This is a genomic window from Planctomycetota bacterium (genome assembly GCA_016207825.1).
Taxonomy (GTDB): domain Bacteria; phylum Planctomycetota; class MHYJ01; order JACQXL01; family JACQZI01; genus JACQZI01.
This window is the reverse complement of the sequence record JACQZI010000023.1, coordinates 1-197,168: the sequence shown is the minus strand read 5'-3', so window position 1 is coordinate 197,168 and position 197,168 is coordinate 1. Positions and strand designations below refer to the sequence as shown.

The 197,168-nt window shown below is 46.2% G+C and carries 176 protein-coding genes and 4 tRNA genes; 82 read left to right on the top strand and 98 right to left on the bottom strand.

Annotated features, from left to right (window positions below):
• The first annotated feature begins 269 nt into the window (after positions 1-269).
• Positions 270-1,517 carry a PD40 domain-containing protein gene (locus HY811_09140; GenBank protein ID MBI4834965.1) on the top strand — a complete coding sequence of 416 codons (1,248 nt, stop codon included), beginning with the start codon at positions 270-272 and terminating at the stop codon, positions 1,515-1,517.
• Between the two features lie 303 nt (positions 1,518-1,820).
• On the opposite strand, the gene HY811_09135 is transcribed toward HY811_09140, so the two are convergent.
• Genes HY811_09135 through HY811_09115 form a run of 5 tightly spaced genes read right to left on the bottom strand, consistent with a single transcriptional unit; the run spans position 1,821 to position 6,675 of the window.
• Complete coding sequence (locus HY811_09135) at positions 1,821-3,077, bottom strand: amidohydrolase family protein (protein MBI4834964.1); 1,257 nt, start codon at positions 3,075-3,077, stop codon at positions 1,821-1,823.
• A 22-nt stretch (positions 3,078-3,099) separates the two neighbouring features.
• Complete coding sequence (locus HY811_09130) at positions 3,100-3,822, bottom strand: HAD-IA family hydrolase (GenBank protein ID MBI4834963.1); 723 nt, start codon at positions 3,820-3,822, stop codon at positions 3,100-3,102.
• A 3-nt stretch (positions 3,823-3,825) separates the two neighbouring features.
• Positions 3,826-4,371: an HDIG domain-containing protein gene (locus HY811_09125; GenBank protein ID MBI4834962.1), complete on the bottom strand. Its 546-nt coding sequence runs from the start codon at positions 4,369-4,371 to the stop codon at positions 3,826-3,828.
• 4 nt (positions 4,372-4,375) lie between these two features.
• Positions 4,376-5,719: a hypothetical protein gene (locus HY811_09120; GenBank protein MBI4834961.1), complete on the bottom strand. Its 1,344-nt coding sequence runs from the start codon at positions 5,717-5,719 to the stop codon at positions 4,376-4,378.
• A complete protein-coding gene (locus HY811_09115) occupies positions 5,719-6,675 on the bottom strand; it encodes a KpsF/GutQ family sugar-phosphate isomerase (protein ID MBI4834960.1) in 957 nt (318 codons plus the stop codon). The genes HY811_09120 and HY811_09115 overlap by 1 nt, the downstream gene beginning before the upstream one ends.
• A gap of 107 nt (positions 6,676-6,782) precedes the next feature.
• Between HY811_09115 and HY811_09110 the strand changes: the two genes are divergently transcribed.
• The 14 genes from HY811_09110 to HY811_09045 all read left to right on the top strand — a co-directional run bounded on the left by HY811_09110 (position 6,783) and on the right by HY811_09045 (position 22,048).
• The gene (locus tag HY811_09110) at positions 6,783-7,427 is read left to right on the top strand and encodes a site-2 protease family protein (GenBank protein MBI4834959.1); all 645 of its coding nucleotides are present in this window, start codon (positions 6,783-6,785) and stop codon (positions 7,425-7,427) included.
• Between the two features lie 5 nt (positions 7,428-7,432).
• Positions 7,433-8,419, top strand: coding sequence for a tryptophan--tRNA ligase (gene trpS / locus HY811_09105; protein MBI4834958.1), 987 nt, complete (start codon positions 7,433-7,435; stop codon positions 8,417-8,419).
• A 141-nt stretch (positions 8,420-8,560) separates the two neighbouring features.
• Positions 8,561-9,466 (top strand): segregation/condensation protein A, encoded by a 906-nt coding sequence (locus HY811_09100; GenBank protein ID MBI4834957.1) that lies wholly within the window; start codon positions 8,561-8,563, stop codon positions 9,464-9,466.
• Positions 9,467-9,503: 37 nt separating this feature from the next.
• Complete coding sequence (gene ispD / locus HY811_09095) at positions 9,504-10,247, top strand: 2-C-methyl-D-erythritol 4-phosphate cytidylyltransferase (GenBank protein MBI4834956.1); 744 nt, start codon at positions 9,504-9,506, stop codon at positions 10,245-10,247.
• Positions 10,248-10,416: 169 nt separating this feature from the next.
• Positions 10,417-11,010, top strand: a complete 594-nt coding sequence (locus HY811_09090) for a hypothetical protein (protein ID MBI4834955.1) — start codon at positions 10,417-10,419, stop codon at positions 11,008-11,010.
• A gap of 531 nt (positions 11,011-11,541) precedes the next feature.
• Positions 11,542-13,068 (top strand): hypothetical protein, encoded by a 1,527-nt coding sequence (locus HY811_09085; protein ID MBI4834954.1) that lies wholly within the window; start codon positions 11,542-11,544, stop codon positions 13,066-13,068.
• Between the two features lie 162 nt (positions 13,069-13,230).
• Entirely contained in the window at positions 13,231-14,022 is a 792-nt protein-coding gene (locus HY811_09080) for a 16S rRNA (uracil(1498)-N(3))-methyltransferase (GenBank protein ID MBI4834953.1), read from the top strand.
• Positions 14,019-14,393 (top strand): four helix bundle protein, encoded by a 375-nt coding sequence (locus HY811_09075; protein ID MBI4834952.1) that lies wholly within the window; start codon positions 14,019-14,021, stop codon positions 14,391-14,393. Before HY811_09080 ends, HY811_09075 begins: the two co-directional genes overlap by 4 nt.
• Before the next feature lie 48 nt (positions 14,394-14,441).
• A complete protein-coding gene (radA, locus tag HY811_09070; GenBank protein ID MBI4834951.1) occupies positions 14,442-15,830 on the top strand; it encodes a DNA repair protein RadA in 1,389 nt (462 codons plus the stop codon).
• 152 nt (positions 15,831-15,982) lie between these two features.
• Positions 15,983-19,354, top strand: coding sequence for a fibronectin type III domain-containing protein (locus HY811_09065; GenBank protein ID MBI4834950.1), 3,372 nt, complete (start codon positions 15,983-15,985; stop codon positions 19,352-19,354).
• Positions 19,355-19,393: 39 nt separating this feature from the next.
• The gene (locus HY811_09060; protein MBI4834949.1) at positions 19,394-19,999 is read left to right on the top strand and encodes a hypothetical protein; all 606 of its coding nucleotides are present in this window, start codon (positions 19,394-19,396) and stop codon (positions 19,997-19,999) included.
• 38 nt (positions 20,000-20,037) lie between these two features.
• Complete coding sequence (locus HY811_09055; protein ID MBI4834948.1) at positions 20,038-20,169, top strand: putative Ig domain-containing protein; 132 nt, start codon at positions 20,038-20,040, stop codon at positions 20,167-20,169.
• A gap of 54 nt (positions 20,170-20,223) precedes the next feature.
• Positions 20,224-20,907 carry a hypothetical protein gene (locus HY811_09050; GenBank protein ID MBI4834947.1) on the top strand — a complete coding sequence of 228 codons (684 nt, stop codon included), beginning with the start codon at positions 20,224-20,226 and terminating at the stop codon, positions 20,905-20,907.
• A 19-nt stretch (positions 20,908-20,926) separates the two neighbouring features.
• Positions 20,927-22,048, top strand: a complete 1,122-nt coding sequence (locus tag HY811_09045; protein ID MBI4834946.1) for a hypothetical protein — start codon at positions 20,927-20,929, stop codon at positions 22,046-22,048.
• Positions 22,049-22,683: 635 nt separating this feature from the next.
• Here HY811_09045 and HY811_09040 read toward each other — a convergent pair.
• The 3 genes from HY811_09040 to HY811_09030 form a co-directional block, all read right to left on the bottom strand.
• Positions 22,684-24,231 (bottom strand): serine/threonine protein kinase, encoded by a 1,548-nt coding sequence (locus HY811_09040; GenBank protein ID MBI4834945.1) that lies wholly within the window; start codon positions 24,229-24,231, stop codon positions 22,684-22,686.
• An 80-nt stretch (positions 24,232-24,311) separates the two neighbouring features.
• Positions 24,312-24,869 carry a winged helix-turn-helix domain-containing protein gene (locus tag HY811_09035; protein ID MBI4834944.1) on the bottom strand — a complete coding sequence of 186 codons (558 nt, stop codon included), beginning with the start codon at positions 24,867-24,869 and terminating at the stop codon, positions 24,312-24,314.
• Between the two features lie 53 nt (positions 24,870-24,922).
• Positions 24,923-25,567 carry a hypothetical protein gene (locus HY811_09030; GenBank protein ID MBI4834943.1) on the bottom strand — a complete coding sequence of 215 codons (645 nt, stop codon included), beginning with the start codon at positions 25,565-25,567 and terminating at the stop codon, positions 24,923-24,925.
• A 319-nt stretch (positions 25,568-25,886) separates the two neighbouring features.
• Between HY811_09030 and HY811_09025 the strand changes: the two genes are divergently transcribed.
• From HY811_09025 to HY811_08975, 11 genes are all read left to right on the top strand, one after another.
• Positions 25,887-26,327: a hypothetical protein gene (locus HY811_09025; GenBank protein ID MBI4834942.1), complete on the top strand. Its 441-nt coding sequence runs from the start codon at positions 25,887-25,889 to the stop codon at positions 26,325-26,327.
• Complete coding sequence (locus HY811_09020) at positions 26,320-28,200, top strand: trypsin-like peptidase domain-containing protein (GenBank protein ID MBI4834941.1); 1,881 nt, start codon at positions 26,320-26,322, stop codon at positions 28,198-28,200. Before HY811_09025 ends, HY811_09020 begins: the two co-directional genes overlap by 8 nt.
• Before the next feature lie 220 nt (positions 28,201-28,420).
• Entirely contained in the window at positions 28,421-30,382 is a 1,962-nt protein-coding gene (locus HY811_09015; GenBank protein MBI4834940.1) for an APC family permease, read from the top strand.
• A gap of 26 nt (positions 30,383-30,408) precedes the next feature.
• On the top strand, positions 30,409-31,761 hold the full coding sequence (locus HY811_09010; GenBank protein MBI4834939.1) for an MATE family efflux transporter: 1,353 nt from the start codon (positions 30,409-30,411) through the stop codon (positions 31,759-31,761).
• 68 nt (positions 31,762-31,829) lie between these two features.
• Positions 31,830-32,087 (top strand): hypothetical protein, encoded by a 258-nt coding sequence (locus HY811_09005; protein MBI4834938.1) that lies wholly within the window; start codon positions 31,830-31,832, stop codon positions 32,085-32,087.
• A 3-nt stretch (positions 32,088-32,090) separates the two neighbouring features.
• Positions 32,091-32,993, top strand: coding sequence for a glycine--tRNA ligase subunit alpha (locus HY811_09000; GenBank protein ID MBI4834937.1), 903 nt, complete (start codon positions 32,091-32,093; stop codon positions 32,991-32,993).
• 84 nt (positions 32,994-33,077) lie between these two features.
• Positions 33,078-34,292 carry a bifunctional 3,4-dihydroxy-2-butanone-4-phosphate synthase/GTP cyclohydrolase II gene (locus HY811_08995; protein MBI4834936.1) on the top strand — a complete coding sequence of 405 codons (1,215 nt, stop codon included), beginning with the start codon at positions 33,078-33,080 and terminating at the stop codon, positions 34,290-34,292.
• A gap of 20 nt (positions 34,293-34,312) precedes the next feature.
• Positions 34,313-34,385: transfer RNA gene (locus HY811_08990), tRNA-Lys, on the top strand.
• Between the two features lie 10 nt (positions 34,386-34,395).
• A tRNA-Glu gene (locus HY811_08985) sits at positions 34,396-34,470 on the top strand.
• Positions 34,471-34,508: 38 nt separating this feature from the next.
• Positions 34,509-35,411 (top strand): hypothetical protein, encoded by a 903-nt coding sequence (locus HY811_08980; protein MBI4834935.1) that lies wholly within the window; start codon positions 34,509-34,511, stop codon positions 35,409-35,411.
• A gap of 2 nt (positions 35,412-35,413) precedes the next feature.
• Entirely contained in the window at positions 35,414-36,142 is a 729-nt protein-coding gene (locus HY811_08975) for a metallophosphoesterase family protein (GenBank protein MBI4834934.1), read from the top strand.
• 13 nt (positions 36,143-36,155) lie between these two features.
• Here HY811_08975 and HY811_08970 read toward each other — a convergent pair whose 3' ends face one another.
• The 3 genes from HY811_08970 to nadA form a co-directional block, all read right to left on the bottom strand.
• A complete protein-coding gene (locus tag HY811_08970; GenBank protein MBI4834933.1) occupies positions 36,156-37,607 on the bottom strand; it encodes a tetratricopeptide repeat protein in 1,452 nt (483 codons plus the stop codon).
• A gap of 67 nt (positions 37,608-37,674) precedes the next feature.
• The gene (locus HY811_08965) at positions 37,675-38,268 is read right to left on the bottom strand and encodes an aminodeoxychorismate/anthranilate synthase component II (GenBank protein ID MBI4834932.1); all 594 of its coding nucleotides are present in this window, start codon (positions 38,266-38,268) and stop codon (positions 37,675-37,677) included.
• 5 nt (positions 38,269-38,273) lie between these two features.
• A complete protein-coding gene (nadA, locus tag HY811_08960; GenBank protein MBI4834931.1) occupies positions 38,274-39,188 on the bottom strand; it encodes a quinolinate synthase NadA in 915 nt (304 codons plus the stop codon).
• 86 nt (positions 39,189-39,274) lie between these two features.
• On the opposite strand from nadA, the gene HY811_08955 reads away from it, so the two are divergent.
• Together HY811_08955 and HY811_08950 are read left to right on the top strand one after the other, a co-directional pair.
• Positions 39,275-40,099, top strand: a complete 825-nt coding sequence (locus tag HY811_08955) for a diaminopimelate epimerase (GenBank protein MBI4834930.1) — start codon at positions 39,275-39,277, stop codon at positions 40,097-40,099.
• A 114-nt stretch (positions 40,100-40,213) separates the two neighbouring features.
• Positions 40,214-41,506 (top strand): NTP transferase domain-containing protein, encoded by a 1,293-nt coding sequence (locus tag HY811_08950; protein MBI4834929.1) that lies wholly within the window; start codon positions 40,214-40,216, stop codon positions 41,504-41,506.
• Between the two features lie 878 nt (positions 41,507-42,384).
• On the opposite strand, the gene HY811_08945 is transcribed toward HY811_08950, so the two are convergent.
• From HY811_08945 to HY811_08915, 7 genes are all read right to left on the bottom strand, one after another.
• Positions 42,385-43,314 (bottom strand): formylglycine-generating enzyme family protein, encoded by a 930-nt coding sequence (locus HY811_08945; GenBank protein ID MBI4834928.1) that lies wholly within the window; start codon positions 43,312-43,314, stop codon positions 42,385-42,387.
• Positions 43,315-43,446: 132 nt separating this feature from the next.
• Positions 43,447-44,364: a signal peptidase gene (locus HY811_08940; GenBank protein ID MBI4834927.1), complete on the bottom strand. Its 918-nt coding sequence runs from the start codon at positions 44,362-44,364 to the stop codon at positions 43,447-43,449.
• A gap of 11 nt (positions 44,365-44,375) precedes the next feature.
• The gene (holB, locus tag HY811_08935; protein MBI4834926.1) at positions 44,376-45,359 is read right to left on the bottom strand and encodes a DNA polymerase III subunit delta'; all 984 of its coding nucleotides are present in this window, start codon (positions 45,357-45,359) and stop codon (positions 44,376-44,378) included.
• 4 nt (positions 45,360-45,363) lie between these two features.
• Positions 45,364-46,809, bottom strand: a complete 1,446-nt coding sequence (locus HY811_08930) for a TldD/PmbA family protein (protein ID MBI4834925.1) — start codon at positions 46,807-46,809, stop codon at positions 45,364-45,366.
• 10 nt (positions 46,810-46,819) lie between these two features.
• Entirely contained in the window at positions 46,820-47,650 is an 831-nt protein-coding gene (locus HY811_08925; protein ID MBI4834924.1) for a purine-nucleoside phosphorylase, read from the bottom strand.
• A complete protein-coding gene (locus HY811_08920; GenBank protein MBI4834923.1) occupies positions 47,647-50,520 on the bottom strand; it encodes a protein kinase in 2,874 nt (957 codons plus the stop codon). The genes HY811_08925 and HY811_08920 overlap by 4 nt, the downstream gene beginning before the upstream one ends.
• A gap of 24 nt (positions 50,521-50,544) precedes the next feature.
• Positions 50,545-51,258, bottom strand: coding sequence for a YggS family pyridoxal phosphate-dependent enzyme (locus HY811_08915; GenBank protein MBI4834922.1), 714 nt, complete (start codon positions 51,256-51,258; stop codon positions 50,545-50,547).
• Positions 51,259-51,456: 198 nt separating this feature from the next.
• Between HY811_08915 and HY811_08910 the strand changes: the two genes are divergently transcribed.
• Positions 51,457-51,711: a hypothetical protein gene (locus HY811_08910; GenBank protein ID MBI4834921.1), complete on the top strand. Its 255-nt coding sequence runs from the start codon at positions 51,457-51,459 to the stop codon at positions 51,709-51,711.
• Between the two features lie 24 nt (positions 51,712-51,735).
• Here the strand turns inward: HY811_08910 and HY811_08905 are convergent, their stop codons facing one another.
• From HY811_08905 to HY811_08850, 12 genes are all read right to left on the bottom strand, one after another.
• Positions 51,736-52,974 carry a S41 family peptidase gene (locus HY811_08905; protein ID MBI4834920.1) on the bottom strand — a complete coding sequence of 413 codons (1,239 nt, stop codon included), beginning with the start codon at positions 52,972-52,974 and terminating at the stop codon, positions 51,736-51,738.
• Between the two features lie 29 nt (positions 52,975-53,003).
• Complete coding sequence (locus HY811_08900; GenBank protein ID MBI4834919.1) at positions 53,004-53,951, bottom strand: transketolase family protein; 948 nt, start codon at positions 53,949-53,951, stop codon at positions 53,004-53,006.
• A gap of 70 nt (positions 53,952-54,021) precedes the next feature.
• Entirely contained in the window at positions 54,022-56,082 is a 2,061-nt protein-coding gene (locus HY811_08895) for a TonB-dependent receptor (GenBank protein MBI4834918.1), read from the bottom strand.
• A 101-nt stretch (positions 56,083-56,183) separates the two neighbouring features.
• Positions 56,184-56,888, bottom strand: coding sequence for a diphthine--ammonia ligase (locus tag HY811_08890; protein ID MBI4834917.1), 705 nt, complete (start codon positions 56,886-56,888; stop codon positions 56,184-56,186).
• A gap of 74 nt (positions 56,889-56,962) precedes the next feature.
• Positions 56,963-57,751 (bottom strand): heme ABC transporter ATP-binding protein, encoded by a 789-nt coding sequence (locus HY811_08885; GenBank protein MBI4834916.1) that lies wholly within the window; start codon positions 57,749-57,751, stop codon positions 56,963-56,965.
• A 6-nt stretch (positions 57,752-57,757) separates the two neighbouring features.
• Positions 57,758-58,753 carry an iron ABC transporter permease gene (locus HY811_08880; protein ID MBI4834915.1) on the bottom strand — a complete coding sequence of 332 codons (996 nt, stop codon included), beginning with the start codon at positions 58,751-58,753 and terminating at the stop codon, positions 57,758-57,760.
• Positions 58,750-59,595: an ABC transporter substrate-binding protein gene (locus HY811_08875; protein ID MBI4834914.1), complete on the bottom strand. Its 846-nt coding sequence runs from the start codon at positions 59,593-59,595 to the stop codon at positions 58,750-58,752. The genes HY811_08880 and HY811_08875 overlap by 4 nt, the downstream gene beginning before the upstream one ends.
• Positions 59,596-59,684: 89 nt before the next feature.
• On the bottom strand, positions 59,685-60,440 hold the full coding sequence (gene cobS / locus HY811_08870; protein ID MBI4834913.1) for an adenosylcobinamide-GDP ribazoletransferase: 756 nt from the start codon (positions 60,438-60,440) through the stop codon (positions 59,685-59,687).
• A gap of 75 nt (positions 60,441-60,515) precedes the next feature.
• Positions 60,516-61,601, bottom strand: coding sequence for a nicotinate-nucleotide--dimethylbenzimidazole phosphoribosyltransferase (gene cobT / locus HY811_08865; protein MBI4834912.1), 1,086 nt, complete (start codon positions 61,599-61,601; stop codon positions 60,516-60,518).
• Complete coding sequence (gene cobU, locus HY811_08860; protein MBI4834911.1) at positions 61,588-62,130, bottom strand: bifunctional adenosylcobinamide kinase/adenosylcobinamide-phosphate guanylyltransferase; 543 nt, start codon at positions 62,128-62,130, stop codon at positions 61,588-61,590. The genes cobT and cobU overlap by 14 nt, the downstream gene beginning before the upstream one ends.
• Positions 62,131-62,169: 39 nt before the next feature.
• Positions 62,170-62,580: a GxxExxY protein gene (locus tag HY811_08855; protein MBI4834910.1), complete on the bottom strand. Its 411-nt coding sequence runs from the start codon at positions 62,578-62,580 to the stop codon at positions 62,170-62,172.
• A 78-nt stretch (positions 62,581-62,658) separates the two neighbouring features.
• Positions 62,659-63,285 (bottom strand): histidine phosphatase family protein, encoded by a 627-nt coding sequence (locus HY811_08850; GenBank protein MBI4834909.1) that lies wholly within the window; start codon positions 63,283-63,285, stop codon positions 62,659-62,661.
• Positions 63,286-63,935: 650 nt separating this feature from the next.
• Here HY811_08850 and clpB point away from each other — a divergent pair.
• The 7 genes from clpB to HY811_08815 all read left to right on the top strand — a co-directional run bounded on the left by clpB (position 63,936) and on the right by HY811_08815 (position 69,849).
• Positions 63,936-66,527 (top strand): ATP-dependent chaperone ClpB, encoded by a 2,592-nt coding sequence (clpB, locus tag HY811_08845; protein MBI4834908.1) that lies wholly within the window; start codon positions 63,936-63,938, stop codon positions 66,525-66,527.
• A gap of 105 nt (positions 66,528-66,632) precedes the next feature.
• Positions 66,633-66,845, top strand: coding sequence for a hypothetical protein (locus HY811_08840; GenBank protein ID MBI4834907.1), 213 nt, complete (start codon positions 66,633-66,635; stop codon positions 66,843-66,845).
• Positions 66,835-67,410 (top strand): hypothetical protein, encoded by a 576-nt coding sequence (locus HY811_08835; protein MBI4834906.1) that lies wholly within the window; start codon positions 66,835-66,837, stop codon positions 67,408-67,410. The genes HY811_08840 and HY811_08835 overlap by 11 nt, the downstream gene beginning before the upstream one ends.
• A gap of 158 nt (positions 67,411-67,568) precedes the next feature.
• Entirely contained in the window at positions 67,569-67,952 is a 384-nt protein-coding gene (locus HY811_08830) for a VOC family protein (GenBank protein MBI4834905.1), read from the top strand.
• 83 nt (positions 67,953-68,035) lie between these two features.
• A complete protein-coding gene (locus HY811_08825; protein MBI4834904.1) occupies positions 68,036-68,278 on the top strand; it encodes a PGPGW domain-containing protein in 243 nt (80 codons plus the stop codon).
• 2 nt (positions 68,279-68,280) lie between these two features.
• The gene (locus HY811_08820) at positions 68,281-69,312 is read left to right on the top strand and encodes a phosphatidylserine/phosphatidylglycerophosphate/cardiolipin synthase family protein (protein MBI4834903.1); all 1,032 of its coding nucleotides are present in this window, start codon (positions 68,281-68,283) and stop codon (positions 69,310-69,312) included.
• Positions 69,313-69,372: 60 nt separating this feature from the next.
• Positions 69,373-69,849 carry a DUF4396 domain-containing protein gene (locus HY811_08815; protein ID MBI4834902.1) on the top strand — a complete coding sequence of 159 codons (477 nt, stop codon included), beginning with the start codon at positions 69,373-69,375 and terminating at the stop codon, positions 69,847-69,849.
• A 44-nt stretch (positions 69,850-69,893) separates the two neighbouring features.
• Here the strand turns inward: HY811_08815 and HY811_08810 are convergent, their stop codons facing one another.
• On the bottom strand, positions 69,894-70,646 hold the full coding sequence (locus HY811_08810) for an endonuclease/exonuclease/phosphatase family protein (protein ID MBI4834901.1): 753 nt from the start codon (positions 70,644-70,646) through the stop codon (positions 69,894-69,896).
• Between the two features lie 240 nt (positions 70,647-70,886).
• Between HY811_08810 and HY811_08805 the strand changes: the two genes are divergently transcribed.
• The 4 genes from HY811_08805 (at position 70,887) to HY811_08790 (ending at position 74,537) form a co-directional block, all read left to right on the top strand.
• Positions 70,887-71,024, top strand: coding sequence for a hypothetical protein (locus tag HY811_08805; protein MBI4834900.1), 138 nt, complete (start codon positions 70,887-70,889; stop codon positions 71,022-71,024).
• Between the two features lie 81 nt (positions 71,025-71,105).
• On the top strand, positions 71,106-71,504 hold the full coding sequence (gene vsr / locus HY811_08800; protein ID MBI4834899.1) for a DNA mismatch endonuclease Vsr: 399 nt from the start codon (positions 71,106-71,108) through the stop codon (positions 71,502-71,504).
• A 46-nt stretch (positions 71,505-71,550) separates the two neighbouring features.
• Positions 71,551-73,494, top strand: coding sequence for an ATP-binding protein (locus HY811_08795; GenBank protein MBI4834898.1), 1,944 nt, complete (start codon positions 71,551-71,553; stop codon positions 73,492-73,494).
• 11 nt (positions 73,495-73,505) lie between these two features.
• Complete coding sequence (locus HY811_08790) at positions 73,506-74,537, top strand: DNA cytosine methyltransferase (protein MBI4834897.1); 1,032 nt, start codon at positions 73,506-73,508, stop codon at positions 74,535-74,537.
• A gap of 564 nt (positions 74,538-75,101) precedes the next feature.
• Here the strand turns inward: HY811_08790 and HY811_08785 are convergent.
• Positions 75,102-75,497 carry a hypothetical protein gene (locus HY811_08785; GenBank protein ID MBI4834896.1) on the bottom strand — a complete coding sequence of 132 codons (396 nt, stop codon included), beginning with the start codon at positions 75,495-75,497 and terminating at the stop codon, positions 75,102-75,104.
• 18 nt (positions 75,498-75,515) lie between these two features.
• Here HY811_08785 and HY811_08780 point away from each other — a divergent pair, with 18 nt between their 5' ends.
• The 5 genes from HY811_08780 to HY811_08760 all read left to right on the top strand — a co-directional run bounded on the left by HY811_08780 (position 75,516) and on the right by HY811_08760 (position 80,333).
• Entirely contained in the window at positions 75,516-75,884 is a 369-nt protein-coding gene (locus tag HY811_08780) for a hypothetical protein (protein MBI4834895.1), read from the top strand.
• A 301-nt stretch (positions 75,885-76,185) separates the two neighbouring features.
• Positions 76,186-76,536 carry a hypothetical protein gene (locus HY811_08775; GenBank protein ID MBI4834894.1) on the top strand — a complete coding sequence of 117 codons (351 nt, stop codon included), beginning with the start codon at positions 76,186-76,188 and terminating at the stop codon, positions 76,534-76,536.
• Entirely contained in the window at positions 76,530-78,587 is a 2,058-nt protein-coding gene (locus tag HY811_08770; protein MBI4834893.1) for a trypsin-like peptidase domain-containing protein, read from the top strand. Before HY811_08775 ends, HY811_08770 begins: the two co-directional genes overlap by 7 nt.
• 330 nt (positions 78,588-78,917) lie before the next feature.
• Positions 78,918-79,436 carry a zf-HC2 domain-containing protein gene (locus tag HY811_08765; protein MBI4834892.1) on the top strand — a complete coding sequence of 173 codons (519 nt, stop codon included), beginning with the start codon at positions 78,918-78,920 and terminating at the stop codon, positions 79,434-79,436.
• A 117-nt stretch (positions 79,437-79,553) separates the two neighbouring features.
• Positions 79,554-80,333: a hypothetical protein gene (locus HY811_08760; GenBank protein ID MBI4834891.1), complete on the top strand. Its 780-nt coding sequence runs from the start codon at positions 79,554-79,556 to the stop codon at positions 80,331-80,333.
• A 148-nt stretch (positions 80,334-80,481) separates the two neighbouring features.
• Here HY811_08760 and HY811_08755 read toward each other — a convergent pair whose 3' ends face one another.
• On the bottom strand, positions 80,482-81,501 hold the full coding sequence (locus HY811_08755; GenBank protein MBI4834890.1) for an acetyl-CoA carboxylase carboxyltransferase subunit alpha: 1,020 nt from the start codon (positions 81,499-81,501) through the stop codon (positions 80,482-80,484).
• 241 nt (positions 81,502-81,742) lie between these two features.
• Between HY811_08755 and HY811_08750 the strand changes: the two genes are divergently transcribed.
• From HY811_08750 to HY811_08695, 12 genes are all read left to right on the top strand, one after another.
• Entirely contained in the window at positions 81,743-82,192 is a 450-nt protein-coding gene (locus HY811_08750; protein ID MBI4834889.1) for a hypothetical protein, read from the top strand.
• Positions 82,140-82,589 (top strand): hypothetical protein, encoded by a 450-nt coding sequence (locus HY811_08745; GenBank protein MBI4834888.1) that lies wholly within the window; start codon positions 82,140-82,142, stop codon positions 82,587-82,589. Before HY811_08750 ends, HY811_08745 begins: the two co-directional genes overlap by 53 nt.
• Positions 82,590-82,607: 18 nt before the next feature.
• On the top strand, positions 82,608-84,410 hold the full coding sequence (locus tag HY811_08740) for a glutamate mutase L (GenBank protein MBI4834887.1): 1,803 nt from the start codon (positions 82,608-82,610) through the stop codon (positions 84,408-84,410).
• Positions 84,411-84,443: 33 nt separating this feature from the next.
• A complete protein-coding gene (locus HY811_08735; protein ID MBI4834886.1) occupies positions 84,444-85,574 on the top strand; it encodes a hypothetical protein in 1,131 nt (376 codons plus the stop codon).
• A 107-nt stretch (positions 85,575-85,681) separates the two neighbouring features.
• Complete coding sequence (locus HY811_08730; GenBank protein ID MBI4834885.1) at positions 85,682-87,130, top strand: hypothetical protein; 1,449 nt, start codon at positions 85,682-85,684, stop codon at positions 87,128-87,130.
• Complete coding sequence (locus HY811_08725) at positions 87,131-87,826, top strand: hypothetical protein (protein ID MBI4834884.1); 696 nt, start codon at positions 87,131-87,133, stop codon at positions 87,824-87,826.
• Positions 87,826-88,677, top strand: coding sequence for a hypothetical protein (locus HY811_08720; protein MBI4834883.1), 852 nt, complete (start codon positions 87,826-87,828; stop codon positions 88,675-88,677). The genes HY811_08725 and HY811_08720 overlap by 1 nt, the downstream gene beginning before the upstream one ends.
• A complete protein-coding gene (locus HY811_08715) occupies positions 88,670-89,386 on the top strand; it encodes a hypothetical protein (GenBank protein MBI4834882.1) in 717 nt (238 codons plus the stop codon). Before HY811_08720 ends, HY811_08715 begins: the two co-directional genes overlap by 8 nt.
• Positions 89,386-90,609: a hypothetical protein gene (locus HY811_08710; protein MBI4834881.1), complete on the top strand. Its 1,224-nt coding sequence runs from the start codon at positions 89,386-89,388 to the stop codon at positions 90,607-90,609. Before HY811_08715 ends, HY811_08710 begins: the two co-directional genes overlap by 1 nt.
• Before the next feature lie 8 nt (positions 90,610-90,617).
• Positions 90,618-91,322, top strand: coding sequence for a hypothetical protein (locus HY811_08705; protein MBI4834880.1), 705 nt, complete (start codon positions 90,618-90,620; stop codon positions 91,320-91,322).
• 13 nt (positions 91,323-91,335) lie between these two features.
• Entirely contained in the window at positions 91,336-92,151 is an 816-nt protein-coding gene (locus HY811_08700) for a hypothetical protein (protein ID MBI4834879.1), read from the top strand.
• 3 nt (positions 92,152-92,154) lie between these two features.
• Positions 92,155-92,949, top strand: coding sequence for a hypothetical protein (locus tag HY811_08695; GenBank protein ID MBI4834878.1), 795 nt, complete (start codon positions 92,155-92,157; stop codon positions 92,947-92,949).
• A gap of 8 nt (positions 92,950-92,957) precedes the next feature.
• Here HY811_08695 and HY811_08690 read toward each other — a convergent pair whose 3' ends face one another.
• The 9 genes from HY811_08690 to folP all read right to left on the bottom strand — a co-directional run bounded on the left by HY811_08690 (position 92,958) and on the right by folP (position 103,084).
• A complete protein-coding gene (locus HY811_08690; protein ID MBI4834877.1) occupies positions 92,958-93,929 on the bottom strand; it encodes a hypothetical protein in 972 nt (323 codons plus the stop codon).
• 15 nt (positions 93,930-93,944) lie between these two features.
• Positions 93,945-94,835: a hypothetical protein gene (locus HY811_08685; protein MBI4834876.1), complete on the bottom strand. Its 891-nt coding sequence runs from the start codon at positions 94,833-94,835 to the stop codon at positions 93,945-93,947.
• Positions 94,832-95,845 (bottom strand): Gfo/Idh/MocA family oxidoreductase, encoded by a 1,014-nt coding sequence (locus HY811_08680; protein ID MBI4834875.1) that lies wholly within the window; start codon positions 95,843-95,845, stop codon positions 94,832-94,834. The genes HY811_08685 and HY811_08680 overlap by 4 nt, the downstream gene beginning before the upstream one ends.
• Positions 95,846-95,853: 8 nt before the next feature.
• On the bottom strand, positions 95,854-97,911 hold the full coding sequence (gene pheT, locus HY811_08675; GenBank protein ID MBI4834874.1) for a phenylalanine--tRNA ligase subunit beta: 2,058 nt from the start codon (positions 97,909-97,911) through the stop codon (positions 95,854-95,856).
• A gap of 257 nt (positions 97,912-98,168) precedes the next feature.
• Positions 98,169-98,897: a pyridoxine 5'-phosphate synthase gene (locus HY811_08670; protein ID MBI4834873.1), complete on the bottom strand. Its 729-nt coding sequence runs from the start codon at positions 98,895-98,897 to the stop codon at positions 98,169-98,171.
• Between the two features lie 4 nt (positions 98,898-98,901).
• Positions 98,902-100,311: a phosphoglucosamine mutase gene (gene glmM / locus HY811_08665; protein ID MBI4834872.1), complete on the bottom strand. Its 1,410-nt coding sequence runs from the start codon at positions 100,309-100,311 to the stop codon at positions 98,902-98,904.
• A 2-nt stretch (positions 100,312-100,313) separates the two neighbouring features.
• Positions 100,314-101,324 (bottom strand): hypothetical protein, encoded by a 1,011-nt coding sequence (locus HY811_08660; protein ID MBI4834871.1) that lies wholly within the window; start codon positions 101,322-101,324, stop codon positions 100,314-100,316.
• A complete protein-coding gene (locus HY811_08655; protein ID MBI4834870.1) occupies positions 101,321-102,139 on the bottom strand; it encodes a TIGR00159 family protein in 819 nt (272 codons plus the stop codon). The genes HY811_08660 and HY811_08655 overlap by 4 nt, the downstream gene beginning before the upstream one ends.
• Before the next feature lie 60 nt (positions 102,140-102,199).
• Positions 102,200-103,084: a dihydropteroate synthase gene (gene folP, locus HY811_08650; protein MBI4834869.1), complete on the bottom strand. Its 885-nt coding sequence runs from the start codon at positions 103,082-103,084 to the stop codon at positions 102,200-102,202.
• A 301-nt stretch (positions 103,085-103,385) separates the two neighbouring features.
• Here folP and HY811_08645 point away from each other — a divergent pair, with 301 nt between their 5' ends.
• The 8 genes from HY811_08645 to HY811_08610 all read left to right on the top strand — a co-directional run bounded on the left by HY811_08645 (position 103,386) and on the right by HY811_08610 (position 111,965).
• A complete protein-coding gene (locus HY811_08645) occupies positions 103,386-104,768 on the top strand; it encodes a sigma-54 factor interaction domain-containing protein (GenBank protein MBI4834868.1) in 1,383 nt (460 codons plus the stop codon).
• On the top strand, positions 104,692-105,165 hold the full coding sequence (locus tag HY811_08640) for a hypothetical protein (GenBank protein ID MBI4834867.1): 474 nt from the start codon (positions 104,692-104,694) through the stop codon (positions 105,163-105,165). Before HY811_08645 ends, HY811_08640 begins: the two co-directional genes overlap by 77 nt.
• A gap of 236 nt (positions 105,166-105,401) precedes the next feature.
• Positions 105,402-107,708, top strand: a complete 2,307-nt coding sequence (locus HY811_08635; protein ID MBI4834866.1) for a hypothetical protein — start codon at positions 105,402-105,404, stop codon at positions 107,706-107,708.
• A 138-nt stretch (positions 107,709-107,846) separates the two neighbouring features.
• Positions 107,847-108,650 carry a hypothetical protein gene (locus tag HY811_08630; GenBank protein ID MBI4834865.1) on the top strand — a complete coding sequence of 268 codons (804 nt, stop codon included), beginning with the start codon at positions 107,847-107,849 and terminating at the stop codon, positions 108,648-108,650.
• 235 nt (positions 108,651-108,885) lie between these two features.
• Positions 108,886-109,257, top strand: coding sequence for a septation protein SpoVG family protein (locus HY811_08625; GenBank protein MBI4834864.1), 372 nt, complete (start codon positions 108,886-108,888; stop codon positions 109,255-109,257).
• 80 nt (positions 109,258-109,337) lie between these two features.
• Positions 109,338-109,568, top strand: coding sequence for a hypothetical protein (locus HY811_08620; GenBank protein MBI4834863.1), 231 nt, complete (start codon positions 109,338-109,340; stop codon positions 109,566-109,568).
• Between the two features lie 67 nt (positions 109,569-109,635).
• Entirely contained in the window at positions 109,636-110,418 is a 783-nt protein-coding gene (locus tag HY811_08615; protein MBI4834862.1) for a formylglycine-generating enzyme family protein, read from the top strand.
• Between the two features lie 212 nt (positions 110,419-110,630).
• Positions 110,631-111,965 (top strand): hypothetical protein, encoded by a 1,335-nt coding sequence (locus HY811_08610; GenBank protein MBI4834861.1) that lies wholly within the window; start codon positions 110,631-110,633, stop codon positions 111,963-111,965.
• Between the two features lies 1 nt (position 111,966).
• On the opposite strand, the gene HY811_08605 is transcribed toward HY811_08610, so the two are convergent.
• The gene (locus tag HY811_08605) at positions 111,967-112,869 is read right to left on the bottom strand and encodes a HEAT repeat domain-containing protein (protein MBI4834860.1); all 903 of its coding nucleotides are present in this window, start codon (positions 112,867-112,869) and stop codon (positions 111,967-111,969) included.
• An 82-nt stretch (positions 112,870-112,951) separates the two neighbouring features.
• Between HY811_08605 and HY811_08600 the strand changes: the two genes are divergently transcribed.
• Genes HY811_08600 through HY811_08585 form a run of 4 tightly spaced genes read left to right on the top strand, consistent with a single transcriptional unit; the run spans position 112,952 to position 118,758 of the window.
• Complete coding sequence (locus HY811_08600; protein ID MBI4834859.1) at positions 112,952-114,082, top strand: N-acetyltransferase; 1,131 nt, start codon at positions 112,952-112,954, stop codon at positions 114,080-114,082.
• Positions 114,083-114,137: 55 nt separating this feature from the next.
• On the top strand, positions 114,138-115,268 hold the full coding sequence (locus HY811_08595) for an undecaprenyl/decaprenyl-phosphate alpha-N-acetylglucosaminyl 1-phosphate transferase (GenBank protein MBI4834858.1): 1,131 nt from the start codon (positions 114,138-114,140) through the stop codon (positions 115,266-115,268).
• A 2-nt stretch (positions 115,269-115,270) separates the two neighbouring features.
• Positions 115,271-116,500, top strand: coding sequence for an NAD(P)/FAD-dependent oxidoreductase (locus tag HY811_08590; GenBank protein MBI4834857.1), 1,230 nt, complete (start codon positions 115,271-115,273; stop codon positions 116,498-116,500).
• A 20-nt stretch (positions 116,501-116,520) separates the two neighbouring features.
• Complete coding sequence (locus tag HY811_08585; protein ID MBI4834856.1) at positions 116,521-118,758, top strand: protein kinase; 2,238 nt, start codon at positions 116,521-116,523, stop codon at positions 118,756-118,758.
• A gap of 120 nt (positions 118,759-118,878) precedes the next feature.
• Here the strand turns inward: HY811_08585 and HY811_08580 are convergent, their stop codons facing one another.
• Positions 118,879-120,000, bottom strand: coding sequence for a DUF1080 domain-containing protein (locus HY811_08580; protein MBI4834855.1), 1,122 nt, complete (start codon positions 119,998-120,000; stop codon positions 118,879-118,881).
• Entirely contained in the window at positions 119,949-121,091 is a 1,143-nt protein-coding gene (locus tag HY811_08575) for a DUF1080 domain-containing protein (GenBank protein MBI4834854.1), read from the bottom strand. The genes HY811_08580 and HY811_08575 overlap by 52 nt, the downstream gene beginning before the upstream one ends.
• 1,002 nt (positions 121,092-122,093) lie before the next feature.
• Between HY811_08575 and HY811_08570 the strand changes: the two genes are divergently transcribed.
• Positions 122,094-125,228, top strand: coding sequence for a redoxin domain-containing protein (locus HY811_08570; GenBank protein MBI4834853.1), 3,135 nt, complete (start codon positions 122,094-122,096; stop codon positions 125,226-125,228).
• Between the two features lie 6 nt (positions 125,229-125,234).
• Here HY811_08570 and HY811_08565 read toward each other — a convergent pair whose 3' ends face one another.
• The 6 genes from HY811_08565 to guaB all read right to left on the bottom strand — a co-directional run bounded on the left by HY811_08565 (position 125,235) and on the right by guaB (position 133,735).
• A complete protein-coding gene (locus HY811_08565; GenBank protein ID MBI4834852.1) occupies positions 125,235-126,026 on the bottom strand; it encodes a hypothetical protein in 792 nt (263 codons plus the stop codon).
• 17 nt (positions 126,027-126,043) lie between these two features.
• Positions 126,044-126,442, bottom strand: coding sequence for a bifunctional nuclease family protein (locus tag HY811_08560; protein MBI4834851.1), 399 nt, complete (start codon positions 126,440-126,442; stop codon positions 126,044-126,046).
• Between the two features lie 161 nt (positions 126,443-126,603).
• On the bottom strand, positions 126,604-128,295 hold the full coding sequence (locus tag HY811_08555; protein MBI4834850.1) for an NAD+ synthase: 1,692 nt from the start codon (positions 128,293-128,295) through the stop codon (positions 126,604-126,606).
• Positions 128,296-128,358: 63 nt separating this feature from the next.
• Positions 128,359-130,347, bottom strand: coding sequence for an oligopeptide transporter, OPT family (locus HY811_08550; GenBank protein MBI4834849.1), 1,989 nt, complete (start codon positions 130,345-130,347; stop codon positions 128,359-128,361).
• A gap of 15 nt (positions 130,348-130,362) precedes the next feature.
• Positions 130,363-132,189 (bottom strand): PAS domain S-box protein, encoded by a 1,827-nt coding sequence (locus tag HY811_08545; GenBank protein MBI4834848.1) that lies wholly within the window; start codon positions 132,187-132,189, stop codon positions 130,363-130,365.
• Between the two features lie 88 nt (positions 132,190-132,277).
• A complete protein-coding gene (gene guaB / locus HY811_08540) occupies positions 132,278-133,735 on the bottom strand; it encodes an IMP dehydrogenase (protein MBI4834847.1) in 1,458 nt (485 codons plus the stop codon).
• Between the two features lie 234 nt (positions 133,736-133,969).
• On the opposite strand from guaB, the gene HY811_08535 reads away from it, so the two are divergent.
• On the top strand, positions 133,970-134,191 hold the full coding sequence (locus HY811_08535; GenBank protein MBI4834846.1) for a type II toxin-antitoxin system HicB family antitoxin: 222 nt from the start codon (positions 133,970-133,972) through the stop codon (positions 134,189-134,191).
• Positions 134,184-134,405 (top strand): type II toxin-antitoxin system HicA family toxin, encoded by a 222-nt coding sequence (locus HY811_08530; GenBank protein ID MBI4834845.1) that lies wholly within the window; start codon positions 134,184-134,186, stop codon positions 134,403-134,405. The genes HY811_08535 and HY811_08530 overlap by 8 nt, the downstream gene beginning before the upstream one ends.
• Positions 134,406-134,479: 74 nt before the next feature.
• On the opposite strand, the gene HY811_08525 is transcribed toward HY811_08530, so the two are convergent.
• Together HY811_08525 and HY811_08520 are read right to left on the bottom strand one after the other, a co-directional pair.
• Positions 134,480-135,739 (bottom strand): adenosylhomocysteinase, encoded by a 1,260-nt coding sequence (locus HY811_08525; GenBank protein MBI4834844.1) that lies wholly within the window; start codon positions 135,737-135,739, stop codon positions 134,480-134,482.
• A gap of 113 nt (positions 135,740-135,852) precedes the next feature.
• On the bottom strand, positions 135,853-137,028 hold the full coding sequence (locus tag HY811_08520) for a methionine adenosyltransferase (protein MBI4834843.1): 1,176 nt from the start codon (positions 137,026-137,028) through the stop codon (positions 135,853-135,855).
• Positions 137,029-137,398: 370 nt separating this feature from the next.
• On the opposite strand from HY811_08520, the gene HY811_08515 reads away from it, so the two are divergent.
• Positions 137,399-137,821 carry a hypothetical protein gene (locus HY811_08515; protein ID MBI4834842.1) on the top strand — a complete coding sequence of 141 codons (423 nt, stop codon included), beginning with the start codon at positions 137,399-137,401 and terminating at the stop codon, positions 137,819-137,821.
• Between the two features lie 147 nt (positions 137,822-137,968).
• Here the strand turns inward: HY811_08515 and HY811_08510 are convergent, their stop codons facing one another.
• The 9 genes from HY811_08510 to HY811_08470 all read right to left on the bottom strand — a co-directional run bounded on the left by HY811_08510 (position 137,969) and on the right by HY811_08470 (position 146,146).
• Positions 137,969-138,799, bottom strand: coding sequence for a M55 family metallopeptidase (locus HY811_08510; protein MBI4834841.1), 831 nt, complete (start codon positions 138,797-138,799; stop codon positions 137,969-137,971).
• Positions 138,800-138,893: 94 nt separating this feature from the next.
• Positions 138,894-138,980 (bottom strand) — tRNA-Ser (locus tag HY811_08505).
• 3 nt (positions 138,981-138,983) lie between these two features.
• Positions 138,984-139,241, bottom strand: a complete 258-nt coding sequence (locus HY811_08500) for a GIY-YIG nuclease family protein (protein ID MBI4834840.1) — start codon at positions 139,239-139,241, stop codon at positions 138,984-138,986.
• Positions 139,242-139,409: 168 nt separating this feature from the next.
• Positions 139,410-140,201, bottom strand: a complete 792-nt coding sequence (locus tag HY811_08495) for a hypothetical protein (GenBank protein MBI4834839.1) — start codon at positions 140,199-140,201, stop codon at positions 139,410-139,412.
• Positions 140,202-140,519: 318 nt separating this feature from the next.
• Positions 140,520-141,449 (bottom strand): SIR2 family protein, encoded by a 930-nt coding sequence (locus tag HY811_08490; GenBank protein ID MBI4834838.1) that lies wholly within the window; start codon positions 141,447-141,449, stop codon positions 140,520-140,522.
• A gap of 172 nt (positions 141,450-141,621) precedes the next feature.
• Positions 141,622-142,503, bottom strand: a complete 882-nt coding sequence (locus HY811_08485; GenBank protein ID MBI4834837.1) for a 3-methyl-2-oxobutanoate dehydrogenase subunit beta — start codon at positions 142,501-142,503, stop codon at positions 141,622-141,624.
• Positions 142,504-142,668: 165 nt separating this feature from the next.
• The gene (gene porA / locus HY811_08480; protein MBI4834836.1) at positions 142,669-143,826 is read right to left on the bottom strand and encodes a pyruvate ferredoxin oxidoreductase; all 1,158 of its coding nucleotides are present in this window, start codon (positions 143,824-143,826) and stop codon (positions 142,669-142,671) included.
• A 44-nt stretch (positions 143,827-143,870) separates the two neighbouring features.
• On the bottom strand, positions 143,871-145,574 hold the full coding sequence (locus HY811_08475; protein MBI4834835.1) for an FAD-dependent oxidoreductase: 1,704 nt from the start codon (positions 145,572-145,574) through the stop codon (positions 143,871-143,873).
• Entirely contained in the window at positions 145,562-146,146 is a 585-nt protein-coding gene (locus HY811_08470) for a 2-oxoacid:acceptor oxidoreductase family protein (protein ID MBI4834834.1), read from the bottom strand. Before HY811_08470 ends, HY811_08475 begins: the two co-directional genes overlap by 13 nt.
• A 269-nt stretch (positions 146,147-146,415) precedes the next feature.
• Between HY811_08470 and HY811_08465 the strand changes: the two genes are divergently transcribed.
• The 3 genes from HY811_08465 (at position 146,416) to HY811_08455 (ending at position 149,734) form a co-directional block, all read left to right on the top strand.
• On the top strand, positions 146,416-147,753 hold the full coding sequence (locus HY811_08465) for an acetyl-CoA decarbonylase/synthase complex subunit gamma (protein MBI4834833.1): 1,338 nt from the start codon (positions 146,416-146,418) through the stop codon (positions 147,751-147,753).
• Between the two features lie 64 nt (positions 147,754-147,817).
• Entirely contained in the window at positions 147,818-148,582 is a 765-nt protein-coding gene (locus HY811_08460) for a metallophosphoesterase family protein (GenBank protein MBI4834832.1), read from the top strand.
• Positions 148,583-148,645: 63 nt separating this feature from the next.
• Positions 148,646-149,734, top strand: a complete 1,089-nt coding sequence (locus tag HY811_08455) for a hypothetical protein (protein ID MBI4834831.1) — start codon at positions 148,646-148,648, stop codon at positions 149,732-149,734.
• 58 nt (positions 149,735-149,792) lie between these two features.
• Here HY811_08455 and HY811_08450 read toward each other — a convergent pair whose 3' ends face one another.
• The 9 genes from HY811_08450 to HY811_08410 all read right to left on the bottom strand — a co-directional run bounded on the left by HY811_08450 (position 149,793) and on the right by HY811_08410 (position 162,235).
• On the bottom strand, positions 149,793-150,275 hold the full coding sequence (locus tag HY811_08450; protein ID MBI4834830.1) for a beta-hydroxyacyl-ACP dehydratase: 483 nt from the start codon (positions 150,273-150,275) through the stop codon (positions 149,793-149,795).
• 11 nt (positions 150,276-150,286) lie between these two features.
• Positions 150,287-150,766, bottom strand: a complete 480-nt coding sequence (gene coaD, locus HY811_08445; protein ID MBI4834829.1) for a pantetheine-phosphate adenylyltransferase — start codon at positions 150,764-150,766, stop codon at positions 150,287-150,289.
• Positions 150,767-150,786: 20 nt separating this feature from the next.
• Positions 150,787-152,079 carry a UDP-glucose/GDP-mannose dehydrogenase family protein gene (locus HY811_08440; GenBank protein ID MBI4834828.1) on the bottom strand — a complete coding sequence of 431 codons (1,293 nt, stop codon included), beginning with the start codon at positions 152,077-152,079 and terminating at the stop codon, positions 150,787-150,789.
• 27 nt (positions 152,080-152,106) lie between these two features.
• A complete protein-coding gene (locus HY811_08435) occupies positions 152,107-154,449 on the bottom strand; it encodes an LPS-assembly protein LptD (protein ID MBI4834827.1) in 2,343 nt (780 codons plus the stop codon).
• 37 nt (positions 154,450-154,486) lie between these two features.
• A tRNA-Arg gene (locus HY811_08430) sits at positions 154,487-154,559 on the bottom strand.
• 160 nt (positions 154,560-154,719) lie between these two features.
• Positions 154,720-155,661, bottom strand: coding sequence for a GGDEF domain-containing protein (locus tag HY811_08425; GenBank protein ID MBI4834826.1), 942 nt, complete (start codon positions 155,659-155,661; stop codon positions 154,720-154,722).
• A 216-nt stretch (positions 155,662-155,877) separates the two neighbouring features.
• Positions 155,878-156,258 carry a response regulator gene (locus HY811_08420; protein ID MBI4834825.1) on the bottom strand — a complete coding sequence of 127 codons (381 nt, stop codon included), beginning with the start codon at positions 156,256-156,258 and terminating at the stop codon, positions 155,878-155,880.
• Between the two features lie 96 nt (positions 156,259-156,354).
• Positions 156,355-160,230 carry a PAS domain S-box protein gene (locus HY811_08415; GenBank protein MBI4834824.1) on the bottom strand — a complete coding sequence of 1,292 codons (3,876 nt, stop codon included), beginning with the start codon at positions 160,228-160,230 and terminating at the stop codon, positions 156,355-156,357.
• 118 nt (positions 160,231-160,348) lie between these two features.
• Positions 160,349-162,235 carry a response regulator gene (locus HY811_08410; GenBank protein MBI4834823.1) on the bottom strand — a complete coding sequence of 629 codons (1,887 nt, stop codon included), beginning with the start codon at positions 162,233-162,235 and terminating at the stop codon, positions 160,349-160,351.
• A 72-nt stretch (positions 162,236-162,307) separates the two neighbouring features.
• On the opposite strand from HY811_08410, the gene HY811_08405 reads away from it, so the two are divergent.
• The 3 genes from HY811_08405 (at position 162,308) to HY811_08395 (ending at position 171,753) form a co-directional block, all read left to right on the top strand.
• A complete protein-coding gene (locus HY811_08405) occupies positions 162,308-163,249 on the top strand; it encodes a PAS domain S-box protein (GenBank protein MBI4834822.1) in 942 nt (313 codons plus the stop codon).
• Positions 163,250-163,526: 277 nt separating this feature from the next.
• Positions 163,527-167,879, top strand: a complete 4,353-nt coding sequence (locus HY811_08400; GenBank protein ID MBI4834821.1) for a hypothetical protein — start codon at positions 163,527-163,529, stop codon at positions 167,877-167,879.
• 19 nt (positions 167,880-167,898) lie between these two features.
• Complete coding sequence (locus HY811_08395; protein MBI4834820.1) at positions 167,899-171,753, top strand: hypothetical protein; 3,855 nt, start codon at positions 167,899-167,901, stop codon at positions 171,751-171,753.
• A gap of 82 nt (positions 171,754-171,835) precedes the next feature.
• On the opposite strand, the gene HY811_08390 is transcribed toward HY811_08395, so the two are convergent.
• Positions 171,836-172,900, bottom strand: a complete 1,065-nt coding sequence (locus tag HY811_08390) for a HAMP domain-containing histidine kinase (GenBank protein ID MBI4834819.1) — start codon at positions 172,898-172,900, stop codon at positions 171,836-171,838.
• Positions 172,901-173,285: 385 nt separating this feature from the next.
• Here HY811_08390 and HY811_08385 point away from each other — a divergent pair, with 385 nt between their 5' ends.
• Positions 173,286-174,584, top strand: coding sequence for a hypothetical protein (locus tag HY811_08385; GenBank protein MBI4834818.1), 1,299 nt, complete (start codon positions 173,286-173,288; stop codon positions 174,582-174,584).
• Between the two features lie 137 nt (positions 174,585-174,721).
• On the opposite strand, the gene HY811_08380 is transcribed toward HY811_08385, so the two are convergent.
• From HY811_08380 to HY811_08320, 13 genes are all read right to left on the bottom strand, one after another.
• Complete coding sequence (locus HY811_08380; GenBank protein ID MBI4834817.1) at positions 174,722-175,546, bottom strand: response regulator; 825 nt, start codon at positions 175,544-175,546, stop codon at positions 174,722-174,724.
• 5 nt (positions 175,547-175,551) lie between these two features.
• Positions 175,552-176,313, bottom strand: coding sequence for a response regulator (locus tag HY811_08375; GenBank protein ID MBI4834816.1), 762 nt, complete (start codon positions 176,311-176,313; stop codon positions 175,552-175,554).
• A gap of 86 nt (positions 176,314-176,399) precedes the next feature.
• Positions 176,400-176,786 carry a response regulator gene (locus HY811_08370; protein ID MBI4834815.1) on the bottom strand — a complete coding sequence of 129 codons (387 nt, stop codon included), beginning with the start codon at positions 176,784-176,786 and terminating at the stop codon, positions 176,400-176,402.
• A gap of 225 nt (positions 176,787-177,011) precedes the next feature.
• Positions 177,012-177,947, bottom strand: coding sequence for a hypothetical protein (locus HY811_08365; GenBank protein ID MBI4834814.1), 936 nt, complete (start codon positions 177,945-177,947; stop codon positions 177,012-177,014).
• Positions 177,948-178,027: 80 nt separating this feature from the next.
• Positions 178,028-178,720 (bottom strand): hypothetical protein, encoded by a 693-nt coding sequence (locus tag HY811_08360; protein ID MBI4834813.1) that lies wholly within the window; start codon positions 178,718-178,720, stop codon positions 178,028-178,030.
• Positions 178,721-179,140: 420 nt separating this feature from the next.
• Positions 179,141-179,347, bottom strand: coding sequence for a hypothetical protein (locus HY811_08355; GenBank protein ID MBI4834812.1), 207 nt, complete (start codon positions 179,345-179,347; stop codon positions 179,141-179,143).
• Between the two features lie 139 nt (positions 179,348-179,486).
• Entirely contained in the window at positions 179,487-179,822 is a 336-nt protein-coding gene (locus HY811_08350; GenBank protein ID MBI4834811.1) for a hypothetical protein, read from the bottom strand.
• Between the two features lie 250 nt (positions 179,823-180,072).
• Positions 180,073-180,411: a threonyl-tRNA synthetase gene (locus HY811_08345; protein ID MBI4834810.1), complete on the bottom strand. Its 339-nt coding sequence runs from the start codon at positions 180,409-180,411 to the stop codon at positions 180,073-180,075.
• Positions 180,408-180,635 (bottom strand): hypothetical protein, encoded by a 228-nt coding sequence (locus tag HY811_08340; protein MBI4834809.1) that lies wholly within the window; start codon positions 180,633-180,635, stop codon positions 180,408-180,410. Before HY811_08340 ends, HY811_08345 begins: the two co-directional genes overlap by 4 nt.
• Before the next feature lie 41 nt (positions 180,636-180,676).
• Positions 180,677-181,138, bottom strand: a complete 462-nt coding sequence (locus tag HY811_08335) for a hypothetical protein (protein MBI4834808.1) — start codon at positions 181,136-181,138, stop codon at positions 180,677-180,679.
• The gene (locus HY811_08330; protein MBI4834807.1) at positions 181,135-181,404 is read right to left on the bottom strand and encodes a hypothetical protein; all 270 of its coding nucleotides are present in this window, start codon (positions 181,402-181,404) and stop codon (positions 181,135-181,137) included. Before HY811_08330 ends, HY811_08335 begins: the two co-directional genes overlap by 4 nt.
• Before the next feature lies 1 nt (position 181,405).
• Positions 181,406-181,630 carry a zinc ribbon domain-containing protein gene (locus HY811_08325; GenBank protein MBI4834806.1) on the bottom strand — a complete coding sequence of 75 codons (225 nt, stop codon included), beginning with the start codon at positions 181,628-181,630 and terminating at the stop codon, positions 181,406-181,408.
• Positions 181,631-181,853: 223 nt separating this feature from the next.
• Positions 181,854-183,941 carry a response regulator gene (locus HY811_08320; GenBank protein MBI4834805.1) on the bottom strand — a complete coding sequence of 696 codons (2,088 nt, stop codon included), beginning with the start codon at positions 183,939-183,941 and terminating at the stop codon, positions 181,854-181,856.
• Between the two features lie 571 nt (positions 183,942-184,512).
• On the opposite strand from HY811_08320, the gene HY811_08315 reads away from it, so the two are divergent.
• The gene (locus tag HY811_08315; GenBank protein MBI4834804.1) at positions 184,513-184,695 is read left to right on the top strand and encodes a hypothetical protein; all 183 of its coding nucleotides are present in this window, start codon (positions 184,513-184,515) and stop codon (positions 184,693-184,695) included.
• Here HY811_08315 and HY811_08310 read toward each other — a convergent pair.
• The 13 genes from HY811_08310 to HY811_08250 all read right to left on the bottom strand — a co-directional run bounded on the left by HY811_08310 (position 184,680) and on the right by HY811_08250 (position 196,433).
• Positions 184,680-185,339 (bottom strand): Fic family protein, encoded by a 660-nt coding sequence (locus HY811_08310; protein MBI4834803.1) that lies wholly within the window; start codon positions 185,337-185,339, stop codon positions 184,680-184,682. The genes HY811_08315 and HY811_08310 overlap by 16 nt on opposite strands.
• Before the next feature lie 241 nt (positions 185,340-185,580).
• A complete protein-coding gene (locus HY811_08305; protein ID MBI4834802.1) occupies positions 185,581-185,883 on the bottom strand; it encodes a hypothetical protein in 303 nt (100 codons plus the stop codon).
• Positions 185,884-185,993: 110 nt separating this feature from the next.
• On the bottom strand, positions 185,994-186,239 hold the full coding sequence (locus HY811_08300) for a winged helix-turn-helix domain-containing protein (protein ID MBI4834801.1): 246 nt from the start codon (positions 186,237-186,239) through the stop codon (positions 185,994-185,996).
• Positions 186,240-186,336: 97 nt separating this feature from the next.
• On the bottom strand, positions 186,337-186,750 hold the full coding sequence (locus tag HY811_08295; protein MBI4834800.1) for a GIY-YIG nuclease family protein: 414 nt from the start codon (positions 186,748-186,750) through the stop codon (positions 186,337-186,339).
• Between the two features lie 177 nt (positions 186,751-186,927).
• Positions 186,928-187,119 (bottom strand): hypothetical protein, encoded by a 192-nt coding sequence (locus HY811_08290; protein MBI4834799.1) that lies wholly within the window; start codon positions 187,117-187,119, stop codon positions 186,928-186,930.
• 25 nt (positions 187,120-187,144) lie between these two features.
• Positions 187,145-187,705 (bottom strand): tetratricopeptide repeat protein, encoded by a 561-nt coding sequence (locus HY811_08285; GenBank protein ID MBI4834798.1) that lies wholly within the window; start codon positions 187,703-187,705, stop codon positions 187,145-187,147.
• 28 nt (positions 187,706-187,733) lie between these two features.
• Positions 187,734-188,126 (bottom strand): hypothetical protein, encoded by a 393-nt coding sequence (locus tag HY811_08280; GenBank protein ID MBI4834797.1) that lies wholly within the window; start codon positions 188,124-188,126, stop codon positions 187,734-187,736.
• 24 nt (positions 188,127-188,150) lie between these two features.
• Positions 188,151-188,504, bottom strand: a complete 354-nt coding sequence (locus tag HY811_08275) for a response regulator (GenBank protein MBI4834796.1) — start codon at positions 188,502-188,504, stop codon at positions 188,151-188,153.
• A gap of 182 nt (positions 188,505-188,686) precedes the next feature.
• Entirely contained in the window at positions 188,687-192,676 is a 3,990-nt protein-coding gene (locus tag HY811_08270) for a PAS domain S-box protein (protein MBI4834795.1), read from the bottom strand.
• A 3-nt stretch (positions 192,677-192,679) separates the two neighbouring features.
• Entirely contained in the window at positions 192,680-193,645 is a 966-nt protein-coding gene (locus tag HY811_08265) for a response regulator (GenBank protein MBI4834794.1), read from the bottom strand.
• Positions 193,620-193,886 (bottom strand): hypothetical protein, encoded by a 267-nt coding sequence (locus tag HY811_08260; protein ID MBI4834793.1) that lies wholly within the window; start codon positions 193,884-193,886, stop codon positions 193,620-193,622. The genes HY811_08265 and HY811_08260 overlap by 26 nt, the downstream gene beginning before the upstream one ends.
• The gene (locus HY811_08255) at positions 193,883-194,194 is read right to left on the bottom strand and encodes a helix-turn-helix domain-containing protein (protein MBI4834792.1); all 312 of its coding nucleotides are present in this window, start codon (positions 194,192-194,194) and stop codon (positions 193,883-193,885) included. The genes HY811_08260 and HY811_08255 overlap by 4 nt, the downstream gene beginning before the upstream one ends.
• 367 nt (positions 194,195-194,561) lie before the next feature.
• Positions 194,562-196,433: a TonB-dependent receptor gene (locus HY811_08250; protein MBI4834791.1), complete on the bottom strand. Its 1,872-nt coding sequence runs from the start codon at positions 196,431-196,433 to the stop codon at positions 194,562-194,564.
• Positions 196,434-196,698: 265 nt separating this feature from the next.
• Here HY811_08250 and HY811_08245 point away from each other — a divergent pair.
• On the top strand, positions 196,699-197,168 hold a 470-nt coding region (locus HY811_08245; protein ID MBI4834790.1), incomplete at its 3' end, for a hypothetical protein.

Genomic DNA, 197,168 nt, shown 5'->3' with positions numbered 1-197,168 from the left:
TTTTCTGGCGCTGGATACTAACTCACCCTATATTCATAATGTGGGGAATGTGACAACGGTAACTCTTGCCTATAAGGCGCAATGGTTTGACCGCAGGAAACGGATGGGCCCGTTTGGCAATCCGGTTGTCGTGGCGGTAACCCCGTAGAAAAATAAGATTAATCATCCCATACCTTCGGTACGGGATTCCCCGTCTGCGTTCCGATTGTCATCGGGACAAGCATGCCCGTAGGAAGTGTCGGTTTTTTTGTGGTGGGAAAGGAAATAGCATGAAAAAGATAATACTGGCTTGTTTAGTTCTCTATGCGACGTTTATTCTGCATAATTCAATATCAGGCGATGCCGTGAAGGAAACCAATCAAAACGATAAAATCCAATCGCTTATCATTCAATTAGGCGATAATGATTGGGAAACACGCGAAGCGGCCCAGTTGGCTTTGTTGGACCATGCAGAAAACCTATTCCGGCAATATCGCGAACTTAAAAAAGCTCTCCGTATGGAAAAGAACGCCGCGACGGAGCAAAATCTGGCGTTATTAAAAGAAGAAATCCGAAAGTTCATTCGAATAATCCAAGATGAGCGTCGCAATAGCGACCCGGAAGTCGTTATGCGTGCGAAACTGATACTCCGTCGTCTTATTGCGCTTGCGCAACCCCAGCTTCTCTGCGTAGATATAAACAGCGGACCGCAAATATTTATTATGGATGCCGATGGCCAGAACCGCCGGAAAATTACCGAAGATGCATTGCCCAAAGAACATCCGGCCTGCAATTGGGACGGCAGCAAAATTGCTTTCAGCGGCGGACCGGAAGGAGACCGTGATATCTATGTAGCGGATTTTGCCTGGGAACCGGAAGGATGGGTGGTGAAAAACCAGGTAAAATTAACCTCTAAATCTCGTGATAATATTCATCCAACCTGGAGTCCAGATGGCCGTCGGATCGCCTTTGCTTCCAACCGGAATGGACGGTATGAAATTTACCTGATTGATGAAGATGGGCATAACCAGAAGCAATTGACGAATTCTTCAGGAGGTTATGATGATTTCCCGTCCTGGACTCCGGATGGCCAAAAGATTACATTTACTACCAGGCAAGCCGGTAGCCAAGTTTTAGAGATAGATACGATTGGCCTTGATGGCCGGAACCAAACCAGGTTGTTAGACGGACAGTGTTCGGACTGGGCTTCCGACGGAAACCGGTTAGCATTTATCTCATCGGGGAATATGGGGTATGATATTTTCGTAATGTCCGTTGCCGATAATAAAACTTATAAACAGCTGACTAATAATGCGATTGCGATGGGTACTCGGCTGTCCTGGAGCCCGGATAGCACGAATATTGCTTTTGCTACCCTTCGTAATAAACATTTCGCGATTGGCGTGGTTGATTCTTCCGGAAAAGAAATTGAGGTTATAACCTCTACCGATAATGCTAATTTTAACACCTCGCCGGCATGGAAACCGACCGGATTGGAAGAGTTTATTGTCTTACTTTCCGAAGCGCTGAAAAAGTAACTAAACCGCCTTTACCGCCGGTGTTTTCTTTAAAGTGAGGGTATAAGAGCGTATTTCATAACCTTCCGGCTTTGCCCTGTTCTGCTTACCGCCAAAGGCGAGGCCCGCTTCCTGGCGCTGGATACTAACTCACCCTATGTCCATAATGTGGGGAATGTGACGACAGTGACTCTTGCTTATAAGGCGCAGTGGTTTGACCGCAGGAAACGGATGGGCCCGTTTGGCAATCCGGTTGTCGTGGCGGTAACACCCTGAGCGTTCTCGAAGGATAACGCCCTGAAAGTCTCACCATGAATATGGCTATTACACCCGGTAGATAATCCTGCCATTAACCATGGTCAGGATGGCTTTCGGCGCGGTTTCTATCAGGTTCTGCTTGACCCTTTCCGGCGGGGTGATGTTGCGCCTTAAGGGGAAGACGGTCAGGTCTGCCAGGAAGCCCGGCTTTAATTCCCCCAGCTTCTTATCCGCGCCCAGGGTCTTTAAGCCGTTGGTTATCCCCATCCGGAATAATTGAGAGGTGTTCATGCCGGAATAATTATCCTGGATGTATTTCATTTCTTTCAGGATGCTTAAATCCGCATTGCTCCCCAGCCCGTCCGTCCCGAGCGCGATGGTTACCTTCTTTTTCAGGAGTTTCCTGAAGGGGTGGTTCCGGTGCCCGAAATAATTATGGCTGTTCGGGCAGAAAACGACATTGACGCCTGCCCGGGCAATGGAGTTGATATCGCGGTTGGAAAGATAATTGCAATGGACGAAAAACGCCGGGGCTTTCAGAATCCCCAGCTTTGCCATATACTGGACAGAAGTCGTTCCCGGATGGCGCCAGTAGTGGTTATCCCGGCCGATTCTTTTCAGGTACGCCCTGATTTTTCCCGTGCCTTTGGTCATGAGCTCGTTTTCGTCCTTAAGCTCGCTTAAATGGGTGGAAAACGGAAGCTTCTTTTTCCGGGCGAAATTGAAGAGCGATTTATATAACTCCGCCGATACGGAATACGGCGCGTGGGGCGCCACGCCGATCCGGATTAAACCGTTGGAGGGAGCCTTTTTTATGCGTTTTGCCAATCCGTTAAAGCTCTGTAAAGCAGTCAGGGGGTTAAGGTCCACGATTTCCTCAAATACGACCCGCCTGATTTTTGCCGCTTTATGGACGCTCCAGGTATGCGCGACGTGGGTATGGTCGCCGACCATGGTGGTCCCGTTTTGGATTAAAATATCGTAGCCGTCCAAAGTGGATTTTTTATAATCATCGGAATTCATGCGCAGGCGTATGCTGATGACCTTTTCCGCCCAGTCCGTGAATGATTGGGGCGGGACGAGGCGCTTTTCGCCCATCGGCGGGATGCCGCCGTAGGTTGCCGGGCCTTCCAGGTGGGTATGCGGATTCACCAGCCCCGGCATAATCATGGCGTCGCCCAGGTCGAGGACCCCGTTGCCGGATGGTTTGCTCGCGAGTGGAAACTTGCCGCTCTGGGTGATTTTAGCGCCTTCCACCCTTATCGCGCCGTTTTCGATAAGCGTTTCGGGGTCAACCATCAAAAACTTAGCTCGCAGAATCATATCGTTTATTTTTATCTCTCGATTATAAGATGTTTTTCAGCTCGCCGATATTATTGATTGTCATATCGGCTTCGAGCTTTTTATCCAGCCGGACCGATTTAAATTCACCCTGTAAGACCCGTATGGTAAATATCCCGGTTTCCCTGGCGCCGGCAAAATCATCATAAGGGTTATCGCCGACGTAAACGGTTTCCCTGGGTTTTAAGCCCAGCTTTTCCACGGCCAGTTGGTAAACAAATGGGTTGGGTTTCAAGTATGGCTTTTCGTAATCCGCCGTATAGACGATGACGTCGAACGGTTTTCCGGCCTTATCCCACCCCAATGTTTTCAACTTCAAACGTTGCATCTGCGGATGGCCATCGGTTAATAAGCCTATTTTATAATATTTTTTCAAATATGCAAGAAGTAACGGCACATTTTTATAGGGCTTGATTTTGGCATCGGTCGAATGGTAAATCCGTAAAACGTCGTCCAGTAATTTCGCGGAATAGACCCCGATGATTTCCAGGAAATCCTTGAACAGGAATTCATAGTGGCTGGTCTTGATTTTCCAGATGCGGTAAAGAAGCTCCAGGGTCAGCTTTTTATCCAGATACCTTTTTTTATGGAGATAGTTTGCGACGTTTTTAAAGGAGGCGTCCAGGTATTGCATCTTATCATAAAGCGTATTGCCCAGGTCAAAAAGGACGCCTTTGGTATCCGGAAGAGGTTTGCCTTTCATTTTAATCAGCCTGGTTTTATTCATTTGCTATAATCCTAATTCGGCGTTTATTGATTTCATCGCGTCCAGCGAGATATTTATGAATTTATCCAGCTCCATGCCAAGTTCGGAAGACGCCATGATGGCATTCCGGTTGGCGCCGGCCGCAAAGCGCTTCTCCTTCATCCGGTTCTTGGCGAAATCCGCGTCCACCGCGGAGAGTTTCTTTTCCGGCTTAATCAGCGCGCAGGCGACCAGGAACCCCGTTATCGGGTCGGCGCAATAGATGGCCTTTTCCATGGGCGTCTCGCGCGGCTTTTTCTCCGCATGCGCCTTGATGGCATTAATGATTGCATCGTTTATGCCCTTTCCGGTGAGCCATTCCGCAGTGACCAATCCGTGCCGTTCGGGAGAATTCTTGGTTTCCTCGTAATCGAGGTCGTGCAACAGGCCCGCCATTCCCCATTCTTCCTCATCGGCCTTTAGTTCCCGTGCCAGGAATTTCATGACTGCCTCGACCGCCAGGATATGCTTCCGGAGGTTGATATTGGTGATTTTTGATTCCATTAATTTACGCGCTTCGTCTCTCGTCATCTGCTTATTTCCCGTTCTCTTTTGGGATGGACAGGTTTCCGCCTTTGAGCTCTATTTTTCCCCAGGAGCCGTTGGACATCAGGCCGCTCGCTCCCGTGTGGATGACCGCCTCTACCCCGGTGATCAAGTTGTTTTTAGACCATATCTTGACTTCGTTTTTAGACTTGATGGTGATAAGTTGTTTTTCCGGCAGCCAGTCCAGGGTTTCACAACTCAAGACGGAATTTTCCTGGTTAGTAAGAATGATGTTTCCTTCGGCGCGGACCTTTGTAATTTCGTTATTCACCGGGTCGAGGAAAAGGGTCAGGAAATCCGTTGTCAATACCCCTTTGGAGACAGCCGTGGGCGTGAGCGTGTCTCCGGCAGGTTCTTCGGCCGGCGTATTATTGATATCCAGTTTCACGCTCGACTGGATTGCCCGGACTTTGTTCCTGAATTCGATCTTATGGAAATACGGATAGATGAAAGCATCTCCTTCGCAGGTAATCCAGACAGAGGATGTATTAACCACCTTTGTCTTTTCGCCTTCCTGCTGGATATTTTTATTTCCGGGGGCGCTGGCTGAATTTGAAAGCGGGGGCGAATCGTTCAAGAGAACGCTTTTTTTCCCTTTTAATGCGATGCTGCTTTCCTTTTTTTCCGGGTCGCACAGTTCCATGATATCCGCTTTTAATACGAGTGTTTTGTTGGTTCCTGTGGAAGCCTCGGCGGACGCCAGGCGGATGAGCAGTGCCTTGGTGAAGACCACTTTCCTGAATTCGGTCTTGCCCTTGCCGGGTGAGGCGGCCGTGTTAAAAGAGTTATCGATGATCGCGGCGTTAAAACTGTTTGCCGTCAGGGTGATTCCGCCGCTTTGGGTCAGCGTTATCGGTTTGGGGGAATAGACGAATATCTCTTTCGGGGCCTTGTCTTTGCCGCCCGTTAATTTTATCCCGATTTCGGCTGCCCGGATTTTCCAGACTTTATCCAGGTAGGAATGGGCGTGCTCAGGCATTTCCAGGCAGACGTTGTTTTTGAATACGGCGGTGTTATTATCTTGGGAAATGACCCCGTCATCTGCCGAGAGGACCAGATACCGGTCTGTCGGGGTGCTCACGCCTTCTTCCAGGCCCAGGTAATAAGTGACCACCAGTGTTTTTAACTGGTATTCGTTTTTGCTTATGAGGGCTTTTTCTCCTTTAGCCTGCCAGATGAGTGTTTCTTTTTCGTAATGTGAATAAGACCACCCCTCGATAACCTGCTGTTTTTCCACCGGGGCGCGTGAGTTGTCGTCTTCCTGCGCCTTAAGATAAACGGCGGGAATAATCCCGCAGGCAATGAAGAATAAACAGGCGATAAATTTTCCCATTAAACCAATCCTACATCCAATAAGTCCTGGACATCCAGCATTCCGACCGGATGTTTTTTATCGTCAACCACGGGCAGTTCGTCTATCTTCTTTTCTTTAAGGATGCGTAATGCCTCCACTGCCAGTGAGCTGGCGGTAGTTGTCAACGGGTTTGCCGTCATGATGGATTTTACGGGGTGTGTCAGTATATCAGGGCTTTTTTCTATATGGCGCCTCAGGTCGCCGTCCGTGAAAATGCCGGTGAGTTTGCCGGATTTATTTACGATATTCACCGCGCCGGCGCGTTTCTGGGTGATGATGACCAGCGCGTCTTTTACCGGGCGGTCTTCTTTGATGACCGGGTTGAATTTGCCGGAACGCATGACTTCCTTTACTTTGAGCAGCCTCCTGCCGAGCTCCCCGCCCGGATGGTATAAAGCGAATTGTTCCTTGGTGAATTTGCGGTGTTTAAAGACCGTCAAAGCCAGGGCGTCGCCTAAGGCGAGCATGGCAGTGGTCGATGCCGTCGGGACGATATCCCAGGGGCAGGCTTCCTTTATCTTGCCCGTTTCCAGGACGACGTCGCTCAATTTGCCGATGGTCGATTTAGCCGAGCCTGTCATGGCGATGACCACCGCGCCGATTTTCTTTACCGCGGGCAGCAATTTTACGACCTCTTCGGTCTCGCCGCTGTTGGATAATAAAAGGACGATATCGTTTTTGGCGAGCCTGCCCAGGTCGCCGTGGTATGCCTCAGCCGGATGGAGGAAGAGCGAAGGTGTGCCGGTGGAAGCGAGCGTCGCGGAAATCTTTTCCCCGATGATTCCGGTCTTGCCCATTCCGGTCACGACCACCCTGCCCTTGCAGGAAAGGAGCATCCCGATTGCCTTCTTGAAAGAGGCATTTATCCGCCCGGAAAGGGATTGGATTGCCTTTGTTTCAGACAACAAAATACTCCTGGCGTATTTAATATCCATATAACTTGAGCATTTTACCAGCAATAAGGCGGAAAAGCAAGTTAAATTATATTTGAAATGGGCAGGGAGTGTTTATATAATGAAATCTTTGTGTAGAGGATTGTTAAATGGATATAATCTGGCTGGTATTGTCGTTTACCATACTGGGCTTTTCAGCGATTATCCACGAATGTGCCCATGGATGGGTCGCTTATAAATTGGGGGATAATACGGCTTACTATCAAGGGCGTATAACACTTAACCCCCTAAAACACATTGATCCGTTTATGACTATCATATTGCCGGTGGTTCTGTTTTTTACCAGCGGGTTTGTTTTCGGGGGCGCGAAACCGGTGCCGATAAACCCGTATAATTTCCGTGATTCGGAAAAAGGCATGATGCTAAGCAGTTTAGCCGGCCCTTTTTCCAATTTGCTCCTGGCAATTATAGGATTTTGTTTCTTTTTAGGGTTTGCTTTTCTGGCAAACAGGACCACGTTTAACCATAGTTTGTTGGAATTCAATATAACGTTGTTTTATTTGTTTATATACATCAATATCCTTTTGGCTTTGTTTAACATTATTCCTATTCCTCCGCTGGATGGGTCGAGGATACTGCGTTATTTTCTTCCGTGGGATATGAAAGCATCATTGGATAGGATAGAACCGTTTGGCTTCATAATTATTATGGTTTTGGTTGTGACCGGCGGATTTTCTTTTCTGAATTTATTGATGGCAAAGCTGAATTATTTTTTAATAAGCTTTATTAGGTAGAAATTATGGAGAAACAACGAATACTTTCCGGAATGAGGCCGACAGGCAAACTCCACCTGGGACACCTGGTCGGCGCCCTGGAGAACTGGGTTAAACTGCAATCAGAATATGATTGCTTTTATATGGTGGCGGATTGGCACGCCCTGATGAGCGAATACGAGGATTCTTCGCACTTGGCGGAATATTCCATGGATAATGTGACGGATTGGATAGCCTGCGGAATCGACCCGGAGAAAAGCGTGATTTTCCGCCAGTCCGATATTCCCCAGCACGCGGAGCTGCAGTTGGTCTTTTCCTGCATCACGCCCTTGGGATGGCTCGAGCGATGCCCGACTTATAAAGAGCAGTTGACGGAAATCACCACACGCGACCTGACCACATACGCCTTTTTGGGCTATCCGGTTTTACAGGCGGCGGATATCCTGCTCTATAAAGGCAATGCCGTGCCGGTGGGCGAGGACCAGTTGCCGCACCTGGAACTGGCGCGGGAGATTGTCCGCCGTTTCCATCACTTGTTTAAATGCAACATATTCCCGGAGCCGAAAGCACTCTTGACCAAGACTCCGCGCCTTTTGGGATTAGATAAGCGCAAGATGAGCAAGAGCTACGGCAACGTGATAAACCTTTCCGACCCGGTTGACGGGATTGCCAAAAAGATACAGACGATGTTCACCGACCCCAAGCGCATTAAGCGCAACGACCCGGGCCATCCGGAAGAATGCAACCTTTTTGATTATTACAAGGTCTTTGCACCGGACCGCGCGGCTTTGCTTGCCCAGGAATGTAAGGACGCCAAACACGGCTGCACCGACTGTAAGAAAGAGCTTGCCAATATCGTGGTCGAAAGGCTAAAGCCGATTCAGGCAAAACGCAGCGAGATAGAAAAAGACAAGGATTACGTCAATAAAATCCTGAAACAGGGCGCCGAGAAGGCCGGCGCGATTGCCCTCCAGACGATGATTGAGGTGAAAAAGGCCGTTGCTTTGGTTTAGAACTCATATTAAAACGGGATTGCCGCGTCCCCCGATGGATATCGGAGGACTCGCAATGACTCGCTTTAGGCGCGGAAAATTGTCATTGCGACCCCGAAAGCATTCGGGGGAAGCAATCTTATTTCGTTATAGGTTTTAAATATGACAGACTATAAAGTCCAACTGGAAAACTTCTACGGGCCCTTTGACCTGTTGCTTTACCTGGTCAAGGAAGAAGAGCTTAATATCTACGATATTCCCATATCCCGCATCACCGACCAATATATGTCATATCTCGAAATGATAAAACACCTGGATATCAATATGGCGAGTGAATTCATGGTCGTGGCGGCAACCCTGATAGAAATGAAAGCCCGGTCTTTGATGCCGCGCGACGAGGAAGAGCCGGAAGAGGACGACCCGCGCTTTGAATTGGTCAGGAAGCTCATAGAATATAAGAAATACAAGGATCTTTCAAAGATTTTATCCGGGCTCGTCCAGAAGCAATTACAGCTTTATCCGCGCCCTTCTATTAAGGAAGAGGAAACGCCGGAAGAAAAACCCGAACCGGTGGTGGAAATTGAACTTTGGCCTTTGGTTAAGACCTTTAACCGCCTGACCAAAGAAACCGCACTGGAGACCTCGCTTTCGATTATTTACGAGGATGTTCCGCTGGAACGGTTTATGATTTCTATTCTTGAGCGCCTCAAAGACCAGGCAGAAATGACCTTTTCCGTGCTTACCGAGCATGGCAAGAACAAGATAATTACCCTTAAAAACTTCCTGGCGGCGCTGGAGCTTGCCAAAGAACAGAAGATCACCCTGAACCAGGAAAGCGATTTCGGGGAAATAACCATAAAGTTGGCGCCCCCGTCTGTGCCTGCGGTTGTCCCTGAAGCTAATCCAGTCATTACACCCCAGGCGGCGCAACCGCAAGAGCCTGATGCCGTTAAGCCGGCAGAAACCCCTGAGGCAGTTCCGGAAGGCGCGTCTCAACCGGTAAAAGAGGCGGAAAGCATTCCGGAAATTCCGGATAACCCCCAAATACAAACCGGGCAGCCAGAATAATATGATTTTTTCCTAAAGGGTAATTTTAAGAATACCGATGAAACAAGCCAAGAGAACCAATAGGGATATTAGTGTAATAATACCCGCTGCCGGCTTGGGCAAAAGGATGCAAGTCTCCGGATTTGCAAAGAGGCAGCCAAGGGCACGGAAGGAGTCTGTCCGTAAGCCCTTTATCATATTAAAAGGCAAGCCGCTCCTTATGCATATTATTAATAAGTTTGCCGCCATCCCGCGTTTAAGAGAGATAATTATTGCCATAAACCCGCAGGATATGGAAAAAGCCGGGAAACTCGTTAATATATATGTAAAGAAGAGCAAAGTTAAGCTGGTTAAAGGGGGTAAGGAACGCCGGGATTCGGTTGCCAGGGCATTAAAGGCGGTGGATGAGCGGAGTCAGGTCGTATTGGTTCATGATGTTGCCCGCCCCCTGGTTAATAAAGATGATATAGATACATTAATAAGGGCGGTTAGGAGATTCGGGGCGGCTATCCTGGCTGTTCCGGTTGTAGATACCATAAAACTGGTTAAAACGGGCGGGGTGATAGAAAAGACCCTGAAAAGGGCCGAACTTTGGGCGGCGCAGACTCCGCAGGGGTTTAAAAGGGGAATCCTCGAAAAGGCCTATAGTAAAATGGCATTCGTTGCCGATAAGCATATAATCACGGATGATGCCTCTTTAGCGGAAAACGCGGGCTATAAAGTGAGGATCGTCCCGGGAAGTTACGATAATATGAAGATTACCACCATCGGTGATTTGGAAATTATTAAAGAAAAATTATAATTTATTAAAGTTATTCGGTTTTGTTTACGATAATTAAATAATCGAGAAAAATAAAATTAACCAGAAAATAGTTGACTCAAGGCGAATAATGAGTATAATCGTCTAAATTAACTTGGAAACAAAATAACAGATAGAGTATTTAAAATATGAAAGGGGGTGAGACAGAATAATGAAAAAACTGACAATGTTGGTATTAGCACTGGCTCTCGTGAGCGGAATGGTTTTATCCGCTAAGGCCGAATCACTCGGTTTCGAATTGGGCACGATGTATTACAAGTGCAACGATAAGAACGCTGAAACAGGCGGCGGTAGCTTTTTAGCTATTGCTTTACCGGTTGATGCGAAAACCGATATCGGCTTCTACAAAGAGGGCTCAACTATTTCCTTAGAAGAAGATAAAAACGCGGGTGCTACTTCTACAGTTGTTGATGTTGATGTCAGCATCGAAGCCATGTTACTGGCTCGCAAGCTGACCGACAAATTCACAGCCGGGTTGCATATCGGTATGGCTGATTTACAGGCTTGGGATAATACCGCGGCCCTTATCAGAATGAACGATACAACTCCAATGGCTGATGTCTTTGTTACATGGGGCGTTGTTTCAGGTGGAGAAAAAATCATGACTAACCTGAACGTCACATTAGGATACAGAGTACTGACCACAGTATCTTTCGATCCTGATGGCGTCGCCACTGATTATGTTGACAATATCAATGACCTCGGCGGTATGTGGGTAGCCATTTCTTTAGGTATGAAGTTCTAACCCACAACGGTTAATCTAAAATAGCCTCCGGACGAAAGTTCGGGGGCTATTTTTTCGACTCTACGACTTTATTCCACGCCCGATTTAGGGCGGGGACTGTTAAGTCGCCCCCACCGGAGGTGGGGGTTATTCATTCTTGAGTATACCTAATATTATTCTAAAGCCTTACCCTCATATTTACCGATATTATCCTAATGGGCTAAAAGGGCCGGGGCTTGGGTTGTATCCTGTTAAGGAAAAAATTTTATCCAAAAAATGATTTTTCTCTTGACAAGAAGGGAATTTTGAGTATAATTGTCGGAATTTGCTTGGCCTCTTAGAAGCGGTATCTAAATGAGGCAGATTGGAAAATTTAGATAATGTTTCTAAAGGGTCTTGAGGGAAATGGTCCTGACATAAAAATAAGAAAGGAGGTGAGAAAGTATAAGAGATAAGATGGGAAATTATTAAGGTTTGCCGCTTCCTAAGAGTGACAGAATCTTATCTTGATAACTGGACCACCCTAGTAAGTTTGTTTTAAAAGGAGGAAATATGAAGAAACTCGGGTTAGTTGTTTTAAGCATAATGTTAGTCGGACTGGTGGCGGGCAGCTCTCTGGCAGATGTGCCGGCAAGCTTCAGCCTGTCAGGAGATGTTGAGCTTCCTACTGCTTATCGCAGCAAGGAAATCAATACCTTCCACAACGGGGCACTTTCACACAGCGACACGATTTTGACACCTCTCATTACGATTAATACGAAATGGGAATTGGCAGAGAAAGTGACCGCGATTGTTCAGTTCGAAAACCGCCGCGTGAGCGCTCTTAATGACGCCGGCGCAGCGGCAACAGGCACCGCTTCCAACGTGGATTTAGGCGGAGCCGATAACATTTCTCCTGCCATTGAACAGGCTTACATCAGGGTAGGTGAATTTTTCAGCCCTAAACTAACAATGAGCTATGGAATCCAGGACCTTAAATTTACCCTCAGGGAAGGCGAAGGCGCCTTCTTTATGGATGTTTCCGAAGCGCAGACCTACAGCGTTTGGCTGCCTATGGATAGCCAGATTGCTGCCAACGCAGCAACCGCTCGTGGAGTTTCTGAATTCAGCGGGTTCCTGTTTAATTACGGCTCGCTGAAGGACGATAACTATCAGGTCGACTTCATGTATGGGGTGACCAGGCAGACAGGAGCCGCCCGCGCCAATGATAATTTGGTCGGGGTGAATGTCGCCTACAAACTACCCGGTGAAAAGAACGTTCTTAAGGTATTAATTGCCCAGATGAATAACCCGGATACCAACGGTGGGGCAGCTTTAAATACCGGATTGAACGCCATGACCATCGGGTTTGGAGTGGATTATTTCGGTGCAGTGCCTAATCTGGAACTCTATTTTGAGTATTACAACCAGACCGGCACTCTTAGCAATATTGGTGTCAACGCTGCCGGACAGGTAGCGGATGTCGACCAAGTTGCTTCGGCTTATCGTCTCGGCGGAAGATATGATTTCGTCGATGTTTCGGTAAAGCCCTACGTGGATCTTTCCATGTGGAACGTAAGCGGCGGTGATGATTCGAATGCCTATAAATCAGCCTCCGTAAAATATACCGAAAATAATCACTTTATCTCCTACGAGAACTCACAATCAACCATGATCTTAGAGGATTCTCTCTACGGTCTGGATCTTGATAGCAATTATAACGCTATTAAGATAGAGGCGGGGATTAAAACCTCACTCAAATTAGGCGGGAACTCGATGCCCCTTAACCTGAAGATGCTCATCGGCCAGTTTACGCTTGACACTCCGCCGTTCACTAATACTGCCGGTCCGGATGGCTTGCTGTTAACTGGTGATGATGTGGCGAAAGCCGCAGACGATGCGCTCGGAATGGAAGTCGATATTAAGGCTACTTTAAAGTATTCTGATAATGTCGATTTCGTTCTCGGTTTGGGAATGTTATCCGGTGGCGATTTCTTCGATTCAATCGCCTTTACAAACCCGACACCGACGAATGCAGGCGCTTATGAAACCTTTGACTCGATGACCCTGCTTATGTTTGGGGCCAATGTAAAATTCTAACCCTGTATGTAAGTGCTTAATTGCACAGATAAAAGCCCCTCGGATATTAAAAATCCGGGGGGTTTTTTATTGGTTACAAGTGACAATGAACAATTAGCAATTAACAATTAAGGATGAAATTCCTTGCTCATTGATACTTGTTCATTGTAACTTATTAGTTGTATGAAACGGCTTCATAGATTCTACATAGATACGCCCGTTACCGGCGCGGAAGCGGAGGTCTCCCTTGACGAAGAACAGTCCCTGCATCTTAGCCGGGTTCTCCGCCTGAAAATCGGCGATAAGGTGGAACTCTTCGATAAATCCGGCAATATTCATCATGCGCAAATAAGTGTGCTTGGCAAGAATACACAGCTAAAAATTATTCCGCAAGAGCCAACAACTAACAACCAACAACCAACAACTAATATCTCTCTTGCTGTCGCTATTCCCAAAGGCAACCGGATGGACTGGCTGGTGGAAAAGTGCGCTGAACTAGGGCTTAATAAGCTTATCCCCATGGAAACCAGGCGCAGTGTCGTCAGGGACGTCGGCGAAAACAAGGTTAAGCGTTGGAAAAAGATAGCCGTGGAGGCCGCCAGGCAATCATCCCAATCCACCGTTATGGAAATCGCGGAAATATTGCCATTTGCGAAATTACTTGGTACAATAAACGACTACAATATAAAACTCTTAGCTTATCCCGAAGGAGATGATTTGATAACATATTCCCCTCTAATAAGCGTAGCGGCAGCGGAGTCCCGACCTAATCGGGGAGGGGGTAGGGGGTGTGTAAAGATACTATACCTCATCGGGCCGGAAGGCGATTTCTCGCCTGATGAAGTGGAAAAGGCCAAGGCCGCCGGGTTTAAGGCGGTCCAGATGCCGGTGGGCGGAATATTGAGGGTGGAAACCGCCGCCGTGGCGATGCTGGCGATGCTTAAATATCAATTAGCAATTAGCAATGAACAATGAGCAGTATTGAAAACGACCTTTCGGATAGAACTTATAAGTTTGCTTTGAGTGTAATTGAATTGGTCAGAAAGCTCCCGCGTGAGATGGCGGCGCAGGAAATTGGCCGCCAATTATTGCGCTCGGCAACTTCTATCGCGGCGAATTATGAGGAAGCCACTGTTGCGTTCAGTAAAGAGGATTTTACCTATAAATTAAGTATTTCTTTTAAGGAAGCAAAAGAAACTAATCTTTGGTTAAGATTATTAAAGGATTCTGAATTAAACAAATCGGAGGATATTGATAAGTTAATACAGGAATCCTTGGAAATTAAGAAAATATTCGGGAAAAGTGTTAAGACTTCTAAGCAGAACCTGAAAAAGAACGCCAAATAATTTATTTGTATTTCTTAATTGTTCATTGCTCATTTTTACTTGTAACTTATGAAGAAGTTGAAGAAAGCCTTTCGCTGCCAGCAATGCGGTTATGAAACCGGCAAGTGGCTCGGCAAATGCCCGGATTGCGGCGTTTGGGGAAGCCTGATTGAGGAAGTCATTACCCCGACCGCCCTGACCGACCGCCCGATTCTTTCCGGGGAAAAGCCCCAGCCGGTGAGCCGAATAAAAAGCATAGATAAAGAACGCGTCTCTACCGGCATTAATGAGTTGGATAGGATTATGGGCGGCGGCATCGTTTCCGGCTCTGCCACGCTTATCGGCGGCGACCCGGGCATCGGCAAATCCACTCTTATCCTTCAGGTCTCCGGCAAGCTCTGCGAACTCGGCAAAAAGGTGTTATATGTAAGCGCCGAGGAATCCATCTACCAGACCAAAATCCGCGCCGAGCGGTTAGGCACCAATTCCGACAATCTTCTCTTGGTTTCGGAGACCAACCTGGACGTTATCGGAGGCTATGTCGAAGAATACAATCCGGATTTCCTGATTATAGATTCTATTCAGATGATATATAAACCCCAGCTTCCCGGCACGCCCGGCACAGTTACCCAGGTGCGTGAATCTACCCTGGAACTCATGTATCTGGCCAAACGTAAGAGTATTGCTTTATTCCTTATCGGACACGTTACCAAGGAAGGCTCTCTTGCCGGTCCGAGGACGCTTGAGCACATGGTTGATACGGTATTATATTTTGAAGGCGACCGGTTCCAGTCGTTTAGAATACTGCGCGCTGTCAAGAATCGTTTCGGCTCTACCAACGAAATCGGGCTTTTTGATATGGATAAGGAAGGCCTGCAGGAGGTGACCAATCCATCGGCGCTATTTATCGGAGACCATGACGATACCTCTGCCGGCAGGGTCGTTATGCCCACGATTATCGGAACCAGGCCGCTTCTGGTTGAAATACAGGCATTGACTGCGCCGTCGTTTTATTCCGTGCCGAGTCGGCGGGTAAGCGGGGTGGATTTTAACCGTGTCCTGATGATACTGGCGGTATTGGAACGGCGTATCGGACTGTCGTTTTCCAACCAGGACGTCTTTGTCAATGTCGTGGGCGGGGTAAAGATAGACGAACCGGCGGCGGATTTGGCGATAGCTTTGGCGATAGTATCATCTATCAAGAACAAACCCATATCCAATGAAACCGTGATGGTAGGGGAGATTGGCCTGACCGGGGAGGTTCGCGGGGTAAACCAGATAAACCAGCGCATTAATGAAACCCAGCGCCTCGGGTTTAAGCAAATTATGATGCCAATCAAGAATGCCAAGGGATTGAGTCATTCTCCTGAACTAACCCCGGTAAAAATAGGGTCTTTAAGAGAGGCCATTTCCAAAGCACAGCTGATAGTCTTCAGGAAAGAGCCTGAGCAAGTGTAGGATATAAAATCTCTTGACACCTTGAGAATGATATTTTATACTTGTATTAATTGATAATTGATTCCTGATTAATTGAGAACACACCTTTGCGGATAGCACCAATCAGGGGAAACGGTCTGTAACAATATAATAATATGTAAAAGGAGTTGCTTATGCCACGCAAAGTGAAACAAGCTGGTCTTATAATACTCTTGGGTTGGATGTTGCTGGGTTTGGGAATCAGGGCGGAAGATATCACGTCAGGTTCCTCCGCTGGCAATGAAACAACATCTTCCTCAAACGAGCTTGCCGGATTTTCTCAAGCCGTTCTTAAAGAGGAAATCACAAAGGCATCGGATAATCTGGACTCATCCAATACGCAACTACAATTTACAGGGCACAATACATTACATGTCAAGGTGGATTCAAACGGCACAGAAACCTTTTCGGAGGCAGGCCAGACTAAAACCATAAAACATTTTATAACATGGGACGAAGGAGATTTGTTTGGGTATTTCTGCATGGGGTATCTTAAGATAACCTTTGACCCGAATATTGTGGAAGCGGACCATGTTACATCCGGGGCATTTTCTACAGGGATATCAAGGAGGGGAACCGGTTGGATAATCGTAGACCCGTGGATGTGGTTTTCCGAGGATGATGTTCCTCCCAGTGACCCGAATCGCCTGGCGTTTACTATTACGTGGAAGGCTTTACAGGCCGGCACGACTACATTTGCTTACACTGTTACAAATAGCAGTGGCGGATATCGTGGTTATTTCCTTACCGGGACGGTGCATAATATGCAGGCAGTGCCTGCGGTAGTGGATTTCGCCCCGCAAATCCAGCCGCCTGCCGCGCCGAGTAATTTAGTAGCTACAGCAGTATCTTCATCACAGATTAATCTTACATGGCAGGATAATTCGGATAATGAGCAAGGCTTTATAATTGAAAGCAAAACCAGTTGCCACGACCCGTTTGTCCAGATTGCGGTTGTTGAATCCAATCCGGAAGTCCCCGCAACCACGTATTCTCATACGAATCTTTCTCCGGGTGCGGTTTATTATTACCGGATCAGAGCTTATAATGTGGCCGGTAATAGCGCGCCATCCAATATGTCCGCGGCGGTAACCTTTGCCCATATTCCGACCATAGACGAAACTATTACTACACTTAATAACGTTAAAGCTGGTATTATCAAGCCGGGGCTTTATGAATCATTCTCCGACCGTTTAAATGAAGCAAAATCATATCTTATTATAAATGATTATAAATCAGCGCTTGACCCGCTTAATTCTATCTCCAAGAAGTTAGAGAAATTAACGGATAACGAAATGACCGTTGAAGCACGTTTATCTTTTGGCTATTCTCTTAATTTGTTAATAGATTATTTAACACTTTTAATTAACCCAACTGCCGCAATTAATTTATATCTCTATGGATACCCTTGCCAGAATGAAATTCGTCTTCAACAGTCCGGTGAGCAGGTAATTACTACGAGCCTAACAGGTGACCTCTCCATAGAATTAAAACCAACCGGCAATCCAGGGGTGTTTGCGCTTACAATTACCAGAACGGCCTATACAGGGACTGCATTTACGTTAAACAATATTAATTATGGAACTATGAACTTTGCTAATAACCCGGCGCAGATTTCTTCCGGGACGATAAATCTTGTAACTGGCCAAGTTGAACTAACGGAAAAACTTTGGATAAGAAGCCCTTATATTGATTCCACAATTGGCGAACCGGTATCTTTCAGCCGTGTTTCAAAAGGCACTTTTTATCCGATTGGATTAGAAAATGGCGTTATTCAGGTGATAAGTGATGGAACAATGCCTGCCGCTTTTAACGATTCACCTTATCAATCCACTTCTCGAATGCATGCAAAAAAACCGAAAACCAGGGTAGTAATCCAACAGTTTGAGTATGTTGAAGTGGATAATCCAAGAGAAATATCCGTTACTTTAGAAATGGCTACAGGAGAAACGGCTAAAGAACAGATTACGGAATCTATTACTTTGAGAATACCGGTTTCCGGTAAGTCTGGTGGCCGCGCAACTGTAACACCAAATATTATCAGCTTAACCATCCCGAAAGGAGAAAATAAGAGCGAGCCAATAACTGTCATAATTAAAGGTACGGCAACCAGCGACCAGAATGATGATGTGGTATTAACGACCGTTGGGTATGGTTGGACTGAAGAACGATTTACCGTAATTGATATGCAAATAAAGTTCGCCAATACATTTGACCCTAATGATGACCTGATAGGAGTAGATACAGAACAGACCTGTTATATTTATATTCAGGGGCCGGTGCCATCGGTAATGATGGGCTTAACCGAACCACCAAAAATTATTCCTCAAGAAGATGCCTCATTAACAACTCAACCACCTTATACATTTATTCGGGGTGGCTTAACCCTGCAGCTTAAGGGGGTTCGCCCCAGCATTGACGTAAATAAAACAGCGATTAGTGCGAAAGTGCGGGTGCGTGGCTATACAGAAGATATTACTTGTGTTCTTGAAGAGGATTTTACAGTATTAGAATTAGATTTAGATATTGACGGTATTTTAGATACAGATGAAATATCTATCGGAGGTATTGTGGTTAGGAACTTTGATAACAATAATGCACCTCGGAAAAAAATTGAGATCAAGCGGGTAACCCCAACCACATGGAACGGTAATGTTAATCTGATTCTTACAAGAAATAACGATAAAGTTAAAATATTCACAGCTCCTGTAGGTGGAACAGAAATTAAATTTAATGGTCGTAATAATAAATTTTCAAATGCGGCATTACCAAAAGATTTTTGGGTTGAGGGGTTCTCTGAAAGCACGACAATGAGAGATGCGACGATTTCATTGGAAGCGGCAGACACAGGAGGGATTAATGATAAAATAAACTTTACCGTCTTATGGGTTTCGGATATAACCGGCAAAACATCTGGTAAACTTTCGCCGGTAACCGAAAACGCTGCTAGAGATAAAATTGCGAATGATTATTTTGAGGATTTAGGCGTATGGAGAAAGGGATGGGATAGATATGGACTGGGGATTGAACTGAAAGGAACGGTCAAGCCTTCAGATTTTAACTTCCCTGTGGTTCTTCAAAGAGATGGAGCATTTAGATATTTTAAGGACACCAATAATGGAAGCATTCCTTGGCCAGGGCTTATTCGAAATTTTTCTATTGTAATACCCCCTGGTAACGATACTAGTCCCAGAGTCTATCAGGATAATAACCCACTATCCGATAAATCGCAGGGTGAAATATATGACTATGACGCCCCCGGCATTGGATTCCTCAACGAACCCATTGGGACTATTATTAGAGCTCGCTCAAATATGAAAGAATACGCTGTTTATAATGATAATGGAGCAGAGATACGATGTTCACTGGTCTATCAGTGGTATTGTGTGCGAAGCGGAAAGAAAATAGGCCCAGCAAATGATGATTGGATTCAGGAAAACTCTATCAGAAAAGACAATAAAGTAGAATTCGGATCTTATACTAATTTAACCTGGGATTTAAAATAATTTAATCTTAATTAAATAAATTATTAGAAAGGCGAGAATATGATAAAATTAAAAGTAACAATGATTTTACTGGTAATAGGATGTGTCCTGTATTTAAGTGGTGATGATAACAAGCAGCGGTTTAATGATATGAATAAAGAAGGTAAAATTAACTTTATGGATGGTCAAGTGATTAAATATAAAACTGATATAACAGAGCTGGTGAAGTATTTTGAGGCCAATTGGGATAAAGAAACCGATGAAGTCAAGGTGAGCTTTTGTAAATTAATGGCTACTTATCGGGCCAACGAGTCTTTATCTTTACTTGTTAAAAACTTTGATTTTTGCTATCTTGGAATTGAGCGTGAAAGGCCAAGGACAATATTAGAAGGTCGGTTTGCTCTTAACGCTCTTGCCCAAATAGGGACGCCATCATTAGAACCCGTTAGCGAACGAATTTATACAGAATTAGAAAAACTAACCTATAGTGAAGATACCCGACATCGGATACATTTCTTAAAAGAAGCCTTAAAGTATTTATTAGTTGAGACAATAGGTAAAAAATTGTCTGTAGTCTTTCTAGAAGACAAGATAAATAATACAAACACTTCGGCGAAACTTAAAGAATGTCTTTCTGGTATCGCACAAGAAATCAAGCAGAAATAAAATTGTAGGAACGAGGAATATTTTTCATCGGTTATTCTATGACTGGTAGAATAAGCGGAATACCGACAACTGCTGGAACATTTACTTTTGATGTGGAAGCACAGGATTCTAACCTAATTCCAGGAGCGACAGCTGATATTCAAACATTGTCTATAAGAATTAAAAAATAGAGGAGATGGTTATGATTAACAAACCATTGTTACTAGTTTTATTAGGCGGTATCATTGCTGAACGATATCGCATTTGCTGGGTTTGAGGCTGGAAATAAGGGAGGAGTGCAAAAGGCAAACCCGGCACAACCTACGCCATATAGGATTCCCTATTTAAAGCTTCATGGTGTAGTCGTTGATATCAGGCATTGCCATAGCGGTTCAAAAGATGATGATACCGAGCTTATAGTTGCAGGAAGTTTAGGCTACTCACCGGAACCCTTAATGAAAAAAGATGGGGTTGGCAGTGTTTCTTCAATCGGTTATGATTCTTTTATATTTTTCCAGTTTGGAATTGGAACAAAAACACTAAATGTCCAAAATGCTACCGACAATGAATATGCTGAGTTTCTAAGGAATTTAGCCTTAAACATTGGGATGAAAAATATTCGAGTCTTTAATTCCCAAACAGAAACAATTCAAACTTATGAAGAAGATATTCGAAAACTTATAGAAGAATTCACCAAGGATATGCGTTACGTTCTACGGGCGCAAAAGATAGAGGATGCGTTTAACAAAACAACTTTCACCAGAAATGGGCAACCAGTCCCTGCGAAAAATGTCTTTGCAGTAAATATTGGTGTAGAATTTTCAAAAACCGTGGATGGTAATACTGCTCCTGCATCTAAAACGATTGAGTTTTCAGGGGGCGACGGGGTTGAGGTAACAAATAAAGTGATTACTTTCCCTGAAAAATAAACCAAGAAAGGAGAGTTTTATGAAATACAAGAAGCTGATTTCAACGGTAAGCCTTGTTTGTTTCTCTATAATAACGTTTTCTTCCTTCCTTTTATCTTATGCCGAAGAAAAGGAGTCCAAGCCGGAAATGGAACATAATCGTCTTTTTAAGAAGACTGATATAAACAACGACGGAATATTCCGGCTTGAGCTTGTTACGGATAAAGACGAATATCTGCTTGGCGAAGAGATTAAAGCGGAATTAAAACTGACCAGCCTGACCGATAAAAAGAGGGCGTTTACCGAGGCCTATACTACTCATAAGCCATTTTATGAACCGGCGCTTTTTGGTGATGGTTATTCAATAAATGAAAGCAAACAATATGATGCTCGTGGGACGTGGAGCAGAACACGGGAAGGGTGGGGTTATAGTTATGACTATTCTTTTGTTTATGTAGAGCCTCATCAAACAATAACTTATACCTGGACATTAGTGCCGTTAAAAACCGGTTCGGTAAAGATAGAAGCGGCTTGTACCGGTAAGCAGAAGGAACAACATAGAAGTTATGCGACAATAGAGAAACCAGCAGATGTAAAAACAATTCCAATAGAAGGCGCATGGTTTGGGGCGTTGTTTACAAATAAAACCGTTGTAATAAAAGAAAACCCAGAACACGTCGAAACCTTTAATAAATACAAGGATTTAATCGTTAGTGCTGATGAAGATGAAAGGAATAATGCCCTGGAAATGCTTTCGCTTTATGTTATTTCAAAAGGCACGGTGTTAAATAGTTTAAGCGTATCGCCGTATGATAAAGATGTAAAAGCACGTAAGAGGCTTGTTGAGGCATTACTAACGCTTGCTGGGAATTATGCAGACGGCGATATAATAAAACGGCTGTTAACGATTGCCGGCGACCAGAGTGAAGATAAACAAGTCCGGTTAACCGCCATAGAAGCAGGCAAGTTGTTTGTAGAAAAGCTTGATGACCGCTACGTTAAACTAAAAGATAAATCCATAAAAAAACATGTTGCGGAGGTATTGGATAAATTAATAGAAGATAAAGATAAAGATATCAAGAAACGGGCAAGGGAAATAACCGTCATAGAATATACCGGTAATTCAGAGAAATGGGAAGACTGGAAAAAGCGCGAGGAGTGATAAGGATTAATCGTTTTACTTAAAACGCATCCCCGTCACGCAAGGGTGGCTAAAACTCGCCCGCCTGCCCTGCCTACCGGACAGGCAGGCGGCGAGGCAGGTATATTCATTTCTAAATCAATTAAATGAGGTTTTAGGCGGAGGGGGGGGCGGGTATACACCCCCCTAAAGGCTACTAGACTCCATTATAAAAGCTACCTGACCCCACTCTAAAAGCTATAATACATATAGGTAAAAGCTACTTGACCCCATCCTAAAGGCTATAATACATACGGGTAAAGGCTATATTACTCACCCCTAAAAGCTATAATACATATAGGTAAAGGCTACCTGACTCCATCCTAAAAGCTATAATACGTATAGGTAAGAGCTACCAGACCCCATTCTAAAAGCTACCCGACCCCATCTTAATAACTACTATGCTCCATGGTGCAAGCCGGTATACCCCATTAAAGAAAAAGGGATTCAAGGGAATTAGGATTTGAATCGCAGGGGAATCGGGGTATTCCAGTCGCGGTGTGTGTCACGTTTTGATCACGCGGGACGACCTGCTGGCTGTCGGTCGGGACTCCGCTACGCTTCGAAAAATAAAGAGTTTCCTGGAACGGTGTGCGTCACGCTTTAGTCCGTGATAGCTAAATATATTCTTCAATAAAATTAACGAAATGGTTAATCTTTAGTTGTTCTGCTTTAGTAACATATATATGTGTAACATTACCACTAGCGAATTTAATTTCTTTTTCCATTTCACGGAATTCGAAAGGGAATGGCTCCACATTTCTTCTTGCTTCAGGTTTAACTAGAGCATTATTCGTATTTGTTAAAATAACCCATTCTCCATAAGCATCATTGTCTTTTTCCACTAAAATTACATTGAACCCTTTGCCATCTTTGCTTTTCAAATATCCCCAAGCCATTATCTTTTTATTTTTCCATAAAGGCCTTTCTAATCGTCTAACGCGTATTGTCCGACCGTAATCATCTATTTCTTTTTCTCTGTTAAATTCTTCATCAATCAAAGGGCGTATTTCCAAGGCCAAGGGGTTCCCTGAAGGCAACCCAATTAAACAATTAAAATCACGACCTGGCTGCCTATTATGAAGAATAACCTTATTGCTTCCCGTATATCTCTCATTAAGCTCTTTAATAAAACTATCAAGTGGCTCATAAATATCCTTTTTAATTTGATATTCTACGAGTTTATAAAAGTCTTCTATTTCTTTCTGTCGTTTCTGCTTTTTAAGTTGTTCTTCTTTTATCATTGAATCCTTTTCTAATCGCTTATTCAAAATTGCATCTACTAAAGGTGTATTGGAAGTGACGGGTAGGTTTTCTTTTGCTAACTCCGCTTTAATTTCAGTCCAACTTTTAAAACGATTACTTACGCTTTTTTCTATCATTTTAAATATCACTTGAGAAAACGCAGGTGATAAATTTGTGTTAATTGTATTAGGTCTTTTAGGGTTCTGATAAAGGTGCGCATCACGCCATTCTTGAAAACCATCACTCGGTTTAACTTCCAAAGGATGACATAATGTTGCTAATTCAAAAAATACGACACCCATTGAATAAATATCCATCTGAATGGTATTTGTTTGGTTTTTCCATCCTTCTGGAGACATGTATTTAACATGACCAATACCCTTAAAGGTAGAAGTTCTTGTTTCTTCTTCAATGATTTTTGATAATCCGAAATCAGATATTTTCAATAAATCCTTCTTAATAAGAATATTGTTAGGCTTGATATCTCTATGAATGAGAATTAAATTAACCGCATCCATACCGTTTATTAGCTGGTTAAAATATTTTTGCAGCTCACCATTTGGAATAAATTCATTCTTCCTTTTTTGTTCTATAATTACATTTTCTAGGGTTCCTTGGTCTGCGAATTCCATAATTATATAAGGGGGTAATTGTGGGAAAAGGGAACCATCGTGGAAAAATATATACTTTATAAAATTTTGATGGGATATTTTAATGGCTTGATTCCCTTCATGAATTAAGCTTTTTAGGTTATTTTTATCTTGAAATGTAGTTGGTAGTGTTTTCAAAGCCCATATTGACTTGTCATCATTCTTTTCAATTTTGTAAACATCACCAAAAGCCCCTTTTCCAATGAATTCAAGAACGTTATACGCAGCTTTATTACTATCGTATATAACAGTACCTATTGTAATAAACATGTTTACCTTTTCCCTTCGATTACTTTATTTTGATTTTCGTTCGGTGACAAGCGCCTTTTGTTTATTCTTGTTTTCTCTTCTCACCCCTGCGCCTGTTTATGTTCGGGGACATAGACATAACTCGTCGTTTTTACGCGCTCCTTGCAGACCTTTTCCTCCCGCGCCAGCCAGCCAATCGCCTGCAGGGCGGTTTCCATCGGGATGCTGGTCTTGCCCGGAATGTCATTCAGTTTGGTTATTCCCGCCGTGGATAAATGCTTATATATAACTCCCGCGGCATTGCCGATTTCCCATTTGACGTCTACGACCGTCGCACCCGGTATGACCGCCGTGGAGCATTGGGACGGTTTCGCCGGAGCTCCTCCACTGTGAACCAGTTCTGTTATAAATTTATCCCATTTCTCCTTTACCTCGGGACGGGAATGATATTCCTTGACCCGGACGAAATCGTTGAAGTCTTTCCAATCGGAGAATTCCTTATGGCATTTAGCGCATTCCTTGAGATGTTGGAATAGCTCTTCTTTCGGGATATCCGTTTGCTGGTTCAGGACGTAATCCGTGATTGCCCGCGCGTATTTCTTACATGTCTTCTTCACCCCATCAGAGTTTTTGTCGCGTTTTTTATCAGGTGTAGCCATAATCTAAGTCCTTTCGTTTTTTAGGAACTTTTTTGATGCCCCGTTGGTTATCTCTAACGGGGCTCGTCCTTTTCCTCCTCGATGATTTTAATCACCTTTTGCCGGATATTATATATTTTCAGCTTTAAATATGCAAGAGTAAATTTGCTAAATAGAGGATGGGCCAATATCTTTTCATACGGGATGCCCAGATTCGCCATAATCAGGAGTTTTATCTCTTCGGTCGCAAGCGCCTTAAAGGCCTTGCTTAGTTTTTTATGGAGCGCGTGATGATTAGGTGTCTCCACGGGCCTTGAAGGGACCCGTTCATCGGCAAAACCCGTGGAGACGTTTGGGAAACGCCTCGAGAGCGGGGGTAACTCCGAGGCGCGCAGGCAATCCTGCTTTTTATACTCAATGGTGCCTATCCTATACAAATAATGCCTGAATGAACCATCCCCTTTGGGTTCGAACGCCTTTTCCTTTATGCGCGTAAAGGCAATCATCAGGATTTGCTGGATTAAGTCATCCAGATAGGAATCGTCCTTAAACCAGCTGTATTTCAAAAGATATCCGCGCAAGGGGTCAAGATAGCGATGGAACAGAATATCCAATGCTTCGGTTACGCCCTGCCGGTATAACCGAATCAGGTCCTCGTCCGAAAGCGTATTCCACTCCATGGCGCCGAGTCCTTCTTCTCCCCATACATAAGGATACATAAGCAAATAGCATGCCAAGGCGTCTTAAAACAATCCACCGATGATTAAAAATCTGCCCATCTTTATTTTATAGCTTTCCGACGGTAGAATCGTGTTTTTTCGGGCGCTTTCCGGCTGTTCTGGCGTAAAGAAACTTTACAAAAATGTAAACTTATTTGGCATCCAAGCAAAGTAGCTTAAGGGAAAATTGCAACTATTTTCATAGAAAAAAAGATTTCCATATAACTTTTGGGGTTTTTCCAGGTTAGGTTATGGAGAGGGGAGCTTGGGAATGACCAAGCCCCAATGAACAATGACCAATTAGAAAGGAGAATGAAATATGAAAGATTTAAGAAATTGCGGAGCGATACGATGCAAAGAATGCGGCAAACCCCTGCCTAAAGCCGTTAACAAGCCGGTGCTTAAAGGCAAGGCGCTTATTTCGTGGGCGGCAAGGGGCTTGGGTTATTGCCGGTATTGCTACCTCATGTATTACCCGGAAAGAAAGCGGTTGGAACTGCCTGCTTTAAGGATGGGGTTTGAATCGCTCCTTTCATATGCCGACCGGCGGTTATTGGAAAAGGGCGCCCTGACCTATGGTCAGGGACTCCCTATCGTCCCGCGGAGCGAAGTGGAGCGGGGCAAGCTGGCGGGACAGGATATCGCCTTCGGGGTAAGCCTTCAGGAAGAGCAGGAAGAATCTGAACTCAAACAGGAATTCTATGAAGATTGGGTTGATTATATCGAAAGCTGGCAGGAAGGAGGGTGCGAAGATGTTTAAGAAAATATTTAAAGGAATATTAAAGGTGGCCGTGGAAGTCCTGCTGACAATCATCAAGCGTAAGGTGGAAAAGAAACTTGAAGATATGAGCAAGAAACCCATGAACCATTCCCCCGATACCTTTGGTCGGGGTCAGGTTCAGGGCAAGGGAAAGGTTATCAGATTATTGATTATCCTGATTGCGGGCATTCTCTTAATCGGATTGACGGCATGGTCAACTAAGCCTGCCGAACTTCCTTCCGGCGTTATCATCATTCGGCCTATGGACAAGGCTAATAATCCTTACCAGCGTGAGTATGACGAGATGCTAAGTCCAACGGTTATGATTGAAACACTGACCGGATGCGGAAGCGGGGTAGTCATTGCAACCACCGATGAACACGGATATACACTGATTCTGACAGCAGGACATGTAGTAGGAAATTATGCTAAAGTAAGCGTAACGTTCTTTTCTTACCGCAAAGACGCAAAGGATACCGAGATAGATGCGACGGTTGTTATTACAGATACGGTTAAGGATTTAGCCCTTCTTAGCGTTCTTTGCGACTTTGCGGTTAAAACTGCAAATCTGGCTCCGAAGGATTATGTTCCTTACTTATTCGCTCCGGTTTATGTTGTTGGATGTTCATTAGGTTTATCTCCAAGACCTTCATCCGGTATTATCAGTGTAATCGGTGGCTTTTCTTGGGAAATAACAGCTCCGGTTTTACCCGGTAACTCCGGGGGACCGGTATATGCGAAGCGAAGCGCCGTCCCGTCTAATGACGGGAATGCCTACCAATATGAGTTAATTGGAATAGCCGTTTGGGTAAGATTATATGGAGACCAATTGATTACCACCATGGCGGGAATTGTTCCCATCTCGGAAATATACGATTTCCTCGACCAAAGAACCGAAGGACCGCGCAAGCGAACTAAAGAACCGAAGGACGAAAGGACATTAAATAGTTCTTACGTTTTTCCGTTCCTCAGTTCTTCTGTTCGTCAATCAGACGCATCGAGGTGTCTTTCCGTTAGCATGCACGGAAAGGAGATGTATCGGCGAGCAGAACTAACGAGGAAAACGGAGGATAGTTTTATGCCAAACATACTGTTTGATGTAAAGCTGGAAATACCTGCTTCGTACGCGCCTGCCGGAGATATCGCGGAAAAGTGGGCGAAAAATCTGGGTGAGAATGCCGAACTCTTGATAGACCGCCTTCAAAGGGCAATTCCCGATGAAGCCAGCTACCAGGAAAAGCTTTCTACTCCCGCCGCCGAGCAGTGGCCTTCCTTTATGTCCGATACCTATCGGACTAAAAGGGGTCGGGTCAAGGCTTCGGTAGTCAAGACCTTTGCCAAGAATATCCAGGACGCTTACCAGAACTGGGTAACAAGGGTTACCCGCGTCTTTGAAGAAATCGGCGGGGTTAAGGCGAAAAGGTTTGTGGATGCGGTGAATGACTCCAAGGAACGGGTTGCCGAATCGTGGCGCAAGAAAGCCTTGCGCATCACCGGTGACCGTATCCACGGAATCGGCGCCGCGGCCATTGCCTGTTTCTGGATGACCGGTGAGCCTACGGTAGCGGGTAAACTGCGTCAGGGCGACCAATTGATTGCCGGTGCCCCTTACCGGATTTGCCGGGAAGAGTTCATCCAATCTTTCAGGTCTGCCTTGATGGGCCGCCTGATTCAAGCCGGGATGCTGATATCCAATGCTGAATACAGCACGGGGTCTATCAGCGCTCAGAACACTGTCACCAATAATTTGGTGCAGGGGATGATTGACCCGGCCTTGGGTTTGATGTCTTTTATTCCGGGCGGAGATTCATGCGTGGATTTCATGCTGGAAGACGGGATTTTCAAGCTCAGGATTAAGGCAACGCAGGTTTAAACCAGTGGGATTAGGGGTCTTGGCTTCGGCTAAGGCCCCTTTTCTTATCCTGCCTTTAAGCCGGGTGTGCCAGGCCCAAAAACAGCCGATATTCTTTTAATTGACGGGCGGCCTTTTTTGGGATATAATAGCAGTTTAAATATACACCAAAACTTTGAACACCCTCTCCGCTAATTCCTTATAATATAAAGCGGTTAGATGTTTTTGAGAGGTTAATATTATGACATGGGGCGATATAAAGCGTTTATTGGTCGGTAAGGCGAAAAATCCGTGTGACCCGACTATCTTCCGCCGTATTTCCCTTATCGCGCTTTTGGCCTGGGTGGGCCTGGGCGCGGACGGGCTTACCTCCGCGTGCTACGGCCCGGAGGAAGCCTATGTCATTTTAAACGCCAACAGTTTCCTCAATATTTATGTGGCGGTTGCCACCATTTTAACCATTGCCGTAATCTCGCTTTCTTACAGCCAGATTATCGAGCTGTTCCCTTTCGGCGGCGGCGGTTATCTTGTTGCGACAAAGCTGATTAATCCTTCGGCCGGACTGGTTGCCGGAAGCGCCCTGGTCATAGATTATATCCTGACTGTCGCCGTTTCGGTTACCGGCGGCATAAACGCGTTCTTCAGTTTCCTGCCCGTGGAATACCAGGCGTATAAGTTTATTGCGGCTGTTTTGGTTGTAGGCTTACTGATTCTTTTAAACCTGCGCGGGGTAAAAGAATCCATCACCGTTCTTGTGCCGATATTCATGATATTTGTCGCCACCCATCTGGTTTTTCTTTTGATTGCGTTAATCCAGAAAAGTTCAGATATTCCTTCTTATATCAGCCAGACAGGTGTCCGGACCGGAGAGACAATCCGTGATATAGGCCTTTGGGGAATGATATTGATAATCATGAAATCGTATAGCCATGGCGCGGGAACATTTACCGGAATCGAGGCGGTCAGCAATGCCATGCCCACTTTACGGGAGCCGAAAGTCCATACGGGAAAAACCGCGATGCTTTATATGGCGGTTTCCCTGGCGCTGCTTTCCGGCGGTCTTCTGGTATTTTACGGGCTTTTTAATGTAATCAGCGTGCCGGGCAAGACCCTTAACGCCAGCCTCTTTGAAAGCATTGTTGCCGCGTGGAACAGCCCCTTCGGGACCTGGCTTGTAATCCTGACCATGTTTTCAGAGGCGGCTCTTTTGTTTGTCGCCGCCCAGACCGGTTTTATCGGCGGACCGCAGGTTATGGCTAATATGGCATTGGATTACTGGCTGCCGCGCCGTTTTACGAACTTAAGCGAACGACTGACTGTTTCCAACGGCATTATATTCATGGGATTAAGCGCTATCGGCGTCATGGCGATTGCCAAAGGGCAAATCAGCTTTTTGATTGTCTTATACAGTATTAACGTGTTTATAACATTCACGCTTTCCCAGTTCGGCATGTGCCGCCATTGGCTGGAAGTGCGCAAGATAAAAGGCGCATGGGAAAGCAAATTCTTAATCAGCCTGGTTGGATTCTTGCTGACTTTAACTGTTTTGGTTATCCTTATAGGTTTTAAGTTCTTTGAGGGCGGCTGGCTGACCCTGGTTATTACCACGGGCTTTATCTTTTTGGCGGTTATTATAAAAAAGCACTATTCCGCCACACGGCGCGCTTTAAAGCGGCTGGATGATATGCTGGGTAATGTGCCCCGCCCGGAAAAACCGGCGGCTATCCCGGTTAACCTGGCGGCTGATGAGCCGACCGCGGTGATTCTGGCCGGCGGTTTTAACGGGTTCGGAGTCCATACTTTCTTTTCCGTGGAGAAGCTCTTTCCGAAGATATTCAAGCGTTATATTTTCGTAAGCGTCGGGGAATTGGATACCGGCCGGTTTAAAGGAATCGGCGAGGTGGAAAATCTCCGCAAAAACACCGAGGAGGCAATGGGAAAATACGTCCGAATGGCCAATGATTTCGGTTTTTATGCCGAATCCCGTTTCGATGTTTCGGTAGACACCATAGAAACGCTGGTTGATATATGCACTAAATTAAACAACGAATACCCGCGGGCGATTTTCTTCGTCAATAAGCTGGTGTTTAAAAACGAGAATATGCTGACCTCGTTTTTGCATAATGATACGGCTTTTCGCCTTCACCGCCGGCTTGCCCTTGAGGGAAAACAGCTTGTTGTTATGCCGATTAGGGTATATTAAAATATTTTCGGCTGTGCCCGAAACCTATGCGTAAAACAGTTTTTCAGCTTGCCTGGCCCGTGGTCATCCAGAATCTTTTGATGACCCTGATGATGTATGTGGATACCTTTATGCTGGGCAGGTATGACCAGACCTCTCTGGCGGCAATGGGTGTAAACCGCCCGCTTCTTATGGCAATCCGTCTGATTTTAATGGCAATTGCCGTAGGAACGCTTGCCACGGTTGCCCGCGCTTTTGGGGAAGCTAATTCAACCAATAAAGACTTAACAAAAACACGCCAGCAAATTGCAACATCCTTGTGGAGCGCTGTCCTAATCGGCTTGGTTGTCTCCAGCTTTGGTGCGCTTTTGGCTCCTCAATTAATCAGCCTGTATATTGATAAAAACATACAACCGGAGCTGTGGATAGAAGCGGTCAGCTACTTTAAGATTGTCATTTCAGCTTTCGGTTTTACTTATATATTCATGGTCGGCGCCAGCATATTGCGCGCCTGCGGCGATACCAGAAGCCCGATGCTGATTTCTCTTTACGCCAATCTCTTTAATATCGCCGGAAATTATTGCCTGATTTACGGCAATTTCGGTTTTCCCAGGATGGGCATAGAAGGCGCGGCTTTATCCACGGCCCTGGCTGATGTCATAGAAGGAGTCATGTTTATTATCCTGATATTTTCAAAGAGAAGGGTAATTAACCTCAAGGTTCCCTCTTTATTTAAAGTCCAATGGGAGAATTTTAAAACCTTATTTAAAGTCAGTTTTCCGGCAATGCTGGAACCGGCAATCTTGCAGTTTGGGATGCTCATTGTCTATTCTATGGTAACGGGTTTTGGGGAAATCGCCATTGCCAGCCACATGATAGTCCTTTCCATAGAAAGCCTTTCGTTTATGCCCGGGATGGGCTTTTCGATTGCCTGCGGAGCGCTGGTCGGCCAGTATCTGGGAGCTAAACGGATTGATTTGGCCCAATCTGCTTACCGCGAATCGCTTAAGATTGCCCTGCTCATAATGACTTCAATGGGATTAATGTTTGTGCTTATACCGGATTATCTGGTGCGCATATTTGTGGATGCGGATAAATCCTACGAGGTGGTCAAGCTGGCGGCTTTATGCCTGGTAATAGGCGCGATTGAAGAGCCTTTTATTGCATTAGCCATGATTCACCAGGGAACCCTGCGCGGGGCGGGCGATACCAAAAGCACGGCTTATGTCGCTTTTATCGGGGTCTGGCTGGTGCGCCTGCCCGTTGCATATTTATTCGCGATTATCTTGAAAATGGGTTTAGTCGGCATCTGGCTTTCCATGCCGATTGATTGGGTTGCCCGGTCGATCGCCTTCAGGATTCTTTACCTTAAAGGGCGCTGGAAACGAATTAAACTGTAAGCCGCCGATAAAAGCCGGCTATTAATTATTTGCCAATTCCATAATAATATTATAAACTGATTAAAGTTATGGTAGATAAGAAAAAAGGCAGAGGGTTATTATATGGATTGGGGTTGGACCATAAGGATAAGCATATCCGTATGACCAAAGGTCCGAATTTTATCCTGATGGGAGGGTCCAAGCCGACGCATGAAAAAATGCAGGAAACCGCCATAAAAATAAACGAGAAACTGAAAAAGTGCGGGAAGACAATGGAAACCATTTCTGAAAAGGAATTCTTTGAAATAGGCGAGGAACTTGGGCTAAAACGCTGGAAAGAAAAATGACAGATGACGTCTAAACCATACAGTTTCCAGGAAATCATACTGGCTCTTGAGCGTTACTGGGCGGATTACGGTTGCGTAATTTACCAGCCTTATGATGTGGAAAAAGGCGCGGGGACTTTTAACCCGGCAACCTTTCTTAAATCACTGGGGCCCGAGCCCTGGAAAGCGGCTTATGTGGAGCCGTCACGCAGGCCGACCGACGGCCGTTACGGTGATAATCCTAACCGCCTCCAGCACTATTACCAATATCAGGCTATCATCAAGCCGGCTCCTGCCGATGCCCAGGATATTTACCTGGACAGCCTCAAATATCTGGGGATTGATTTGACAAAACACGATATACGTTTTGTCGAGGATGATTGGGAATCACCCACTCTCGGGGCGAGCGGCCTGGGATGGGAAGTATGGATTGACGGCATGGAAATCACCCAGTTTACTTATTTCCAAAAAGTGGGTAATATTGAGCTTAACCCGATTTCCCTGGAACTTACTTATGGGTTGGAACGAATTGCCATGTTCATCCAGAAAAAAGACAGCGTTTATGACCTGGAATGGGTAAAGGGCATTACTTACGGTCAGGTGCATCATAAAGATGAGGTGCAATTTTCCAAATATAATTTTGAAGAAGCCGATATTAAAATGCATTTCGACCTGTTTGAAATGTATGCGGGCGAGGTGAAGCGCCTGATGGAAAAACAGCTTGTCTTGCCGGCATATGATTATGTCCTGAAATGTTCGCACACATTCAATATTCTTGATGCGCGCGGCGCCATCGGCACGGCACAGCGCACTACATACATCGCGCGTATCAGGGATCTGGCGCGCAAATGCGCTTCTGGCTATGTGGAGATGAGGGAGAAAATGGGCTTTCCGCTATTGGCAAAAACAGCCGCCACCGGTAAATAGCCGCTTCGGCAAGCACAACTCTAATTTATGTTGACTTCCCGTAAAATCTATTTATAATTAAGAGTTTCGGTTAAAGGAATAAATATGAATTTGTCACCGATTCCGGAAGTTTTGGAAGAGCTTAAGGCCGGTCGCATGATAGTTCTCATCGATGATGAGGATAGGGAAAACGAAGGTGACCTGACCATGGCAGCTGAAAAAATCACGCCCGAGGCCATTAATTTTATGGCCAAATACGGGCGCGGCTTGATCTGCCTTGCTTTGACCGAGGAAAAGGCCGATGCGCTCGATTTGCCGCCCATGGTAAATGATAACTCTTCTAAATTCGGAACGGCGTTTACTATTTCTATAGATGCTAAAACAGGGGTTACTACCGGAATTTCGGTTCATGACCGCGCCAGGACGATTTTAACGGCGATTAAAGATGATTGCAAGCCCGATGACCTGGCCCGCCCGGGCCATATATTCCCGTTAAGGGCTAAAAAAGGAGGGGTAATGGTGCGGACCGGGCAGACCGAAGGCTCGGTGGATATGGCAAAACTCGCCGGGTTGAAACCGGCCGGAGTAATATGTGAAATAATGAATGACGACGGAACCATGGCAAGGCTTCCACAATTGCAGGAATTCTGTAAGAAACACAAATTGAAAATGGCAAGCATTGCCGACCTTATTGCTTACCGCAGGACTACGGAAAAAATGATTACCAGGGCAGTCGATACTAAATTGCCCACTAAATACGGGGAATTTAATATTTCACTTTACCGTTCCCAGATAGATGATTATTTGCATATTGCGTTGTGCGCGGGGGGAATAGGAACCGAACCAGGCAAGGTTTATGATGAGCCGGTTCTGGTCAGGGTCCATTCCGAATGCCTGAGCGGAGATATTTTTGGGTCGCTCAGGTGCGATTGCGGCGACCAATTGCAAAGCGCCCTCGCCATGATTGCCAAAGAAGGGAAAGGGGTCGTTCTTTATATGAGGCAGGAAGGCAGGGGCATCGGCCTGGAAAACAAGCTCAAAGCGTATGCTCTTCAAGATAAAGGAATGGATACGGTTGAAGCCAACGAGGCGCTGGGGTTTCCGGCTGACCTGCGGGATTACGGAATAGGCGCGCAGATTCTGGTTGACCTGGGCATAAGGAAAATAAAACTGTTAACTAATAATCCGCGTAAAGTAATCGCTTTGAACGGATATGGCTTGGAAATCGTCGAACGCGTGCCGATAGAAATAACGTGTTCGGCGTATAATAAGAATTATTTGGATACTAAAAAGAATAAGTTAGGCCATTTATTGAAATAAGCTCTCTGGAAAATTATAACGGGGGTGTAGCTCAGCTGGTAGAGCAACGGCTTTTTAAGCCGTGGGTCGGCCGTTCGAATCGGCCCACCCTCATTTGATAAATGCCCCGATCGTCTAACCTGGTTTAGGACACAGGCTTTTCAAGTCTGCAATACGGGTTCAAATCCCGTTCGGGGCGTTAATAATTTACATCGGGCAATCCGGTTATACGTAAATATGTTCGGCCGACTCTACGTTATTTCTAATATAACCTACGGGCAAACGGTTCGCCAGCAGATTTATTACATCATAGTTTTCGCCTCCGCGCTTTTGCTGTTCCTTGCCGCCCCTTTTTCCCTGTTTTCCTTCGGGCAAGAGCTTAGCATGTTCAGGGAAGTCGGTTTGGCAACCATCACCTTTGCCGGCATTATCCTGGCGGTATTAAGCACAGATTTTGTAATTGCTTCGGATATAGAAAAACAGACTGTTTTACTAACCCTGACAAAACCGCTCCGGCGTTCGGAATTCATAGTCGGCAAATTTATCGGCATTAGCACGGCGGTTTTTGTTGCCACGTTTTTTCTAGCGCTTGTCTTGTTGCTTGTTTATTGGTTTAAAGAAGGAACCGCTTTTATCAACAGCGGCATAGAAAGCGGTTATTACCTGGAAAAAGGTCCTTCTTTTATATGGAAAGATGTTTTTAGTTTCCTTGAATTAAACGGCCTTATCCTGTTGCAGGGCGTTTATGCCTCGTTTCTTATGGTTGCCGTTATTACCGCCGTTGCCGTAACCGTTTCCCTTTTCTTTTCGCTGCCTATCATGGCCGGCAGTATCGTCCTGGTTTTTATTATCGGGAATATTTCCCCGTATATCTATCTTGCCATGGTAAAAAAAAGCTCGCTTTTAGTGACTGTCCCGGCGCAGATGTTTTATACTATCCTTCCTAATTTCACCGATTTTAACCTTTCCTCGCAGGTTTCAAGATTTTACCCGCCAATAAGGGATATTTCCCCGGGGATGATTTTGCCCCAACCCATTTCTTGGGGATACCTGTTTTGGATTACGCTATATGCCTTTGTATGGTGCGGCCTGTTATTATTGGTTGCCAATATGGCTTTTAGCAAAAGGGAAATACGCTGATTATGAAATATGCTATCTTCAGTGATATCCACGGCAATTTAGAAGCCCTGGAAGCGGTGATGGAAAAGCTGGCAGCGGAAAAACCGGACCGCTATATTTGCGTGGGGGATATCGTCGGCTATGGTGCCGACCCGAATGAATGTATTAAAAAAGTCCGTGCCATCCCGGGTTGCATTATCGTTGCAGGCAACCATGATTATGCGGCCATCGGCACTCTTAACAACGGCTTCTTTAATGATTTTGCGAAATCCGCCATCAGCTGGACTGCCAAACAATTGAACGAAGAGGAAAAAAAGTTCCTGGGCGGGTTGAAACTCGTCGAGACGCTAAATAGTATTTCCGTAGCGCATTCTAACCTGTATCTGCCTGAATTGTTTGAGTATATCCAGACCAGTTATGATTTGCAACTCGGGTTTAACGTCATGGAAAACCCCGTTTGTTTCATCGGGCATTCGCACGTTCCTATTTTCTTTTCTTTGCAGAGGGGAAGCATTTCTTTTAATACCGACCCGCTGCTTAAGATAAATAAATCCGGTAAATTCTTTGTCAATGTCGGCAGCGTAGGCCAGCCGCGGGATGATAATCCCCACGCCTGCTATGCCGTTTATGATGATACGGACGAGGCTATTGCGATAAAACGTGTTCCTTATGACGTGGATAAAGCCGTTTCCAAAATAAGAAAAGCGGGTTTGCCCGAAATACTGGCAGAAAGATTAAAATACGGTAGGTAAATCCATTTCACGGCTATTTCTTGTCCGGATATAATTTCTCTTGCAATTGTTCAGCAAGCGATTCATCCAGTTTTTTCAACGCCTTGTGTTGTTCGGCGGCTTTTTCCTTTTCGCCTGTTATAAGGTAAGCAAGTGCCAGGTCGTACCGCGCATCGGCGTAATCCGGTAAGCACCGTATTGCTTCTTTATACGATTCGATTGCTTTCTCGTATTCGCGCTTGATGGCATATTCTATCCCCAGGTTATAATATGCCACGGCGAAATCCGGGTTAATCGTAAGGGCTTTTTTATAACACCCGATTGCTTTTTCGCTTTCATCCAAAAGCGCATAGGTGAAACCCATGCTGTTATATGCATCCGCATAATTCGGGTCAAGCTCGACCGCTTTTTCGTAATGCTTGAGCGAACTTTTAAAGTCTTTCATCTTTCGGTAAGTGAAAGCGATATTGTAATTAACCACCGCACTATCCGGGACTATACGCAATGTTTCCATGTAAGCTTCCTTTTCCCGTTCGTAATCTCCCATTTTTCCGTATACAAGGCCGAGGTTATTGTAAGCATCGGCGTAATCTGGATTAATCCGTATCGCCGTCTTATAAGAAAGCACGGCCTTTTTATAATTGCCGTTTCCCTCATGAATTAACCCGATATCGTTGTATGCCTCGGCATATTCGGGTTCGATTTCTATGGCTTTTTCATACGCTTCTATCGCCTCTTCGTTTTTTCTCTCTTCACTCAAGGCGCGCCCCTGCCAGAACCAGTACGTTGCCTGTTTATTATACTTGGATTTCGTAACGGCATTTTTATCCGGCGCGCCAGGCTTTATTTCATCTATATAGTCTTTGATGATGTTTATCGGCATGGCAAAATTAACGTTCTGGGCGTTTTCCTGCGTAAGCGTAGCGATGCCGATAACCTCGCCGTTTTCGTTAAAGACCGGGCCGCCGCTGCTCCCATGGGAAATCGGCGCGCTTATCTGCAGGACTTTCTTTGATTTCCATTTACGTACCGCGCTTAAGAGGCCGTTGGAAATGCTGTTCTCATACCCTTGAGGGCTCCCTATTACATAGACGTTTTCCCCCGGTGTAACCTTGTCGGAATCGCCTAAATTCACGGTCGGCAGGTTCTTGGCGACTATTTTTAATACCGCAAAGTCGTTTTCGCTGTCTTCATAAATTACATTTTCGACCTCAATGGTTTTGCCCCCGGTCGTTTTTACCTCGATTGTTTTTGCCTCTTCAATTACATGCTGGTTGGTGATGATAATTCCGTCGTTTTTTACTATAAAACCGCTTCCCTGCGCCAGTTGCTTGTTCTTTTTATTGTAAGTAATGATGGTTACCACGGCATCGTTGTTTTTCTCGTAAATGGTTTTGGATGCCTGGGCAAAAATAAAGACTGCTTCTAAGGGGAAAACCAGGCAGATAATTATTAGTCCCGTTATTTTAAATAGGTTTTTTGTCATATACTTTCTGTTTTTATTATATTAAGAAAGATTCTAATCCCAAAGTTCTTTTAAGTCAAACGAACAGCTATATTTTAAACCCCAGAAAATTCTTAAGAAGCAGCAGGCCGTCCGGCGTCATAAAAGATTCCGGATGGAACTGCACCCCTTCCAATGCCGGTATTTTCTTGTGCCGGACTCCCATAATTTCCGTTTCTGGTTTATTGCCTTTAGTCATTTCTGTCCGGGCGGTTATTTCAAGGCAATTCGGGAGGCTTTTCGGTTCGGCAATAAGGGAATGATACCTTGCCGCGGCAAATGGATTCGGTAAGTTTTTGTAGATTGTTTTTCCATCGTGATAGACTTTGGACGTCTTGCCATGCATCAATCTCCCCGCACGGATGATTTTACCCCCGAAAACCGCCACCAAGCATTGGTGGCCCAGGCATACTCCCAAAATCGGTATTTTCCCGGCGAATTTCTTTATTACCTTGTTTGAAATCCCCGCCTCCTTGGGTGTCTCGGGCCCGGGCGAAATTATGATGTGGGAAGGTTTTTTGGATTTTATCTCATTGGTCGTTATCGCGTCATTGCGGTAAACTTGTACATCCTTGCCGAGTGTTCCTATCACTTGAACCAGGTTATAGGTAAAAGAATCGTAATTATCAATAACCAGAATCATAATTATTATCCTATCTCAAGCATCCTCCTGATTGAATCCATCGCCTTTTTAGCCGTCTCCGGCTCGACTGTTACCCGGTAAACCATATCTTCCAGCGACCACAAGATCTTTTCCAAGGTGTTCAATTTCATGTTAGGACAATCCGCTAAGTTTGATGCTGCCATAAATATTTTGTTCGGGTTTTCCTTTTTTAAGCGGTGGATAATACCTATCTCCGTCCCAATAATGAATTCTTTAGCATCGGTTTCCTTGCAATATTTAAGAATCCCGCTGGTTGAAGCCACCTTATCCGCAATGTCAATCACTTCCTGAAGGCATTCCGGATGGACGACTACCTTGGCATCAGGATGCTTTTCTTTTTGTTCCTTTATATCTTTTGCCGTAATACGGTGATGCGTCGGACAATATCCGTTCCACAGGATTAGCCTGCGCCCGGCTTGGGCCGCGGTATAGCTTCCCAGGCTCTGGTCAGGGATAAATATAATGGGTTTTTCTTTGGGGATTGCCTTAACCACTTTCACCGCGTTTGACGAAGTGCAGCAGTAATCGCTTTCCGCCTTGACCGCTGCGCTGCTGTTGATATAGGTAACCACCACGGCATTAGGATGTTGTGCCTTAAGCTCCTTTAATTGCCGTGCCGTAATCATATTAGCCATGGGACATCCGGCGTTTTCATCAGGGATTAAGACGGTTTTATCCGGCGTGATGATGGAAGCAGTCTCCGCCATGAAATGCACTCCGCAAAAGACTATTACCTTCGCATCTGTCCTCGAGGAAATCTGTGCCAACTCCAGCGAATCGCCTACGTAATCGGCGATATCCTGCACCTCGCTCTTTTGGTAATTATGCGCCACAATCACCGCCTTGCGTTCCTTGCGAAGTTTATTAATCTTTTGGATTAAATAAGTTTCTGCCAGCATAAATTAATTGCCTTTATTACAACCAGAATATATAATTTTATCATTAACTGGTAGGTTTTTCAATATAATAATTCGATCAGGCTTTTATGAAGATATCATTAATGCACGGGCTCGGCAACGAGTATATCGTATTCGACGGCACAAAAGCACGGCTCAACCTGTCGCCTGCTATTATAAAGAAGCTTTGCGATAGGAAAAGCGGCATAGGAGCTGACGGAATAATCATAATACTGCCGCTTCATAAATTCGCTAATTCACCGGCTCACTCGTTAGCCCCTGCTGATTTCAGGATGCGTATCTTCAACGCGGATGGTTCAGAAGCAGAAATGTGCGGGAACGGCATCAGGTGTCTGGGCAAATACGCCTACGAACATGGTTTGACCTGGAAGAAAACTATCAAAGTGGAAACCCTTGCCGGTATTAAAACGCTTGATTTGGATATTAAGGATAACAAGGTGAAAAACATCCGCGTGGAGATGGGCAAGCCGGAAAGTATTGCAGATTGCAGATTGGAGATTTTAGATAAGAAGTTCAAAGCGGTAAAAGTCTCCATGGGAAACCCGCACTGCGTTATCTTCGTTCCGGACACCGTTAAATTCCCGGTCGAGCGCTATGGGCCGCTTATCGAAAAGCACCGGATATTTCCCAAGCGCACCAATGTCGAATTCGTCCGCATAGTAAACAAAACCAACATTAAACAGCGCACCTGGGAGCGCGGGGTGGGTGAGACAACTGCCTGCGGGACCGGCGCCGCCGCGTCTGTCGCCGCCGGAATCTTTAAGAAGCGGCTTACCCGTAAAGTTAGTGTCCATCTTAAAGGCGGGAAGCTCCTGGTTGAATCCAAGCCCGATGGCACGCTTTATATCACCGGTCCGGCAGAAGAACTGTTCTATAAAAACGTATCTTTCTAAATCCCCTCTTGAGAGGGGTAGGGGTGTGTAATCACTTTTCCTTATAGTTGGCACTCGCGTCATTCGGATTCCTTTTTCTTGATTTTCCCGTTCCTTAGTGGTTAGATATCCCATATGAACAAAACCGCATGTGTGATTTTAGCCGCCGGAAAGGGCGTCCGTATGGGCTCGGAACTGCCCAAGGTGCTCCATCCCCTTTGCGGCAAGCCCTTGCTTTCCTATGTCATCGCCTGCGCCCGCGAAGCGAATATGAATCCCATCCACGTTATCATCGGGCACGGTGCGGAAAAGGTGAAAAACGCTTTTGCTAATGAAAATCTGAAATGGGTTTTGCAGGAAAAACAGATGGGGACTGCCCATGCCATTTCCCTGACAGCGCCTTTACTCAAGGGTTTCGTCGGCACGCTGCTCGTCCTTTGCGGGGACGCTCCGTTAATCACCGCGGAAACATTAAATAAACTTATTTCGTTACATGAGACGAATAAAGATACTGCCGTAACCGTATTAAGCGGTATTGTCAATTCCACGAATCAATATGGACGGCTTATCCGCAATGCTACAGGACAGCTTATGGCTATTATTGAGACATCAGATGCCGATGAAGAACAACTGCGCATAAACGAGATAAATTCCGGCATCTATGTCTTTAATCCGCAGAAATTGTTTGATGCCATTAAAGAAGTAAGACCCAATTCTAAGAACGGCGAGTATTATCTTACCGACATGGTTTCGCTTCTGGCGAAAAAAGGCGAGCGCGTGGAAGTCTTTATCGCGCCGGATGCTACCGAATGCCTCGGGATAAATTCCCGCGAGGAGCTTGCCAAGGCAAACCGGATAATGGAGGAGCGCATCCAGAAAAAATTAATTAATCAGGGTGTCATTATCATAGATCCTTCCAAGACATATATCGAAGCCGATGTCAATATCGGGACGGATACCGTCATCTTTCCCTTTACCGTGATAAGGAGAGGGGTGAAAATTGGCGCCAATTGTGAGGTCGGTCCGTTCTCGCATTTAAGAACCGGCACAGTTTTAAAAGACCATGCCGAGGTGGGCAATTTCACGGAGACCAAAAAGACTAAAATTGGGGAACATTCCAAGGCAAAACATTTGAGCTATCTCGGCGATACGACTATCGGTGACCATGTCAATATCGGAGCAGGCACCATCACGGCAAATTATGATGGGGAATCCAAGCACCAGACTATTATCGAAGATGGCGCATCTACCGGAAGCGGGACTGTTTTGGTCGCCCCTGTAAAATTAGGCAAAGACGCGGTTACCGGCGCGGGCGCGGTTATCACCAAAGGCAATGACGTCCCCCAAGGTGTTACCGTAGCTGGCATCCCGGCAAAACCGCTGGGCGGCAAGAAACCCAAACGCAAGAGCAAGCTTGCCCGCCATTGAGGCGGAAAATAGGTATTGTTTACACACGGATTAAACTGGTTGTAGATGCGACGGACATCTGAACAAGGGGAAAATGAATAGAATATCAAAAGAATTGGCCGAAGTCAGGTTCTAATCAGGCATGATGTTACCATAAAAATCAACTAATGGCAATGGTTTTTAGGATAATTCTGTCATTCAAATAGACTAATCACGCTAAAGTAATTTAGGGCTTACAGCTTTTCCTTTTACGGAAATCAATCCTGAACTTAACCTCTACTTTTATATTTTCCCGTCGTACCCCCTATTCCAAGTGCTTTGACCGGTCCGGATAGGGGTCAGGAGGGAGGTGTAGGGTAGGTGGGTATAGGGAGTGGTGATACCGGCTCCGGGTGGTTCAGGCTATTTTATTCCCTCCAGATAGAAAATCCATATACTCCCTTTCCGGGTTCGGAATACTCCGGATAGGGGTATGGCAGGGGGGACGGGTAGGGAGGGGGTAGATTACTTATCCGGTAGGGTGCGAAGTTTTTAGCCGTTCCAAAGTTTATTGGGTTTAGGTTTATATGATTCTGTCCGCAGTAGATACTTCGGATAATAGATATGTTTGGCATTAATAAAGAATGGGCTAAAACTAAATCGCTTTACTCCGGGCGGCGCTTCTTAACTGGACTTCGTCAAGGATAACAGGCCCTTTTACAAGGACGTTCCGCAGTTATTCCTTGAGGTAAAAGTCAGTCAGGTGTAAGGTACATCCCAATACTGCGTATTGGGACGTCGCTTTGCTCCGAGTGAGCCAAGCGTAAGCCAAGGGTTTGGGGCGATTCAGAAATGGGTCGCCCCCTCTCCATTTCATTTCGGGGACTGCAGATTGATTAAAATAGAACAGCGCCTTTCCTTTATTCGCCTTCTTTGGCATCCTTGGCGCAGCGGAAGCCGATTCTGAATGATGTGTAGTCAGGCGGATAGGAACTGCGCATGGCGCACCGTAAATCCTCGGAGAAATCTCCCCAGCTTCCGCCACGCACTACCTTATAAGGGAATTTCGGATTCCCTTGCGAATCCTTTTCCGATTCGTCCGGGCCGGGTGGGTTACGTTCCGGCGGCGGGTCCTGCCGGTAATAGCGCCAGTCATACCAGTCGCTTACCCATTCGGAAACGTTGCCTGCCATATTGTGGCATCCGTAGGGGCTATTGCCGTTTTCATAGTCATTGGCAAAGGTCAAATCCCGTATATTGGAAAGGGCGTTACGGCATTTAAGTTTATCGAAATCGTTGCCCCAAGGATAGATAAAGCCTTCGTCACCCCGAGCGGCCTTTTCCCACTCGGCTTCGGTCGGAAGCCTTTTTTCCGCCCAGTCGGCATAAGCCTTGGCGTCTTCCCAGGAAACATATACCACCGGATAATTTTCCTTGTCGAAAGGGATTTCGCCGTCCACCCAGTGGCGCGGGGGTTTATAGTTTTTGGCATCTACAAATTTCTTATACATGGCGTTGGTCACTTCGTATTTATCTATATAAAAGGCCTTCAAATATACTTTATACTGGGGCTGTTCGTTGATATCAGCGTTCTGGTCTTCCGGTTTACTACCTCTTAAGAACTGCCCGCTTTTTACCAGGACCATTTCCTGTTCCAGAATCTTTGGCTTGGGGAAAGTTTCTTCCTCTCCCGGAAGTATTTCATCTTCCTTGGAATTTTCGCTGCCATCGGTTCCGTCAATAGGTTTTGTCTCATCCTGTCCCATTAAGCCGGCTATGGGGAAGGAAAAAAATCCCAGCAGGAAAATTATTACGGATAACCAGATAAACAAATGTATTTTCGGAGACATAAACCACCTCCCTTATTACGGAATTAATTTATCCAAATATTATCACAAGGCCGATATAAATTCAAATAAATTAGTTTTGCCGCGGAATCACACAGAATACGCCTAACAGCAAGAACGCGTAGCATAATTTAATTAAGAATGTTTTTCCGGAGTTTCTTCTTCCTCTTCCTTTTCCGCGCTTACTTTAAGGATGGGACCGCGGATTGTTTCTATGATATCCGAGGCGTTTATTTTAACCTTGGTTCTGTCTTCAAGTTCGATAAGCATTTTTTGGCTTAAGATATCCACATCAATGATATCGCCCACTTCTTTGGCGGTTCTTACCCGGCTGCCTTTTTTAGGGAGTTTGGATTTAAGCTCAGTGTATGTTTCGTCCTCAAAACGCAGGCAGCACATCAGGCGACCGCATCTGCCGGAAATCTTGGAAGGGTCCATCATGGTTTTCTGCTGCTTGGCCATTTTCATAGTGACCGGTTCGAGCCCTTTAAGGAAGGTTTTGCAGCAGAGTTCCTGTCCGCAGTGTTCGAAATCACCCAGGAAGCGTGCTTTATCTCGCACGCCTATCTGGCGCATTTCTATCCGGGTTTTATATTCGCGCGCCAGTTCCTTGACCAGTTCCCGGAAATCTATCCTGCCGTCCGCGATAAAGTAAAAGATTATCTTTTCACCGCCCAGCAGGTGCTCGGCACAGATCAGGTTAATCGCTAGGTTGAGCGCCTTTATTTTCGACTGGCAGTATTCCATTTCCTTGGGAATTTTAATCTGGCAAATGTTATCCAGTTCTTTTTGGTCTTCTGTTGCCAGGCGACGTAAGACTTCTCCGGTACTTTCCGCCAGAGGCGGTGCTGGGAGAGGTGCGCCATCCGTCTTCTGGGTGTCTTTGGCTGGTGCCACAGTTTCTGTGGGAGCCGCAGAAGAAATAACAATGCCGATTTCCGTCCCGCGCTCGGTTTTTACCACGACCGTTTCCCCACGCCGTAAATCACTTAAACTAGTCTTAAAATCACCGATTAAACGCGCTATCCCGTAACGAACTGTTGCAATATACATATTTTCCCCTATTATATATTAATAACCGTATTGGTTACAACAAGATTGTAATTCATATTAAGCCGGATATATTGTTCTGCCTGGATGATTGTTTCAATCGCTTTGGAAACACGCCGGAGCGGAAATAACCCCTTCGCCTTATTTAAGGAGACGATGTTATCGTAATTAAAGATTGTTTTATCGTCGCCGATGCCGAGGTTTAAGAGCATCAAATCGCGCAATGCAAGCGATATTATTTTCAACTGGCGTATGATGCTTGTCCTGATGTCCTCGTTTTCTTTTTCCCTTTTGGCGAACCCGATGATGTCCTCTGTCAGGGCTGAGCTTGGCTGGAGCGCGCCCCTGATGAGTTTCTGCCGGTGGGGGATAAAGCCTTTTTCATAAAGTTCCAGTGCCTGCCCGGCCGAGCCGCCGGAAAGGGCTATCAAGATTTTCAACTCTGCTTCGGTTAACTTGCCTTTTATGGATTTGGAAAGCAATCCTTTAAGGGCGCTTTCCGGTAACGGATAAAAACGAATAAGGTGGCAACGGGAAAGAATGGTCGGCAATAACGATTCCGGCTTGGAGCTTATCAGGATAATTAATGAATAAGGGGGCGGCTCTTCCAGCGTTTTCAGGATGGCGTTGGTGGCTTCTTCAGACAAAGTTTCCGCATTGTTGATGATAAAAATTTTGTATCTGCCTTCAAACGGTTTCAGGGCTATTTCATGTTCCAGCTCACGGACGGCTTCTATCGGGATGTTTTTCTTTTTCTCAGGAACGGATAAGATATTTAAAGCAGGGTGGTTTTTGTGCTCTGTGCGCAGGCATGAGCGACACTTGCCGCAGCCTGTGCCTTTTTCGCAAAGGAGTGCCTTTGCCAGTTCTTGGGCAAATAGAAACTTGCCGACTCCTTCAGGCCCGGAAAAGATATAGGCGTGCGCCAGCTTCCGTTTTTTTATGATATCGCCGAAGAGAGCTTTCGGCTGTTCTTGGCCGAGAATATTGTTAAACATATTTTTATTTTACGCCTACGGTAACATTACGGAAACGGGTCGGGCTGGTGCCGTGCGACATTTCCGCGGTTTGCGAGGGTTCTCCCTTGCCGCAGTTGGGCACGCCCCATAAAACCCAGTGGTTTTCATTGCAGATGGCGTCGCAAGAGCTCCAGAATTCTGGGGTAATGCCCTGGTAAGTCGGGTTTTTCACCATGTGGGTTTTCTTGCCGTTTTTGATTACCCAGCCGATTTCACAACCGAACTGGAAATTCAGACGCATCTGGTCGATGCTCCAGGAACGGTTGGTTTCCATATAAAGGCCATTTTTGGTATCGGCTATTAAATCGTCCAATTCCCAATCTCCGGGCATAAGGCTGATGTTATTGTTGCGAACCATAGGAATTCGATTAAATCCATCCGCGCGGCAGCAGGCGCGGCTTGCTTTATCGCCTACTTTGCCGGCGAATTCGCGATTTGTCTGGTAGCCTTTGAAAATGCCGCTTTCCACAATATGCCAGCGCTGGGCTTTTACGGCATCATCATCATAACCAATTGTTGCCAGTCCTCCAGGCACGGTACCGTCGCCTACCAAGTTGACGATAGGGGAGCCGTATTTAAAGTGCCCGGTATATTTTTCCGGGGTGAGGAAACTCCTGCCGGCGTAACTTTCCTCAGCTCCGAATACGCGGTCCAGTTCTGTTGGGTGTCCGACGGATTCATGTATTTGAAGCCCCAGTTGTGCCCCGCCGAGAATCAAATCCGTTTTACCGCTTGGACATGGTTTAGCTGTAAGGAGTTCGACAGCTTCGTCGCGGGTACGCGCGGCATTTTCCACCAGCCTAAGGTTGTTTATCAATTCATAGCCGAGTGACATATACTGCCCGCCGAACGAAGTCGGGTAAGAACGTATCTGGGATTCTCCTTTATCCACGGCAGTGGCGGAATAGCCGGCGCCGCTGCGCAGTAATAATTGCTCGATAAAACTTCCTTCTGAAGTTGCCAGCCACTGGCGCTCTTTGCGGAAACCCATACTGCTTATGGCAACGGCAATCTTGCGGTTTTTGCGCAGGATGGCATCTACTTTAAAAAGGATGTCCAGTTTTTCATCCATCGGGACTTTGAAAGGGTCTATTAGATATGGGGTTTGCCATTTATCCTTATAGACAGGTTCCTGGGTCAGCTTGATATCTTCTTTTTTTAAGCGGGCGCTTGCCTGAGCGATTTCCACGGCCAGAGCGCTTATCCGGCTGATCTCTGAAGGGTTGACACGCGTGCTGGAAGCAAAGCCCCAAGCGCCGTTTGCCAGCACCCTTACGCCGAATCCGTATGATTCGTCGTGGTCCATGGCGACAATGCGGCCGTTGCGCACGCCGATACTTTCCGTATCCAGCTTAATAATGCGGATATCCGCGTAACTGGCCCCCTTGGATTGAGCCGTGTCCAAAGTTATCTGCGATAATTCTTTCATTTTTCCTCTCCTAATTTATTTTTCTGATAAATTCTTTAACCAAAGCGGTCATTTTCGGTTCGGTTTGGTTGGCGATTTTAATGATTTCTTTTATATTAGCCGGGCGGAGCGTTTCCGGTATGCACATATCGGTCACGGCGGAAATGCCCAGTATTTTCAAGCCCGCATGGATGCCGACAATCACTTCCGGAACGGTGGACATGCCGACCACATCAGCGCCGATAATACGCAGGAAGCGGTATTCCGCGCGGGTTTCTAGGTTCGGCCCGGTAAGCGCGACATAAACCCCACGGTGCGCGGTTATGCCGAGTTTTTTGGCAATGGATTCTGCCTGCGCGATGAATTTCCGGTTATATGGCTCGCTCATATCCGGGAAGCGGGTGCCGAGAGTGTCGTCATTTGGTCCAATAAGCGGATTTACGCCCATGAGATTTATGTGGTCTTCAATGATAATGAGGTCGCCCCGCTGGTATTTCGGGTTTAAGCCGCCGACTGCGCTGGAAACAATAAGCGTTTTTGCCCCAAGCGCTTTTATTACCCTCACCGGCAAGGTGATATCTTCAAGTGAGTAGCCTTCGTAGTAATGAAACCGGCCGTCCATGGCGATGACTTTTGTTCCGTTTAATGTGCCCAGCAACAGCTCGCCTTTGTGGGAAAGTACGGTGGAAACAGGAAAATGCGGTATTTTGGAGTAAGGCAATACCGCCTTTACTTTAATTTCCTCGGCCAGTTTTCCCAGCCCCGTGCCGAGGATAACGCCCACATCAGGTTTAAAGGCCAGTTTTTTGCGTATGGTGTTTGTCGCCTCTTTAATCTTAGCCGATAGTTTCGTTTTTGTCATTTAAGTCGCTCCTCAATTTCGATGATTTTTTTATCGATGAAATTTTCCGCCTGCCGGTATAGCTTGGTATCGACAAAACGGTATTTAATCAGGTTATAGCTTTTGAGGGCGCTAAAATAGTTTTGGTCATTAAACTGGGCATTTGCTTGGCGGAAAATAAAATCAGCGTCTTTTTCCCTCATCGGAACGGATTCCTCAAGCTTGCCGAGATATTTATTTATAACAGCCGTTTCTTCTTTGTCCTGATTGTTTTTTAAGGCCGTGTTCAGGAGTGTTTTCGCCTCGTTTATCATGCCTCCCCTTTTTAGGCAAAGAATTGCTAATTTAAGAGTTTCGCTGCTGGAAAGTTTCCATCCTTTGCTGATTAAATCGAAAAGTTCCGGAGATGAGATTTTGCGCCAGAGAACCAGTTCCCCGTTCTGCAGGACAATACCGCTGTTGGAGATATCGCTTATTTTCTGGTTTCTGAGGGATTTTTTACCCTTAAACTGCGCGGCATTGAGTTTCAGCTGGTTCATTATTCGGATTTCGCAAGTGAGTTCATAAAGGATATCTTTTTTCCGCTCGTTATAATCAGGTGTTTTAACAGTAATTATATTCAAAAGCGATTCCGCTTCTTTGAGAAGTTTATCCGGATTGGACAAATCGCTTTCGTGGACCAGCATAAGGACATCAGGATATGTCCGGTAGAATATTCCTTCATCGATCCCAAGTAGCTTTTGAAATGCCGTGTTTTTTTGTTGTTGTATTTTCTGTTCTATATCAGCCAAATTATCCCGGACCATCTGTTCTAGTTCCGGTTCGCCGTAAAACCCCTGTTTTTTCTCCAGTAACTTCTTGGCCTCCTCCAGCTTTTCTTCCGCCATAAGTTTTACCGCTTCGTTACGGGTTTCCTGGAAATCATCCAACCCGCGGTTTTTTATCTCAAGGAGCAATTCCGAGGCGACTATGTTATAGAGAGTATCCTGATATTTTTCATCATTTATAAAACCGGTCGTTATATCATATGCTTCTTTGAAACGATGCTCTTTAACCGCGTTTTTAACCTGAGGCTGAAGTTTTTCATAATGTTCCCGGCTGTTTTCGATGCGCCCTTTAAACAGGTTTGCTTGCCGTATTTGTTCATCCGCATGGGCAACCGAAGCTGTGCCGGCATATTTAAGCTTGAAATTTTCCCATCCTTCAATCCATTTTTTTATATAGAAATCGACGTCGCCTGTTTTGGCAAGCGTAATAATCTGCTGGCGTTCGTGGCTTGTCTCTTCCGTTAAGGCGGTAAAAAGCTCGGATGATTTCTTTTCTTTATATTTTTGCCTAACCGGTTCGCTTATCTGGTTAAAACGTTTGTCTAGGTCAGCTAGTTTTACCTGGACCACAATTGATAATTTTATATTGCGGCATTTTTCTGTTAATTTCTCATAGCGTGTAATAAGCTCCATGAGGAGTTCGACATCATCTTGAGGGGTGTCTTTTAAAGCCGTGTCCAATTTATCAATTTCCGCAATAATCTGTTTTTCATCCGGCTGGAACCCGTTCTGGGGAATAACCGTAGGCTCAAATCCAGGCCCGATATTTTTATAATGATGCCAGACTATAAGGAACAGGCTTAATCCGGAAAGTACGGTTAGTATCACCGGTAACACAATGCTATCTATCAGATTTTTCGGCAGCGTGCCTTCCTCTTTAGAGGGTTCTTTTTTGGAGGTGTCATCCGGAGTGGATGTTGCCCGTGTGCTAATGACTCCGCTTTTAATCGTTTCCAGCGCTTTCAGGACTTCGGAAAAAGTCTGGAAACGTTCGTCTGGATTCCTTTTAATCATTTTATCAATTATTTTGCTGAGTTCGCTGGATAAGCCGGGTTCCAATTGCTTAATGGGGGTCGGGTCATCCTTGATTTTCTTGGCGATGATTTCTTTGACGCTAGACCCGGAATATGGCGTTATGCCGGTAAGTATGCGGTAAAAAGTAGAGCCGAGCGAATATATATCCGCCCGGTGGTCAACCGGCTTTCCCGTTGCCTGTTCAGGCGCGACGTAATGGGGAGTGCCGAAAACGCTGCTTGCCTGTTCTTCGGCGAAAGGGGCTTTGAGGCTTTTTGCCAGGCCGAGGTCTCCTATTTTAATTATTTCGTTTTCCCCCATCATAAGATTATCAGGTTTGATATCGCGGTGGACGATGCCTTTCTTTTCCGCGTATTCCAGTCCCTGGGCCGCTTGGAAAACAATGCCGACGGCCACTTCCGGCGGTAGTTTCTTACGTTTGGAAAGTATATCCTGCAGACTGGCACCCGGCACATATTCCATGGAGAAAAAGTAAACTTCTTTGTCGGAACCGACATCGTAAACCTGGACGATATTGGGGTGGTTAAGCTGGGCAGCCGCGCGGGCTTCCTGCACAAAGAGGTTGATGAATGTTTTATCCTTTACCAATTCATCCGAGAGGAGCTTTAACGCTACCACGCGATTTAAAGAAATCTGGAGTGCTTTATAAACCGTGCCCATGCCGCCGCGGCCGACGCGTTCCATGATGGTGTATCCGCCGATAGTCTGACCGATGGGTCCCTGTTTCTGGGCTTCGATATCTCCCATAAAAGTGAAAAGAGTTTCGCCGATTTGTACCTTGTCTCCCAGTTTTAGTGCGCGTTCTTTGACTTTCTGTCCGTTAACAAAGGTGCCGTTCATGCTGTTCAAATCTATCAGGTAATAACCGCCGTCCGCGCGGAATTCTATCCGGAAGTGCATGCGCGAAGCCATGATGTCGCTTAAGCGCAGGTTAGCGGTAGTTTCCCGTCCAATGACAATGGTGTCGTTTCCGCTGATGCGGATGGATTTGCCTTTATCAGGGCCTTTTTCTACTATTAAACGAGGCATAATATTACAAGATATAAAAGTTATTTAGGCCGCTTCTTTAAAAAGAGCTGTCCCGATTCTGATGAACGTAGCCCCTTCTTCTATCGCGACATCATAATCCTGGGTCATGCCCATTGACAGGTGGCAGAAATCATTTCTTGCCTGACCAGTCATTTTAGTTTTCAATTCGTCGAGGTATTCCCGGAGTTTTCGGAATACGGGGCGGGATTCTTCAGGGTTAGTTGCTTCTGGTGCAATGGTCATCAAGCCGATAATTTTCAGATGGGAATAATCCTTTGCTTTCCCGTAAAAATTAAAGAGCTCTTCCGGTTTTATCCCGTATTTCGATTCTTCCCCGCTTATATTAAGCTGGATAAAAACATTAAGTTGCTTATTGATCCTGTTAGCTTCGTTTTCCAGCGCCTCTGCCAGATGCAAGCTGTCCAGCGAGTGCAGGTAATTAAAAAAAGGCAACCCCCTCTTGATTTTATTAGTCTGCATATGACCAATCATATGCCAGGTTACCGAATCCGGTAAAGCCTCTGCTTTTTTTACCAGTTCCTGAACTTTGTTTTCCCCTAAATCGAAGAGTCCGAGTGCTGGTAAATACCCGATGGTTTCAATGTCCGCGTATTTAGTAACTGTTATCAGTTTAATTTCCGAAGGATCCCTGTTTACCTTACGAGCCGATTTCTCGATTTTCTGCCTTATCCAATCCAGATTATTCGTCAAATATTCCGGAACAATTAGCTCGTTCATATGGGCTTTTAAACTTATTATATTACTTCCGATAAAGCTAAAAGTCAATTAATAAAAGCGAGATGTTTCCCGATAGCTTTTATATGTGGTTAAAGGTAGCCGAAATCATCTGTCTTGCAGACTAAAAATTACTTTTTTACTAAAATTTTGCTAAACTACTTGTGAAATATAGCTGATAATATAAGTATAGCAGAGATTATGGCAGGAAAGAATAAATCTTTTGCGGAAAATCTATCTTCGGAGGAAAAAATGCTTATTACATTGAGGGACGAACTCTATGGCGGCAGCTGGGAAAGGATGCTTAAAGACCTGGGTGACCGGTTAAAAGGCAGACCTTATATTTTCAAACTGGTTAATCGTATTAAGGATGACCTCAAGCGGATAGAGAAACTGCAGGAATACGAGGAGAAAAATAAGGTAAACCTGGCGGATCAGATTAAAGATAAGTTTTAAGCGTTGACCAGTCGGCCGTCCCCGTCATTTAGGCAGGCTTAGTTTTTCTATCGCCTTTTCAAGTTGCTTATCGTGTGTTATATCAATCTGGTCTCCCCGGCTGCGCGCTTTTAATAATTCCACCTCCTCCGCGGTAGAGAGTTCAACCAATTCATCAGGATCCAATCCGTAATTCTTATCTTTTTGCCTTTGCAGGCATTTGCCGGAAGGAGTATAATATTTAGAAATAGTAAGTTTTACGGCGGATTTATCTCCGGGGATTTCCACGAGCGTCTGGACAAGTCCTTTGCCGTATGTACGCGAACCGACTAGTATTCCTTTTTTATGGTCCTGGATGGCGCCCGAAAATATTTCTGAAGCGCTGGCGGTATATCCGTTAATGAGAATAACTAAAGGCACCCCGTCAAAAACAGCGTTTTTAGGTTCGGCTTTGTAGATTTCTTTGGAGTCTTCAGCCCGCCCCTTGGTGGAAACGATAATGCCATTCTTGATAAACATATTGGATATTTCTACGGCAGGGATCATCAGTCCACCTCCATTAAATCTCAAATCTATTATGAGGGACTTTATCCCTTTTTCCCGCAGGTTTTTTACCTCTTGCGCAAACGACTCGCTTGTATCTTCCTGGAAATTAGTAATGCGGATATAGCCAATATTTTCTTCTTTGTTTATTATATGGGCGTATTTCACGCTTTTTATCTTTATCTTTTCCCTGATAACGGTGATTTTTTGGGGAGTGTCTTCTCCCTGGTGAAGGAGTGTTAAGGTGACTTCGGTTCCTTCTTTCCCTATGATACGGCGGAAGCAATCGGAAAGCGTGAAAGATTCTGTAGATTCCCCGTCTATTTCCAGGATATGGTCTCCGGCGAGTATTCCTGCCCGGAAAGCAGGCGAGTCTTCCAGCGGGGCAATGACCTTAAGCATCCCATTTTCCATGGTGATTTCCATTCCCACCCCGGTAAGTTCGCCTTTCATTGAAATCTGGAATTCTCTGTATTCATCCGGGGAAAAATAATCACTATAGGGATCAAGATTATTAAGCATGCCTTTAAAGGCGTTATTGAATATATCTTCAGATTTAACATCGTTTACGTAATTATTTTTGATGATATCATAAACCGTGACGATTTTCTTTACTTCTTTTTCAACGATTTGGGAGTCCGAGGAACCTCCTGATATTTTAGTTGCTATCAGAAACGCCGCCACTAGGGCGAAGATAAACAGAACAATATGAAGCTTGCTGATTTTAAACGAGATGATCATTTTGTTTCTTTTCCCTCTAGTAGTGGATTTTATTGGGTCCTTTTGCGGCTTATTGCTTTTTTTGCGGCGCCGACGATATCCTCTGCGGTAAGATGATAATATTTAAGCAGTTCATCCGATTCGCCGGATTGCCCGAACCGGTCGTTTATCCCGACCATTTCAATCGGCACTGGATGGTTGCGGCTCAATAATTCCGCGACAGCGCTTCCCATGCCTCCGGCAACAAGATGTTCTTCGGCTGTGACAACGGCTCCGGTCTTTTTGGCAAGGCTGATGATACTGTCGTTATCAAGCGGTTTTATCGTGTGGAGATTGACTACTGTGGCGCTTATGTTTTGCGCTTTCAGGGCATCCGCCGCTTCCAGCGCCTTGGCAACCATTATTCCGCAGGCGATGATTGTAACATCATTTCCCTCGCGTAAAATATTGGTCCCACCCACCTTAAAATAATCTGTTTGATTTGTAATCACCGCCAGTTTCGGCCTGGAAAGACGGATATAGACCGGGCCTTTAATCTGGGCGGCGGCGAATATTGCCTTGGGCGTTTCCACGGCATCGCAGGGAATGATAACGGTCATTCCCGGAATCACGCGCATGAGAGCGATATCCTCAATTCCCTGATGAGAAGCGCCGTCCGGGCCGACCGCAACGCCTCCGTGTGTGGCGACTATTTTGACATTGGCTTTGGTATAGGCAATCGTATTCCTGATTTGTTCCCATGGGCGTCCGGTGGCAAATATTGCGAAGGTTGTGGCAAAGGCAATTTTGCCGGAAAACGCCAGTCCCGCGGCGGTATTCATCATATTGGCTTCGGCGATTCCCATATTAAAAAACCGATCCGGGAAGGCTTTTTGGAAATCGCTTGTCTTAGTTGAGCCGGCCAAGTCTGCGGAAAGTACGACTACATTGGGGTTTATTTTTCCCAATTCCACCAGCGCGCTTCCGCACGCTTCTCGAGTGCATTTCATTTCCGCCATAACGTCGTATATTGTAAGACAAAAAATCCACAAAGGCAATAAAAATATAATTTGACTTAAATGATTATATTTAAAACCTGAACTCGGCACCTGCCAATACCGTTCTCCCCGGCATGGGATAGCCGCGGTCATTAATCGAACTGCCCAGCTGGATAACATATTCCTTATTGGTAATATTTTCCATTCCAATAAAGAACCCGAAATTGCCCGCGGTGTTTTTCCTTATCTTCATATTCACCAGCCAGTAACCGCCCTGCTTTTTGGTTTCTGTCCAGGCTGTTTCCACGGGAAAACCAAGGTCGCTATTTCCGTAGTATTGGTAGGTGGATGCGATATATTGCACATCCATATCCAGAAACAAGTTTTCCGCCCCGCCGAGATTGGCAAAGTTTATTCCGATATCAGTTTTATGGACAGGCGTATAAGCCAGTTGGCGGGTTTCTGATTTGCTGATGACAGCCAGGGTCGCCCAGGTAAACGGGTCATAGATATACTGGCGCGCTTCTTTGTTTCGCTGATATGCGTCCAGAAAAGTATAATTCAGGTTGAACGTAATATTTTTTATCTGCCGGTAGGTTACCCCCAATTCCAGCCCGGTAATCCACGCGGTATTAAGGTTTGAAGGATGCCATCTGTTACCCCAGGGTCCCATAGAGCCGGTCGGTGCCCAAGCGATCATGTTTTTAAGATTCTGCCTGAAGATAGTCAGTTCTGTAACCAATGCGACTGGTTTAAGTTCATGTTTTATTCCGGCTTCGTAGGTCTTGCCTTTTTCCGGCTGCAATTCCGGATTCCCTTCGGAAAATGCGTCTTTTGGCCAGTTAAGGTCGTTAAGGGAAGGCGCTCGGTAAGAACTGCCTCCGGAAACGCGCATGGATGTGGTCTCGTTTATGTGCCAGAGGATATTGCCTTTGCCCGTAAGCTGAGTCGCGAAATCAGTCGGGTTATCCCAGCGTCCGCCTATGGTAAAAAGGATGTTATCCAGTTTTATTTCGTTCTGGGCGAATGCGGCGTAATTGCCCCTGCGTGCGTTCCATTTGCTTTCGGTAAGGGTTACGGTTTGTAAATTAACCTCGTCATCATGTATCTTGTAACGCGCCCCGCCTGCGCTCAAGCCGGCGGTCCAGTGGTTAATATAGGAATAATCCAAGTCGGCGATTATTTCCGTTCCGTAAGTAGCGCTGCGGTAATTGCTGTTCCGGGTGTAATGCGCGCCCACGGAAATCCATTCCTGGTGATTAATATCATCCCAGTAATTGCCATATTGTTTAACCTTGAAATGCCCTATGTTAAAGACGAGGTTTAGGTATGATTTCGCGCTTTCCCCTGAATCGCGGCTGGTGGAAATCTTGCTGTCGCCGAATGTTTTTTGGGAGGCGGTTCTTAATGCCGGGTCTTTTGCCGGGCGCGTGCCGGGCAAATCGTTTTTGCCTTCGTTTGCGCCGATATCAAGCGACAGCTTCATTTCATCCGCCCATTTATAATTCATTTTGAGATGGCTGTCGTTTGAGTAATAGGCGCTGTTGTCGCGGTGCCCCTGCGATGATTTATAGTTTCCATTAAAGATGTATCCGAAACCGCCGAAAGAACGGCTGTCCGAAAACTGTGTAATGGACGTGTCATAAGAGCCGTATAATGTGTTGAGATAGCTTTTTGGCTGGCCAGATGGGTTTTTGGTAATGATATTGATCACCCCGGCAACGGCGTTGCCTCCGTAGAGGGAAGAAGCCGCCCCGCGCATGATTTCAATCCGTTCGACATTATCCGCGGAGAGAAACGATAAATCCGCTCCCCCGCTTGATGGCGCGTTGATGATTCGGTCGTCAACCATGACCAGCGTATGCTGTGAATACAAGCCTCTCAGGTGAATAGTGGCGTTCGAGCCGAGCGAGCCGTAGCGCAGTATCTTAGCGCCCGGGCTATAGGCAAGCGCATTGGTAATATCAAGCGTATTCTTGCCTTCTATTTCCGATTGCTTGATAAGAGTGATTGCGCCGGGCGCGTCCTTCAGCGGTTTTTCCTCGCGCGTGGCGGTAACCACGATTTCTTCCATCTCTTCTTCAGCCTTGGTTGGCAAACCGCAGAAACACAGAGCACACAGAGAAAAGCCTATTATTATAAAACGTTTCATGATATATCCCTTTCTTAAAACTATTCTGTTTTAATATCTAAAAACTAAATCATGCCGGCCGGGCAAAGTCCCGACATACGTCGGGACGCCGGCAGATTTGATTATTCCATATCCAAAAAATACCATTTGCCATAAGGCGTTTCTTTTTCTATCACCTCCTGTTTTGCAACCTTTACAGGTTTCTTGAATAACGGCCCGTCAAATACGAACGTGTGGTATTCCCCGTTTTCCCCGCAGATGTCCACATGGGGCTTTTCATTTTTAAGATAGTTTATGAATTCATGGCTGATTAGTTTACCGACCCATTCCTTGCCAATAAGCGATGCCTTGGCGGAAATGATAAGCGATTTGAATCCAAGGCCGATGAATTCATCCAGTATATCTTCCGTACGCATGCCCCAGAGCATCTCTATTGCTTGTATGCCGAGTTCGTTGCAGACGCGCGTTGTCCATTGCCGGTGTTCCTGCAGATAAATATCACCGAAAACCATGCCCTCAAGTGCGGAATTGGGGATTCGGGATTCGGAATTTTTAATTCCCCATTCGCCATTCGCCATTCGCAATTGGTTAACCGCTTCCTTAAAAGATGGCTCGTAGTCTTCGGGATGGGCCTCTTTCTGCAATAAAGGGATTCCGATAGCATCCGCTTGCCTTTGGACCAACTTTGCCGGCGTGCCGTGGAAGCTGACCCGTTTAAACTCAGCCGAGATAAAGTTTACCAGATGCGAAATCCTATAACCGGACTGGATTGCTTTATAACAAGCCAAGCAACTGTCTTTTCCGCCGCTCCACGATGATATATACATAGTTCAAAAGTTTAATAGTTTAAAGGTTCAAAAGATAATCCTTTAAACTCTTGAACCCTTAAACCTTTAAACGGTTATTTCCACCGCTCCTTCGGTATCAAAAGCACATGCGGCCGTTGGGTAATCGGGTTTTCCTTTACCACCACGACCGTTTTGTAAACAGCTTCTATATTCTGATAGGTTAATACCTCGCTCGGCGTCCCGCTTGAATGTATTTTGCCGTTATTCAAAAGTATTAACCTGTCGCAATACAAGGCGGCCAGGTTCAAGTCATGCAAAACCATTAGTATAGTCAGATTCTTTTCTGCCTTAAGATGCGTAATCATATCCATTATTTCCACCTGGTGCCCGATATCCAGGTGTGAAGTCGGCTCATCCAGCAACAATAATTCCGGTTCCTGCGTCAAGGCCTGGGCGAGCATAACGCGCTGTAATTCACCGCCTGATAATTCTGTGACATATCGTTCGGCGAGAGTTTCTATTTCCGTCAGGCGCATCATATCCGTGGCGATTGCGCGGTCTCTTTCCCGTAAGTTCTGCCACATGCCCATGTGGGGCAGGCGTCCCATCAGCACGAAATCCTTTACCGTAAAGGAAAATGCCAAAGGCAGATTCTGCGGCAGGACCGCTATCAACTGCGCCAGCTCTTTTATCGGGATTTCCTGGATGTTCTTTCCGCGATAGCGGATTTCACCCGCCCACGGTTTTAATAAGCGGGTGAGCGCTCTAAAAAGGGTGGTTTTCCCGGCTCCGTTCGGGCCGATTATCCCGACCACCTCGCCCGGCAATACCCGGAAAGTGATATCTTCGACCACTTTGGCCGCGCCGGAATAACCGGAAGTTAAATTATTTACTTCTAACATATTAGATTATTGGTAATTCAATTTCCGTTTCATCAGGAATAACAAGAAAAACATTCCGCCGATAATGCCTGTCACCACGCCCACGGGCAGTTCCTGTCCGTAACTGCTCAAAAGTGTCCGGGCTATTGTGTCGCAAATCACCAGAAACGCGGCTCCGGCCAGGGCGCTTGCTACGATTAGCGGGCGGTGCTTCGGCCCGATTATCAACCGCATAAGATGTGGGATGATTAACCCGACAAAACCAATCATCCCGGCCGTAGCGATGCACCCGCCCACAACCAGTGAGGTGATAATAAACAACCACTTACGGACCGTAATCGTATTCACTCCAAGATGAAACGCCTTTTCGTCTCCCAAAGACATGGCGTCCAGCTCCCGCCCGAATAAATAGAGCAGGATAATCCCGATGGTGATAAAGAAAGGAATCACATGAAGCATTTCCGGCCTCAGCGAAGAAAGATTCCCGATAAGCCAGAATAAAATGGAATTTATTTCTATCGGGTTAATCAGGCTGAATATCAAAAGGACAAGTGATGATGAGATAAAGCTCAGGATTACGCCTGCCAGAACGAGCCCGATAACGGAAAAGCGGTGCTGTCCGGCAATCATGTAAACCAAGGCGCTGACCAAAGCCGCGCCGGCAAATGCGGCAAAGGGAAGCGACCACGCACCAAGGAATCCCGGGATAATGAGTATGCCCGCGGTTGCTCCTAACGCCGCGCCTCCGGAAATACCCAGCGTATAAGGTTCAGCCAAGGGATTTCTTAAGAGGCCCTGCAGGACGCATCCGCTCACCGATAATCCGGCGCCGATTAATAATGCGGCCAGAATCCTGGGCAGGCGGTGCATCCATAGTATCATCTGCGCGGCGCTCGATTCGGAAGGATTGAAAAGCGCCTGCCAGAATTCCTGCCAGCTTATTGCCCCGCTTCCCACCCGCAGTGCGATAACAGAGCTTAGGATTGCTAAAATGATTAAAACAAAGAATATTAAACGATTCATTTTATATTTTCCGAAATTATCTCTACCAGTTTAATAAAGCTATCTGGTGTCGCCTGGCAGCAGATATCCGCATCTATCACGATTATTTTATTATTCTTAACGGCTTTGAGCGACGGATACCTTTTCCAGTTTTCCAGCGCCTGCGCGGTCGCTTCGCCCATGGTTGAGATTAGGATTAAATCAGGGTCTTGTTTTATTATTTCCTCTATGCTAAGCATTGGCCAGCGTCCTATGGTATTCCAAGCAACATTCAATGTCCCCGCATAATTAATAGCCGCATCTATAAAAGTGTCTTTACCTACTGTATGAAACTGTTCCGATTGTTGGATAAAAACAGTGGGTTGCTCAGAAGAAGTGCTGAGTTTTTGTATTTCAATACTTTTTAGTTTTAGTTCATATTCCTTTAATAATTGTTGGACTATTTCTTCCTTGCCTAAAAACTTTCCTGTTAAGGCGAATTCGTTCTTGATGTCTTCCCACGTCTTCACCTCCGGGAAGGCAAATACGCGCAATCCGTAACTTCTCAGCTTATTGACGGGTTCGGATTGGTTTATTTCCTTGGTGGCCAGTATTAAATCCGGTTTTAGCTGGAGGACTTTTTCTATATCCTGCTCCCAGACGTTCCCGATTCGCGCCTTGTTTTCGCCTTGGGGCAGTTTGCAGTAGGTGGTTACCCCGATTAATTTATCTCCAGCCCCGAGCGTATAGATATTTTGGGTGATGGATGGCGCCAGCGATATTATCCGCGTTGGCGGCGGGTTTAAGGGAACCGCTGTTCCCGTGGCATCCGTGATAGTCGGTCCGCTTGCCGGCAGAGCGGGTTTTTCTCTGGAGCAAGACACGCAAATTAACAATGAACAATTAACAGTGAGCAAGTAAAGACAGAAAACCACGAAGGTCCTTGCAACTTCTAACTTGAAACTTGAAACTTTTAGCATATTCTATACATCATATAAATACTGAACAAGACGATTAACTCGATAACTTCATTTAACGCGCCCAGTGTATCGCCGGTAACGCCGCCGATTCTCTGCCGGAAATAAATGACGCCGATAACCACAGCGCCTAATCCGATCATGCAAAGCACGAAGCCGTGGTTTCCCAATAGCCCAATAGCGATAATATATGTAAGCATGGTCGCGATAAGCCAGTGCTTGACGCGCAGGTGTTGTATAAAAGGCAGGAGTTTTCCGTCCTCGCGCGCCGCGGGAGAGATGCTTGATGCCATAACCATTCCCCACCGGCTTATCATGGGCGCAATTGCCAGAGAGATGTATAGCGGGCGGAACGGAAGCGAAGATACGAGTTCTGCTAAGACAGCGTATTTCAGCAAAAGCACCGTGACGATTCCGATAATCCCCATGGCGCCGGTATGAGGGTCGCGCATAATCCGCAAAATATCTTCCCGGTCTTTGCCGGCGTAGAATCCGTCGCAGGTATCGCTTAATCCGTCCAGATGCAGTCCGCCGGTAATGATAACCATTGCCAGGATAATCAAAGCCGCCGTAATGGAGCCCGGCAGATTATACAGGAATGATTCATAAGCGATTAATGCCAGAACCAGTCCGATAAAGATTCCAGCCAAAGGGAACCACATCATCGACCGCGCGTGGTCTTCCGGCTTAACTTCTTTGATGCGAATCGGTAATCTGGTAAGAAATTGTATAGCAATTAGCAACGATTTCATATCTTATATCCAGTAGCCGGTAGCGAGCAACGAGCAGCGAGGAATTATCCCTCTCTACTCACTACTCACTGCGCGCTACTTGTTTTTCTTTGCCACCCCTGCGCTATCAAATGTCGCCATTTCCGTCATAATCCTGATAGCGCTTTCGGCCAGGCTCATCGCCAGCGCCGCGCCCGTGCCTTCACCCAGCCGCATGTTTAAATCCAGCAACGGCCTCATTCCCATGTATTCAAGTGCGCATTTATGCCCGTTTTCCGCCGAGCAATGGCTGGAGATGAGGAAATCTTTGGACTTTGGCGCTAATTTAACCGCAAGCATCGCTGCGGCGGTGGAAATAAATCCGTCTATAACAACCGGAACCCGATGCGCCGCCCCGGCCAATATTACGCCGGTAAGCCCGCCGATTTCAAATCCGCCGACTTTCGCCAGGACATCAATCGCATCGCGCGGATTGGGCTTGTTAATCTTTATCCCTTTTTTAATAACCGCGATTTTATGTAAAAGCCCGGTATCGTTAAGTCCTGTGCCGCGTCCGGCTATCTTATCAACCGGCTTGCCGGAGATGACCGAAATAATCGCGGCGCTCGGGGTGGTGTTCCCAATGCCCATATCACCTGTCCCCAAGATATCAAGCCCTTTGCGGAATTCTTCTTCAAAGACAGCGATTCCTTTTTCTATAGACAGAATCGCTTCTTCTTTGGTCATTGCCGCGCCTTTGGCAAAGTTCTTTGTTCCTAATCCAATTTTACAATCCTTAAATCTTAACCCTTGAACCATTGAACTATTGAACTGTTGAGCTTGTATTTTCGTAGCAACCCCCATATCCACGACAACCACCCTTGCGCCGGCCTGCCTTGCCAGGACATTGATTGCCGCGCCGCCGGAGAGGAAATTATAAACCATCTGGGGCGTTACTTCTTTAGGGTAAGCGCTCACTTTTTCCTCGGTTATGCCGTGGTCGCCGGCCATGGTGACGATAACTTTGTCTTTAAGCGGCGGGTTTTCTTTCCCGGTAATTCCAGTGATTTGTTTGGCGAGTTCTTCCAGCCTGCCCAGGCTCCCTTGCGGTTTTGTTAAATTATCAAGCCGCTTCCGGGCGCGCGCCATTGCCGCATTATCCAATCCGCCTATTTTGCTTATGGCCGTATCAAGCAGGCTCATTCTTTTTTCCGCCTTTTATGCACAGGGGTATCCCGGCGCACATAAGAATCACTTCATCAGCGTGCTTGGCAATCAGCTGGTTTACCATGCCGGCGATATCGCGGAATTCCCGGCCCAGCGGTGTTTCCGGCACGATTCCTTCGCCGACCTCGTTAGAGACCAGTATTATATGGCAATCCATATCGGACATTACTTGCACGATACTTTTAATTTCTTCCACGACTTTATCCTCATCATCCAATTCTATCAAAAGGTTGGAGACAAGATTGGTCACACAGTCTATTATCACCACGTCGCAAAGTCCTTTCAGGTTAAAAAGTATTTTATCTATGTATTTGCCTTCCTCGACGGTCTGCCATTCAGCCGGACGGTGTTTTCTATGGAGTTTTATCCGCTCATCCATTTCCGCGTCATGGAATTCCAGGGTTGCCAGGAATACTGTGCGCTTGTTAATTTGCTTGGCCATCTCCACGGCGTGGTGGCTTTTCCCGCTACGGGCGCCACCCAGTATTAATGTTACTTTTTTCATAATTTTAACAACTGGATTTAACTGATTAAGCTGATTTAATTAATGCTTTACGGAAAGATTATCCTTCAGCATAATCCGTTTCCAATCCAGCGACTCCTTTGAAAAGTTTATAAGCAATCCTATTTTAATATTAGCCGCTTTCAAATATGATATTAATTGGGCTTCATGCGCTTTGCCCGGTTCTTCAACCGCTTTCAGTTCCAGGATTACTTTCTCGTCCACCAGAATATCAATAAGATGCTCACCGACAAGATGGTTTTTATAGTGCACCGTTATTTTCTTCTGTGTTTGCGCGGGGATTCCTCGCTCTTTCAATTCTATAATCAGGGCGTTTTCGTATGTTTTCTCGATAAATCCCGGTCCGAGTTCACGGTGGACTTCCATAGCCGCGCCAATGATTTTGTGTGTTAACTCTTCATAAATAAGACCCTCTTTCGCTTTGTGTTGCATAAAATCCTTCTATTATTAGATATGATTAAACAGATTGGTCAATTCCGTTTTATCAGTTTAATCCTGTTGTTTAATATATCACGGCCTCCAGCCGAAGCCCGGATAGTTTTTCGCATAATAAAAGTTCCTCCCTAAAAGGCAGAATCTGCCCTTATCATATTCCACGGTAGTAACCGAAGCCGGCTCCGGATGGAACATCCAGAATCCGTCTTTCCCGCATTTCATGATATCGCTTATCCAGATTTTAATCGGGCCGCCGTGCATGACAAGCGCGATGGTTTTATGGGCATTTTTCCTGTTCCTGATAAGCGAATTGATGAATTTCCAGACGCGCTTTCGGCATTGGTTAACACTTTCTCCTCCCGGCGCCTTGGCGGTGTTAAGATTGGTGAGCCAGGTGCGGTAAAAGACCGGATGCTTTTCTTTCACCTCTTTTACGGACATGCATTCCATCTTGCCGAAGTTAATCTCTTTGAGGGCCGGTTCGAGAGTGATGCGCCGCCGCCCGAAAAGAATCCGCGCGGTCTGTTTAGTCCTTGTAAGCGGACTGCAATAAACGGCGTCCACTTTCTCTTTGCTGAAGAATGACCGGAGGTCCCTTGCCTGGGCAATGCCGTGCTTATTCAATGGGGCATCGGTAATGCCGCAGTAACGCGCCTGGCGGTTGAAATCGATCTCTCCGTGACGAATCAGTAACAATCTCATAGTATTTTAACAACGGGATTAAACGGATTTAGCCCCGCTCAACTTTGTTTCGGGGACCCCCGATTATAGGGAGTCCCTCGTAGAGGGGCGGATAATCAGTTTAATCAGTTAAATCCTGCTGTAAAAATCCCCAATAAAAAAACCTCCCTTGCCTGACCTTCACGGAAAGGCAAAGGAGGTCTCAAATGACACTTCCTTAATATTCCCTTTTCTCGCGAAGGTACTCAGCTTGCCCCGTTAGAGGTCACTCGCCGAAAGCGAGGGCGGACGCCAATGGCGTCCTACTTCTAACGGGGCGAGATAACCAGTCGTCCGGGCTTGTCCTTCGACAGGCTCAGGATAAATCCTGAACGTCAGCCGAGGGCATTACCGTTGCGGGACAGCGCTCCGAATCTAACGGAGACTTCCTCCCCCCAAATATATGGGGGCCCCAATATTTAATCGGGGTGGTTATCCGCTTTAGGTTTTAAAAGAACTGCTAAACCTTACCACGCAATAAAATAATTGTCAAATAATTATAAAGGAAAATATTTTGCCACGAAGGCACCAAGACACTAAGAATTAAATACTTGATATTGCTTTTTCTGCCTTTGTGGCAGTGGCTGTAAAGTTTTCTTGACGATTCCTGTGTTTTTAGTAAAATACATTCTATGAGATTAGAAAAGTTCACCATTAAATCGCAGGAAGCAATTCAGTCCGCGCAGGAAATTGCGGATAAAAACAATAACCAGGAATTACAGCCCGAACACCTTTTGACCGCTCTCCTGGAACAGAGCGAAGGCGTGGTCGGACCAGTCCTGGAGAAAATCGGCACGAGCCCTTTTGCTGTTGCCTCGGCTGTCGGCAAAGTGATTTCCGATTTCCCCAAGGTGGAAGGCGTTACCGGGCAGACCTATATCTCGCCCCGATTAAAGAAGGTCTTTGACGATGCCTTCAAGGAAACCCAGCGCCTGACCGATGAATTCGTTTCCACCGAACACCTGCTTCTGGCGCTTGCGGATGACAATAACATTTCTAAAATATTAAAGACACTTAACCTAAACAAAGACCAATTATATTCCGCGCTTGCCGAGGTGCGCGGTTCCCAGCGCGTGACCGACCAGCAGCCGGAAACGAAATACCAGGTCCTGACCAAATACTGCCGCGACCTCACCTCCGCGGCGCGGCAGGGAAAGCTCGACCCGGTCATCGGCAGGAACGAGGAAATCCGCCGCGTGATGCAGGTCCTCTCCCGCCGCACCAAGAATAATCCGGTGCTTATCGGCGAGGCCGGCGTGGGCAAAACCGCCATTGCCGAAGGGCTTGCCCAGCGCATCGTTTCCGGCGATGTCCCCGAACCCCTGAAGAATAAGAAAGTGCTGTCCTTGGATTTGGGCGCGCTGGTCGCCGGCACGAAATACCGCGGCGAATTCGAAGACCGCCTCAAAGCCGTCCTCAAGGAAATTAACCAGTCGCAGGGAGAAATCATATTATTCATAGACGAGCTCCATACCGTGGTCGGTGCGGGCGCGGCAGAAGGCGCACAGGATGCCTCCAATATGCTTAAACCCGCCCTGGCGCGGGGGGAACTGCGTTGCGTCGGCGCGACCACCCTTGATGAATACCGTAAATACATAGAAAAGGACGCGGCCTTGGAGAGGCGTTTCCAGCCGATTATCGTCAGCGAGCCTTCGGTTGAAGACACCATCGCCATACTGCGCGGCTTGAAAGAGCGCTACGAAGTCCATCACGGCGTCCGCATACAGGATGCCTCACTCGTTGCCGCGGCGACTCTTTCCCAGCGCTATATCTCCGACCGGTTCCTGCCGGATAAAGCGATAGATTTGGTGGACGAAGCCGCCTCCGGCTTGAGAATCGAGCTGGACAGCATGCCGCAGGAGATTGACATCATCGAACGGAAAATCATGCAGTTGCAGATAGAAGCCCAGGCATTGAAGAAAGAAAAAGATAAAGCGTCCGCGGAGCGCTTAAAGAAAGTGGAAAAGGAAATATCGGAGCAGAAGGAAAAATCATCCGCCTTAAAAGCCCAGTGGCAGACGGAAAAGACATCCATCCAGAATTTGCGGAAGATAAAGGAACAGCTGGAATCGGAGAAAATCCGCGCCGAGACCCTGAAACGCAAGGGCGATTTGGAGGTCGTGGCGGAAATACAATACTCGCTTATCCCGGGACTTGAGAAAAAGCTCAAAGAAGAAAATGACCGCCTGGCTAAAATCCAGAAAACCAGCAAGATGCTGAATGAAGAAGTGACCGAGGAAAATATCGCCGAGGTCGTTTCCCGCTGGACAGGCGTTCCGGTTTCCCGGATGATGGAAGGCGAGAAAGAGAAACTCGTCCATATGGAAGAGCGTGTTTCCAAACGCGTCATCGGGCAGGAAGAGGCGATAAAATCCGTCTCCAATGCCGTACGGCGGGCACGCAGCCAGCTTTCCGACCCGAACCGGCCAATCGGCTCTTTTATATTTATGGGGCCGACCGGCGTGGGCAAGACCGAGCTTGCCAAGGCGCTGGCGGAGTTCCTCTTCGATTCCGAGCAGGCAATGGTCAGGATTGATATGTCCGAATATATGGAAAAGCACACGGTCTCCAGATTAATCGGCGCGCCGCCGGGATACGTCGGCTATGATGAAGGCGGGCAGTTGACCGAAGCGGTCCGCAGGAAGCCCTATGCAGTGGTCCTGTTTGACGAGATAGAAAAAGCCCATCCGGAAGTATTTAATGTATTATTGCAGTTATTGGATGACGGGCGCCTGACCGACGGGCACGGCAGGGTGGTGAACTTCAAGAATACCGTGGTGATTATGACCTCCAACGTGGCGACGGATTTAATGTCAGAGCAATTAGCTGAAAAAGACACAGCCAAAGTCAGGAATAAAGTTATGGATGTCCTGCGGAAGCAATTCCGCCCTGAATTCCTGAATAGGATTGACGATATTATTATCTTCAGGAGCCTTACCAAAGAGGATATAAAGCAAATAGTGGAACTGCAAGTGGACTATTTAAGGAAGCGGTTGGCTGAACAGAAAATCACGCTGAAGCTAACGGACGGGGCAAAAGAAATGCTGGCGATGGCCGGCTTTGACCCGGCGTATGGGGCGCGGCCTTTGAAGCGGATGATTCAGCATAAGATTCAAGACCCACTGGCGCTGAAGATGCTGGATAACGAATTCCGGGAAGGCGACACCATTATTGTCCAGGCGGATAAGGATAAGCTGGGCGAGTTTGAGTTTGTGAGGAAATAATACATTAAACAACGGGATTAAGCGGGATTAAACTGATTCGTCCGATGGCAAAGATGGCATGGTAAAAGCTTGAATCAGCCGCCTTAATTTGATATAATTAACCATATGAATGACACTTTAAACTGGGCAAAAAAAATGGGCAAGGCGGGCTTTTACAAGAGCAGGCAAACCGCCCGTTGGCTTAAAAGGGTGCCGCTTGGCACGCGGATTAAAATGACCGAGGAGCTTTTGGACATGGAATCCGATGCCGGCCATGTTAAAGCCGCGTCTCTTTTCCGTTCATTATCGAAATTACTGGAAAGACAGCATGTCGGCTAAGACATTCCGTTCTCTCTTTATTGCCTTAATTGATTTCCTTTCCAAAGAAAAATCCGAATATGTGATTATCGGCGGGGTAGCTTCTGATATCTGGGGCAGACCGCGCAAAACGCTGGATATAGATATCGTCATCCGCTTATCGCCAGAAGTACTCAATAACTACCGTGATTTTCTTTCCAAAATAAGCAGACGCAAGTTTACCTTTAATCCGGAAAAAGCATTGAAACAAATGCGCGATATGGGAATGTGCCGGCTTTATTACGGGCATTACCACGTTGATTTTATAATGGGCTATTCCGAATTCGAAAAAACCGTGTTTCAAAGGAAACGCCGGATTGAAATATTCAGGAGGAAAGTTTTCGTGGCATCACCCGAAGACGTGATTCTTTATAAGCTGGTTTCTTACCGCGCCATTGACCAGGCGGATATATCGAACATTATCCTATCGCAGAAGGGCAAGCTGGATAAGGGATATCTCAAAAAGCGTATTATTCAGATGCAGAAGGATTTAATGCGGACGGATATAAAAGAAAATCTGGAAAAGCTTATTAAGAACAGTGATTGACCGGAAATGATGGGGAGTTTGAGTTCGTGAGGAAATAACAACAACGGGATTAAGCAGGATTAGGCCGATTGAACTAATGAGCCGACGGAGTAGTCGCGACGTCCCCGAACACCGCCTAAGCGGGGGTAGGCGGGATGAACAAATGAACGGGTATCATTATGAAACTTCACGAAATAGAGCTTTTCTCAAAAGACCCTGAAGCGAGCAGGCGCTTTTACCACGAGCTTCTAAGGCTTACGGTTCGGGTGGACCAGAAGGAATTAAAGGTGTTTGATTCCGGCGTTAAAGGTCTGGATTTGGATGTATCCGGCCACAATCCGGGGAAAACGCAGATTTCTTTCCTTGTCCTTGACCTTGAAGAGACTATCAGGCAACTTAAAGAGCGGGGTGCGAAAATTCCGGAGCCGTTTGATTCTCATCTCGGGATGAGGGGGATTAGGCTGGAAGACCCGGACGGTAATATCGTGGTAATACACGCGCCAACGGAAACCTCGCCCGAATGGCTGATGAATCAGGTAAAATTTGCAGGAAATACGAGATAATAATGTAAAGCAACACCCGCCGGAAATGCCATTTTTACCGAAACCGAGGAACAAAGCCTGGTATCGGTAAAGGCTAATGATATATGACGGATATTTTCACTAAAAGCGTTAAGCAGGCGAAAAGGGTGGTAATAATCGTAATAGGTTTTACGGTGCTCCTGATTGGAATTGCCATGATCGTCTTGCCGGGGCCGGCAATCATAGTGATTCCTCTCGGCCTGGCAATACTCGGCACCGAATTTATCTGGGCGAGAGTCTTATTGAAAAAGACAAAAGCCAAGTTCCGGGATATAATAAAAGCGGTTAAACCGGACAAGCCCAAGTAAAAATGAAATATAAATTCTACATCACATCGGTAAAGGCCTGGAACGCGATGCTTAGGGCGATATCCGGCGCCAAGAAATCAATCTACCTGGAAATGTATATCTTCGCCGATAACACCAAGCACTATAATTTCTTTGAAACGCTCAAGCAAAAAGCAATGGCGGGCGTGAAAGTGAAAATCATCATTGATTCTTTCGGAAGCCTGGAAATGCCGTCGCAAACCGTCGAAGAAATCCGGGCGTCCGGAATAGAACTCCTCTTTTTCAGCTATTGGCTCCAGCGCACCCATAAGAAGATATTGGTGGTGGACGAGAAAATCGCTTTCCTGGGAGGGGTGAATATCCACAAGGTTTTCCGTAAGTGGAATGACCTGCAGATGCGCATAGAAGGCCCGATTGCGAAAAGCGTCCTAAAATCTTTTGCCCACACCTACCGCCACTGCGGAGGGGCGGATCCGGAGCTTCTCCGGCACGTCAATGAGAAAGGGCTTTTAAATAAAACCAAATTATGGGTTCTCGAAAACTGGCATTTTAAAAGAAAAAGATTCATAACGCAGCGTTACCGGGAAAGCATAATAAACGCGAAGAAGAGCATCGTCATAACGACCCCTTATTTCGCTCCGGCAAAATGGCTCATCGGCGAGCTTCATCAGGCGGTGCTCCGGGGCGTCGATGTCCAGGTGATTTTGCCTAAGGAGACGGATTCCTGGATGCTGGACAGGGTCAATTACTTTTATCTTTACCAGATGCATAAGCTGGGAATAAAATTTTATCTGCAGAAAGAGATGAATCACGCGAAAACCATGATTATCGACGATACGGAAGGCGTAATCGGCTCTCAAAATATCGACCCGCTTTCTTTCGATTATAACGTGGAAATAGGATTATTCTTCAGGGAAAAAAATATGGTCCGGGATATCCGGAAAATCGTCGATGGCTGGAAGCAGGCGTCAGATATTTTTAAGCCGTTCAGGAAGCCTTTATGGCTCGATTACCTCATCGCGCCGATTATCCGGGTTCTCCAGTCAATACTTTAATGCCTCTTAAGCAGATTGCCGCGAATCGGCAATATAATACGGAATTGGAAAGAATCTGATATGATGCAGGAAAAACACGATGGCGGCGCGCCTTCCTTAAACCGTATCGCTTTCAAAGCAACTGCCCATTGCCTGGCCGGCTGTTCGATTGGCGAAGTCCTGGGGATGGTAATCGGCGCGGCATTAAAGTGGGAAAACTGGCCGACCGTCGCGCTTTCCATAGTGCTCGCCTTTATTTTCGGCTACCTGATGACGTTAAGCCCGCTTCTCAAGGCAAAAATGAAGTTGGGCACGGCGATAATGCTGGCTTTAGCGGCAGATACCCTTTCCATCACCATTATGGAAATTATTGATAATGGGGTAATGCTTGTTATCCCGGATGCCATGTCCGCTGGTGTTGGCCAGCCGATTTTTTGGTTCAGCCTTTTTATTTCGCTTGTTCTTGCCGGGCTTGCCGCGTTTCCGGCGAACCGCTGGCTGATTTCACGCGGCAGAGGGCACGCGCTTGTCAAAAACCATCATCATATGCATCATTAATTTCTTATTATCCTTGCAGGATACCGGCAGTCCTTGTTCCCGGATTAGAGATGGGGTATCTCCACTTCCGCCGAGAAACCGGCATGGTCGGAAAGGTTTTTCCACATTCCTTTATGGAGAATCCGCGCTTTCAGGACCTTAAAGCCCTTGAGGTAAATGCGGTCTAAAGGCAAAACCGGCAGGAGCGCCGGGAAGGTCTTGAGCTTCCGGCCGTGGATTTCCAGCCCGGCATCCTTCATCCCCAGGTGCGTTTCCAGCTCGTCTTTCTTGTTCTTGCGCCACTCGTTAAAATCGCCGGCCACGATAAGCGGCTCGTTATCCGGCACCACCCGGCGGATGTAGTCCCGGAGTTTCCTGAACTGCTTCTTCCTGGAGATGTGGAAGAGCCCCATATGGACGCAGACGCAATGCAAAGGATGGCGATGGTGAGGTATTTTCAGCCGGCTGTAGAGGATGCCCCTTTTTTCAAACATGTTGGTGGAGACATCCATCTTTTCAGAATCCAATATCCGGAAGCGGGAGAGTATCGCGTTGCCGTGGTGTCCGGCGGCATAAACCGCGTTTTTCCCGTAGGCATGGTTAAAGATGGGGGCATTAGCGATATATTCATGCTGGGGCTTAGCGGGCCAGTCGTAATGTTTGGCCGCTTTCCTGGTATTTTCGCCGACAATCTCCTGTAGGAAAACGATATCCGCCTGTGTCGAATGGATGGCGTCCTTAATCCGTGGCAGGACAAAGCGCCGGTTCAGGGGCGAAAAGCCCTTATGGACGTTAATAGTCAAAAGGTGCAGTTTCATATTAGAACATTTATTATACCAATTTTTCCCCTAAAAGTCACCGTTTTTCTGCGGTGTATAATCCAGCCCTAAAGGACTTCCCCGCTTTGCGTGGTCGCAGGCATCCCGGTGCGGAACAGAGTGTAGCCTCCCGTAGCGGAGCGTAGTGGGTGAGGGGTAGGCGGGACCAGGAATTATAATAACATTCGTAAGTTGTAAATTCGTTTGACAATATCTTGATAGGAATCTATACTTTAATCCATGGCAATACGCATTGTGTGTAAAGGATACAACGAAGATTACGAAAACTTTACCGAGCTTGTCTGGCAAGACGATAAGGATTTGGATTTTTACGATAAAGACACTTACCCCGAATTCCAGTTGTGGCTAATCAGGTAAGTTTAGCTTTATTACGAAAGAGGTGATTTTCACAGAATTAAGTATGCTGTCTCGGGAATTACATAACTATTATTAAGAAAAATGGCGGATAGTTTTTCCAAAAGAAAACGCTCGTCTATAATGCGAGCCGTAAAATCGCGCGGAAACAAATCAACCGAGTTGAAACTGATAGAAATCTTTAGGCGAGCCAGAATAAAAGGGTGGCGCAGGAGATTTATGCTTGTTGGGAATCCGGATTTCGTTTTTCCGTCTAAGAGAATAGTAGTTTTCGCAGACGGCTGTTTTTGGCACGGGCATAACTGTAGGGAGCTAATTCCAAAAAGTAACGCGGCATTTTGGAAAAATAAAATAAAGCGTAATAAAGAACGCGATAGGAAAGTCACAAAAACGCTGAAATCATTAGGCTGGAAAGTCCTGCGTATTTGGGAATGCGCTATTAAAAAAGGAGTATTACGATTAGCCGCTTTGTTAAACAATTAAAAGGTGAGTAAAAGGTTCAATGGTAAAAATTTATTAGGAGAAAGCTATGATTCCCCAAAGAAAACTCAAAATGACATTTGCCGGAAGATTTATTGATTTGCTTGGACATCAAATGTATGGTGGGCCAGTTCCGTCAGTTGCGGAACTTATTGCAAATTCATGGGATGCTGATTCTAAAAAAGTGGAGATAACTATACCCGAAGCCTCACCACAAGAAAACCCCGATGCGCAAATAATAATAAAAGATTACGGAGAGGGAATGACCTTTGATGAAATAAATGACTTTTATTTGCATATTGGGTATGAAAGAAGAAAAAATCGCGGAGAACGAACAACAGGTAATAGATTAGTTATGGGAAGAAAAGGTATAGGTAAATTGGCGGGATTTGGAATTGCCGAAGATATGGTTTTGACCAGCGTTAAGAACGGGCATTTGATTGAATTTAATTTAAATTATACCACACTAAAATCTAAAGCCGAGATAAGCGGTTTTGAGTTTTTGCCAGATAAAGACGAGAAATCAAACGAACCAAATGGTGTCACGGTAATATTAAAAAATCTTAAATTTAATAATAGAATAAATGTTGAGAGTTTTAGAAAGAGCATGAGTAGAAGATTTGCATTAAATACTATCGAAATGCAAGTACATATAAACGGACAATCGTTAACAAAAGAAACTCTAGATTTTGAATACTTAACGTCCACTAATGGTGAACAATGGACGGAAGAGGAAGTTGCCGGTTTCGGAAAAGTTAAATATTGGTTTGGGTTCCTAAAAGAAACCATTAAGGATAAAGAATTAAGGGGAATATCTGTTTTCGCACGAGATAGAGTAGCTCAATTTACTCCATTTCATTTTAATCTAAGTGGAGGAATAAATGGTCAAGTTGGATTAGAATATCTTACCGGACAAGTTAAAGCTGAAATATTAGATGAAGATATAGATTATATTGCTACCCCTCGGCAAACTGTAAACTGGCAATTTGGGAACGCACCCATTCTTGAAAAATGGGGGCAAGATAAAATAAAAGAATTATGCCGGGATTGGAAAAAACGTAGCGACCAAAGAAAACTTGATAAATTCAAACATGATTATTCGGAGTTTGCTCCTATTATTAGTGGCCTTCCCCGTCAAGAACAAAGCGATTTAACCACAGCTCTTGAAAAGATTGCTGGGATAGAACGAATTAATGAAGATGATTTCAGAATTATTGCCCGGTCAATGATTGCGGGAGTGGAAAGGGAAAGCGTAAAAAAAATAATACGTAGGATTAATGCAACTGATGAAAATGCCTTGCCGGATTTGTTTGATGCTATTAAAGAATGGGATATTATTAGCGCGGTTTCTACCGCAGAAGTAGTGGCAGGGAAAATCGAAATTATAAAACAATTTAGAAATCATATAGAAGAAAGATTACCAGAAAAAGCACCGACCGGAACCCTTGATATGCAAACCTTTATTAAAACCCACCCTTGGTTATTAGGTCCACAATACGAACAGTTAAAACCCGCGGATTTTTATCATGAACATGGGATAGATAAGTGGATTGAAGAAATTACTGAAGAGATTGATAAAAAGGAATTGCCTTTTAAAAAGGAGGAAAGAGAAAATCGCAGGTTTGATTTATTATGTATTAAAAACGATTGGTTAATAGTTATTTTGGAATTAATGAAACCCGGATTACCTATTGATTATGATCATATTATGAGGTTAAATAGATATATAACTAGGATACAAGATGCCATTAAAAGTAAAGGTACACTTCCGGAATTTCAAAATAAAACAGTATATGGATTTTTAATTGCTGATAAACCACAAGCAGATACTTCGTTAGGCGAGACAATAACTGCTCTTAGGCATTTATTAGATGTTATTACATGGAAAGGACTTTTAGAGTTAGTAGAGGCTCGTTATAGGGAATTTTTGGAATTATTAAAGATGCAAGCCCCCGAAGACCCAAGAATGAAAGGGTATATCAATCCCCAATAAGATAGTTCTAAATGAAAAAGTATATATCGTTAGATTTATTCTGTGGTTGTGGTGGATTGTCTACAGGAATGGTTAAAGCGGGTTTTGATGTAAAAGCCGCCGTAGATAATGATGCCGATTCTGTTAAAACATATAGACTAAATCATCCTGATTGCAAGGTTATTAAATCTGATATCCGTAAGGTTACCCCCTTATCCGTTAAGAAATTATTGAAGGGACAACGTCTTCATCTTCTTGCCGGATGTCCGCCTTGCCAAGGGTTTTCTTCGGTTCGTCGCCGTAATGGGCGAAACGTTAAAGACAAAAGAAACAAGCTTATATTGGAATATCTAAGGTTTGTTAAAAAATTAAAACCTTTAACTATAATGTTGGAGAATGTTCCTGGATTGACAAATTATAATCTATTTAAAACTATGGTCAAGAAGCTTAACAGCTTAGGCTATAAGCTTAAACATGATACCATTAATATAAAGAATTATGGTATCCCGCAGCGCAGAAAAAGATTGGTATTAATCGGTTCTTTGTTAGGGAAAATCGATATTGCAACCGGTAACGGGGAAAAGGTTACCGTAAGAGACGCTATTGGTAATTTAGGGTCGATTAAAAAAACATCCGATCCTTTACATAAAATAACGGTAAAGCATACCCAGAGAATAAAAGATATGATAAAACTAATTCCCAAAAATGGTGGGAGCAGATCCGATTTACCCGAAGAATACAAATTATTATGCCATACTAAGGAAAATGTAGGATTTAATGATATTTACGGTCGATTAAAATGGGATGATAACTCGGCGACAATAACCGGCGGGTGTTTAAATCCTTCAAAAGGGAGATTTTTACACCCTACCGAGAATCGGGTTATTACTCCAAGAGAAGCGGCATTATTGCAGTCGTTTCCGAAATCATACAAATTCCCAACCGATATTCCCAAAGCATCGTTAGCTTTATTAATCGGTAACGCCTTACCGCCGAAATTTAGTTATATTCAATCAAAGAATATTAAAAAGCACTTGGATAAATACCTTGACCAACCTATTTAGTAAAAATAAATATTTACCGTAATTCCGGCGACCCCTTGCCTAATTGATTTTTCACTCTCCTTCAAGATTCCCCTTGACATTTCAATTTCAATCAAGTCCGTTAGATTCGACAAGCTCACTATAAATTTTCCCGCAGGGGGTGGATGAATTCCCGTCATAGGGGGTTTTATATTCTTGCATAGAGTATATCCTGTTTATATATGGGTTATATTATATTTCTTCATAGGGTATATTCTTCTTTTATATGGGTCATAGAGTGCTTTTTTATAGGGTATTTTCTCCTTTTACATGGGTCATAATGTCCATTTACATAGAGTGTTTCCTGTTTATACATAAGGCATATTCTGCTTTAAAATCGAGTATATTACCACGCAAAAGGGCCTAAGACAGTGATTCAATCCGGTAAGAGGTCTGTTTAAAAGGGGGTAGATGGGGGGTATCTACCCCCCGGGGGTACCCCCCCGTCCCTTGAGGGACTTCGGGGGACTATAGCCCCTCTGCCATAGTTGTGTCAAAATGTAAAATTCCAGAGCAGTTTTGTAAACTGTTTTTACACTAATTTGGCTAAAAAAAGCTATAAAGACGAACAAGCGGATAAAAACGTTTTAAACGGGCTTTTAAGGTGCTTGGCACGATATTTGCTATGTAGTAAGATGGATGATACGCCTTAAGGATTTTAGCCACGGAATTACACGGAACCCTGCTTTGCAGGGGCACGGGAATATAGATTTCTGCCCCTAAAAAAATGGGGCTGATGCCCTGTTTTTCTGTGCTTTTCTGTGGCTTGCGAGGCGTATATGATTTACGTGCCGCTTTTATGACGGTAAAGATTCCGATGACCATGACTATTCCTATCAGGATGGACAGGACAACCTGTACTTCCGCGGGGAACCCGCACACCAAAAACAAACCTTCTCCGTAAGGGAAATGGTCTATCTCCTGGCACGCATCTATATCCATCTCCCCAAAGACGCAGCCTTGAAGCGGCTCCAATCCTTAGACGATAATAAATTCCAATGGCGGCAGACCCTCAATAAATGCGGCATCAAGGGCAGGGAGTTAAGGCAAATCCTGCGCACGGTCCGGGATGATTACCGCTGGCTCCAGCGCCGGGATGATGAGCTTGCCTTTAAAAGCTTCTCCCTCAAGGAAACCATCTCTCTCATTACCTACCTCATGCGCAGTTTCGAGCGCGAACACTGGGATATCATAATGGCGCTTTATGACCTGGATTGGAATCTGGACGAGATTTACGAAAAGCACGGAAAGACCAGGCGATGCCTCTATTACTTCCTTACCCGATACATCAAAAAGCCCATAATCCAGTTCTTTAGAGGGCTGAATTAGCCTTTCCGGAGTTACCCATGCACCTGTTCGGTGCAGGATACACATATCATTTAACAGTGGTAGGTGTTACCCCGACAAGTCGGGATACTCATATCGGTTTATACAGGTAGGAGTTACACTTTTGCACCATAGGGAATTTTCTTCATAGCTCCATTCCCTTATCACGCCTTAGGTTAGAGCAAACGACCCCTCTCCAAAAGTTACAAACCGTGTAACTTTTACCCTTATAGTAGGAGGCGACCGAAGGAAGTCCCTGAAGAATGAAGGGGGACAAGAGAGCCTTCCAAAGGAGGGTAAAGATATGCGTAGAGAAACAAAGTCCCGACCGAAGGCATCGGGGAGGGAAAATGAGCCAATGGCAAATGAGCCAAAACCCAATTGCAAGAAATGCCCCAATCCATTGCCGGAAGACAACGGTATCACTTCGCAGGCGGCGCGGGCGCAGGATCTGTGCAGGTATTGCTACCTGGGCGAGTTCCCCCATAACAGCAATTCGCGCTATATACTGGGCAAGTATCGGATTAACCATGAGGAACTCCAGTATTACATGATGCATAAGGAAGAGGCGGTTAAGCGTTTCGGCAAACGGTTCTTTACCGGCTGGCTGGAAGAGGCAGATGATGCCGGGAAAGCGAGGGTAAGAAAATGCTGAAGAGAATATTGCTTATAATAATATTAGGAATTCTGGGTATCGGGCTGACGGTTTGGGCGACCAAGCCGGCGGAACTGCCGCCGGATGTGATTATCATCCGCCCCTTATCTACTAAGGACAACCCATATCAACGGGAATATGATGAAATGCTCAAACCTGCTGTCATGATTACGACATTATCAGGCAGAGGAACTGGCGTAATCATTCCAGGTTCATTGGTTCATCAGTCCACCGGCTCATTAGCTAATGAACAGTTGAACAATTCAACGGTTGAACTTTACGTTTTGACTGCTGCTCACGTGGTGGGGAATTACGCCAAGGTCGAGGTGACATTCTACGATTATAGCCACGAAGGCACAAAGTCACTAAGCGCTTCTGTAGTTATTACGGATACGGTTAAAGATTTGGCATTGCTTAGTCTGAAAACTGACAACTATAATCTAAAAACTGCTGCGTTAGCAAATAGGGATTATAAGTATTATCTGTTTGCCCCGGTGTATGTTGTCGGGTGTTCATTGGGGCTTAACCCAAGGCCGTCTTCAGGAATCGTCTCGGCTATCAGCTTTGATTCAGTAGAAATCACAGCTCCGATACTTCCGGGTAATTCCGGTGGACCCGTTTACACGGCAGATACGCACGAACTGATTGGGATAGCCGTATGGGTTCGGCTATGCGGTAATCAACTTGTTACGACCATGGCGGGAATTGTTCCCATCTCGGAAATATACGATTTCCTGGATTCAGCCCCATGCCTAACGGCAGGGACTCCCTATCCCCATACGAGGACTCCCAATTATTCGGGGTATCCCCGAAACAAAGTGGAGTGGGGTCAATCGGGTGTCCCCGAAACGAAGTGGAGCGGGGCCACCAAGACTCTAAGACACCAAGAAAAACTTAGTGACTTTGTGCCTTCGTGGCAAATAAACCACAGGAAGGAGTTAGACTATGCTGAAAGTAATGTCGAGTTTCTGGCTGGGTGTGGCCAGGACGGTTATCAAAATCGTTTTGGCTATATTAAAACGGAAGACGGAGTCCCGATAAATCGGGACGAACGTCCCCGGAACGAAGTGAAGGGGAAAAGTCAAACGTTGGGATTGGGTCGGCTTTTAGCGTCATCCCGCACTGTGAGCGGGAGGCAAGACGCAGCCGGCTCTCCCAACGGTTTATATATATTAATGCAATTATCCGACAATAGTGTCGGTTTAGCAGAAAGCCCTGAACCATTATTGGTATCAGGGCGGGAGGATACTACGATGAGTACCACAAGAATATGGATAAAGTTAGCGATAAACCCGTTAACAACCGCCGTGCCTCAGATGGCGGAACTTTGGGCAAATGGCTTGTCCAATAACGCGGGAAAACTGATTGACCGCCTTCAAGCGGTAATTCCCGACGAGGTTTCCTATCTTTCACGGCTTGCCGAGCCTGCGCAACAGGAATATCAGAAGGTTCTTGATCCTTCTTTTATCAGCCGTAAGGGTAAGAACAAGGCCAAAATCAATACCACCCAGGCTTATAAAATCAAGAAGGCATGGACGAAATACCTGAAGAATCTTAATTTTATGTTTGAGACCATTGACGGCGTTGTCGCCAAGCGGTTCAAGGATAAGGTTGATTCTTCCAAGGAAGCTTATGCCGAACGCTTAAGCGAAACCACGCTCTCCTTAACCGGTATTAAATCGCTGGAAAGCGGTCCGGCAAGGATTGCGGTCTACTGGCTGACCGGTGATTCAAAAGCCAAGGGGCTGATGAGGGCATCGGACGAATATGTCGTTCCGAGCGAACCCTTCAACGTCACCACGGTGGAGAAAAGGAATTCCCTGAGAGCGCTTGTCATGTCTCGCCTGATACAAAGCGGAATGGCGATTATGCATTCGAGCCTTTCAAAGCCTTTAATCGACGAATTAAACCTTCTGGATAACTCGCTTGTCCAGGGGATGATTGATCCGGCATTAGGGCTGGAGTCCTTTGCTCCGGGCGGTGCTTCTCACTTGGACTTCGTCAAGGAGAACGGACAGTTGTTTTTAGAGGTGAAGGTGTCACAGGTATGAACTATACCACTTTCGTTGCTTTGTCCCTCTACGCTTTGCTGCGAGGGACGCCCTATCAATTATAGTTGGTAGGGGCGTGACGGCTGATTGATAAAACAAGTGGAGGCTCGAGTAGTCAGTAGTGAGGGGGCGGTCATTTATGGTCGCCCCTTTCGCTTTTTTCTAATCGGTTATAAAAATACCGAAACTTTCGCAGCCCTGGGGGGTTTATATATTAAGAAGAAAAAGGAATGAATTGAACTGTCCCGATAAACATAATGTTTATAAGGGAAATCGGGATGCCCCAAACCCGATAATGAATAAAACATAAAATGGGGCAGAGGCATAAATATGAAATGCTCAAAAGTATCGGAAAATCTTTCGGCTCACCTGGATAAGGCTTTGGATGAAGCCACGACCAAATCCGTCTCCGAACACCTGGCTTCCTGCCCGGCTTGCCGGAAGGAATTCAATCTCCTTAAGGCAACCTGGAAAATGCTGGATGAATTCAAGCCCGTCCCGGTTCCTGAAGGCTTTGCCGACCGGATAATGGAACGCGTCCAATCAGGCGAAATACGGGTTACGCCAAGGCATCTTATCCCGGCGTGGGTGCCGTACCTGGCTTCTGCCGCGGTATTGCTCCTGACCATTACCATAGGGATATTTTATTCTCCATCAATTCCGCAGATGAATGAAAGCAATGCAGTGAGCGACAGTTTTATAGATGAGCTGGCCGCTATCGAGGATATGGAACAGGATGAAACGCTGGATATTTCAGAGAACATAATTGACGAAACAGAATCAGAATCGGCCTTGGATGAACTGGCACTATCGGAAGAATCTTTTGACGAATTGTTTTCCGAAGAATAGTTTTCTTCGGTTGAACTGATAGACAGATGCCATTCTGCGATTTTCCCAAGGGGATTATTGCAGGGTGGCAGGATTGTTTTCGGATAACCGATAATTTTAATGAAGGAGGGAGAAAAGATGAAAAAGATGGGGATTTTGGCGCTGGTTTTGGCGCTGGTTCTGGCCACCGGCATCTGGTTTGCCGGATGCGACAAGTCCAATGAACAGAAGGTGGATAAGATGTCCAAAGAAATCGGGAAACTGATAGCCGACGAGATAAAAACAATGCCGCCCGAAGCCCAAGCCAGATTTGTGGAACATTTTAACAAGATGCCGCCTGATGCAAAGAAACACCTGATAGCCAACCTGATACCCGGAGGGCATGGAAAGATGCAATCCCGCTCAAACCGCCAAGGCGGTTTTCGGGGACGCCCGATGAATAGTCCCGATGGAATCGGCCCTAATGCTGGAATGGGACGTATGATGCCCGGACAGGGAATGAGGCACGGTTGTCCAATGCATGGCCAAGAGGGGCCGCAGATGATGAAAAACCGCCAAACGCAGGGACGTCAGATGAAAGGACAGCAGAGGCAAGGCATGAAAGGAAATAACGCTCAGGCGCAGGCCAAGCTTAATCAGATAAAGAACCGCTTGATGAATATCCCACCGGATAAAAGGCGCGAGGCTTTCAGGAAATTTGCACAGAATAATCCTGAAATGGCAAGAAAAGTAAAGCGGATGCTCCAGAGCCAAAATAAGCCGGATAACAATCCGCAGATAGCTCCTCCGAAACGGGGCAGCAGGCAAAATATGCCTCCGCAGAGGCAAAACAAGCGCCTCCAGAAACGGCCGGCCCCGGAAACACCGATGGAAAGGGATTTCTGGAACGAGGAATTCCTTAATTCAGAGGGTTTTTAATCCGGATAAAACTTTACCACCCCATACCTTTGGTAAGGGACTCCCTATCAATCGGGTGTCCCCGAAACGGAGTGGAGCGGGGCAGAGAACACAGAGTAGTATTTAAATAAATTAATCTTTATCTCCGTGGACTCTGTGGTTGCATTTTCTAACGGGTGGTATTGGGTGATAACGGCTTGGTAGCGGTTTTCAGTTCATCATCTATAAACCTGCCGATTTTGCGGTATTTTTCATACCTTTTCTGGAGCAGCTGGTCCATCGGCAAGCTTTTCAGTTCAGTCAGGTAGCGCAGAAAGACCGATTTGATATTAAAAGCGGTTGTCTGATGGTCGCGGTGTGCTCCGCCGATAGGCTCGGGGACAATTTCATCCACGATTCCCAGTTCGAGCAGTGCTTTCGGGATAAGTTTCAGGACCTTAGCCGCTTCAGGGGCCTTGGTCGAGCTTTTCCAGAGGATAGCCGCGCAGCCTTCAGGGGAGATGACGGAGAAATAGGCGTTTTCCATAATGGCGAATTTATCGCCCACGCCGATAGCCAAAGCGCCGCCGCTCCCGCCTTCTCCGGTGACCAGGCAGATTATCGGGGTTCGAAGCTTGGACATCTCAAAGATATTTTTGGCAATGACCAGCGCCTGCCCGCGTTCCTCGGCGCCGATGCCCGGATATGCGCCGGGCGTGTTTATAAATGTAATGATGGGTATACGCAATTTTTCCGCAAGCTGCATCTTAAGCATTGCCTTGCGGTAGCCTTCCGGATGGGGACAGCCGAAATTGGAGGCGATTCGTTCCCGCACGGTTTTGCCGCGCTTCATGCCGACCAGCATCACTTTTTGGTCGTCCAGGCGGGCTAAGCCGCAGACCAGAGCCGGGTCATCGCGGAAAGAGCGGTCGCCGTGTAGTTCTATAAAGTCGGTAAACAAGAGCTGGACGAAATCGTGGAAATCCGGCCTGCCCGGGTGGCGGGCAAGCTGGACCCTCTGCCAGGGGGAGAGATTTTTGTATATCTCGGTTTTCAGGCGGTTAGCCCGCTCATGGAGTTTTTTTATCTCATCAGACAGATCCACCTCCGCGAGTGCCGAGAATTTCTCGAGCTCTATAATCTTGTTTTCCAGCTCCAATATCGGCGCTTCAAACTCCAACACCTCGGTCTTTATTCTTACATTATCCATAAAGGGGATATTATACTAATAATCGAGCGCGTGTCAATAATATGTTTTTCCTTGATAGGGTGGGGATAGAACACGAATAACACGAATAAAGACGAATTATACGAATAATTGTTTTTCTTTGCCTTGGGCGATATCATTCGTGATATTCCATTTGATTCGTTAGATTCGTGTTAATTTTCTTGACTGCTAGAACGCCTTGTTTTATATTGCCTCCTTCGTGGGTGACGATAAAGATAAAGTTTTGGAATGGAGCGTTTATCCTTTTAAGGAAAACACGGCAAAAGCGGTTTTTTTCGTAATAATGCTCGTTTGCCTGATCTTTCTCATCTATAGCTGGTTTCAGTCACTGTTGCCGACGGTAATTATCGGGGCGTTGTTTTTATTAGCCCTGCGGTCTTTTTACACCAGGACGCGCTATGTTTTTTATCCGGATAAACTGGAAATCATAACCCCGTTCAGCCGCGTGAAAAAGGATTGGTCCGGTTTCCGCAGCTATTACCCGGATAAAAACGGCGTTTTATTGAGCCCGTTTGAAAAGCCTTCCAGGCTGGAGAATTTCCGCGGGCTGTATTTGCTGTTACCCGCCGAAGGCGTCCGGAGAGAAGAAGTTTTAGATTATATCAGACAAAAGATTAAAAATGGCGTTGATGAAAGAAGCAATCCTGATGACCGAAACACAAAACAAGCCTAAGAAAAGGTTTATGGATACCTTAAGGCATGCTTTTGCGGTGGAGCCTGCGGAAGGGCCGTTTCAGCCGGAAGATATCGCGCTTATGGAAAAGCTGGCGCAGGCCGTGATAAAACGGCAGCTGGCGACCATGGCTATAATGACCCTGGAAACCGTCCGTCCCTTAAATTTCCTGGGGAGCCAGGCAATGGTGTTTTTCCAGCCGATTATCAGCATGGTTTTTTCCACGGAGGAATACGAGCGCTTCAGCCGGATTCTTGAGCGACGGCAGAGCATTCCGATGCTGATAGAGATAATCGAGAAAGCGGAAGATGCCCGGATAGCCAAAGAGAGGGAATTAAGGAAAAGCCCCGACCATGTCGGGACGCACGATAATGATTTGAATGTGCGTGATTATTAATATTTTGAATACGCAAATATGGATAAAGATTTAAAAGTTATTATTGCCACGGATTGCGGGTCGACCACGACCAAGGCGATTCTTATCGAAAAGACCGAAAGCGGCGAATACCGCCAGACTTTCCGCGGAGAGGCGCCGACCACGGTCGAAGCGCCTTTTGAAGACGTGACCAAAGGCGTCCTTAACGCCATTGCCGAGGTGGAAGAGCTTTCCGGCAGGAAAATCCTGGACGGCGAAAAGATAATTTACCCCAACAAAGGCAAGGAAGGGGTGGATATATATGTATCAACCAGCAGCGCGGGCGGGGGACTCCAGATGATGGTCGCCGGAGCGGTCAAGACGATGACCGCGGAAAGCGCCCAGCGGGCCGCCTTAGGCGCCGGCGCAATCGTGATGGACGTTCTGGCTTCCAACGACGGAAGGCTGCCTTACGAAAAGATTGAGCGTATCCGCCAGTTAAGGCCCGACATGGTGCTTCTTTCCGGCGGGACAGACGGCGGGACCATCAGCCACGTGGTGGAACTGGCCGAATACCTTGCCGCGGCAGACCCCAAGCCGAGGTTCGGAATCGGATACCAGCTCCCTGTTATTTTTGCCGGAAACAAAGAAGCGCGCCCGAACATCCAGGAAACGCTCGGTAAAAAGACCGCGCTTACCTTGACCGATAATATCCGTCCGACCCTGGAACAGGAAAACCTCAAACCCGCGCGCGATAAAATACACGACCTCTTTTTGGAACACGTCATGGCGCAGGCGCCCGGATATAAAAAGCTTATCTCATGGGTGGGCGCGCCGATTCTGCCCACGCCTTCGGCGGTCGGCATCATCATGCAGACTATTTCCAAAAAACAGGGGATTAACCTGGTCGGGGTTGATATCGGCGGGGCGACGACCGATACCTTTTCAGTGTTTGACACCATCTTTAACCGGACAGTCAGCGCGAACCTGGGGATGAGCTACAGCGTTTCCAACGTCCTGGCGGAAACAGGATTGCCCAATATCATGCGCTGGGTGCCCTTTGAAATAGATGAAGAGGATATCAGGAACCGCATCAAGAATAAAATGATCCGACCGACGACTATCCCGCAAAGCCTGGATGAACTTAAGATTGAGCAGGCGATTGCCCGCGAGGCATTGCGCCTTGCCTTTGAGCACCATAAACAGCTGGCCGTCGGATTAAAGGGCGTCCAGCAGGAGCGTTCCATATCGGACGCCTTTGACCAGTCGGCTTCCGGGCAGACATTGATTAATATGGCCAGGCTCCATTTGATTGTCGGGAGCGGCGGCATTCTTTCCCACGCCCCGCGGCGCGTGCAATCCATGCTAATGATGATGGATGCCTACCAGCCTTACGGGATAACGCACATGGCGGTGGACAGTATTTTTATGATGCCGCATTTGGGAGTTCTTTCCACGGTTCATGAACAGGCGGCTACGGATGTCTTTGTGCGCGACTGCATGATTTACCTGGGCGCGTGCATTTCCGCGGTCGGCAAGGGAAAGCCGGGTGATAAATGCATGGAATATAAGATTGATTTCCCTGACGGGAAAACAATTACAGATAGCATAACCTTTGGGGATATTAAAATGTATCCATTGGAAGTGGGCAAAAAGGCGACGGTGGAAGTGACCGCTGTCCGCGGATTTACCCTGGACGGAGGCAAGGTAAAGACACTTAAGCAGGAAATAAACGGCGGAGTGGTTGGTATTATATTTGATGGGCGCGGCAGGCCGCTCGAATTACCCGAAGACAAGAAAGAAAGAGTGTCTTTTATTAATAAGTGGACTAAAGTTTTAAATTTATATCCGGCCCCGACATAAACTGTCGGGATGGAGGAGGCCAAATAAAAAATTATGGGACATGCATATACGCCCGGTTTAAGGGTGACTGAATGTACGACTATCCGAAAGAAGAGAATTCTGCCCATCCCAGGCGACTTGGTAGTTAAAAAGGGCGACAAGGTGGAATCCAACGCCATCGTTGCGCGGACGGAGCTGCCCGGCAGCGTCAAGACGGTTAATATCGTGAACCTTTTGGGCATTACCCCGGATGAAATCCGCGATTACATGCTTAAAAAGGAGGGCGATCCGATTGAATTGAATGAAACGCTTGCCGAAAACAAGCCTTTTATAAAATGGTTTAAGACATCGATTAAATCACCGATTAAAGGTAAAGTGGAAAGCGTTTCTGCCATCACCGGACAGGTGCTCTTGCGCGAGCCGCCCAAGCCCTTGGAGCTGAACGCCTATATCGACGGCGAAGTGGTCGAGGTGATTCCGAGGGAAGGCGTTATCGTGGAAACGACCGCCTCGTTCATCCAGGGGATTTTCGGGGTGGGCGGTGAGATACACGGCATCCTTAAAATGGCCGTCAAGAGCCCGGATGAAGTCCTTTCCGAGGATAAAATACTGCCCGAATACAAGGATAAAATCATCATCGGCGGTTCGCACGTTTCCGGAAGCACTCTGAAGAAGGCCGTCCAGATGGGCGTGCGCGGAATCGTGGTCGGCGCGTTTAACGATAAAGACTTAAAGCAATTATTGGGATACGATTTGGGCGTGGCCATTACCGGGACGGAAAAGATAGGGCTGACCCTGATTATCACCGAAGGGTTCGGCACCATTACCATGGCTAAGAAGACCTTTGACCTTCTGGTTTCCAAGGAAGGCAAGAAGGCGTGCATTTCCGGCGCCACGCAAATCCGCGCCGGAGTTATCCGCCCGGAAATAATTATCCCTGACCCGGCTTTAAAGGAGAAACTCGCTTCAATCAAGGAAGGCTGGGAACGCGGCGCGCTTAAGGAAGGCGACCCGATCAGGATTATCCGCGACCCGTTCTTCGGAAAAATCGGGCGCGTTAAAGCGCTTCCCAACGACCTCCAGAAAATAGATACAGAGAGCCCGGCGCGCGTTCTGGAAGCCGAGTTTGCCGGAGGCAAAGTGGCTGTTATTCCCCGCGCTAATGTGGAACTAATTGAGGAATAAGCGCCGATAGATAAATTTTTCCGATAAAGTTCGTTTATTTTCTTGACCGCGTTTGGGATTTTACTAATATGCTCGTATTACCAAAGGGGCCAATATATCAGGAGTATATGAGAAAAACACCCTGGCTGATTATTACATTAATATTAGTTTTCTTGGCCATCCAGTCGGCACTTCCTTCCTTATACGCTTTTGAAGTTGAAGTAACAACCGTAACCCCGACTGACTCCGCTCCTTTAAATACAGCCCAACCGAGTGAATTCACGGCTTTTGATACACCCAATAACTGCCTTGGTGATATTTCACTCAGTTGGAAAGGTATTTCTCCTGAAGACAATGCGACATTCTATGTAGTATATATCGATAAAAGCGCAGATGGTAAATTTGAACAAGTGGCTGCTAAGTTTCCGGCTACCGGACGATGGAAAACAAATGAGCATTGGCCTTTCTGGGTAAGCGGAACCAAAGATCTTTATCACTATTTAAAAATCAATATTCTGGAGCAATATCCAGTTTCTTCCATGGAAGAATTATGCAAAAAACAGGAAGAATTGCAGGTTGTGAGGAAGGATCTTGAACAGGCGAAGAAAGACAAGAAAGATGTTTCAGAATTAAAATCAAAGAAACTTATATTGATGAATGAAGTGAATGCCCTTAAAGATAAGGTAGATCAAGAAGAGAAAGAAGCTAAACTTAAGGAATATTATTTTAAAGTAGTCAAAACGGATAAAGACAATAACATCCTATTTACCAGCCCGATTCTTAAAGCGCAGGCGAAAAACAACTGGTTTAATTTTTCGCTCATAAATAATTTTATCGTAATGATTTTGTTCTGCGGGATAGTGTTATGGTTTATCAGCCACGCCAAGAAGAATAAGGAGTTGTTCTTAAGGAGAATAAATGGATTAGATGCCATTGAAGAGGCGGTCGGGCGAGCCACGGAAATGGGACGCCCCATATTTTACCAGACAGGCATAAGCGATTTAAGCGATATTTCGACTATCTGCGCCACAGTCATTCTGGGTAAAATCTCCGAGAAAATTGCCCAGTATGATACCCAGCTTAAAGTGCCGCACCGCGACCCGATTGTTATGTCGGTCTGCCAGGAAATAGTCAAGGAGGCCTATATAAAATCGGGACGTCCCGATGCATATAAGGAAGACAGTAATTTTTATGTGACTGGCGACCAATTTGCCTATACCGCGGCGGTGAACGGGATGATGCTCAGGGAAAAACCAGCTGCTAATTTCTTTATGGGTTATTATATGGCCGAGGCCTTGCTTTTGACCGAGTGCGGTTCGTCCACCGGTGCTATCCAGATTGCCGGGACGGATGCGACGGACCAGTTGCCGTTTTTTATCACCACGTGTGATTATACCTTGATTGGGGAAGAATACTATGCGGCATCGGCATATCTTTCAAGAGATCCCGTATTGGTAGGGACTCTGAAAGCGCAGGATGTCGGCAAAGGGGTTATGCTGGTTGCCTTGATATTTTTTACCATTTTTGCGCTGACTCATTCTTCCTGGCTGATTGACTTAATAAAGGATTTTTCATAAATGCAATCAATTAAAAAGTTATTGCCGGTAATCGTCGCTTTCATAATGGGCGTGTTTTTCGCCCTCCAGTATTACATTCCTCATCCTTTTACGGATAGCCTGCTTACGGGTATGTCTAACTGGGGTATTGTCATAAGCGGTTTTGCTATGGGATTGGGAATCGTTAGTTTGTTCCATCTCCATATTTCCAAGATAAAACGCCAAGTGCCGGGTTGGGGGTTCAGCATACTTGTTTTTGTATCTTTATTTACTATGCTGGGAGCCGGTATTTATTGTGCTAGCGCAGAAGTAGTTACGGAAACCGGCAAGCTGACCATTTACGGATGGCTTTACCAGAATCTGATGGTGCCCTTGCAAAGCACGATGTTTTCGGTATTAGCTTTTTATATTGCTTCCGCCGCATTTAGGGCCTTCAGGGCGAAAACACGCGAAGCGACCTTGCTTTTGATTGCCGCAATTATCGTTATGTTTGCCCGGGTTCCGATGGGTGAATATCTCTATAAACAGATACCGACTTTCGAGCTTTGGGGAATTACATTTCCACCGGCTATCGGGCAGGTGTCCGAATGGTTGTTAAAAGTCCTTAATACGGCTGCCCAAGGCGGAATTTCACTGGGGATATGCCTGGGAAGCATTGCGATGTCGTTAAAAATTATATTCGGTATCGAACGCGCTTATATGGGCGGAGCTAAATAATGAATAATCTATTCCAAAAATTAGTTAATCTGGACCGCCGGTATATTTATATCTTGGTGTCTTTGGCAGTGATTATTCCTTTGTTATACCCGCTTTATATAGAGATAAATATTTCTCCGGCTGTTCAAAACGTATATGATACAATTGAAAGCCTGCCGCCTCGTTCGGTCATATTTTTAGGCATGGATTTTGACCCTGCTTCCAAGGCGGAGCTTTACCCGATGGCCGAAGCGATATTACGGCATGCTTTCAGGAAAAACCTGCGGGTTATCGGAATGACTTTCTGGGTTACCGGTACCGGCTTAGGAGAAAAGGCTTTTGCTGATATCGCGAAAGAAACAAGCCGGGAATACGGGGAGGATTACGTTTATCTGGGCTGGAAAGCCGGTGGCACATCTTTACTTATTTTGATGGGGGAAGAAGGTATTCCTTCGGCATTCCCGGTAGACCATTACGGGAAAGATACAGCTTCTATGCCGGTATTGGAAAACGCTAAATATCTTAAGAATATTGATTACCTGGTGGAATTGGCAGCCGGGTCTACGCTTGGTTCATATTATTATTACGGCAAATTAAAATATAAATTCAAAATGGGCGGTGGTTGCACCGGAGTCATGGCGGCTAGTTGGTATAACCTGATGAAGATAGACTGGATAAACGGATTCTTGGGCGGTTTGCGCGGCGCTGCTGAATATGAAAAACTGATTAAGATGTCTGATAAAGCGACGAAGGGTATGGATGCCCAGTCCGTTACCCATATGCTTATTATTATGATGATTATATTATGTAATATCGCATATTTTATTGGGCGAGCTAAGGCTAACCAAACTAAGGGGGGCAATAATGGATAGTTCAGCGTTGATTGGTATTTGGATTGCCGCCGGGCTGACATTGTTTATGTATAGCTCGCTTTATAAGGATAACCCGTTTTTCAGGTTTGGCGAACACCTTTACCTGGGTTTGTCCGTAGGATATATTCTTATCCGCGTGATTTATTCCAACTTTATTGCCACTCTTTACGTGCCGTTGTTTGAGGAACGGGATTATTGGTTAATTATCCCTTCTATACTTGGAATATCGCTTTATACCAGATTCTTCTCCAAACTGGCATGGATCAGCCGTATTACCTTTGCGTTTCTTATTGGATTCGGCTCCGGATTAGGCATTCCCCGTATAATCGCCGGAGGTGTTTTCCAGCAGATAGAAAAAATAATAACCCCGCTAGGTACGCAACTCACTCCTTTTGAATACTTCAGCGGCATATTAATTGTCATCGGGGTTTTCAGCGTGCTGATTTATTTCTTCTTTTCATGGGAACATAAAGGGCTGGTCGGAGGGGTTTCTAAAGTGGGCATATATTTCGTGATGATAGCCTTCGGCGCCTCGTTCGGATATACCGTGATGGGCAGGATGTCGTTGCTTATCGGCCGTTGTTATGATTTAATAGATTATTCTTCGTCGAAATATTATTATGCAACAATAGTTTTATTGGTAGTGATAATAGCTGTTTTGGCAGTCTACGAATTGGTATTAAAGAAAAAAGAGCAGCCTAAGACATAATGCGAACGAAAATCGGTTTCTTAATAATAGCATTATTTATTTCTATAAGTTCATTCCCTGCTTTTGCGCAGGAAGTAAAAGCTTTAGTTACCCCAGAGAATTTCACCGCTTTTGATACACCGAACGATGCGGGGAAAAGCATTTCGCTAACATGGCTTGTTTCAAAGAATAATGACCAGGAAGGCGTATACTATATTATTTATGCTTCTCAGGGTTCGAGCGGTCCCTGGACCCAGGTAGATAAAATCCTATCGACCACTGCCTATAAATCGGAAGCTCCACAATACTTCGGGCTTAAGGAATCAAACAATCAGTACCATTTTTACGAAGTTACAGGCATTCCCGGCGTTGTTGAAAGCATAACCTCAACCGTTTATTTCAAGCTGGCCATAACCGACGGTGATAATACAGTTGAATTCCCTTCAGTCGTTTCGGCAGCGCCTGAAGGAAACTTTTTTGATACCTCCAAAACCAATGTCCTTATCTTTGTGCTTATATTTTCTTTTCTTATAATGTTTTTTATAAGCCTAGCCAGGAAAAACCCAAATTTATTCGTCAGGCATATTCCGGGATTAGATGCGATTGAAGAAACCATCGGCCGCGCCACGGAAATGGGCCGCCCGATACTTTACTTGAACGGTTTGCTTGACATGTCTTCTCTTTCCACAATCGCGGCCACGAGCATTCTCGGTAAAGTCGCTAAGAAGGTCGCTAATTATGATTCCCAGATAAAAGTTCCCTGTTACGACCCGATAGTCATGTCTGTTTGCCAGGAAGTTGTCCGGGAAGCTTATCTTGAAGCCGGCCGGCCGGACGCCTTTAAGCAGGATAATATTTTCTTTATCACGAATGACCAGTTTGCCTATGCGGCCGCGGTTGACGGACTTATTGTCAGGCATAAACCGGCGGCCAATCTTTATATGGGCTATTACTATGCCGAGTCTTTGCTTATTGCCGAAACAGGCGCGGCAACCGGAGCCATGCAGATTGCCGGAACAGATTCGATTACCCAGCTGCCGTTTTTTATCACTACCTGCGATTATACCCTGATGGGAGAAGAATTATATGCCGCGTCGGCTTACCTTTCCAGGGAGCCCTTGCAGCTCGGTTCGCTTAAAGGGCAGGATTACAGCAAGGCGTTTATCATAATCGTTTTGGTTGTGGGCGCTGTATTGAGCACCGCCGGATATACTTTCGTCGTTAATTTGTTCAAAACGTTTTAAATATGTTTATTAAAAGAAATCTTCCTTTGTTAATTGCCTTTGTGATGGGCATATTGTTTATCATCCAGTTTTTTGTTCCCCATCAATGGTCGCAGGAAATGTTAACCTGGGGCAATAAATGGATAGTAATCATCGGCGGAATATCATTGCTCCTTGGGATAAGCAGCTTGATTCATTTTCACTATGTCCAGGTAAAGCGTTCGGTTCCCGGGTGGGGCTACAGCTTGGTAATGTTTGGCGCATTTATCATCGCGATTACAGCCGGTTTTTTACCTTCAATCATAAGATGGTTTTTACCACCAATAGCGCCCGATGCTGATCCCGGTAAATGGCTTGGTTTTCTTCCTTTATATCCCGGACTTGAGGAAGGATCTCCGCTTTTCTGGATATTCTTGAACGGGATATCTCCTTTTATGGCGACTATGTTTTCTTTGATAGGGTTCTTCATCGCTTCGGCAGCGTTCAGGGCTTTCCGCGCCCGCAGTTTGGAGGCCACCTTGTTGTTGATAGCCGCGGTTATTATAATGCTCGGGCAGACTCCGCTGGGCGCCATGATTTGGGAGAAAATCCCCGATATAATGGTCTGGATTTTTAACGTGCCCAACACCGCCGCAAAGCGCGCGATACTCTTCGGCATTGCCATGGGTTCGATAGCTTTTTCCATAAGGATTATTTTAGGCATAGAAAGGGCTTATTTGGGCGGGAAAGATTGATATGGATAAGGAAATGAAATTTAACGTTACGCGCTGGATTATTTTCGCTCTGGTTGCCATTGCGATTATTATTCCGGTGATGATAAAAGAAAGAATCACGCTTCCTGAAAGTTCTTCAAGCGTGGTGAAAAATATATACGATTTTATCGAAAAGCTTCCGGAAAAGTCTCCCATAATCATATCGGTTGATTTTGACCCGTCATCGGATGAAGAGTTAAGGCCGATGATAAAGGCTCTCCTGCGCCATGCCTTCAGGAAAAACCTGCGCGTTATCGGCATGACCATTTGGGATGCGGCAGCCGGCGGAACTTTGATTAATATCTTTAATGAGATGGGAAAAGAAGCCAAAAAAGAAGACGGGGTTGATTATGCAATTATGCCTTTCAAGCCGGGGGGAAGTTCGATTATCCTGCTTTTAAGCCAGAATGTTTATGATGCCTATCCGAAAGACTATAAGAACAACCTTAATAAAGATTTACCCGTATTCAAAGGGATTAAAACCCTTAAGGATATGAAATATGCCATGTGTGTTTCAGCCGGTCAGGCGGTAGACACCTGGATTATTTACGGGAAAGAAAAAGGTAAAATGCCTTTAGGTGCAGGATGCACTGCCGTTATGGCAACAGATTATTATCCATTCCTTCAATCAAAGCAGCTGGTCGGATTGATGGGCGGTTTAAGCGCCGCTGCCCAGTATGAATCCTTGATTAAGCACAAGGATACCGCAACAGAAAGCATGAAGCCGCAGACAGTGGTTCATGCATTGATTATAATATTGATAATAATCGGTAATATAATGTATTTTACGGGAAAGAGAAAGAAAGCTTAATTTATGCCGATAAATGAATTAACATCAGGGCAGATTATAGAAGCCTGGTTGGCTGTCGGATTTACCCTGATGATTTACAGCTTTTTGTATAAAGATAACCCTGTCTTTAAACTGGGCGAGTACATGTATGTTGGTTTGACTGCTGGATGGGGCTTGTGCGTTGCTTGGTACATGGTGGTTTGGCCGGATTTAGTCAGCCCTCTTTCAAGGGTAATCGGGTCCTATTTCGGCAAGCAACTTGAAAAGCCGCTGGAGCCGCATGAAACCCTTTGGCTTTTTATCCCTTTGATACTGGGCGTGTTTATGCTTACCAGGTTTTCTCAAAAGATAGGATGGCTCTCCCGTTATACGTTTGCTTTTATTATGGGGGCTGTTTCCGGAATGGCCATCCCTCTGGTCGTATCCGCTGATATCTTTAAACAAATGGTGCCGACCTTAAATCCGTTGTGGACTTCTGCCGATGCTTCCTTTTTGGCGATTATGAATTCATTTTTAATTCTCATCGGGGTTATAAGTGTCCTCATTTATTTCTTCTTTTCGCTCGAGCATAAAGGGGTGGTTAAGGTCGTTTCGAAGATTGGTATATTTTATATGATGGTTGCTTTCGGTGCCTCTTTCGGTTATACGGTAATGGCCCGAGAATCGCTGGCCATCGGAAGGATAACAAAGCTGGTTAACTGGGCGGGAAAAGAATATTATTACGCTACCATTATCCTTTTCCTGGTTGTTGTTATCTTTATCGTTTTGTATGAAATAATCAATCGCCTGAAAAAGCAGCAAACCCCGCCGGCCGAATAGTCGCTTTCTTAGCGGAGTCTTATTAAGCTTTCCCGTTTGATATTTAGCCTGTTCATTAAAGGCATCACTTCATTAATAAATCTCTTTCCATCTTGCGGATATCCGGCGGTGGGGTGCAAGTCCGGAATATGTTCCTTCCAGAAAGCATTGAGGCTTTTCATATGGAGTTCACGCGTGTATTTGCAGAATAAAGACGAAAGCGCGATGGTGAATTCCGCGTCTTCCCCGTCACGTAGGAATTTGATAATGCAGGCTTTTTCATGGCCTGAGAAAGCCGCATATTCCGAACAATCGTTTCTTTCCCGGATAGGGCGTATTGTATGTTTCTTGAAAACATTCTGAAGCGGTTCTCGGTAATAAGTTCGGCCGCCTTGCTTGCCGATGAAAATACGTGATTTGCTGTTTCTGGGAAAATAGCGCTCCGTTAATCCGTTCAGTAATTCTGCGGTGATGTCAAAAAGCAAATCGGCTTTGTTATGTTTTTTGTCTATCCTGGAATTGAATTCCGCCGCGTTAATAATTCTGACCATTGCACCTTTAAATTTAACGGAATTTGTTTCGCATTCCTTCTCCAGTGATTTCGCGGTGTTGGATATCTTTTCTTTATTCGCTTCAAGCGGAAGTGAGATGTTTGAATGGTTCGTGTCCCAGGGCAAATCAGGATACTGTTTGCAGCCGGTAACCGTTTCAATGAAGCGTTTTATATTCTGATAGTTCCCATCATTTCTTGTAAATAGATTTACAAAAGACAAAACAGACGTTTCCAGTGGCTTGATTCCTTTGTTTGATTGATACAGGCGTTTACTGTCGCAAACCGAGATGGAAGCCGTTTTTCCGGGAGAAGCCGAGACTGTCCGGCAGAATACCTTCCGGAGATTCATGTTGAAAGAGGGCACCTCAAAAACCGTTGCAGTTACCACCAACGGTCCCAAAACCGGCCCGTAGCCGGCCTCGTCTATCCCGATTAAATAATTCGGCATGAAATCTATTTGCCTTTAAAAAGCGATTCTTAACAATGCCGTGGCCGAGAAATTAAAAAGAACGTTTGTGTTGCCTTGGTTTGCGCTGGTCCATACGGCCGATTCGGCCATCTCAAAGCCGAGCGCGAAATGGTCGGAAAAACGCTGGAACATTCCAATGTTGTAAGCCGCTGTTGGTCCGATATCTTCAGGATCGGTTCCTTTATAGCGTTCAAGCCCCCCGTATAAATTAAGTTTTATATAAGTATTGTTCCATGTCTGGCTTAATACGCCGAATCCGATGCGGCAGGAATCCGTTCGGACATCATGCTTGAGCCCATCTGTTTCCGTTTTTGTGTAAGTCTTACGGTATTCTATGATAACCGGGGATGCTTCCACTTGGTGCAAAGGATAGCTCTCGCCAACCACCATCGGGTAATAAACGTATGAGCCGATATGGAATCGCCTGAAATCTCTTTTTATCCAGTAAACTCTTAGCGAAGTTCCCCAGGCATCATTGATATTTAAATCGTTATCAAATATAGTATAAAGCGGGCCGACTTCTATCCCGATTTGTTTCAACCATGATTGCTCGGACCAGCTCTTTTTATAATGCGCTAAAACGGCTTCCAGCCTGTTTTTCAGCTCGTTGATTTCTATTTTCAGCTTGTTTGCTTTTTCTTTCAATTCATGCGCTTTTGGAAAAAGTTTTTCCATTTCGGCTTTGTAAGCTTCCTCCTGCAAGGCGGAATATTCCCTTTCCTTTTTTATGATTTCTTCATCCAGCTTAGATATCTCGTCTATCTTTATGCCGTTTTGGTTCTTGGGGGTTTCTTTCTTTTCTTCTGGATAAACGGTTTGGATTCTATCAATGCCGATTAAAAACAGCACAGCAACGACAACACAATATTTAATAAAACTCTTCATAAAAGCTGGATTGATACGGGCATGCCTTTTTGGTTCAGAGATTCCTGGGCGGCTTCCAGGACACGGACAACCCTTAAGCCATCTTCCCCGTCGGTCAAAGGCGTCTGGTCGTTTTTGACGCATTCCAGGAAATGTTTGCACTCCTTCTGCAAAGGCTCGGTTTGGGGCAGTGGAACAGAGGAAACCTCTCCGAACCTTAGCGAAAGATATTCTGCGTAAGTTTCATAATCAAAGCCCTTGTCGATTCCCCGGTCGTATAGTTTCAGCTTGTCCTTGGGTTCCATATCGTCAAATACCGCCATCTTTTTGGAGCCGACTACCGTGATGCGGCGTATCTTGTGCGGGTCAAGCCACGAAATATGAATATGCGCCATCTGCGTTCCCGGGAATTCCATATTGACAAAAACTACGTCATCGATATTCTTCTGCAGATAAGATTCACCCCGCGCCGTCACGCTGACCGGGTTGGCACCCAGCAGGTATAAAATAACGGAAATATCATGCGGTGCGAATGACCACATCGCGTTTTCATCAGCACGAACTTTGCCCAGGTTAACTCGTTGGGAATATATATAATAAAGCGTGCCCAGTTCTCCCGCATCTATTATTTCTTTCATCTTAGTTACTGCCGGGTGGTATTTCAGGAGATGCCCGACCATAAGAATTCGCTTGGTGTTATGGCTTAATTTGGTCATCTCTTCCGCTTCACGGGCTTTTAGGGCCAGCGGCTTTTCCACGTAAGTATGCTTGCCGGCCGTCAGGCTTGCTATCGCCAGCGGATAATGCGTTACGGCGGATGATGAAATAACCACGGCCTGGATTTCTTTGTCCTTGAAAATGTTTTCCGGGTCGTTTGTTACCTGGATATCTTTATAGGTGCTTTTTATATAGTCAAGCCTTTTTTTATCCAAATCCGCGCACCATTTGATCCGGCATTCGGGCAGCGAATGGAAATTACGGACGAGATTCTTTCCCCAGTCTCCGGCCCCGATGATACCCAAAGTAATCATAATAATCTCTATGCTTCTCTTAAAGAGGCGCCGAATTTAGTTCCGATATGTTTAACTATTTTATTCACCGCCTCGTCGACTTCGCTATTAGTCAGAGTCCTTTTATCAGACCGGAAAACCAGGGAAAAAGCTAGGCTTTTCTTCCCGGGAGGAATATTTTTTCCTTCGTATAAATCGAAGAATTTTATCTTCTCCAGAAATTCCGGAGCAACTTGCCTGACTGCCTCTTCAATCTTTTCCCATAATGCCGTACGGTCAAAAATCATTGCTAGGTCCCGTTTGATTGCCGGAAAACGGGAGAATTCGGAAAACACCTTTGCTAGGGCGGCGTTTTTAACAAAGAGGTCGAAATCCAATTCGGCCAGCACCGGTTTTTTTCTGAGCTCGTATTTATCCATTAACTTATCGCTTAATTCGCCGGCCCATCCCAAAGACTGGTCATTCAATAATATCTTAAAGCTTTTTCCCTCTCCGAAACAGTCGGCTTGGGCAGGGACTATCTTTATCTTACTGTCCAGCTTAAACTCGGCGCATATCTTGGCAATCATTCCTTTCAGCGAATAAAAGCTCCTTGTATCAAGCAGGGAAAGGACGTGCTTTTCGCCCGGCTTATCGTTTTCCGGATAATAACATGATGCTATTTCAAATGAACTAAAACTGTCTCCTTCATCGTTGTAGCCTTGGCTTGTCTTTTGCGCCATCAATAAGCTGGGCAGGAGGCTTTTCCTTAAAAAGCGGTCTTCCACGCCGTCCGGGTTCAAAAGACCCAGCGGTTTCTTATCCGTCCAGAGAGGGAAGTCTTCCTGGTATTTTTCTTCCAGAAAGCTGTTGGTCAGTATTTCATTAAATCCGCCCCCGGCAAGAAGAGGCTTAAGTTGCGCGCTTATTATGTCTGATTTATTGACGGCCTTTAATTCGCCGGTGCTTTGCGGGAGTTCGACCGGAATTTTGTCATAGCCGATTACCCGGACAAGTTCCTCGATGATATCTACCTCTTTTTCTATATCCAGGCGGTATGCCGGTGAAATCATTTCTATCGCGCCCTTAAATTCTTTTTTTATGATAAATCCAAGGCCTTTGAGGATTCGTTTGATTTCTTCCTTGTCTATGATTACGCCCAGGATATCTTCCGCCCGTGAAAGTCTGAGTGAAATCTTTTTCGGAGATTGGTTAAGATGATTAACTTCCTGGCATCCAGTGACGCTTCCGCCGACGAATTCCTTTATAAGCGCCGTCGCCCTCAAAGACGCCTCTTCGGTTCCAAAGGGGTTTATTCCCCGTTCAAAACGGTAGGAAGAATCCGAGGCAAGCTTTAACTGCCGGCTGGTTTTTCTCACGTTTGCCGGGTTGAAAGCCGCGCTTTCCAGCAATAGGTCTGTTGTGCCGTAAGATATTTCCGTTGCTTTCCCGCCCATCACCCCGGCAATGGCGACCGGCACGGAACTATCGGCAATGACCAGCATCTCCGGGGAAAGGGAGTATTCTTTGTCATCTATAGCCTTGATTTTCTCGCCTGCTTTGGCCTTGCGCACGATAATCTCTTTGCCGGCGAGTTTGTTTAAATCGAAGGCGTGCAGGGGCTGTCCAGTTTCGTATAGGACGTAATTGGTGATATCTACGATATTATTGACCGGTCTTATACCGATAGCTTCCAGCCGTTTTCTCATCCATTCAGGAGAAGAGCCGACCCTGATACCCTTGATGATTCGCCCGATATAAAGCGGGCAGAGCGCCGGGTCATCGGTCCGGATAAAGTTTCCTTTGCCGTTTTTCTTTTCCTCCTTTATCCTTAAGGGTTTCAGGTGCGTCCCGGTAAGAAGCGCCACTTCCCTGGCAATCCCCACGATGGAAAGGCAATCCGCACGGTTGGCCGTTATTTCCAGCTCATAGATCATGTCCGCATTCATCCCGCTCCGCTGCGCTGCGGGGACGCCCGATAATTGGGAATCTTGGAATGTGGCGTAGCTTTCAATCTTTAAGCCATGGTTGGTCAATAAATCCGCCAGCTCGTCCGGATTCAGCTTAAAATCGCAGAATTCTTTGAGCCAGTTATATGTGAATTTCATAATAGCATCTTGTTTCTAATAGGTATTTTTGCCTATCATATAATATAGGACGGGATAAAACAAGAAAATCATTACCTGTTAATTTTATAGTAGCAACGTATACCCGACGAGGGTGATGTGATTTTTCCCTCCCCGCTTTGCGGGGAGGGATTTCCTGTTAATCCCCGAAGTGAAACGGAGCGGGGCAGTGGTATAGGGCTATAGTCCTAACCACAAGAAAATTAGAAATGATAAAAGAGGGCAACCGAACCGCGGGTTTATTTCTTCTGGATTAATTCCTTCATTTCCCTGACCGCCTGTTCTATGCCGCAGAAAACCGCCCGGCTGATGATGCTATGCCCGATATTCAGCTCTTCTATTTCCATGATGCGGGCAATCGGTTTGACGTTCTGATAATTAAGCCCGTGTCCGGCCGCCACATTCAAGCGCATGTTGCGCGCCATTACAGCCGCTTCGGCTAATTTATGATAAGCCACCCGTTGCTGTTCAGTTTCATTGTCCAGGGAATATGTATTGGCGTATTCGCCGGTATGGAGCTCCACCGTATTTACCCCGATAATCTTTGCTATCTGAAGTTGTTCCCGGCTTGGGTCTATGAAAACCGATACTGTAGTTCCGGCTTTCTGGAATTTCTTGGTGAATTCCTGCACGCGCTTTTTTTCCTTGATGATATCCAGCCCCCCTTCGGTGGTTATTTCCTGCCGTCGTTCCGGGACAAAAGTTACCTGGTGGGGTTTTATCTGGAGTGCTATATCTGCTATCTCGTCGGAAAGTGCCATCTCCAGGTTTAACCTGGTTGCGATAACTTCTTTTAATAGTCTTAAATCGCGGTCTTGGATATGGCGCCGGTCTTCCCGCAAATGACAGACAATGCTATCCGCACCGCCCAGCTCCGCTATTCCGGCTGCAGTTACCGGTTCGGGTTCTTTTCCGCGCCGTGCCTGCCTGACTGTCGCAACGTGGTCAATATTTACTCCTAATTTCATATAATTACTCCATTATTTTAAGATGTTCTCTAAAAAATCCAACAAGCTTTTTTCCCGCTGATTCAATTGCCTTTTTATCTTGGGCTTCTATCATAATCCTCAGGAGCGGTTCGGTTCCGGAATACCTTATCACTATCTGGTGCATCCCGTCCAAAAGCCCCCTGGTTTGGCTTAATATTCTATCATATCCTTTGAGCGATGTCAATTCCGGCTTGGTTTTTACCTTGAGGTTAATCAGGACCTGCGGATATTTTGCCATGCATTTTGACAGCCGCGAAAGCGACTTTCCTTCCGTTTTCATTACGCGCAATAATTCCAGCGCCGTGATAATGCCGTCTCCGGTGACCGAACGGTGCAAGAGTATGATGTGCCCGGATTGTTCCCCGCCTATGATATAACCGTTCTTGAACATTACGTCCGCCACGTTCCGGTCGCCTACCGGGGTGCGGATGATATTGATTCCTTCCTTTTTCAAAGCCACTTCCAATCCGGTATTTGCCATAACCGTGGTCACAACCATGTTCTTGCGGAGCATCCGTTTCTTTTTCAGGTATTTCGCGAGCATTACCAGCATATAATCGCCGTCAATGATGGCGCCTTTTTCATCGGAAACGATAAGGCGGTCGCCGTCCCCATCGAAGGAAAAGCCGATATCGGCTTTGTAGCGCTTTACCGCGCGGCTGATTGCCTCCGGATAAAGAGAACCGCAGCAACGGTTGATATTAGTCCCGTTTGGGCAGTTGTTTACCGGGATGACTTTGGCGCCCAGCTTCCCGAAAATCTCCGGCGCGATGAGCGAGGTTGCCCCGTTGGCGCAATCCACCGCAATCCGTAAGCCCTTAAGGCCGATGCCGCCGTTTACGATATCGCCGACATATTCCATGGCGCTTTCCGGCGCGTTTATGAGCCGCCCGGTTTGTTTAGATGTAAACTTTGCGCGCAGTTTATCAAGTAGATATTTTTCTATCAGGATTTCAGCTTTATCAGGTATCTTAATGCCTTCGGATGAAAATATTTTTATCCCGTTGCTTTCGCACTGGTTGTGCGAGGCGGAAATGATTATTCCCAAGACAGATTCCTTTTTCCGGGTAAGGTAAGCGAGTGCCGGAGTAGAAATGACGCCCGCCTGTATGACGTCAATTCCCTGGGAGCATAACCCTGAGGCAAGCGCGTTTTCTATCATCGGGCCGGAGATACGCGTGTCGCGCCCGATTAATACGGAATGCCGGCCATTCGCTTTGCCGTGCTTGACATGCCCGGCCATTGCGGGCACCCGGTGGGTATGGAATATAGATGCCTTGTTTTTAAGCAGGTACCCGAGAATTTTACCGAGCTTAAGGACGTTTTCCGCGGTGAGGAAGTTTGTATTGGCGACATCCCTGATGCCGTCCGTCCCGAAGATTCGCTGATGCATAATTATTCCGTTATATCAACCGTGACCGATTTCAAAGGCTCGGCTAAGATGATGCCTTTGGGCGCCTTATCGGTAAGCTGGAATTCGAGGCTGACTCCCGGATAGCTCCTGCCCGGGACCAAATCAGCGATGTTCTCGTAGATAGTGTTAATATTTACGAACACGTTAAAATGAGTCGGCTTTAAAAGCCTAATGCTTTCCGGAGGCCCTTTAAGGCGTACTTCCGCTTGCTTAGGCTTGACCTTGACCTTGTAAGCGAAATCCTGCGGCAGGACGATATTGATATCCGTTTTCAGCACGGTTTCTTTCAACTCTTCGGCGATGGTTATGACAAGCTTGAAATTCTGGCTGGCAACGACGGGCTTGTTTTCTATGGTCGGCTGTATCCTGCCTTCGCGCTCGAAAGAAGCCGTGGCGCCGGAAACATCCACCGGGATGCACCCAATGGATGACTTCGTTTCCAGGACGCTCTTGGGTCCGCGCACCATTATTTCCGCGGGTTCCGCCCACACTTCAGAGACGCGGTAGCCGGATGAAGGTTTCCCTGACCAGCAGTTGTCCGTATCTATTATTATATATTTTTCCATTTCTTTCATCAGCCACACCCGGATTTTTGCCGGTTTCATCTTCTTCACCATGACTCCGGAAGGCAGGTTAAAATCGGATTCCTTGATATCTTCCACCTGTGGAATATTGTCATCCATGGTCGGCGCCACCCGGTGGCGGCAGGTGATATCGTCCGTGATTTCGGAAAGGATTCCCCTCGGGCCTTCCAGGGTGATTTCGATAGAACTGACCGGCTTGCCGTCATCCGCATCCTCCGCGTAGCCGACCATCCCGCTGGGGACAATCAGCTTAAGCTGTGCCATGACGGGCTTGGGCGGTTCGGTGTATAACCGGTTGACATATACCCAGATGCCGATGGCAAGTAATAACGCCATCATCTTGGTCCCGAAATTATCGGTAAACAAGTTGGCAATCCATTTTATCAATTTAGGCAGTTGTTCTTTCATTTCGTGCCTTCTGTTTTCGTCGCTTCTTTTATCTCTGTTGGTTTTGCCTGGATTTGCGCCTGCGCCGGTTTAAGGTAAAGGCTTTCTAAAAGCTTTCTCAGCGAGTCCTTGTCCAGGTCTGAAGTGAGTTTTCCGTTCAATGCCACGGAAATCGTGCCGGTTTCTTCGGAGACGATGACGACGATGGCGTCGCTTTCTTCGGTAATGCCGATACCGGCTCGGTGGCGCGTGCCGACCGTCTTGGAAAGCTCCATGTTATCGGTCAGGGGAAAGAGACATCCGGCCGCGGCAATGCGTTCCTCTTTTATGATGACCGCGCCGTCGTGGAGGGCGGTCTTGGGGAAAAATATCGTCTGCAAAAGCTCGCTCGTCACTTCCGAATCTATCTTGACCCCGCCTTCGATATAGTTCTTTAAGCCGATATCGCGCTCTATCGCCACGAGCATCCCGGTCTTGGAGCGGGAAAGCTTTATCGCCGCGTCAATCACTTCCTCCAAAACCATGGATTTATGCTTGAAGAAAGAATAAAAAAGCTTGGTCTGGCCAAGCTTTAAAAGGGCGTTACGCAATTCCGGGTGGAAAATGACGATGAGAGTAAATATCGCGATGGTGGGCAGCCAGTTCTGAAGGATATATAACACCACTTCCAGTTCGAATATTTTACTGACCGTCACGGCGACCAAAAAGGTTATCATGAAAATAAAGAAGAGTCCCTTAAGCATTCCTGCGCCGCGCGTCCCGCGCATGCTCAAAAGCACCATGTAGAACATGAAAAACAGGATGCCTATTTCAATCGCCGGTTTTATATAAGACATAGTTTACGTCCCCCTTTAAGGGAGCATGCTCGAAATCCCGCCTTGCGACCAACGGAAGTCCTATAAGGGCGGGATGGAGCGGGATTTTATTCTTTCAACAATCCTTATCACCTCAACCATTTCCTTAACATCATGAACGCGGAGGATATTGGCTCCCTTCCAGACGGCGATTGATACCGCCGCGGCGGTCCCGAATATCCTTTCCTCCGGCGGGAGATTCAGTTCCCGGCCGATAAACGATTTCCTGGAAGGGCCCACCAGCACCGGAAAACCCAGCGCCGTGAACTCATCCAGCCGGTTTAGTATCTCGTAATTATCCTCTAATCTTTTACCAAATCCTATGCCCGGGTCAATAATAATCTGACTTTTCTCTATGCCTCTTTTCAAGGCCTCGGTTATCCTCTTCCTGAAATAAGCGATTAGTTCCGTTATCAGGTTGTCGTAATGCGGATTTTTCTGCATATCGCGCGGAGTCCCTTTGATATGCATGATGATGACCGGCACATGCTTATCCCGCACGACGTTTTTCATTTCCGGGTCAAAGCCGAGTCCCGAGATATCATTCACCATCCGGGCGCCGGATTCGATTGCCTTTCTGGCCACGGCGGATTTATAGGTATCTATGGAGATGACCGCCTCCGGGCGTTTCTTCAAGATTGATTCTATCACCGGGAGCACCCGTTCAAGTTCGGTCTCTAAGGGGACGGGGTCTGCGCCGGGCCGGGTGGATTCGCCGCCGATATCAATGATATCCGCTCCGTCATCAAGCATGCGGAGTGCCTGCTTAACGGCCTGGTGGCAATCGAGGAACCTGCCTCCGTCGGAAAAAGAATCCGGGGTGATATTCAAGATGCCCATAATAAGGGTGCGTTTTAAGGAAAGCTTCCCGCCCGGATAAACGATTTCCGCAGGATTGTTTAAAGTATTCATCTTGGCATGTAGCATAGAAATTATTTTATCAGAGGAGCGTAATTGGGTCAAGACAAAAGGATTTAGTGAATTAAATGCGGGGTTGAACTTGACCCGTTAGAAATTTGCTGGAGTTTTGGTTTAGGAGAAAAATGAAGCATTATTATTAAAAGTTGTTTTGATGGTAAACAATAGTTAGATAAAATCTGCTCGCCCCGTTAGAGGTATAAATAATGCTTGACATAAAGCTACCCCCTGTTTTATTTAGCGAGAAAGCATCACCTCTAACGGGGTAAAGGTCTTGACAACCGCTCCTTCTTTTTGTATAAATGGAACCATGACAAAACGCCAATCGCTATCCGGTTATCTGGAACAAATCAAGTCTGCTTTGAATAAACAAGATTGGGCCCATGCAAAACGACTCAGCAAAATTAGTGCTAAAAAACTCTCGTCTTTTCATTACACTCCCTTTGAAGAATATATGTTGTACCGTTTATCAGGTCTCGTTTATTACCATCTGGCAGAATATTCTCGTTCTATTGATGTTTTTTACAAAGCTTATTTGATAGCCTTAAAACATCATTTTGAGCCAATAGACATTGCTTTTACTTCTTTACTAATAGGCAATAACTTCCTGGAAATGAGAAATATCTCTCAGGCTTTAAATCAATTACAAAAAGTAGAACAATACTATCAAAAACCTGGCAACAAGTCTCTTTTATCTGATAAAATGTATCCGGCAACATATATTGGATTAGCTTGGTGCTATTTGCAGAAGAATGACTTAGAAAAAGTTCGTGAAATCATAGATGCAAAACTTTCTTTACCTAACCTTTTCCAATCTAACAAGCTTGCCCGCATAGATTATTATCATCTTAAGGGAGAGTATCAAGTTGTATTAAAAGAGTATAACATGGCGACCCAATCTTTTCAAGAATGCGTCAAACTTAGCAAGGAATTAAATTTTCAACAAGGGCTAATTACGGGAAGAATCAATCTTGCCATTATTAACCTCTTGGAAAAACGGTTAGATTTAGCTATCCCAGCATTAAATAATATTTTTGATGATGCCCGCCGTTTAAAACTTAATGAACTGATTTGCGAATCCGGTTTGCTTTTGAGCAAATGTTATTCTCTTAAAAATATGTCCCATAAAGCAGAGATGATTGAAAAACGAATAAAGCTGATTATAAACAAACTCGACAGCGTTTGGCTCTATGAAAAAACACGTGAATTTGAAAAGCTCTTCCGGCAAATACAATCTGCAACGAAGGAATCAACCCTTTCTCCAGCTATTCTTGCTGATACACTTAATCAGCATATTAAAACTTCTAATTATAAACATATTGTTGGCAAATCCGTTCCGATGCAAGAGGTTTATCAACTCATAGAAAAGGTTGCCCCGACTGATTTACCGATTCTGATCCAGGGTGAAACCGGAACAGGCAAGGAACTTATTGCCAATGCCATACATACTAACAGCCTGCGCGCAGACAAAATCTATTTCCCGTTCAATTGCGGAGTTCTTCCGGAAACGCTTATTGAAAGTAGTTTATTCGGCCATACCAAAGGCTCGTTTACCGGTGCCGTAGAAGATAAAAAAGGTTATATTGAACTTGCATCAGATGGAACGCTTTTTATAGATGAGGTTGCCAATATGTCCCCGTCTATGCAACAGAAGCTCCTGCGGGTTATGGAAGAAAAGCTTCTCTTCCCGTAAGGAAATTCCGGAGCGAAGCGAAGTCCCGACGAACGTCGGGGCTGACATATCCCCCAGCGCGTTAGCGCTTTTCACCGCCTACCCCTGGCCCGGCAATATCCGCGAACTAGAAAACGAGATAAAACGCATCTGTGCTTTGTATCCTGATGCTAAAACCATTACAGAAATAATGCTCTCGGAAATCATTCGTAATTATTTGTCTTCCACCCCAAGCACCACTATGGGGCAAGACGGTTTAAGTCTGAAAGAAATAGAACGAAACGCCATTATTACCGCCCTTCAAAAATATCAGGGCAATATCACTCAAACCGCCCGGCAATTGGGATTAACCCGCTTTGGCCTGCGTAAGAAACTAAAACACGACAGCATTAAACCAGCCGATGTTACCAAACGGTAACACGAAATCATCTTAAGTGGCAACTGAGTTGTCACCTCAAATAAAATCACGAACTGATTTATATAGGCGAACATTATATCTACTTGATTTTTAACCAGTAAGAAATTATTAAAATTCTCAAAAACTTCCCGTTTCGTTGGCACGATATTTGCTATACATTAAATACAGCTATTAACCGCTAAGCCGCCGAAGGCGAGCCTCGCCAAAGGCGGGGCGCAAAGGAGGATGAAAATTATATGAAAATCAGGAAATCGGTCATTGGGATTTGGTTATTGCTGCCCATTCGGGCGAGCCTCGCCATTGGCGGGGTCATTGTTTGGTCATTGCTCATTGGCCATTGGGATTTTGTCCATGCTGATTCCTGGTCCCAAACAACCTTTACCGATGGGATTTTTACTGATACCGTCACCACCACAGGCGCGGCAGATGTAACTCTCAAGCGAAGCGAATCTATTAATACCGGCACTGGTGCTGATGGCGCAATAACGATTTCTACGGCCAAAAATATTAATTCAGATACTATTGCTACTGGCCGGACCCCGGGAGAACCTGATGGAGTTAACTGGCAGGTCGATCAAAATGTTGCGTCAGGACAGAAAGTTATATCGTCAGAGGTGGACGTTCCAGATGGGTTTGCCGTCGGAGATGAAATTATTATTATTAACCTTAAAGGAGCTTCGGGTGATTATGCTAATGTCGGCTTATATGAATTCAAGAAAGTTTCAGTAGTTGCCTCAAACTCAATCACCGTGGATGTTAATTTTACTAACGCCTATAATGGCGCAGCTCAGAAAATTATGGTTCAAAGAGTTCCTAACTATACTAATGTTACAATTAATTCCGGTGGTTCATTTACCTGTTCTGCTTATGAGGGGATAAACGGTAAAGGTGGCGTTGTGGCATTCCGGGTAAGCGGAACCGTTACGGTAAATGTTGCTAATGGTGTTACTGTTTCCGGGAAAGGGTTTACTGGTGGTGCCGGGGGAACGACTTATAGTCAAAACGCTCCGGGTGGTGTAACCTATAATGGAATTGGTGCTACCGGTGGGAGATATGATACTAATGGTAATTCAGGTCAAGGCGGCGGGGGAGGTGCTGGTGGAGATGGAATTACTGCTCGAACCGGTGGTGCCGGTAATATTGGTTTAGGTGGCGGTGGTGGTGGTGGTTCTTATCATGCAACAGTTGGCACTGCCGGAGGAGGCGGCGGGGGTGGGGGCAATGGCTCTCCCGGAACAGGAGGAGGGGGACGTGGTGATGGAGGCGGAGGCTCAGTATCTACGGGTGGAACAGGTGGTTTTTCGATCGTCGGTTCTACTTGTGCTGGAGGAGGTGGTGGTGGTGGAAATGATGGACGCACCGCAGATGGTGCCGGGTCAGGCACTCTTAATCAACGAGCATATTTAGGCGGGGGAGGAGGAGCAGGTGGTGGTGCACGAACTTCTAATGATCAGCCTACAGGTGCTTCAGGTGGTAATGGAGGCGGAATAGTTTTTATTTCTGCTACGACAATCAATATGTCTTCTGGAGCTTCTATTACAGCAGGTGGTAGTAACGGAAGTAATGGAACAACTATAAACAATGCAAGAAGTGGAGGAGGTGGTGGTGGCGCTGGTGGTTCAATTATTCTTTTTGCCAACATCGCAAATAATTCTGGTAGTATTACGGCGAATGGTGGGAATGGAGGAAGTGGTGGGTTTGACAATGAAGGCGGCGCTGGCGGAGGGGGAAGAATTTATACAAAGTATTATTCTTTTTCAGGAACAGCTCCTACCCCGAATTATTTCGGCGGGGTAATTCCATATCTTACTCCGGGCGCTTATATCTCACCTGCAATTACACCAACTGGTATTATTTACTGGGGGGTCTTAACCTTTACTAAGACTACACCGACGAATACCATATTAACCGTGGATGTTCTAAGTTCATCCAATGGTTCTCTTTTAGTAGCTAATGTTCCGGCAGGAACTGATCTTAAAGCAACTTATCCGGAAATATTTACAAACATTAGCGGTATAAAGATTAGAGCAAATTTTTCCACATCCGATTCTACTAAAACACCGACTCTATCTAATTGGGGCTTGGAATATGCGACAGGGATGGCTGTCTCCACCACCAACTGGTCTGATATTATCAATGGGAATTCTATTCAAATGGGCCAATCAATAGCGCATGTCAAGTTTGAAATGAAAACCTTTGATGGCACTGCCCGCTGGAAGCGCTTTCGTATTGATAAAGGCTTAAAGGCATATTCTTCTAACAGCGCCTGCCCGGATTCTAAAATCGAAGTCCAGGTCTGGTGCGAAAATAATAACAACGGTTTCTGGGATGTCGGTGATATCCTTATCTCTAAAGGCAATTTCGCCAACGGCACGTGTTACCTCAACATGAAACGCTGGCAAGTGACGACCACCTCTAAGACCTATTACATCGTGTATAAACTGGCCAATGATATCGGAGGTGGTCAGCGTGCCGGAGTGAAGATAGTGGATAGCAGTTATCTTGAATTCGAAAACGCTACTGCTATCGGTGTTCCGCCATAAAGATAATTAGCCACTAAGATATCTCGCCTAGGCGGGACACGAAGAGGAAAAACCAAGGATTTAATTCTTTGTGTCCCCGCCCGACTGAACAGTCGTTCGGGCGGGTTAGTGCCTTAGTGGCAGAGAGGAGTTTGAGATATGACACCGGACATAATAAAGTTCCATGTCAAACTGGGATTTCCGTATTTCTCGGCGCCTTTGAGGTCGTCCGACCAATGGGCGCAAGTGCTCGGGCTGGTCGCTCCCCAGGTAAACGCCAAGCGCAAACTCGCCGTCCCGACCGAGCAGTCCTTCGCGGATAAAATCGCCGACCCGTCATCCGTCGGTTACCAGGAAATCATCACCGGCATCACGACCACGCGCAAAGGCAAGACCCAGACCATGGTTTATAATGCCCAGCGCCAAAAACTACGAACCGCCTTTACCAACTGGAGCCAGAAACTTGATTTCATGTTCGCGACCGTGGACGGCGTCGAGGCGAAACGTTTTAAAGAAGCCGTTGCCGCGGCAAAGAATCTCTGGGGTGCAGGCGCATCCAAAAGCGCCTTGCGCGCCACCGGCACCCGCCTGGAAGGCATCGGCGCGTCCGTCATCGCCGCTTACTGGCTGACCAAGCATAAGAAAGCGGTCGGCTCTATCAGGTCTGGGACGGATATAGTCGTCTCCGGCTCTCCCTTTAATATCTGCCAGCCAGGCTTAGCCAATACGCTCGTCTCGGCGCTGACCCAAAACCTGACCTTTGCGCTAATCGTTGCCCAGCAGGCAGAACTTGACCCGGCAATCCTGGCAGTCCTTAATGCCAGGCTTAATATGGTTGCCCAGATGTTTATTGACCCCGGCTTGGGCTTGGTCTCTTTTAGTCCGGGCGGCGGCTCGCATCTGGATATCATTAACGACTCTGTATTAGGTGAAATGGTGTCGGTGAAGGTATCACAGGTATGAACTATCCCGACACTGTCGGTGGTCCCGGCTTACGCCGGGATGACTGAATAATTATAGGCGGTAGAGGCAGGTGTAGGATAGTAACGAGTAGCGAGGGAAAAACAAGATTCCTCATCTACCTGCTACTTACTACTTATAGGGCATCCGGCTTGGTATCCGCCCAGGCAAAAAACATTGACAATCCCGTTTGAATAGAGTAATCTGGTTAAATACCAGAGTGGCTGCCTAAAGTACGATGATAGAAATTTCTGATGTTAATGTCAAGCTGGTCGGCGGGAAAGCTGGTAAGGTGCGCGCTTTGTGTGGTATCGTTATTGATAATGCCTTTGTCGTCCACGATTTCCAGGTAATTGAAGACGCAAATGGAATGTTTGTCGGCATGCCCAGCTTACCGGTAAGCGCCAGGTGCCATAAATGCCATGCAAAGAACTTCGTAAAAGCATTTTTTTGCGCTACCTGCGGTGCCAGAATGATGTATAAATTAGATAATTCCATCCATATGAAAACCTATGAGGATATTGCTTATCCGATTAATGACCAATGCCGTGAACTGATTCAGAAAAAAGTTCTTGAGGCATATCAACTCAAGCTGAAAGACGTTAAATAATGGAAGGGTCACCTTTAGAAGGGAGTGTGGTTTTACGTGTACTAATAACCTTCGGGCTTCTATGTGTGCTTAGTATCTCTATGGTGATATTAATCGGGTGTGGAGGAACGGTGAAGCCGGAAGTTAGAGTCGATAAGCTGGAAACTGAAAACCAACTGCCCGACATCCGAGAGTATACTGCAGCTCATCAGGGAGAGCTAATCATTCTTTTAGGTTCAGACGACTGGGAAACCAGGGAAAAGGCAAAAGAAGAATTAACTAAAATCGGACGACTGGGAAACCAGGGAAAAGGCAAAAGAAGAATTAACTAAAATCGGCGAACCGGCTCTGGAGCTCTTGAAGCAAACCCTCAAGGAAACCCAAGAACCGGAGGTCCGGATGCGGGTGGAATGGATTATCAAAACAATCAGTTTTAACTTGATGACCTTTATCAACATTAATCCGCAAGGTTATAAAGAATACCGGCACGGAGGCACCGGTCTGGTCTTTGTCCTGATTCCGGGCGGAACTTTTAAGATGGGAATAAACGACGGCTTTAATTACGAAAAGCCGGTTCACGAGGTAACCGTCAGTGATTTCTTCATCGCTAAGTATGAAGTGACGCAAAGCGTTTGGCAGAAAATTATGGGAAATAACCCGGCGTCTTTCAAGAAGGCGCGGCAGAGCGAAGAGGCGAAGGATGTCGGGAGCGAGAACAACCCGGTAGAAACGGTTTCCTGGGATGACTGCCAGGAATTTTGTAAGAAAGCGGGATTAAGATTACCAACCGAGTCGGAGTGGGAATATGCCGCCCGCGGCAAGACAACTACTAAATTCTACTGGGGTGATGACGTGAAACAAGCCGGCGATTATGCTTGGTATCAGGATAATTCAAAAAATACCACCCATCCAGTCGGACAGAAAAATCCGAACGGGTTCGGGCTATATGACACTGCCGGTAATGTCTGGGAGTATTGCGCTGATTGGTATGATGAGACCTATTACAAAAATAGCCCTAAGGACAATCCGCAAGGGCCGGCGAGCGGGAATTTCAAAGCCGTTCGCGGAGGCTGTTGGTACGACATCGTCACGGAATTGCGGGTGTCTATCCGTGGCGACGCCGGTCGGTCACTTACGGGTCGGGTCGGCGATGTGGGCTTTCGCCCAGCTAAGACGAAGTAGCCTTTTGACATCGTCCGGTTCAGTTAAATAAGAAAAAAGTTCCTATTAAGAAAGTAATATGAGTTATATGACGGGAAAGATTCCGCCGTAGGATATTACTATCCCGAAAGTTTTCGGAATTTGCAAGGGTGTTTGAGAAAGGTTTGAATAACGTTATAAGGCATAATATTTTACTTGACTATGGGGTAGTGATATGATAAAGTCTGATTTTCATGAAACTATTTAGGATAAAAATAGCCGTTTTACTGGTTTTATCGCTTGCATTTACGGGACTGCTCGGCGCACAGGATAAACCCAAAGAAGAGCCCAAGCCTACACCGCAACCAAAACAGGAAGCTCCTCCTAAAACTAACCCTGCGCTGCCACCCAAGCAGGAAAATCCTCCGCCTAAAACAGAACCGGCTCCTACTCCGCCTAAACAGGAGCCGCCTAAGCAGCAAACTCCGCCTCCTAAACCTAATCCGACACCACCGCCAAACCAGGAGTCGCCCAAACAGACTCCTCCGGTAAAAGAAGAACCAAAAGTCGAGTGCGCTAATATTAATAAAGTCGGCGAGATGGTAGATAATGACATCGTTTCTGGTTTTTACCAGATGGCGACAGACAGGGGCAAAGCAATCATGGATTTTCTGAACCAGTGGAAATCACCTAAAGGGCGTATTCAATATTCTGATAAATTGAATCTTCTGATTATTTCGGATACCAGGGAGAGCCTGTGCAAAATGGAAAAACTTATGGAGATTTCCAACATGCCTTCCCAGCAGATAATGATAGAAGCTTTGGTGATTGAGCGGATAATAAAATCTGATTTTCAACTGGGCTGGGAATCTTCATGGAAACATACTCCAGGGCTTGAGGCAGACCTGACCTTCCATCCCGGTTCGTATCTGCAGTCGTTAGTGGGCGGCGGTGTACCGGGCGGTTTCCAGGGCAGCACCATTCATTTTAATACGAGCGGCCGCAGGGGTACCCTTGATATAAAGCTCCGGTCAATGATAGAAAAAGGCGATGCAGAAATCCTTTCTTCCCCGCGCATCATGGTGGCAAACGGGGAAAAAGCGGTTATCTCGTCCGGCCAGGAAGTCCCTTATCAGCAGGTTACTTATCCAGGCGGAGGAGCGGCTACCGCATCGGTTGTTTATAAACGCGCGGAAATCAAGTTGGAAGTTGCACCGCTTGTATCAAGCGGAAATATTATCAGCTTGCAAATTGTCCCGGAAGTCACCACGCTTTCAGGATACATAACCGTTGCCGGTTCGGAAACGCCGTATTTTGCCACCCGTAAAGCCCAGACCGCTGTCCAGATTAAAAACGGCGAGACAATTACCATCGGCGGATTGGTCAGGGAAGAGGACATTTGGTATGAAAGAGGAATTCCTTTCGTATCGGACATCCCCCTTTTAGGTTATTTATTCAAACGCATTCAAAAGGATAAAAATAAGACCGAGATAATATTTATCCTCAAGCCGTATATCGTTTCAACCCCTCAGGATACGGTTAAACCAAAGATTATTACCGAAGAGCATAAAGAAGATTCCAATAAGTAGGTTAACGGGTCTCCGTTTTATAGTATGACTTATTCTTTTCCCACCATTCCTGCCAGCTTTTAAAATCCTTTCCGGCTTTTGCACCGGTTATGTATTCTAAACAATTCAAGGTGTTTTCCTGTATGTAAGAATCATCTTTTTTCAAGAGATTAATCAAAGGCTCAATTGCCGCGGTTGCTTTTAATGATGCCAATGCCAATATTGCATGGGCGACCACAAATGTATCCTTGTCGGCTAAGGCTTTATTAATAAGCGGGTTTATTGCTTGAGAGTTTTGCCCCACAGCCAGTGCACGAACAGTTTCTTTGCGGACAGAGGCATCCGGGTCGTCAAGTGCCTTGATAAGAGATGCTGTCGTTCCACGCGGCTTTCCTATTTCTATGATTCTGGCGATGGCAAATGCCGAGGCGCTTCTGACTTCGGCTGATTGGTCGTTAAGCAACAGTTGTAATATCGGGTTAACCGGTGTTTCTTTATCACCGATAAAACCGATTCCAAAAAGGGTATTAGTACGGATTAGTTCGTTTTGATCTGCTAAAGTTCCCATCAGCAAAGGGACTGCTTTTTTATCCTCGCTGAATCCTAAAACGCCGCTGGCAATCAGTTTTACTTCAAGGTCGTCTGTTTGAATCATGCGTGCGATAAAATAAAAGTTATTAGTTACCTTTTGTTTTAACTCCTCGGCGGTTTTTTGCTGTTGCTCTACTAGGACGGAATCGAATGCGCTTTGCCATTGTTTTAATAGAGTATCCAGTTCGACCATAAGAGATAGTTCAGCTTCACTATAAGCGCCTTTAAAACCTAATTCCTTATTTTTGTTCCTCGGCTTATTAAGTTCTCTTGTCTGGCAGGCGGAAAGAGCCATTAAAACCAAAAGGGCGGTTAAAATATATTTGAATTTCATATAAGAGTAATTATACAAGAACCTGTAAACCTGTCAATATTAACTTGACCATATAAGGGCAATGTATTATAACTTTTAAATTATGGCGCCGGGTTTCAATATTATTCCTGTAAAAGATAAAAAAACTCTGGAGCGTTTTATCAAACTGCCCTGGGCGGTATATAAAGACAATCCTTACTGGGTCCCGCCGTTGATTGACGAAGCAAAAAAGTTGTTTGATAGGGATATTCACCCGTTCCATAGGCATGCCGAAGTGGAATTATTTCTGGCGCTGAACAATGCGGATAATCCGGTCGGGCGTATTGCCGCCATCGTTAATTATAATCATGTTAATTACCATAAAGAAAAAACCGGGTTTTTCGGGTTCCTGGAGACCGTCGATTCATCGGAAATATGCAAAGCGCTTTTGGATGCGGCTGGGAATTATTTGAAAGCGCGTGGGATGGAAAAGATGCGCGGTCCGGCAAGCTTTTCCTCCAACGAGCAATGGGGGCTTTTGGTCGAAGGATTTGATTCAATGCCGGTTGTCATGATGCCTTATAACCCGCCTTATTACGAAAAACTGTTGGCTAATTACGGCTTGGCTAAATCCAAGGACCTTTTTGCTTATTACGTGGATGAATCCATTAAGCTGCCGGATAAATCCGCCCGTATTGCCGAACGCATCATGTCGCGTAAGGAAATCGTCATCCGTAACCCGGATATGAAAAACTTTAAGAGCGAGATAGATATCATTAAAGAGATTTACAATAAGGCGTGGCAGCATAACTGGGGTGCGATTCCATTGACCGATGAGGAAATGGATTATATGGCAAAGGATTTTAAGACCTTGCTGGATCCGGAACTTTTATTCATCGCGACGGTTGACGGGAAACCGGCCGGTTTTTCCATGGCAATACCAGATTACGCCCCGGTTCTTAAGAAGTTAAACGGAAAACTTTCCCCGCTTGGCATTATGAAGCTCGTATGGTATACAAAAGTCAAAAAGATTAAACGCCTGCGCCTGATTACCATGGGCGTAGTGCCTGAATACCAGAAACGCGGTATAGACGTGATTTTTTATATGGAAACAGTTAAACGCGGACTGGCAAAGGGGTACAGGGAAGCCGAATTGTCATGGGTGCTTGAGGATAATGACCTGATGAACCGTACTCTCCAGTCATTCGGCGCCCGTGTCTATAAAAAATACCGCCTTTACGACATCAGCCTGTAGATACATAATAATTGACCCCACGGAAAATAATTGATAACATCAATACTTTAAATATATGGAAATTGTCGGCCTTATTACTTTGGTCACGGCTTTTGTCCTGACGCTTTTCAGCGTGATGTTGATAAAGCGCCTGGCTAAAGTTTTACGTTTTGTAGATGAACCGGGCGAGCGTAAGGTCCACCAGATCCCCATACCGCTGGGCGGCGGAGTAGCCATATTCATCGGCGTCTTTTTTACCATCTTTCTAGCCGTACTTTCGGCATCGCTGGTAAAAATATACCAGCCGTCCTGGATTTCTCCTGTTATCTATGAGTATCTCCCCGGCGTTTCGAGCATGATTTCCCGCCTGAGCATCATATTTGTCGGCGCCATGATGATTTTCTTCGTCGGGTTGGTTGACGATATCTGGGGATTAAAGCCCAGATGGAAATTGCTGGGGCAGTTGATCGTGGCGGTCTACCTGGTTGCTTTTGATATACGTTTCAGTATGGTAATCACCGGATTTGAGCCATATGGCAAGTATATTGCATATGCCATAACCATATTCTGGATAATTCTGATTACCAATTCATTGAACCTTCTTGACCATATGGACGGATTATCCGCTGGTGTCACCGCGGTTTTATCCTTAATTTTCGGGATAGCCGCATTCCAGACAGGCCAGTATTTCATCGCCAGTTTTCTTTCAGCAATCTTCGGCGCCACACTCGGATTCCTTGTTTTTAATACAAACCCCGCATCCATATTCATGGGTGATGCAGGCAGTTTGCTCTTGGGGTATTTGATTTCCGTCCTTACGATTATTTTTACTTTTTATAAGGCGCATGGCGGATATACGTTCTATGTCCTTTTTGTTCCGCTTTTGGTTGTGGCAGTCCCTGTTTTTGATACGATTATGGTTATTATCATTCGCCTCAAGAATCGCAAGCCCATCTTCAAGGGAGATATGAATCACCTCGCGCATCGTTTGGTCAATCTCGGCTTGTCTGTTCGCTCGGCGGTTTTTACTATCTACCTTTTGACCTTGGGCACAGGTTTGCCGGCTATATTGCTGTATATCATCGATAAAAACAAAGGACTTTTGGGCGGGTTGCTTGTATTGTTCCAGGTTATCTTGATGCTCCTTATTATTACTATCCTCGAACAGGCCGGGCGCGGCAAACATCAATCAGACGGCAAACCTTAGTTATGAAACAATTCCAGATGATTATTATCGGAGCCGGCGCAGCCGGTTTAATGGCGGCGATAATCTCTGCGCGCAATCATTCGGAAAACGGGCAGAATATACTTCTTATCGAGAAAAATGAAAATATCGGGCGTAAAATACTGGTGACCGGAAACGGTCGGTGCAATCTTACCAATACGGATATTTCCCCGGCTAAATATTACGGAGCTAATACCAAGGGGTTGAATAATATCTTCAGCCGTTTTTCATCCGCCCAAACAATGGATTTCTTTGAAGAACTCGGCGTCTGCTTGAAAACAGAGGAAAAAGGGCGTGTTTTTCCGGTTACCAATCAGGCGAGCACGATTGTGGATTTGCTTGCCGAAGAGCTTAATAGGCTGAAAATAAATATGATTTTGGGAGAAAGCGTAACCGGATTGGAGGCAAGCCGGGGCGACTGGAAAGTGACGACGGCTAAATCCGTTTATACGGCAAAATACTCGGTTATTGCCGCAGGCGGTAAAAGCTATCCGCAGTTAGGCTCAACCGGTGACGGCTTTATTCTGGCGCAAAAACTGGGGCATAGGATTATTGAGCCGCGCCCTGCTTTAGTCCCTTTAGAGTTAGACGGGATTTGGTTCCACAAACTCCAGGGCGTCAAGTCAGAAGTCGAGCTTTTTATTAAAGAGAATACTAAAACCGTTGCATCTAAAACGGACGAGCTTATTTTTACCCATTATGGAATTTCCGGTCCGGCGGTCTTGGATATCAGCCGCTTGGTAATTGATTATTATCACAAGCCCGGAGTTGTTATTGCAGTTAATTTCTTCCCGGGATATAATGCGGAAAGCCTGAGGCGATTTCTGGTTGAACGATGGAGTGCGCATCCTCAGAAAACTTTATTCAATTCCTTGTTGGGGGTGATGCCCAAAAAGCTTTGCCGGGTATTGATTGGCGAGCTAAAAATAGACGGTGATAAAACCGTCTGCCAGGTAAGCAAAAAAGATTTAATTCTCCTTTCGGAAAATCTTACCGCTTGGGTGATAAAGGTGAAAAAGGCAAGGCCGTTTGCCGAATCCATGGTAACAGCCGGAGGAGTTGCGCTGGACGAGGTCAACGCGCGCACCATGGAATCTTTGAAGGCAAAAGGCGTTTTCTTGGCAGGTGAGGTCTTGGATATAGACGGCATTTCAGGTGGCTATAATCTCCAGTTTGCCTGGAGCACCGGTTATTTGGCAGGGACGCAGGTCTGATTTGTTAATATTTTTTCTATATGGCACCGGATAAAAAATTACAGGAATTCAAATCGTTACGAGAGTTTTTGCTTTGGTGGAACAGTTCTAGGGTGATTAAATTCCGCTACACGCACCAGAACAGGCTTCCGCGTATTAAGCAGCACAAGTGGGTCAGACCGTGGGTAGAGCAAATAGAATCAAGCGATGACCCGCTGGCAAAAGCCGGGAAAATATTCGGCAACTACCTGATAGAAAAAAAACTGGGCACCGGAGGGATGGGGGTGGTTTACCTTGCGTATGATTCCGTCCTCAAACGAAAAGTGGCGGTTAAGGTGATAGGCATAAAAGGCGAAGCGGCCGTCGCACGTTTTATGCGGGAAGCGCAAAACAACGCCAAATTAAAGCATCCCAATATCGTCCAGATTTACGATGTGGACCAGGTTGATAACCAGTATTATTTTACGATGGAGTATATCGAGGGAAACTCGCTCGAGCACACGATCGCAAACGGCATTTCTCCGATGGAGCCGAAAACAGTGGCAAAAATTATTAGGGATATCGCCTCGGCGCTTTATTACGCCCATACCCAGGGCTTAATCCACCGCGATATAAAACCCTCTAATATCCTGATAGATAAAGAAGGCAAGTCGTATCTTACGGATTTTGGCTTAGCCAAGGAGCAGGACGCGATGGAGTTTTCGCTCACTTTAAGCGGGGCGATAATGGGGACGCCTTATTATATGTCGCCCGAACAGGCGCGCGGGGAAAAGGATAAGATAGACCCCAGGAGCGATATCTTTTCGCTGGGCGCGACGATGTATTACGCGCTTACCGGGCAAACTCCTTTCAGCGGGAAGGAGCTTTATCTTATCCTAGAAAAAGTGGTCCACAAGGAACCGGCCCGTCCGACAAAGTGGGGCAAGCATATTGACCGGGATATTGAAACGATCTGCTTCAAATGCATGGAAAAAGAAGCTTCCAAACGGTACCAAACGGCGCAGGAATTGTCGGATGACCTTAAGCGATATATTTCCGGCGAGCCGATTACGGCGCGTTCAATAGGCTTCTTTGAGAAAATATACCGGAAATCACGGAGGAATAAAATCGCCGCCATTGCCGTTTTAAGCACCGTGACAGTTTTACTGGCACTGGTTGTGAGCCAGGCCGTTTCCGAGTTTAAAAGAATAGCCCAAATAAAGGATAAAATAGCCCAGGCGACGGAACTTTTAAACCAGGGTAAATACGATGAAGTTAAAATTATCTGCAACAATATCCTGGTTCTTTCCCCGGATAATGCCGGAGCGAATAAACTTTTGCAAGATTGCGAAAACGCCGTCAATTTCATAAGAAATCAGCAAAATGAAAAGGAATTGTTGCGCACCAAAGCCAAAGGTATCCTGGACAGGGTGAAAAGCCTGAATGTTCCGGATGACAAGCTCCGTGCGGCTTTTGAAGCACTTGATGTTGACCCGTCTTTCGGGGAAGCCTGGCAGGAAATAGGATATATTTATAAGGAAATCGGTGAATTAGATTCTTCTCTTGATGCTTTTAACCAGGCAATTGCGATTAACCCTAAGCTTGCCTACGCATATTACGAAAGAGCCAATATGTATTATATGCTTAAACAGGATAATAAAAAAGCAATTGAGGATTATGAAAAAGTCCTGGAGCTTGACCCGGCAAGCCACTTGGGATATTTCGCCAAGGGGACGATTGAGCTTTTTAATAATAATTACGACCAGGCGATTGTTGATTTTAACAAGGCGTTGGAGATAAAACCGGACTATATAGAAGCGTATCAAAATAAATCGTTTGCCTACATGGAAAAAAATGATTTAGATGCGGCAGTTGATTGTCTGAATACAATAATAGGGATTAATCCTGATGCGTATGATATTTATTTAAACCGCGCCGGCATATATATGCAAAAAGGTGATTTCGTTTCGGCGATAAACGATTATAGCGCTGTTCTTTCCAAGATCCAGGTGCCGGAATATTATCTTATGCGCGGACAGGCTTTTATGAGGATGCCTGATTTAAACAGCGCCATTAACGATTTTACGCAGTCAATAAAGATAAAAAAGGATTTTGAGCAGGGTTATTATAGCCGGGCGAATGCCTATGCGCAAAAGAAGGATTGGTATAACGCGGTAAATGATGCGGAACTCTTTATCAAGAATTTCCCAAAGAGCCATCTTGTTGTCCAGATGAAACAGCTTCTGGAAAACTGGAAAAGCAGTATTATGCAGGCAGAGCCGCAGAATCCGCCCCAATGATGCGCTGGTTTTAGCGAGAGAAAATTGTTTTCTATCGCATAATGAATAAAAGAATCGCGTCGGATATCCCGCGAGACACGCAAAAAACAACCCGTGTAATCTGAGGCTTACGTGAAACGATTATTCCGAAAGGTATAAGATATCCTTGAAGGACGCCCGGCAACTCTGGATCATCAATCCTGTAATACCGTCGAATTGTGATTTTGCCTCAGCCGGGACAGCAATCTCAAACTGAAGCTCGTCGTTCAGGTAACCGGAAATTTTATCCCCGTCTACTTTTATCATCAGGCAGTTCCATTCCTCCTGAATTACACCGTCCGGTAGCGCCTTATCCACCAGAAAATTGTTTTTTACGGTCCCTTTGGCGCCTATGCATTGGATAAGCGTCAACCGGTTTTTAAAGAAGGTGCAGCTGTAATAGTTATAGAGATCCCGTATCCCGAAACTCAATCCGCACACATATTCTGTTTCATCCGCCGGTTTCGTTTCCAGTTTTTGCGCAACCGAAAGGGAAAAACCGCCCTTTAGCCTGGTGCTGTTGCTGAGCATATTGGCGGCATCCGGTAAATCGCCGGTGATGATGCCGTTTTTGACAGACCATACGGCTTTGGAGCCTTCCCAGCCGGTTAGGTCGGTTCCGTTAAAAAGCGGCGTCATAATATTCTTTTCCTGGAAAGACATCGCTTCCCTGATTTTTTGTATTTCCGCCTTGAGCATGTCATTGGCGGGGTTAATTGCCTGTAAACGCTTCAGGAGATCGAAAAGATAAGAATCGGCGCTGTTTTTGTTCTTATCAGTAAATTCCAAAAGCTTGTCGGCGTATTTTTTATGGATGGCGGAAAGCTCGTCTTTCATCCTGTTGTATTCATCCTGGTAAGCGCTTATCTTGTTGCGCATTTCTTCCTGCGGCTTGGAGAGCGATGCTTTCAGGTTTAAAAGCCACAGCACCTTGTCGAAATCGGCCATGGCTTCGGACATTTCCTTAATCTGCCAATACATGGAACCGCGCTCAAAATATATTTCCGGCATCTCCGGCGACTCATCAATGGCTTTATTGAAATTTTCCAATGACGCCGTGTATTCTTTTTTCTTTACCTGCGCGGATGCCTTTTTAAGGTAGACCATGGCGGATTCATCATCGGCCATAGCGGCTAAAAGCACGCCGAGGACCAGCATGATAGCGGCCGCGCTTATTTTATATACTTTATGTTGGTAAAGCCTGCGTGGCAATACTGCACCCATAATCCGACTGCTCCTTTGAATTCGTGTTTATCTTTCATCGTATATTCAAGCGCCATTTTATCATTGAGAGAAACCGTTAATTTCATGTCTTTCACTTCGATTAATAATTTATTCCAGTCGCTCTTTTTATAATTTTCCGGAAGCTTGCACGAAGCCACGGTTTGCGCGTTTTTGCCGATGTTAAACTTGACCAGCTTCAGTTCGCTTTCGTCCATGACGGCAATGGAATATTCCATCCCGTCGTCGTTTCCCTCCTCGCGCCCCAGCATCACGCCGGCCGTATACGGGCCGGAATTGGAAGGGAACCCTTCAACAATCTTAAAATCGGCGCACACCTTAAAATCGCCTTCAAACTGCTCTTTCATTTTGAAATTAGTAAGCGCTTTTCTGGTTTCGCAAAAGAGGTTTTGGTCTTTTTCCACCCGCCAGCTTGCCGGATCCTGCGGGCTCCACCCGTCCAATGTATTGGCAAACAGGCTTTTCCAGCGGGGGATAATCGTGTTTTTCAGCGTCTCCTCCAAAAGCTTCTTTGCTTCGGCGTTTTCCGGGTCAAGGAGTAAAATGCTTTCCAGGGCGTCCTTGGCAAGCAAGTTGTCTTTCTTTACGGCTTTCCTGGCGAAGTTTAAAAGCTCCTTGATATATTCCTGCTCAATCTGTTTGCCTTCTTTCCGGGAGGCATCCAGGGCATCCAGGCTTTGCTGCGCACGTTTTCTCAGGTCTTTCTGGGGACCGGTCGGTTTTTCTATCCGGTCAATCAAGGAGATGCATTTATTGAAGGATTTGCGGCTTTTAATCTTTTCCCCTGACTTCAAGTATGCCTCGCCGAGCTTGAAATGGATTTCCGGCATCTCCGGGCTTTCCCTAAGTGCTTTCTGGTAGAACTCGAGGGCGCGGGCCGGTTCGGATTTCTTCATTGCCTCGTCGCCTTTGGAGATGAATGCCTTGGCGAGGTCATCATCCGCCGAGAGGCAGATAAAGCCCAGGGCGATAAGGATGATTCCAAGTAATGCGGTGTGAATTGCTTTTGGTGTCATGCCGGCATTATAGAAATTGCGGCAGGGGAGGTCAAGTAAAATCCTTTGCTTCGCCAAAAGGCCGGAACGCCCCTTAAACTGGAGCGGAATTAATCGTCTCTCCTATTACTAAGACATCCCTTGACCACCTTATATTTGTTAAATGATATCTATCTTCCCTAAAACTCATCCTGCCTGCCACAGGCAGAGGTTTTCCCTGAACCCAAAGGGCAAAAGTGATTGAGGGGGAGGGTATGGTATCCTCGGTTACGTGGTTTGTGTTGTCCCACGCCTCTGGCGCTATCAAGGGGCGGAATGTGAATCGGGTAGGGAGCAAAAGTCTGTTTGATACCCTCCAATTTAAAACAATACAGCCCTACTTTGTTGTTCAGGCAGGCCCGTCGACACCCATACTACCCGGGGGAGGGTATGGTAGGGCCTCCCACCCACATGGGTATCGCGGAGTGATTGTGCGAGAATAGAGGAGGTAATGATGCCGAAAAGAGGAGGGGGTTAAACGGTAATTCGGTGTATGATTAAGCCCAGAGTGGAGAGGTGTAAATCTGGTCGTGGAGTGTGAATTCGGGGGATACCAGAGACGTCCAAGGATGACTGGCTTGTTCTGAATGATGAAAAGTTTATCCCAAGGAACGAACGGCTTGTTTAGATGTACCGAATGGCTAGTACAACGAGCCAAACTTGATACATTGCATTTAAGGGCTAGCTTGGAGGTATGGGGCAGGCTGAAAGCCGCTTACCCGCCTGATCGGACGGGCTGGTATTGAGATACAAACTCATATATTGATTTTCAGGAAATATGGGATGGGGTAATAATATAGTAAATTATCCCACTTCGCCGCGTTGCGGGAACGCCTGAATAATGATAATAGGTGGAGACGTATTTTGATTGACTCCACCGGTAGGGGGGAGTAAATTAACTCGTAAAAGGAGATGACACGAAAACACTAAATTACAAGCACGAAAACACGAAACCTTACGCCGATTTATCATAACTCAAGGCGTTCTTTCGTGCTTTGTTTCCCATTTCGTGATTTCGTGTTAACATAGGAGAAAAATAATATGAAATTGAAAATGCTCTCGCTTCTGGTTGCCTGCCTCTTCCTCGTTCCTTGCTGTAAGAAATCCAATGAGGAAATTGTTATCAACATACCACCCCTACCCCTGGAAGATGAGTTAAAAGAGTACGTTCCCATAGAATACCAGGGTGCCGTGCTAAAGACTTTTACCATGGCGGGTGATAATAAATACGAATTAATCAAGGTCCTCAAAGCCGTCAAGCCGGAAGAACGCAAAGGCGCCTCTTTCATCATCGCCACCATGTCCTTCCCGGATATGGCCTCCATCAAATCCGAAGTGCTCCTGGAACATATAAAATACGCCTACCTCGCAAAGGGCAAATATCCCTGGCTTAAAAGCATGCCCGAAGAGATTTTTATGTATGGAGTCCTTCCCTACCGCTGTGCCGAGGAGCCGATAGAGGCATACCGCAGATATTTCTACGAGCAACTTGACCCGGTCGTCTCCGGGCTTACCAAGATGTCCGATGTGGTGCATCAGGTGAATCTCTGGCTGGGCGCCCCGAAAGCGGACGGCAAGCAGAGGGTCAGGTTCGTCCCGACCGAGGCGCGCGACCAGGGCCCGATAGAAACCCTCAAAGCCGGCTACGGCCGTTGCGAAGAGATGATGATTGTCTATATGTCCGCGGCAAGGTCGGTCGGCATTCCCTGCCGTTCCGCCTGGACGAATTGGTGGGCGGTGAATGATAATAACCACGCTTGGGTGGAAGTCTGGGTCGACGGCGTCTGGCGGCCGGTGGGCGGCTGCGAGCCGAGCCTCCATCCCTGGTTTGAGAATACCACCAAGCGCGCCCCGGCGATTTTCTCCGCTATCTTCGGCACGACTAAATCAGAACCGATTTACCGGGCATTCCCGATAAATGAGCCCTTCAAAACCAATAGCATTATTAATTCCACCCCGAATTACTCACAGACCTGCGAGCTTAAGGTCACCGTGCTTTCGCCGACCGGAGAGAAGGTCTCCTCCGGCACCGGAGTGTCTTTGGCCGTATATAACTGGGGCGCCTTTAAGCCCTTTATGCGCCAGGAAACGGATAAAGACGGCACGGTCTCTTTTGTCACCGGAATCGGCGAGTATTTCCTTTCCGCCGGTAAAGATAAACTTAGGGCGTGGCAGGTGATAAAAACCGAACCTGATAAGAAGCTTGAATTTATTGTAAAGCTTTCCGAAAACAGCGCGCCGGACGGATTCGTTTTCCTGCGTTATCCCACGGAAGCCGAGGCAGCCGCCAGCTTTAATCCGGAGGAAAGATACCCGAACCTGGAAATAACCTACAAAGTCCCGTTTACGCCTGCATACCAGGCGCCGGCAGAGATTTATACCGCGGATGAATTCGACCCGGCTAAATTCCCGGAGCTGGATAAATTAGTTCCGATAAGCGCGACCCGGGCGGTGGTGATAGACCGCCTGAAAAAGGCCGGCGGCAACTGGGGCGAGATTGCCTCCGCCATTAAAGAAGCCAAGCCGGAAATGCGTGAGGACCTTTGCTGGCTGATTGCGCACCTGGTCCACCTTGAAACGCTCGAGGTGACCAAGGGGTTCCTCCTGGAAAACGTGAGTTACGCCAATACGGCGCGCGCCAAGGCGCCTTATCCGGTTTCCGATGAATTATTCCAATCCTATGTCTTAAGCCCGCTTTTTACATATATACATCCCGGCATCTGGAGAGCGGAGCTCTATGACATATTTTCCCCGATGATGCAGAAGACGATAACCGATACCGCCCGGACGGTAAACGACTGGGTGGCGGCGAATATAAAGGTCAGGGACGAGCGGACCGAGCGTTTCTCCTATCAGGCCAGGCCGATGGAGATATACAAAAGCCGGGGCGGGCCGGCGTATTCAATCGCGGTCATGACCGCGGCAATCCTGCGGACGCTTGCCATACCGGTGCAGGTGAAATCCGATTGGGTGGAATTCCATAACGGGACGGAATGGATACCGCTCTATCCGAACGACCCCAAAAACTTCGGCAATACCAAGCGCAACGAGGCTTCGCAGAAGGAATATATTAAGCCTGCCGGATTCAAGATTGTTCTGATAAACAAAGGGGTGCGTGATGCCAATATCTGGGAAAAGTTCCGGCTTTCCAAATTCGACGCCGGCTTTTGGCTGCCGATGGAAGATGAAGTTGAAAGGAAAGGGAGCTGGATGGTGGTTCCGCCCGGGCAATATCTTTTGACCGCCGGAATCCGTGACTCCAACGGCGACCCTTATGTTTATTGCAAACAGCTTGATTTGGAATCCGAAAAGGGAGTGGAGATGGAAGTGTCGCTTGATATACCGATTAACCTCTTGAGCGGAGCCGAGCGGGTGGTGCGCAATCTGCCCAAACTGCCGGCTATCGAATTAAACGACTTGGATAACCAACCTTATAATCTTAAGAAAACGCTGGAGACGAATAATGTCCTGCTGGTTTTCTTCTCGCTGAAAAACGAGCCGTCTCTGCGGATGATGCCGATGATTGACGGCGTAAGCTCAATTGCCCAAAAGGCCGGGACCGTTATCTGGGGAATCTATGTCGACCCGGAAGGCGCGGATAAATTTCTGGAAGACGGGCGTTTGAAGGGAATGCAGATGCCGGTCCTGGTGGATTCGACACAGGCAGTGCTCAAGCAATTCATACCGGATTTTACAAAGGATAAGGCCGCCGTCATGCTGCCTTCAACCGTTCTCATCAGTAAGAAAGGCGAAATCGTGATGTGGCGCGAAGGATACAATATGGATATTGCCCATGTGGTCGAATCCGCGCTAACATTATTGCCGGAGGGCAAGCCGCTTGCCGGCGAGGCGGGAGAAGCCGAGATGCCTAAGATGAAAATCGTGCCGTTCGAGGTAAGCGGTGTGGATTATATCAAGGAAGGCGATAAAAACTACAAAGAGGGAAAATACCAGGCGGCGATTGAATGTTATTTAAAGGCGTTGGAGGACGATAACGACCCGGGACTTTGGTATAACCTTGCCTGCACGTATTCGCTGGTGAACCAGGTCGATGAAGCATTAGGTGCGTTGAAGAAAGCCATCCAATTCGGCTATAGCGAGTGGACCTGGATGGATAACGACCCGGATTTGGAAAATATCCGCAAGGACCCGCGGTATAAAGAATTGCGGAAATAGTTTAGATTAAAATTCCCAGCTGGTGAAGAAATATAGTCCGCTCAGGTCAATGTTGGTATCAAAGCTGTCTGAATCTTTAAGCGAAAGCGTATTTTTTTTATAGCCCACGCCCAGAGGCACATAAGGGATAAAGGTTGTGTCCACTTCCGCATAGATATCCGTATATTCAGCCTTGATTCCTGAGACAGTGGCGCTGAATCCGAGCGCGCCGAGTTCCACCTTTACTTTATTAAGTATTCCGACCTGGAACAAAGCGCCGATTACCGGGATAGGCGCGGACCCGTCTTCTTTTTCCGAGGCTAATGTGGACGCAACGGATGATTCAAACGACAGGTTTTCAATCCCGATGAGGAGTCCGAGTTCCACTTCGCCCAGGGAAGGAAACGCCTTGGTGATGAATTCCGGCACAAGGACCCTTTCGTAAATAATCGAGGTTGATTGCAGGTTCAGTTCGCTTTCTATGGTGTCATTAACATTATAAGTGGTTCCGCCGTAATTGATAGCGGTGGCGAGCGTTTGTTTGCCTTCGTAAGTTGATTTCCAGTAAGAGGCGATGATTTTATTGGAGCCCAGTTTTAGTTTTAATTCAATCGACGGTACATAGGCGTTTTCATCGAGGTTTAAATCCTTTGTCAAATCGAGGTCTGTTCCGGCTATTAATGCTGAATCGGATTGGACTTCGCCGCTCAAACCGCTATTCCAATATTTTACTTTTACCTTGAAGATATCCTCCGCGAACAAGGCATTTCCGGCAATCAAAGTTACCAGCAGGGCAGCAAGTATTAGTCTGTTTTTCATAAGTTTGGTCCTCCTTATTAAACGCCGTCGCTTAATTTATCTAAAACTTCTTCGCTTACATAGATCGGTATCTTTGAATGCGTTGCCAGGACAAGGGCGTCGCTTGGGCGGGCATCCACTTCCAATTCTTTCCCGTTTTGTTGTAACGTCAACTTGGCATAGAAAGTGCTGTTTTTTAGCTGGGTTACCGTAACCTTAAGTAATTTAATTTGTAATGTCATGAAGATATTTTCAATCAGGTCGTGCGTAAGCGGGCGCGGTGATTTGATGTTTTTAATCTTTCTGTCCAGGGCCATGGCTTCGTAATTACCGATTACTATGGGAAACGTGCGCGTTCCGTTTACTTCCTGCAAAACGATGACCTGTTCGTCGCTCGTTTCACTGATGACAATTCTGGACAATTCCATCTCTACCATGACGGCGTTATTTTATATTTGAAAAATTATGGTGTCAAGATAATCCTGCCACGAAGACACTAAGACACAAATAATCCTTTGCGTCTTTGCCCCGCTCCGCTGCGCTTCGGGGACACCCGATCAATAGGGAGTCCCTGCCGTTAGGCATGGGGCGGTGAGTCCTAGATAAACTTATTGGTAATCGGCATCCTGCGGTCTTTGCCAAATGCGCGGCGGGTAATTTTGATGCCGGCCGGTGCTTGCCTGCGCTTATATTCGCTTGTATCAACAAGGCGGGTGATTCTTTTTACCATTTGGCTCTTAAATCCGGATTTTATGAGTTCGGGAATGCTTTGGTTGCCTTCAATGTATTTTTGGAGAATCGGGTCAAGGGTGTTATAAGGTGGCAGGGAATCATCGTCTTTCTGGTTAGGCCTTAATTCGGCTGAAGGCGGTCGTTTAAAGACGCTTTTTGGAATGATTTCCTTGCCCGATTTTTGGTTGAAATATTTTGCCAGTTGATAAACCATTATTTTCGGGATGTCTTTAATCACGGCGAATCCGGATGCCATATCTCCGTAAAGGGTGCAGTAGCCTACGCTCAATTCGCTTTTATTGCCAGTGCCAAGCACCATCCATCCGAATTTATTGGAAAGCGCCATCAAGAGGGTCCCGCGGATCCTTGCCTGCAGGTTTTCTTCGGCGATGTTTTCCGGCTGTCCGATAAAATGGTCGCGCAACTGGTATAAATAGCTTTTAAAGATATCGTCAATAGGGATTTTTAATAATTGGATTTCCATGTTATGGGCAATTTGTTCGCTGTCGTTTTTGGTGCCGGTTGATGAATACATCGAAGGCATGGTTACGGCAGCCACGTTTTCCCTGCCGAGCGCATCCACGGCAATCGCCGCAACCAGCGCCGAATCTATTCCGCCGCTCAATCCCAATACCGCTTTGCTGAAGCCGTTTTTGTGGAGATAATCCTTCGTTCCCAGGACTAATGCGGAATATATTTCCTCAAGCAAAGGCAGTTTTTTATTAATAGGGCATTTTACGTTGGCCTTGCTTCTTTTTATCTTGTTTGCCTTAAGGTTAAATTCCGTGATGCCTTCATCGGCGTTTCCGCATGCGTTCTGTGTTAATGGGTTGATATCGGCAAATATCAAATCCTCCTTAAACTCGCCGGCGCGTGCGATTAATGCCCCTTTCGGGCTAACGAGCATGCTTCCGCCGTCAAAGACCAGCTCATCCTGCCCGCCGGTCATATTGATATAAGCCGCGTAGGTTTTATTATTGCGCGCAAAATATGAAAGCAGCATTTGGCGCTGGGTCAATTTCTGCTCGTGGTAGGGCGATGCGGAAATATTTATGATAAGCCCTGCTCTGCCTTTATTTGCCTGTTGGTGTGCGGGTCCTCCAACATGCCAGATATCTTCACAGATATTTATGCCGATTGAGGTGTCATTTATATGGAATACGGGTATGTGTTCACCCGGCTTGAAATACCGTTTTTCATCGAACACCCCGTAATTAGGCAGGAAAATCTTGTGGTAGATATTAATGATTTTCTTGTTATGGATAAAAGCGGCTGCGTTGTAAATATCGTTTTTCAGGCGGTGTGTTAAGCCGATAACGGCCGATATGTTTTTAGAGGCCCGCGCGATTATTTTAAGGCAACGGGTATTCTCCGCGGTGAATGCGCGGTTAAAGACGAGGTCTTCAGGAGGGTAACCGCACAAAGCCATTTCAGGGAATGCGATTAAATCAGCCGAATGGGCACGTGCTTTTTCGATAGAGGCGATAATCTTTTCGGTGTTTCCTTTAAAATCGCCCACAATCGGGTTTATTTGGGCTAAGGCAATTCTAAATCTCATATATTCACATGGTATATATTTTTAGAGCCTCAGTCAAGGCATTATTATATCATAAAAAGGCGGTTACAAAGCGGCGGGCGGAGTGGTATTCTTATGTGTTTTTACTATGAAGAAAAGAAAAACGGCAAGCGCCATGAATATCCCGAACCCGAGCAGGTTTTCCCATCCGCTATCATGTATCGCGCCGCGGATGTTTAATAATTCGGATATCGGCTTCGTGTTTATGACAATATAAGGTAGAAATACGATAATAATAGACATCAAGGCATCTCCCGCGACTAGTCCTGAGCTGAATAATACGCCCCGTTCATTGTCATTTTCAGATGATTTTGTCCTTAACGAAATTATCCAGGCGATAATTCCTCCTATCATTATGGGGGCGGAAAGGCTGAATGGCAGGTAAAGCCCGATGGCAAACGGCAGTGAAGAAATCCCCAACAATTCCACGCAAAGTCCGATAAAGGCGCCAATCAGGATAAGCACCCAGGGCAAATGCCCTCCGAATACGCCTTCTACAATCATTTTCATCAATGATGCCTGCGGTGCTTTCAGTTCGCTGCTTCCCAATTTACCGGTATTGCTGAGGAATAAAAGAAGCCCCGCGATGACTATTGCCGGCGCTAATACCCCGATAAATTCGGCTATCTGTATTTTATAAGGCGTAGCGCCGACCAGATAAGAAGTCTTTAAGTCTTGCGATATATCGCCGGACATGCAGACGGCGATGCAGACAATCGCGCCGATGCTCATTGCGACAAGCATTCCGCTTTTATCCGTCCAACCAAAAGCCACAAAGATAAGCGAAATAGCAATCAATGTGGTAATGGTCATTCCGGAAACAGGGCTTGATGATGAGCCGACAATTCCGACAATCCGCGCCGCTACCGTAACGAAAACCCCGCCAAAGAGGATAATCAAGAGGATGCTTATTAATCCCATGCCGAGTGATACGCTTATCCCGATACTGTTTTTGTAAACTACCAGGTAGATGAAAGTTGCGATGATGACAAGAATGGAGATTAAAAGGACGTATTTAATCGGCATATCCCGGTCCGTCCGCATTTCGCCGGCAGAAGCAGATGAGGGAATTATATTCTTAATGCTTTGTTTTATTGATTGGATGATTATCGGCAATGCTTTAAACAGGCTGACAATTCCTCCCAAAAGGACTGCGCCGGCTCCGATATAGCGTATATAAAAGCTCCATAATTCGATTGTTTCCAACTGGTTGATGGGTTTGGTGGCTGGCGCCAGGGCTTCGGCAAATCCGCTTCCGATATACTGGATAATCGGTATAAGGACAAACCATCCCAAAACCGCTCCGGAAAGCATCAAAGCCGCAATACGCGGACCAATGATATAGCCGACGCCTAAAAGAACGGGTGAGACTTCCGCAGATAAAGTTGATTGTACCAAAGGCTGTTGATTGAGCTTGATATTACAGAAGACTTCGTCTTTCCACAATCCCAATCCTTTCAGCAGGAATTTATATACGCCGCCTGTCAGAGCGCCGCCAAGCACCAGCAACGCCTTGGTGCCGCCTTGTTCACCGGCGACCAGTATCTTTGCGCAGGCGGTGCCTTCAGGGTAGGGCAGTGTATTATGCTCGCGGACAATGAGATAGCGCCTTAACGGAATCATGAAAAGTATTCCCAAACAACCGCCTAATGCGGACATGATGAATATTTCCAAAATAGACGGGGCGAAGCCTAAAAAGATAAGCGCCGGGATGGTGAAGATGACTCCGGCGGCGAGTGATTCACCGGAAGAGCCGATGGTCTGGACCATGTTATTTTCCAGGACGGTGCCTTTTTTAAGGACGCCACGCAGGATTGTCATGGAAATAACCGCCGCTGGGATGGAGGCGGAAACGGTCATGCCTACCTTCAACCCGACATATGCGTTCGCCGCACCGAAGACGATTGCCAGGATAACTCCCAGGATAATTGCCCGGACGCTGAATTCCGGAATGTTACGTTCGCTTGTAATGTAAGGGGTAAATTCATGTTTGTTATTATGCTTTGATGTGTTATCTCGTTTCAATTCGTCCATAGAGACTGATTATTTCTAATACTTTCCAAAGCTGAACTTTTTCTTGCGGAATACTTGCAGGCAGGCTTTGACTACTTTCGGGTCGTAAAGTATGCCGCTTTGGGATCGTATTTCTGATAATGCCCGTTTGGTACTGAGGGCAGGCCTATAAGGCCGGTAGGTGCACATTACGTCAACCGAATCAGCCAAGCAGAGAATCTTTGCTTCCAGAAGGATATCTTTTCCTTCAAGTCCTTGGGGATAACCGGTGCCGTTAAATTTCTCGTGGTGTTGGAGCACAAACTGCGCTATTGGCCATGGAAACTCGATGGATTTTAATATGTCATAACCGACCATGGAGTGTGTTTTAATCATGCTGTATTCCGTCTCGGTTAGGGTTGAGGGTTTGGTCAATATTTCCGAAGGTATGGCAATCTTACCGATATCATGGATAATACCGGCAAGTTTTATCCCGTTAATCTGCATTTCGGACAGGTTCATTTCCCTGGCAATGGCGCAGGAAAGTTCGGATACCCGGCGCTGATGTCCGGCGGTATAAGGGTCACGCACCTCGCCTGCCAGCGCCAGCGAATTAATCGTTTGTTCCAGGCTGCGGTGTAACTGGGTTAACTTTCGCTTGACTTCTTCTTCCGCCTTTTTACGCTTGGTGATATCATGATGTATTTCAACCATTAGTTTTACTTTGCCGTTTTCCTCTAAAAGAGGGAAAGCGTAAATTTCTATGATTACCTCGTTTCCATTGCCGTCAAAATGGATATGCTCCGCCTGAACGGCTTTTTTCCCTTCAAAAACCTCTTTACGGGGGCATTTGATCGTATGCCCGCATGGTTTATGAAGCCTGTGTCCGATGACGTAACAGTGTTTTCCGATAACTTCCTTCCTGGTGACTTTATACAAGTTAAGGAAGCAGTTGTTGACATCGCGGATGATATGATCTCGGTCGACCACCATCACCGCTTCATACATTCCGTTCAGGATGCGGTCCAGGTAGTCGCGTGATTTTGCCAGATCTCTTTCCATCTGCTTTTGTTTCGTAATATCGGTTACCACGCCGAGAATTGCCTGGCCGCCGTTATATTTTATGAGTTTAGTCGATATTATTGCCTCTATCCTTTTGCCGTTTTTTGTAATCAGGGTATATTCATAAGGCGGGATTTCCTGCCCTTTCTGATGTTTCTTGAAGTTGGATATTAATGTTTTCCTGTCTTCGGGAGCAATTAATGACATGAAGTTGAAATCGGGGGAATAGAAGTGTTCTCTTTTATATTCCATGGACTCTTCACATTGTTGGTTGGCGTAAACTATCCTGTCCAGGTTATTGATGAAAATCATATGCGGGGATCGCTCGGCAAGTGTCCTGAATTTCTCTTCGCTTTCTTTCAAGCTTTCTTCGGCTTGTACTTGCTCGGTAATATCCCGGACATATTCTATCACGCCCTTTTGCCCGCCTGTTTTTGCATCAATAAACGGGAAGGTATAAAGACCGATTGATCCATTAATTTGATCGCCTCGTCCTGTCCTGGGGACTATTTCATAAGCTGGTTTGCCGGTTCTGATTGTTTGCTTGTAAGGGCAGACTTTACAGGGAATTTTACGCCCGTGGTAGGCTTGGTAGCACTTTTTACCGACAAGGGGCATTTGATGGGCATACCAACGTTCCATTGCCGGATTTACGCGGATAATATTAAAATGATTGTCAAGAATGCTTACACCATCGCGGATGCTGGAAAAAACGCTTTGGAAGAAATATTCTTTATCCTGGATGAATTTATCAGTTTGATTGTTATTACGTTGCATTAATGCCTGTTTGTACGGCCTTTTTATCCGGGTTGAACGTTTCATAGGTTGTTTGTATCGTATCCTATTGTTAAGCCCACCGTGAGTTTACTATTATAAACATGCCGTGTTAAAGGAAATTTTAGTCCCTGATTTATTCTGCAGTATAATTCGGCGGTTCTTTGGTGATAAAGACATCGTGCGGGTGGCTTTCCTTCAGGCCCGCCGGGCTGATTTTAATAAATCTGGTCTTGGTGCGCAGTTCCTCGATATTCTTGCATCCGCAATAACCCATTCCGGCTTTCAAGCCCCCGACCAGCTGGTAAACGAAATCAGCCAGCGGCCCTTTAAAGGGGCTTCGTCCTTCAACCCCTTCCGGAACCAGTTTATCGCGGCTTTTTACGCCTGCCTGCCCGTAACGTTCTTTGCTTCCCTGGACCATGGCGCCTAAAGAGCCCATCCCTCTGTATGATTTATATGCCCTGCCTTCATATATAAATGTCTCGCCCGGGCTTTCGGCAGTGCCGGAAAAGAGGCCGCCTATCATGACGCTGTTCGCACCGGCGGCGATGGCCTTGGTGATATCGCCTGAGAATCTGATGCCGCCGTCGGCAATCACCGGCACCTTGTATTTTTCCGCTACCTTGACACAGTTAAAGATTGCCGTAATCTGCGGAACGCCCACGCCGGCGATTATGCGGGTGGTGCAGATAGAGCCGGGGCCGATGCCGATTTTTAAAGCGTCCACTCCGGCCTTGATTAAATCATAAGCCGCCTCGCCCGTGGCAATATTGCCGGCAACCACTTCTATCTTAAACCGCTTCTTAATTTCCTTTACGGTTTTAATCACGTTTTCCGAATGGGCATGCGCCGTATCAATTACCACCACGTCAACGTCGCTTGATACCAGTTTTTCCACCCTTTCGTAATCATGGACGCCGACCGCCGCACCGACAATTAATCTGCCCATTTTATCACGGCAGGCAAGCGGGAACTGAAGCATCTTATTGATATCTTTGATGGTGATGAGTCCCTTAAGTATGTTGCTCTTATCCACCAGGAGCAGTTTTTCCACCTTGTTTTTATGGAGGATTTCACGGGCTTTTTCAAGCGTCGTTCCCGGCTGGGCTGTTATCAGATGTTCTTTGGTCATGACCTCTTCTATTTTCTTGTCATCGGATTTCTGGAACCTTAGGTCTCGGTTGGTTAGGATGCCGACTACACGCTTATTCTCTTCTACAATCGGGATGCCGGAAATATTATGTTCCCGCATAATGCTTTTGGCTTTGCCGATTGTTTCGGTGGGGGGGAGCGTAATCGGGTCGATGATTATTCCGCTGGCGGAGCGTTTTACTTTATGGACTTCGCGCGCCTGCTGCTCGATGGGCATGTTTTTATGGATGATGCCGATTCCGCCTTCCTGGGCAAGTGCGATAGCCAGGTTTGCCTCGGTAACCGTATCCATTGCCGCCGAGCATATCGGGATATTAATCTTGATATGGCGGGAGAACAGGGTGGAGGTATTTACCTCACTAGGTACTACTTCTGATCTGGCAGGGATTAAAAGGATGTCGTCAAAGGTAATCCCTTTTTCCGGAATTATCTTATTCATAGATTTGCCGTAGTATATTAGTATCCAAAAGCGGTTTTGTCAAGTTAATATGGATGTATAGAAAACCAGCCTTATGGTTAAGAGTCAGGTAATAATAACCGAAAAACCTACGTCCCTTCCTGCCAGGAAGAAAGATACTGTTTAAACTAGCCGATTAAGCTAAAATCCTTTGACATTTATCATATAGCGGGATATAATACAAATGACTAATATAGAAAAAGGAGGTTTAATTTTATGCTCAAACAACTTACCGCAGTTATCGAAAAAGAAGGCAAAGATTACGTAGCTTTGTGCCCCGAACTGGATATCGCCAGCCAGGGAAATACTATAGAAAAAGCACGTAATAACCTCCGCGAGGCAATTGAGCTGTTTTTCGAATCGGCTTCTCCATCAGAGATTAAAAAACGGCTTCATGGCGAAGTATATATAACTCAGGTGGAGGTATCGATTGGCTAAATTACGAATCCTTTCCGGCAGGGAAGTTTGTGCGATTCTTGTCAGACAGGGCTTTGTCCGTGTCCGCCAACGCGGAAGCCATGTCGTAATGCAGAAAAAACTTCAACATACTACGATAACCGTTCCTGTTCCAAACCATCCTGAAATAAAATTAGGCACGCTTCAATCAATAATCAGGCAATCAGGTGTCCCCCGCAGTGAATTCGAGTGCTAATTTCGGATTGATTGACTGGTAAATTAATTACGCATAAGAAAGCTCGGGCTATAGATGTTCTCTGTGGTAAAGCTCTACGTCCCTTCCTGCCAGGAAGAAAGATATTCTTTCTGCCTTTCGCTCAGGGTGTCTATCTTGACGCCCAGTGTCTGGAGCTTCAGGCGGGAAATCCAGTCCTCAATCTCATTCGGCACTAAATAAACCTTGGGAGAAAGCTTCTTGTAGTTCTTGACCGAATATTCAGCCATCAATGCCTGCGTGGCAAAGCTCATGTCCATGACAGTTGCCGGATGCCCCTCGGCGCAGGCGAGGTTCACTAATCTCCCTTCGCCTAAGACATAAATCGCCTTGCCGTTTTTGAGGATATATTCATCCACATTGGTGCGGACGTTCTTATTGATTTTCTTGGAGAGTTTCTTCAGCGCGACCAAATCGAGCTCGACATTAAAGTGGCCGGAATTGGAGACAATCGCGCCGTCTTTCATTGCCAGGAAGTGTTCACCGGTGATGACATCGATATCGCCGGTCAGGGTGCAGAAGATATCGCCTTTCCTGGCGGCTTCTTTCATGGGCATGACTTCATAGCCGTCCATGGTGGCTTCCAGGGCTTTAAGCGGATTGACCTCGGTAACAATCACCCGCGCGCCGATACCCTTGGCGCGCATGGCGAATCCGCGTCCGCACCAGCCGTAACCGCCGACGACCACGGTCTTGCCGGCGTATAAAATATTGGTCGCGCGCAGAATCCCGTCTACGCTGGATTGGCCCGTGCCGTAACGGTTGTCAAAGAGATATTTGGTCGTGGCATCGTTTACGGAAAATATCGGATAAAGCAAAGCGCCGTCTTTTGCCATGGCACGCATCCTGATTACGCCGGTGGTGGTTTCTTCCATGCCGGCATAGATGTATTTTATCATATCCTTATGCTTGGAGTGGATGGTGGAAACGACATCCGCGCCGTCATCCACGGTAATCTGCGGCTTGGTGGCGATGAGCGCTTCTATATGGGAATAATATTTCTTGTTATCTTCCCCGTGCACGGAAAATACGGAAATCCCGAAATCTTTTACCAGGCTGGCGGCGACGTCATCTTGCGTCGAAAGCGGATTGGAAGCGCAGAGCGCCAGTTGTGCTCCGCCGGCTTTAAGGGTTCTCATCAGGTTCGCGGTCTCGCTTGTTACATGCAAACAGGCGGCAATACGGACACCTTTAAGCGGTTGTTCCTTGGCAAACCGCGCCCGAATCATCTGCAAGACGGGCATGTGCTTATCTGCCCAATTGATTCTTCCTTTTCCCTTGGCGGCAAGCTTTAAATCTTTTACGTCGTATTTCATTTTCTCTCCTGTTTTTTTAACACGAATCACACTAATATGACGAATCACGCGAATAAGAATTTATATTTATCTTATTTGGTTTCATTCGTGCCATTCGTGATTAATATTTGGTATTATATTCTCCTCGCTTCTTTCTTGAGAAGAGCAACTTTATCCGTCTTTTCCCAGGTATAGCCTTCTCCGCTGTGGCCGAAATGTCCATAACGGGCGGTCTGTTTATAAATCGGGCGGCGCAGTTTAAGGCGCTCGATTATTCCGCTGGGGGAGAAGTCAAAGTGCTTCATAAGAAGCGCGGAGATTTTATCTTCCGGTATCTTGCCCGTGCCGAATGTTTCCACGTCGATGGCAACCGGCTGTGAAACGCCGATGGCATAAGCCAGTTGGACTTCGCAACGGTCGGCTAATCCTGCGGCGACGATATTCTTGGCCGCGTGGCGCGCCGCGTAGGAAGCGCTCCGGTCTACCTTGGTCGGGTCTTTGCCGGAGAATGCGCCGCCCCCGTGGCGTCCCATCCCGCCGTAGGTATCGACGATTATTTTACGTCCGGTCAGACCCGCATCCGCGTAAGGGCCGCCTAAGACAAACCTGCCGGTCGGGTTTACATAATACTTGGTCTTTTTATCCAGAAGGTGTTTCGGAATGCTCGGTTTTATTATCTTATTAATCAAGTCATCCTTGAGTTTACTGCAGTTGACCTCGGGGTTATGCTGGAGTGAAAGGACGACGGTGTCAACCCTGACCGGTTTATTATCAAAGTATTCCACGGTAATTTGCGTCTTGCCGTCGGGCCGGAGATAAGGCAAATCGCTTTCGATGCGCATATCGGCGGATTTATTGACTATTTTACGTGCAAGGGAAATCGGGAGGGGCATTAGTTCCGGCGTTTCGTTGCAGGCATAACCGAACATCATTCCCTGGTCGCCCGCGCCGATATCTTTGCCTTTTTTCTTGTTTTCATCGACTCCCAAAGCGATATCGCCGGATTGCTTTTGGATGCAGGTCAGGACCGCGCAGGTTTCATAATCGAAACCCGTGCAGGCGTCTGTATAGCCTATTTCTTTGATAGTCTGGCGGACGATATCCGGGATTTCCACATAAGCCGTGGTGGTGATTTCGCCCGAGACGAGGACCATGCCGGTTTTAACGGATGTCTCGCAGGCAACGCGCGAATACGGGTCATCGGCGATTAAGGCATCGAGAACGGCATCTGAAATCTGGTCGCAGACTTTATCAGGGTGTCCCATACAAACTGCTTCTGAAGTGAAAAATCTCTTTTTGCGCCTATTCATGTTTAAGCTCCTTTCGCCCCTGCTAAACTCCGCATCAATCGGGCGTCCCCGAGTCCCGTTACTGCGGGATGAGTGGGGCAATATTCCAATAATATTATTAATATAAAAGACCATTAACTTACAATTATTTTATACGCTTTTCAAGAAAAAGGATAAGTTAAATAACTGCCCCTGCCTGTCGGCAGGGACGACCCCATTTATGGGACGCCTGATATCAATAATTTTTGTGTAGGCAGCTGATTATGTTAAACAGGTAGAGTCGGATTACACAGATAAACGCCGATTAATCAGGTGAAACAACCCAACGAGGTGAATTACACTTGACTTAATGACAAATAGTGATATACTTAACCGTAGAAAAATCCTGTATATGAAGAAAATCATTGTAATCTCCGCATCAATCATACTAACAGCTTTGGCTATCTACGTAATCATCGTTGAGTTTTTGTTCATGTTGGGGGGATTAACCGAATCAGCGCATAAAGTTCGCATAGATGCGTATTCTTGCGGAGAAATAATTATAGAACTTTTTGTTATTATGGTAGCCTCAGCCGCCATATTTGATATCATACCGAATAAATTATCAAGGATATGGGTAATAATTTCTTCAGTTATGAGCTTGGCTGTTGTTTTCTTAATAGGCGGTCTGTTTTTATTCGGATTTATACAAAACTTTCCCCTTTTGGAAGGCGGGTATGGTTATTTTCTGTTAGCTGTTTTATGTCTGGGTGCTATAATAGTAATTATAACTTCCATCAGCAATATTTTCCGTTCACTGAGAAAGACTCTGTGAATTTTGGCGTAATCATCTCTGCGTCCTTTGCGTCTTTGCGGTGAAACCCAATGTTATTCCGTGTAATCCGCCCCCTTCGAGGATTCCCAATAATCGGGTGTCCCCGAAATGAAATGGAGTGGGATGTAATCTGTGGTTGCTCTCGGCTCATTTCCTCGGCAGGGTCTGCGCCGCCAGGGTTATTAAGACCATAGATGCCTGGCAGAGCTCGACGATATCGCGCGCTTTGTAGGCGACCCTAAACCCGTTAAGGCGCTTGGTGCCGGGCATCAGGCTCGCCTCATCCGCCATTCCGCTATCCATAAATTCCAAGACAAGATTAAGCGGCCCTTTCATTATGAAAGGCTTATAGGATTTATAATCCTTAAATGCGACCAGCGCCGCTTCTTTAATCCGTTTTACCGCTTCAGTCGGATGGACCGATTCCGCGGCATAGCGGGTGATGCCGCGCTTAACCTCAACCGTTTCCACTTTTCCGAGGAATGACTTTGCCTCGCGCGCGGTTTTATCATCACCGCAGACCAGAACGACCGGTGTTTTATAGTGTCCGGCAATCAGGGCGTTTATGCCGGTCTCGCCGAAGAGGCGGTTATTAATCCTGAATTCATGGACGGCCCTTCCATACATGGTGTGGTCAAGCACTCCGCCGGTTGTCCCGACCCGCGCGTGGTATCCGACAAATGCCGCGGCGTCGAATCTGGCTTGAATCCCTTCCATCATCACGAGCGGCTTATGGCTGCCGGAAATAATGGTGGCTTTTGGGTTGAGTTTATCAATCAGTAGATTAAACATATCGCCGTGGGCGTCGTTCACGAGAATCTTCGTGGCTTTGCAGGCGAGTGCCGCTTCAATGACCGCATTGACTTCGTTGGTCATCCATTCACGGGCTTTATCGTAATCTTTGCCATGGAAATCAGTCTGGGAGCGTTCGATTACGCCGGTAATGCCTTCTATATCGCAGGAGATGAATACTTTCATGACTCTAGTCCTTTCTGTTTAATGATGGTTGCGTCCGTAAACTATTCGCTATGCTCAAGTTTACGGCTCGCGGTGAACCCAACGTGGTTCACCGCGGAGAGGGAGGGATTCGAACCCCCGGTAGGCTTGCGCCCACAACGGTTTTCAAGACCGCCGCTATCGACCACTCAGCCACCTCTCCTATTTATGCTTTGTAGTAACCAAATTTCTCTTTAATCCAAGCACGCCCGACACCTGATTTCAGGAATAGTTCCCTTTTTCGTGCATCCGTATAAGTTGTATGTTGTTCTATAGAAATAAGTATCCACGGACGACCGGATTTTGTGGATTTAGTTCTTCCGCTATTATGAGCCTTTATTCTTTTATCGGCATTATTTTCTCTGCTGGAGCCTATATAAAATTTCCTGGTTGTGTTACTGTATAATATATAAACACAAGCCATATTTTATCTCACATTTCCCGCCTCTGGCGGGCAAGACCGCCGCTATTCCGCCGAAGGCGGACCCGCCTCTGGCGGGCGACTTTACTCAGCCACCTCTCCTTTGTAAGTGTAGGATGAAATTATCATATCAATCTGAAATAATCAAGTAAAATGTATTGGGGGCGGATTTCACACTTGCGCGACCTGGATATCGAGGAATAGTTGATTGCCTTCCAATATAAAATCAACATGAGAGGATTTCCCGGGTGAGAATTCGGCAATGCCTTTGTCGGCGTATTTATTTATAAGTTTGTTCATTTCCTTATTTTCTTCCAGGATTATTTTATCGCCGTAATCGTATTGGACAATCCGCGCGCCGGACTTGGAGATTTGCTGGACAAACTTATTCCTGAATTCACCTGCCTTTTCCGGCGCAGTAATTAATAAGGGTTTTGTGCCGTAGCAATTATCCTGTTTGGTAAGGAGTTCCATCACTGCCAAATCACCGTTTAGCCACCTTGCGGAAAATGGGCCAAGTCCCCTGATAACATCCTTATACCCGATAAAAGGCAGAACCAATTGGCTTCTTCTTAAGGCAACCCAATAAGACTTGGCATCAATGATTTTGGCAAAACGGTCTGCCTTATTCCCTTTAACCGCCTTAAACGCCCGCGTCACTTTTTTCATATACCGGGCGTATCCTTTGGGAATATTCGCCAGCATATTGTTGATAATTTTCTCATAGTTCTTGCCTGTTTTGGTTTTGTAACCCTGATTAAGCCATTCAATCATTTCTTTTATGCCCGGCTTGGCTATTTTTTGGGCGTAGTCGCCTATCCCGCTGATTGCCTGTTTGATGCCAAGTCGCATTTTGGGGGCGGCTTTTTTCATGGAATCACGCCATTTTTCCAGATATCCCTTGGGCGGCTCTTCAGGGATAAAGACGGCTATCTTGATTTTAGAGAGGATTGGCAGTTCCATATCAGATAATATAGCATAAGGTCTCAAAAACGCCCACGAAAAAGGTGTCTTTCTATCATGTGATTTATAAGGCGGTTAGGAACACCTACCCCCGCTCTAGGGGTGGGGGGTAGGGTAGGGGGATGGCTTTTGGGGGTTAGAGGGATGGCTCTTGGCGATTGGTGGAATGGCTCTTGCGGATTAGGGAAATGGCAGTTGCGGGTTTAGGTAAAGCGTGCTTTATTACATAAGAGAATTACAAGACGTGGTATCTATAATTATTCAGTCACTATACAGAGTCACTATTCAGAAAATTCATAGTTCAGTATGCTATTTCCCTCAATCCCCTAAATATTCCTTTAAGTCATTATATATTTTATACTCTTGTTTCTCAGGAAATCCAACCAATTCTTCTATTTTTGACTTTATCGTTTCACCACTATTTTTATTCTTATCAACTATTTCAATGACGAATTTGTCTGTATTTTCTTTAGTCCCAAAATGATATAAGGCGTATCTTAGAAATATATCTTCATCTCGGAGTGAACAGCCTATAATAGTAAGCCTATTAGCATTCTTCAATGTTTCTATTGCTTCTCTCCATAGCATCATTATACCATTATGATATTGTTTTAAATAACTCATAATTAAAACATGAGCCCCCTCATCCCGTTTATAATTCCGCGTATTTATTTCCGCATGAATGCTGGGGAAAATCTTGCTGGAAACCTCAATATTAGGGTAGTCTAAATTCCCACTATTATTCCTAAAGTTGCAAGAACCATGTAATTTTAACAGTAGTACATTATCTAGATTAGAATTATGTTTTATGCTTGAAGGAAATTGCTGGGCAAAATATCCTCCGTGCGGAGACCATCTTTTACTTAAATATAAGTATCTGTCTAATAGACAATCATAATTTAGCGTTAAAATACAAGCATTATCGCTGACCTTCTTAACGAATGACTCGCATAAAGGAAAATGCTCAGTAAATTTATCTATATCATAGCAATCAATTATTTTATCGATCACTTTCTTTTTGCATTCGCTGATTTTATCTCTGCGTTCATTTTGTACGGTGTAGCGCTCCTCTAAATCCAACAAAGTAATAAATAATTCAATGTTGTCGCCAACATGGTTAAGAGTATCTTGCAAATCATCCGTAATTATATTTTTAATCAGCGGTACTAAACCAGAGGTCAAAGGTGCTTTTCCGTTCGTAACGGCATGAGTAAAACCAGCACCCAATAAAAAACAAGTGTTTCCCATAATTATCCGCTTTATTATCTATCTTATTCAGAGGATGCATTACTGATTTTCTATTCTACCTTTCCCGCGGGAAGAGTCAATATTTAATGGGGTTGTATGTTATCCGATATAAAATCGGGACTCCTTACAGTCGCATGTTAAAGGTTAAAAGTTAAAGGTTAGGAGAAGAGCTTTACGCGTACTTGAGTTTGCGCAAGAGCCGCTGCCATTCGGAGGTGACGTTTTCCTGCATGAACTTAATTTGCTCTTTGTTGAGGTGCCTGAATCTTCCCTGCATTGATACGTATTCGTTAATCGGCTTGATTTTAAAGTCTGCCGAAGGATAGTTGAGCGTATACTTAGTTCCGTTTTCCACTTCATAGAGCGGGAAAACGCCGCTTTCAACCGCCATCCGCGAGAGCTTCATTGATTGCTCTGACGATGTCTTCCATCCGGGCGGGCAGGGGGAAAGTATGTGCATGAACTTAGTGCCTTTAATGGATTTGGCTTTCTTGTATTTCCGGATAAAATCTTCCGGATAAGCCGGGGAGAGAGTCGCGGCGTAAGGAATCCGGTGCGCGGCCATGATTTCCATCATTTTCTTTTTCTGCTCGCCTTTACTTTCCGGGGTGGTGGTGGTCCAGGCGCCCCAGGGCGTGCCGGAAGAGCGCTGGATGCCGGTATTCATGTATGCCTCGTTATCATAACAGGAATAGATAAAGTCTTCGTTGCGTTCCGCGGCGCCGGAAAGGGCTTGTATCCCGATATCAAACGTTCCGCCGTCGCCTGCCCATGCCATGACGGTAATATCTTTTTTGCCTAAGATGTCTAATGCCGCGCGGACGCCTGAAGATGCCGAGCCGGCGGTTTCAAACGCCGTGTGCATGAGCGGCAGTTTAACCGCTGAATATGGGAAGGGACCGTCTATAATCGACCAGCAACAGGCGGTCAGGACCAAATATGTCTTCTTGCCGAGCGCCTTTAAGGCAAGGCGCATGGAAAGCGAGCCGCCGCAACCGGGGCATGCCAGATGCCCTGAATTCAGGTTTTCTTCTAACGGTATTTCATTTCTCATAACACGAAATCACGAAACTTAATACTCTAAAGCACGAAATAGTTAATATATAAACACGAAATCTCGAAATTTAATACTAATACACGAAAGCACGAAAGCATGCTACACAAAAACACGGATTTATTTTTCGTGTCTTCGTGGTCATTTTCATGTTTTCGTGTCTACTCATTTTCGCAATCCAACCCAAACGATTTCCTCTTTGGGCTTTTTATGGGTTTCGGTATAATCAATAATGCCTTGGATATCCTTTGGGGTAACGTCTCGCCCGCCGATGCCGGTAATGAAGTTGAAGAATTCCGGGTGTTTCTTTTCATTCCCGAAAGCGGCCTTGACTTCCTGGCAGAATATGCCGCCGACCCCGTAGCCGATATTGCGGTCGATAACGGCGACCTTTTTGGCTTTGCCCAAGACGCTGACGACTTCTTTTGCCGGGAAGGGGCGGAACATCCTGATTTTCAATATCCCGACGTTCTTTTTGCCCTGGGCGTGCAATTGGTTTATTACGTAACGGCTGGTCGAGGTAATCGTGCCGGAAGTGACGAGAATAGTATCCGCTTTTTCGCATTTATAGGCTTCGATAATTCCGTAGGAGCGGCCGATGACGCGCTTGAATTCCCGGTCGGCCCATTTGGCAACCGGAATCGTTTTATTCATGGCCTCCTGCATTTTATATTTCAGTTCGAAATTAAAGTCCGGCGTAACCAATCCGCCGAAGGCGCGGGGGTTTTTCAAATCCAGCTTGTCTTTGGGTTTGAACGGCGGAAGGTATTTATCCACCAGTTTGATATCCGGCAAATCGATTACTTCCGAAGTATGCGACAGCACAAAGGCATCCAGGATGACCATGACCGGCAGGTAGACGTTTTCGGCGATTTTGAATCCCTGGATGATGCTGTCGGTTACTTCCTGGGAAGATTCGCAATAGAGCTGTATCCAGCCGGTATCGCGCTGGGAAAGGGTATCGTTCTGGTCGGTCCAGATAGACCAGCCGGGCGCCATGGAGCGGTTGACATCCGCCATGACGATGGGGAGACGTCCGTTAGCCGCCCAGTGTATCATTTCGTGCATCAAGGCGAGTCCCTGTCCGCTGGTAGCGGTGAAGGCGCGCGCTCCGGCAAGAGATGCGCCGATAGAAGCCGCCATGACCGAATGTTCGGATTCCACCTTGATAAACTTGGCTTTGAGTTTTCCCGTGGCGCAGAAATTGGAGAGTAACTCCACGATTTGGGTCTGCGGGGTAATCGGGTATGCGGCGATTACCTGCGCGCGGCTTAACATCGCGCCGTAAGAGACCGCGTGATTTCCGGTGGTTACTTCTTTCATAATAAGGCTAAAAGTCTAAAAGGCTAAGAGCCTAAGAGACTTATTTACTTTTTCTCCTCAACTAATGAAATTACGTTTCTGGGGCATTCCGAGGCGCAGATGCCGCAGCCTTTGCAATAATCGTAATTGAATTCGTACCCGCCTGACTGTCGGGCAGGTTTGCTTTTCTTTTTTATCACTGCCATATCGGGACAGAAGACCCAGCAGTTATCGCAGAAGTTGCAGACTCCGCAGCTGAAACACCGGTCTGATTCGGTTATGGCGTCATTCGGCTTGTAGCCCAGATATACCTCTTTGGTGCTCTTAACCCGCTCTTTAAATTCCAGGTGGGGCATCGAGACGCGCGGGGCGTGTTCGAAATAAGCGGTATTAAGCTGTTCAAACCGGACCGGTTTTATTTCAGGCACTTCCTTGAATGATACTGTGCCGGTTCTTACGTATTTATCAATTGCCTGAGCGGAGCGTTTTCCCGCGCCGATGGCTTCGACAACCGTTTTCGGCCCGGTAACCGTATCGCCCGCCGCGAAGATATTGTTTTGTGCGGTCATTCCCCATTTATCCACGCAGACCAGATTGTCTTTAAGGAGACTGGCCGGGATAAAGCTTGTTTCGGGAGATTCTCCGATGGCTTTTATAATCGTTCCGGTTTTTATGCGGAAGTTGGAGCCTTTAACCGGAATGGGTTTACGGCGTCCGGAGGAATCCGCAGAACCGAGCTTCATTTTTATGCATTCAATCGCGACAACTTTATTGTTTTTGGAGATAACTTTGACCGGAGCGGCCAGAAAGACGAAATCTATTTTTTCCTCTTCGGTATCGCGTATTTCATCCGGGATGGCGGGCATTTCGTTCCTGGTCCGGCGGTAGATAACCTTTGGATGGGCGCCCATCCTTAAAGCGCTCCTCGCCGCGTCCATTGCCGCGTTGCCGCCTCCGATGATAACCACGTCTTTGGATATTTTGGGCTTTTTCCCGGAATTCACCTCATGCAGGAAATCCAGCGCCCCGATGACGCCGCGTGTTTCTTCGCCCGGGATATCGAGCGCTCTTTCCTTATACGCTCCGGTGGCGATAAGGACGGCATGGTATTTATTGGCGAGTTCTTCGATAAAGAGGTTCTTGCCCACGCGCATTCCGGTTTTAACCTTTACGCCCATTTTTATGATGGAATTTATTTCCTTCTGGAGTATATTTTTAGGCAGGCGGTAAGAGGGTATTCCGTATTGGAGCATTCCGCCCAATTGCCTTTCTGCCTCGAATATGGTTGGTTTATAACCCATCTTTGCGAGATGGTAGGCGCAGGATATTCCGGCTGGTCCGCCGCCGATAATGGCGATTTGCTGTTTTCTCTTGGCACCGGTTTTAACCCGCAAATTATGCTTGAGGCCGTAATCGCCTATGATGCGTTCGACATTATGGATACCGATTGATTCGTCATAATCCCCGCGGTTACATTCCACTTCGCACGGGTGGAAGCAGACTCGCCCGCAGACGGCCGGCAGTGGATTATCCTGTTTGAGAAGCTGCCATGCCTCGGCAAACTTATGATTCTTTACGAGATAGAGATAGCCCTGTATTTTTTCACCTGACGGGCAGGCGGCGTTGCAGGGCGGTAGTTTTTCGTTATATTCCGGTTTGTAATTGCGCCAGGAGCCGGTTTTATTAAAGAGCATATTGGACATGGAAATTGCTGTCGGGGGGAGTTGCTTTACTTTTAAAGTGGTCGGAATAACTTTTATTTTGGACATAATAATGCCTCTTTAGTTACGACTAAATTATAAGCTTCCTGGGCGGCTTTGATATTATTTTCCATTTGAATCGGGACTTTTTTCTTAATGGCTTTGCAAATGCTTTCCATGGATACTTTAATCGGCATAAAACGGCTGATATTGGAAAACGCGCCGAGTATGGCCGTATTGACGATAGGGGAAGTCCTCGGCCCCAGGTTGTATTTGATAGCCAGGCTGGTCGCGTCTATGGTTGCCACGCGGAATTTGGAAGGGAACCCAAGTTCTTCCGGTTTGCGGTTGCTGTTGACCAGAATCCAGGCATTGGGTTTTAAGCCCACCGTGACATCAATCGCGTTAAGCAGTGTCGGGTCAAGGACGATGATATGGTCAGGTTCGTATATCTTGCAACGGACCAGGACCTGTGTTTTATCTATGCGAAGATAGGCGGCCACCGGTGCGCCGCGGCGTTCCACTCCGAATTCCGGGAATGTCTGGACCGAATTGTCTTCAAAGAAAAATGCGTTGGCGAGTATTTCCGAGGCAACCACTGCTCCCTGTCCGCCTCGACCGTGGAATCTTATTTCAATCATAATAATCTGTCAGTTTCCTATCGCAAGTCCATATAGTATAAACCAAGTTTATCAAAAGGGTCAAGAAAAATGGTTTTAATTAGTGTTTTTTCTTGTGGTATAGGAAAATATTCTTAGGCTTTTCGGGTTTTAGGAACGAATATTTGAAGATTTCCTAACCACTGAAAATCACATTAAGGTTAGCAGATAGTAATTTTCTTGACGGATTTTGCCCATGGGTATATGATTTTTAAACGTCGGTCAGTGATAATAGAAAAGGATTGCTTATTATGGCATTGACAGGGTTAGATATCTATAAAATGTTGCCCAAGACAAACTGCGGGAAATGCGGAGTGCCCACCTGTCTGGCTTTTGCGATGTCTTTAGCCAGTAAGAAGGCTTCTCTGGATAAATGCCCGGATGTTTCAGCCGAGGCGAAGAATAAATTAGACAGCGCCTCCATGCCGCCCATTCAGTTGGTGACCATAGGAACCGGAGATAATAAGGTTGAAATCGGCAACGAGACGGTCCTTTTCCGGCATGAACAGACATTTTACCATCCGACCGGTTTGGCCGTGGAGATTGCGGATAGCCTTTCGGCTTCAGATATTACGGCGAAGGTTAAAAGTGTCAATGCCCTAGAATTCGACCGGGTTGGCAAGAAGGTTAAATTTGAGCTTATTGCCGTAACAGATAAAAGCAATAATCCGGATAAATTTGCTGAAGCCGCCAAGACGGTTGCGGCGAATTCAAAACTGGCGATTATTTTAGTAAGCACAAATCCGGCGGTGATGGAAGCGGGCGTAAAACTTTGCGAAGACCGGAGACCATTGCTTTACGGGGCAAATGCGGAAAATTACCAGGCAATGGCAGAGCTCGCAAGGAAATATAAATGCCCTTTAGGCGTTAGCGGAAAAAATCTGGATGATTTGGCTGAGTTGACCACGAAGATTACGGCACTGGGCATAAAAGAGTTGGTTATAAATCCGGGAAGCACGGAACTGCCTAAATTACTTTCGGATATTACGCAAATCAGGCGATTGGCTTTAAAGAAAACGTTCCGTCCGCTTGGTTTCCCGATAATTTTATTCGCTCCGGCCGTGGATACATATCAGTCCGTGCTTTTTGCAGGTACTTTTATTGCCAAGTATGCCGGCATTGTGGTCATGCCGGAAGCCTCTTTATGGCAGGGATTGGCTTTGGTTAGCCTCAGGCAGAATATTTATACCGACCCGCAGAAACCGATACAGGTGGAATCTAAGATTTATCCTGTTGGGAATGTCACCGACCAATCCCCGGTTTTGGTGACGACGAATTTCTCGCTTACATATTTTACGGTGCAACCGGAAATCGAGGCAAGTAAAGTACCGACTTATATTGTGGTTGTCAATACAGAAGGCATGTCTGTCCTGACTGCCTTTGCGGCCGATAAGTTTAATGAGAAAATAATTGCAAAGGCGATTGCCGATTACAAGGTTTCCGAAGTGGTAAAACATAAAAAGCTGATTATTCCGGGTTATGTGGCAGTCTTAAGCGGCAAGCTGGAAGCGGAATCAGGTTGGCAGGTAATGGTCGGCCCGAGGGAGGCTTCAGCCATTCCGTCATATTTAAAGAACGTCTGGAAGTAAACACGGAATCACCCCCGAAAGCATTCGGGGTGTTTTCGGGTTATTAGTTTCGTGTTTTAGAGGTATGTTACAAGCCATTATTGCCGATGTTCATTCCAATATAGAAGCCTTTACGGCGGTTCTGGATGACGTTAGAGCCCAGGGTATTACCGAAATAATTTCTCTGGGAGACTTGGTTGGTTACGGGCCGAATCCGGTTGAATGCATCGTTAAATCTCTTGAAAACAATATAATTAATCTTTACGGTAACCATGAATTGGCGCTTTTCAAGGATAAAACCAATTTTAACCCGACGGCGCAAAGGGCGATTAACTGGACTAAGGAAGTTATCAATTACAACAAAAGGCATCCGCAGGTAAAACATTTCTTTGATAGCCTTCAGTATGAATATAAAAGAGATGGTGTTATTTATACGCATGGTTCCCCTCGCGGCGAAATAGATGAATATGTGATTAAGAAGGATGATTTCTTCAACCTGACGCCCGAGGTGAAAGCGTCCCTTAAATATAATTTCGAACTGGTTGAAACTATCGGGTTTGTCGGGCATACTCACATTCCGTATATTTGCACGTCTGATTTTTACCTGGTGCATCCCGAATGGCAGAATTATGAAACGTATCCGTTGTTGTTGGGTACCAAAACGCTGATTAATCCCGGCTCGGTCGGGCAGCCGCGTGACGGTGACCCGAGGGCGTCTTATGCCATTTTCGACGGCACAAACGTGATTCACCGGAGGGTCGTTTATGATATCGAAAAGACGGTTGCCACGATGCAATCGCTGATGACGCTGGATAAATCCTTGTGGATAAGATTAAGAAAAGGCACTTGATTTTGCGCAACTTTTTTGCTATAATGGTGTTTAATATATAGATATGTAAATAGGAGAAAACATATGTTAAAAAGCAAGTGGCTGATATTTACGGCTTTCCTGGCGGCGATGATAATTTGCCCGAACGCGGATGTTTTAGCGGAGGGTAAAAAGAAGCCCGCTCCCGCGCCTAAGAAGGAGCAGAAAAAAGAGGAAATAAAGAAGAAAGTGGAAGAGGTGAAAAAAGAAGCTGAGAAGAAAAAACAGGAACAGCAAAACAACAACAATAATAACAACATTGCTACCGATTCTTCAATAGAGGAAGCGGAAATTAACTGGAAGACAGAGAGGTTTGATGAATCTTTTTCCCTGATGCGTGAAGAGCAAAAGCCTTTGTTCCTGTACTTTTATTTTTCCGATAAAGAACAGTTCCCACCCAATTATGACAATGATATCGTAAGGTATTCTAAGGAAAAAGCTATATTCGCCAGTATCTTTGTAGAGGTTAATAAAAAAGGGGAAATCGTTGATCCCGAAATAAACGAGTTTTATAAAATTAATAAGCTTAAAAAAGGAGGGGTTGCCGTTATATTGGATCAATACGGCAATTTCATGGAGCAAATCCCTGTTCCGCCGACAAACAAAAAAGTGCTGGATGCTTTCGATAAAGTGGCTGATAAAATCGAGGATATTATAGAAGACTTGGATAAAAGGTGGGAGAAAATCGCGAAGCTGAAGGAAAAAGAAAATAAAACTGAATTGATTAAAGAATTAAACGGCGTTATTAAGACTAACCGGCGCGGGTATAAAGGTTTTGTCAATGCGGAAAAAGAGCTAAAAACATTTGAAGATCCGTTGAGGCGCCGTTTTTCCGAGATAGCCAGGAAATACATGGAAAAGGGATGCGTTGATGAAGAAAATCGCAGAGAAACCATTGCAAACCTGCAAAATCTGCTTAAAGATAGCAATGATCTGCCGGTAAAGGGTGACATTGAGAGTGCTGTGGAAAAAGTAAAAAAAGGAGAATCCCTTGAAGTAGAATCAATTAAGGATGTGAAAGAAGGAAAAGAATTAAAAGATAAAAAGACTGAATCCAAAAAAGAGGATGACACGCCTCCTGAAATTGATATAGATGAGCCGGATGAAGAATTAGTTCCGGTTGGAGAAGAATAATTAAATCAGGCATGCTCTCCATGTTTCGATGATAAATCCGGAGAGCTTGAAATTATTTCTATACGGCCATTCCGATAATAGTCGATTCGAACGCAAGTTTGCCGTTTACCACGCCCTGGCTGGCGAATATAATGCGCCGCTGGGAACGCATTTCAAGGCATTTCCCCAGGATAATAAGCTTGTCTCCCGGCACAACCGTATGGCGGAATTTAACGTCATTGACCCCCCCGAACCCTAAAAACCTCTGGTCGTTTTTCCCTTCCGTCATTTTGTAATAAAAGCTGGCTAGCTGGGCAGCCGCTTCTATCATTAACACGCCAGGCATAAGAGGCCGTCCGGGAATATGGCCGCGCACCCAGAATTCATCAGGGCGGCTGTCTTTATAACCGACAATTAATCCTTCCTCAGGCTTGAACAGGAGAATTCCATCTAATAAGCGCATTTCAAACCGGTGAGGGTTGGCTTGTTCGATTACTTTAGAATCAAATACGATTTTAGTTATGTCAAACTGATCTAATCCGATAAGGAAAATAGGCGCCATAGCATCCTCCTTTAGCTCTTTATCTTTTTGTTCAATTCCGTCAACACTTCCGGGGTGACGAATTTTGATATATCAGCGCCCAAGATAGCGGCTTCTTTAAGGAGCCTGGAGCTTATATAAGAAAACTTTTCACAGGTCATGACAAATACGGTTTCGATATCCGGTGCGATTGCCCGGTTAGTCAGCGCCATTTGAAATTCATATTCAAAATCTGACATCGTCCTGATGCCTCTTAATATGATATTTGTTTTTTGTTTACGGACATAATCTATCAAGAGCCCTTCGAACGAATCAACGCGGACGTTTTTATACTTTTTTACGCCGCTTTTTATCATTTTTATACGTTCTTCTTTGGTAAACATAGGCGGTTTTGAAAGGTTATCCGCTACCGCTACAATCAATTCGGAAAAAATCTTGCCCCCTCGTTCAATAACATCAATATGTCCTTTGGTTACAGGGTCAAAAGAACCTGCGTATATTGCTTTGCTCATTTTTAAACCTCCTTATGTTTTTATGATTTCCCCATTCCGTGATAGACAAATCCAAGATTCTTCATATTTTTTGGCTCAAGCATATTTCGCCCGTCTATGATTATCGGGCGCAGCATTTCTTTCTTTATCCGCTTAAAATCGGCTTCTTTGAATTCAGCCCAGTCCGTAGCGATCAAAAGGCAGTGTGTTTCTTTAACCGCTTCGTAAGGCGATGAGCAAAGTTTTATCCGGTTTCTAAGGGAAGGGATTTTAGAAGGCTTTACTTTAGGGTCATACGCCTGTACTTTTGCACCTAGCTTGATAAGCCTGGCAGCGATTGCCACGGCAGGCGATTCGCGGGTATCATCCGTATCGGGCTTAAAAGAAAGCCCCCAAAGCGCGATTTTCTTGCCCTTTAGCAAGCCCAAAGCTTTTTCCGCCTTTGCGACAAACATTTTACGTTGTTCCAAGTTTATTTTTTGTACTTCATGCAAAAGGTCGAATTTATTGCCTAGGCGTTCGGAGATGTGTGCAAAAGCCGCCACATCTTTGGGTAGGCAATATCCGCCGTAACCAAGTCCGGCTTTCAGGAATTCCCGCCCGATCCGTTTATCCAGTCCTATCCCGTATGCTACCTGCGTTACGTCGGCTCCGCTCAATTCGCAGACACGGGCAACCGCGTTGATGTAAGAGATTTTCAACGCCAGGAAAGAATTGGAAGCATGTTTTATAAGCTCAGCGCTGGCCAAATCCGTCACGATTATCGGTGCCTTAAAGCGGGCATATAGCCTTCTCATTACGCGTTCGGCTTTTTTGGATTCCACGCCGATGATAATTCTGTCCGGATAAAGAGTTGTTTTCAATGCCTTTCCTTCCTGCAGGAATTCCGGGTTTGAAACGATATCAAAATCAGCTCCGCCTGAATATTTCTTTATCAGGCGTTTCATTCTTTCGCCGGTCCGGACCGGGACGGTGCTTTTTTCCACGATAACCCGGTAATCCTTCAATGACCGGGCAATTCCACGGCATACATTTTCTATATAAGAAAGGTCTGCTGAGCCGTCATCACCCAAAGGAGTGCCTACGGCGATAAACAGCACCTCGGCATGTTTGACGCCTTCTTTGACCGAAGTGGAAAACGAAATGCATTTTTTACGCATGCTGTCCTTAAGCATCTTATCCAGCCCTGGTTCATAAAAAGGGACGATGCCTTTTTTTAGGATGGATATTTTTTCTTTGTCATTATCTACGCAAAGCACCTGGTATCCTTTTCGGGCAAAGCATAATCCGGTTACGAGGCCGACATGTCCGCTTCCGATAATCGTTAGTTTCATAAATTGTCCTTTGATGATAAAAATGGTTTAATAAGAAAATCCTATCTTCCGCTTGAACAACCCTTTCGGGCTTATATTAACATAAAATAGAAACTCGTCTTTTCCCGTATCCCTGACTATCCCGAATTCCAATAAAAACTCATGCAAATCGCGCTGGAGGTTATACGATATTGCACTGAATTTATTTAATTCGAAATCGTACTGTTCGGAGATTTTAAGCCACCATTTATCAATCGGGCTACAGGATAGGGAAAAACCGACCGTGTTCGCTTGGTCGCGTAGGTAATGGTGGAAAAACCCCAGGTTCCATTCCGGATAAGGGGTGATGTTTAATGTGCTGTTCATTACCTCAATTAGTTTTTTATAAGTGTTATATTCAGCATCTGAATTTACGGAAAATATAGCCCTGGGGGTCAAGGTTAAATCCATGTTGATATTTGAAAGATGCCGTTTGGGAAAAACCGGTAAGGTTGCGGTTGGGTTTTCTGGAGATAAGGTAATCCAGTTCATTGGGTAAAGGTAATTTGAACTTTTTTCGCCCACCGTATCCCTTCCGGGTCTCGGGTAATATTCCGCGGCTAACCCGAGTTCCATAAACTGGAAATATCTTTCTTCGCATCTGGTTTCAAACCTATTTCTAATTTCCAGATAATACTCAGAAAAATAATCCAGCTTATCCGTATTATCGTATTGAATCAGTTCCGCGGGTTTGCTAGTTACGACCATATTATTACTATATCGGATGTCAAGCGACAGCAAATGATGTATTTTGTCTATGCCGAATTTAGGAGCCTCAGTGTTAAAAAAACGATGAAACTGGCTAAAAGTCCTTATTCCTTGAGAACCGATAAAGCGGTCTTTGTATCCTTCCTCCAGGGAGCCGTTTTCGTAAGTGGTGAATCTTCCCGAAGCAAAAGGCGTAAAATTGACAGACCTCAGCCCGAAAGAGGTTGATAATTCATTAAGGCTATCAAACCTGATTAGGCGAAGTATATTTGAACGAGGGTCGATCTCATCGAACCTGCGCCTGATATTTGATAATTCATTAAAGGAAGAAAAATAAAGTGGCAGGAAAACATCCTTAGATATTTTAAAAACTTGCGCTTTTATTTGGGGTAGATATTCGGTTTGTGTTTGAAAATCATTTATGCGCGGGCGTTCCAGGAATGTCAGCCCGGTGTTTTCTTTTGTCCAGCGCAGGTATGCGTAAGTTTCCTGTTCTTTATCCTCCCTGGCTTCTTGCTCGAAATATTCCAAGAGGACATTGCGGTCGCTCATGCCTGAATATTCCACATCGTATCTTAAATCGGAAATACCAAGGAAATTGTAATGCCGGTTAAAAACCTTAACGCGCCACCGCTTTTCCTCTTCCATGGGCAGGAACTGGCGATCATAGTCGTTATCTGGGTCAGGCCCTTTATCCCTTATATAAAACCCGCCAACTTTCCCGTAGTAATTATTCCATCTGTATTCAAGCTCCGGCTTCCAGGCCATTCCGCGCTTCCTGTAATAATCGTTTTCAAGCGATAAATCTCCCCAGCGTTTAGGTACGTAAAAACCGTTTTTATCCTTGACAGGTTCCCCGTTTTCATCACACTTATATTTGTTTATATTGACTCCCAGTTCGACAATGGTCGTGAATCCGAAACGGGTGTTGCGCTCCCCGCGGAGCGAGCGGATAAGCGGATCGTTGCCGATTATTTTATACATATAGGGAACGTAAAGAAACGGGATGCCTTCGTATCTTGGGATTATGTGATACAAGCTTATGGTTTTATCCGTGCCCACCTTAGTAAAAACCACTTTCCAGGCAAATAAATCATAATGCGGCTTGCCGTGCGGGCAGGTGGTTACGGATGCTTTATAAGCCTTAAAGACATTTGGGGTTGTCTGGATGATTTCGGCAGCGCGTATTACCAACGGAAGGCTGTTGGATGAAACGTTTCCATTTTCATCGGTCAAGACTGTACGCCATTCGATATTCTTTATGATGCCCTGTCCGTTTTTAAGATTGTAATAAGCCCGCTCCGCGTGGATGGTGTCTTTTTCCATGGTTATATGGATATTTCCTTCGCAGTAGATTTCATCAAAAGGAAATTCGGCCTTTTCCTCAGCCTTGCCGTATCGCCAGGCAATCAGGTAATCCGCCTTGATAGTCCGGTCAGGCAGGTATGCAAAGACATCCTCAAAGGCGACGATGAATGGTTCTTCCTTGATAATCGTGACTTTTTTGTAGTTGATGTAGGCGCTTAATTCGTTTTCCTTGGGTGCCTTCCCGTTTTCGGGGGGTTTTTCCTGGGCAATGGCAAGAAGGGGAGACAGCAGAAAATAGATAGCAGTAAGTAAAAGATAATATATTTTACGGCGCATCGTTAAGCTTTACATTAAAGTAGCCGGTATTTTTTATTACCCCCGACAGGACTCGAACCTGTATCACTGGCTCCGGAGGCCAGTGCTCTATCCAATTGAGCTACGGGAGCATTTCGAAAATGAGGGCATCCGTTACGGGCACACACCTCGAAACCGGTTTTAGTTAAGTAGTATTATCTTGAAAATAGTCCAAAGTCAATATAAAACCGCCTGTGTTTAGGGCATGGAAGGGTAAATATTAGGGAATTAGAGAGGTAATTATTAACTCTATTAGATATATGTCAAAACCTGGTTTTTGCCTTTTCTCTTGGCCTGGTAAAGGGCTTCATCCGCCTGGACAATCAGGGCGTTGCCGTTATCCGCGGAATTTGGATAGGTGGTAATCCCTACGCTTATAGTGAGATGACCGCGCTCGTTGTCCGTAGTATCTATGAACGGAAAACTTGCCACGGCATTCTTGATTTTCTCTCCGATTCCTTGGACAATGGAAGTTTCTGTTTCCGGCAAAATCACCATGAACTCTTCTCCGCCGTACCTGCCTGCCACGTCCATAATGCGGATATTATGCAGGATTGTTTCCGCCACTTTTTTCAATGCATGATCGCCGTTTAAATGTCCGTATTTATCGTTGAACTCCTTAAAGTTATCGAGGTCGATCATCATTACGGACAAAGAATGCTTGAATTTCCTGGCGCGGGCGAATTCCTGCCCTAAACGTTCTTTAATATAAGTCTGGTTGAATAAATCGGTCAAGCCGTCTTTCAAAGCCAGTTGGCTAAGTTTCCTGTTTGCCTCGCTCAGTTCAATGGCATATTTATTTACTTCTGCCATTTTCTTCTGCAGTTCGCCGACCAGGCTGGTAAAATAGTGGGAAATCTTTTCCGTTTCGTCATCCGTAACCAGCCGGATATCCGTTGGGTTTTCGGCGGACGTCCCTTTCATGAATATTTCCGTCCTATGGGTAAGGTTTTCCAGCGAGCGCACCGAGCGGTACATGAGCAAGATTCCGGCAAAGGACATAAGAAGTATTCCGCCTACCCCGATGGTAAGGGTCAGGAAAAGATTATCGGATTTAAAGATAACCTTCAGTTCTGGAAATAGGAGCTGTAGTATGATGAAAAGCAGGAACAGGACCGGGATAATAGTCATCACCGCATACATTATGCTCAGTTTGTATTTTAAACGCTGGTTGTTAATTGATCCTTTTGACATGATACTCATTTCAACATTTTAACCTGGTTTTTGCAAGAAAATCATTACGTAACAACTTTAATATGATTTTCTGTGGTTAGGAAAGTTTCATGTTCTGGTTTTGCCTAAAATACAATTTCGAATTCTTTGCTATACCACAAGAAATAATATTGTTCTGGCATGGTTTTAGAAGAGCGGTGTATAGTGATTACGAATATCAAATAAAGCTGTGGAGTTTTATTTAGAAATCAGGGAAAGTTTTGCTATAACCCGGTTTTTCAATGAGATTAGGTCAAAAGGCTTTCTGAAATAATCGATCAAACCATGTTTGGCGGTTTTTTCTATGACATCATCGTTGATTGAGCTTGATATTACAATAATCGGCATATCCGGTTTTGAAGCTTTTATCTTGCTGATTAGTTCCGTTCCTGTTAGTTGTGGCATAGAGATATCGGTTATCATCAAATCTATACGGTTGTTTTTCCCGTATTCAAGCGCCTCTTGTGGGCTATTAAAAACGTTCACTTCCCATTTGTTGTTAACCAGCGAACGTTTCAAGAGTGCGCAAATCGCCGGGTCGTCATCCACCACCATGATCACCGGTTTTGAATAAATCATCCTTATAGAATCGTCAAAAAACCGATACCCATAGAGGTGAAAATGCCGTTTTATGCAATATTTCCCTGGAGGAGTTCTAATCTGGCAGGAATAAAGCTATGATTTTATGGTTTCTTTAATCATCTTTAAAAGCTCCGGGGTGGTATATGGCTTCTGGATGAACTGAAGCCCTTTTTCCTCGATAACCGGCCATTGCGATTTCTCATCCGCGTAACCGCTGCTCAAGATGATGTTTAAAGCAGGTTTAATAGCAAGAAAATCAAGAACCATTTGGACGCCGTTTTTATCCGGTAGGACAATATCGCTGAAAACGAGGTCAAAATCACCTTTCTCGCGGTTGAATATATCCAGCGCTTCCCCGGCGGTTTTCGCCTTGAAGACCTGATAGTTGTTATTGGTAAGGGTTCGTAAGATAAATTCACGCACGCCTTCCTCGTCTTCCACCAGCAGAATACGTTTACTTTGATTTTGTTTATCCATCCCAACACTGTGTTGTGCGGTTGGGGCATGTGAGCTGGTTTTATCCATTCCGGTAGCCGGTTCTTCTCCTTTTTCCGCGGCCACCGGCAAATAAATATTAAAAATCGTTCCCTTGCCTTGTTCGCTGTAGATGTTTACCCAACCCTTATGTTGTTTGACGATGCCGTAAACGGTTGCCAATCCCAATCCCGTACCTTTACCGTATTCTTTGGTCGTAAAAAACGGTTCAAAGGCATGTTCTATCGTTTCTTTACTCATTCCAACGCCCGTATCCTGGATGGAGAGCCTGACGAATTCGCCTGACCGGCTTTCCGGAATCACCTTAATGCTATCCTCGTCCAGCCGGATATTTTCTGTTTTAATGGAAAGTGTTCCGCCTTCAGGCATGGCATCGCGCGCGTTGACTACCATATTGATGATTACCTGTTCCATTTGGGTCGGGTCGGCGCTGATATCTTTAAGGTCTTCTTCCATAATGGTAACCAGTTTGATATTCTCGCTAATAATCCGTTTAAGCATTTTCCCCGTATCCATAATCAGAGTGTTTAAATTTATTATCTTGGAACGAATCATCTGCTTACGGCTGAAGGACAGGAGTTGCTGGGTGAGCATGGTCGCCTTTTCTGAAGCCTTCAGGATTTCTTCCATATCGCCTTTTATCGGGTCGTTTTCCTTAAGATTATCCATGGAAAGCGAACAGTAACCGTTAATCACCGCCAAAATATTGTTGAAATCATGGGCGATCCCCCCGGCCAGCCGGCCGACGGCTTCCATTTTCTGCGATTGCATCAACTGCTCTTCGAGCTTCCTTTGCTGGGTGATATCGCGAATGACTCCCATGTAATTGACCTTGCCATCTGGGGATTCAATAATCTTGCCGATTTCTTCCGCATAAACGAACGAATTGTCCTTTTTAAGCAGTCGGAAATTCACCGGGAACATCTCTCCGGTCCGGAAAGCCTTTTGTAAATCATCCAGCACCCTTTTAACATCTTCCGGATGAATGAAGTAGGAAATCGGCTTGCCAATGATTTCCTCCGGTTTATACCCTAAAGAAGCGCATTGTGAACTGACAAAGGTAACCTCGCCTTCGATATTAGTCGAATAAATTATATCCACGGTATTTTCAATAATGGTGCGGTATTTTTCCTCGCTGAGTTTCAGCGATTCTTCCGTAGTTTTACGTTCGGTGATATCATATAATTGGCAGATAAAATGGAGCGGGTTATTATTACTATCGCGCACTAGCGCGACGTTTAATTGGCCCCAGATGAGTTGTCCATCCTTATGGACGTACCGCCGTTCCGCCATATAAGAACCAATAGTCCCATCCAAAAGTTTGGCAATATTTTCCATGGCTCTAAAAGAATCATCCTTATATGTTATATCCGCGAAGGTTTTAGCCATAAGCTCCTCTTTGGTATACCCGAGTATCCGGCAGGCGGCCGGGTTGACCAAAACGAACTGGGCGTTAAGGTCGGTCATAATCATCCCGACCGATGAGGATTCAAAGAAGCCCCGGAAACGCGCCTCGCTTTCATTCATTACTTTTTCCATCTTCTTACGCTCTGTGATGTCGACACTTACTTGGGCGACCAGCCATTCACCATTTTTATCCTGGTATGGGATGCTTGTAACGAGGGTAGGCATGCCAGTCCCGTCGTTTAATCCGCCTTCGATAACTAAAATCTGCTTGGTTTCAAATGCCTTAGGGGCGTTACAGGTAGTGCAGGGTTCTTTACGGTGCATGACGTAATCATAGCATTTCCGCCCGGCCCAGTTTCCTAATATCTTGGACCATTCCGGATCGACATAGCGCAGATTGAATTGACTGTCAATAATATCCAATCTTGTCTTTGCGGCTCCGAGAATGAATTCAATCTGGCGTTGGCTTTCAAGCAGGGCGTTTTCCGCCTTCTTGCGGGCGGTAATATCCATAGTTATCTGCGCAAGAAGCCATTTGCCGTTTTTATCCTGGTAAGGAATACCTGTTATAAGCACATATTTATCAGGATTATTAGCCGCCGGGCTTTCTAAAATGAAAGGTTTCTTGGATTCAAATGTTTCAAGGGCTTCGCAATGAGGGCAGAGGTCAGTGCGTCCCCAGTAATATTCGTAGCATTTGCGCCCCTGCCAACCACCTGCTTTCTTGAGCCATTCTGAATCGACATAATGGAGGTTGAATTGTTCGTCAATTATATCTATTTCTATATTTGCCGTCCTGAGGACCATCTGAAGCTGGCCTTGGCTTTCAAGCAGGGCGTTTTCCATCTTTTTGCGCTCGGTGATATCCACGTTTACCTGTGCCAGGAGCCATTCGCCGTTTTTATTTTGGTAGGGTATGCTTGTGACATGGGTGTATATGTTATTGTTGTGAGCCAACGAATCTTCTCTAGTTAAAATCTGCTTGGTTTCAAATGCCTTAGGGGCATCGCAATTAGAGCAAGGTTTACTGCGGTTCATATAATATTCGTAGCATTTTCGCCCTTTCCAGTCGCCGGTTCTCTTGGCACAACCCGGGTCGACATAATGCAGGTTAAATTCTCTGTCAATGATGTCCAGTTCTGTTTTTGCGGCTCCTATAATGAACTCAATCTGGCGTTGGCTTTCGCGTAACGTTTCCTCTGTCTGCTTGAGTCTGGTGATATCCATATCCACTCCGGATATGATTTCTCCATCCAATATTCCGTTTATAAGTATATTCCTAGTTTTTCCGGTTTTGGTAAGCAATTCAGCTTCAAAGTTATTAATCTGCCCGTCTTTTTTAAGTGCTTTAATAAAACGTTTCCTGTTTTCCGGATTTTTATAGATCGATATCACTTTGACCCGTTTCAGTTCTTCCGCCGAATCATATTCGAGCATCTTGGCAAACGCCTCGTTGACATAAATAAAATTCCCATCTAGGGTGCTTTGGTAGCTGCCGACATAGGGTGTGTTTTCCAGTATTCCTTCGGTTTTCTTTTGTTCCTTGCGGTGGGTAGCGCTTTCTTCGGAAAGGTAGCTGGCAAAGATGGCGACTCCGAAAAAGAAAAGGGGACGGGTTAGAAACTCCGTCAGGACAAAATCACCTTGCTCGAAAGAGATGAACAGGTAAAAAGCGCTTATCAAGAATGTGATGATAAAAGCCATACGGACGCTTTTGGAAATGGCGGCAATGGCAATCACGGAAAAATAGGTAATAAAAAGCAGGGTGGATTTTACGGAAAGGAAGTAAATTATCAGCCCGATTAAGACTGCATCGAAAATAAAAATCCAGCCCAATATGCGCTGTAGGAGAAAGTGTGTTTGCCGCTCGAAGATGTATACCAATTCAGATAGGCCGAATAACAGTGTAATTACCCAGAAAGCAACCGGCAGGTTCTTTAATCCCCGTTCCTGCAGGAGAATCAGGTAAATGATGGCGAAAACGATAAGCCTTAAGGCAACGATTACGTTTTTCCGGGTATTTAATAGAAACGGCTTATTCGGATTGGTTATTATCTTGTCGTACATAAGTGTTCGTCATAATTATACCAAATCCGCTGAAAAGTTAATAGTAAATCTTTATTATTTTAAACGGTTTATCTACCGCATTATCCGGATTACGTTTTTCCTATGGCTTATGGATTTTTTACGGGTTTACCGATTGGATATCTAACGCAATAATCCGGCTTACCTCGCCTAATAGCTGTTTGATTGAGTAGGGCTTATAAATAAATCCGGCTGAGCCGGCATTGAGGATTTCCTGGTTCTGTTCACTGCCGCTGTATCCGGTTGAAACCAGTACTTTCACCTTTGGGTATAATGCTTTTAGCCTTTTGAGTGTTTCCAGCCCGCTCCAACCAGGCATAATCAGGTCGAGAATGACCAGGCTTATTTTATCTTTATTCTGTTCGTACGCTTCCAGCCCTTTTTGGCCGTCTGATGCGGTTAATACCTGATAGCCGAATCTTTCCAATACTCTTTTTACCATTTCCCTGACTTCCGGTTCGTCATCTATTACCAAAATTGTTCCTTGCACTTTCCGGATCTCCGCTTCTGTCTTAATAGACTGTGCAGGCATTGTAACCGTTTTAGAAGTTGGGAGGTAGACATCAAAGCGTGAGCCTTTGCCTTGCTCGCTAAAGACAGTGATTATTCCTTTGTGCTCTTTGACAATGCCGTAAGTTACGGCAAGCCCTAAGCCAATGCCTTTGCCGCTTTTCTTGGTTGTGTAAAAAGGTTCGAAAATACGGCTCACTTGTGTTTTATCCATGCCGATGCCATCGTCGGAAATGGAGCAAAATACGTATCTGCCTGCCTTGGCGTCTGGATTGCCACGGAGCTCGGCCTCGGAAAATTCCCTGGTGCCGGTTTCAATATACAACCTGCCGCCGTCTTTGGGTATCATCGCTTCCTTGGCATTGAGGCAGATATTTAGGATGACCTGGTATAATTGGGATGCATCGGCTTCTATAAAAGGCAGGCTTGATTCCAGCTTGACCTCGATATGAATCATCTTTTCCACGGTGCGTTCCAATAAATCCACCACTTCCCTAACCACTTTATTCAGGCTTACCGGAGCGGTTTTTATTTTACCGCGGCGCGCGAAACTAAGGAGTTTCTGTGTTAATTGCGAGCCTTTCTGCGCCAGGGATTCGATGTTTTCGATTATTTTATAACGGTCGCTTCCCGGGGTAAGTTCCATTTTGACCAGTTCCGCATTGCCCAAAATGGCAAAGAGGATGTTGTTGAAATCATGCGCGATTCCGCCGCTTAAGCTTCCCATCGCTGCCATTTTGCTCGATTGCTGCAGTCCTTCAGTTGCCTCTTTAAGTTCCTTGGTCTTTTCATCCACTTTCTGTTCCATGATAGTCTTGTATTCCGTTATCTGGCGGTCAAATACTTTTAGGTTTTCTGACATCTCATTCAAAATATCTGCCAGGGCGCTTAACTCATCCTTATCTTTTAACTTAAGTTTCCCTTCCGCCTCGCTCGGAAGGGCTTTAAGCCCGGTTGAGATTAATTTCTTAATCGGGGAGGCAACCGATGAATGAACCAGGTAAAAAACCAGGGCCGCGGATAAAACCAGGAGAATGAGTATCAAAAATAGGGCAGTTATTTTTAGGGAGTTGACATGCTGGTTTAAATCGGTTAGGGAATATGTAATCATGACTTTGCCGATTACCTTTCCGGGGGCGGTTCCCACCTGCGCGGTAACCTGCGCAGCCGGCCCGGTAATATTCTTTTCCGCCAGCGCCAATATTGAGCCTTGCTCATTGGTGATATGGACCACCGTAATATCTTTTGGCTTGATGGCCTTTTCGGCTAACTCGAATAGTTTTTGGGTATTGTTGTTTGAAATGTATTGTTCGCTGTCTTTGGCCATATCACCGGCCAGTTCGGACATTCTCCCGTTGATTTTATCTTCCAGTACGTTTGCTTCATGCTGAATGAAGAACCAGCCCAGAAATGATAGAGTAGCCGTTAAAACGGCAAAGAAGGCTAAAGCAATTTTGAGAGAAATATGTATTCGCATTTCTCCGCCAAATCCCGCAAGGTTAGCTATGCTTATTAAAGCTTATTTAAAGTTTCTTGCAAGCTTTTTTTTATGATTTTGGCAATATTATTATTGGCGGCAGCTTTGGTAAAACTTGGGCAAGGCGTAAAACCAGTAAGGGCTTGGCATCCTTCGGTAATAAAATTTATGGTTCGTGATTCCCGCTTAAGGCTGGCGCCGGATTTTCCGATTAATATATTAAAGCTTGTTAAAATCACCAAGAGAAATCTAACTATGCGTAAACAGGGCAGTAGCATTCCACCCAGGTTTTCCAACCTCTACCAATTCATTCGCCTGATATTAGGCAATAAGATTACCGACCGGCGAATTGCCCAGCGCTGGAATATAGATGTCAAAAACTTCCATGATTTAAAGTTCAGCAAACATTCGATACCGCGGGTGGAACGCCTTTTAAGCCTGGCCAATGTATTGGAAATAGATGACCATCTGGTTTACGAAGTCGCAAAAGGCGCGTCTGCCCAGCGGGTTTATTATCTGGTAAAGAAGGCTCGCTTGAAAGGGAAAGGCAACCTTACCATCGCTAAATGGCCCAAGGTTTATAAAATCATGTCGGAATCCGAACGGCGTTATAAAAAACTATTCGCTCACGCCGGCGATGCCATCCTGGTGGCTGATATCAAAACCGGCAACTTTATTGATTGCAACAAAAAAGCGGAGGAATTGACCGGGTATTCATCCGATAAACTCATAGGACGGCATCTTAGCTTGTTATATCCCCAATGGCGCCATCAAGAGCTTATGAAGCGTTTCCGCAGGCGTGCCCGCCATGTAGAGTATGTTAAACACAGCATTTCTAATTTGCTCCGGAAAGACAAGCGTTTTATTCCGGCACACCTCACCACGAATATCATAAAACTGGACGGCCGCCCGGTCATCCAGGGGATTTTTCGTGATGCGAGCCGGCTGAAGCTGAAAAACCAACCTGCCTATGGAAAGTTTCTGGATGCGGCCGCTCCGACAACAAATCCATAAAATCAGCCAATCCGCGCAATCCTGAATTTGCTTCCGGGTTAGATTGATTTATCCCGTGCACAAAAGAAAATCTCTTTGAATCTTGGATTTTTCCGCAGGTTTTATTGTGAACGCAGTCTAATATATCGAAAGGCAGATGAAGATGACAGAAGTGGCTAATATTAATTTGATGATGGAAAATATTTTTTATGAACTTTTATCGTAATTTTTCGTTTATATATACAGGTTGTCTTTTCTTGACCTTGGTCGTTTGGGGATATTAAATTAGGAGTGATTTATGAAACACTTCCGATTCGTGATTCCGATTCTCGGCATTCTTCTTTCTTTTCCCTGGGCGCTAAATTCGGAAGAATTGCCCCTCCCGGAAAATTATACGGTTGAGAACGCTTCTTATAACATCGCGGTAAACAATGGGCTTAACAAAGCCACCCTTTCGTTTTCCCTGAAGATAACTGTCCATACCGATAAATGGTGTGAAATCAAACTTGCTTCAACCCGCTACCAGGTTTCTTTAGCCGCCGTTCCAAAACTGTGCATCCTGACCAAGGATAATAAACAGCACAAACTGCTTTTCCAGAAGGCAGGGGCGTATAATATATCCGGGACCATTCCGCTCAAGGTTGAAAAAGAAAATGAAGCGTATAAGCTGGTCGCCCCGGTCATCCCGGCAACTTTTGCTTCGACAGAGATAACCATGCCGGGAACCAATCTTGGGATACAGCTTAAGCCGGATATGCTTTACCGAAAGAAAGAAAAAGGTAAAGCCACCGTCATCACTTTCAATTCGGAAACGACCGATGAATTCACCGTTTTATGGGGTGACAGGGAAATCATGGAACAGCGCCTGGACGGCATCTTGCTTGATAGCACGATGTTTGCTTCCGTCGAAAACGGGTTGATAACAACGGATACATCCCTGGATTTTAACATCACGAACCGGTTTCTCTCTCGGATTTCCCTTCTGCTTACAGGCAAGACGACTCTATTAAAAGTGGAGGGAGAGAATCTTAACCGTTGGTTCATCGAAAAGGGCGCCGACGGCGATATTCTCAACGTATTTCTCCATAACGCGGTCTCCGAGGGCAGGTATTCTTTACGGCTTGTTACGGAAACCCCGTTCGAATTCGATAAGCCAACCCGCATCCAGCCGATTAAAGAATCTAATATCCCGAAACAAAACGGCTTGTTATTAATCAGTGTTGCCAAAGACCTTGATATGACAATTGATGAAACCGATAATTTGCAGCAAATAGATGTCCGAGCAGTCAATCGCCGGGCGAATATGGCTTATCGGTGGGAAAACCCTTCGGCGCAATTGACCGCTTCCATTTCCCAAAAAGTGCCGCGTGTCTATGCTAAAATAGAAATGCTCCATACGCTGAAACCTTCTTTTGTCATCGCCCGCGTAAAAACGTCATGGGAAATAAAGAATACCGGCATCAATGCGGTTGCCATGCAGATACCGGAAAACTTTTCGGTCATCTCGGCCGACGGGCCGGCGGTCAAAACCTATTATTTCAAAGATAAAGTCCTCAAGGTATTATTCAACGGGTTCCTTTTGGGAAACATCGATTTTACCGTAGAATTACAGAGTCCCTGCCGGATTGGAGAACCGTTCGTCCTGGAGCCCATTATTCCCGATAATGTAATCGGGTTTGAAACGGCATTGGCGGTAAAACCGGACAACCTGGAAAGCAAAATCGAATCAATCCAGCGGATGAATCAGCTGTCGCCGGAACAATTACCGGGCTGGCTTAAAGATGCCAACCCGGCTTTTGCCTTCCAATCAAACCAAAACGACTGGCAGGTAAAACTCATTAATTCATTATTAAAGCCGGAAGTCGAACTAGCGGTTTATGAACATCTCTATAAGACGGAAAACACATTGTCGCGGGAAACACAGTTGGATTTTATGGTCAGGAAGGAAGCCCTTTTCAACCTGGATATTGTCATGCCGGATGATTTTGCCCCCGCGCAGGTTAATTCCAGCGGCCTTAAAATATGGGAATATGATAACAGTTCGCATACCCTCAAAATAACCTTTACCCAGGGCATCAAAGACAGGCATACCGTAAAAATAACTTCTTCCCCGGCAAGCCGGGAAACAACGGATACACTGGCCATTTCCCCGTTAAATATCAGGGCGCCTTTAAAGAAAATTGCCACCTACCTGGCAATATCAACCGGGCCGGGCGTTTCTCTCAAGATAAGCGGCTCCTTACATAATATTAGCGAATTGAGTATTGATAAACTGCCTCTCCAGGTATTAAGCCTGGCTAACCAAGCGCCGTTGGGTTTGGCTTTTTACAGCCTGCTGCCGGATTGGTCGGTTGGGCTGGCGGTAATTTCCGAGCCCGTCCAGATTGATGCGGTCGTTTCCACTGCCCTGGCCATTCGCCCGGGACAGCTGCGCGCTTTTAATTTGGTTGATTATTCTGTCAAGGGGTTGCGGTCGGTAAATTACTTCCGGGTAAAATTGCCTCCGGGGACGCTCAATCCGGAATTCCGAGGGGAATATATCCGGAACATGGAAGAAAAAGACGGCGTCTGGGAAATAAAACTCAGGCAGAAAGTCGGCTCATACCGCTTGGTTGTGGTTTATGAAAAAGCACTGACCGTGGAGCCCGAAAGTGCGGAATTTTCGCCGCTTCAGCCCGTTAACGCTTCCCTAAACCAAAGCACCGTCGTGCTTGCCTCCGATAACCCGCGTGACGAGGTGAGCATCACGGAAAAAGAAAACGTGCAGGTAAGCAACACCACCGAAATGAAAATAGCCGATGATATCCTGGCGTGGCTGCCCACCCAGCCGGTTTATTTCGTTTCTTATGCCTCGGAAAAAGCGCGCCTCAAGCTGAAGGTTACCGCCCACGAACTTAACCAGACACTCCTGGCAAAGATATACGACAGCAACCTCTATTCCCGCCTGCACGATAACGGCGAACTGATTACTTATTTCCACATGAAAATAGAAAACAAGGGAAAACAGAACCTCACGGTCACACTGCCTTCCGGGACGATTCTCTGGGGTGCTTATCTCAATGATAAACCGGTCAAGCCGACCAGGAAAGAAACCGGCAAATTGCTCATTCCCCTTATGGCGGAAAAAACAGCCGAAACCCCGCCTGAAGGCCAGTTGGCTTCCTTGGTGGTCGTTTATATCCAGGATATCAAGAAATTATCCGGCATGAAAAAACTATCGCTTTCCATGCCCCAGACAGATTTGAATATCAATAATGCCGCCTGGCATTTGTTCCTGCCTTCCGGTTATTATCTTACCAGCCAGTCCGGCAATATGGACCTTGTCCTGGAAGACCGGTTCATGGGAGAGCCAAGCCTTGCCGGCATCGTTGGAAGCAGCGCCCTTTCTTTCATCCGCAAGGCATGGGCTGCCATCCCGCCCATTGCCAAGCGTCTTGCTTTTTACCTGTTATTGTTCCTGGCTTTTATCGTCGTTGCAATCATTATCCTCAAAATCCTGCGCGCCGTCATCTCACGCCTGCATATCAAATTACAGCCGCTGTTAAGATGGGCGGTATTTGCCCCGGCCGCCACGGTGGTTTTATTCTGGCTCTTTTACATCTTTATATCGTCTTCTACGGTGGGAATGAAAAAGTCAGCGGAATCAAATAAAATATATGCCGTTAAATCGGTGCAATTTCCGTATGCCAATAATGCGCCGCCTCATGATGATTCTCTGGGGATGGACCTTCCCCGTGATATAATTACCGAATCTGCTCCTGTCTGGAAAGATGCTGAAGAAACCAAGCGTTCTGAAACAGCCGATAATGAAGACCTTTCTCTCATGAATATGGAATCGAGGAAAGATGAACGCTACCAAAAGGTAAAAGAAAGATTGACCAAGCGTGGTGACCTGAAAGAACTGGAGGAAATGGAAAAAAAGGTTGATGAATATAAGTCCTTATCAGGCGAGTCGTCGGAAGGCGATTCATACGATTTCGTATCGGACAAGCCGTTGAAGGGAAAAGGAGTTAATGATACGATGGGGGTAGGCAGTGGTTCGTCACCAAGAGGGGGCAGGCGCAGGCTTCCCTCTCCGCCTGTATCTAAACCCGAGCCTTCACCCCAGCCGCAGGCAACGCCGGTTCCTCTCTTGCCGCCGGACGGCTCAACCGCTACCTTGCCTTTGCCGGTTGAAGCGCCTTCACCTTCAGATGTATACCAGCCTAAAGTGCAATCCGGCTGGCTGGAAACGCCGCAATCGCCCCAGGTGTTTTCCCGCACCCGCCAGGGGAGGAGCAAAGGCGCCTTGGCTATTTCCGTTTCCCTGCCGATTCACCAAACGGATTATTACCGTTTCCAATCCACTTATTTGGGGAAAGCCATCGCAACCATTTCGTTTACGACGCTTTCCACCTCCATGATATTATTCCTGCAATTGCTCATATGCCTCTTGATGGCAGGTGCCGCCTTGTTCCTGGTTCCACGTTATAATCCTCTTCACGTAATAGTCGGACTGGCCGGCGCAATCATTCTTCTCTTCATTGCCCAATCGGTTGCCGGGGGATTTGCCCATGAATTCCTGCGGACCGCTTTTTGGTTCGCCATCATCCTGGGCGCTTCTATTGCATTAATCTTGGGTAAAAAACTTTTATCTCTGAATCGTCAATAATTATTATAGGAGGTGTGTTATGGAAACGAGGAAAAAAAGATGGGCCGCGGTTTTAGGGCTATGGGTTGTTTTGCCGTTCTTGATATTGAACCTGTTATGGGCGGGCGACCCGCCGGCGCCGGTCCCGCCGCCTAAGCCGGCTACCTCATACGTCATTTCCAATATGGAAACCTCCGGCACGGTCTCCGGTGAACTGGCTAATTTCAAGACCACTATTTCCGTTTCCATCCTGGAAGATGGCTGGCGTTCGATAGAACTGTTTCCCTCGGATGCCTCGCTCACCTCGTTCAAGGTCCGCAAAGGTAATGCCAAGGAGATTATCCTTAACCGCCAGCAGGATACTTATTTCCTGATGGCCAATAAAAAAGGCGATTACGTCCTGGAATTCGAGCACGTCGCCCGTTTACGCAGTGAAAAACTGGGTAATTCCGTCAATGTCTTTTTCATCCCCGCCGCAAACGCCTCGGTCCGGATGGTGCTCCCCATGAAAGACGCCAAGGTATCCGTTTCACCCGAAGTGAATTTCGGCGTCCTTCCCAGCAAGGGCAATACCACCGAGGTCATGGTCTTTAACACCGTTTACCCGGCAGTGACCGTTTCCTGGTCCACGGTCGAAACCGAGCGCCTCTTCGTGCCGACCCATTTCGCCGAGCAGCGGACCGTTTACACGGTCAGCAAAGGGAATATCCGGGTAGAATCTTTCATAGATTACAGCATCCTGATAGGCGAAATAGACCGCTTTGAAATCGCCCTTTCCGAAGACCTCAATATCATCGACGTGGTCGGCGATAAAATAAAGAAATGGGATACCCGCGACGACCCCAAAGAGGGCAAAGTCCTGGTTGTGGAAACTTCCGGCGGCATGGCTAAGGCATATTCTATCCAACTCATCCTGGAAAAGACGCTTGAAGCCCTGCCTATTTCATTTACCCCGCCTAAAATAAAACCGTTGGGCGTCAGCCGGGAAAAAGGGTATATCTCCGTCATCTCCAAAAAAGGCATCCGGGTCGAGCCGGGCGCCATGGAAAATATCGCCCAGATAGATATCCAGGACCTGCCTTCCCAGCGGGTGGCGGGCATAGATTTGGCATTCAAATACTTGAAAAGGCCGTTCAACATGACCTTGACCGCCTACGAAATACCGCCCAAGGTCTTTGCAGATATCCTCACCTTAAGCCGCGCTTCCAAAGACAGCATACGTCTGGATACATATATCATGTATACCATCCGGGAATCCGGCGTCTTCCATTTTAAGATACAACTGCCCGAATCCTTGAAGATTATAGATATCAACGGGGAAAATATCAACAACTGGCAGATAAAAGACAATATCCTGACCATAGATCTGCGTTCGCAGGCAGAAGGGCAGTATTACCTGTCGTTAATCACGGAAAAGGCGACCGAAGGCAGCGCCAAAGCCGTCCCGTTCCCCATCATCAAAACCCTGGAAACAGAACGTGAAGAAGGCTACCTGGCCGTTTCCGCCTTGAGCGGCGTGAAAGTGGAATTAGCCTCCTTGAAAAATATCAACCAGATAAATATCCGTGAATTCCCTTTTACGGTAATCAAAGGCGAATCGGATAAGCCGCAGCCTGTGCCCGGCTCGCGCCAGGCACCGCTCCAGGTTCCCCAGCAGCAGGTGCAGAACCAATCGCCCCTGCCGCAGTCGTTCCCCGACCTCGCTTTCCGTTACCTGAAACAGCCTTACGAAATAAACCTGTTCGTAAAAGACATCAAGCCGGAAGTCAATGTGGAGTTCCAGACCATCATCACCATTGACGAACGCAAACTGGAGCTTACCTCGAATGTCATTTACGATATCCGCAAGGCCGGCGTCTTTAACCTGAAACTGAGCCTGCCCAGGACGCTGCATATTACGGAATTGAAAGGCGCGAACGTCGACGATTGGCGCTATGACGAAGCTGCCGAGACGCTTTCCGTGACCTTGGCCACGCGGGTGGAGGGCAATTACCTCCTCCAGCTCAAGGCAGAGCAGATGCTGACAAGCGTGGAAAAAGGAATGGAACTGCCGCGCTTGCAGGCTTTGGACGCCTCTAAAGAACACGGCTACCTGGCATTGAGCGTTGACCCGGTCTTGAGGGTAAAAACCGATTCCTCCAAACTGGCGAAACTTATTGAAATAGACCTGAAAGACCTGCCCCCAACCATGGCCCGGCCCAACCTGACCCTGGCTTATAAATATTACGAATCCGGCTGGACGCTGGCGCTTTTGGTCGAAAAGATTAAGTCCTATATTACCGTGGAAACATTCCACTTTGCTTCGGTGGGGGAATCGCTCATCCACACCAGCGCGACGTTAAAATACGATATCCAGTTTGCCGGCGTTTCCAACTTCAAATTCCAGTTCCCGCCTGAAGCCAAAAACATAGATATTAACGGTGAGAATATCAAGCATAAAGGCAAGGTTGCTGATGATGAAACCGCCTGGACCGTGGAGCTCCATTCACCGCGCCAGGGAACCTTTTACCTTTACGTTACCTTCCAGGTGGAAATGGGCAAGACCGGCGCGGATGGCGCCAGTGAATACGCCCCGCTGAATTATACCGGCATCAAGGTGCTCGATGTGGAACGGGAAACCGGCTACCTGGCATTAGCCGCCCGGGCGGATATGGAACTTTCCAATCCCAAGCCGGAAAACCTCACCCCCCTCGATGAAAAAGAAATACCGGCTTCCTATAAAGTCGGCATAGATTACCCCATCCTCATGGCGTTCCGTTACTTGAAGCACCCTTATGCGCTTACCGCAAATATCAGCCGGCACGAATTCTCCGAAGTCCTGGTTGCCATCGTCGAAGGGTGCCGCTTATCCACGACCATCAGCAAGGATGGACAGCTCATCACCGACCTCTTGTGCAAAATACGCAATACCCGCGAACAATACCTCAGGCTTTATTTGCCGGCGAATACGGAAATCTGGCACGTGCGCGTTGCCGGCATCAATGAAAGCAGTTTCAAGGCCGTGGAAAAAGGCGCTTCCGTCGTCCTCATCCCGATTGCCCAGCAGAGCAAATCCGATAAGCCGTTCGTCGTAAACGTCCGTTACGCCTATAAGATAGATGCCTTCGGCGCCAGCGGGATTATCAACCTGACCTGCCCCTCGATGAATATCCCGGTCATGCGGCTGGGCTGGAGCCTTTCTATCCCGGATAAATACGAGGTGGTCATGAATGCGGGCAATATGGAAAAGGTGGATAGGTTCGAACCGCTAATCGCCCAACTGAATGACGAACAGGCGCCGGCTGTGCAGGTGGAAAATGTCCCGGCGGCAAACGACCAGAAGGAACAGCAGGTTTACCAATTATCAAGCAATACCAGCGCGGTGGAAAACATCCGCTATCCCGCGGGCAAAGGCGGTGATGTTGCTTCCGCTTCCTCCATGTATACGGGCACTATCCCCACCACCACCAAGACCTATTATTACCAGACTCTCATATCTCTGGATATCCCGGCCAATATCTACGCCCATTACCTGAAAAGCGGTTTCAGCCACATGGTGAACGGCCTCTTCGTGATTCTCGCGGTCCTGGTCACTCTGTTCTTGTGGTTCAAGACCGGCGGCGATTCGTGGAAAAAGATGGGCAAGGTTCTTGTGGCGGTCCTGGTAATTTTGGGCATTTCCACCCTGATTGGCGAATCATATAAAACCATATTCAGCATTATCATCTGGGTGCCGGTCATGGTCACCGTGATAATTGCGGTCGCGCTCGGCTTTAAGGAATACTTCGCCGCAAGCTTCCAGCTTAAGCCCAAGGCGGTAAAGTCACCGGCAATGGAAGAATACACCGAACCGGAAGAAGTTAATGAAGAGCCTAAAGAAGAACAGCAGCCGCCTGAAGAAAAACCCAAGGATTAATTATTGAAGGCGTTAAAGCCCTCCGGCTGAATGGTCGGGGGGCAATTACCCCATCCCTTGCTACTGATTCACCCCCCTTCGGCTAAGCGCGGTTCGGCTGAGTCTCACCCGAAGCCCGAAGCGGTCGGGCATCACCGGACGGAGGCGTGGGTGCATCTCCCGCGTGTACCGTTGATAATTCCACGATAAAAGCCGCCCCTCTATCCGTATTATTCTTCGCGCTGATTTTACCGCCGTGTTGGCTGATGATAGATTTGGTGATATTTAATCCCAAGCCGGTTCCTTTTCCGGGTTGCTTGGTCGTAACAAACGGCTCGAAAATATTTCTCATCACTTCCGGTTTGATTCCGGGGCCGGTATCGGAAATACGAACGAGAACCTTGTTGTCCGCCGAGCGTTCATATCTAACAATCAATTCCTTTCGTTCGCTTTTTTCCATGGCTTCGACGGCGTTTTTGACAAGGTTTAGGAATCCCTCAAAAAGCTGGTGGCGGTCACCGTTCACCCGTATGCTTTCTCCGGGTGTGGCCCACTCCGGAATAGCATGATTAAGAACAATATGATGGGCTGTCATTTTAGCCTGCATCGAATCCAGGACGGATTTAACCAGGCCGGCTAAATCAACGGCTTCATGTTTATCGGCTTGTTTTAACTGGCTCAGGGAGTTTTTCTGCCGGCCGGCAACGAGTAGATTTTCCAGGAGCCTGTTTATTTCCTTATGCTGGGCATTGATATTTTCAAGGTCGGATTTGACTTCCCGGGGCAGGTCTGATTTTAAAACCAATTCGACCAAGCCGGTGGCAATGGTCATTTTATTGTTTAAGTCGTGGGTAATCCTCGCGGCCAGGTGCGCCATGGCGGACATGCGTTCATCGGCAAAAAGCCCCTTCCGCAATTTCTTAATCACCCTTTCGCGGTAGATGATGTAAAAGCATAAGAGGACGGTTAGGATGAAAAGGCTTGAAACGAGAATTATAAACGTAGACTGCGCCGCGCCCGAGATGACGTCGTTCCAGATATCCGGCTGGGCAACTACCATGATACAGACAGTGTAAATGATGATGATAACCAAAGCCAGTATCCAGAGAGACCACTCGCTTTTTTCCAGGAGATGCAACTTTGTTGTCGTATTAATTTTGTCTTTCATAACGTCACTCTCCTAATTTACGGTTTTTCACGCACCATATGTTTAAGCCGTTTTCTCAAGGCCGTAAGCGGCAAAAGCCGGTTCACGGCATCGGCCATTAGCCTATGTTTTTATGGGAAGTTTATTGCCGGGCATATTTTCCTCTCCGCGTTGCGGAGCGGGATTAGTCAGATTGTTGCGTATCATTACAAAATAACGGTTATTTGTCAAGTGAAAAATAGTAACGAAATGAAGAGGAGGGAGCGGCGCTGTTCACTGCTTGTTCATTGCTGCTGTTTTACCCTGAGCCTGACGAAGGGAATCCTCTTTCTCTTGACTGGTGCCCGTTTTTACTCTATAGTAATGCGTTTGTGTGAAGTTTCCTGTGTTTAAGAAAGGGATTTACATGAAAAATACGTTGATAATAATATTCTCTGCCTTGGCCATTGCCTGCTACGGCGGCTGTTCCAGCGGCGAAGTCGAAGAAATAACCGCCGGTTCGAGCGCGCTCATCAATCCGGCCGGTATCAAGGATACGGATTTCGGCGCAAGCGGCGTAGTTACCACCGCCGTCCTGGCGCCTTCCTCCGCTCTCAATGCGTTAGGTATCCAGCCGGACGGCAAGATAGTGGGGGGCGGGTCTGCCTATAATGGAGTCAACCAGTTTTTCACCCTGGCGCGCTACACCGCAAGCGGCGCGCTTGACGCGGCATTCGGCACGGCCGGAGTGGTGACCACGACCTTAACGCCGGGCGATGCGTGCAATTCTCTCGCCTTCCAGGCGGACGGCAAGATAGTCGCCGGTGGATACGGCACCGTCGGCGGCGATAATATAATCGACCTGGCGCGTTATACTATTACCGGTGCGCTTGACGCGGCATTCGGCATAAACGGAATCGTTACCACGACCGTCGGGACGTCTTGCTCCTCTAGTGATGTGAAGATACAGGCGGATGGCAAGATTATCCTGGGCGGCACGTCCGCCAGCGGGCTTGATTTTGTCTCTGTCCTGGTGCGCTACACCGCAAGCGGGGCGCTTGACCTAACCTTTGATACGGATGGGGTGGTTACCAGCTCCGTTTTAACCGGGTTCAGGGCTGTGGAAATCCTGCATGACGGCACTATTCTGGCGGCCGGCGGCGGGAACAATAAGTCTATCGGCTTGGCGCGTTACACCATTACCGGGACGCTTGATACGGCCTTCGGCACGAACGGGGTGGTCACCACTACGCTGGGGACCGGAGGCAACGATGATTCCGCCTACGACCTGGCGCTCCAGGATGATGGCAAGATTCTCATTTGCGGATTCACCAAAGGGCCGGCGGCCGAATATTACGGCGTGATTCTTCGCTATAATGCCAATGGGACGCTTGATACGGCCTTCGGCACGAACGGGTCGGTTCTCATCGCCATTCCCACATATACCACTGTCGGATACGCCTCAATCGCCGTGCAGGCGGACGGCAAGATAGTGGTGGGGGGCTTTGCCGGCAGTGCGGCGGTTACCAAATTCCTCCTGGCGCGCTACAACTCCAACGGGACGATTGACAGCGCCTTCGGCACTAATGGCATAATACTGGAGCTAGTCGGTATTCAGGCCAATGGTTATGCCTTGAAAATACAGGCGGACGGCAAGCTGGTAATCGGCGGCTACAGCTCTCCTGACGGCGTCAATTTCTATTTCACCTTGGCCAGGTATGAATAAAGAGGGGGGCGCATCCTGCGGAATCCACTCCCTCTTTTAGCCTCGTAGACTCTTAGCCTCCCGTGGCTTGAAAACCCCCGTCACTGTCAAAGAGAAAATCCACGCATGAATTTCCGCCCGGTGGAAGAAGCAACGTATTATGAATTCACCCGGTTTGACTGTGCTTCAGAAGCACGGATGCGGATGGTCAGGTGCAGTAATTCCAAATCGACCGGTTTATAGATATAATCCAGCGCGCCCAATTCCAGCGCCTGTTGTTTAATCTGCGGGGCAAGCTCTCCGCTTACTACGATTACCCCTAAAGCATTATTAAGCTTTTTGATTTCCTTGAGCGTAACCAGGCCGTCCATGCCGGTTAATTTTATATCCATCAATATTAAATCAGGCTTGAACTCGCCTTTCTTCAATATCTCCAGTGCTTCTTCACCTGAACGGGCATTCCTGACCGTATAACCCTGCCTCAGGAGGAATTTTTCCATAAGCTGCCTGATTTCCGCCTCGTCATCCACGATGATTATGTTCCCGCCTCCCTGTTTGGGCTGTTTGCCGGCCTGGATTGCTTTTTGTTTCTTTATCACCTCATCCATGGTCTTTAAGAGTTTCGGGGCGGAAGAGCCTTTCCTTAAAAAATCGCTCATGCCCATTTTCAGCGCGGCAATTTCCAGGTCTGCTGTCCCGTAACCGGTCAGCATGATGGTCGGCAGGTCCTTATCGAACTCCCGGATTTGCTTAAGTGTCTCCAGTCCGTCCATTCCGGGCATGCGCTGGTCGAGGAGAATGATATCCGGCCGTTGGTTTTTAAGATACTCCAGCGCCGCCGAACCGCTTGGCATGGTCGCCACCTGGTAATTTTCCTTGGTAAGCACCCGGTAAAGCAGGTCCCTTATTTCCGGGTCGTCATCCACGACCAGGACTTTCCTGATGGCGCCTTCTATTTTATGGTCGTCGTTTTCCTCTGTCATAGGATTCAGTTTTCCCCCAAAAATATCTTGGTCAAGACGCACAGTTCCAGGTATTCCATGTTAAAAGGCTTCATGATGTAATCATAAGCGCCCATGGAGACGGATTGTTTCGCGGTTTCCAGTTCCGTATTGCTGCTTATCATGATGACGCCGATATCTTTATGGTTTTCTTTCAGTTTCTTCAGCGCGGTGATGCCGTCCATTCCGGGCAGGTTGATATCCAGCAGCACGAGGTGCGGCTTCCTTTTATCGATTTCTTCCAGCGCTTGTTCAGCCGTCTGGAAAGAGGCGACTTCGTAATCCTTTTTCACCAGGAATTTTTGGAGCAAAGAGCGGACTTCCGCGTCGTCGTCCACGACCATGATGTAATCGCGTTTCGCCTCCCGTTTTTGGGCGAGGCGTTTCGGGTCGATTAGCTTATTGACCGATTCCGTGAAGAGGTTTATGCCCATGTCTTTCCTCAAGAAAGCCTGGACACCGGCTTTTTTAGCTTCCAGTTCGACCAGCTCATCGCCGAACCCGGTCAGCATGATTATCGGCAGGCTTTTATCCCAGGTGCGGATTTTCTTTACGAATGAGAGGCCGTCCATTCCGGGCATTTTCAAATCGACCACGATTAAATCGGGCTTCTCTTTCTCCAGCAATTGCAATGCCTGTTCCGCGCCGACCGCGGTGGTCACTTCATAATCCTTCTTGGCAAGGATGCGGTATAATAACTCCCGGATAGCCAGGTCGTCGTCAATCACCATGACATGAACTTTTTGCATGACCCCTATTGCACCATTTTAGCATATTTTTTGCAAGAAAATACTAATACGCCGTGAGTGATTATCCTAAGATTGGAAAACTTGAGTTATTCAGAAGCCAGGGAGAGTTTTGCCATAATCCGGTTTTTAAGCGCGGTCAGGTCAAAAGGCTTCCTGAAATAATCCACCACCCCGTGCAGGGCGGTTTCTTCCATGATATACGGGTTAATCGCGCTGGACATGACGATGACCGGAATCTCCGGCTTGGCGCTTTTTATTTCCCGGATTAATTCCTGCCCGGTCATCTGGGGCATATTAATATCCGTTATTACCAGGTCAATCCGGTTGTTCTTCCCGTATTCGAGGGCGGCTTGCGGGTTTTCAAAAACGCTCACTTCCCATTTGTGGTTGACCAGGGAATGTTTCAATAGGGCGCAAACATCCGGGTCGTCATCCACTACCATTATCACCGGTTTCGAATAAGGCATAGGCATAAAAATTTACACTATCTTAATAATTGGCGTTTATCAAGTCAAATAAATAAGCGGGTATTAATGTCCCGCACCTACTTTTGTAAAACAACCCTACAACACCTCTACTATAGTTTAGTGCCGGCTCTCGTAAAGTAGGTGCGGGGTCATTGTTTCAAATTACCCATCCCGCTTCTACAATAATCAAACATAATCAAGCGTCCCGACCGAAGCGTCGGGATACTTCCTTTATATTATCCAACCCAATAGGTATACGTTTACTGTGGTTTGTTTCCCGTTCCTTTCCGCGGTGACGAAGACTTTCCTGGTCGGCGTCTTGACGGCCAGCTCCACCTTGCCCGCGTTACAAACCGGATATCCGGTATCCGTTGTTCCCGCCAATAAAGCGGCTCTCACCGCGTAGTAATTGGACGGCCCGCCCACCCAGGCAATCGCGCCGAAGTTCATCACCTGGCCCGCCTGATGCTCCAGCTCGACGAAGATTGCCTTAGCCCCGTCCGGCACAAGCGCGGATAAATCCACCTGCAAGCCGAAATCGTCACTCCCCGCGTTTTGGTAGACCGGCAGGTTCTGGCTGAAATCGACTATCTGCGAGCCGCCAGCTGGTGTAAAAGACAATTTCGCCGGAGTGACCGCCCCGTCTTTTATCTTGTCCGTCTCCACACTGTTTACTGCTAACTTGCTGCTGATTACTGCGCCAGCCGCAATCTTATCCTCCTCCACACAATTGGTGCCTAATTCCGCGGCGACCAAGGGCGGCACAAGAGGCCGGGCGACAGATGGGGGAGTGAAGGAAAGTTTTGCCGGAGTGACCGAGCCATTGGCGATTTTTACCGTGGTCACCGCTCCCGTGGCAATCTTTTCTGTGGTTACTGCTTTGTCTTGTAACCTGGAACCTGTAACTTGTAACTCTCCAATCTTAGCGGTCGTGACTGCACCGGCGGCAATCTTTTCAGCCTTGACCGCGCCGTCGCGCAACTTAGACCCGTAGACCGTGCCATCGGCGATTTTTGAGCCGGTCACCGCGCCGGTAGCGATTTTTTCTGTCTTGACACTTCCGTCTTGTAACTTGGAACTTGTAACCTGCAACTCCCCAATCTTCGGGGTGGTTACCGCGCCGGTTGAGATGTGTTCGGTCTTTACTTCACCTGGATTTAATGCCATAATTCAAACTCCTTTCAAAGCATGGAGCAAAGAGCATAGAGCGTATAGTAACTCCATGCTCTAAGCCCCTATGCTCTACGCTACGCAATTACCACATGAATCGCCTTGGTCCAGGGACCCGATTTATCGGGACTGCTGGTATTCACCCAGCGGAAAAAGCCGTAAAAACTGTCGCCGGAGTTCTTGTCGCCTACGGTGATGGTGAAGCGCGCCTTTCTGGATACGACGGTGCTTTTGGCATCCTCGTAGCCGGACGGCGGCATCTCGCCTTTGGGCACGATGGCGTACCGGCATTCAATTCCGTCGGCGATTGCGAGCATGCTCACCCGGGTGGCGTCTTTTTCGGTTTGTGACCGGACTTCAATGACGCCGCTGGCGGCGGGCTTGAGGTTGACATAGGGGGTGAGCTCAATCTTGGCCCTGGGCGTCGGCTCGGTGTCATATTCCTTGCCGACTAAAATGGACAGGTCTCCAGGGCTGATTTTCCGGTTACCGCGGACGTTTTCCTTATGGAATGCCCTCCACTCGTCCAGCAGGCGCTTTTTGCAGTCCCGGAAGTCCGTGACATCCGCGCTGGTCCGGCGGCGCTTATCCTGAATCTTGTCATAGAGCGGGTTAAATTCGGCCTGGAGGTCAGTCAGCGGGGTAATCGCGATGTCCGGTATGCCCCAGGCAACCTTATTTGCCGCAATCAGCTCCAGGTAACTCTTCACCTTGTTATAAATGTCGTCGTTCTGGGTCGGTATCCAGTCCGTTTTTCTTGTCAATCCCATAATTCACTTCTCCTTTCTCTTCAAACAGGTTGTATTGTTAGCAATCCGGGTTAGATTGTTAGCAATACGGATTAGATTGCTGACAATACAGTTTAGATTGCCAGCAATACGTGTTAGATTGTTGGCAATCCGTGTTAGATTGTTGGCAATCCGTGTTAGATTGTCGGCAATACGAGTTAGATTGCCAGCAATACGAGTTAGATTGCCAGCAATTCGGGTTAGATTGCCAGCAATTCGGGTTATATTTCCGGGTTACTAAGATAACCTATGATTTTGAGAGGCCCGCCTGAACGAGCCATTCGGGCAGGTGATTTTCGATATGCCCTCCCCGACATTATGTCGGGGCCGAGGCTCGCCCATGCGGGCGGCCGAAACATCGCCCTTGGATACCCCTGCGTCGCAGGGTCCAGCGTCATTTTTTTAGCCGGTTTCTTTCTTGAGTTTAAGCACAAAGCGGTATTGCTTACCGGATGACAAGACCACTTCCTTGTCGCCTTTTTTCAGGGTTTTGACATCGACGTGGAGTTCTCCGAAGCCGGGGTAGTCAACCAATTCCCTGAAGAGGGCATCAAGCTTAGCCTGAGCCTGTTCCATGTTTTGCCAGCGTGACTCACTCACATTAAACATCACCTCCTCGAAGGCGCCCCGAAAGCTTTCGGGGGGCCGTAGATCCCGCTTCCCGACGCCCACTTGACTGAATCATTCGCGTCGTGGCGCGGGATACTTCATTAATTTCAGGATTCATCCTGCCTATTGAACATATGAACTATTGAACTTTGAATTTATGTTTGGTTTCCCATTTTGGTTTATCATCCATGGGCCTGTATTTTTTTGTATCGTCAGCGTATTCAAACAACTCCTTGCCGTTGACAATCTTAGCGTCTTTGAATGTTTTCTCAGCCACGGAGATTAGATGCAGAAGATTTTCGGCTTCCCGGAGCTGGTGTATATCCGGATGCCTGGCTTTGAGGATTCGCTTATGCAGGTAATAGGTAACGATTTCCTTCATTTTTGCGCAGGACCGTGGGCTTGCCATGATAGAGTTCTTGAACCACTGCATTGTTTCAGAGTCAGCCATCTTTTTTATCTTATCTTTCGGCATAATCAAATCCTCCATAATTAGTATTGCCTGCCTCGTCCCGACGTAACGTCGGGACGGGTGTCACCGGATTACATATCTCATACATACAATAAATACTAGTGCTATTGTTACTAAAAGGTGAAACAGCATCGCCCAATCAGTCAAAATTCCAATACAATATTCCTTATTACCCTTTGGCGAATTCCGGGGACGCCTTACTCAATTCCCCAATTCGGTAAGGCGTCTCCCGAATAGCATACTACTTCTTAATCTATTTTGTGTCGTCAGAATTACCGGATACATCTTCTTTAGATTTTGAATATAAAAATACTTCATTTTTAATGGGGATAATTGAAACACATAATACAGCAACTCCACTTATTGCGATGTATAAATCAATATTAGATAGTACTGAACGTAAATCAGGGAGAATAGAGCTAGCAAAGAGTAAAATACCGCATACAATACCACTGCCAATAAAAAAGCAATTTATAATAATAGTTAACCTTGGTGTTGTTTTTCGTTGAAGACATCGGATAAGATAGATAATTATTAAAATGCCGCTTAATATGATAGATGGAATAGTAACAATTTTATCTAGGTTTATCATTTTTTGTTACCTCCCTGCTTTGATTTGCCTGCTTCATTCCCAAGAATACCACCAATAATACCTCCGATGATTGCACCAGGCAAGCCACCGATAGAAGCACCAAGAATGGCACCACCAACCAAGCCGCCAGTTGTTTTAAGTTCAACATCATCTTTATAACCACAAGAGCAGTGAGTTTCATCCTCGGCTAAAAAACGACCACATTTAGGGCATTTATTAGGCATATTAATCCTCCTTGATTATGAGTCTTTCTGTTTAATAGAGTCTATTTCTCTAAATCTTCCCATTCTTTATATACTTTAAGTATTGCTTTAAATCTTGATGTGGTTGCAGGTTCAAAATACCTTTTCATTCCTTCATTTTCAACAAGTTGTCTTATTTCTGTTTTGTAAGTTTTCTTAAACCTATCTTTGTCGATTTTACCATCTATATATATAGCGCAGGCATTTTCATAAGCATTCAAATTATTCTCAACAGTAGAATCAAATATATTTTTATACGCTTCAATGGTTTTATTATAGGCAGGATGTGCAGAACCCATTATTGCTGGTAAATCGGCTATTTTTATAGATATTTCACTTACTTTTTCTTTCGTATTGGTAATTCGTTCGTTTATATACAGTTCAATATTGGCTGTAGATGCCGAACTTGATTTTCGTAGGGCAATAAACGAAACCACAAATGCTCCAATGGCTATAACGGTTGAGATTATTTCATAGACAGTCATTTTTTGCCTCCTTCCAATCTTTGTCTAATATAGTTAATCATTTGAAGATAATTCTTATTATCTGCTTCTTTAATTACAACTTTATCTTTTATAGTCAGCATACTATTAAGAATTAGTTTTTTATCCTCACTTGAAATAGGCGTATTTGAGTTGCTATAAGTCAATTTCTCCATTTCTTCAATAATCTCTTCGGCCGCAATCGTTATGTTATTTGCAGTCCGTAGTTTTTCTAAATACCTTTGTGCTAATTCTTGTAAAGTAGGCATTTTACTCTCCTTTCTTTATTGATTCTTTAATTTTTTCTTTCAACTTGCTGTTTTCTTCCATAAGCACTTTGTTTTTATCATTTACTTCCTTAAACCTAGAGTATGGGACAGGGTTTTCTGGGGTTTTGCTCGTTTTCTTGGTTTGAAAAGGATATCCACACTTTAAGCAAAAAGCCGCTTTATCAGAAACATCGTACTGGCATTCAGGGCACTTTATTAACGCCATATTTTTCTCCTTTGCTCCCCGATTACATCGGGGCTCTTTATTCACACTAATATACGCAAAATCGGCAAAAGTCTTTTCACCACCCAATGCCTACCCTCAGGGACTCCCGACCCCCTACGAGGACTCCCGATAATCGGGCCTGCCTGTGCTACGGCAGACAGGTGCCCCCGAGACGAAGGAGCGGGGTTATTCGGGGTGTTCATGTTTTCTTTCCGTATTCGTTTCACTGCGCCATGATTCTTTTTATCTCTTCCAGTAATTCCTTGATGATATAAGGTTTTTGGATGAATCCGTTAATCCCCAAATTGATTATTTCCTCATTCGTGCCGTCACTGCTATAGCCGGAGGAAATCAGGACTTTCACTTTCGGGTTAATCTTCTTCATGGCTTTTAGGGTGTCCAGCCCGCTCCAGCCGGGCATGATTAAATCCAGGAGGACCATATCAAACCGGTTTTTCTGTTGGCGGTATATTTCAAAGGCCTTTTCACCGTCCGCGGCGATTACGGCTTCATAGCCGGCGCGCTCCAGCAGGGTTTTTGCCATCTTCCTGATAGGCTCTTCGTCATCGGCAATCAGCACAGAGCCTTTGCCTTTTGCCAGGGCGGTTTCCCTTTTCGGGGCTTCCTGTTTTGCGGCGGCCTGTCCACCGTTGGCGGGGAAATATATTTTAAAGCTGGTGCCGATGTTCTTTTCGCTGTAAACCGTGACAAAGCCGTTATGGGATTTGATAATGCCGTAGGTTACCGATAATCCCAGCCCGCTGCCTTTGCCTATAGGTTTGGTGGTAAAAAACGGTTCGAAGATGTGCCGGACGGTTTCCTGGTCCATGCCGATTCCGGTATCCGAAACCGCCAGCATGACATACCTGCCCGGCTGCGCCTTGGGATAGAGCTTGATATCATCGGCGGATAAGTCCTTGTTGCAGGTTTCTATGATTATTTCACCTTTGCCGCGTTCCATGATGGCATCGCGGGCATTGATGCACAGGTTCAGGATAGATTGGTATATTTGCGAGGGGTCGCCGGTAATATTATGCAAAGAGGGGGCGAGGTTCAGCGTGATAACGGCGTTTTTCTCGATGGTGCGTTTGAGGAGTTCGATTACCTCATTGATGGTTTCGTTCAGGTTTATGGAGGCCGTGGTCATGGTTGTCGCTTTCCTGGTGAAATCGAGCAGTTTCCGGGTCAAGGTGGCGCCCCTCTGGGAGGAGCTCTCGATAGCTTGCGTCAATTGGTAGTTTTCGTTTTCCGGCGAAAGGTTCATCCTGATTAACTGGGCATTGCCGCTGATAGCCGCGAGGATATTATTGAAGTCGTGCGCCACGCCGCCGGCCAAGGTGCCGATGGCTTCTATCTTTTGCGCCTGGATAAGCTGTCCCTGCATCTTTTCTTTTTCCTGCTGGATTACGTGGCGCTGGATTACACCGGCCAGGGTATTGGATATGGCGTCCAGGAACTCCTTTTCTTTCCGGCTGAAAGGATGGCTTTCTTTAATGTAGAGATTAATCACCCCGACCGTTTTATTGTTCAGGAGAATCGGGTTGCAGTAATGGCCGTGCGGGGTGATATTTTCGTAGCTTATTTCATGGCGTTTGTCTATCTTATTGACGAACTGCAATTCGCGTTTCACGGCGGCCTGCCCGCAGATGCATTTGCCGAACGGAAGCCGGGCGCAGGCATTGCGGATAGATTCGGTAAGCCCGTGCTGCGCGACCATGACCAGCGAACCGGAATTTTCGTCGGCCAGGAATATGCATCCTTTCCTCTCGAACACAAGCCAGGGAATGCCCAGTATCAGCTCAAGCGCTTTCTGGAGGAACTGTTCTGTCGTGATATCCTGCAGTGAAAGGCGCAGGATGGCGTTTGCCGCGCTCTGTATGTCGTAGTTGTGCCTGATTTCTTCTTCGGCCTCTTTTTGGGCAGTGATATCGTGGGTCATGTGGACGAATATTTTTTTGCCGCCTTCGGTCCGGTAATCCGTAGGATAAATTGCGGATTTGAACCAGCGCCCTAATTTAGGCTCGAATATTTCCTTCTCGACTGCACAGCCGCCTTTTTCCATGGATTCTTCGAGCGGGCAGCCGTCATACCGACCGTCGATACCGTGGATTGCCCTGGCGCAATGCTGTCCGATAATTTCCTTGGGGTTGACGCCTAATACGTCTTTGACCTTTTCGTTTGCCATGACGATATGGTGGTTTTCGTCGACCAGCATGACATAAAACGGGAAAGAATCTATGATATCCTGGACAACCGGGTCGTTTGCGATATTGATGCCCTGTTTTTCGGCGGTGCTTTTTAATTGTGCCATAATTTTCACTTTCTCATGTTGCAATATTTATATATTGTATCTTGGCGGCTTCGCACCGCCCTTTATGTTCCTATATAATCTTCTTTTTTTGGATTAAATACTACTTAAAAACGCCTTAACAACTTGGGCGTCAAATTGCATATTACTTTCTTCTTTCATGATTTTTGGCAACGGACGGACTCATTGCCTGCCGGTAGAGGCGGTCAGCCGCCTTAAGACGTACCGTAATTTCGGAGCTCTTTATTCATTTTTTGTACACCCCCTCATCGGGGATTTCGTGCTCTCAACCCCCTCGTCGGGGATTTCGTACTCTCAACGGATTTAGCCCCGCTCCTTCGTCGGGGACTCCTTATTAATATAATATTTCGGAGCAGGGCGGATTCCGCGGATTATAACACATCCCTTTTATTCCCCTCTTGTTAGAGGGGATTAATTAATTCGTGGTATTCGTTCCTATTCGTGCGATTCGCCCCCTGCCTACTGGCGGGGACTCCCTATTAATAATATTAAATTGGAGCGGGGTGTTCATCTTTTACTTGTCTTTTCCTTTCTCCTATGTTATAATATTGCCATGAAAACCAACGGCAACGGCAAGCGGCTCATTGATACCAACCCGTATCTTAAAAAGAGCCGGAGCCGCCTTAAAATGTTCATACGCGATACCATTGCCTCCTCCCGTATAGAAGGCATCTATTGCAGCGACCTACAGCAAACAGCCAGACGTTCTTCAGCACGTAATCATAAAGCGCGTTGAAGAGCTTTCTTTATCAAGTCCTTTATCGGTTCATAATTCTTGGCCAATGCCTTTTGAATCGCCCGGTAATACTTTAACCTGGTTTTACCTTTGATAATCCCGAAATCAAGGGACGGCAAATCAGCCTGGAACGCCATCAGGTTAGCCAATAAACGGGCGAGCCTGCCGTTGCCTTCCCTGAAAGGATGTATCAATAACAATTCCGCATGGACGACGGCTATGGCTTCTATTATCTTTTCCTTGTCCTTGAAAGTGCAGGGCGTGTATTCGGCTAAAATATCACGGGAAAAGCTTTCCATTAAATGCGGGATTTGACGGGTAAAGGCAAAGGGGAAATCGCCTTTGCTGATATTGACATTGCGGTAATTGCCTGCCCAGGGATAGATTTTGCCCAGGAACACCTTATGGACTTTCCGGATATCATCCGCGGTAAAACGGTGGGTTTTGGAGAAAAAGCCGGAAGCCCATTCTTCGGTTTTAAAGAGGGCGATGGTTTCTTCCTTTTCAATAAGACGCCTGGATTTTATGCCGGGCAGGTTCTTCAAGACCCGCTTGCCTGAACCGGACTCGAACCCGCCAGACCAATTCTGTCGGGCTGGCTGGTTTTCCGCTAAGCCGTTTGTCTGATATCTGTTTTTTGCCATAATTATATTATACTATTATACGCAAAAACCGGAAAAAGTCTTTTCCCGCTAAGTTCACGAAGAAGCACCCCGATGCCTTCGTCGGGACTCCGCCAAAGGCTACGCATGCTCAATTCCTTCCTTTCTCCTGCCTCATTATCCCATTGAGATACACCTACGAGGGACGAGCCTACGAGAGACGAGGGACGAGCCTACGAGGGACGAACCCACGAAAGACGAGGGACGAACCTGCGAGAGACGCTTACTTTTCCGTCTTCGCGTTCGGATTAAACATCGCCTCGGCTTTTTTCAGGTTGGTCTTCATGGTCTCGGCGTATTCTTCCTGCGCCTCTTTTGCCTTTTCCAGCCAGTCCTGGAAGGCCTTCCTGCTGCCTTGCTGGGTGACCATTCCCTGTTCCATCATGGTATTAACGACCGACATCGCCTGGTCCTGGAAGGCCGCCATCATTTCCATGGAGTTCAGCCAATAGGCCTTGTTCAGCTTGAAGACCTCCTGGATGATTTTTTGCGGGTCGAACATATCGACCGGTTGGTGCATGCCCATAAATAGCTCCTTTCTTTTAACTGCTATCGAGTGTTTTTTCCCTTCGTCCGTGACCCAACCCCAACTCCCCATAAGCGCGGGGGTCGGGATTGGGACCTGCCGACGATTCGTTATTTGGAACTTGTCCGCTTATAAGCGTTCAGTTCTCCTTCGGTCAAAGCCACGTAATGGTTTTTGTTCTTATTGTTGAACCTGACCTTGTTTTCCCGCGCCAACCAGCCGGCGGCCAGATAGGCCTCCGCCTCTTTAAGGCTGGTTAATTTGGGAAGGTTCGCCAAAGGGACTTCCCCGTTTTTGCCCAGAACATGCCAGAGCTTGCCGGCATTTTCCCCGATTTCCTTTTGCATCTTTTTCACCCCCTCTCTATTTACTTAATTTATAGTTATTATGACTATTATACACAAAAACCGGAAAAGTCAATAGGTAATTTTTTAAACAGCCAAAGATTTATTTTCATCTGACCGTAAAATACGTGCGCAACAATCCGGTCTTGCCGCTAAGGATTATCGTGGTTTCCCCGAACGGGAATTCATGCTTGTATTCATCATTAACCGGCGGCTTATGCTTGTAGATAAGCGCGGCCTCGGTCCTTTTCCTGTCTTTCGCAATCGGCGCGAAAAAGAAGCAGAGCTGGTTTGAATCGCCGCAATGCTTTCTCCATTCGGTCCATTTCTCGTGATGCGCAATCCGTCCGTTGGCATTAGTCGCCGAGCCGATATAAACCACATCGAGCAGGTCGAGGGTATCCGCCAAGATGGCGTGCGAACATTCATAGACGACGTAGATGCCGGGCTTTTCGGGGATTTTCCCGATATTCGGTTCGCGCCGGCACACTTCGAACTTAAGATGTATCGTTTTGCTGTCCATAAAAGCTCCTTGTTAATTTACTTTGGGCTTTTTATGTCCTGCACCACGGTGTGATAATGCCCATTATACATATTTATAAAAAAAAGTCAACTTGCCCGACGCTCCCGGTCAGGCGGGTACCAAATTTTTTAATTCCGTAATATTTTTTTCCCGTTTCTCGCCATGCGTCTTTAGTTTTCATTTTTCCTCATGCGCGCTGCATTTTTCACTGAAACACCGCGGCCCCCGGAGCAGGGTATTCCTTTGCAGTTTGCACCAGGGCCGTTTGATTGCTTTCCCTGCCGTTTTATCCGCAACGCTGTTGATTGAGGCAGTGGTTGCATATTTGCACGTTTCATACTGGTTGCCAATTGATTTTTGTCCGGCCATATTTTTCCCTTTCGTCCCTCGTCTTTCATTCCTGCGGGTCGCTTGTCTTTATCATTTTTTCCAATGTATCCTTGGTCTTTTGCGCCTTGTTATTATGCGGGTCTAATTCCAGCGCCTTCCTGAAATCGTCCATTGCCATATCATACGAGCATTTGGCGTGATATGACCATCCCCGTTCGCAGTATGATTGTGCAAAGTCCGGTTTGAGTTCGAGCGCCCTGGACTGGTCGGCGATGGCCGAATCATAATCCTTTTTATTTCGGTAGCAGATTCCGCGCGAGTAATAGGCGAAATAGAATTCCGGGTGAAGCGCGATGGCCCTGGTATAATCGGAAATCGCCAGGTCATCATGCCCTTTTTTGGCGTAGGCATCGCCGCGGCACTGGTAAAGGAGCGCATTATTGATATCATGCCCGATTGCCAGGGTGTATTCGTTAATCGCCTTGTCGTAGTCGCCGCTGGTTTCATATTCTTTTGCTCCGGCAAGGTAGGGGTTTTCCGCAGCAAGCGGCGGGGGAATGCCGCATCCAGTAATGATTGCCGCAGAGGCACAGAGAACACAGAGAATAAATATTTTGTTGGTCATATGTTTATAAGTTCCTTTCAAGTCGATGTTAAATATTAAACTTAGCCGTTTCATCTTTTAAGTTGAGTAATTGGTTGTCCTTGTCTTGCTGTTGTTTGGCTTCCCTGTCTTGTTTTTCCCGGCATATTTTCTTGTATCGGCTGTTCGTTTCAAAGACCAGGCATTTGACGATATCTATGTGCTTTTGCTTGTTGTCATCGGCCGCCATAATCAGCATGATATAATCGTCGGCTACATACATTTTCCTTTTTTTGGGGTCTTCGACCGTGTCATAGGTTTTAACGAATTGTTCCACCCAGACAGCATCCGGCGTGGAGGTAAGTTTGAAAGGATAACTGTAGGCGTTGGAAAAGGAGTCGTTCTTTTCAATCTTATCCTTATCTATCATGACAATCTGAATTTCTTTAATCGCAGTGTCCATGATTTATTCCTTTCTGCCCGATGTTTAGAGCATAGCTTCAATAGATTTAACCAATGAATCGGTCGGTATTCCTTTTTCCAGGAATCCGTCCGCACCGAAATCGCGGGCGCTTTTTTCCAGTCCCTCGGTGGCAAAGCCGGTCAGCATGATTATTTTGATTTTGCCGTTAAACGCCTTTGTCTTCCTTAATACCTCAAGCCCGCCTACCAGGGTCATTTTATAATCGAGGATTACCAAATCAGGCGATTGTTCCATTACCTTTACCAAGGCGGTTGCACCGTCTGATGCCGAAATTATTTTATATCCCTTTTTGCTGAGCAGGCGGTCTAAGACGCCCAGGATGGCGATATCATCATCAACTACTAATATCTTTTTCATGGTTTTCCTTTCTGTACACCCCCTCATCGGGGATTTCGTGCTCTCAACGGATTTAGCCCCGCTCCTTCGTCGGGAACTCCTTATTAATATAATATTTCGGAGCAGGGCGGATTTATCTGATTAATATAATTCCTTTCTTTTTCCCTTTTCCTGTTATCTTTCTACTGACTACTGGTTACTCGCTACTTACTTATAAGGGTCTCCTTTATCATTTTTAATAGATGTAAGGTATTATAGGGTTTCTGGATGAATTTATAGCCTTTTTCCGCCGGGCCGTTTAACCCGATTTTATTATCCGTATATCCGCTCGACATAATAATCGGCAAGTTAGGTTTGGCCGTGCGCAGCTGTTCGGCCAGTTCAAGTCCGGTTTTATCCGGCAGGACCATGTCGCTTAACAAGAGGTCAAAACCCCCTTTTTCTTTGAGGAAGATATCCAGCGCCTCTTTTACCATGGAAGCGGGCGATACGTGATAGCCGTTTTTGCTGAGTATTTTAAAGGTGAAGTCGCGTATGGCATCGTCATCTTCCACCAGGAGTATCTTTTCCCCATTGCCTTTTTCCGGCGTGATTATATCGGATTTCTTTTTCGTTTGCGTCGTTTCCTTGGTTACCGGCAGGTAAACCCTGAAGGTGGTTCCGTGGCCGGGTTCGCTATAGACATTTATCCAGCCTTGATGTTGTTTGACGATGCCGTAAACGGTTGCCAGCCCCAGCCCGGTGCCTTTGCCTTTTTCTTTTGTAGTGAAAAACGGTTCAAAGATACGGGAGATTGTTCCCTTATCGATGCCGGCTCCGGTATCGGTGATGGAAAGGCAGATAAACTCGCCGGGCCGCGCCTGTATTACGTTTTTGCAGTATTCCTCGTCTATGGATAAGTTTTCCGTTTTAAGATTAATGATGCCGCCTTTGGACATAGCGTCGCGGGCGTTTATCACTGTATTCATAAGGACTTGTTCGATATTGCCTTCATCCGCTTTTATCATGGATGGCCCGGCCGCCAGTTCAGGCAATATCTTTATATTTTCGCCTATCATCCGCTGTAACATGGGGAGCATATTATCAATGATGGTATTGATATCTATATTGGCAAGCTCCCTGGGTTTTTTACGGCTGAAAAGCAGGAGTTGATGGGTTAGCTTGGTTGCCCGGCGCGAGGCGTTTTTGATATGCTCCATATCTTCGTAAAGGGGCGATTGCCTGTCCAGTTCCTCCATGACCAAATCCGTATACCCCTGGATGGTGGTGAGGATGTTGTTGAAGTCATGGGCGATTCCCCCGGCCAGGGAGCCGACGGCTTCCATTTTCTGTGATTGCATGAGCTGGTTTTCCATATTCTTTTGTGCGGTGATATCGTCTCCGATAGAGACGAAGCTGGTAATAATGCCGCGCGCGTCTTTTACGGGGGTGATGGTTTTTTCCTCGTAATACAATTCCCCGTTCTTTTTCCGGTTGGTAAACTCCGCGCTGAAGGGCTTGCCGGAAAGGATGGTGCGCCACATATTTTCATAAAACGTTTTATCGTGTCGCTCGGATTTAAGGATCCTGGGAGTTTTGCCTTCGGCAAGCTCTTTTCCTTTATAGCCGGTGAGCTTTTCGAAAGCCGGGTTGGTGTACTGGATAAAGCCATCTTTATCCGTGATAAGGACGAGGTCCGCGGTTTGTTCGACCACGTTGGAAAGCTTATGCATTTCCTCATGGGCCCTTTGCTGTTCGGTGACGTCGCGGGCAGTCACCACGATTCCGTTGATAACAGGATTACCGAGGAGATTATTCCCGATGGTTTCAAAACAGACCCACTTGCCTTTTTTATCCCTGATGCGCAGGTTAAAGGGCGGGTTAATGCCGGGTTTTTTCAGGGTTTCGGCGAATGATTCCGCGGTTGAGGAGATATCGTTTGGATGGACATGGTCCATGGGTGATTTGCCGATAAAATCATCAGGTTTATAACCGAGGATACTTTCCACCGAGGGTGAGATATATTTGACCGCCATTTTATCGTCCATGACGATGATGATATCCGAGAGGTTCTGGACGAGCGAGCGGAATTTTTCCTCGTTTTGGACGAGTTCTTTTTCAGCTTGTTTGCGCTGGATAATGCCGGTAAGCGTATTAGCGATTGCGGAAAGGAGCTCTACTTCTTTTTCGTCCTGTTTTTGCCCTTCTTTTATATAGAGGTTGATGACGCCGAGAGTCTTATTATTGAAGACAATCGGGACGCAGTAATGCCCGTGCGGAATTATGCCCGGGTAAGTGGTTTCGTGTTCTTGGTTAATCTTATCGCAGAACTGGATTTCCCGGCTGGAGGCGGCTTTCCCGCATACGCACTTGCCGAAAGGGATGCGGGCGCATTTTTCCAGTAATCCCGGATGGATGTTATTCTGTGTTTTCATTACCAGGGTATCCGTCCCTTCCGTAAGGAATATTGCCCCGCACGATTGAAGAGACAGCCATGGAATGGAAAGGATGGCATCAAGCGTTTTCCTCAGGATATCCTCAAGCGGGATGTTTTCAAGGGAGATTTTAAGGATTGAATTGATGGCGGCTTCTATATCCCGGCTTTTCCTGATTTTTTCTTCAGCCAATTTCCGTTCGGTGATAACGTCAAAGACCGCGACGAAGTGCTCCTTTTGCGAGCTGTAGACCGAAACCGCGAACCACATTTTCAAGCCTTCAACGTAGGTTTCAAAGCGTTCAGGGATGCCGGTCAGCGCCACCCGGCCGTAGATTTCAAATATATCCGGGCTTGATTCCCTGATGCCCGGTATGAGTGCGGTTACTTTTTTGCCGACCACGTTTTTCAACCCGGTCAGCGATTCGAAGGCGCTGTTGACGTCGAGACAGACAAAATCTTTCGGCTTGCCGTTTTCGAATATCATCCGGCAATAGGCAAAACCGTTCAGCATATTATTGAATAAGGAGCGGAAGTGTTCTTCGCTTTTACGCAGTGTTTCTTCCGCTTTCTTGCGTTCGGTGATATCGCGCAGGACGGACAGGAAATATTGTTTGCCGCCCAATCCAATGGTCGAGACATGGATTTCAAGGGGCATGATGGAGCCGTCTTTCTTGCGATGGGCGGCTTCGAACATCAGGCTGCCTTTTTCCGATATTTCTTTCATGCGCAACGGGATTAGCCTGGCGTATTCGGGCGTATCCAAATCGGCGAGGGAAATTCTCATGAATTCTTCTTTGGTGTAGCCGCGTGTTTCGTAAGCGGCTTTATTGGCGTAGATGAACCGGCCGTTTTCGTCATGGACGAAAATAGAATCCGTCGCGTTATCCAAGAGGGTGGAACGCATGGCTATTTCCTTTTCCGCTTTCTTGTGTTCGGTGATATCCATATTTACTCCGGATATGATTTCCCCCTCCAATATGCCGTTTATGAGCAGATGCTTGGTTTTTCCCGTCTTGGTAAGCAATTCGACCTCAAAGCCGGTAACATGGCCGCTTCTTTTAAGCTCTTTCATCAAGCGTGTCCTATCTTCCGGGTTTTTATACAGTTTTAAGATATCTACGCTTTTTAATTCTTCCGGGGAGTCGTATTCGAGCATCCGGGCAAATGATTCGGTTACATAAACGAAATCGCCTTTAAAGTTGCTTTGGTAACTGCCGGTATAAGGTATGTTTTTTATCATCTCTTCGGTTTTCTTTTGTTCCCTGCGGTGGGTGGAGCTTTCTTCGGAAAGGTAGCTGGCAAAGATAGCGACTCCGAAAAAGAAGAGGGGGCGGGTAATAAATTCAGTAAAGATAAAATTACCCTGTTGGATGGAGAGAAACAGGTAAAAAACGCTTATCAGGAAGGTGATGATGAAAGCCATCCGGACGCTTTTGGAGATGGCGGCAATGGCAATCACGGAAAAATAGGCGATAAAAAGCAGGGTTGATTTTACGGACAGGAAATATATGGCCAGCCCGATTAAGACCGCATCGAAAATGAAAATCCAGCCCAAGATGCGCTGGATAAGAAAGTGTGTGTGGCTCTCGAAGATGTATACGAATTCCGAGATGACGAATAATAAAGTAATTACCCAGAATGCTATGGGCAGGTGGTGGAGCCCGCGTTCCTGGAGGAGAATCAGGTAAATGATGGCAAAAACGATACCCCTTAATGTAACGATTACATTTTTCCTGGTCCGTAGTAAGAGCGGTTTTTCCGAAAGATATTCTGTCACGATTTACTCCTTAACTATGCTAATAAACGTCTTGCCTATTTTAGGGTCAAACTGCTTTCCGCATGATTCCTCGATTATCTTCAGGGCGGTTTTGGGAACCATTGCCTTGCGGTAAGGGCGTTCGGAGGTCATTGCGTCATAGGCGTCGGCAATGCTGATTATCCGCGCCCCCAACGGTATTTTTTCGTCGCCTAGTTTATCCGGGTATCCCGTGCCGTCAAACCATTCGTGATGGTGGTATATCAGCGGTTCTTCGGCTCGGAATAGTTTTATCGGTTCTATCATGCTCCGGCCGATAAGGGGGTGGGATTTGATATCAAGCCATTCGTATTCATCGAGCTTGCCCGGTTTCAGGAGCACCGCATCGTTTACGCCGACCTTGCCGATATCATGCAGGAGCGCGGCGTAATGGATTACCTCAACCTGTTCATCGGGCAGTTTCATTGCCATGGCAATCCGGTGGGAGTGTTCCGCTACTTTTTGGCTGTGGTTACGCAGGTACGAATTTTTTATTTCGAGCATAGTATTGACCATGCTTAATAATGTAAGATATCCTTCGCGCATGAGGTGGGTCATGGGTGAGCGACCGTCCGCTGGTTTATTTGCCCGTTGGTTCAGCGCCTGTTTGATTACCTGTTTAATCTGGATGAGGCTAAAGGGCTTGGAGATAAAATCCAGTGCGCCCTGGTTGATAGCGTTGATGAGCATTTCGTGGGTGCTGACGCCGCTTATCATTATTACCGGTATGTCCGTATTGAGTTTTTTCAGGCGGTTCAGGGTTTCCAGCCCGTCCATGTTAGGCATTACCACATCGCAGATGGCCAGGTCCGGTGTGTTGCGGGTGGCAGTTTCCACGGCTTCTTCGCCGGATTGTGCGCAGAAAACCCGGTAGCCGAGCTTGGAGAGGGTTTCTCTTAAGAATTCCCTTATCCCTGAGTCGTCGTCAATAACCAGTATTTTGTGATTCATGTTGCTTCCTCTCTGTTGCTATCCGGTTTTGATGAATTGCCCTAGCGTATTTATAAACTTTAAATTCGCCTTCTCCGTTTGAGATAAGCACTGCGTTTTGGACCAGATATTCCAGCACCTTTTCTACCTCGATGGTGTTTTCCCCGAGGTAGGCGGCTATTCCACGCGCCGTGACCCGGGTTTCCGGCCGGTCCGTAAACAGGCGCGCTATTTTCGAAAGGGTAATCTGGTTAATAGTCATGATGCTTTTCCTTTCGAGTCCTCTTCGCTATTAGGCAGTGAGCCTTCGGCGGGGAGCTCAGGGCGAGCCGGCCCGTCCGATGAGCTTTTCCGGCTTGGGCTATGAGAGCAATTATTGACCATTTGCTTTTTGAACCATTTCTTGATGGTATCAACATCAAAGCGCCAGGTGCCGCCAACCTTTGTGGCGGGTATTTTGCCTTCCTGGGCTAATTGATAAACCTTTCGTTCGTGGACGCCTATAAGCGGGGCAATATCCTTGGCTGTCAAAAGCCGCCAGATGGTATTTGGTAGAGGTTGTGATAACATATTTTTCCCTCCTAAAATCATGTTAATTTAAGCTTATTTCAGTTATATTATGCAGTTTTCGTGCCAAAAGAGTATAATTTTGTCGTTTTTTGCGTATATTTTCATTTTTGTCGTTCTATCTTATGATTTATAAGACATTAGGATGTGTAAATAAATTTAGGGAAAATAGAAATCAATCAAAAAGCGGCTGAAAGGAGGGCTTTTTTTGCACAAGTTCTTGTGCATCATGCACAAGAACTTGTGCATGAAACCGGTTTTTGCCCTAAAAATGGGGAAAAATAGTCAAATGTAAATGGTGGCCTATAATGCCCTTGTCCTAATTCCTTTAATTATAAGTGGTTGGGTAAAGTATATGGTTAGGAAGGGGTTAAAAATCGTATCCCATCCCGAATTCCAGCCTCCTCCCTGGAAAAGGGAGTATTTGGTCATACCAGTATTGCCGGTTAAAGATATTATAAATGTTAAGGAAGCAGTTTATACGTTTACCTGATTTTTCACCCAATAAGTTACTCAAATCGTAATTTATATGGGCGTCCCATATAAACCTTCGGTCTAATGGGTTGGCGGTAACAGGCTGGTTCCAGAAGTGATAATGTCCTTTGAGGTTACAGTTTAATTTATCGCCATAATTATAATTAAGCCCTAAGTTATAAGTCAGGCGGGCGGCGCCGTTGCCCTGGACAATCTTTCCTGTTTCACGGTTCTGGATACGGTTGATTGACCAGCCTGCCTGAGCTTGAAGGTTTTTCATGATATCATAATTTGTTTCTGCCTCCATGCCCTGGCGCCGGACGCGGTCAATATTATCGGCCATGGAAGTCCACGGCGGTACGACCAAAACGAAATTGACCTGGTCTTTTACCTCAGCCCGGTAGGCGGAGAATTTGAGCCAGAGCCCGGTTATCGGTTTGGTTTCGACACCGGCTTCATACACCACGGCGCGTTCGGCTTTAAGGGTTTCGTTCGCCACCAGGAAGGGATTGCCGCTGATATATTTGTAAAGCAAGGGCGGTGCGTTAAAGGCTTTTGCCGCCGAGGCGCGAATATCCGTTTCCCAATAAGGCAGGTGGTAAACCAAACCGGCTGAAGGGCTGAACTGTTTGCCGAAAGCGGCGTTGTCGTCATAACGCCCGCCGAAGTTTATATCGTATCTTTCAGACAGGATTATGGTGTAGTTTGCATAATATCCCTGCCGCCTTAATATTTCTTCATCGGCAATCTGGTCTGATTCCAGTTTGTCACGCCCTAAATCTGTCCCGGCGATAATAGTGTGTCCTTTGAATGGTGTAAGCCTGGAGGCAATGTCCATTCCGGAAAATGAGTCTGTTGTATCAACCTTGGTGACGGCGCCGGTGTTTAGCATAAAACGTTCCAGCGTGCTTGACTGGCTGGAAAACTTGGCAGCGGCATTAATATCCCACCAGCTTTTGGGATTAAGGGAAAATTTAAGGTAGCCGTAGCGGGTAAGGTATAAATAATCCTCGCCGAATCCCTGGGTCGTGAATTCGAATCCGCCGATATCCGCCCCGTTATAATGGAAAGCGGCTTCAATGGAGGCATTATCCATAATGGCATAGTTAAACTTGGCGCTGAAACGGCGGTCGGTGATTTCGCTATTGTCGCGGAATTCGCCGTTGGTGTCAAGGCTGCTTTCCCATAAATAATAACCTAATTTCCCGGTTGCGCCGGAAATCTCAAGATTGCGTTTCCAGAATTCATAAGGCCCCCAGCCGTATGATAAACCCAGCCCGGCTTTGGAAACAGGGTCTTTAGGGGATTTGGTTACTACATTAATTACGCCTCCCAAAGAAGAACCCCAGATAGATGAAGCAGCGCCTTTGATTATTTCTATCCGTTCCACGTTTTCGATAGGTATCTGTGAAGGGTCGGCAAAGGCGTTACCCTGTGAATTGAGAAGGACGCCGTCGACCATTACGCGGACGTGGCGTGCCTCGCAGCCCTGGATGGTGACGGAAGAAGGCTGCCCGAATTGGCCCCTGCCCTGGATATCTACTCCGGTTACAAGATTTAATGCCTCAGCCAGGTCATTTACCGGCATTTGTTCCAGTTCTTCAGCCGTGAGAATGGAAATATTATCCGGTATTTCGGATTGAGGCTGTGGTATGCGTTTGGCGGTAACCACGATTTCTTCGGCAGTAACCGGTTCTTCGGCATGGGCAGGCGCTGTTGCCGGTGAAAACAAAATGATGACGATGAATATTACTAAAAGATGTTTCATTTATTTTCCTTTCTGAAATGAGGAAATACGATATCATTCTTGCAGTGAAGAAGCAAGAATTAAGATGATTTTGTTTCCCTTTGCCGGGTATACGGCAAGTATAAACAAGTCGGCATTAGGCGGAAAATGTTTCAGCCAGGTAGATATTAAATAAAGATAAAGAAAAATAGGCAGATAGTAAATATTATCCTTGACAGAAATAAACTGAATTTCTATAATCCCATTCTAACGAATAATCAATCTGCATAATATAAGGAGTTTTCATATGCGCAGAGCTAAAATAGCAACCCTTAGTATTACTATATTAATATGTATAGCCGCTGCAAACCTCGCCTTTGCCGACCCAACCATCACCACAAATTCCCCCTTGCCTGATGCCTTGCTTAATACTGCATATAATACACAAATTAATGCCGCAGACGGCACAGTGTTTAACGCCACGGTAGTTGACGGAGAATACGGCGATTGGCCCGCGGGCTCAGGTTATTACTGGACAATCTCCGCCGGTGCTTTGCCTGCCGGGATGAGCCTGCAAACCACAAACCCGAACGGCACAGAAGCCTTTGAATGGTATGACCAGGGCTATAATTATTATACCGCGCGTTTGCCCGGTCAGATAAAAATAGTCGGCTCGCCCACCCAGACCGGAGTTGTCACTTTCACCTTGACCGCCCACTGTTTCGGCGGGGCAAATGTAAGCAAACAGTTTGCTATTACCGTCGGCACCAACCAGTT

Excerpts from the sequence above, each read along its gene's own strand:
- HY811_09115 (MBI4834960.1), bottom strand. The coding sequence starts at position 6,675 with ATGGATATTAAATACGCCAGGAGTATTTTGTTGTCTGAAACAAAGGCA.
- HY811_08735 (MBI4834886.1), top strand. The coding sequence starts at position 84,444 with ATGGGACATGCATATACGCCCGGTTTAAGGGTGACTGAATGTACGACT.
- HY811_08400 (MBI4834821.1), top strand. The coding sequence starts at position 163,527 with ATGAAACACTTCCGATTCGTGATTCCGATTCTCGGCATTCTTCTTTCT.
- HY811_08395 (MBI4834820.1), top strand. The coding sequence starts at position 167,899 with ATGGAAACGAGGAAAAAAAGATGGGCCGCGGTTTTAGGGCTATGGGTT.
- holB (MBI4834926.1), bottom strand. The coding sequence starts at position 45,359 with ATGTTTAACAATATTCTCGGCCAAGAACAGCCGAAAGCTCTCTTCGGC.
- HY811_09045 (MBI4834946.1), top strand. The coding sequence starts at position 20,927 with ATGAAATACAAGAAGCTGATTTCAACGGTAAGCCTTGTTTGTTTCTCT.
- folP (MBI4834869.1), bottom strand. The coding sequence starts at position 103,084 with ATGCTACATGCCAAGATGAATACTTTAAACAATCCTGCGGAAATCGTT.
- HY811_08350 (MBI4834811.1), bottom strand. The coding sequence starts at position 179,822 with ATGCCGAAAGATAAGATAAAAAAGATGGCTGACTCTGAAACAATGCAG.
- HY811_08720 (MBI4834883.1), top strand. The coding sequence starts at position 87,826 with ATGAATAATCTATTCCAAAAATTAGTTAATCTGGACCGCCGGTATATT.
- HY811_08335 (MBI4834808.1), bottom strand. The coding sequence starts at position 181,138 with ATGACTGTCTATGAAATAATCTCAACCGTTATAGCCATTGGAGCATTT.
- HY811_08580 (MBI4834855.1), bottom strand. The coding sequence starts at position 120,000 with ATGGGTGCAGTATTGCCACGCAGGCTTTACCAACATAAAGTATATAAA.
- HY811_08730 (MBI4834885.1), top strand. The coding sequence starts at position 85,682 with ATGAGAAAAACACCCTGGCTGATTATTACATTAATATTAGTTTTCTTG.
- HY811_08490 (MBI4834838.1), bottom strand. The coding sequence starts at position 141,449 with ATGGGAAACACTTGTTTTTTATTGGGTGCTGGTTTTACTCATGCCGTT.
- HY811_08795 (MBI4834898.1), top strand. The coding sequence starts at position 71,551 with ATGATTCCCCAAAGAAAACTCAAAATGACATTTGCCGGAAGATTTATT.
- HY811_09055 (MBI4834948.1), top strand. The coding sequence starts at position 20,038 with ATGACTGGTAGAATAAGCGGAATACCGACAACTGCTGGAACATTTACT.
- HY811_08515 (MBI4834842.1), top strand. The coding sequence starts at position 137,399 with ATGAAGAAAATCATTGTAATCTCCGCATCAATCATACTAACAGCTTTG.
- HY811_08560 (MBI4834851.1), bottom strand. The coding sequence starts at position 126,442 with ATGGTAGAGATGGAATTGTCCAGAATTGTCATCAGTGAAACGAGCGAC.
- HY811_08890 (MBI4834917.1), bottom strand. The coding sequence starts at position 56,888 with ATGTATATATCATCGTGGAGCGGCGGAAAAGACAGTTGCTTGGCTTGT.
- cobS (MBI4834913.1), bottom strand. The coding sequence starts at position 60,440 with ATGAAATCGTTGCTAATTGCTATACAATTTCTTACCAGATTACCGATT.
- HY811_08290 (MBI4834799.1), bottom strand. The coding sequence starts at position 187,119 with ATGGCCGGACAAAAATCAATTGGCAACCAGTATGAAACGTGCAAATAT.
- HY811_08425 (MBI4834826.1), bottom strand. The coding sequence starts at position 155,661 with ATGTCAAAAGGATCAATTAACAACCAGCGTTTAAAATACAAACTGAGC.
- HY811_08325 (MBI4834806.1), bottom strand. The coding sequence starts at position 181,630 with ATGGCGTTAATAAAGTGCCCTGAATGCCAGTACGATGTTTCTGATAAA.
- HY811_08355 (MBI4834812.1), bottom strand. The coding sequence starts at position 179,347 with ATGTTTAATGTGAGTGAGTCACGCTGGCAAAACATGGAACAGGCTCAG.
- HY811_08485 (MBI4834837.1), bottom strand. The coding sequence starts at position 142,503 with ATGAGAAATGAAATACCGTTAGAAGAAAACCTGAATTCAGGGCATCTG.
- HY811_08660 (MBI4834871.1), bottom strand. The coding sequence starts at position 101,324 with ATGAAAGAACAACTGCCTAAATTGATAAAATGGATTGCCAACTTGTTT.
- HY811_08535 (MBI4834846.1), top strand. The coding sequence starts at position 133,970 with ATGCTCAAACAACTTACCGCAGTTATCGAAAAAGAAGGCAAAGATTAC.
- HY811_08810 (MBI4834901.1), bottom strand. The coding sequence starts at position 70,646 with ATGAAACTGCACCTTTTGACTATTAACGTCCATAAGGGCTTTTCGCCC.
- HY811_08745 (MBI4834888.1), top strand. The coding sequence starts at position 82,140 with ATGGCGTTGATGAAAGAAGCAATCCTGATGACCGAAACACAAAACAAG.
- HY811_08475 (MBI4834835.1), bottom strand. The coding sequence starts at position 145,574 with ATGTCCAAAATAAAAGTTATTCCGACCACTTTAAAAGTAAAGCAACTC.
- HY811_09135 (MBI4834964.1), bottom strand. The coding sequence starts at position 3,077 with ATGATTCTGCGAGCTAAGTTTTTGATGGTTGACCCCGAAACGCTTATC.
- HY811_08835 (MBI4834906.1), top strand. The coding sequence starts at position 66,835 with ATGTCGGCTAAGACATTCCGTTCTCTCTTTATTGCCTTAATTGATTTC.
- HY811_08585 (MBI4834856.1), top strand. The coding sequence starts at position 116,521 with ATGGCACCGGATAAAAAATTACAGGAATTCAAATCGTTACGAGAGTTT.
- HY811_08930 (MBI4834925.1), bottom strand. The coding sequence starts at position 46,809 with ATGAAAGAATTATCGCAGATAACTTTGGACACGGCTCAATCCAAGGGG.
- HY811_09035 (MBI4834944.1), bottom strand. The coding sequence starts at position 24,869 with ATGGCTACACCTGATAAAAAACGCGACAAAAACTCTGATGGGGTGAAG.
- porA (MBI4834836.1), bottom strand. The coding sequence starts at position 143,826 with ATGAAAGAAGTAACCACCGGAAATCACGCGGTCTCTTACGGCGCGATG.
- HY811_08855 (MBI4834910.1), bottom strand. The coding sequence starts at position 62,580 with ATGCAACACAAAGCGAAAGAGGGTCTTATTTATGAAGAGTTAACACAC.
- cobU (MBI4834911.1), bottom strand. The coding sequence starts at position 62,130 with ATGAAAAAAGTAACATTAATACTGGGTGGCGCCCGTAGCGGGAAAAGC.
- HY811_08765 (MBI4834892.1), top strand. The coding sequence starts at position 78,918 with ATGAAATGCTCAAAAGTATCGGAAAATCTTTCGGCTCACCTGGATAAG.
- HY811_08310 (MBI4834803.1), bottom strand. The coding sequence starts at position 185,339 with ATGGCAAAAAACAGATATCAGACAAACGGCTTAGCGGAAAACCAGCCA.
- HY811_09110 (MBI4834959.1), top strand. The coding sequence starts at position 6,783 with ATGGATATAATCTGGCTGGTATTGTCGTTTACCATACTGGGCTTTTCA.
- HY811_08760 (MBI4834891.1), top strand. The coding sequence starts at position 79,554 with ATGAAAAAGATGGGGATTTTGGCGCTGGTTTTGGCGCTGGTTCTGGCC.
- HY811_08785 (MBI4834896.1), bottom strand. The coding sequence starts at position 75,497 with ATGGATATAGATGCGTGCCAGGAGATAGACCATTTCCCTTACGGAGAA.
- HY811_08965 (MBI4834932.1), bottom strand. The coding sequence starts at position 38,268 with ATGATTCTGGTTATTGATAATTACGATTCTTTTACCTATAACCTGGTT.
- HY811_09065 (MBI4834950.1), top strand. The coding sequence starts at position 15,983 with ATGCCACGCAAAGTGAAACAAGCTGGTCTTATAATACTCTTGGGTTGG.
- HY811_08315 (MBI4834804.1), top strand. The coding sequence starts at position 184,513 with ATGAAAACCAACGGCAACGGCAAGCGGCTCATTGATACCAACCCGTAT.
- HY811_08525 (MBI4834844.1), bottom strand. The coding sequence starts at position 135,739 with ATGAAATACGACGTAAAAGATTTAAAGCTTGCCGCCAAGGGAAAAGGA.
- HY811_08685 (MBI4834876.1), bottom strand. The coding sequence starts at position 94,835 with ATGAAGAGTTTTATTAAATATTGTGTTGTCGTTGCTGTGCTGTTTTTA.
- HY811_08260 (MBI4834793.1), bottom strand. The coding sequence starts at position 193,886 with ATGACTATTAACCAGATTACCCTTTCGAAAATAGCGCGCCTGTTTACG.
- HY811_08250 (MBI4834791.1), bottom strand. The coding sequence starts at position 196,433 with ATGAAACATCTTTTAGTAATATTCATCGTCATCATTTTGTTTTCACCG.
- HY811_08920 (MBI4834923.1), bottom strand. The coding sequence starts at position 50,520 with ATGCCTCGTTTAATAGTAGAAAAAGGCCCTGATAAAGGCAAATCCATC.
- HY811_08510 (MBI4834841.1), bottom strand. The coding sequence starts at position 138,799 with ATGAAAGTATTCATCTCCTGCGATATAGAAGGCATTACCGGCGTAATC.
- HY811_08605 (MBI4834860.1), bottom strand. The coding sequence starts at position 112,869 with ATGAAATTCAAATATATTTTAACCGCCCTTTTGGTTTTAATGGCTCTT.
- coaD (MBI4834829.1), bottom strand. The coding sequence starts at position 150,766 with ATGAGCAAAGCAATATACGCAGGTTCTTTTGACCCTGTAACCAAAGGA.
- HY811_08470 (MBI4834834.1), bottom strand. The coding sequence starts at position 146,146 with ATGATTGAAATAAGATTCCACGGTCGAGGCGGACAGGGAGCAGTGGTT.
- HY811_08595 (MBI4834858.1), top strand. The coding sequence starts at position 114,138 with ATGGAAATTGTCGGCCTTATTACTTTGGTCACGGCTTTTGTCCTGACG.
- HY811_08555 (MBI4834850.1), bottom strand. The coding sequence starts at position 128,295 with ATGAGATTTAGAATTGCCTTAGCCCAAATAAACCCGATTGTGGGCGAT.
- HY811_08655 (MBI4834870.1), bottom strand. The coding sequence starts at position 102,139 with ATGTCTTATATAAAACCGGCGATTGAAATAGGCATCCTGTTTTTCATG.
- HY811_08825 (MBI4834904.1), top strand. The coding sequence starts at position 68,036 with ATGACGGATATTTTCACTAAAAGCGTTAAGCAGGCGAAAAGGGTGGTA.
- glmM (MBI4834872.1), bottom strand. The coding sequence starts at position 100,311 with ATGCATCAGCGAATCTTCGGGACGGACGGCATCAGGGATGTCGCCAAT.
- HY811_09120 (MBI4834961.1), bottom strand. The coding sequence starts at position 5,719 with ATGGGAAAATTTATCGCCTGTTTATTCTTCATTGCCTGCGGGATTATT.
- HY811_08610 (MBI4834861.1), top strand. The coding sequence starts at position 110,631 with ATGAAACTATTTAGGATAAAAATAGCCGTTTTACTGGTTTTATCGCTT.
- HY811_09085 (MBI4834954.1), top strand. The coding sequence starts at position 11,542 with ATGAAGAAACTCGGGTTAGTTGTTTTAAGCATAATGTTAGTCGGACTG.
- HY811_08570 (MBI4834853.1), top strand. The coding sequence starts at position 122,094 with ATGAAATTGAAAATGCTCTCGCTTCTGGTTGCCTGCCTCTTCCTCGTT.
- HY811_08450 (MBI4834830.1), bottom strand. The coding sequence starts at position 150,275 with ATGGCGCCTATTTTCCTTATCGGATTAGATCAGTTTGACATAACTAAA.
- HY811_08545 (MBI4834848.1), bottom strand. The coding sequence starts at position 132,189 with ATGAAACGTTCAACCCGGATAAAAAGGCCGTACAAACAGGCATTAATG.
- HY811_08755 (MBI4834890.1), bottom strand. The coding sequence starts at position 81,501 with ATGGATAATGTAAGAATAAAGACCGAGGTGTTGGAGTTTGAAGCGCCG.
- HY811_08295 (MBI4834800.1), bottom strand. The coding sequence starts at position 186,750 with ATGGACAGCAAAACGATACATCTTAAGTTCGAAGTGTGCCGGCGCGAA.
- HY811_08955 (MBI4834930.1), top strand. The coding sequence starts at position 39,275 with ATGAAGATATCATTAATGCACGGGCTCGGCAACGAGTATATCGTATTC.
- HY811_08440 (MBI4834828.1), bottom strand. The coding sequence starts at position 152,079 with ATGAAACTAACGATTATCGGAAGCGGACATGTCGGCCTCGTAACCGGA.
- HY811_08790 (MBI4834897.1), top strand. The coding sequence starts at position 73,506 with ATGAAAAAGTATATATCGTTAGATTTATTCTGTGGTTGTGGTGGATTG.
- HY811_08550 (MBI4834849.1), bottom strand. The coding sequence starts at position 130,347 with ATGGACGAATTGAAACGAGATAACACATCAAAGCATAATAACAAACAT.
- HY811_08495 (MBI4834839.1), bottom strand. The coding sequence starts at position 140,201 with ATGGAACTGCCAATCCTCTCTAAAATCAAGATAGCCGTCTTTATCCCT.
- HY811_08895 (MBI4834918.1), bottom strand. The coding sequence starts at position 56,082 with ATGAAACGTTTTATAATAATAGGCTTTTCTCTGTGTGCTCTGTGTTTC.
- HY811_08320 (MBI4834805.1), bottom strand. The coding sequence starts at position 183,941 with ATGGCACAATTAAAAAGCACCGCCGAAAAACAGGGCATCAATATCGCA.
- HY811_08415 (MBI4834824.1), bottom strand. The coding sequence starts at position 160,230 with ATGTACGACAAGATAATAACCAATCCGAATAAGCCGTTTCTATTAAAT.
- HY811_09140 (MBI4834965.1), top strand. The coding sequence starts at position 270 with ATGAAAAAGATAATACTGGCTTGTTTAGTTCTCTATGCGACGTTTATT.
- HY811_08880 (MBI4834915.1), bottom strand. The coding sequence starts at position 58,753 with ATGAATCGTTTAATATTCTTTGTTTTAATCATTTTAGCAATCCTAAGC.
- nadA (MBI4834931.1), bottom strand. The coding sequence starts at position 39,188 with ATGCTGGCAGAAACTTATTTAATCCAAAAGATTAATAAACTTCGCAAG.
- HY811_08375 (MBI4834816.1), bottom strand. The coding sequence starts at position 176,313 with ATGCAAAAAGTTCATGTCATGGTGATTGACGACGACCTGGCTATCCGG.
- HY811_08940 (MBI4834927.1), bottom strand. The coding sequence starts at position 44,364 with ATGTATATTGCAACAGTTCGTTACGGGATAGCGCGTTTAATCGGTGAT.
- HY811_08385 (MBI4834818.1), top strand. The coding sequence starts at position 173,286 with ATGAAAAATACGTTGATAATAATATTCTCTGCCTTGGCCATTGCCTGC.
- radA (MBI4834951.1), top strand. The coding sequence starts at position 14,442 with ATGAAGAAGTTGAAGAAAGCCTTTCGCTGCCAGCAATGCGGTTATGAA.
- pheT (MBI4834874.1), bottom strand. The coding sequence starts at position 97,911 with ATGAAATTCACATATAACTGGCTCAAAGAATTCTGCGATTTTAAGCTG.
- HY811_08975 (MBI4834934.1), top strand. The coding sequence starts at position 35,414 with ATGAAATATGCTATCTTCAGTGATATCCACGGCAATTTAGAAGCCCTG.
- HY811_09020 (MBI4834941.1), top strand. The coding sequence starts at position 26,320 with ATGTTTAAGAAAATATTTAAAGGAATATTAAAGGTGGCCGTGGAAGTC.
- HY811_08815 (MBI4834902.1), top strand. The coding sequence starts at position 69,373 with ATGATGCAGGAAAAACACGATGGCGGCGCGCCTTCCTTAAACCGTATC.
- HY811_09025 (MBI4834942.1), top strand. The coding sequence starts at position 25,887 with ATGAAAGATTTAAGAAATTGCGGAGCGATACGATGCAAAGAATGCGGC.
- HY811_08620 (MBI4834863.1), top strand. The coding sequence starts at position 109,338 with ATGGTGATATTAATCGGGTGTGGAGGAACGGTGAAGCCGGAAGTTAGA.
- HY811_08390 (MBI4834819.1), bottom strand. The coding sequence starts at position 172,900 with ATGAAAGACAAAATTAATACGACAACAAAGTTGCATCTCCTGGAAAAA.
- HY811_08980 (MBI4834935.1), top strand. The coding sequence starts at position 34,509 with ATGTTCGGCCGACTCTACGTTATTTCTAATATAACCTACGGGCAAACG.
- HY811_08670 (MBI4834873.1), bottom strand. The coding sequence starts at position 98,897 with ATGAAATTAGGAGTAAATATTGACCACGTTGCGACAGTCAGGCAGGCA.
- HY811_08725 (MBI4834884.1), top strand. The coding sequence starts at position 87,131 with ATGCAATCAATTAAAAAGTTATTGCCGGTAATCGTCGCTTTCATAATG.
- HY811_09030 (MBI4834943.1), bottom strand. The coding sequence starts at position 25,567 with ATGTATCCTTATGTATGGGGAGAAGAAGGACTCGGCGCCATGGAGTGG.
- HY811_09080 (MBI4834953.1), top strand. The coding sequence starts at position 13,231 with ATGAAACGGCTTCATAGATTCTACATAGATACGCCCGTTACCGGCGCG.
- HY811_08435 (MBI4834827.1), bottom strand. The coding sequence starts at position 154,449 with ATGCGCCGTAAAATATATTATCTTTTACTTACTGCTATCTATTTTCTG.
- HY811_08405 (MBI4834822.1), top strand. The coding sequence starts at position 162,308 with ATGATTTTGGCAATATTATTATTGGCGGCAGCTTTGGTAAAACTTGGG.
- HY811_08345 (MBI4834810.1), bottom strand. The coding sequence starts at position 180,411 with ATGATAAACCTAGATAAAATTGTTACTATTCCATCTATCATATTAAGC.
- HY811_09125 (MBI4834962.1), bottom strand. The coding sequence starts at position 4,371 with ATGACGAGAGACGAAGCGCGTAAATTAATGGAATCAAAAATCACCAAT.
- HY811_08520 (MBI4834843.1), bottom strand. The coding sequence starts at position 137,028 with ATGAATAGGCGCAAAAAGAGATTTTTCACTTCAGAAGCAGTTTGTATG.
- HY811_09040 (MBI4834945.1), bottom strand. The coding sequence starts at position 24,231 with ATGTTTATTACAATAGGTACTGTTATATACGATAGTAATAAAGCTGCG.
- HY811_08635 (MBI4834866.1), top strand. The coding sequence starts at position 105,402 with ATGAAAATCAGGAAATCGGTCATTGGGATTTGGTTATTGCTGCCCATT.
- HY811_08365 (MBI4834814.1), bottom strand. The coding sequence starts at position 177,947 with ATGGCATTAAATCCAGGTGAAGTAAAGACCGAACACATCTCAACCGGC.
- HY811_09075 (MBI4834952.1), top strand. The coding sequence starts at position 14,019 with ATGAGCAGTATTGAAAACGACCTTTCGGATAGAACTTATAAGTTTGCT.
- HY811_09130 (MBI4834963.1), bottom strand. The coding sequence starts at position 3,822 with ATGAATAAAACCAGGCTGATTAAAATGAAAGGCAAACCTCTTCCGGAT.
- HY811_08275 (MBI4834796.1), bottom strand. The coding sequence starts at position 188,504 with ATGAAAAAGATATTAGTAGTTGATGATGATATCGCCATCCTGGGCGTC.
- HY811_08910 (MBI4834921.1), top strand. The coding sequence starts at position 51,457 with ATGGCAGGAAAGAATAAATCTTTTGCGGAAAATCTATCTTCGGAGGAA.
- HY811_08615 (MBI4834862.1), top strand. The coding sequence starts at position 109,636 with ATGCGGGTGGAATGGATTATCAAAACAATCAGTTTTAACTTGATGACC.
- HY811_08600 (MBI4834859.1), top strand. The coding sequence starts at position 112,952 with ATGGCGCCGGGTTTCAATATTATTCCTGTAAAAGATAAAAAAACTCTG.
- HY811_08625 (MBI4834864.1), top strand. The coding sequence starts at position 108,886 with ATGATAGAAATTTCTGATGTTAATGTCAAGCTGGTCGGCGGGAAAGCT.
- HY811_08460 (MBI4834832.1), top strand. The coding sequence starts at position 147,818 with ATGTTACAAGCCATTATTGCCGATGTTCATTCCAATATAGAAGCCTTT.
- HY811_08695 (MBI4834878.1), top strand. The coding sequence starts at position 92,155 with ATGCCGATAAATGAATTAACATCAGGGCAGATTATAGAAGCCTGGTTG.
- HY811_09100 (MBI4834957.1), top strand. The coding sequence starts at position 8,561 with ATGACAGACTATAAAGTCCAACTGGAAAACTTCTACGGGCCCTTTGAC.
- HY811_08805 (MBI4834900.1), top strand. The coding sequence starts at position 70,887 with ATGGCAATACGCATTGTGTGTAAAGGATACAACGAAGATTACGAAAAC.
- HY811_09000 (MBI4834937.1), top strand. The coding sequence starts at position 32,091 with ATGACGTCTAAACCATACAGTTTCCAGGAAATCATACTGGCTCTTGAG.
- HY811_08305 (MBI4834802.1), bottom strand. The coding sequence starts at position 185,883 with ATGGGCATGCACCAACCGGTCGATATGTTCGACCCGCAAAAAATCATC.
- HY811_09090 (MBI4834955.1), top strand. The coding sequence starts at position 10,417 with ATGAAAAAACTGACAATGTTGGTATTAGCACTGGCTCTCGTGAGCGGA.
- guaB (MBI4834847.1), bottom strand. The coding sequence starts at position 133,735 with ATGAATAAGATAATTCCGGAAAAAGGGATTACCTTTGACGACATCCTT.
- HY811_08500 (MBI4834840.1), bottom strand. The coding sequence starts at position 139,241 with ATGGCTTGTGTTTATATATTATACAGTAACACAACCAGGAAATTTTAT.
- HY811_08370 (MBI4834815.1), bottom strand. The coding sequence starts at position 176,786 with ATGCCTATGCCTTATTCGAAACCGGTGATAATGGTAGTGGATGACGAC.
- HY811_08710 (MBI4834881.1), top strand. The coding sequence starts at position 89,386 with ATGCGAACGAAAATCGGTTTCTTAATAATAGCATTATTTATTTCTATA.
- HY811_08995 (MBI4834936.1), top strand. The coding sequence starts at position 33,078 with ATGAATTTGTCACCGATTCCGGAAGTTTTGGAAGAGCTTAAGGCCGGT.
- HY811_08945 (MBI4834928.1), bottom strand. The coding sequence starts at position 43,314 with ATGTCTCCGAAAATACATTTGTTTATCTGGTTATCCGTAATAATTTTC.
- HY811_08590 (MBI4834857.1), top strand. The coding sequence starts at position 115,271 with ATGAAACAATTCCAGATGATTATTATCGGAGCCGGCGCAGCCGGTTTA.
- HY811_08465 (MBI4834833.1), top strand. The coding sequence starts at position 146,416 with ATGGCATTGACAGGGTTAGATATCTATAAAATGTTGCCCAAGACAAAC.
- HY811_09060 (MBI4834949.1), top strand. The coding sequence starts at position 19,394 with ATGATAAAATTAAAAGTAACAATGATTTTACTGGTAATAGGATGTGTC.
- HY811_08715 (MBI4834882.1), top strand. The coding sequence starts at position 88,670 with ATGGATAGTTCAGCGTTGATTGGTATTTGGATTGCCGCCGGGCTGACA.
- HY811_08905 (MBI4834920.1), bottom strand. The coding sequence starts at position 52,974 with ATGATCATCTCGTTTAAAATCAGCAAGCTTCATATTGTTCTGTTTATC.
- HY811_08630 (MBI4834865.1), top strand. The coding sequence starts at position 107,847 with ATGACACCGGACATAATAAAGTTCCATGTCAAACTGGGATTTCCGTAT.
- HY811_09010 (MBI4834939.1), top strand. The coding sequence starts at position 30,409 with ATGCGTAAAACAGTTTTTCAGCTTGCCTGGCCCGTGGTCATCCAGAAT.
- HY811_08380 (MBI4834817.1), bottom strand. The coding sequence starts at position 175,546 with ATGACAGAGGAAAACGACGACCATAAAATAGAAGGCGCCATCAGGAAA.
- HY811_08265 (MBI4834794.1), bottom strand. The coding sequence starts at position 193,645 with ATGAATCACAAAATACTGGTTATTGACGACGACTCAGGGATAAGGGAA.
- HY811_08830 (MBI4834905.1), top strand. The coding sequence starts at position 67,569 with ATGAAACTTCACGAAATAGAGCTTTTCTCAAAAGACCCTGAAGCGAGC.
- HY811_08915 (MBI4834922.1), bottom strand. The coding sequence starts at position 51,258 with ATGAACGAGCTAATTGTTCCGGAATATTTGACGAATAATCTGGATTGG.
- HY811_08970 (MBI4834933.1), bottom strand. The coding sequence starts at position 37,607 with ATGACAAAAAACCTATTTAAAATAACGGGACTAATAATTATCTGCCTG.
- HY811_08885 (MBI4834916.1), bottom strand. The coding sequence starts at position 57,751 with ATGTTAGAAGTAAATAATTTAACTTCCGGTTATTCCGGCGCGGCCAAA.
- HY811_08280 (MBI4834797.1), bottom strand. The coding sequence starts at position 188,126 with ATGGACACTGCGATTAAAGAAATTCAGATTGTCATGATAGATAAGGAT.
- HY811_08850 (MBI4834909.1), bottom strand. The coding sequence starts at position 63,285 with ATGAGATTGTTACTGATTCGTCACGGAGAGATCGATTTCAACCGCCAG.
- cobT (MBI4834912.1), bottom strand. The coding sequence starts at position 61,601 with ATGAGCCTGCTTGATACGGCCATAAGCAAAATAGGCGGATTGGATAAT.
- HY811_08360 (MBI4834813.1), bottom strand. The coding sequence starts at position 178,720 with ATGGGATTGACAAGAAAAACGGACTGGATACCGACCCAGAACGACGAC.
- HY811_08255 (MBI4834792.1), bottom strand. The coding sequence starts at position 194,194 with ATGTTATCACAACCTCTACCAAATACCATCTGGCGGCTTTTGACAGCC.
- HY811_08410 (MBI4834823.1), bottom strand. The coding sequence starts at position 162,235 with ATGCGAATACATATTTCTCTCAAAATTGCTTTAGCCTTCTTTGCCGTT.
- vsr (MBI4834899.1), top strand. The coding sequence starts at position 71,106 with ATGGCGGATAGTTTTTCCAAAAGAAAACGCTCGTCTATAATGCGAGCC.
- HY811_08820 (MBI4834903.1), top strand. The coding sequence starts at position 68,281 with ATGAAATATAAATTCTACATCACATCGGTAAAGGCCTGGAACGCGATG.
- trpS (MBI4834958.1), top strand. The coding sequence starts at position 7,433 with ATGGAGAAACAACGAATACTTTCCGGAATGAGGCCGACAGGCAAACTC.
- HY811_08700 (MBI4834879.1), top strand. The coding sequence starts at position 91,336 with ATGAAATTTAACGTTACGCGCTGGATTATTTTCGCTCTGGTTGCCATT.
- HY811_08340 (MBI4834809.1), bottom strand. The coding sequence starts at position 180,635 with ATGCCTAATAAATGCCCTAAATGTGGTCGTTTTTTAGCCGAGGATGAA.
- HY811_08285 (MBI4834798.1), bottom strand. The coding sequence starts at position 187,705 with ATGACCAACAAAATATTTATTCTCTGTGTTCTCTGTGCCTCTGCGGCA.
- clpB (MBI4834908.1), top strand. The coding sequence starts at position 63,936 with ATGAGATTAGAAAAGTTCACCATTAAATCGCAGGAAGCAATTCAGTCC.
- HY811_08420 (MBI4834825.1), bottom strand. The coding sequence starts at position 156,258 with ATGATTTATTCAAAACCGGTGATCATGGTGGTGGATGACGACCCGGCG.
- HY811_08950 (MBI4834929.1), top strand. The coding sequence starts at position 40,214 with ATGAACAAAACCGCATGTGTGATTTTAGCCGCCGGAAAGGGCGTCCGT.
- HY811_08770 (MBI4834893.1), top strand. The coding sequence starts at position 76,530 with ATGCTGAAGAGAATATTGCTTATAATAATATTAGGAATTCTGGGTATC.
- HY811_08645 (MBI4834868.1), top strand. The coding sequence starts at position 103,386 with ATGACAAAACGCCAATCGCTATCCGGTTATCTGGAACAAATCAAGTCT.
- HY811_09015 (MBI4834940.1), top strand. The coding sequence starts at position 28,421 with ATGACATGGGGCGATATAAAGCGTTTATTGGTCGGTAAGGCGAAAAAT.
- HY811_08680 (MBI4834875.1), bottom strand. The coding sequence starts at position 95,845 with ATGATTACTTTGGGTATCATCGGGGCCGGAGACTGGGGAAAGAATCTC.
- HY811_08455 (MBI4834831.1), top strand. The coding sequence starts at position 148,646 with ATGTTAAAAAGCAAGTGGCTGATATTTACGGCTTTCCTGGCGGCGATG.
- HY811_08565 (MBI4834852.1), bottom strand. The coding sequence starts at position 126,026 with ATGAAAAACAGACTAATACTTGCTGCCCTGCTGGTAACTTTGATTGCC.
- HY811_08775 (MBI4834894.1), top strand. The coding sequence starts at position 76,186 with ATGCGTAGAGAAACAAAGTCCCGACCGAAGGCATCGGGGAGGGAAAAT.
- HY811_08690 (MBI4834877.1), bottom strand. The coding sequence starts at position 93,929 with ATGCCGAATTATTTAATCGGGATAGACGAGGCCGGCTACGGGCCGGTT.
- HY811_08925 (MBI4834924.1), bottom strand. The coding sequence starts at position 47,650 with ATGACAAAAACGAAACTATCGGCTAAGATTAAAGAGGCGACAAACACC.
- HY811_08330 (MBI4834807.1), bottom strand. The coding sequence starts at position 181,404 with ATGCCTACTTTACAAGAATTAGCACAAAGGTATTTAGAAAAACTACGG.
- HY811_08840 (MBI4834907.1), top strand. The coding sequence starts at position 66,633 with ATGAATGACACTTTAAACTGGGCAAAAAAAATGGGCAAGGCGGGCTTT.
- HY811_08640 (MBI4834867.1), top strand. The coding sequence starts at position 104,692 with ATGAGGTTGCCAATATGTCCCCGTCTATGCAACAGAAGCTCCTGCGGG.
- HY811_08740 (MBI4834887.1), top strand. The coding sequence starts at position 82,608 with ATGGATAAAGATTTAAAAGTTATTATTGCCACGGATTGCGGGTCGACC.
- ispD (MBI4834956.1), top strand. The coding sequence starts at position 9,504 with ATGAAACAAGCCAAGAGAACCAATAGGGATATTAGTGTAATAATACCC.
- HY811_08900 (MBI4834919.1), bottom strand. The coding sequence starts at position 53,951 with ATGGCGGAAATGAAATGCACTCGAGAAGCGTGCGGAAGCGCGCTGGTG.
- HY811_09005 (MBI4834938.1), top strand. The coding sequence starts at position 31,830 with ATGGTAGATAAGAAAAAAGGCAGAGGGTTATTATATGGATTGGGGTTG.